Source organism: Paraburkholderia sp. OAS925 (assembly GCF_040543975.1).
In the GTDB taxonomy this organism is placed as follows: Bacteria; Pseudomonadota; Gammaproteobacteria; order Burkholderiales; family Burkholderiaceae; genus Paraburkholderia; species Paraburkholderia graminis.
This window is the reverse complement of sequence record NZ_JBEUNO010000001.1, coordinates 3,105,225-3,335,910: the sequence shown is the minus strand read 5'-3', so window position 1 is coordinate 3,335,910 and position 230,686 is coordinate 3,105,225. Positions and strand designations below refer to the sequence as shown.

177 protein-coding genes, 4 tRNA genes, 13 pseudogenes and 1 riboswitch (2 of these 195 only partly in view) are annotated in these 230,686 nt (G+C 63.7%); of the genes and pseudogenes, 112 read left to right on the top strand and 82 right to left on the bottom strand.

The features are described from left to right. The 4 genes from ABIE53_RS14495 to ABIE53_RS14480 all read right to left on the bottom strand — a co-directional run. Positions 1 to 1,265, bottom strand: partial view of a bifunctional 5-dehydro-2-deoxygluconokinase/5-dehydro-2-deoxyphosphogluconate aldolase gene (locus ABIE53_RS14495; protein ID WP_374710185.1) — the 5' portion only. It extends 805 nt beyond the left edge of the window; 1,265 of the gene's 2,070 nt are visible here — the first part of the coding sequence; its start codon is at positions 1,263 to 1,265; the stop codon falls past the left edge of the window. Positions 1,266 to 1,328: 63 nt separating this feature from the next. Further along, positions 1,329 to 2,171 (bottom strand): ATP-binding cassette domain-containing protein, encoded by an 843-nt coding sequence (locus ABIE53_RS14490; RefSeq protein WP_029967685.1) that lies wholly within the window; start codon positions 2,169 to 2,171, stop codon positions 1,329 to 1,331. A 13-nt stretch (positions 2,172 to 2,184) separates the two neighbouring features. Continuing rightward, positions 2,185 to 3,366 (bottom strand): ABC transporter permease, encoded by a 1,182-nt coding sequence (locus ABIE53_RS14485; RefSeq protein ID WP_029967683.1) that lies wholly within the window; start codon positions 3,364 to 3,366, stop codon positions 2,185 to 2,187. A gap of 140 nt (positions 3,367 to 3,506) precedes the next feature. After that, on the bottom strand, positions 3,507 to 4,553 hold the full coding sequence (locus ABIE53_RS14480) for a sugar ABC transporter substrate-binding protein (protein WP_006052398.1): 1,047 nt from the start codon (positions 4,551 to 4,553) through the stop codon (positions 3,507 to 3,509). A gap of 242 nt (positions 4,554 to 4,795) precedes the next feature. Between ABIE53_RS14480 and ABIE53_RS14475 the strand changes: the two genes are divergently transcribed. From ABIE53_RS14475 to ABIE53_RS14460, 4 genes are all read left to right on the top strand, one after another. Beyond that, the gene (locus tag ABIE53_RS14475; protein ID WP_029967682.1) at positions 4,796 to 5,677 is read left to right on the top strand and encodes a MurR/RpiR family transcriptional regulator; all 882 of its coding nucleotides are present in this window, start codon (positions 4,796 to 4,798) and stop codon (positions 5,675 to 5,677) included. Continuing rightward, on the top strand, positions 5,670 to 6,689 hold the full coding sequence (gene iolG / locus ABIE53_RS14470) for an inositol 2-dehydrogenase (RefSeq protein WP_029967681.1): 1,020 nt from the start codon (positions 5,670 to 5,672) through the stop codon (positions 6,687 to 6,689). Before ABIE53_RS14475 ends, iolG begins: the two co-directional genes overlap by 8 nt. Continuing rightward, on the top strand, positions 6,686 to 7,735 hold the full coding sequence (locus ABIE53_RS14465) for a Gfo/Idh/MocA family oxidoreductase (RefSeq protein WP_114156305.1): 1,050 nt from the start codon (positions 6,686 to 6,688) through the stop codon (positions 7,733 to 7,735). The genes iolG and ABIE53_RS14465 overlap by 4 nt, the downstream gene beginning before the upstream one ends. A 127-nt stretch (positions 7,736 to 7,862) precedes the next feature. Next, positions 7,863 to 8,090, top strand: a complete 228-nt coding sequence (locus tag ABIE53_RS14460; RefSeq protein WP_029967676.1) for a sulfurtransferase TusA family protein — start codon at positions 7,863 to 7,865, stop codon at positions 8,088 to 8,090. A gap of 129 nt (positions 8,091 to 8,219) precedes the next feature. Here ABIE53_RS14460 and galU read toward each other — a convergent pair whose 3' ends face one another. Together galU and ABIE53_RS14450 are read right to left on the bottom strand one after the other, a co-directional pair. Next, positions 8,220 to 9,101, bottom strand: coding sequence for a UTP--glucose-1-phosphate uridylyltransferase GalU (galU, locus tag ABIE53_RS14455; protein WP_006052403.1), 882 nt, complete (start codon positions 9,099 to 9,101; stop codon positions 8,220 to 8,222). Positions 9,102 to 9,170: 69 nt separating this feature from the next. Beyond that, positions 9,171 to 12,050 carry a valine--tRNA ligase gene (locus tag ABIE53_RS14450; RefSeq protein WP_114156304.1) on the bottom strand — a complete coding sequence of 960 codons (2,880 nt, stop codon included), beginning with the start codon at positions 12,048 to 12,050 and terminating at the stop codon, positions 9,171 to 9,173. Positions 12,051 to 12,356: 306 nt separating this feature from the next. Here ABIE53_RS14450 and ABIE53_RS14445 point away from each other — a divergent pair, with 306 nt between their 5' ends. After that, positions 12,357 to 14,249, top strand: coding sequence for a propionate--CoA ligase (locus ABIE53_RS14445; RefSeq protein ID WP_114156303.1), 1,893 nt, complete (start codon positions 12,357 to 12,359; stop codon positions 14,247 to 14,249). A 33-nt stretch (positions 14,250 to 14,282) separates the two neighbouring features. Here ABIE53_RS14445 and ABIE53_RS14440 read toward each other — a convergent pair whose 3' ends face one another. From ABIE53_RS14440 to ABIE53_RS14430, 3 genes are all read right to left on the bottom strand, one after another. After that, positions 14,283 to 15,086: a 5'-methylthioadenosine/adenosylhomocysteine nucleosidase gene (locus ABIE53_RS14440; RefSeq protein ID WP_114156725.1), complete on the bottom strand. Its 804-nt coding sequence runs from the start codon at positions 15,084 to 15,086 to the stop codon at positions 14,283 to 14,285. A gap of 44 nt (positions 15,087 to 15,130) precedes the next feature. Continuing rightward, positions 15,131 to 17,494 carry a UvrD-helicase domain-containing protein gene (locus ABIE53_RS14435; protein ID WP_114156302.1) on the bottom strand — a complete coding sequence of 788 codons (2,364 nt, stop codon included), beginning with the start codon at positions 17,492 to 17,494 and terminating at the stop codon, positions 15,131 to 15,133. Between the two features lie 224 nt (positions 17,495 to 17,718). Next, on the bottom strand, positions 17,719 to 19,014 hold the full coding sequence (locus ABIE53_RS14430) for an MFS transporter (RefSeq protein ID WP_114156301.1): 1,296 nt from the start codon (positions 19,012 to 19,014) through the stop codon (positions 17,719 to 17,721). 420 nt (positions 19,015 to 19,434) lie between these two features. Between ABIE53_RS14430 and ABIE53_RS14425 the strand changes: the two are divergent. Beyond that, positions 19,435 to 21,112 (top strand): annotated as a pseudogene (locus tag ABIE53_RS14425) (methyl-accepting chemotaxis protein). A gap of 36 nt (positions 21,113 to 21,148) precedes the next feature. Here ABIE53_RS14425 and ABIE53_RS14420 read toward each other — a convergent pair. From ABIE53_RS14420 to ABIE53_RS14405, 4 genes are read right to left on the bottom strand one after another with little or no spacing between them, the layout of a single operon-like run. Continuing rightward, the gene (locus ABIE53_RS14420) at positions 21,149 to 22,009 is read right to left on the bottom strand and encodes an efflux RND transporter periplasmic adaptor subunit (RefSeq protein WP_006052410.1); all 861 of its coding nucleotides are present in this window, start codon (positions 22,007 to 22,009) and stop codon (positions 21,149 to 21,151) included. 13 nt (positions 22,010 to 22,022) lie between these two features. Further along, the gene (locus ABIE53_RS14415) at positions 22,023 to 22,223 is read right to left on the bottom strand and encodes a DUF1656 domain-containing protein (RefSeq protein WP_114156299.1); all 201 of its coding nucleotides are present in this window, start codon (positions 22,221 to 22,223) and stop codon (positions 22,023 to 22,025) included. Next, positions 22,213 to 24,441, bottom strand: a complete 2,229-nt coding sequence (locus ABIE53_RS14410) for an FUSC family protein (RefSeq protein WP_114156298.1) — start codon at positions 24,439 to 24,441, stop codon at positions 22,213 to 22,215. The genes ABIE53_RS14415 and ABIE53_RS14410 overlap by 11 nt, the downstream gene beginning before the upstream one ends. A gap of 11 nt (positions 24,442 to 24,452) precedes the next feature. After that, positions 24,453 to 26,066, bottom strand: coding sequence for an efflux transporter outer membrane subunit (locus tag ABIE53_RS14405; RefSeq protein WP_114156297.1), 1,614 nt, complete (start codon positions 26,064 to 26,066; stop codon positions 24,453 to 24,455). A 167-nt stretch (positions 26,067 to 26,233) separates the two neighbouring features. Between ABIE53_RS14405 and ABIE53_RS14400 the strand changes: the two genes are divergently transcribed. Together ABIE53_RS14400 and ABIE53_RS14395 are read left to right on the top strand one after the other, a co-directional pair. Then, a complete protein-coding gene (locus ABIE53_RS14400; RefSeq protein WP_006052414.1) occupies positions 26,234 to 27,172 on the top strand; it encodes a LysR family transcriptional regulator in 939 nt (312 codons plus the stop codon). A gap of 203 nt (positions 27,173 to 27,375) precedes the next feature. Next, positions 27,376 to 27,534 (top strand): hypothetical protein, encoded by a 159-nt coding sequence (locus ABIE53_RS14395; protein WP_006052415.1) that lies wholly within the window; start codon positions 27,376 to 27,378, stop codon positions 27,532 to 27,534. Between the two features lie 55 nt (positions 27,535 to 27,589). Here ABIE53_RS14395 and ABIE53_RS14390 read toward each other — a convergent pair whose 3' ends face one another. From ABIE53_RS14390 to wrbA, 4 genes are read right to left on the bottom strand one after another with little or no spacing between them, the layout of a single operon-like run. After that, the gene (locus ABIE53_RS14390; RefSeq protein ID WP_029967659.1) at positions 27,590 to 28,408 is read right to left on the bottom strand and encodes a metallophosphoesterase; all 819 of its coding nucleotides are present in this window, start codon (positions 28,406 to 28,408) and stop codon (positions 27,590 to 27,592) included. Positions 28,409 to 28,467: 59 nt separating this feature from the next. Continuing rightward, a complete protein-coding gene (locus ABIE53_RS14385) occupies positions 28,468 to 29,886 on the bottom strand; it encodes an FAD-binding oxidoreductase (RefSeq protein ID WP_114156296.1) in 1,419 nt (472 codons plus the stop codon). Between the two features lie 58 nt (positions 29,887 to 29,944). Next, the gene (locus tag ABIE53_RS14380) at positions 29,945 to 30,418 is read right to left on the bottom strand and encodes a DUF2069 domain-containing protein (protein WP_192698840.1); all 474 of its coding nucleotides are present in this window, start codon (positions 30,416 to 30,418) and stop codon (positions 29,945 to 29,947) included. Further along, positions 30,415 to 31,017: an NAD(P)H:quinone oxidoreductase gene (gene wrbA, locus ABIE53_RS14375; protein ID WP_006052419.1), complete on the bottom strand. Its 603-nt coding sequence runs from the start codon at positions 31,015 to 31,017 to the stop codon at positions 30,415 to 30,417. The genes ABIE53_RS14380 and wrbA overlap by 4 nt, the downstream gene beginning before the upstream one ends. 198 nt (positions 31,018 to 31,215) lie before the next feature. On the opposite strand from wrbA, the gene ABIE53_RS14370 reads away from it, so the two are divergent. Then, positions 31,216 to 32,529 (top strand): YihY family inner membrane protein, encoded by a 1,314-nt coding sequence (locus ABIE53_RS14370; RefSeq protein WP_081652996.1) that lies wholly within the window; start codon positions 31,216 to 31,218, stop codon positions 32,527 to 32,529. Positions 32,530 to 32,579: 50 nt separating this feature from the next. Here ABIE53_RS14370 and ABIE53_RS14365 read toward each other — a convergent pair whose 3' ends face one another. The 3 genes from ABIE53_RS14365 to ABIE53_RS14355 all read right to left on the bottom strand — a co-directional run bounded on the left by ABIE53_RS14365 (position 32,580) and on the right by ABIE53_RS14355 (position 35,390). Further along, a complete protein-coding gene (locus ABIE53_RS14365; protein ID WP_025600584.1) occupies positions 32,580 to 32,900 on the bottom strand; it encodes an Mpo1-like protein in 321 nt (106 codons plus the stop codon). A 262-nt stretch (positions 32,901 to 33,162) separates the two neighbouring features. Further along, entirely contained in the window at positions 33,163 to 33,996 is an 834-nt protein-coding gene (locus tag ABIE53_RS14360) for an alpha/beta fold hydrolase (RefSeq protein WP_114156293.1), read from the bottom strand. Next, the gene (locus tag ABIE53_RS14355) at positions 33,993 to 35,390 is read right to left on the bottom strand and encodes an O-acetylhomoserine aminocarboxypropyltransferase (protein WP_114156292.1); all 1,398 of its coding nucleotides are present in this window, start codon (positions 35,388 to 35,390) and stop codon (positions 33,993 to 33,995) included. Before ABIE53_RS14355 ends, ABIE53_RS14360 begins: the two co-directional genes overlap by 4 nt. 254 nt (positions 35,391 to 35,644) lie before the next feature. Here ABIE53_RS14355 and ABIE53_RS14350 point away from each other — a divergent pair, with 254 nt between their 5' ends. The 4 genes from ABIE53_RS14350 to ABIE53_RS14335 all read left to right on the top strand — a co-directional run bounded on the left by ABIE53_RS14350 (position 35,645) and on the right by ABIE53_RS14335 (position 40,955). After that, the gene (locus tag ABIE53_RS14350; protein WP_006052424.1) at positions 35,645 to 36,103 is read left to right on the top strand and encodes a CBS domain-containing protein; all 459 of its coding nucleotides are present in this window, start codon (positions 35,645 to 35,647) and stop codon (positions 36,101 to 36,103) included. A 148-nt stretch (positions 36,104 to 36,251) separates the two neighbouring features. Further along, positions 36,252 to 38,216, top strand: coding sequence for an MFS transporter (locus ABIE53_RS14345; RefSeq protein ID WP_114156291.1), 1,965 nt, complete (start codon positions 36,252 to 36,254; stop codon positions 38,214 to 38,216). A 99-nt stretch (positions 38,217 to 38,315) separates the two neighbouring features. Beyond that, positions 38,316 to 39,416 carry a chorismate synthase gene (gene aroC, locus ABIE53_RS14340; protein WP_006052426.1) on the top strand — a complete coding sequence of 367 codons (1,101 nt, stop codon included), beginning with the start codon at positions 38,316 to 38,318 and terminating at the stop codon, positions 39,414 to 39,416. Positions 39,417 to 39,476: 60 nt separating this feature from the next. Continuing rightward, entirely contained in the window at positions 39,477 to 40,955 is a 1,479-nt protein-coding gene (locus tag ABIE53_RS14335; RefSeq protein ID WP_114156290.1) for a tetratricopeptide repeat protein, read from the top strand. A 63-nt stretch (positions 40,956 to 41,018) separates the two neighbouring features. Here ABIE53_RS14335 and ABIE53_RS14330 read toward each other — a convergent pair. Beyond that, positions 41,019 to 42,693 (bottom strand): annotated as a pseudogene (locus ABIE53_RS14330) (electron transfer flavoprotein-ubiquinone oxidoreductase). Between the two features lie 187 nt (positions 42,694 to 42,880). On the opposite strand from ABIE53_RS14330, the gene ABIE53_RS14325 reads away from it, so the two are divergent. Together ABIE53_RS14325 and ABIE53_RS14320 are read left to right on the top strand one after the other, a co-directional pair. Next, positions 42,881 to 43,657: an SDR family oxidoreductase gene (locus ABIE53_RS14325; protein ID WP_006052429.1), complete on the top strand. Its 777-nt coding sequence runs from the start codon at positions 42,881 to 42,883 to the stop codon at positions 43,655 to 43,657. A gap of 58 nt (positions 43,658 to 43,715) precedes the next feature. After that, a complete protein-coding gene (locus tag ABIE53_RS14320) occupies positions 43,716 to 44,159 on the top strand; it encodes an acyl-CoA thioesterase (protein ID WP_006052430.1) in 444 nt (147 codons plus the stop codon). A gap of 41 nt (positions 44,160 to 44,200) precedes the next feature. Here ABIE53_RS14320 and ABIE53_RS14315 read toward each other — a convergent pair whose 3' ends face one another. After that, a complete protein-coding gene (locus tag ABIE53_RS14315) occupies positions 44,201 to 44,746 on the bottom strand; it encodes a PAS and helix-turn-helix domain-containing protein (RefSeq protein ID WP_114156289.1) in 546 nt (181 codons plus the stop codon). Between the two features lie 241 nt (positions 44,747 to 44,987). On the opposite strand from ABIE53_RS14315, the gene ABIE53_RS14310 reads away from it, so the two are divergent. The 15 genes and pseudogenes from ABIE53_RS14310 (at position 44,988) to ABIE53_RS14240 (ending at position 58,956) form a co-directional block, all read left to right on the top strand. Further along, the gene (locus ABIE53_RS14310; RefSeq protein WP_192698841.1) at positions 44,988 to 45,692 is read left to right on the top strand and encodes a CoA transferase subunit A; all 705 of its coding nucleotides are present in this window, start codon (positions 44,988 to 44,990) and stop codon (positions 45,690 to 45,692) included. 2 nt (positions 45,693 to 45,694) lie between these two features. Continuing rightward, positions 45,695 to 46,336, top strand: coding sequence for a CoA transferase subunit B (locus tag ABIE53_RS14305; protein WP_006052433.1), 642 nt, complete (start codon positions 45,695 to 45,697; stop codon positions 46,334 to 46,336). 298 nt (positions 46,337 to 46,634) lie between these two features. After that, a complete protein-coding gene (locus ABIE53_RS14300) occupies positions 46,635 to 47,546 on the top strand; it encodes an alpha/beta fold hydrolase (protein WP_114156724.1) in 912 nt (303 codons plus the stop codon). A gap of 80 nt (positions 47,547 to 47,626) precedes the next feature. Then, positions 47,627 to 47,980 (top strand): RidA family protein, encoded by a 354-nt coding sequence (locus ABIE53_RS14295; RefSeq protein ID WP_006052435.1) that lies wholly within the window; start codon positions 47,627 to 47,629, stop codon positions 47,978 to 47,980. Between the two features lie 106 nt (positions 47,981 to 48,086). Further along, a complete protein-coding gene (locus tag ABIE53_RS14290; RefSeq protein WP_053858502.1) occupies positions 48,087 to 50,330 on the top strand; it encodes a RelA/SpoT family protein in 2,244 nt (747 codons plus the stop codon). A gap of 130 nt (positions 50,331 to 50,460) precedes the next feature. Continuing rightward, positions 50,461 to 50,537 (top strand) — tRNA-Val (locus tag ABIE53_RS14285). Between the two features lie 250 nt (positions 50,538 to 50,787). Continuing rightward, positions 50,788 to 52,696: pseudogene (thrS, locus tag ABIE53_RS14280) on the top strand (threonine--tRNA ligase). Positions 52,697 to 52,745: 49 nt separating this feature from the next. Further along, a complete protein-coding gene (infC, locus tag ABIE53_RS14275; RefSeq protein WP_081435533.1) occupies positions 52,746 to 53,270 on the top strand; it encodes a translation initiation factor IF-3 in 525 nt (174 codons plus the stop codon). Between the two features lie 243 nt (positions 53,271 to 53,513). Next, the gene (gene rpmI, locus ABIE53_RS14270; RefSeq protein WP_006052501.1) at positions 53,514 to 53,711 is read left to right on the top strand and encodes a 50S ribosomal protein L35; all 198 of its coding nucleotides are present in this window, start codon (positions 53,514 to 53,516) and stop codon (positions 53,709 to 53,711) included. A gap of 29 nt (positions 53,712 to 53,740) precedes the next feature. Further along, complete coding sequence (gene rplT / locus ABIE53_RS14265; protein ID WP_006052502.1) at positions 53,741 to 54,100, top strand: 50S ribosomal protein L20; 360 nt, start codon at positions 53,741 to 53,743, stop codon at positions 54,098 to 54,100. Positions 54,101 to 54,258: 158 nt separating this feature from the next. Then, complete coding sequence (gene pheS / locus ABIE53_RS14260) at positions 54,259 to 55,272, top strand: phenylalanine--tRNA ligase subunit alpha (protein ID WP_006052503.1); 1,014 nt, start codon at positions 54,259 to 54,261, stop codon at positions 55,270 to 55,272. 176 nt (positions 55,273 to 55,448) lie between these two features. After that, positions 55,449 to 57,884 carry a phenylalanine--tRNA ligase subunit beta gene (gene pheT / locus ABIE53_RS14255; protein ID WP_114156288.1) on the top strand — a complete coding sequence of 812 codons (2,436 nt, stop codon included), beginning with the start codon at positions 55,449 to 55,451 and terminating at the stop codon, positions 57,882 to 57,884. A 69-nt stretch (positions 57,885 to 57,953) separates the two neighbouring features. Continuing rightward, the gene (locus ABIE53_RS14250) at positions 57,954 to 58,364 is read left to right on the top strand and encodes an integration host factor subunit alpha (protein ID WP_006052505.1); all 411 of its coding nucleotides are present in this window, start codon (positions 57,954 to 57,956) and stop codon (positions 58,362 to 58,364) included. A 46-nt stretch (positions 58,365 to 58,410) separates the two neighbouring features. Continuing rightward, a complete protein-coding gene (locus ABIE53_RS14245; protein WP_029967632.1) occupies positions 58,411 to 58,818 on the top strand; it encodes a MerR family transcriptional regulator in 408 nt (135 codons plus the stop codon). A 61-nt stretch (positions 58,819 to 58,879) separates the two neighbouring features. Next, a tRNA-Pro gene (locus ABIE53_RS14240) sits at positions 58,880 to 58,956 on the top strand. Between the two features lie 91 nt (positions 58,957 to 59,047). On the opposite strand, the gene ABIE53_RS14235 is transcribed toward ABIE53_RS14240, so the two are convergent. The 6 genes from ABIE53_RS14235 to ABIE53_RS14210 all read right to left on the bottom strand — a co-directional run bounded on the left by ABIE53_RS14235 (position 59,048) and on the right by ABIE53_RS14210 (position 68,203). Next, a complete protein-coding gene (locus tag ABIE53_RS14235; RefSeq protein WP_114156287.1) occupies positions 59,048 to 60,490 on the bottom strand; it encodes an MFS transporter in 1,443 nt (480 codons plus the stop codon). A gap of 57 nt (positions 60,491 to 60,547) precedes the next feature. Continuing rightward, the gene (locus ABIE53_RS14230; protein ID WP_114156286.1) at positions 60,548 to 62,530 is read right to left on the bottom strand and encodes an aconitase family protein; all 1,983 of its coding nucleotides are present in this window, start codon (positions 62,528 to 62,530) and stop codon (positions 60,548 to 60,550) included. Positions 62,531 to 62,665: 135 nt separating this feature from the next. Then, positions 62,666 to 63,559 (bottom strand): LysR family transcriptional regulator, encoded by an 894-nt coding sequence (locus ABIE53_RS14225; RefSeq protein ID WP_114156285.1) that lies wholly within the window; start codon positions 63,557 to 63,559, stop codon positions 62,666 to 62,668. Between the two features lie 86 nt (positions 63,560 to 63,645). Then, positions 63,646 to 64,788, bottom strand: coding sequence for an acyl-CoA dehydrogenase family protein (locus tag ABIE53_RS14220; protein WP_114156284.1), 1,143 nt, complete (start codon positions 64,786 to 64,788; stop codon positions 63,646 to 63,648). A gap of 15 nt (positions 64,789 to 64,803) precedes the next feature. Then, the gene (locus ABIE53_RS14215) at positions 64,804 to 66,012 is read right to left on the bottom strand and encodes an acyl-CoA dehydrogenase family protein (protein ID WP_192698842.1); all 1,209 of its coding nucleotides are present in this window, start codon (positions 66,010 to 66,012) and stop codon (positions 64,804 to 64,806) included. Positions 66,013 to 66,070: 58 nt separating this feature from the next. Further along, positions 66,071 to 68,203 carry a 3-hydroxyacyl-CoA dehydrogenase NAD-binding domain-containing protein gene (locus ABIE53_RS14210; protein ID WP_114156723.1) on the bottom strand — a complete coding sequence of 711 codons (2,133 nt, stop codon included), beginning with the start codon at positions 68,201 to 68,203 and terminating at the stop codon, positions 66,071 to 66,073. 154 nt (positions 68,204 to 68,357) lie between these two features. On the opposite strand from ABIE53_RS14210, the gene ABIE53_RS14205 reads away from it, so the two are divergent. The 3 genes from ABIE53_RS14205 to ABIE53_RS14195 all read left to right on the top strand — a co-directional run bounded on the left by ABIE53_RS14205 (position 68,358) and on the right by ABIE53_RS14195 (position 70,070). Then, positions 68,358 to 69,266 (top strand): LysR family transcriptional regulator, encoded by a 909-nt coding sequence (locus tag ABIE53_RS14205; RefSeq protein ID WP_006052513.1) that lies wholly within the window; start codon positions 68,358 to 68,360, stop codon positions 69,264 to 69,266. 116 nt (positions 69,267 to 69,382) lie between these two features. Then, positions 69,383 to 69,580, top strand: coding sequence for a hypothetical protein (locus tag ABIE53_RS14200; protein ID WP_114156282.1), 198 nt, complete (start codon positions 69,383 to 69,385; stop codon positions 69,578 to 69,580). Positions 69,581 to 69,689: 109 nt separating this feature from the next. Beyond that, positions 69,690 to 70,070, top strand: coding sequence for a DUF5594 family protein (locus ABIE53_RS14195; RefSeq protein ID WP_029967613.1), 381 nt, complete (start codon positions 69,690 to 69,692; stop codon positions 70,068 to 70,070). Positions 70,071 to 70,333: 263 nt separating this feature from the next. Here ABIE53_RS14195 and ABIE53_RS14190 read toward each other — a convergent pair whose 3' ends face one another. The 6 genes from ABIE53_RS14190 to ABIE53_RS14165 form a co-directional block, all read right to left on the bottom strand. Beyond that, positions 70,334 to 72,445, bottom strand: coding sequence for a phosphocholine-specific phospholipase C (locus ABIE53_RS14190; protein WP_114156281.1), 2,112 nt, complete (start codon positions 72,443 to 72,445; stop codon positions 70,334 to 70,336). A gap of 80 nt (positions 72,446 to 72,525) precedes the next feature. After that, positions 72,526 to 72,849 (bottom strand): hypothetical protein, encoded by a 324-nt coding sequence (locus tag ABIE53_RS14185; RefSeq protein ID WP_114156280.1) that lies wholly within the window; start codon positions 72,847 to 72,849, stop codon positions 72,526 to 72,528. A 184-nt stretch (positions 72,850 to 73,033) separates the two neighbouring features. Next, positions 73,034 to 73,864 carry an alpha/beta fold hydrolase gene (locus ABIE53_RS14180; protein WP_114156279.1) on the bottom strand — a complete coding sequence of 277 codons (831 nt, stop codon included), beginning with the start codon at positions 73,862 to 73,864 and terminating at the stop codon, positions 73,034 to 73,036. A gap of 8 nt (positions 73,865 to 73,872) precedes the next feature. Beyond that, positions 73,873 to 75,480: a benzoate-CoA ligase family protein gene (locus ABIE53_RS14175; protein WP_114156278.1), complete on the bottom strand. Its 1,608-nt coding sequence runs from the start codon at positions 75,478 to 75,480 to the stop codon at positions 73,873 to 73,875. A 119-nt stretch (positions 75,481 to 75,599) separates the two neighbouring features. Continuing rightward, positions 75,600 to 77,201 carry a 3,4-dehydroadipyl-CoA semialdehyde dehydrogenase gene (locus tag ABIE53_RS14170; protein ID WP_114156277.1) on the bottom strand — a complete coding sequence of 534 codons (1,602 nt, stop codon included), beginning with the start codon at positions 77,199 to 77,201 and terminating at the stop codon, positions 75,600 to 75,602. A gap of 8 nt (positions 77,202 to 77,209) precedes the next feature. Then, positions 77,210 to 77,677 carry a DUF4863 family protein gene (locus ABIE53_RS14165; RefSeq protein ID WP_053858489.1) on the bottom strand — a complete coding sequence of 156 codons (468 nt, stop codon included), beginning with the start codon at positions 77,675 to 77,677 and terminating at the stop codon, positions 77,210 to 77,212. A gap of 182 nt (positions 77,678 to 77,859) precedes the next feature. Here ABIE53_RS14165 and ABIE53_RS14160 point away from each other — a divergent pair, with 182 nt between their 5' ends. From ABIE53_RS14160 to boxA, 4 genes and pseudogenes are all read left to right on the top strand, one after another. Then, positions 77,860 to 78,852 carry a helix-turn-helix transcriptional regulator gene (locus ABIE53_RS14160; protein WP_029967599.1) on the top strand — a complete coding sequence of 331 codons (993 nt, stop codon included), beginning with the start codon at positions 77,860 to 77,862 and terminating at the stop codon, positions 78,850 to 78,852. A 115-nt stretch (positions 78,853 to 78,967) separates the two neighbouring features. Further along, entirely contained in the window at positions 78,968 to 80,638 is a 1,671-nt protein-coding gene (boxC, locus tag ABIE53_RS14155; RefSeq protein ID WP_006052524.1) for a 2,3-epoxybenzoyl-CoA dihydrolase, read from the top strand. Positions 80,639 to 80,684: 46 nt separating this feature from the next. Next, positions 80,685 to 82,113, top strand: a pseudogene (gene boxB, locus ABIE53_RS14150) (benzoyl-CoA 2,3-epoxidase subunit BoxB). 81 nt (positions 82,114 to 82,194) lie between these two features. Beyond that, a complete protein-coding gene (gene boxA / locus ABIE53_RS14145) occupies positions 82,195 to 83,436 on the top strand; it encodes a benzoyl-CoA 2,3-epoxidase subunit BoxA (RefSeq protein WP_006052526.1) in 1,242 nt (413 codons plus the stop codon). 24 nt (positions 83,437 to 83,460) lie between these two features. Here the strand turns inward: boxA and ABIE53_RS14140 are convergent, their stop codons facing one another. After that, entirely contained in the window at positions 83,461 to 84,174 is a 714-nt protein-coding gene (locus ABIE53_RS14140) for a TetR/AcrR family transcriptional regulator (protein ID WP_114156722.1), read from the bottom strand. Positions 84,175 to 84,526: 352 nt separating this feature from the next. Between ABIE53_RS14140 and ABIE53_RS14135 the strand changes: the two genes are divergently transcribed. From ABIE53_RS14135 to ABIE53_RS14100, 8 genes and pseudogenes are all read left to right on the top strand, one after another. Then, on the top strand, positions 84,527 to 85,834 hold the full coding sequence (locus tag ABIE53_RS14135; RefSeq protein WP_181324794.1) for a Zn-dependent hydrolase: 1,308 nt from the start codon (positions 84,527 to 84,529) through the stop codon (positions 85,832 to 85,834). Positions 85,835 to 85,954: 120 nt separating this feature from the next. Further along, positions 85,955 to 87,304, top strand: a complete 1,350-nt coding sequence (locus ABIE53_RS14130; protein WP_114156274.1) for an NAD(P)-dependent oxidoreductase — start codon at positions 85,955 to 85,957, stop codon at positions 87,302 to 87,304. A 58-nt stretch (positions 87,305 to 87,362) separates the two neighbouring features. Next, entirely contained in the window at positions 87,363 to 88,691 is a 1,329-nt protein-coding gene (gene preA / locus ABIE53_RS14125; protein WP_114156273.1) for an NAD-dependent dihydropyrimidine dehydrogenase subunit PreA, read from the top strand. Positions 88,692 to 88,803: 112 nt separating this feature from the next. Continuing rightward, complete coding sequence (locus ABIE53_RS14120; RefSeq protein WP_114156272.1) at positions 88,804 to 90,315, top strand: NCS1 family nucleobase:cation symporter-1; 1,512 nt, start codon at positions 88,804 to 88,806, stop codon at positions 90,313 to 90,315. An 80-nt stretch (positions 90,316 to 90,395) separates the two neighbouring features. After that, a complete protein-coding gene (gene hydA, locus ABIE53_RS14115; RefSeq protein ID WP_192698844.1) occupies positions 90,396 to 91,847 on the top strand; it encodes a dihydropyrimidinase in 1,452 nt (483 codons plus the stop codon). 351 nt (positions 91,848 to 92,198) lie between these two features. Next, positions 92,199 to 92,981 carry an amino acid ABC transporter substrate-binding protein gene (locus ABIE53_RS14110; RefSeq protein ID WP_114156271.1) on the top strand — a complete coding sequence of 261 codons (783 nt, stop codon included), beginning with the start codon at positions 92,199 to 92,201 and terminating at the stop codon, positions 92,979 to 92,981. A gap of 22 nt (positions 92,982 to 93,003) precedes the next feature. Then, the gene (locus ABIE53_RS14105) at positions 93,004 to 93,681 is read left to right on the top strand and encodes an amino acid ABC transporter permease (RefSeq protein WP_006052534.1); all 678 of its coding nucleotides are present in this window, start codon (positions 93,004 to 93,006) and stop codon (positions 93,679 to 93,681) included. Continuing rightward, a pseudogene (locus ABIE53_RS14100) lies at positions 93,681 to 94,449 on the top strand (amino acid ABC transporter ATP-binding protein). The gene ABIE53_RS14105 and the pseudogene ABIE53_RS14100 overlap by 1 nt, the downstream one beginning before the upstream one ends. A 133-nt stretch (positions 94,450 to 94,582) precedes the next feature. Here the strand turns inward: ABIE53_RS14100 and leuA are convergent. Beyond that, the gene (leuA, locus tag ABIE53_RS14095; protein ID WP_114156721.1) at positions 94,583 to 96,301 is read right to left on the bottom strand and encodes a 2-isopropylmalate synthase; all 1,719 of its coding nucleotides are present in this window, start codon (positions 96,299 to 96,301) and stop codon (positions 94,583 to 94,585) included. Positions 96,302 to 96,609: 308 nt separating this feature from the next. On the opposite strand from leuA, the gene ABIE53_RS14090 reads away from it, so the two are divergent. After that, positions 96,610 to 97,173, top strand: a complete 564-nt coding sequence (locus ABIE53_RS14090; protein ID WP_114156269.1) for a hypothetical protein — start codon at positions 96,610 to 96,612, stop codon at positions 97,171 to 97,173. Positions 97,174 to 97,369: 196 nt separating this feature from the next. Here the strand turns inward: ABIE53_RS14090 and ABIE53_RS14085 are convergent, their stop codons facing one another. The 3 genes from ABIE53_RS14085 to ABIE53_RS14075 all read right to left on the bottom strand — a co-directional run bounded on the left by ABIE53_RS14085 (position 97,370) and on the right by ABIE53_RS14075 (position 101,396). Continuing rightward, positions 97,370 to 99,295: a glycosyl transferase family 1 gene (locus ABIE53_RS14085; RefSeq protein WP_029967584.1), complete on the bottom strand. Its 1,926-nt coding sequence runs from the start codon at positions 99,293 to 99,295 to the stop codon at positions 97,370 to 97,372. A gap of 165 nt (positions 99,296 to 99,460) precedes the next feature. Then, positions 99,461 to 100,753: a DUF3443 domain-containing protein gene (locus tag ABIE53_RS14080; RefSeq protein WP_114156268.1), complete on the bottom strand. Its 1,293-nt coding sequence runs from the start codon at positions 100,751 to 100,753 to the stop codon at positions 99,461 to 99,463. A gap of 178 nt (positions 100,754 to 100,931) precedes the next feature. Further along, entirely contained in the window at positions 100,932 to 101,396 is a 465-nt protein-coding gene (locus ABIE53_RS14075; RefSeq protein WP_114156267.1) for a DUF2844 domain-containing protein, read from the bottom strand. A 342-nt stretch (positions 101,397 to 101,738) separates the two neighbouring features. Here ABIE53_RS14075 and bamC point away from each other — a divergent pair, with 342 nt between their 5' ends. Next, positions 101,739 to 102,971 carry an NlpB/DapX family lipoprotein gene (gene bamC / locus ABIE53_RS14070; protein WP_029967579.1) on the top strand — a complete coding sequence of 411 codons (1,233 nt, stop codon included), beginning with the start codon at positions 101,739 to 101,741 and terminating at the stop codon, positions 102,969 to 102,971. Positions 102,972 to 103,492: 521 nt separating this feature from the next. Here bamC and ABIE53_RS14065 read toward each other — a convergent pair. The 6 genes and pseudogenes from ABIE53_RS14065 to ABIE53_RS14040 form a co-directional block, all read right to left on the bottom strand. Continuing rightward, positions 103,493 to 104,419: a DMT family transporter gene (locus ABIE53_RS14065; protein WP_035569836.1), complete on the bottom strand. Its 927-nt coding sequence runs from the start codon at positions 104,417 to 104,419 to the stop codon at positions 103,493 to 103,495. 300 nt (positions 104,420 to 104,719) lie between these two features. Beyond that, the gene (locus ABIE53_RS14060; protein WP_006052440.1) at positions 104,720 to 106,318 is read right to left on the bottom strand and encodes an L-lactate permease; all 1,599 of its coding nucleotides are present in this window, start codon (positions 106,316 to 106,318) and stop codon (positions 104,720 to 104,722) included. Between the two features lie 198 nt (positions 106,319 to 106,516). Further along, positions 106,517 to 107,020, bottom strand: a complete 504-nt coding sequence (locus ABIE53_RS14055; protein WP_114156266.1) for a hypothetical protein — start codon at positions 107,018 to 107,020, stop codon at positions 106,517 to 106,519. A gap of 238 nt (positions 107,021 to 107,258) precedes the next feature. After that, a pseudogene (locus ABIE53_RS14050) lies at positions 107,259 to 107,472 on the bottom strand (YMGG-like glycine zipper-containing protein). Positions 107,473 to 107,733: 261 nt separating this feature from the next. Then, the gene (gene thiC / locus ABIE53_RS14045; RefSeq protein WP_006052443.1) at positions 107,734 to 109,665 is read right to left on the bottom strand and encodes a phosphomethylpyrimidine synthase ThiC; all 1,932 of its coding nucleotides are present in this window, start codon (positions 109,663 to 109,665) and stop codon (positions 107,734 to 107,736) included. 131 nt (positions 109,666 to 109,796) lie between these two features. Further along, positions 109,797 to 109,915, bottom strand: a riboswitch (TPP riboswitch). 222 nt (positions 109,916 to 110,137) lie between these two features. After that, positions 110,138 to 110,558 (bottom strand): annotated as a pseudogene (locus tag ABIE53_RS14040) (GreA/GreB family elongation factor). A gap of 572 nt (positions 110,559 to 111,130) precedes the next feature. Between ABIE53_RS14040 and ABIE53_RS14035 the strand changes: the two are divergent. From ABIE53_RS14035 to ABIE53_RS14015, 5 genes are all read left to right on the top strand, one after another. Beyond that, positions 111,131 to 111,973, top strand: coding sequence for a DUF1223 domain-containing protein (locus ABIE53_RS14035; protein WP_114156264.1), 843 nt, complete (start codon positions 111,131 to 111,133; stop codon positions 111,971 to 111,973). A 36-nt stretch (positions 111,974 to 112,009) separates the two neighbouring features. Then, the gene (locus tag ABIE53_RS14030; RefSeq protein WP_192698846.1) at positions 112,010 to 112,648 is read left to right on the top strand and encodes a cytochrome b/b6 domain-containing protein; all 639 of its coding nucleotides are present in this window, start codon (positions 112,010 to 112,012) and stop codon (positions 112,646 to 112,648) included. Between the two features lie 33 nt (positions 112,649 to 112,681). Then, on the top strand, positions 112,682 to 113,473 hold the full coding sequence (locus ABIE53_RS14025; RefSeq protein WP_107706532.1) for a molybdopterin-dependent oxidoreductase: 792 nt from the start codon (positions 112,682 to 112,684) through the stop codon (positions 113,471 to 113,473). 113 nt (positions 113,474 to 113,586) lie between these two features. Then, positions 113,587 to 113,817, top strand: coding sequence for a pentapeptide MXKDX repeat protein (locus ABIE53_RS14020; protein ID WP_006052448.1), 231 nt, complete (start codon positions 113,587 to 113,589; stop codon positions 113,815 to 113,817). A 401-nt stretch (positions 113,818 to 114,218) separates the two neighbouring features. Continuing rightward, positions 114,219 to 115,148, top strand: coding sequence for an EamA family transporter (locus ABIE53_RS14015; RefSeq protein WP_029967574.1), 930 nt, complete (start codon positions 114,219 to 114,221; stop codon positions 115,146 to 115,148). Positions 115,149 to 115,212: 64 nt separating this feature from the next. Here the strand turns inward: ABIE53_RS14015 and ABIE53_RS14010 are convergent, their stop codons facing one another. After that, positions 115,213 to 117,261, bottom strand: coding sequence for an NADPH-dependent 2,4-dienoyl-CoA reductase (locus tag ABIE53_RS14010; RefSeq protein WP_114156263.1), 2,049 nt, complete (start codon positions 117,259 to 117,261; stop codon positions 115,213 to 115,215). A gap of 360 nt (positions 117,262 to 117,621) precedes the next feature. Here ABIE53_RS14010 and ABIE53_RS14005 point away from each other — a divergent pair, with 360 nt between their 5' ends. After that, positions 117,622 to 118,416: a DUF4397 domain-containing protein gene (locus tag ABIE53_RS14005; RefSeq protein ID WP_006052451.1), complete on the top strand. Its 795-nt coding sequence runs from the start codon at positions 117,622 to 117,624 to the stop codon at positions 118,414 to 118,416. Positions 118,417 to 118,662: 246 nt separating this feature from the next. Here ABIE53_RS14005 and ABIE53_RS14000 read toward each other — a convergent pair whose 3' ends face one another. Together ABIE53_RS14000 and ABIE53_RS13995 are read right to left on the bottom strand one after the other, a co-directional pair. Next, entirely contained in the window at positions 118,663 to 118,797 is a 135-nt protein-coding gene (locus tag ABIE53_RS14000) for an entericidin A/B family lipoprotein (RefSeq protein WP_006052452.1), read from the bottom strand. Between the two features lie 198 nt (positions 118,798 to 118,995). Further along, a pseudogene (locus ABIE53_RS13995) lies at positions 118,996 to 120,589 on the bottom strand (sensor histidine kinase). Positions 120,590 to 120,795: 206 nt separating this feature from the next. Between ABIE53_RS13995 and ABIE53_RS13990 the strand changes: the two are divergent. The 5 genes and pseudogenes from ABIE53_RS13990 to ABIE53_RS13970 all read left to right on the top strand — a co-directional run bounded on the left by ABIE53_RS13990 (position 120,796) and on the right by ABIE53_RS13970 (position 123,066). Beyond that, on the top strand, positions 120,796 to 120,972 hold the full coding sequence (locus ABIE53_RS13990) for a DUF1328 domain-containing protein (protein WP_006052454.1): 177 nt from the start codon (positions 120,796 to 120,798) through the stop codon (positions 120,970 to 120,972). 82 nt (positions 120,973 to 121,054) lie between these two features. Then, a complete protein-coding gene (locus ABIE53_RS13985; RefSeq protein WP_006052455.1) occupies positions 121,055 to 121,216 on the top strand; it encodes a DUF1328 domain-containing protein in 162 nt (53 codons plus the stop codon). Positions 121,217 to 121,298: 82 nt separating this feature from the next. Further along, positions 121,299 to 121,856: a ferritin-like domain-containing protein gene (locus tag ABIE53_RS13980; protein ID WP_006052456.1), complete on the top strand. Its 558-nt coding sequence runs from the start codon at positions 121,299 to 121,301 to the stop codon at positions 121,854 to 121,856. 127 nt (positions 121,857 to 121,983) lie between these two features. Beyond that, positions 121,984 to 122,617: pseudogene (locus ABIE53_RS13975) on the top strand (response regulator). After that, on the top strand, positions 122,617 to 123,066 hold the full coding sequence (locus ABIE53_RS13970; RefSeq protein ID WP_029967568.1) for a response regulator: 450 nt from the start codon (positions 122,617 to 122,619) through the stop codon (positions 123,064 to 123,066). The pseudogene ABIE53_RS13975 and the gene ABIE53_RS13970 overlap by 1 nt, the downstream one beginning before the upstream one ends. A 27-nt stretch (positions 123,067 to 123,093) precedes the next feature. Here ABIE53_RS13970 and ABIE53_RS13965 read toward each other — a convergent pair whose 3' ends face one another. Further along, positions 123,094 to 124,296, bottom strand: coding sequence for an MFS transporter (locus ABIE53_RS13965; protein ID WP_029967567.1), 1,203 nt, complete (start codon positions 124,294 to 124,296; stop codon positions 123,094 to 123,096). A 186-nt stretch (positions 124,297 to 124,482) separates the two neighbouring features. On the opposite strand from ABIE53_RS13965, the gene ABIE53_RS13960 reads away from it, so the two are divergent. Continuing rightward, a complete protein-coding gene (locus tag ABIE53_RS13960) occupies positions 124,483 to 124,998 on the top strand; it encodes a DUF2569 domain-containing protein (RefSeq protein WP_114156261.1) in 516 nt (171 codons plus the stop codon). A 20-nt stretch (positions 124,999 to 125,018) separates the two neighbouring features. Here ABIE53_RS13960 and ABIE53_RS13955 read toward each other — a convergent pair whose 3' ends face one another. The 6 genes from ABIE53_RS13955 to ABIE53_RS13930 all read right to left on the bottom strand — a co-directional run bounded on the left by ABIE53_RS13955 (position 125,019) and on the right by ABIE53_RS13930 (position 130,956). Next, the gene (locus ABIE53_RS13955; RefSeq protein WP_114156260.1) at positions 125,019 to 125,846 is read right to left on the bottom strand and encodes a phosphodiesterase; all 828 of its coding nucleotides are present in this window, start codon (positions 125,844 to 125,846) and stop codon (positions 125,019 to 125,021) included. A gap of 42 nt (positions 125,847 to 125,888) precedes the next feature. Next, positions 125,889 to 126,959 carry an ABC transporter ATP-binding protein gene (locus tag ABIE53_RS13950; protein ID WP_192698847.1) on the bottom strand — a complete coding sequence of 357 codons (1,071 nt, stop codon included), beginning with the start codon at positions 126,957 to 126,959 and terminating at the stop codon, positions 125,889 to 125,891. Continuing rightward, positions 126,956 to 127,867, bottom strand: coding sequence for an ABC transporter permease (locus ABIE53_RS13945; RefSeq protein WP_029967561.1), 912 nt, complete (start codon positions 127,865 to 127,867; stop codon positions 126,956 to 126,958). Before ABIE53_RS13945 ends, ABIE53_RS13950 begins: the two co-directional genes overlap by 4 nt. A gap of 50 nt (positions 127,868 to 127,917) precedes the next feature. Then, positions 127,918 to 128,742: an ABC transporter permease gene (locus tag ABIE53_RS13940; protein WP_006052464.1), complete on the bottom strand. Its 825-nt coding sequence runs from the start codon at positions 128,740 to 128,742 to the stop codon at positions 127,918 to 127,920. Then, a complete protein-coding gene (locus ABIE53_RS13935) occupies positions 128,739 to 129,779 on the bottom strand; it encodes an ABC transporter substrate-binding protein (RefSeq protein ID WP_374710191.1) in 1,041 nt (346 codons plus the stop codon). Before ABIE53_RS13935 ends, ABIE53_RS13940 begins: the two co-directional genes overlap by 4 nt. Positions 129,780 to 129,888: 109 nt before the next feature. Beyond that, positions 129,889 to 130,956 carry a LacI family DNA-binding transcriptional regulator gene (locus tag ABIE53_RS13930; protein WP_114156258.1) on the bottom strand — a complete coding sequence of 356 codons (1,068 nt, stop codon included), beginning with the start codon at positions 130,954 to 130,956 and terminating at the stop codon, positions 129,889 to 129,891. A 195-nt stretch (positions 130,957 to 131,151) separates the two neighbouring features. Between ABIE53_RS13930 and ABIE53_RS13925 the strand changes: the two genes are divergently transcribed. From ABIE53_RS13925 to ABIE53_RS13915, 3 genes are all read left to right on the top strand, one after another. Continuing rightward, positions 131,152 to 131,236: transfer RNA gene (locus ABIE53_RS13925), tRNA-Leu, on the top strand. Positions 131,237 to 131,486: 250 nt separating this feature from the next. Continuing rightward, positions 131,487 to 132,179 carry a class I SAM-dependent methyltransferase gene (locus ABIE53_RS13920; protein WP_376915336.1) on the top strand — a complete coding sequence of 231 codons (693 nt, stop codon included), beginning with the start codon at positions 131,487 to 131,489 and terminating at the stop codon, positions 132,177 to 132,179. 351 nt (positions 132,180 to 132,530) lie between these two features. Then, complete coding sequence (locus tag ABIE53_RS13915; RefSeq protein WP_006051216.1) at positions 132,531 to 132,938, top strand: cupin domain-containing protein; 408 nt, start codon at positions 132,531 to 132,533, stop codon at positions 132,936 to 132,938. Positions 132,939 to 132,996: 58 nt separating this feature from the next. Here ABIE53_RS13915 and ABIE53_RS13910 read toward each other — a convergent pair whose 3' ends face one another. Next, complete coding sequence (locus ABIE53_RS13910) at positions 132,997 to 133,869, bottom strand: hypothetical protein (protein WP_114156257.1); 873 nt, start codon at positions 133,867 to 133,869, stop codon at positions 132,997 to 132,999. Positions 133,870 to 134,015: 146 nt separating this feature from the next. Next, positions 134,016 to 134,771, bottom strand: a complete 756-nt coding sequence (locus tag ABIE53_RS13905) for an SDR family oxidoreductase (protein ID WP_114156256.1) — start codon at positions 134,769 to 134,771, stop codon at positions 134,016 to 134,018. 503 nt (positions 134,772 to 135,274) lie between these two features. On the opposite strand from ABIE53_RS13905, the gene ABIE53_RS13900 reads away from it, so the two are divergent. The 5 genes from ABIE53_RS13900 to ABIE53_RS13880 all read left to right on the top strand — a co-directional run bounded on the left by ABIE53_RS13900 (position 135,275) and on the right by ABIE53_RS13880 (position 140,823). Further along, entirely contained in the window at positions 135,275 to 136,786 is a 1,512-nt protein-coding gene (locus tag ABIE53_RS13900) for a sugar ABC transporter ATP-binding protein (RefSeq protein ID WP_029967549.1), read from the top strand. A gap of 16 nt (positions 136,787 to 136,802) precedes the next feature. Next, positions 136,803 to 137,828 carry an ABC transporter permease gene (locus tag ABIE53_RS13895; protein WP_006051220.1) on the top strand — a complete coding sequence of 342 codons (1,026 nt, stop codon included), beginning with the start codon at positions 136,803 to 136,805 and terminating at the stop codon, positions 137,826 to 137,828. Between the two features lie 93 nt (positions 137,829 to 137,921). Continuing rightward, positions 137,922 to 138,863, top strand: coding sequence for an ABC transporter substrate-binding protein (locus ABIE53_RS13890; RefSeq protein ID WP_006051221.1), 942 nt, complete (start codon positions 137,922 to 137,924; stop codon positions 138,861 to 138,863). A gap of 54 nt (positions 138,864 to 138,917) precedes the next feature. Continuing rightward, positions 138,918 to 140,216 carry an L-fuconate dehydratase gene (locus ABIE53_RS13885; RefSeq protein ID WP_044021750.1) on the top strand — a complete coding sequence of 433 codons (1,299 nt, stop codon included), beginning with the start codon at positions 138,918 to 138,920 and terminating at the stop codon, positions 140,214 to 140,216. Between the two features lie 100 nt (positions 140,217 to 140,316). Then, positions 140,317 to 140,823: a M48 metallopeptidase family protein gene (locus ABIE53_RS13880; protein ID WP_029967545.1), complete on the top strand. Its 507-nt coding sequence runs from the start codon at positions 140,317 to 140,319 to the stop codon at positions 140,821 to 140,823. Positions 140,824 to 140,827: 4 nt separating this feature from the next. On the opposite strand, the gene ABIE53_RS13875 is transcribed toward ABIE53_RS13880, so the two are convergent. Then, complete coding sequence (locus tag ABIE53_RS13875) at positions 140,828 to 143,176, bottom strand: FdhF/YdeP family oxidoreductase (protein WP_114156255.1); 2,349 nt, start codon at positions 143,174 to 143,176, stop codon at positions 140,828 to 140,830. A gap of 166 nt (positions 143,177 to 143,342) precedes the next feature. Here ABIE53_RS13875 and ABIE53_RS13870 point away from each other — a divergent pair, with 166 nt between their 5' ends. Continuing rightward, a complete protein-coding gene (locus ABIE53_RS13870) occupies positions 143,343 to 144,776 on the top strand; it encodes an aminotransferase-like domain-containing protein (protein WP_053858460.1) in 1,434 nt (477 codons plus the stop codon). A gap of 62 nt (positions 144,777 to 144,838) precedes the next feature. Next, positions 144,839 to 145,168 (top strand): helix-turn-helix domain-containing protein, encoded by a 330-nt coding sequence (locus ABIE53_RS13865; protein ID WP_006051226.1) that lies wholly within the window; start codon positions 144,839 to 144,841, stop codon positions 145,166 to 145,168. Between the two features lie 24 nt (positions 145,169 to 145,192). Here ABIE53_RS13865 and ABIE53_RS13860 read toward each other — a convergent pair whose 3' ends face one another. Next, positions 145,193 to 145,687, bottom strand: coding sequence for a lysozyme inhibitor LprI family protein (locus ABIE53_RS13860; protein ID WP_053858458.1), 495 nt, complete (start codon positions 145,685 to 145,687; stop codon positions 145,193 to 145,195). 250 nt (positions 145,688 to 145,937) lie between these two features. On the opposite strand from ABIE53_RS13860, the gene ABIE53_RS13855 reads away from it, so the two are divergent. The 5 genes from ABIE53_RS13855 to ABIE53_RS13835 all read left to right on the top strand — a co-directional run bounded on the left by ABIE53_RS13855 (position 145,938) and on the right by ABIE53_RS13835 (position 151,906). Next, a complete protein-coding gene (locus tag ABIE53_RS13855; RefSeq protein WP_006051228.1) occupies positions 145,938 to 148,235 on the top strand; it encodes a putative bifunctional diguanylate cyclase/phosphodiesterase in 2,298 nt (765 codons plus the stop codon). 121 nt (positions 148,236 to 148,356) lie between these two features. Further along, positions 148,357 to 149,757, top strand: coding sequence for an FAD-containing oxidoreductase (locus ABIE53_RS13850; protein WP_006051229.1), 1,401 nt, complete (start codon positions 148,357 to 148,359; stop codon positions 149,755 to 149,757). A gap of 185 nt (positions 149,758 to 149,942) precedes the next feature. Continuing rightward, positions 149,943 to 150,518 (top strand): TMEM175 family protein, encoded by a 576-nt coding sequence (locus ABIE53_RS13845; protein WP_029967532.1) that lies wholly within the window; start codon positions 149,943 to 149,945, stop codon positions 150,516 to 150,518. 2 nt (positions 150,519 to 150,520) lie between these two features. Further along, the gene (locus ABIE53_RS13840; protein WP_029967530.1) at positions 150,521 to 151,327 is read left to right on the top strand and encodes a hypothetical protein; all 807 of its coding nucleotides are present in this window, start codon (positions 150,521 to 150,523) and stop codon (positions 151,325 to 151,327) included. A gap of 90 nt (positions 151,328 to 151,417) precedes the next feature. Continuing rightward, positions 151,418 to 151,906 carry a metallophosphoesterase family protein gene (locus ABIE53_RS13835; protein ID WP_114156254.1) on the top strand — a complete coding sequence of 163 codons (489 nt, stop codon included), beginning with the start codon at positions 151,418 to 151,420 and terminating at the stop codon, positions 151,904 to 151,906. An 85-nt stretch (positions 151,907 to 151,991) separates the two neighbouring features. Here ABIE53_RS13835 and proP read toward each other — a convergent pair whose 3' ends face one another. From proP to argA, 3 genes are all read right to left on the bottom strand, one after another. Then, positions 151,992 to 153,494: a glycine betaine/L-proline transporter ProP gene (proP, locus tag ABIE53_RS13830; RefSeq protein WP_029967528.1), complete on the bottom strand. Its 1,503-nt coding sequence runs from the start codon at positions 153,492 to 153,494 to the stop codon at positions 151,992 to 151,994. Positions 153,495 to 154,285: 791 nt separating this feature from the next. Then, positions 154,286 to 154,561 (bottom strand): oxidative damage protection protein, encoded by a 276-nt coding sequence (locus ABIE53_RS13825; protein WP_006051234.1) that lies wholly within the window; start codon positions 154,559 to 154,561, stop codon positions 154,286 to 154,288. Positions 154,562 to 154,671: 110 nt separating this feature from the next. Next, positions 154,672 to 156,060 (bottom strand): amino-acid N-acetyltransferase, encoded by a 1,389-nt coding sequence (gene argA, locus ABIE53_RS13820; RefSeq protein WP_114156253.1) that lies wholly within the window; start codon positions 156,058 to 156,060, stop codon positions 154,672 to 154,674. 23 nt (positions 156,061 to 156,083) lie between these two features. Between argA and hrpA the strand changes: the two genes are divergently transcribed. Further along, positions 156,084 to 160,451 (top strand): ATP-dependent RNA helicase HrpA, encoded by a 4,368-nt coding sequence (gene hrpA / locus ABIE53_RS13815; protein WP_114156252.1) that lies wholly within the window; start codon positions 156,084 to 156,086, stop codon positions 160,449 to 160,451. A gap of 382 nt (positions 160,452 to 160,833) precedes the next feature. Here the strand turns inward: hrpA and ABIE53_RS13810 are convergent, their stop codons facing one another. Both ABIE53_RS13810 and ABIE53_RS13805 read right to left on the bottom strand, forming a co-directional pair. After that, a complete protein-coding gene (locus ABIE53_RS13810; RefSeq protein WP_374710192.1) occupies positions 160,834 to 163,713 on the bottom strand; it encodes a YadA-like family protein in 2,880 nt (959 codons plus the stop codon). Positions 163,714 to 163,920: 207 nt separating this feature from the next. Then, positions 163,921 to 164,703 (bottom strand): annotated as a pseudogene (locus ABIE53_RS13805) (ESPR-type extended signal peptide-containing protein); the annotation flags it as partial. A gap of 491 nt (positions 164,704 to 165,194) precedes the next feature. Between ABIE53_RS13805 and ABIE53_RS13800 the strand changes: the two are divergent. The 4 genes and pseudogenes from ABIE53_RS13800 to ABIE53_RS13785 all read left to right on the top strand — a co-directional run bounded on the left by ABIE53_RS13800 (position 165,195) and on the right by ABIE53_RS13785 (position 169,203). Further along, entirely contained in the window at positions 165,195 to 166,214 is a 1,020-nt protein-coding gene (locus tag ABIE53_RS13800; protein ID WP_006051238.1) for a YVTN family beta-propeller repeat protein, read from the top strand. Between the two features lie 111 nt (positions 166,215 to 166,325). After that, a pseudogene (locus ABIE53_RS13795) lies at positions 166,326 to 167,328 on the top strand (sterol desaturase family protein). Between the two features lie 183 nt (positions 167,329 to 167,511). Continuing rightward, positions 167,512 to 168,345, top strand: coding sequence for an EI24 domain-containing protein (locus ABIE53_RS13790; RefSeq protein ID WP_114156250.1), 834 nt, complete (start codon positions 167,512 to 167,514; stop codon positions 168,343 to 168,345). Between the two features lie 30 nt (positions 168,346 to 168,375). Further along, positions 168,376 to 169,203, top strand: a complete 828-nt coding sequence (locus tag ABIE53_RS13785; protein ID WP_029967522.1) for a competence/damage-inducible protein A — start codon at positions 168,376 to 168,378, stop codon at positions 169,201 to 169,203. A 191-nt stretch (positions 169,204 to 169,394) separates the two neighbouring features. Here ABIE53_RS13785 and ABIE53_RS13780 read toward each other — a convergent pair whose 3' ends face one another. Then, positions 169,395 to 169,859, bottom strand: a complete 465-nt coding sequence (locus ABIE53_RS13780; protein WP_006051242.1) for a rhodanese-like domain-containing protein — start codon at positions 169,857 to 169,859, stop codon at positions 169,395 to 169,397. A gap of 439 nt (positions 169,860 to 170,298) precedes the next feature. Here ABIE53_RS13780 and glnA point away from each other — a divergent pair, with 439 nt between their 5' ends. The 4 genes from glnA to ABIE53_RS13760 all read left to right on the top strand — a co-directional run bounded on the left by glnA (position 170,299) and on the right by ABIE53_RS13760 (position 176,879). Continuing rightward, positions 170,299 to 171,714 carry a type I glutamate--ammonia ligase gene (gene glnA, locus ABIE53_RS13775; RefSeq protein WP_006051243.1) on the top strand — a complete coding sequence of 472 codons (1,416 nt, stop codon included), beginning with the start codon at positions 170,299 to 170,301 and terminating at the stop codon, positions 171,712 to 171,714. A gap of 143 nt (positions 171,715 to 171,857) precedes the next feature. Continuing rightward, positions 171,858 to 173,000, top strand: a complete 1,143-nt coding sequence (glnL, locus tag ABIE53_RS13770) for a nitrogen regulation protein NR(II) (protein ID WP_006051244.1) — start codon at positions 171,858 to 171,860, stop codon at positions 172,998 to 173,000. A 47-nt stretch (positions 173,001 to 173,047) separates the two neighbouring features. After that, entirely contained in the window at positions 173,048 to 174,565 is a 1,518-nt protein-coding gene (gene ntrC / locus ABIE53_RS13765; RefSeq protein ID WP_029967520.1) for a nitrogen regulation protein NR(I), read from the top strand. 169 nt (positions 174,566 to 174,734) lie between these two features. Then, positions 174,735 to 176,879, top strand: a complete 2,145-nt coding sequence (locus tag ABIE53_RS13760; RefSeq protein WP_114156249.1) for a prolyl oligopeptidase family serine peptidase — start codon at positions 174,735 to 174,737, stop codon at positions 176,877 to 176,879. A 37-nt stretch (positions 176,880 to 176,916) separates the two neighbouring features. On the opposite strand, the gene xth is transcribed toward ABIE53_RS13760, so the two are convergent. Then, positions 176,917 to 177,693 (bottom strand): exodeoxyribonuclease III, encoded by a 777-nt coding sequence (gene xth / locus ABIE53_RS13755; protein ID WP_114156248.1) that lies wholly within the window; start codon positions 177,691 to 177,693, stop codon positions 176,917 to 176,919. A 210-nt stretch (positions 177,694 to 177,903) separates the two neighbouring features. Here xth and ABIE53_RS13750 point away from each other — a divergent pair, with 210 nt between their 5' ends. Next, the gene (locus ABIE53_RS13750; protein WP_006051248.1) at positions 177,904 to 178,191 is read left to right on the top strand and encodes a hypothetical protein; all 288 of its coding nucleotides are present in this window, start codon (positions 177,904 to 177,906) and stop codon (positions 178,189 to 178,191) included. Positions 178,192 to 178,293: 102 nt separating this feature from the next. Further along, positions 178,294 to 178,370: transfer RNA gene (locus ABIE53_RS13745), tRNA-Met, on the top strand. A 52-nt stretch (positions 178,371 to 178,422) separates the two neighbouring features. Here ABIE53_RS13745 and ABIE53_RS13740 read toward each other — a convergent pair. Then, positions 178,423 to 179,139 carry an aspartate/glutamate racemase family protein gene (locus ABIE53_RS13740; RefSeq protein WP_114156247.1) on the bottom strand — a complete coding sequence of 239 codons (717 nt, stop codon included), beginning with the start codon at positions 179,137 to 179,139 and terminating at the stop codon, positions 178,423 to 178,425. A 201-nt stretch (positions 179,140 to 179,340) separates the two neighbouring features. Here ABIE53_RS13740 and ABIE53_RS13735 point away from each other — a divergent pair, with 201 nt between their 5' ends. Continuing rightward, entirely contained in the window at positions 179,341 to 180,633 is a 1,293-nt protein-coding gene (locus ABIE53_RS13735; RefSeq protein ID WP_114156246.1) for an amidohydrolase family protein, read from the top strand. Between the two features lie 86 nt (positions 180,634 to 180,719). Here the strand turns inward: ABIE53_RS13735 and ABIE53_RS13730 are convergent, their stop codons facing one another. Then, complete coding sequence (locus tag ABIE53_RS13730) at positions 180,720 to 182,828, bottom strand: M3 family metallopeptidase (RefSeq protein ID WP_114156245.1); 2,109 nt, start codon at positions 182,826 to 182,828, stop codon at positions 180,720 to 180,722. Positions 182,829 to 183,106: 278 nt separating this feature from the next. Here ABIE53_RS13730 and ABIE53_RS13725 point away from each other — a divergent pair, with 278 nt between their 5' ends. Further along, positions 183,107 to 184,261 carry an acyltransferase family protein gene (locus ABIE53_RS13725; RefSeq protein ID WP_114156244.1) on the top strand — a complete coding sequence of 385 codons (1,155 nt, stop codon included), beginning with the start codon at positions 183,107 to 183,109 and terminating at the stop codon, positions 184,259 to 184,261. Between the two features lie 208 nt (positions 184,262 to 184,469). Here ABIE53_RS13725 and folD read toward each other — a convergent pair whose 3' ends face one another. From folD to fixL, 3 genes and pseudogenes are all read right to left on the bottom strand, one after another. After that, positions 184,470 to 185,330 (bottom strand): bifunctional methylenetetrahydrofolate dehydrogenase/methenyltetrahydrofolate cyclohydrolase FolD, encoded by an 861-nt coding sequence (gene folD / locus ABIE53_RS13720; RefSeq protein WP_006051253.1) that lies wholly within the window; start codon positions 185,328 to 185,330, stop codon positions 184,470 to 184,472. Positions 185,331 to 185,641: 311 nt separating this feature from the next. Beyond that, the gene (gene fixJ / locus ABIE53_RS13715; RefSeq protein ID WP_006051254.1) at positions 185,642 to 186,286 is read right to left on the bottom strand and encodes an oxygen response regulator transcription factor FixJ; all 645 of its coding nucleotides are present in this window, start codon (positions 186,284 to 186,286) and stop codon (positions 185,642 to 185,644) included. Then, a pseudogene (gene fixL / locus ABIE53_RS13710) lies at positions 186,283 to 188,800 on the bottom strand (oxygen sensor histidine kinase FixL). The gene fixJ and the pseudogene fixL overlap by 4 nt, the downstream one beginning before the upstream one ends. A 275-nt stretch (positions 188,801 to 189,075) precedes the next feature. Here fixL and aceE point away from each other — a divergent pair. From aceE to lpdA, 3 genes are all read left to right on the top strand, one after another. Next, complete coding sequence (gene aceE, locus ABIE53_RS13705) at positions 189,076 to 191,772, top strand: pyruvate dehydrogenase (acetyl-transferring), homodimeric type (protein WP_114156243.1); 2,697 nt, start codon at positions 189,076 to 189,078, stop codon at positions 191,770 to 191,772. A gap of 95 nt (positions 191,773 to 191,867) precedes the next feature. Beyond that, the gene (aceF, locus tag ABIE53_RS13700) at positions 191,868 to 193,529 is read left to right on the top strand and encodes a dihydrolipoyllysine-residue acetyltransferase (RefSeq protein ID WP_114156242.1); all 1,662 of its coding nucleotides are present in this window, start codon (positions 191,868 to 191,870) and stop codon (positions 193,527 to 193,529) included. A 251-nt stretch (positions 193,530 to 193,780) separates the two neighbouring features. After that, positions 193,781 to 195,556, top strand: coding sequence for a dihydrolipoyl dehydrogenase (gene lpdA / locus ABIE53_RS13695; protein WP_114156241.1), 1,776 nt, complete (start codon positions 193,781 to 193,783; stop codon positions 195,554 to 195,556). 357 nt (positions 195,557 to 195,913) lie between these two features. On the opposite strand, the gene ABIE53_RS13690 is transcribed toward lpdA, so the two are convergent. Further along, the gene (locus ABIE53_RS13690) at positions 195,914 to 196,486 is read right to left on the bottom strand and encodes a phasin family protein (RefSeq protein ID WP_006051259.1); all 573 of its coding nucleotides are present in this window, start codon (positions 196,484 to 196,486) and stop codon (positions 195,914 to 195,916) included. Between the two features lie 769 nt (positions 196,487 to 197,255). Here ABIE53_RS13690 and pbpG point away from each other — a divergent pair. After that, complete coding sequence (gene pbpG / locus ABIE53_RS13685; protein WP_114156240.1) at positions 197,256 to 198,440, top strand: D-alanyl-D-alanine endopeptidase; 1,185 nt, start codon at positions 197,256 to 197,258, stop codon at positions 198,438 to 198,440. A 142-nt stretch (positions 198,441 to 198,582) separates the two neighbouring features. Here the strand turns inward: pbpG and ABIE53_RS13680 are convergent, their stop codons facing one another. Continuing rightward, on the bottom strand, positions 198,583 to 199,395 hold the full coding sequence (locus ABIE53_RS13680; protein ID WP_114156239.1) for an IclR family transcriptional regulator: 813 nt from the start codon (positions 199,393 to 199,395) through the stop codon (positions 198,583 to 198,585). 179 nt (positions 199,396 to 199,574) lie between these two features. Here ABIE53_RS13680 and ABIE53_RS13675 point away from each other — a divergent pair, with 179 nt between their 5' ends. After that, positions 199,575 to 200,297: a (Fe-S)-binding protein gene (locus ABIE53_RS13675; protein WP_006051262.1), complete on the top strand. Its 723-nt coding sequence runs from the start codon at positions 199,575 to 199,577 to the stop codon at positions 200,295 to 200,297. Between the two features lie 18 nt (positions 200,298 to 200,315). Beyond that, complete coding sequence (locus tag ABIE53_RS13670; RefSeq protein ID WP_006051263.1) at positions 200,316 to 201,731, top strand: lactate utilization protein B; 1,416 nt, start codon at positions 200,316 to 200,318, stop codon at positions 201,729 to 201,731. A gap of 206 nt (positions 201,732 to 201,937) precedes the next feature. Here the strand turns inward: ABIE53_RS13670 and ABIE53_RS13665 are convergent, their stop codons facing one another. Continuing rightward, entirely contained in the window at positions 201,938 to 202,462 is a 525-nt protein-coding gene (locus ABIE53_RS13665; RefSeq protein ID WP_044021733.1) for a hypothetical protein, read from the bottom strand. A 269-nt stretch (positions 202,463 to 202,731) separates the two neighbouring features. On the opposite strand from ABIE53_RS13665, the gene ABIE53_RS13660 reads away from it, so the two are divergent. The 10 genes from ABIE53_RS13660 (at position 202,732) to iscX (ending at position 209,909) form a co-directional block, all read left to right on the top strand. Next, a complete protein-coding gene (locus ABIE53_RS13660) occupies positions 202,732 to 202,971 on the top strand; it encodes a hypothetical protein (protein WP_114156238.1) in 240 nt (79 codons plus the stop codon). Between the two features lie 165 nt (positions 202,972 to 203,136). Then, positions 203,137 to 203,634, top strand: a complete 498-nt coding sequence (locus tag ABIE53_RS13655; RefSeq protein ID WP_053859064.1) for a low molecular weight protein-tyrosine-phosphatase — start codon at positions 203,137 to 203,139, stop codon at positions 203,632 to 203,634. Between the two features lie 129 nt (positions 203,635 to 203,763). After that, a complete protein-coding gene (gene iscR / locus ABIE53_RS13650; protein ID WP_006051269.1) occupies positions 203,764 to 204,294 on the top strand; it encodes a Fe-S cluster assembly transcriptional regulator IscR in 531 nt (176 codons plus the stop codon). 72 nt (positions 204,295 to 204,366) lie between these two features. Further along, a complete protein-coding gene (locus tag ABIE53_RS13645) occupies positions 204,367 to 205,590 on the top strand; it encodes an IscS subfamily cysteine desulfurase (RefSeq protein ID WP_006051270.1) in 1,224 nt (407 codons plus the stop codon). A 94-nt stretch (positions 205,591 to 205,684) separates the two neighbouring features. Beyond that, complete coding sequence (iscU, locus tag ABIE53_RS13640; RefSeq protein ID WP_006051271.1) at positions 205,685 to 206,101, top strand: Fe-S cluster assembly scaffold IscU; 417 nt, start codon at positions 205,685 to 205,687, stop codon at positions 206,099 to 206,101. A 131-nt stretch (positions 206,102 to 206,232) separates the two neighbouring features. Beyond that, a complete protein-coding gene (gene iscA / locus ABIE53_RS13635; protein ID WP_029967490.1) occupies positions 206,233 to 206,556 on the top strand; it encodes an iron-sulfur cluster assembly protein IscA in 324 nt (107 codons plus the stop codon). Positions 206,557 to 206,696: 140 nt separating this feature from the next. Further along, a complete protein-coding gene (gene hscB / locus ABIE53_RS13630) occupies positions 206,697 to 207,224 on the top strand; it encodes a Fe-S protein assembly co-chaperone HscB (protein ID WP_029967488.1) in 528 nt (175 codons plus the stop codon). Between the two features lie 103 nt (positions 207,225 to 207,327). Further along, a complete protein-coding gene (hscA, locus tag ABIE53_RS13625) occupies positions 207,328 to 209,199 on the top strand; it encodes a Fe-S protein assembly chaperone HscA (RefSeq protein ID WP_029967486.1) in 1,872 nt (623 codons plus the stop codon). 155 nt (positions 209,200 to 209,354) lie between these two features. Then, the gene (gene fdx, locus ABIE53_RS13620) at positions 209,355 to 209,696 is read left to right on the top strand and encodes an ISC system 2Fe-2S type ferredoxin (protein ID WP_006051275.1); all 342 of its coding nucleotides are present in this window, start codon (positions 209,355 to 209,357) and stop codon (positions 209,694 to 209,696) included. Positions 209,697 to 209,711: 15 nt separating this feature from the next. Continuing rightward, positions 209,712 to 209,909 (top strand): Fe-S cluster assembly protein IscX, encoded by a 198-nt coding sequence (gene iscX / locus ABIE53_RS13615; RefSeq protein WP_006051276.1) that lies wholly within the window; start codon positions 209,712 to 209,714, stop codon positions 209,907 to 209,909. 131 nt (positions 209,910 to 210,040) lie between these two features. Here iscX and ABIE53_RS13610 read toward each other — a convergent pair whose 3' ends face one another. The 5 genes from ABIE53_RS13610 to ABIE53_RS13590 all read right to left on the bottom strand — a co-directional run bounded on the left by ABIE53_RS13610 (position 210,041) and on the right by ABIE53_RS13590 (position 216,905). Beyond that, entirely contained in the window at positions 210,041 to 210,799 is a 759-nt protein-coding gene (locus ABIE53_RS13610) for a glycine zipper 2TM domain-containing protein (protein ID WP_114156237.1), read from the bottom strand. 234 nt (positions 210,800 to 211,033) lie between these two features. Then, the gene (gene lysS, locus ABIE53_RS13605; protein WP_114156236.1) at positions 211,034 to 212,560 is read right to left on the bottom strand and encodes a lysine--tRNA ligase; all 1,527 of its coding nucleotides are present in this window, start codon (positions 212,558 to 212,560) and stop codon (positions 211,034 to 211,036) included. A gap of 117 nt (positions 212,561 to 212,677) precedes the next feature. After that, positions 212,678 to 213,782 (bottom strand): peptide chain release factor 2 gene (gene prfB / locus ABIE53_RS13600; RefSeq protein ID WP_107706556.1). Its coding sequence is split into 2 segments (ribosomal slippage): positions 212,678 to 213,700 and positions 213,702 to 213,782, totalling 1,104 coding nucleotides; the frame shifts between segments, so codons are not numbered across the junction. 185 nt (positions 213,783 to 213,967) lie between these two features. Beyond that, entirely contained in the window at positions 213,968 to 215,674 is a 1,707-nt protein-coding gene (gene recJ, locus ABIE53_RS13595) for a single-stranded-DNA-specific exonuclease RecJ (protein ID WP_114156235.1), read from the bottom strand. A 61-nt stretch (positions 215,675 to 215,735) separates the two neighbouring features. Further along, positions 215,736 to 216,905, bottom strand: coding sequence for a regulator (locus ABIE53_RS13590; RefSeq protein WP_114156234.1), 1,170 nt, complete (start codon positions 216,903 to 216,905; stop codon positions 215,736 to 215,738). 602 nt (positions 216,906 to 217,507) lie between these two features. On the opposite strand from ABIE53_RS13590, the gene ABIE53_RS13585 reads away from it, so the two are divergent. The 9 genes from ABIE53_RS13585 to ftsB all read left to right on the top strand — a co-directional run bounded on the left by ABIE53_RS13585 (position 217,508) and on the right by ftsB (position 229,014). Further along, positions 217,508 to 218,761, top strand: a complete 1,254-nt coding sequence (locus ABIE53_RS13585) for a lipoprotein-releasing ABC transporter permease subunit (protein ID WP_006051283.1) — start codon at positions 217,508 to 217,510, stop codon at positions 218,759 to 218,761. Further along, the gene (gene lolD / locus ABIE53_RS13580) at positions 218,754 to 219,497 is read left to right on the top strand and encodes a lipoprotein-releasing ABC transporter ATP-binding protein LolD (RefSeq protein WP_029967476.1); all 744 of its coding nucleotides are present in this window, start codon (positions 218,754 to 218,756) and stop codon (positions 219,495 to 219,497) included. The genes ABIE53_RS13585 and lolD overlap by 8 nt, the downstream gene beginning before the upstream one ends. A 157-nt stretch (positions 219,498 to 219,654) precedes the next feature. Then, complete coding sequence (locus tag ABIE53_RS13575) at positions 219,655 to 220,443, top strand: TatD family hydrolase (RefSeq protein WP_029967474.1); 789 nt, start codon at positions 219,655 to 219,657, stop codon at positions 220,441 to 220,443. Positions 220,444 to 220,577: 134 nt separating this feature from the next. Continuing rightward, positions 220,578 to 223,427, top strand: coding sequence for a ComEC/Rec2 family competence protein (locus ABIE53_RS13570; protein WP_114156233.1), 2,850 nt, complete (start codon positions 220,578 to 220,580; stop codon positions 223,425 to 223,427). A 227-nt stretch (positions 223,428 to 223,654) separates the two neighbouring features. After that, positions 223,655 to 224,458, top strand: coding sequence for an alpha/beta fold hydrolase (locus ABIE53_RS13565; RefSeq protein WP_006051287.1), 804 nt, complete (start codon positions 223,655 to 223,657; stop codon positions 224,456 to 224,458). A gap of 121 nt (positions 224,459 to 224,579) precedes the next feature. Then, the gene (pyrG, locus tag ABIE53_RS13560) at positions 224,580 to 226,253 is read left to right on the top strand and encodes a CTP synthase (protein WP_006051288.1); all 1,674 of its coding nucleotides are present in this window, start codon (positions 224,580 to 224,582) and stop codon (positions 226,251 to 226,253) included. Next, a complete protein-coding gene (gene kdsA, locus ABIE53_RS13555) occupies positions 226,250 to 227,104 on the top strand; it encodes a 3-deoxy-8-phosphooctulonate synthase (protein WP_029967470.1) in 855 nt (284 codons plus the stop codon). Before pyrG ends, kdsA begins: the two co-directional genes overlap by 4 nt. 80 nt (positions 227,105 to 227,184) lie before the next feature. Beyond that, complete coding sequence (gene eno / locus ABIE53_RS13550; protein ID WP_053858435.1) at positions 227,185 to 228,468, top strand: phosphopyruvate hydratase; 1,284 nt, start codon at positions 227,185 to 227,187, stop codon at positions 228,466 to 228,468. 114 nt (positions 228,469 to 228,582) lie between these two features. Beyond that, the gene (gene ftsB / locus ABIE53_RS13545; protein WP_006051291.1) at positions 228,583 to 229,014 is read left to right on the top strand and encodes a cell division protein FtsB; all 432 of its coding nucleotides are present in this window, start codon (positions 228,583 to 228,585) and stop codon (positions 229,012 to 229,014) included. 118 nt (positions 229,015 to 229,132) lie between these two features. Here ftsB and ABIE53_RS13540 read toward each other — a convergent pair. The 3 genes and pseudogenes from ABIE53_RS13540 to ABIE53_RS13530 all read right to left on the bottom strand — a co-directional run. Beyond that, positions 229,133 to 229,520: pseudogene (locus ABIE53_RS13540) on the bottom strand (hypothetical protein). Positions 229,521 to 229,635: 115 nt separating this feature from the next. Next, entirely contained in the window at positions 229,636 to 230,586 is a 951-nt protein-coding gene (hslO, locus tag ABIE53_RS13535) for an Hsp33 family molecular chaperone HslO (RefSeq protein ID WP_006051293.1), read from the bottom strand. 74 nt (positions 230,587 to 230,660) lie between these two features. Then, positions 230,661 to 230,686, bottom strand: the end of a protein-coding gene (locus ABIE53_RS13530; protein ID WP_006051294.1) for a gamma carbonic anhydrase family protein. 499 nt of this gene lie beyond the right edge of the window; 26 of the gene's 525 nt are visible here — the last part of the coding sequence; its start codon lies off the right edge, out of view — the gene reads right to left on this strand; it ends in the stop codon at positions 230,661 to 230,663.

The window sequence follows — 230,686 nt, the reverse complement described above, 5'->3', positions numbered from 1 at the left end:
CTCGCGATGCGCGCGTCGCTCGCGCCGGTCTGCTGCGCGAGTTCGAAGAACTGGTTGCGATGATCGAATGCAAAGCCGAGTACTTCGTTCCATTGCTTGCGCGCGGGCGTCACGCGATGCAGGCGCGCGAGCGTCGCGTCGCGGTCCGGGCGGCGCATGCGTTCGGGGTCGGCTTTGGCCTCGCGCAGGAAGTAGTCGAGTTCGGCGGGCGTCGGCATGGCCGGCGCGCACGCGTGGCGCGAGACCACCAGGGCGCCGCTCGCGTTCCCGGCGCGCGCGCATGCTTCGAGCGGTTGATCGCGCAACCATCCTGAGAGAAAGCCGGAGGCGAACGCGTCGCCCGCGCCGAGCACGTTCAGCACTTCCACTTGCACGCCGCCGTGAACCGGCACGTCGTCGAGCGAGGCGGGCACTTTGCCGTCGATAATCTGGCAGCCCAGCGGCCCGCGCTTGAGCACGAGCGTGGCGGGCGTTACCGCGCGCACCATCGCGAGTGCGTCGACGAGTTCGCTCTTGCCGCCTGCGATGCGAAACTCTTCTTCGGTGCCGATCACGAGATCGAACAACGGCAGAATGCGCTGCAAATGCGCGGTGACGCCTTCGCTCGCGACAAAGCGCGTTTCGCCGTCCGCCTTGCCCGTGAGACCCCACAACACCGGACGATAGTCGATGTCGAGCACGGTGCGCACCTGGTTGCGCCGCGCGTAGTCAAGCGCGCGGCGGCTCGTGCGGTTCACCTGCTCGGTGGAAAAGTGCGTGCCGGTAATCAGCAGCGCTTTCGACGACGCGATAAACGCTTCATCGAAATCCGCTTCGTCAACGGCCATGTCCGCGCAATTCTCGCGATAGAAAATCAGCGGGAACGTGTCGCGGTCTTTCAGGCCGAGCAGCACGAGCGCGGTCAGGCGTTCCTGATCGACGCGCACGTGGCTCACGTCGCAGCCTTCCTTCGTCAACGTCTCGGTGAGAAAGCGGCCCATATGGTCGTTACCGACGCGCGCGAGCATCGCCGCGGAAAGTCCGAGCCGCGCGCAGCCGAACGCAATATTCGCCGACGATCCGCCGAGATACTTCGCGAAGCTCGACACGTCCTCGAGGCGCGCGCCGACCTGCTGCGCGTAGAGATCGACGGCGAGGCGGCCAAGGCACACGATGTCGCGGCTGCGCTCCGGCGCGAAGCGGCTGCCGGCGTTCGCGCCGGACATGCCCGCGGTTTCGCCCGAGGTCTGTGCCGGTGTGCCGCCGAATGTACTGGAATGAGCCATGAATGTCCCTGAATGACGGAGCGCGGCAAGCGGTTTCATCGCTGCGCCTGCCGCGCGAATGAATCAGATCGTTGCGCCTTCGAGTTCGCCGATCATCTTCTGCATCTCGGCGCCGCCCGCCATCATGTCGAGCACTTCGTCCTTGCTGATGGTTTCCTTCGTGAAGGTGCCGAGCGATTTGCCGCGATTGAGCAGCGTGAACGAGTCGCCGATCGGATATGCGTGATGCACGTTGTGCGTGATGAAGATCACCGAGATGCCTTTCGCGCGCGCCTTGTGAATCAGCTTCAGCACGTTGAAGCTCTGCTTCACGCCGAGCGCGGCGGTGGGCTCGTCGAGAATCAGCACGCGTGCGCCGAAGTGAATCGCGCGCGCAATCGCCAGACACTGTTTCTCGCCGCCCGACATCGTGCCGATCGGCTGATGCGGATCGCGCACGTTGATGCCCATTTCCGCGAGCTTGTCGCGTGCGGTGGTCGCGCTGGTTTCGAGGTCCATCACGTTCAGGAAGCCGAAGAGTTTCTTTTGCGGCTCGCGTCCCATGAAGAAATTGCGCGCGACGGAAAGCAGCGGCACGAGCGCGAGATCCTGATAGACGGTGGCGATGCCCAGATCGAGCGCGTCTTTCGGCGACTCGAACAAAACCGGCTTGCCGTCGACCAGATACTGGCCCGACGACGGCTGATGCACGCCGGCCAGCGTCTTGATGAGCGTGGACTTGCCCGCGCCGTTGTCGCCGAGCAGGCAGTGCACTTCGCCGCGCTTCAGGCGCAAGGTCACGCCGCTTAGCGCGATCACCTTGCCGAAGTACTTGTTGACGTTTTCGAGCGCGAGGATCACGTCGTCTTGCTGCGCGGCGGCGGTTGCCACCGGCGCTTCGTGAGTCACAGGGTTCGTATCCGACATGTTCGTCTCCTCGTTACGATTGCGACACGCGACGGCGCACGTAGTGATTGAACAGCACCGCGATCAGCAGCATCACGCCGAGGAACACGCGGAACCAGTCGGAACTCACGTTCGTATAGGTGATGCCGATCTGCACGACGCCGAAGATCAGCGCGCCGAAGCAGGCGCCGACCACGGACCCATAGCCGCCCGTCAACAACGTTCCGCCAATCACCGCCGCGATGATCGCTTCGAATTCCTTCTGCAAGCCGCGATCCGCCGCAGCCGAGCCGATGTCGCACACTTGCAATACCGCGAACAGGCACGAGCAGAATGCGGTCAGCACGAACAGCAGAATCTTCACGCGGCGCACCGGAATGCCCACGTTCTTGGCTGCGTTCGCATCGCCGCCGACGGCGAGAATCCAGTTGCCGGCGCGCGTCTTTGCCAGAACGAATGCGCAGATTGCGGCGAGGCCGAACCACCACAGAATCACCTTCGGAATGCCAGGCACCAGCGCATGACCGTTATCGAGCAGCGTGCCGATGCCGTGGTGCGCGAGCATCGTGAAGAGGCCATTGAGCGCGACACCGTGAAAGAGCGTGTTGGCGAGCCAGTCCTGCTGCGCGAGGTCGCCGACGCCCGAGACGATGGTGCGGTCGGCGAACATGATCGACAGCGCGAGCGTGAGGCCGCGCAGAATGAACAGGAAGGCCAGCGTGACGATGAACGACGGCAGCCGCGTACGCATCACGAGATAGCCGTTGAGCGCGCCGAGCAGCATCGAGCCGGCGAATGCAAAGAGGATCGAGAGCGAAATCGGCCAGTGAAAGTATACGCTCGGAATCGCGACCATCATGCCGGCGAAGCCGATCATCGAGCCGATGGAGAGATCGAACTCGCCCGCGATCATCAAGAGACATGCGCCGACCGCGAGGATGCCGAGATACGCGGACACCTGCGACCAGTTCATCACGCCGTCGAGATTGAACATGCCGGAGCCGCCGGCCGTCAGCGCGAAAACGAGAAACACGAGTACCGCGCCGGAAATCGCGGCAAATTCAGGGCGGTTCAGCAGATGACCGAACCACGATTCCTTGCGCACGCGCTCGTCGCGTCCGTCGCGCGCTTCGGCGTCCGGGCGCGGCGCGGCGTTATGCGAGGCGGCGCTGTTTGGATCGACGTGCGGTGGGAAGTGTTTGCCGGCTACACCCATGATGTCTCCTTGGAGCCGGCTGTGCGTTAGGGCAGGCGGGAATGCGTTGCGAGAACGACAGCCGGTGAAATGCGCGCTGGCGGCGAAGCTGCCGGGCGGGAGCGATGCCCGCCGCGCGCGTGACTAGCTAGAAGAAAGAATCAGCGATACTGCCCTGCGTACTTGATGACCTTGTCGAGGTTTTCCTTCGTGATGAAACCCGGGCCCGAACGAATGTTCTTCGGTCCATACGACGGCGCGAGACCGTACGTCGCGAGCCGCGCCTTGAACTTCGGATTCGCTTCGAGAATCTGGCGGATTTTCGCGGGGTCGGTGGTGTGCTCTTTCTTCACGATGGCGAGCACGGCGACCGGAATATAGCCTTGCAAATACGGCTGCTGATCGATCGCGAACTGGATCGTGCCGTTCTGGATGGCCTTCGCGATGTCGTCGGAGAAGTCGAACGTGCAGAAATAGATCTTGCCGTTCAGGCCCATTTGCTGGACCGCTTTCAGCGTGGCCGACGCGGGCGTCGGTCCGAGCGTGAGAATCGCGCCGGTGTTCGGATGGTTGCGCAAATAGGCGCTGACCTTCGATTGGATCTCGGTCGGGTCCTGGCCGGAATCGATGGTGGACGATTTATAGTCGACGCCGATCGCATCCGCGAAACCACGGCAACGGTCGAACGAAACGGTGTTGGTCGCGAGGTGATTCACGCACACGAACGACTTCACGCCGGCCGCTTTCGCCTTCTCGCCCGCCGCCTTGCCGGCGACGTATTCGGGCTGGCCGACGTGCATGATCGCGCCCAGTTGCGCGCTCTGTTCCTCGGTGCCGGAATTGATCGTGACGAGTGGAATCTTCTTCGCGGTCACCTTGCTGATGGAGCTCTTGAGCACATCGTAATCGGCGATGGTGACGATCACGCCGTCGTAGTTGCGCGCGGCGGCCTGCTCGACGAGGCGCGCCATATCGGCGATGTCGCCGTTCGGCGGATTGCGATAGTCGGTCTCGACGTTGAAGTCCTCGTCGGCCTGCTTGATCGCGTTCTTGATCGTGTTCCACCAGGAATCGGAGTCCGGCGCGTGGCTGATCAGCACGAAATGAGCGTCAGCCGCGCGGGCGGCCGAAGCCGCGCCGAATCCCGTCGCCAACGTCAATGCCGTCACCAGAATCCTGAGCGTAGCCTTGCCCTTGCAAAGTCTCATGTCTCCACCTTTCTCGGTCTGTCGTTATTGAGGGAGCGACGCAGCTGCGCCGAAGCGCCATCGCTCACGACCAAGATTAGGTCATCTTCGAGGGTGGTGCAACAGAAATTTCATCGTGAATAAAAATGGAAAATACGTTCCATTTATGCGATGCGCTGCCTATAATCGGCAACGTCAAACACGTCGTGCGGCGCGCGTCGAAAGCGTCTGCCGCACTGCGACAAAGCACCGAAGAGAGACTCATGGCGGAAGAGAGCACCGAGGAATTGCCGAGCGTCGAAGAATTGATGCAGCGCATCGCGGAAAACTACGAAGCGTTGCCGCGTCAGTTGAAGAACGTCGCAACGTATATCGAGCAGCATCGTTCGAGCGTGATGGTCGATCGCACGAGTGATATTGCCGCAAGCTGCGGCGTGCATCCGTCGGCGGTGGTGCGTTTTGCGCAGCGCTTCGGCTTCTCAGGTTTCTCCGATTTGCAGGCGGTGTTTCGCCAGGCGTACACAGGGCAGGGCGCGTCGTCGCCGAGTTATCAGCAGCGCATTCGCAAGCTGATCGACGACAAGCCTGGCGCGCTGTCGGGCGGCGCGGTGGCGCGCGAATTCATCGCGGCGTCGCGCGGCGGCCTGGAAGAACTCGAAGCGGGGCTCGACGACAAACAGTTCGACGCCGCCGTGAAAATGCTGCAGCAGGCGGACAACATCTATGTGATCGGCGTGCGGCGCTCGTTTCCGGTCGCGAGCTACATCGTCTATGCGTTGCAGCACACGCCCAAGCGCGTGCATCTGGTGTCCGGTTTCGGCGGCATGTATCGCGAGCAGATTCGCAGCGTGAAGAAGGGCGACGTGGTGATCGCGATCAGCTTCGCGCCGTATGCGAAGGAAACGCAGTATTGCCTGCGCGTCGCGCATCATCATCAGGCGAAGACGCTGGTTATTACGGATAGCCAACTATCTCCGCTCGCCCGTTACGCGAGCACTCAACTGTATGTGAAAGAGGGCAGCGCGTTTGCGTTCCGCTCGCTGACCAGCACGATCTGCCTGTGCCAGGCGCTTTTCATCGCGCTCGCGTACAAGCTCGAACTGAACGTGGAAGAATCCAAAGACACTGGAGGATACGATGACTGACGCAGCACAACCGATCGACGTCGCGGTGTTCGGCGCGGGGCGCATCGGCAAGATTCACGCGGCCAATCTCGCGCGGCAACCTGGCGTGAGGCTCAAGTATGTGGTCGATGTGAATCGCGAAGCGGCCGCGGCGCTCGCTGCCGCGCATGGCGCGCAAGTGGCGGACATCGACGGCGCGATGGGCGACGCTTCGGTCGGCGCCACGGTGATCTGTTCGAGCACCGACACGCACGCCGATCTCATCATGAAGTCGGCCGCGCAGAAAAAGCACGTGTTCTGCGAGAAGCCCGTCGACCTCACGCTCGAACGCGCACGGGCCTGCGCGGACGCGGTCGAACGCGCGGGCGTGGTCTGCATGATCGGCTTTCAGCGCCGCTTCGACCCGACGTTTTCCGCGCTGAAGGCGCGTCTCGACGCGGGCGAAATCGGCACGCCGGAAATGCTCATTGTGACGAGCCGCGATCCGGGGCCGCCGCCGGTCGAATACATCCGGCATTCGGGCGGCATCTTCAAGGACATGCTGATTCACGACTTCGATATCTTCCGCTGGATTCTGGATGACGAAGCCGACACGCTGCATGCGACCGGCAGTTGCCTCACCGATCCGGCGATTGCAAACGCGGGCGACATCGACTCGACGGCGGTGACGATCCGCACGAAGCGCGGCCGTCTGTGCCAGATCAACACCGCGCGCCGCGCCGCCTATGGTTACGACCAGCGCTTCGAAGTGCTCGGCAGCGGCGGCATGCTGCAAGCGGGCAATGTGCGGCCCACTGAAGTCACCGCTTATTCGAAGACCGAAGTATCGAGCGACGTGCCCGAGGCGTTTTTTCTCGAACGTTATCGCGCGGCGTACGCGCTGGAAATCGCGCATTTCTTCGAAGCCGTGACGCAAGGCAAGCCGGTGCGCACGACCGTCGCCGACGGCGTGAAGGCGCTCGAACTCGCCGAGGCCGCAACGCTTTCGTGGCGCGAAGGCCATGCGGTCAAACTCGGCGAGGCCGCGCGATGAATGCCGCGGCAGCGCATGACAAGCGCGTTCGTTTGGGCGTGGTCGGCCTTGGGCGGCTCGGCAAACGGCACGCGGAGAATCTCGCGTATCGCGTGCCGGGCGCGGAACTGGTCGCCGCTTGCAGTCCGCTGGAAGAGGAGCGGGCATGGGCGCGCGACGCGTTGCCGTCGCCGCGTCTTTACGACGATTACGCGAAGCTGCTCGACGATAGCGAAGTGGATGCCGTGTGGCTCGTCACGCCGTCGTCGTTGCACGCGCAACAGATCGTCGACGCATTGCGCGCGGGCAAGCACGTGTTCTGCGAGAAGCCGTTGTCGCTCGATCTCGCCGAATGCGAGCGCGTGCTGGCCGAGGCCGCGCGCTTTCCGCATCTTCAGGCGACGATCGGCTTCATGCGGCGCTTCGATCCGAGCTACAAGGATGCATTCGACAAGATCGCGGCGGGCGCGATAGGCCGGCCGTTTCTGGTGCGCTCGCAGACCACGGACAAGAACGATATCGACGGTTTTTTCGTGCGCTTTGCGGCGACCTCGGGCGGCATCTTTCTCGACTGCACGGTGCACGATATCGACGTCGCGCGCTGGCTGCTCGGCAAGCCGCGCGCGACGCGCGTGTTCGCGGCCGGCGCGGTCGCGTTACATGAAGGCCTGCGCGAATTCGGCGACGTCGACAACGGCGTCGCAATCTGCGAATTCGAGGGCGGCAAGCTCGCGATGTTCTACGCGTCGCGCACGCAGGCGCACGGCAACGACACGCACAGCGAAGTGATCGGCACGGCGGGCGCGCTCGCGATCGGACGCAATCCGCGCGCGAATCGCGTGGAGATTTATGACGCGAGCGGGATTCGCAACGAGTGCACGCCGAGCTTCTTCGACCGTTTCGAAGACGCGTTTTTGCACGAGGCGCGCGCGTTTGTCGCGGCGGTGCAGGGCGGGGCGGGCTCGGAGGCGCAAGCGGGCGCAACGCTTGCCGACGCGCTCGAGGCGACGCGCATCGGCAATGCGTTGCGGCAGTCGCTGCAGAGTGGGCAGGCGGTGACGCTTTAGCGCCGGGATCGCGGCGGCGGCACTCTCAACGCCGCCACCGGCAGCGCGGCGCAGGCTGCGGTAGAATTTGACCCTCTGTCTGGCGTCGCACAACGGCGTCTCGTCCCGAAGGTCATCGTCGATGCAAATTCAGATTCACAAGGAAGTCGATGCGCGCGGGCTGATGTGCCCGCTGCCCATCCTGCGCGCCAAAAAGGCGCTCGCCGATATGGAAAGCGGCCAGATTCTCAAGGTGCTCGCCACCGACCCCGGTTCGCAGCGCGATTTCGCCGCGTTCGCGAAGCAGACCGGCAATGAGATCGTCGAGAGTTCGTCGCACGACAAGGTTTTCACGTTTCTGATGAAGCGCCGCTGACGCAGGCGCTGAAACACGTTCGCTCGAACGCGTCCTCTCAAACGCGTCCGCTGAAAACGCGCGCTGCAAACAAAAGGCGCTGTGCCCGCCAAAGCGGGGCACAGCGCCTTTTTCATTCGCGCGAAAGAATCAGCCTTCGAGCACCGGCGAACGCGTCCGCAGATATTCTTCGAAATCCGCGGCCACTTCCGGATGGCGCAGCGCGAATTCCACCGTCGCCTTCAGATAGCCGAGCTTGCTGCCGCAGTCGAAACGCGTGCCGTGATACTTGTACGCGAGCACCTGTTCGTCGGCGAGCAGCGACTGGATCGCGTCCGTCAACTGCAGTTCGCCGCCGGCACCCGGCTTGATTGAGCGGATGTGGTCGAAAATGCGCGGCTTCAGCACGTAACGGCCGACAACGCCGAGATTGGACGGCGCGACGTTCGGCTCCGGCTTCTCGACGATGCCCGACATCTTGATGATCGAGTCTTCCCATTCCTTGCCGTCGACGATGCCGTACGACTTGGTTTCCTGCGCCGGGATCTCTTCGACGCCGATCACCGAGCTGTGATAGTGGTCGAACACCTCGATCATCTGCGTCATGACGGGCGGCGTGCCGTACAGCAGGTCGTCCGCGAGAATCACGGCGAACGGGTTGTCGCCCACCAGCTTTTCGGCGCACAGCACCGCGTGGCCGAGGCCGAGCGCTTCCGGCTGACGCACGTAGAAACAGTCGACATGGCTCGGCTTGATGCTGCGCACGAGTTCGAGCAGCTTGTCCTTGCCGCGCGCCTCTAGCTCCGCTTCGATTTCGTACGACTTATCGAAATGGTCTTCGATCGCACGCTTGCTGCGGCCCGTGACGAAGATCATCTCCGTGATGCCGGCCGCCATGGCTTCTTCCACCGCGTACTGGATCAGCGGCTTGTCGACGATAGGCAGCATTTCCTTCGGGCTTGCCTTCGTGGCAGGGAGGAACCGGGTGCCAAGACCTGCTACCGGAAATACCGCCTTTGTAACTTTTAGCATGTGATTTACCCTGAGTCCTCTGGTTTAATCAGTCCGTGCCCGCCGCGCGGGGCGGGCGTGGAGCGCCGATCAGGCCGGCAAGCGCGCGAGCTGCGCTTTCAACTTGCCAACAGTCGCTTCGAATTCCGCCAGCCTTTTCTGCTCCTGCTCGACGACTGCGGGCGGCGCCTTGGCGACAAAACTTTCGTTCTGCAGTTTGGCATTGCACTTGACGATTTCCGTGCTCAACCGCGCAATCTCTTTCGACAGGCGCTCGCGCTCGACGGCCACATCGATCTCGACCTTCAGCACGAGCTTGTCACTTCCTACGATAGCAATTGGCGCGCCATCTGCCTGCGCGTCGAGCGTTGCTTCGTCGGCGATGATCTGCACTTCGGAAAGACGGGCCAATGCCTGGGCGTACGGAGCGAAACTGCGCAGACGCTCCGCGTTGCCGGTGACGAGCAACGGCACCTTCACCGCCGGCGACAGATTCATTTCGCCGCGCAGATTCCGGCACGCATCGATCATTGCCTTCAGGTCGGCGGCCCATTGCTCCGCTTCTTCGTCGATCTTCGACATCTCGGCAACGGGATACGGCTGCACCATGACGGACGCTTCGCCCTCGGCCTTGTCCGCGGGATAACGCCCGGCCAACGGCGCAACTTTTTGCCACAACGCCTCGGTGATGAACGGAATCACCGGATGCGCGAGGCGCAACACCGTCTCGAGCACGCGCAGCAGGGTGCGCCGCGTCGCGCGCTGCTGGTTCGGCTGACCCGTCTGGATCTGCACCTTCGCGAGTTCGAGATACCAGTCACAGTATTCGTCCCATACGAACTTGTATAGGGCGTTGGCCACATTGTCGAAGCGATAGTCGGCAAAACCCTTGGCGACTTCCGCTTCCACGCGCTGCAAGAGCGACACGATCCAGCGATCCGCCGACGAAAAATGCAGATGCCCGTCCGGCCCGCATTCGCCGCATTGCGCCGGCTTGCCGAAGCCGCAGTCGTGGCCTTCGCAGTTCATCAGCACGAAGCGGGTGGCGTTCCACAGCTTGTTGCAGAAGTTGCGGTAGCCTTCGCAGCGCGCGAGGTCGAAGTTGACGTTGCGCCCGAGCGTGGCCATCGACGCCATCGTGAAGCGCAGCGCGTCGGTGCCGAACGCGGGAATGCCGTCGGGGAATTCCTTGCGGGTTTTCTTTTCGATCGACGCCGCCTGCTTCGGATTCATCAGGCCGGTGGTGCGCTTGGCGACGAGCGCATCGAGCCCGATGCCGTCGACGATATCGATCGGATCGAGCGTATTGCCCTTGCTCTTCGACATTTTCTGGCCTTCGGCGTCGCGCACGAGGCCGTGCACGTAGACCGTGTCGAACGGCACCTTGCCCGTGAAGTGCGTGGTCATCATGACCATACGCGCGACCCAGAAGAAGATGATGTCGAAGCCCGTGACCAGCACCGACGACGGCAGGAAGTGCTTCAGTTCCTGCGTCTCGTTCGGCCAACCGAGCGACGAAAACGGCACCAACGCGGACGAAAACCACGTGTCGAGCACGTCTTCGTCACGCTTGAGCGGGCCGGTATAGCCGGCTTCGGCCGCTTTTTCGCGTGCGCCTTCTTCGGTCTTCGCGACGAAGATTTCGCCGTTTTCGCCGTACCAGGCCGGAATCTGATGGCCCCACCAGAGCTGGCGCGAGATGCACCAGTCCTGGATGTTTTCCAGCCACTGGTAATACGTGGAGGTCCAGTTTTCCGGCACGAACCTGATCTGGCCGTTGCGCACCACGTCGAGCGCGGTTTCGGCGATCGACTTGCCCGGAGTGAACGTGCCCTCGGGCGCCGGCTTGCTCATCGCGACGAACCACTGGTCGGTCAACATCGGCTCGATCACGACGCCGGTGCGGTCGCCGCGCGGCACCATCAGCTTGTGCGGCTTGACGGATTCGAGCGCGCCGAGCGCTTCGAGGTCGGCGACGACCTGCTTGCGCGCTTCGAAACGGTCGAGGCCGCGGTATTTTTCCGGCGCGTTTTCGTTGATCTTCGCGTCGAGCGTGAGAATTTCGATTTGCGGCAGCTTGTGGCGCAGGCCGACCTGATAGTCGTTGAAGTCGTGCGCGGGCGTGACCTTCACGACGCCCGTGCCGAATTCCCGGTCGACGTAGTCGTCGGCGATGATCGGCACTTCGCGGTTCGACAGCGGCAGCGTGACGGTCTTGCCGATCAGGTGCGCGTAGCGCTCGTCTTCCGGATGAACCATCACGGCGGTGTCGCCGAGCATGGTTTCGGGACGCGTGGTGGCGACCGTGAGATGGCCGGAGCCGTCCGTCAGCGGATACTGGATGTGCCACAGATGGCCGTTTTCTTCCTCGCTGACCACTTCGAGATCGGACACGGCCGTGAGCAGCACCGGGTCCCAGTTCACCAGCCGCTTGCCGCGATAGATGAGGCCCTGTTCATAGAGGCGCACGAACACGTCGCGCACGGCGGTCGACATTTTGTCGTCCATCGTGAAGTATTCGCGCGACCAGTCGATCGACGCGCCGAGACGCCGCACCTGGTTCGTGATGGTGGAGCCGGATTCCTGCTTCCATTCCCACACGCGTTCGACGAATTTCTCGCGGCCCAGATCGTGGCGCGACACGCCTTTCGCGTCCAGTTGCCGTTCGACGACGATTTGCGTGGCGATGCCCGCGTGGTCCGTGCCCGGCACCCACAGCGTGTTTTCGCCGAGCATGCGGTGATAGCGGGCGAGGCCGTCCATGATGGTCTGATTGAACGCGTGGCCCATGTGCAGGGTGCCCGTGACGTTCGGCGGCGGCAACTGGATCGAGAAGTCTTTCCGGTTGCCGTCGAAAGCGGGCGCGGCGTACGCGCGCTTTTCCCATTCGGGGCCCCAGTGGGCTTCGACGGTGTGCGGCTCGAAGCTCTTGGCCAGGGTGGAGGAGGTATCGCTCGGGGTGTCGCTCATGTGTCGATCGGCTGATGAATGCGGGGAATGTTCGATTATAAGCGGCGCAGCAGGCGCGGGCCTGGTTTTGGGGTTGGGTTGGTCGGCTTGCGTTGGCCCGCTTCGGATCTCGCCAGCCCGCGCCCGTCATAAGACAGCGCTCCGCCCGCGCCGCTCATGGTGAACCCGCGTTGTCCACGCGGCGGCGCGTACTTTATGCTTCATTCACGCGCTTGCCGCCGCCGCTGTCCGTTGCTCCCCGCTGGCGTGCGCCGCGGCGCGCCCGCGTCTTTAGGTTTTCTCACCGCACTCGAAGGATCGCCGCCGATGACCCGCTACCGCGACTTCCACCGCCGTTCGATCGACAATCCCGAGGCATTCTGGCGCGACGAGGCGCGGCGCATCCATTGGGAAACGCCGTTCGACACCGTGCTGGACCGCTCGAACCCGCCGTTTGCGCGCTGGTTTGTCGGCGGACGCACGAACCTGTGCCATAACGCGGTGGACCGGCATCTCGTGGAGCGCGCGCAGCAAAACGCGCTCGTGTATGTGTCGACGGAAACCGGCATCGAGCGCCGCTATACGTACGCCGAGCTGTACGCGGAAATCAACCGCATGGCCGCGGTCATGCGCTCGCTCGGCGTGAAGCGCGGCGACGTGGTGCTGCTCTATCTGCCGATGATCCCCGAGGCGCTGTTCGCGATGCTCGCCTGCGCGCGGCTCGGCGCGATTCACTCGGTCGTGTTCGGCGGCTTCGCGGCGCCGAATCTGGCGGCACGCATCGACGACGCAAAGCCGGTGCTGATCGTGACCGCCGACGCTGGCGCGCGCGGCGGCAGGGTGATCGACTACACGCCGCTCGTCGACGAGGCGCTCGCCCGGGCGAGCCACAAGACGCCGCGCGTGCTGCTGATCGACCGGCAACTCGCGCCGGAGCGCCTGAACGCGAACTATCTGGTCGACTACGAACCGCTGCGTGAAAAGTTCTTCGACGCGCACGTGCCCTGCGAATGGCTCGAATCGAACGAGCCGTCTTATGTGCTGTACACCTCGGGCACGACCGGCAAGCCGAAGGGCGTGCAGCGCGACGTGGGCGGCTACGCGGTGGCGCTGGCGGCGTCGATGGAACACATCTTCGAAGGCAAGGCCGGCGACACGATGTTCACCGCGTCGGACGTCGGCTGGGTGGTGGGCCACAGCTATATCGTCTACGCGCCGTTGCTCGCGGGATTGACGACCGTGATGTACGAAGGCACGCCGATTCGCCCGGACGGCGGCATCTGGTGGCGCCTCGTCGAGCAGCACAAGATCAACCTCATGTTCACCGCGCCGACCGCGCTGCGCGTGCTGAAAAAGCAGGACCCGGCGCTGCTGAAACAGGCCGATCTGTCGAGCCTGCGCACGCTGTTTCTGGCCGGCGAGCCGCTCGACGAACCGACCGCCTCGTGGATCGCGGGCGCGCTCGGCAAGCCGGTGATCGACAACTATTGGCAAACCGAAACCGGCTGGCCGATGCTCGCGATTCCGCGCGGCGTCGAGGCGCTGCCGACCAAGCTCGGCTCACCGGGCGTGCCGTCGGCCGGCTTCAGTCTGACCTTGCGCAACGAGCTGACGGGCGAACCGTGCCCGCCCGGCGAGAAAGGCGTGTTGACGCTCGACTATCCGCTGCCGCCGGGCTGCATGTCGACGGTATGGGGCGACGACAAGCGCTTTGTCAGCACGTACTGGTCGAGCGTGCCGAACCAGCAGGTGTATTCGACCTTCGACTGGGGCATTCAGGACGAAGACGGCTACGTGACGATCCTCGGCCGCACGGACGATGTGATCAACGTCGCGGGCCACCGGCTCGGTACGCGCGAAATCGAGGAAGCGCTGTCGAGCCATCCGGCCGTCGCGGAAGTTGCCGTGGTCGGCGTGACGGACGCGGTGAAGGGGCAGGCGGCGATGGCCTTCGTGGTGTTGCGCGACGCGCAGGCTTACGCCGACGCGGGCACGCGCACGAAGCTGGAAGCCGAACTGACGACGACGGTGGACCGGCAACTCGGCGCGATCGCAAGGCCGTCGCGCGTGGTGATCGTGTCGATGCTGCCCAAGACGCGCTCCGGCAAGCTGCTGCGCCGGGCCATCGCGGCGCTCGCGGAGGGACGCGAGCCGGGCGAGCTGCCGACCATCGAAGATCCGGCGGCGCTGCAACAGGTGCGTGAGGGGTTGAAAGGCTAGGAGTTTGTGGCCGAGCGGGTGGGGTTGCCCCAATCACGCCTCGCCGCGCGCCTTCAGAAAGCGCGTCAGGATCGCATTCGAATACGTGCCGGCGATCTCCGTGAGAAACGAGACGAACGATGCCGGCGCGTGGTCGTCGGCGGTATCGGAGATGGTCCGCACGACCGCGCACGGCACGCCGTACTCGTGACAGACCTGCGCGATCGCCGCGCCTTCCATCTCGACGGCGAGCGCGTCAGGCAACGCGTCGCGCAACGCGCGTACGCCCGCCGCGCTGGCGACGAACTGATCGCCGCTGACAATCAGCCCTCGATGCACGCGCGCCTCGCGCGTGCCGAAACGCGCGGCCGACGCCGCGCCTTCGTCCGCAATGAAACGCTCACAGGCTTGCGCGAGTTGCGCGGCGAGCGCCGCGTCCGCTGCGAAGCGCGACATGCCGAGGAGCGGCACCTCGAAGCGCGGAAAGAGCGGCGACGCATCGAGATCGTGCTGCAACAGCGCATTCGCCACGACGATGTCGCCGACCCGCACCTGTTCGCCGACACCGCCGGCGACGCCGGTGAAGACGACGGCCTCGACATCGAATGCATGAATCAGCGCGCTGACCGTGGCCGCCGCCGCGACTTTGCCGACGCGCGCCAGCGTCACGACGCACGGCACGCCGTGCACGGTGCCGACGTGATAATCGCGCCGGCCGTGGATCACGGTACGCACGCCGGATTCCGCGCGCATCCCCTCGATCAGGTCGCCGAGTTCCTGCGGCAAGGCCGCGAGCACGCCGAGCGGGCGCCGCGCAAGGTGCGTAACCTGTGCATTAGCCCCTTGCGGATCGTCCAGCGGACCGCCAGCCTGCGCCGTGCGCTCGCCGCCGTCGACGCCGCTCACTCAACCGCCTGCAATTTGGCGACCGCCAGCGCGAGCCATTTCTCGCCGTGGCGCTTGAATTTGACCTGCGCCTTCGCGTCGGTGCCGCCGCCTTCGAGCGCGGTGATCGTGCCTTCGCCGAACTTCGTGTGGAACACCTGCTGGCCGACGCGAAAACCGGCTTCCGCCGCGCGCTGTTCATTGGCGAAAGCGGGCAAGGGCGCTGCCGCCGTCGATGCGCCGCCGCCATAGCCCTGCTGACGGTCGGGCCGCGCGAACCAGTCGCGCCCATAGCCCGCGTTGTCGGAGCGGCCGCCCCAGCGCGCGCCCGCCTCGACCTTCGGCGTGAGCCACTTGAGCGTTTCCTGCGGCAATTCGTCGAAGAAACGCGAGCGGATGTTGTAGCGCGTCTGGCCGTGCAGCATCCGGCTTTGCGCAAACGACAGATACAGGCGCTCTTTCGCGCGCGTGATCGCGACGTACATCAGGCGGCGCTCTTCTTCGAGACCGTCCGACTCCATCGCGCTGTTCTCATGCGGGAACAGCCCCTCTTCGAGTCCGGTGATGAACACGGCGGTAAATTCCAGACCCTTCGCCGCGTGCACGGTCATTAGTTGCACGGCTTCCTGGCCGGCCTGCGCCTGGTTGTCGCCGGCTTCGAGCGACGCATGCGACAGAAAGCCCGCGAGCGGCGTCATCGTGTCGGGGTTTTGCGCGGGGTCGGCAATGCCGGGCGCGTCGAGCACGACGACGTTGGGGTCGTCGGTGGCGACGGCCAGTTCCGGCGCGGCCGTCGCGCCTGGGCGCAGCGGAATGGAGCGCGCCGGCGTGTTCATGCCGTAGCCCTCTTCGCTGACGAACGCCGCGGCGGCGTTGACCAGTTCCTGCAAGTTCTCCAGCCGGTCCTGGCCTTCGCGCTCGTTCTGGTAAAAGTCGGCGAGGCCGCTTGCGCGCACCACGTATTCGACGGTGTCCGGCAAGCTCATCTGCTGCGTTTCCGCGCGCATCTTGCCGATCAGGTTCGCGAACGCCGCGAGGCTCGAGCCCGCCTTGCCGGCGACATACGGAATCGCCGCGGCCATCGAGCAGTTATAGAGCCGCGCGGCGTCCGCTAGTTGTTCGATCGAGCGCGCGCCGATGCCGCGCGTCGGAAAATTGACGACGCGCGCGAACGCGGTGTCGTCATTCGGATTGTCGATCAGGCGCAGATAGGCGAGCGCGTGCTTGACTTCCTGGCGCTCGAAAAAGCGCAAACCGCCATACACGCGATACGCGATGCCCGCATTCACCAGCGTGTGCTCGATCGTGCGCGACTGCGCGTTGCTGCGATAAAGCACCGCGACTTCGCTGCGCGACGTGCCCGTGTTGATGAGCGCCTTGATTTCCTCGACGATCCAGCCGGCTTCCTGCGTGTCGGTCGCGGCCTCGTAGACGCGCACCGGCTCGCCGTGACCGGCGTCGGTGCGGAGATTCTTGCCGAGGCGCCGCGAATTATTCGCGATCAACTGGTTGGCCGCGTCGAGAATATGGCCGTGCGAGCGGTAATTCTGTTCGAGCTTGATCAGATGCCGGACGTTGAACTCCTGTTCGAAGTCGCGCATGTTGCCGACGTTCGCACCGCGGAAAGCGTAGATCGACTGGTCGTCGTCGCCGACCGCGAAGATCGAATTCGTCTGGCCCGCGAGCAGCTTCAGCCACGCGTATTGCAGCTTGTTGGTGTCCTGAAACTCGTCGACGAGAATGTGTCTGAAGCGCGCCTGATAGTGCGCGCGCAGCGGCGCGTTGTGCGCCAGCAGTTCGTAGCAGCGCAGCAGTAGCTCCGGAAAATCGACGACGCCTTCGCGCTGGCACTGCTGGTCGTAGGCTTCGTAGAGCTCGACGAATTTGCGGTTGAAGTTGTCGGTGGCGTCGACGTCTTTCGGGCGCAGCCCTTGTTCCTTCGCGTTGTTGATGAAGTACTGGAGATTCTTCGCCGGGTACTTTTCATCGTCGATGTTGAGGCCCTTCATCAGGCGCTTGATCGCGGACAGTTGGTCCGCGGTATCGAGAATCTGGAACGTGGCCGGCAGCGCGGCGTCGCGATGATGCGCGCGCAGCATGCGGTTGCACAGGCCGTGAAAGGTGCCGATCCACATGCCGCGCGTGTCGATGGGTAACAGCGCCGACAGACGCGACATCATTTCGCGCGCGGCCTTGTTCGTGAACGTCACGGCAAGGATGGTCGCCGGCGACGCGAGGCCGTGCTGGATGAGCCACGCAATGCGCGTGATGAGCACGCGCGTTTTGCCGCTGCCTGCGCCGGCGAGAATCAGCGCGGGCTCGTTCGGGAGCGTGACGGCGGCGTGTTGTTCGGGGTTGAGATTGGCTAGCAGATCGGGCATTTTTTCGGAGGGACGGCGGGGTGTTCGTCATTATATGCCCCGACGCTCGCTTGCTTTTTTTGCCTCGTGAGCACCGTTTGGCGCGTTGGGTTTTACGTTGCCGGAGCCGACGCGCGGCCAGCATGCTTCCCGGTCGACAACGGGCAAGCGCCTCGTCCGGCCCGCCGCGGCAAAAAAGAAAAGGCGCCGCAGCGCCTTTTCGTCACAAGTCCGACCGAAAGCCCTCACGCCTTCGCGCGCTTGCCTTCCACATGCGGCAGGAACACCGTCAGCACGCCGAGCAACGGCAGGAACGAGCAGACTTTGTACACATACGTGATGCTCGTCGCGTCGGCGAGTTCGCCGAGTACCGCGGCGCCGATGCCGCCGAGGCCAAACGCGAAGCCGAAGAAGAGGCCCGCCACCATGCCCACCTTGCCCGGAATCAGTTCCTGCGCATAGACGAGGATCGCCGAGAACGCCGAGGCCAGCACCACGCCGATGATCACCGTCAGCACGCCCGTCCAGAACAGGTTCGCATACGGCAGCAGCAGCGTGAACGGCGCGACGCCGAGAATCGACACCCAGATCACATATTTGCGGCCGATCCTGTCGCCGATCGGACCGCCGATCACGGTCCCCGCGGCCACGGCCGCGAGGAACACGAACAGATGAATCTGCGCGGCCTGCACCGGCAGATGGAACCGGTCGATCAGATAGAACGTGAAATAGCTGTTGATGCTCGCGAGGTAGAAGTACTTCGAGAACACCAGCAGGATCAGCACGCTCATCGCGAACATGACCTGGTTGCGCGAGAGCGTTGCGTGAGCGGTCTGGCTGCGCGCCTTTTTCACGGATGGATGCTGCTTGTACCAGCGGCCGATCTGCGTCAGCACGACCATTGCGACGAGCGCCGCCACCGAAAACCATGCGATGCTGCGCTGTCCGTGCGGAATCACGATCAGCGCGGCCAGCAGCGGCCCGAGCGACGATCCCGCGTTGCCGCCCACCTGGAACAGCGACTGCGCGAGCCCGTGACGGCCGCCCGAGGCCATCCGCGCGACCCGCGACGATTCGGGATGAAACACCGACGACCCGCAGCCGACCAGCGCCGCGGCCACCAGCAGCACGCCGAAACTCGTCGCCATCGACATCAGCAGCAGGCCGGCGAGCGTGAAGCCCATGCCGACGGGCAGCGAGTACGGCTTCGGATGTTTGTCCGTATAGATGCCGACGAGCGGCTGAAGCAGCGACGCGGTGATCTGATAAGTCAGCGTGATCAGGCCGATCTGTCCGAACGACAGCGAGAAGTTGTCCTTCAGCATCGGGTAGATGGCGAGGATCAACGACTGGATCATGTCGTTGAGCAGATGCGAGAAGCTGATCGCGCCGAGCACGGAATAGACCGTGCGCTGAACCTTGGCGGCCGGCTGCGCGGCTGAAGATGCGGCAGCCGACGCGGCTGAGGCTGAGGCATTGGCGGCGCTGCCGGTTTGGGCTGACGCGACGGCAAGTGCGCGTTTATCGAGGCTGGTTTCCATACGCTTCAAAGAAAGGGAAAGGAAGGGGCAATCCGGCTGGCGGCGCGTCGCGATTCCTGGTCTGCGTCGTTGCGGCATAACGACGCGAATTCGCGCGTGCTCAGCTATTTGTCGCAGTTTAATGTGGCTCGACCGAAATGTAAGGACAAGTTTTGTCGCGAATCGGACACGGTCATGCGGGCCTCGCGCATCGCTGTAAATCAGAACGGGCGGATTTTTGGCCGTGTATAAAACTGGCGCGGCGCGCGCCCACGAAGCGGCGCGTCGAGGACCGGGCGAATCACGGTCGGCATCGGGCAAACCGCGCTAAAGATCGCGGCCGCTGATGCCGTAGACCCGGAGAGAGAAAAAGCAATGCCGGAACAGACCTTTGCGGCAGGTTTAAACGTGGGGACGGGGAATATGAAAGCAGGTTCAGCAGTGTCAGCAGTTCCGCTGGGCAGCCGGAAGAGCGCGGGGTTCGTTCCGGACACGGAGGCGACCGGCCGGTCGCCGTCGCGGGGAAAGGGTGGCGGGTCGCGAGTCGTGCGGCTCAAGGGGCTGTCGGTCAAGGCGATGTTGCGCGCCGCGTTCGCGGTGCTGCTGGTCGGCACGCTGGCAATCGGCGTGTTTTCGCTCACGCAGATCAGCCGCCTGAACGCGTCCGCGCAATCCATCTACGATCAGGGCCACGTCGCGAGCCGCGCCGCCGAGGAAGCGCGCGGCCATATGCTGCGTGCAAGCCGCGCGCAAAAAATGCTGCTGACGGCGACCACCGCGAAAGAGCGCGACGAACTGGGCGCCGACATCGACAAGGGCTTGAACGGCCTCGCCGCCGAACTCGCCACGCTGCAGCAGTACGTCGACAAATCCGACGCGCAGGCCGTCGAGCATCAGAAGAAATTCGCCGCCGGCGTCGCGACGTGGAGCGCGCATTTGCGTGACTTCGTGACGCTCGTGAAAGCGCAGCCGCTCGACCTTTCGCAGATGAACTGGCAGGTCGGCACGCAGGACGTGTCGCTGCTCGTCGAAACCGGCAAGCTCGAAAAACTCGTCGATCAACTCGTGGCGGAACGCGGCACGGCCGCGAAGGCGACCATCGACGCGTCCGGCTTCATTTATCACTCGTCGTTCGTGATGCTCGCGGTGATGACGGTCGGGCTGATCGTGCTCGCCGCGTTCGTCAGCGAGTGGGTGGTGCGCCGCCTCGCCCGCCAGTTGGGCGGCGAACCGGCCTACGCGAAAGAGATCGCGAGCCGGATCGCGGCGGGCGATCTGTCGAACCAGATCAAGCTCGGACGTAAGGACAAGTCGAGCGTGCTGTACGCGCTCTCCGACATGCAAAGCGGGCTCGCGACCACGGTATCGGATATTGCGTCGAGCGCGGACGCGATTGCGACCGCCTCGGGCGAAAATTTCGATGGGCAACCTCGATCTGTCGCAACGCACCGAGCAGCAGGCGATGGCGCTCGAGCGCACGGCGAGCAGCATGGAGCAGTTGACGTCGACGGTTCGCCAGAACGCCGACAACGCGAAGCAGGCGAGCACGCTCGCCAATAACGCGTCGGAGATCGCGGAGAAGGGCGGTGAAGTGGTGAGCCGCGTCGTCGCGACGATGAACGAGATCAACGACAGCGCGCGCAGCATCGGCGACATCATCGGCGTGATCGAGGGCATCGCGTTTCAGACCAATATTCTCGCGCTGAACGCGGCCGTCGAGGCGGCGCGCGCGGGCGAGGAAGGGCGCGGCTTTTCGGTGGTCGCCGCCGAGGTGCGCAACCTCGCGCAGCGCAGCGCCGCCGCCGCGAAGGAGATCAAAGGCTTGATCAGCACGTCGGTCGAGCGTGTCAGCAACGGCTCGACGCTCGCGCAGGACGCCGGCCAGACGATGGACGAAGTGGTCAAGGCCGTGAAGCGCGTCACCGACATCATGGGCGAGATCTCGGCGGCTTCGTCGGAGCAGAGCGCCGGCATTGAGGAAATCAACCTCGCCGTCGCGCAAATGGACTCGGGCACGCAGCAGAACGCGGCGCTGGTCGAGCAGGCGACCGCGGCGGCCCGCTCGCTCGACGATCAGGCGCACGGCCTCAAGCAGATGGTCGGCAAGTTCCGCTTGTAGAGCTTGTATAGCTTGCAGAGCTTGTAGCGGCGCCGCTCAGCTCTGCTTGACGACCACCGTGCAGGTAATGCCCGCCGCCAGCACGACACCGTCGGGCACCGAGTCGATCTTCACCCGCACCGGCACGCGCTGCGCGAGCCGCACCCAGTTGAAGGTCGGGTTGACGTCGGCGAGCAGTTCGCGGCTTTGCGGATTGTCGCGGTCGTAAATGCCGCGCGAGATGCTCTCGACGTGGCCTTGCAGCGTGCCGCCGCTCATCAGCCGGACTTCGGCCTTGTCGCCGATATGCAGGTGCGGCAGCTTGGTTTCCTCGAAGTAGCCATAGACCCAGAACGAGTGGCTGTCGACGATCGCGAGCTTCGCCGCGCCGGCCGTCGCGTAGTCGCCGCGAAACACGTTCAGGTTCGTCACGTAGCCGTCGACGGGCGACACGACGCGCGTGCGGGCGAGATTGAGCTTCGCGGCGTCGAGCGCGGCGAGTGCCTGCTGATAGGCGGCCTCGGCGGCCGATGCCGTATGCGCCGCATTTTCCTGGCTCTCCTTCGACACCACGAGCGAATCCATATCCGCGCGACGCCGCGCGTCGTCGCGCTTCATCTGCAATTCGGCCTTGCGCGCGGCCACCGCGGCCTGCGCCTGCTCGACGGCGATCTCGTAGTGCGACGGGTCGATCTGCATCAGCAAATCGCCTTTCCTCACCAGTTGATTGTCCTTGACCGGCAACTCGACGACGGCGCCCGACACGTCCGGCGCGACATTGACGATCTCGGCGCGCACGCGTCCGTCGCGCGTCCACGGTTCGTCCATGTAATGAACCCACAGCACGCGCCCCAGCAGGATCGCGACGATAAAAACAATGGCTGTCGCGACGAAGCCAACAAGATTTCGGATGGTCATGTTTCGACTCGGATCAACGATAAACGGCAAGGCCGAGCACGCCGCATACGCAGACGAGCAGGCTGGCCCGGAACAGGGACGGATGCCACACCACGCGATAAACGCCCGTATAGGCGATCACGCGATCCAGCACCCAGGTAAGCGCCGCGCCCGCGACGAACAGCAGCACGATCGTGGGCACATAGGCGTCGAAAACGGCAATGTCACGCGGCATGTGAGACTCCTTTGGGTGCGTCTTCCGGCGCGTGTGCTCGCGCGCCCGTCCACGGTTCGAGCGGCGACTGCGGATCGAGCAGCGCGGTACGAATGAAATGCAACTGGCTCAGAATGCGTTGCAGCCGATGGCGCTCGTCGCGCGGCGGGGCGAACGCCAACGCCGTAAGTAACGCCTGCATGGCGTCGATGGCTTCGCTGGTCGCTTTTAGCGCGCGTTCGAAGCGATCGCTGCGCGGCCGTTCGAAGAGGGCGGTCAGCGCGTCGCACATCGCGCGCAGTGCAATGCGCCACGGCGTCGCTTTCGCGTAGCGCGCATCGGCCGGCAGCGCGGCCACTTCGCGGCGCAGATCGATCACCGCGTTGCCGATTTCGAGCACCGAGAACAGCCAGCGCAACGTGTCGCGCCGCGCCGCCGGATCGTTCTGCGCGAGCGCGTTGATCTGAAACATCAGGTCGCGCGCGCCGCTCTCGAAGTGCGAGCGCACGCGGCTCAGGTGCGCGCGGCTCGCGAGCACGACCTGGCGGCGCAGATCGGCGAGCAGCCGGTTGCGCAGCCACGGCGTGGACGGCGGCAGCAACACGGCGAACGCCACCGACGACACCAGCATCGACAGCACGAGCGCCATCGCGTCGTTGATAAAGCTCGTCGGGTCGTAATGCATCACGTTGTCCGGGCCGGCGAGAAAGCAGAAGAAGATGCAATAGCCGACGCCGTAGCCGGCGAGCGCGGGCCGCGTCGTCATGAATACGCCGAGCAGCAGGAACGGCGCGAGCGCCGCGCACAGCAGCGGGAAGCCGTCGATGCGCGGAAACACGCCGTACACCGCGAGCATGCCCATCACCGAGGCCGCGAGCGTCCCGCCGGCCATCTGGAACACGGTGCGTTTCGGGTCCGGCGACGACGACGCGAGCGCGCACACGGCCGCCGCGTTGAGCGTGAGCGTCGAGCCGCTCGGCCATGCGGTGGCGATCCAGAAGGCGCCGAGCGCCATCATCACGAGCGCCGCGCGCAGGCCGGCGACGCCCGCCGCGATTGCGTTCGTCTTCGGCTCGTAGCGCTCGACCCAGCGCTCGCGCGCGTGGGTGTCGACGGCCAGCGACGCGTACGTGGCCGCGTACGCATGCAGGTCGTCGATGAAGCGGTACAGCAGTTCGGCGCCCGTGTCGAAGTCGAGCAGCGGCGCGTCGGGATGCGTTTCGAGCGCGGCGCGCGTCGCGCGCACGCGGCGCGGCAACTCGGCCTTGTACGCTTCGAGTTGCGCGGCGGCATGCGCGGCGTCGGCGGCGCTTCGCACCGGCTCGCCGGACTTCGCGAACAAGGGCGCGATCTCCTTGAAGTACGGCTCCAGCGCGTCGATGGCGATCACGGCGCCATGCGTGCCGGCGTTGCGCAGCCGGTTCATCAACTGATGCAGCGCGTGAAAGCGCGTCGACGCGGTCATGAACTCGCTGTTCAGGCGCGCGAGACGGCCGGCGCGCATCCGCGAATCCGGGCCTTCGAACACGGCGACGCTGCGCGCCGCCTCGAAGCCGACGATGTCCGCGACGAAGCGCGCATTGGTCGCCTCGATCTGCGCGCGGTCGATGCGCCCGGCCAGCGACGCCGACACATAGTCGACGAACGAGGAGAACCGCGCCCGCACCGCGCCGCGCATCTGCAAGCCGGCGAATTGCGGGAACACGAGGCCGCTGACCGCGCCCGCGCAGACGATGCCGAGCACGACTTCCGCGACGCGCGTGAGCGCGGCGAGAAACGCGCCGTCCGGATGCTGCGAGGCGGGGATGCCGATCAGCGCGGCCGTGTAGCCGGCGAGCACGAATCCGTACGACCGGAAATTGCGGTTGCGCGCGGCGCCGGCGGTGCAGATGCCGACCCAGATCGCGGTCGTCGCGATAAAGAGCTCCGGCTGCTGTGCGAAAAGTCCGATCAGCGCGAGCATCACGACGAGGCCGACGAGCGTGCCGCAGATCCGGTAGAAGCTCTTCGCGAACACCATCCCGCTTTGCGGCTGCATCACGATGAAGACGGTGGTCATCGCGGTGCGCGGCTGCGGCAGGTCGAGCTTCATCGCGATGCCGAGCGCGAGGAAGCACGCGGCCAGCGCCTTGAAGAGATAGATCCACGTGAGGCCGTCGGTGCGGGCCCAGTCGGCGGCGGCGCGCGACCAGGCAGCGAGTGACGGCGCGCGCGAGGCGGAAGCGGGGGAGGTTGACATGGCGGGCTTCCTTAGTCGGCTGCGGCGTGGGGCGCGGGGCTTGTTGCTGGGCGCGGTCCCGGGCCTGCCGCCTCGGGCGCAGCGGTTCCGTTCGAGGCGGCAGCGGAGTTGCCGACACTGCCCTCGGCGCCGCCCTTGCCCTTGCCATGCCCCGCCAGCGTTTCGTTCGCCGCCGGCCCGTTCGCCGGCTCGTCGAGGCCGCCGCCCAGCGCGGTAACCAGCGACGCATGCGCGCCGAGCCGCTCCGCGTGGACTTTTGCGACGCCTTCCTGCGCGCGCAGCAACTGGTTTTGCGCCGTCAGCACGTTCAGATAGTCGGTGAGACCGCGCCGATAACCTTCGCGCGCCAGTTCGTAGTTCTTGCGCGCGGCGGCCACCGAGCGCTCGGCGTCCTGCGCCTGCGTCGTCAGCGAGCGGATGCGGATCACCTGATCGGAGACGTCTTTGAGCGCGCCGACGATCGACTGGTTGTAGTTCTCCACCGCCTCGTCGTAACCGGCGGAAGCCGCGCCCAGTTCCGAGCGCAGCCGGCCGCCGTCGAAGATCGGCAGCGACAGCGCCGGACCGGCGCTCCAGCTATGCGACGGATTCTTCAGGAACTGGAAGAGCGGCCCCATCGCCGCATAGCCGCCGATCGACGCGAGCAGATCGATGTCCGGATAAAACCCGGCCTTCGCGACGTCGATGCCGCGCGCCTGCGCCGCCACCGTCCAGCGCGCGGCGACGATGTCCGGCCGATGGCCGATCAGTTCCGCGGGCAGCGCACTCGGCAAGCCCGCGGGCGCGGCAAGCGAGAGCTTCGGCCGCTGGATCGAGTCGCCCGCGCCGGGGCCTTTGCCTGCGAGCGCCGCCAGTTGATTGCGGCCGAGCGCGATCCTTTCCTCGAGCGCATCGATTTGCCGCTCGTATTCCGGCAGCGGCGTTTGCGCCTGGCTCGCTTCGAGCTGCGTGCCGATGCCGCCCTTCAGACGCCGGTTCGCCAGGTCGGCGATTTGCTGCTGTTGCTGCAAGGTGGCGCGGGCGATGTCGAGCAGCGCGTAATCGAGCGACATGCCGATGTACGTGCGCACCACGTTGGCTTGCAGTTCGAGTTGCGCGGCGCGGGCATCGGCGGCGCGCGCGTGGGCGGCGTCGAGGGCGCGCTCGGCGGCGTTGCGGTCCTTGCCCCACAGATCGAGGTGATAGGAGAGCGCGAGCGTGCCGGTGTTGTTCCACGATTGCTCGCCGGCGAGCGGACCCGGACCGTAGTACAGGTTGTCGGCCCACTTCTGGCGCTTGATCGACAGATCGCCGTTCACCTGGGGAGCCAGCGCCGAACGGGCGACGCCCGCCATCGACATCGCTTCGCGCACGCGCGCCTGCGCCGCGGCGAGGCTCGGATTGTTCGCCTGCGCGGCCTCGATCCACGCGTCCAGTTGCGGATCGCCATAGACGCGCCACCAGTCGGCGGCGGGCCACTGGGCGTCGGCGTCGGCCGCGCGGATCGCGTTGCCCGCGTCGAGCGAGGCCGGGTCGGTACGGCTCGCCTGCGGGGCGATGCCTCCGGTACTTGCACAGCCGGCAATTGTTAATAGGATCGTAAGAGCCGCGGCTGCGGCGATCCTCGTGGCGACCGGAGACTGCACGATTTCCTCCAGAAATGACTATAGAAGCTACCGCGCAATTATATTTTTCGATCGATTGGGGAATAACCGGTAAAGATGCAAGGGATTTTTACGGGAATTGTGATAATCGCCTTTGCATTGCGTGTAACAATCGACGGGTTGGCTTGGATGCTGGATAAGGATCAGGTATGGATACGCTTCAAAACATGCGCGTATTTGTCCGCGTCGTCGAGGCGGGCAGTTTCACGGGTGCCGCGCAGCACCTCAATACGACGACCGCGTACGCGTCGCGCGCGGTGTCGGATCTGGAAGCGCATCTGCGCACGCGCCTGTTGAACCGCACCACGCGCCGTATCGCACTCACCGAGGCGGGCGAGCGCTATTTGCAGCGCTGCGAGCAGATTCTCGCGTATGTCGATCAGGCGGAAGCCGAGGCGAGCGACGCGCACGCGCGTCCGTCCGGCAAACTGAAGGTTCACGCGATGACGAGCTTCGGCCAGCACTACGTCGTGCCGGCCGTGGGCCGCTATCAGCAACGCTACCCGGAAGTGCATGTCGAGCTCACGCTCGCGCAGCGCATGCCCGATCTGCTCGACGAAGGTTTCGACGTGTCGCTGACGCTCGCCACGGGTCTGCCGGATTCGGGACTGGTGTCGCAGCGGCTGGGCAGCGCGTTCAGCATCGTGTGCGCGTCGCCGGCTTATCTGGAGAAGCACGGCGTGCCGCAAACGCCGTCCGATCTCGCGAGCCACGCCTGCCTGCAAATGGTCACGCCGGTGTTTCCGCCCGACAAATGGACCTTCGACGGCCCCAACGGCGAGGAAACCATCGCGCTCGGGCCGGCCACGTTTCAGGTGAACGTCGCGGAGGCGATGGCCGTCGCGGTGACGAGCGGCATGGGCATCGGCCTGATTCCGATTTACTCGGCGATCAGCGGCCTGCGCAAAGGCGACCTGGTGCGGCTCCTGCCCGACTACACCTCGCAGGAGATGAACCTGTACGCGTTGTATCCGTCGCGCCAGTATCTGGACGCGAAGATCCGCACGTGGATCGAGCATCTGCGCGACGAGCTGCCGGCGACGCTCGCGGTCGACGAAGCGGAGTTGCGGCAGTTCGCTCGGACCTGAGCCGGCGAGCGGTTTCGGCTCGTCCGGTTGGGTGACGGGCGGTTGAATCGGCGCGCTGTTACATCGGCGCCGCGCCGCAACATTTCCTTACTTCCGCGCGCGAATCGATTTGCTACCGTGTGGTTAATGCGCGGCGCGTCAAACCGGCGCGTTGTTGTCGCCGCCACGTTCGGCAATCGCAATCACCGAAGGACGAGGATTTCATGGATACGCATCTGATGATCGGCGTGGCCGTCATGTTTGGACTGATCGGCATTGCCGCATCTCGCGACCTGCTGCGCCGCCTGCGTCAGCAGCAGCCGCAACTTGCGCCGATCAGGATCGAGCGTCCCGAAGCCGGCAAGCAGCGGAGCGGGCGGTAGTCGTTTGGGCTTGCGGCGGGGCGCGTCTGCGGTTTGAGGCCGCAGCGCCGCCGCGCTAGATCTCGACGACCTTATCCCACGCGAACTGCGGATTTTCCCACTGCCTGCTGCGCCGCTCGAAATAGCCCCGCGGATTGCACACCACGCGCGTGCCGTTCACCGTGTAGTCGAACGACGTATGCGTGTGCCCATGAATCCATAGCGTGACGGGCGCCCGCACGAGTTCCGGCAAATGGTTGACGAAGCCCGCGGACACGCGGTCTTCCGCGTAACGCTCGGCGAGACTCAAACGATGCGGCGCGTGATGCGTGACCACGACCGTCTGCCCGGCAAACGGTTTCGCCAGTTCGTTCTCGAGCCAGGCGCGCGCCTGGCGATGCAGCGCGAGCGCGTCGCCGGGCGTGAAGTCGCGCGCGTCGTCCTCGGCGCGGTTTTCCAGCCCGTGCGGCCAGTTGATCTGAATCGGCCCGCGAAAGTCGAGCATCGCGCGCCGCGACGCCTCCATCGATTCTTCCAGCGCCGCGCTGTCCGCGCCGAACAGCGCAAAATCCGTCCATAACGTCGTGCCGAGCACGCGCCAGCGTCCCTGCGGATCGACGAGTGCGGCGTTGTTCAGCACGTACACGTTGTCGACCTGCGCAGCCGCGTCGTACAACGCGGTTTCGAGCGCGCCGAACTCGCCGTCGTAGTACTCGTGATTGCCCGGCACGTAGATCACCGGCGTCGCGCCGTCGAAGGTCTGCGCGGCCCAGCGCGGGCCCGCCGCGTGATTGTGAATGTCCCCGGCCAGCACGATCAGATCCGCTTCTGCGTGCGGAATCAGTTCAGGCTCGTCGTTCTCGAGATGCAGATCGGACAGCACGCGAATTTTCACGAAGAGGGCTCCTGCGAGTGGCTGGGTTGCATCCGGTTTCAACCGGTTGCTTCACGCTTTTAGCGTAGCACTTTGCCCGGGTTCATCAGGTTCAGCGGATCGAGCGCGTGTTTGACCGCGCGCATCATCTGGACCTCGACGTCCTGCTTGTAGTGCATCGCTTCATCAATTTTCAACTGCCCGAGCCCATGTTCCGCGCTGATGCTGCCGCGATGCCGATGCACGCTGTCGTACACGATACCGTTGATCGGGCTCTGGAATTGCGCGAGGAACGCCTTCGCGTCGACACCCTCCGGCGCCTGCACGTTGTAATGCAGATTGCCGTCGCCGAGATGGCCGAACGTCACCATGCGCGCGCCGGGCGCGGCCTGCGCGATCGCGGCATCGGTTTCCTCGATGAAATGGCCGATGCGCGAGATCGGCACCGCAATGTCGTGCTTGATGTTCAGACCTTCCTCGGCCTGCGCGAGCGGAATATGTTCGCGCAGGTTCCAGAACGCGCGCGATTGCGCGAGGCTTTCCGCGACCACCGCGTCCTGCACCACGCCGTCTTCGAGCGCCGTTTCCATCAGACGCTCGAACAGTGCGCGCGCGTGCTCCTCGCTTTCGCTGTCGGACAATTCGAGCAGCACGATTTGCGCGTGCGGTTCGGCAAACGGATAGCGCATCTGCTCGAAGTGCCGGCCGACTAGCCGCAGGCAGAAGTCCGACATCAGTTCGAAGCCCGTGAGCAACGGCCCGGCGATGCGTTGCGCGAGCGACAGAAAGTCGAGCGCCGCATGCGGCGACGCGAGCGCAGCGAGCGCCGTGACGCGCGCGGCCGGCTGCGGATGCAGCTTCAACACCGCAGCGGTGATGATGCCGAGCGTGCCTTCCGCGCCGATGAACAGATCGCGCAGATCGTAGCCGGTGTTGTCCTTGCGCAGCCCGCGCAGACCGTCCCACAGTTCGCCTTGCGGCGTGACGACTTCGAGGCCGAGACAGAGTTCGCGCGTGTTGCCGTAGCGCAGAACGCCGGTGCCGCCCGCGTTGGTCGCGAGATTGCCGCCGATCGTGCAACTGCCTTCGGCGGCAAGACTCAGCGGGAACAGACGGCCGGCTTCTTCCGCGCGTTCTTGCACTTCCGCGAGAATCACGCCGGCTTCGACGGTCATGGTGTTGTTGTGCGGGTCGATTTCGCGCACGCGGTTCAAGCGCCGCAAGCTGACGACCGCCTGCGCGCCGCTCGCATCGGGCGTGGCGCCGCCTGCAAGACCGGTGTTGCCGCCTTGCGGCACGAGCGGGACGCCATGTTCGACGGCGAGCTTCACGAGCGCCGCGACTTCGGCGGGCGTCGCCGGGGACAGCACCGCGCAGGCCGCGCCGGTGTAGCGGCGGCGCCAGTCGGTGAGGTAGGGCGCGGTGTCGTGCGCATCGGTCAGCACATGGGCGGCGCCGATGGCGTCGCGGCAGGCAGTGAGGAAAGCGGATTGGGTCATGTTGGTTGGGTGCGGGATTGGGCGGCGGATGCTGAGGCGCAAGTCGAGCGTATTACGTTCAGACGTCCGCGTTTTCCGGATGTTCGCGGGGCGGCTTCGCGGCGCCGTTCGATACCTTTTCCGCTGCCGTTTTTTTCGCCTCTCGTGCCGCATCTTTCGCCGCCGTTTTTGCCGCGCGTTTGAACGGCGCGACATACGCGAGCGTACAGACGAAAAAGAGCACGCTAAGCATCGCTTCCAGCCAGCCGAAGCCCGCGCTCAAGCCACGCTCGCTCCAGCCGCGCACGACGCCCTCGGTAAAGTAAAGCAGGATCAGCATCGACGCCCATTGCATCGTATAGACACGCCGCCGCCACACGCCCGGCAGCGCGAGCAGCAGAGGCACGGCCTTCATCACGAGCGCCGAACCGCCCGGGCGCAGCGGCGCGAGCCACGCTTCCCAGGCAATCGACAACGCGATCAGCGTGACGAGCGAAGCCGTCGCGCCGAGCGCGGCGTGCAGGTTTGGCGACGGCGGCAGCGTGCGATTCACGGTCTTTCGCTCATGGATGCCGCCGTGCGCGCGACACGTGCGCCGAGCGCGACGGCGAGCGTTTTCTCGTCGGCGGAAATGCCTTGTGCGGCGCTGCCCGCGCGCGCGAAATGCGACGCGCCGTAGGGCGTGCCGCCGCTTTGCGTTGTGCTCAATGCGCTCTCCGTGTACGGGATGCCGACGATCAGCATGCCGTGATGGAGCAGCGGCAGCATCATGGACAACAGCGTGGACTCCTGGCCGCCGTGCAGACTGCCGGTGGACGTGAACACGCAGGCCGGCTTGCCCGACAGCGCGCCCGACAGCCACTGCGGCGTGGTGCCGTCGAGAAAGTATTTCAGCGATGCGGCCATGTTGCCGAAACGCGTGGGCGAGCCGAGCGCGAGACCGGCGCATTCCTCGAGGTCGCGCAGTTCGGCGTACGGCGGTCCTTCGGCGGGAATGTCGGGCTGCGTCGCCTCGCAGACGGTGGAAACCGCCGGCACGGTGCGCACGCGCGCCTGCATGCCGGGGACGCTGTCGACGCCGTGCGCGATCGCCAGCGCAAGCTCGCGCGTGGCGCCGTGACGGCTGTAATAGAGCACGAGAATGTCTTTCATAAGCCTCATCAGTGAACGGGTATTATAGGGCTTGGGTCCGCTCTAGAGGCCGTTCCCAGCCATTCATAGCCATTCGGCCAGGGCTCGAGTAAGGCGCGTCGAGGGTGCTCTCAGAATGCTTTAAGAGTGCTTTGAGAGTTCGCTGAAGGTTCGGCCGGGTGGTCCTGAAACACAGTCAGACAAAGCAAGGAGGCAGGTTTGTTGTCCAGGGTGCGTTTCGACCTCGATACGCTCAAGCGGCTCGCGCAGTTCGCCGCGAAGCGCAGCAGCGAAGACCGCATTGCGCAGGTGGCCGGCAGCCTCACGTTCACCACGATGCTCGCGCTGGTGCCGCTCGCCACCGTCGCGTTCGCGCTCTTCACGGCGTTTCCGCTGTTCAGTTCGTTCCAGGAGTCGCTGCAGTTTTTCCTCGCCGACCACCTGATGCCCGCGCAACTGAACAGCCAGATCTTCAAGTATCTGAATCAGTTCGCGTCGAAGGCGAAGGGCTTGACGACCATCGGCATGGTGCTGCTGTTTCTCACGGGCGTCATGACCATGATGACGATCGAATCCGCGTTCAACGTGATCTGGCGCGTGCGCAAGGCGCGGCCTATCGCGCAGCGCATCCTCGTGTACTGGGCGATCATTACGCTGGGTCCGATTCTGATTGGCGTGAGCCTTTCGATCTCGTCGTATCTGTTCACGCAGTCCATGACGTTCAGCGCGGCCCAGCGCATGACGCCGGTGATCGAATTCGCGCTCGCGGGCGCCGCGTTGCCGCTGACGGCGCTCGCCTTCACGATTCTCTATGTCTATCTGCCGAACTGCCGTGTGGAGTGGCGCGATGCGGTGATCGGCGGCGTCACGGCGGCTATTGCGTTCGAACTCGCCAAGCGCGGCTTCGGCTATTACGTGCGTCGCATGCCGACCTATACCGCGGTGTACGGCGCATTCTCGGCGGTGCCGCTTTTCCTGCTGTGGATGTACCTCTGCTGGTTCATCACGCTGGCGGGCGCGATGATCGCGTCGGCGTTGCCGGCCATTCGCATCGGCCAGTTTCATCGACCGACTTTCGAGGGCAGCAATCTGTTCGATGCGCTGGAATTGCTCGCGCGGCTTTGCGAAGCGCGCGATGCCGGCAAGCGCGGCTACACGGTGACAGAGCTTTCGCGGATGCTTCGCCGCGATATGGACACGACGGTCAATCTGCTGCAAAAGCTCGAACAGATCGAATGGATCGCGCAGTTGCAGGAAGACGCGTCGCGCCCGCACTTCCTGCTGCTGGCCAATCCCGCGCAGATCACGGTGCAGCAGCTATACGACCTGTTCGTCATGGATCGCGCTGAGCTGGAGTATCAGCTTCAACTCGCGTCGACTCGTGTGGACGGCGCCACGCTGCTCGCGGCGCTCGAGAACGACAAACTGCGGGTGACGCTCGCGACGCTGCTCGCCGTGCGTGCCGCGGCGCGCGCGGCGGCCGCGGAAGAGAACGAGCGCGGCACGTCGTCGATGCCGCATCAGGCGGCCTAGCGCTCAGAATGCAGCGAGGCGGCGGTTCCAGCGCCGCCCGCTCGCTCGCGCTACAACGAAATCTTGCCGACGCAGATGTCCTTGAACATCACCCAGTCGCCCATCAGGCTGTAGAGCGGGTGGCGAAACGTTGCGGGCCGATTCTTCTCGAAGAAAAAATGGCCGACCCAGGCAAAGCCGTATCCGCAGACGACGGCCGCGGGCAGCCACAGCCAGTCGCCGGTGGCGAGCGCCATCGCGAGGCAGCCGATCACGCCGAGCGAGCCCACGAAATGCAGCCGCCGCGAGACCAGGTTGCGATGCTCGCTCAGGTAGTACGGGTAAAACTCCGCGAAGTTCGCGAAGTGATCGGTATGCGCGGTATGAGCCATAACGGCCTCCGGATGGCTACGCGTTGCGAATCATCGCCTGTTGTTGCGAACTGCGTTTTCTCGACGCGCCGACGGCGCGCGAAATGACAGGCTCGATTCATTGTCCGGCTATCGCGTGCCTGGCGCAACCTGGCCATTCGGACGATGGCGAAGGCGCTTCGGGGCGGTTATCGTGGGTGCGTGAATTGGCTGGCGAGCGGGCTGAGGAGCGAACCGACAAGCGAACCAACGACCAACTCGCGACGAAGCGCAGCACCGCGCGTTAATCCGCCGCGTGAACCGGTCTCGAAGCAAAACTGAACAGCGCGTCGAGCGTGGCGTCGGGCTGTTCGGTCATCAGCGCGTGTCCGGCTTCCAACGTGACGGTGTCAACGGGCGCGCCTGCCTGCGCGAGCGCATCGGCGAGTGCCTTGGCGGCGCGCGGCGGCGTCATCGCGTCGCGGCGGCCGACCACTAGGCGCGTCGCGCAGCGAACCTGCGCGGCACGCGCAAGGCCGTCCGCGTAGCTATTGCAGGCGGTGAAGTCGGTGTGAAAGAGATGCGTCTCGCCTTTTGCCGAAACGCGCTCCATCAGCCGCTGGTTCATACCGTGCAGCCAGAAGCCAGGACCGGGGCAGGACGGTTTGGCCGCGAGCGTCGAGTGCGACCATTCGTTGACCATGCCGATTGCGTCCGGCTCTCGATGTAGGGCGGCTTCGAGCAAGGTATCGGAGACCGCCATCGGCAACGCGGTGGCGAGGAGCGCGAGATGCGTGGTTCGCTGCGGGTAGCGGCCGGCGAAGTCGAGCGCGATCAGCGACCCCATGCTATGGCCGGCGACGAATGCGCGCGCGACACCTGCGGCGTCGAGCAACGCGGCGAGCCAGTCGGCCAGCGCGCCGATGGTGTGCAACGCGGGGCCGGCGCTGCGGCAGTGTCCGGGGAGATCGACGGCCAGCACGCTAAAGCCGTGGTGCGCGAAATAGCGCGTTTGCAGCGCCCACACGCTATGGTCGTGCTCGGCACCGTGGATGAAAACGGCAGTCGGCAGACTCCGGTCGAACGGTTTGCCGCCGGTGTAGGCATAGGCGGCCTTGCCTTGAACGGTCAGGATCATGGCGACTCCGGGCGCGGTTGCGAAGCGGTGTTGCCGTCTGTCTTCGGCGCGCCGTCCTGCGCGGGCTTCTGCGCCGGCTTCTGTGTCGGCTTCTGCGTCGGCTTCTGCGTCGATTTCTGCGCGGCTTTCAGGCCGCGCTTCAGATCGTCGATGAGGTCATCCGGGTCTTCGAGACCAATGGAGAGCCGGATCGTGCCTTCCGCGATGCCCGCCGCGGCGAGCGCGGCCGCGTCCATCCGGAAGTGCGTGGTGGAAGCAGGGTGAATCACCAGCGAGCGCGCGTCGCCGACGTTCGCGAGATGCGAGAACAGCGACAGCGCTTCGATGAAACGGCGGCCGGCCTCGCGGTCGCCTCGCAGATTGAAGCTGAACACGGCGCCCGGGCCGCGTGGCAGCAGGCGTTGCGCGAGCGCGTAATCGGCATGCGTCGGCAGTTCGGGATACGCGACGGCTTCGACCGCCGCATGGCCGGCGAGGAACTCGACCACGCGGCGCGTGTTGGCGACATGCCGTTCCATCCGCAGAGGCAGGGTTTCGATGCCTTGCAGAAGCTGCCAGGCGGCTTGCGGATGCAGGCATGCACCGAAGTCGCGCAAGCCCTCGCGGCGAGCGCGCAGCAGGAATGGCGCAACGGTGCTTTCCTCGCTGAACACCATGCCGTGGAAGCCGTCGTAGGGTTCGGTGAATTCGGGAAAGAGCCCGGAGGCGTCGAAGTCGAACGTGCCGCCGTCCACCAGCACGCCGCCGATGGTCGTGCCGTGGCCGCCCAGGAACTTGGTCGCCGAGTGATAGACGAAGTCCGCGCCGTGCTCGAACGGTTTCAGCAGATACGGCGTGGTGAAGGTGGAATCGACGAGAAGCGGCACGCGATGCTCGTGGGCGAGCTGCGCGACGGTGGCGATGTCGAGCACGTCGAGGCCCGGATTGCCGAGCGTCTCGCCGAACAGCAGGCGCGTGTTCGGGCGCAGCGCCGCGCGCCATCCGTCGATGTCGCCGGGTTTGACGAACGTCGTTTCAATGCCGAAGCGGCGCAACGTGTAGTGCAGCAGATTATGCGAGCCGCCGTACAGCGCGCTCGAAGCGACGATGTGCGAGCCCGCGCCCATCAGCGTGACGATCGCGAGGTGCAAGGCGGCCTGGCCGCTCGCCGTGCCGATCGCGCCCGCGCCGTTTTCGAGCGCCGCGACGCGCTCCTCGAATACGGCCACGGTCGGATTCGAGATGCGCGAGTAGACATGGCCGGCGCGCTCCATGTTGAAGAGCGCGGCGGCGTGGTCCGCATCGCGAAACGAGAACGAAGTGGTCTGATAGATCGGCGTGGCGCGCGCGCCGGTGGTGGGGTCGGGCGCGGCGCCGGCGTGCAGCGCAAGCGTGTCGAAACGGTTGGCGGACATGCTGGTCGGCGAGGCCACGGGCGGTCTCGCGAAAGGTCAAGGTGGCGGCCATCGTATCACCGGCGCAGGCTGCTTCAAGCGCGGTTTTCCCGATGCGCGAGTGTGTGCGTGCGGGTGTGCGTGCAGCCTTTGCCTGGCGGCGGAAGGCCGCCCCGCCTTGGTGGGGCGGCCGCTTTCCTTTTATGGGCCTTTCCGATAGGATCGAAAGTCATTGATGCATTACCATGCCTAGCGGGTATTTCGGGAGACAGATCATGCGAGTCAGCGACATTCTTAAAGTCAAAGGCAACACCCTTTTCACGGTCACGCCGGATGCCACGCTGCACGACGCAGTCAACACCATGGCCGAACACGACATCGGTTCGCTCGTCGTCATGGAGTACGGCGACCTGGTCGGCATGCTGACATTCCGCGAGATTATTCTGACGCTCAAGGAGAACGGCGGAAGCGTGGGCACGTCGACCATTCGTAAGGTTATGGACGATCATCCGCTTACCTGCACGCCCGAAACCGACGTCAACGAAGTGCGCCGCATGATGCTCGAGCATCACGTGCGTTATCTGCCGGTCATGGAAAGCCGCACGCTGATGGGTGTCATTTCGTTTTACGACGTCGCGAAGGCGGTGGTCGAAGAGCAGGGCTTCGAAAACCGCATGCTCAAGGCGTATATCCGCGACTGGCCGGAAGAGCAGGGGCAGCAGCCGGCGCGTTAAGGCGGCAGGACCCAATATTGAATGAAGGCGTGCGCGAGAGCGCGCGCCTTTTTTGTGCGCGCGGCGCTCGCTCGTTACGCGCGTTGCGGAACTGCCCCCACTGGCGCGCACTCCAGACGCGCATTTCCCCATCTGTTCGTCAAACTTCATGAGTCAGAGCCCCACGCCTCCTACGCCGCCAACGCGCACGCTACCCGCCGCCGGGCGCGCCGCGCGCCGGCATGGCGGCCATGAATCGCAGTTCAAGCTGCTGGGTGAGCGCCGTTTCGCGCCGTTTTTCTGGACGCAGTTCCTCGGCGCGATGAACGACAACGTCTTCAAGATCGGGTTCACGTCGCTCGTCACGTTTCAGGCGGCGCGCTTTTCGGGCGTCGATCCGAAAACCGCGGCGTTTCTGATCTCGGCCATCTTCATCCTGCCTTTTGTGCTGCTGTCGGCCACGTCCGGGCAGATCGCCGACAAGTACGACAAGGCGCTGCTCACACGCTTCGTCAAGACCTTCGAGATCGCCGTCATGCTGATCGGCGGCGCGGGTTTCCTGCTGCATAGCGCGCCGCTGCTGTATTTCTGCACGTTTCTGATGGGCGTGCATTCGACCGTCTTCGGGCCCGTCAAGTATTCGTACCTGCCGCAACATCTGTCGAGCCACGAGCTTGTCGGCGGCAACGGGATGGTCGAGATGGGCACCTTCGTCGCGATTCTCGTCGGCACGATCATCGGCGGCGCGAGTGCGGGTTTCGTCGAACATGGCGCGCTGCTGCTGGCCTGCGCGTGCGTCGCGATCGCGCTGGCGGGGCGCGTGGTGTCGAGCTTCGTCCCGGTGACGGCAGCGCCGCAGCCGGATCTGCGCATCAACTGGAATCCGGTCAGCGAGACCTGGCGCAACCTGAAGCTCGCGCGCGAAAACCGCACGGTGTTCCTGAGTCTGCTCGGCATATCGTGGCTGTGGTTCGTGGGCGCGACGTTTCTGTCGTCGTTTTTCAGCTTTGCGAAAGACGTGTTGTCCGCCAATCCGGACGTCGTGACGGTGCTGCTCGGCACGTTCTCGATCGGCATCGGCCTCGGCTCGCTGATGTGCGAAAAGCTCTCGAAGCGGCGTATCGAGATCGGCCTCGTGCCGCTCGGTTCGATCGGCATGAGCGTGTTCGCCATCGACCTTTTTTTCGCCAGCCACGCGTTGCCGCCCGCCGGACACCTGTTGAGCGTGGCCGAGTTTCTCGGGCGCGCCGCGCATTGGCGCGTGCTCGCCGATCTGTTCCTGCTCGCGATGTTCGGCGGCTTCTACAGCGTGCCGCTCTATGCGCTGATCCAGAGCCGCAGCCAGCCGAGCCACCGGGCGCGCATCATCGCGGCGAACAATATTCTGAATTCGCTCTTCATGATCGTCTCCGCGCTGATGGCGGTCGGCCTGACGGCGGCGGGCTTCAGCATTCCGGCAATTTTCCTCGTGACGGCGCTGCTCAATATCGTGGTGGCGACTTACATCTATTCGCTCGTGCCCGAGTTTCTGCTGCGCTTCATCGCCTGGCTGCTGGTGCACACGTTTTACCGGATTCGCCTCGTGCACGCCGAGCGGATTCCGGACGAAGGCGCGGCCGTGCTCGTCTGCAATCACGTGAGTTTCGTCGACGCCGTCGTGATCATGGCCGAGAGTCCGCGGCCGATCCGCTTCGTGATGGATCATCACATTTTCAGGACGCCGTTCGCCGGCTGGGTGTTTCGTCACGCGAAGGCGATTCCGATCGCGCCCGCGCACGAGGACGCGCAGTTGCTGACGCGCGCCTACGAGCGCTGCGCAGAGGCGCTTGCCGAGGGTGAACTGGTGTGCATCTTCCCCGAGGGCAAGCTCACTCGCACGGGCGAGATGAATCCGTTTCGTCATGGCGTGACCGAGATCATCCGGCGCACGCCCGCGCCTGTGATTCCGATGGCGCTGCGCGGGCTGTGGGGCAGCGTGTTTTCGCGCGCCAACGACGCGCGCTGGCCGCGGCCGGTGCAAAAGGGCGTGATGAGCCGGCTGACGCTCGCGGTCGGCGAGCCGATCGAGCCGGCGCTTGCCACGCCGGAACTGCTGCAGAAAACCGTCACGGAACTGCGCGGCGCGCGCAAATAGGCCGGCTTGTCCGGAAGTCATAAGCCGGCGCCGCGGGCGGCCTCGTGCCCCAAGGGGCTGGCATAATAGCGTCTTCCCCGCATCCTTTGGACGACGCTCATGTCCGGCAACACCCTCGGTACGCTTTTCACTGTCACGACCTTCGGCGAATCGCACGGCCCGGCCATCGGCTGCGTGATCGACGGTTGCCCGCCGGGCATGGCGCTCGACGAAGCCGACATCCAGCTCGAGCTCGACCGCCGCAAGCCCGGCACGTCGCGGCACGTCACGCAGCGTCAGGAAGAAGACAAGGTCGAAATTCTGTCGGGCGTGTTCGAGGGCAAAACCACCGGCGCGCCGATTGCGCTGCTGATTCGCAATACCGATCAGCGCAGCAAGGACTACGGCAATATCGCGGACACCTTCCGTCCGGGTCACGCCGACTACACCTACTGGCAGAAGTACGGCATTCGCGACTATCGCGGCGGCGGCCGTTCGTCGGCGCGGCTGACGGCGCCAACCGTCGCGGCGGGCGCGGTGGCGAAGAAGTGGCTGCGCGAGAAATTCGGTACTGAAATTCGAGGCTATATGGCGGCGCTCGGCGAAATCGACGTGCCGTTCGTCGACTGGGCGCAGGTGCGCGAGAACCCGTTCTTCGTGCCCAACGCGGACATCGTGCCGCAGCTCGAAGCGTATATGGACGCACTGCGCAAGGACGGCGACTCGATCGGCGCGCGTATCAACGTGGTGGCGTCGGGGGTGCCCGTGGGCCTCGGCGAGCCGCTGTTCGACCGGCTCGATGCGGACATTGCTCACGCCATGATGGGGATCAACGCAGTGAAAGGCGTCGAAATCGGCGCGGGCTTCGCGAGCGTCGCGCAGCGCGGCTCGGTGCATGGCGACGAACTCACGCCCGAGGGCTTTGTGGGCAACCACGCGGGCGGCGTGCTCGGCGGTATTTCGACGGGGCAGGACATCACGGTGTCGATCGCGATCAAACCGACGTCGAGCATCCGCACGCCGCGCCGTTCCATCGACAAAGCGGGGCAGCCGGCAGTTGTCGAGACGTTCGGCCGGCATGACCCGTGCGTCGGCATTCGCGCCACGCCGATAGCGGAGGCCATGCTCGCGCTGGTACTCATCGACCACGCGCTGCGTCATCGCGCGCAATGCGGCGACGTCTCGGTCAGCACGCCGAAGATCGCGGCGAGCGCGCCTTAACGGGCGCCGTTAGCGCCTCTCACATCGCATTGCACAAGCGGCGCGCGGCGCCTTCCTCGCATGAATCCTCCTCCTATCGAGCCAGCGGGCGACGTTTTGACGGCGCTGCGCTCGCGTGCCTCGGCGCCGCACGCGAGCGCGCATGACTATCTCGCGTTCGGTCAGGCGCTGCTGCAACACGCGGGCCGCGACAAGGTGCTGCAACGCGAAGCGCTTGTGGCGCTTGTGCGCGCCTATCAGGCCGAGCCGGCCTGCGAGCCAACGCTGCTTCACACGATTGCGCAGACCGCGTTCATCGTGCGCGATTGGGCGCTTGTCGAATCCGCGACCGCGCTGCTGCTTGCGCAAAATCCCGCCGATGCCAACGCATTAGTCTGGCGCGCGGCGGCCGTTCAGTATCGCGACGACTTCACTACCGCCGAGCAGTTGCTGCGCGAAGCGGTGCGCGTCGTGCCCGGCAATCCGGTGGCGCGTCACAAGCTCGCGTTGTGCGTGAAGGAGCAGTCGCGTTTCGCGGAAGCGGAAGCGCTGCTGCGTCAGGTGCTCGCGTCGTCGCCGGAAAACGCGCATGCGTGGTTCGATCTTTCGGAACTCGAAATCCGCAATGGACGTTTCGCCGAAGGCTGGGCGCATTACGAGTCGCGCAACGCGTTTGCCGGCGAGTTGAACAACGCGCAGCAGGCGCTCGCCGCGATCAGCGCGCACTGGCAAGGCGAGCCGCTGACGGGCAAGACGCTCGTTGTGTACGGCGAGCAGGGCAACGGCGATTGTCTGTGGGCAGTGCGCTTTTTGCCGCTTCTCGCCGAACGTGCGCGGCGCGAGGGCGGCACTGTGATCTTCGGTCACGACGGGCCGTTGCGGCATCTCTTCGAACGGACGTTGCCCGCGGATCTGCGGCTCGAAACGAGCCTTGAAACGCAGCCTGATTTCCATTGCGGGCTAATGAGCTTGCCGCTGCGCCTCGGCATTGTGGAGGCGAGCGGCTGGGGCGCGCCTTATCTGAGCGCCGACCTGCAGCATGTGCAGGTGTGGCGGGATCGCGTAGAAGCGTGCATCGCCGGAAAGCCTGGCGGCAATCGTAAGGTCGGGCTGGTGTGGAACGGCAATCCCGACCATATTCGCGACGCGCGACGGTCGGTGCCGGCGGAACAACTGGAACCGTTACTGGATGTCGCGGGCGTGACGTATTTCGCGCTGTCGCCGGGACGTGGCGAGACCGTCGCGCAGTGGCGTGCGAAGGGCCTCGACGTCGTCGACCTCACGCATCATTTCCAGTCCGGATTCGACGACGTCGCTGCGTTGCTGGCGAATCTCGACCTGATGGTCACGATCGACAGCGGGCCGGCTCATCTGGCCGGCGCGCTCGGCGTGCCGACCTGTTTGATGATCGACCATGTATCCGCGTGGTTCTGGGGCAGCGATTCGGCGGTGACGCCCTGGTACGATTCGATCGAACTGTTCAGGCAACCCACGGTGGGTGCGTGGGCGCCGGTGGTCGCGCAGGTGCGCGAACGTATCGAACGGATGGCGCGCGGCTGACGCCATTGCTTTCGCAGCGCAGGCGTGGGCCGCCTGCGCTGCGAAGGTACAAAGCTCAACCCATCACATGTTCGGATAGTTCGGCCCGCCGCCGCCTTCAGGCGTCACCCACACGATGTTCTGCGTCGGGTCCTTGATGTCGCACGTCTTGCAGTGCACGCAGTTCTGCGCGTTGATGACGAGCCGTTCGCCGCCGTCGTCGTTCTTCACGAACTCATAGACGGCGGCCGGGCAATAACGCGCTTCCGGGCCTGCATACGTCTGCCAGTTCACGTTCACCGGCACCGTCGGGTCCTTCAGCGTCAGATGCGCGGGCTGGTTCTCCTCGTGATTCGTGTTCGAGATGAACACCGAAGACAAGCGGTCGAACGTGAGCTTGCCATCGGGCTTCGGATACTCGATCGGCGTGCATTGCGACGCGGGCTTCAGCATCTCGTGGTCCCCAATGCTGGTGATGCAGCGTCCACGGCACGTTGCCGCCCAACAGCTTCTGCTCGATGCCGACCATCAGCGTGCCGAGGTACAGGCCCTTGCTCATCCACTGCTTGAAATTGCGGGCGCGGTACAACTCGGTATGCAGCCACGAAGTCTTGAAGCTCTCCGGATAAGCCGCGAGTTCGTCGTTATGGCGGCCGGCCTGCACGGCTTCGAACGCGGCATCGGCGGCGAGCATGCCGGTCTTGATCGCCGCATGCGAACCCTTGATGCGCGATGCGTTCAGGAAGCCCGCATCGTCGCCGACCAGCGCGCCGCCCGCAAACACCAGCTTCGGCAGCGACATCAGGCCGCCTGCGGTGATCGCGCGCGCGCCATACGACACGCGCTTGCCGCCTTCGAGGAACTGGCGGATCGCCGGATGCGTCTTGTAGCGCTGGAATTCCTCGAACGGCGACAGATACGGATTCGTGTAGCCGAGACCCACCACAAAGCCGACCACCACCTGGTTGTTGTCCATGTGATAGAGGAACGAGCCGCCGTACGTGTCCGTTTGCAAAGGCCAGCCGGCCGTGTGCATCACGAGCCCAGGCTTATGCTTCGACGGATCGATCTCCCACAGTTCCTTGATGCCGATGCCGTAGACCTGCGGATCGACGCCGTCGCGCAGCCTGAACTTGTCGTTCAACTGGCGACCGAGATGCCCGCGCGCGCCTTCGCAGAAGAGCGTGTATTTGGCGTGCAGCTCCATGCCGAGCTGGAAGTTCTCGGTCGGCTGGCCGTCCTTGCCGATGCCGAGGTTGCCGGTCGCGACGCCCTTGACGGAACCGTCGTCGTTATAGAGCACTTCGGCCGCCGGAAAGCCGGGGAAAATCTCGACGCCCAGCGCTTCCGCCTGCTGCCCCAGCCAGCGCGTGACGTTCGCGAGGCTGATCACGTAGTTGCCGTGGTTCTTGAAATTGTCCGGCAGCGCCCAGTTCGGCACGCTTTTCGAACCCGTTTCGGTGAGGAACAGGAAGCGGTCTTCGGTCACGTCGACCGTCAGCGGCGCGCCTTTTTCCTTCCAGTCGGGAATCAGTTCATTCAGCGCGCGCGGGTCCATCACCGCGCCGGAGAGGATGTGCGCCCCGATCTCCGAGCCCTTTTCCAGCACGCAGACGCCAAGCTCGACGCCCTTGCCGGCCGCGAGCTGCTTCAGGCGGATCGCCGCGGACAAGCCTGCCGGGCCGCCGCCGACGATCACGACGTCGTATTCCATCGACTCGCGCGGGCCGTACTGCTCGATGAGACTTGCGGGGGTCATTGATGCTCCTCTTACCGTTAGAATGCTTTTTTCGGGATCGTATTGTGGGCGATGGATTCTTGCACTGCAACCGCATCGACGGAGATTAGCACGGGCGTTCTATTCTCGTGATACGGTATTGACCCGAGTGCAGCGCGGGCCGCGACTGACAACCGCATTCGTAACTACAACCGAACAAGGAACCACAATGGGCCGTTCGATCAATCTGGAAGGCAAGGTCGCGTTGATAACCGGCGCGTCGAGCGGGTTGGGCAAGCGCTTTGCGCAGGTGTTGTCGCAGGCCGGCGCCAAGGTCGTGCTGGCGAGTCGGCGCACCGAGCGGCTCAAGGAACTGCGCGCCGAAATCGAGGCATCGGGCGGCGCGGCGCATGTCGTCTCGCTGGACGTAACCGATTATCAGAGCATCAAGTCGGCGGTCGCGCACGCGGAGACCGAAGCCGGCACCATCGACATTCTGGTGAACAACTCGGGCGTGTCGACCACGCAGAAGCTCTCCGAAGTCACGCCCGCGGACTTCGAGTACGTGTTCGATACGAATACGCGCGGCGCGTTTTTCGTCGCGCAGGAAGTGGCCAAGCGCATGATCATGCGCGGCAACAATGCGCAAAAACCGTCGTACCGGATCATCAATATCGCGTCGATGGCGGGGCTGCGCGTGCTGCCGCAAATCGGCCTTTACTCGATGAGCAAGGCCGCCGTCGTCCACATGACGAAAGCGATGGCGCTCGAATGGGGCAAGCACGGCATCAACGTGAACGCGATCTGTCCTGGCTATATCGACACGGAAATCAATCATCATCACTGGTCGACCGAGCAGGGGCAAAAGCTCGTGTCGATGTTGCCGCGCCATCGCGTCGGCAAGCCCGAGGATCTCGACGGCCTGTTGCTGCTGCTGGCGGCCGACGAGTCGCAGTTCATCAACGGCTCGGTGATCGCCGCCGACGACGGCTTCGGCCTCGCGTGACTTTCGCTGGTTTCAGGCCGGATTCAATCACTTAAGAAGCAGGAAGAGCAGAAGCACAATGAGCGATTTTCACGCAGTCTTTGAGATGTCGATGCCGATCCGCTGGGGCGACATGGACGCATTCGGCCATGTGAACAACACGGTCTATTTCCGCTACATGGAGCAGGTGCGCATTTCCTGGTTCGAGCAGTTGGGGCTGAGCGGCAGTCAGGCGGACGGGCAGGGGCCGGTGATCGTGAACGCGTCGATGGAATTTCTCAAGCAACTGCATTATCCCGGCGACGTGATCGGCCGCATGAGCGTCGCGACGCCGGGCCGCAGCAGCTTCGACACCGGCTTCGAGCTGGTGCGCGCGGACGATCCGAACACGGTTTATGCGCGCGGCGCCGCGCGCTGTGTGTGGATCGACTACGCGGCCGGCAAGTCGGTGCCGGTTCCCGATCTGCTGCGCGCAACGATCGAGCGTGCGGCTCTGGTGAAAACGGCCGAGCGCGCGGCTTAAGTTCGCGAGGGGCGACGTTCGGAGCGCGGTCTGTCTCCGACTCAGTGCCCAAGCAGCCGCTGCAACAACTCCGTCGCGTTCCCCGTATCGTATTTGCGCATCAGGCGCGCGCGGTACACATCCACCGTGCGCGGGCTGATGGCGAGCGCGCGGCCAATCTGCTTGCTGGTTTTTCCCGTCACCAGTTGCGCGGCGATTTCCCGTTCGCGAGGCGTCAATTCGACCGCCACGCGCCGCGTCGCGCTCAGATCCTCGAACGTCCAGACGCCCGCCGCGTGCGGGTCGGTGCGCCGCTGCGCGCGGCCCGTCACGTGGCACCAGAACAGTTCGCCGTTGGCGCGCTTCATGATGCGGTCGTCGGCGTAGCTGCCTTGCGCGGTCATGATCGGCGGAATGCGTGCGCCGATCCGCTCGAATTCGTCCGCCGACGGATACAGAATCTGAAACGACTGGCCGATCAGCGCCGCGCGCGGACAGCCGAAGATCGACGCGAGTTCGTCATTGCAGTCTTCGATAATGCGTTCACGCGACAGCACGAGCCCGATCGGCGCGAGATGAAAAGCGGTTTGATAGTCCAGGGCGGGCATGGGCTGGCGGCAAGTACTTATGTATTTTTGCGTATTGTGCCGCATGGCGCGGCGAGCGTACTCTTTCGGGCACATGAGAACGCGGTGAAGCGTCCGTGAGCGCGCGTGCGCGAGGCTTTGTCCTCTCTCCACGCGATGCGTCTCCCGGATGACTAGAATGACGTGTCGGGCCTCGGCCTGTACGCGTCGTATCAGCCGCAATAAACCGGTTTCGGGTTTCCATAAAGGAAGGGACATACTGATGAACAAGGTCTATCCAGGCGCCGCCGAGGCGCTGAAAGACATCGTCAAGGACGGGCAGACATTCGCCGTCGGCGGCTTTGGCCTGTGCGGCATTCCCGAGGCGCTGATCGCCGCGTTGCGCGATACGAAGGTGCAGGGCATTACGTGCATCAGCAACAACGCGGGCGTCGACGGCTTCGGTCTCGGTCTGCTGCTCGAGACGCGCCAGATCAAGAAAATGATTTCGTCGTATGTCGGCGAGAACAAGGAGTTCGAGCGCCAGTATCTGGCCGGCGAACTCGAGCTCGAATTCACGCCGCAAGGCACGCTCGCCGAGAAACTGCGCGCGGGCGGCTCGGGCATTCCGGCGTTCTTCACCAACACCGGCTACGGCACGCTGATCGCCGAAGGCAAGGAAACGCGGCAATTCGGCGAGAACCACTACGTGCTCGAACATTCGCTGACTGCGGATGTCGCGGTCGTCAAGGCATGGAAGGCCGACAAGTCGGGCAACCTGATCTATCGCCGCACCGCGCGCAACTTCAACCCCATGTGCGCGATGGCCGGCAAGATCACGGTCGCGGAAGTCGAAGAGATCGTCGAAGTGGGCGAACTCGATCCGGACGCGATTCACACGCCGGGCATCTTCGTGCAGCGCATCGTGCTGAATGCGCATCCGGAAAAACGCATCGAACAACGCGTCGTCCGCGCGAAAGGAGACTGATCATGGCATGGACTCGTGACGAAATGGCCGCGCGCGCGGCGAAGGAATTGCAGGACGGCTTTTATGTGAACCTCGGCATCGGCCTGCCGACGCTGGTGGCGAACCACGTTCCGGCGGGCGTCGAAGTGTGGCTGCAGTCGGAGAACGGCCTGCTCGGCATCGGCCCCTCGCCGACCGAAGACGAAGTCGACGCCGACCTCATCAACGCGGGCAAGCAGACGGTGACCACGCTGCCGGGCTCGTCGATTTTCTCGTCGGCGGATTCATTCGCGATGATCCGCGGCGGCCACATCAACCTGGCGATTCTCGGCGCCATGCAGATCAGCAAGAAGGGCGATCTCGCCAACTGGATGATCCCCGGCAAGATGATCAAGGGCATGGGCGGCGCGATGGATCTGGTCGCGGGCGTCAAGCGCGTGGTTGTGCTGATGGAGCACGTCGCGAAGGGCGATCAGCACAAGATCCTCGAAGAATGCACGCTGCCGTTGACAGGCGTGGGCGTGGTCGATCAGATCATCACCGACCTCGGCGTGATCGAAGTCACGGACGACGGCCTGAAGGTCACCGAACTGGCGCCGGGCGTGAGCGTCGACGAGATCAAGGCGAAGACGGGCGCGCCGCTGGATGTGAGCGCGGTTAGCTGATCCTGGGTTGTTGATGGCGCTGTCGGGCTGACGTATAGGCGTTGGCTGACGGTGTCGACCATTCGCGTTGTGTGAAGCATGCAAGAAAGCGGGCGAGGCGTGAGTCTCGTCCGCTTTTGTCTTATGCGGTGGATGTTTTGGGTCGTTCGTCCTATGCCGTCTGGACGATCCTTGTCACGCGGCAAAGCGGTTTACAATCGTCCGAAGCAATCATTTGAAGATTCGACGCGGGCGGTCTTTCGCAGCATTCGCGCCCGCACGCAAGCTCAATCCGCAGCGCTTTTGCAAGGACCCCAAGATGACTGCAACGACCGCCTTCGCCGGTGAGCGGCCCACGCCGCGCCAACGTTATGTGCAGTGCGCGAGCGCCGCGGGCCTGCATCGTATCGCGTACACGGAGTGGGGCGATCCGGACAATCCGCGCGTGCTGTTGTGCGTGCATGGCCTGACCCGCTCGGGGCGCGACTTCGACCGGCTGGCCGCGCAATTCGCCGGCACCTACCGTGTGGTGTGTCCGGATGTGGCGGGCCGGGGCTTGTCTTCGTGGCTTGCCAACCCCAATCTGTATAGCGTGCCGCAGTATGTCGCCGACATGGTCACGCTGATTGCGCGGCTGGACGTGGAAACGGTCGACTGGTTCGGCACGTCGATGGGCGGCCTGATCGGGCTCGGTCTGGCGGGCCTTCCTGAGACGCCGATCCGCAAACTGCTGTTGAACGACGTTGGTCCGCATCTCGAGCCGGAGGCGGTCAAGCGTATCGGCGACTATCTCGGCAAGCCGGCGCGTTTCGAGTCGCTGCAGCAAGGCATCGATCACGCGGCGTTTCTTGCGACGACCTTCGGCCCGCTCACGCCGGACGAATGGCGCGAGATCAATACGCCGCTCTTGCGCGAGGAGAACGGCACGTGGCTGTTTCGTTACGATCCGCGCATCGCGCAGCCCTTCGCCGCGACCACCGAAGAAGCCGCGAAACTCGGCGAGGCCGCGCTATGGCATTCGCTGGCGTCGTTCCAGAAACCGGTGCTGGTGGTGAGAGGCGAGCAGTCCGATTTGCTGTCGCGCGAGACGGTCGCGAAGATGGTCGAGACGGGGCGCGACGTGTCGAGCGTCGAGATTAGCGGCGTCGGGCATGCGCCGGCGTTTCTGTCGGCGGATCAGATCGACATTGCGAAGCGGTTCTTTATCGGCCCCGGCAACGACGCGTCATAATATGCAGTTCCGCGTGACGCTTTCGGGTCATGCAAGCGGCATTTCCATTCAACCTTCTTCTATCTACGTCAGGATTCTCCATGGCAGTCATTCGTCACCATGTTGGTAAGCGCCTCTCGGAAATCGCCGTGCACAACGGCACGGTCTACCTGGCCGGCCAGATCGCCGAAGATGCGGATCAGGACATCACGGGGCAGACGCGCGAAGTGCTCGGCCACATCGACCGCTTGCTGGCCGAGGTCAACAGCGATAAATCGCATCTGCTGTCCGTGCAGATCTACATCTCGGACATGGTGCATTTCGCCGGCATGAACGCGGTGTGGGACGAATGGGTCGCACAAGGCGCGACGCCGCCGCGCGCGACAGTCGAAGCGAAGCTCGCGAATCCGAAGTGCCTCGTTGAAATCGTCGTGGTCGCGGCGCAGCGTAGCTAAGCAACGCAGTTGGGCGACGCAGATAAGCGACGCACCAAGCAACGCAGCATCGTGCAGTCGTAGTTGAAATTCCGTTGATTTGCCAGGGCCCGCTGGGCCGCGCACCATGAATACCGAAACCGTTACGAACGCGCCGCATCCCCTCCCGTCTTTCGACGAAGCGATGGCATTCGTACGGCTGCATGCGGGCGAGGTGCGTCTGTCATCGGGCGAATTGCTGGCGGATCACGCGGCGGGCACCGCGTCCATCATGCGCACGCTCAATGTCGATCCGGCGGCCGTGCTGGCAGCGGCGCTGTTCGCGTTGACGCCGCATTTGCAGGACCCCGAACGCGTGATCGCCGACAACTTCGGCGAAGAAGTCGCGCAACTGGTCAGCGACGTGCGCAAGCTGCTGCGCCTTGGCACCGTGAGCTTGCGCGCCGCGCAGAACACGATGCCCGAAGCGGGGCGCGACGCGCAGGCCGCACGGCGCGCGCAGGTCGAGGCATTGCGCAAGATGCTGCTCGCGTTCGCGCAGGACATTCGCGTGGTGTTGATCCGGCTCGCGTCGCGGCTGCAGTCGCTGCGCTATTACGCGGCGGCGAAGCTCACGCCGTCGCCGGATGTGGCGCGCGAAACGCTCGACATTTATGCGCCGCTCGCGAACCGCCTGGGCATCTGGCAACTGAAGTGGGAACTCGAGGACCTCGCGTTCCGCTTCGAGGAACCGGTGGTTTACAAGCGCATCGCCAAGCTGCTGGATGAGAAGCGCGTCGAGCGCGAAACTTATGTGGCGCAGGCCATTGAACGCCTGCAGCAGGAACTCGCCGCCGCCAACATTCGCGCGGAAGTGAGCGGGCGCCCGAAGCATATCTTCAGCATCTGGCGCAAGATGCGCGGCAAGGAACTGGACTTCGCGGAACTCTACGATGTGCGCGCGTTTCGCGTGATCGTGCCGGACATCAAGGACTGCTACACCGTGCTCGGTATCGTGCACAACCTGTGGCAACCGGTGCCTAAAGAGTTCGACGACTACATTTCGCGGCCCAAGCCGAATGGCTACAAGTCGCTGCATACAGTCGTGATCGGCGACGACGGCCGCGCGTTCGAAGTGCAGATCCGCACGCACGAAATGCATCGCTTCGCCGAATACGGCGTGGCCGCGCACTGGCGCTACAAGGAGGCCGGCACGCGCGGTTACGGCGGCCAGTTCGCGGCCAATGAGAAGTACGACGAGAAGATCGCGTGGCTGCGTCAATTGCTCGCATGGAAAGACGATGTGTCCGAGGGCGAGCACGGCGAAAAGCGCGCGGCGCAACCGTGGGAACAACTGCGCCAGGCCACGCTCGACGACGACCATATCTACGTGCTCACGCCGCAAGCCCGCGTGATCGCGTTGCCGCATGGCGCGACGCCGGTGGACTTTGCTTATCACCTGCATAGCGAGCTGGGGCATCGGTGCCGCGGCGCGCGCGTCGACGGCGCGATGGTGCCGCTGAACACGCAGTTGCAAAACGGTCAGACGGTCGAGATCGTCGCGGTGAAGGAGGGCGGTCCGTCGCGCGACTGGTTGAATCCGCAGCTCGGCTATCTGCATAGCCCGCGCGCGCGTCAGAAGGTGCGCGCCTGGTTCAATGCGGTCGAGTTGCAGGAGCACATCGCAAGCGGCCGCGCGATGGTCGAAAAGACCTTGCAGCGCGAGGGCAAGACGTCGGTCAATCTGGATCAGCTTGCCGCCAAGCTCGGCTTCAAGACCACCGACGATCTCTTCTCCGTCGTGGGCAAGGAAGAGTTCAGTCTGCGGCTCGTCGAGCAGGCGCTGCACGATGCGCCGCCGCCGGAGCCGGTGGTCGAGGCGCCGGAGCAATTCGAGAAGCGCAGCAGCGGAGCGAGCGTGGCGCGCGGCGCGTCGACGGGCGTGCTGGTGGTCGGTGTCGACGCGTTGCTCACGCAGCTCGCGCGCTGCTGCCGGCCTGCGCCGCCCGACGACATCTCGGGCTTCGTGACGCGCGGCAAGGGCATGTCGATTCACCGCAGCGATTGCCCGACGTTCATGCGCATGGCCGAGCGCGCGCCGGAGCGGGTGCTGCAAACCGCATGGTCCGCGGACGTGATGAGCGGGCGCGGGCAGTCGGTGTATCCGGTTGATTTGTCGATCGAGGCGACCGACCGCCAGGGACTGCTGCGCGACATCTCGGAAGTGTTCGCGAGAGAGAAGATGAATGTGATCGGCGTGAAGACGCAGACGCGCCGCAATGCCGCGTTCATGCAATTCACCGTCGAGGTGTCGAGTGCCGCGCAAATCCAGCGCGCCTGCACGCTGCTCGGCGAAGTGACCGGTGTCGTGCGCGCATCGCGTAAAGGGTGATAGCACGGTGTGTTGATGGACTCATGCGGTTATCGCGCGAGTCATGAAATGATGGGCAGTAGCGGATTTAAAGTCGGTGCATAAAAGTACTTGCCAAGCAGTGTGGTGCTCCATATAATCTCGTTTCTTCAGGCTCGTAGCTCAGCTGGTTAGAGCACCACCTTGACATGGTGGGGGTCGTTGGTTCGAGTCCAATCGAGCCTACCAACGAAAGTGAAATTCCGGCGTAGCCGGGATTTCGCAAACTGCAGTAAGCGCCTCGGCGCAAAAGGCGAATACGGTTATGACACCGCGAACGTTGACCGAAACCACTTCGGAGCGACGCTAGTCGAGGACCACTTTCGCCAGTGCAGTTTGCAGGAAATGTGAATGCGGCCCCTCGAAAGCGGGGCCGCATTTTTTTTGGCTTGTTTGATGGTTGTATCTGCCGCCGCCGGTCGGCATCACGGAGAACGCAATGGTTTCGATACGTCTGCCTGACGGTTCTGTTCGACAGTACGAGCATCCGGTGACCGTCGCCGAAGTGGCCGCGTCCATCGGCCCCGGCCTCGCGAAGGCCGCGCTCGGCGGCAAGATCGACGGTGAGCTCGTCGATACGTCCACGTTGATCGACCGCGACGTGTCACTGGCCATCATCACCGAAAAAGACGCAGACGGTCTCGACATTATTCGGCACTCCACGGCGCATTTGCTCGCGTACGCGGTGAAAGACCTGTATCCCGAAGCGCAGGTCACCATCGGTCCGGTGATCGACAACGGCTTTTACTACGACTTCGCCTACAGCCGTCCCTTCACGCCCGAAGATCTCGAAAAGATCGAAAAGCGCATGCAGGAACTCGCGAAGAAAGACGAGCCGGTTTCGCGCCGCGTCGTGTCGCGCGGCGAAGCGGTCGACTACTTCAAGAGCATCGGCGAGAAGTACAAGGCGGAGATCATCGAGTCGATTCCCGCTACCGACGAAATCAAGCTGTACTCGCACGGCGGCTTTACCGATCTGTGCCGCGGTCCGCACGTGCCGTCCACCGGCAAGCTCAAGGTCTTCAAGCTGATGAAGGTCGCGGGCGCTTACTGGCGCGGCGATTCGAAGAACGAGCAGTTGCAGCGCATTTACGGTACGGCCTGGACGAAGAAAGAAGACCAGGAAGCGTATCTGCACATGCTCGAGGAAGCGGAAAAGCGCGACCACCGCAAACTCGGCAAGCAGCTTGACCTGTTTCACATGCAGGACGAGTCACCGGGCATGGTGTTCTGGCATCCGCGCGGCTGGACGTTGTGGCAGCAGGTCGAGCAGTACATGCGCCGCCGCGTGAACGACGCCGGCTATCTGGAGATCAAGACGCCCATGATCATGGACCGGTCGCTGTGGGAGGCGTCGGGCCACTGGCAGAACTATCGTGAAAATATGTTCACGACGGAATCGGAAAAGCGCGACTACGCGATCAAGCCGATGAACTGCCCCGGTCACGTGCAGGTGTTCAACCACGGCTTGCGCTCATATCGGGATCTGCCGCTGCGTTACGCGGAGTTCGGCTCGTGCCACCGCAACGAATCGTCGGGCGCGCTGCATGGCTTGATGCGCGTGCGCGGGTTCGTGCAGGACGACGCGCACATTTTCTGTACAGAAGACCAGTTCATCAGCGAGTCGATCGCTTTCAATACGCTCGCCATGAGCGTGTACAGCGACTTCGGCTTCGATCATGTCGAGATCAAGCTGTCGCTGCGCCCTGATGCGCGCGCCGGCACGGACGAAACGTGGGATCGCGCGGAGCAGGGCCTGCGCGAAGCGCTGACCGCGTGCGGCGTGACGTGGGAAGAACTGCCGGGCGAAGGCGCGTTCTATGGTCCGAAGGTGGAATATCACATCAAGGACGCGCTCGGCCGCTCGTGGCAATGTGGCACGCTGCAGCTCGACATGGTGCTGCCGGAGCGTCTCGGCGCGGAGTACGTCGCGGAAGACAACAGCCGTCGCCGGCCGATCATGCTGCACCGGGCAATCGTCGGATCAATGGAGCGTTTTCTCGGCATCCTGATCGAGCACCATGCCGGTGCAATGCCCGCTTGGCTTGCGCCCGATGCAGGTGGTGGTGATGAATATCGCCGAAAGTCAGGCCGAATACGCCCAGTCTCTAGCCCAATCGTTGCAAAAACAAGGGGTTAGAGTAGAGGCCGATTTGCGCAACGAGAAGATTAGCTATAAAATACGTGAGCACACGCTTGAGAAGGTGCCGTACCTGCTTGTGGTCGGCGACAAGGAGCGTGAAGCCCAAACGGTAGCCGTGCGTGCCCGTGGTGGTGTCGACCTTGGCGTGATGCCTGCCGATACCTTCATTGAGCGTCTGCGCCTGGACGTGCAGTCGTTCAACTGAGCCACTTGGCAGCCCGGCTCGTTTTTTTAATTTTTAGAGGAAACGTAACATCGCTACTGATAAGTCTGCGCACCGCATCAACGGTGAAATTACGGCACCCGAGGTGCGTCTGGTCGGAGTCGAGAACGAACCGCTCGGCATCGTGAAACTCGCTGATGCGTTCCGCATGTCGGAACAGCAAGACGTGGATCTGGTGGAAATCGCGCCGCAAGCGGTTCCGCCGGTTTGCCGCTTGATGGACTACGGCAAGTTCAAGTACTCGGAAGCGAAGAAGCAGCACGAGGCCAAGCTCAAGCAGAAGATCGTTCAGGTCAAGGAAGTCAAATTCCGCCCGGGCACTGACGACGGTGACTACAACGTCAAACTGCGCAACCTCATTCGCTTTCTCGAAGACGGCGACAAGACGAAAATCACGTTGCGTTTCCGTGGCCGCGAAATGGCTCACCAGGAAATCGGTATGCGCATGCTGGAACGCCTGCGCACCGACCTCGACGAAGTAGGTCAGGTCGAGCAAATGCCGAAAATGGAAGGGCGCCAGATGATCATGGTGCTCGCTCCGAAGAAAAAGAAGTAAGCGGTCAGAGCGGCGGCGCGCCATGTGGCGCGCGTTCTGGTTGTCAAGTTCGAGTGGCGTCACGCCGGGTGTCCGGCGCGACGTCAGCAGGTTTCGGAGCGGCGCTCGTGCAAACGTGCCGTTTCCTGAAAGCGGCCGCCGGCGGTATCGGCGGTCTGCATACCAAGTGGAGTGGGTTTCGAAGGGCGGGTAATGGCCAACTGGCCGACCGCACACCCATATCCATCTAATAATGGAGTTGTCATGCCGAAGATGAAGACCAAGAAGAGTGCTGCAAAGCGCTTCGTGGTGCGTCCGGGCGGTACCGTCAAGCGCGGTCAAGCCTTCAAGCGCCACATTCTTACCAAGAAGACCACCAAGAACAAACGCCATCTGCGCGGTTCGACGGCAGTTCATGATTCCGATCTGAACTCCGTGCGCGCAATGCTGCCGTTCGCTTAACCCTTAACCGAAACTCATAGGAGCAAGACATGCCTCGAGTAAAACGTGGGGTTACCGCACGGGCCCGTCACAAGAAGATCATCAAGCTGGCCAAGGGTTACCGCGGCCGTCGCAATAACGTCTATCGCATCGCCAAGCAGGCGGTCATGCGCGCAGGCCAGTACGCCTACCGCGATCGCCGCAACAAGAAGCGCGTGTTCCGTGCATTGTGGATCACGCGTATCAACGCGGCGGTGCGTCAGCACGACATGACGTACAGCGTGTTCATCAACGGCCTGAAGAAGGCTTCGATCGAACTGGACCGCAAGGTGCTGGCCGACATGGCTGTGTTCGACAAGGCTGCTTTTGCTGCGATCGTTCAGCAGGTGAAAGCCGCCGTTGCAGCCTGATTGCGCTTCTGGCAATTAACACTGCGTGGTTCGTTGCAGCGAACATCCGGTAGTCTCGGTGACGCTGCAACAAAAACGGGGCTCCTCACCGAGCCCCGTTTTTGTTGGTAGAACCAGTTTTGTTTCGATAGAACACTGACGTTGAAATGATGGGATCAATGGATCTGGACCAGATTGTCGCCGACGCGCAAAAAGCCTTCGCAGAAGCCTCCGACGTCACCACGCTCGAGAACGAGAAAGCGCGCTTTCTCGGTAAATCGGGCGCGCTGACAGAACTGTTGAAGGGCCTTGGCAAACTCGATCCCGAAACGCGCAAGACCGAAGGCGCACGGATCAACCTCGTCAAGCAACAGGTCGAAGCCGCATTGACGGCGCGCCGCCAGGCGCTGGCCGACGCGTTGCTGAACCAGCGCCTCGCCGCCGAAGCGATCGACGTCACCTTGCCGGGACGCGGCGCCCATGCCGGCAGCCTGCATCCGGTGATGCGCACGTGGGAGCGCGTCGAACAGATTTTCGGCAGCATCGGTTTCGACGTGGCCGACGGCCCCGAGATCGAAACCGACTGGTACAACTTCACCTCGCTGAACAGCCCGGAAAACCATCCGGCGCGTTCGATGCAGGACACGTTCTACGTCGACGGCAAAGATGCCGACGGCCGTCAACTGCTGCTGCGCACGCATACGAGCCCGATGCAGGTCCGCTACGCGCGCACCAACACGCCGCCTATCAAGGTGATCGTGCCGGGCCGCACGTATCGCGTGGACAGCGACGCGACTCACTCGCCCATGTTCAACCAGGTCGAAGGCCTGTGGATCGAAGAGAACATCAGCTTCGCGGATCTGAAGGGCGTCTATACCGACTTTCTCAAGAAGTTCTTCGAGCGCGACGATATTCAGGTGCGTTTCCGCCCGTCTTATTTCCCGTTCACCGAACCGTCGGCTGAGATCGACATGTTGTTCGAAACGGGCAAGAACGCGGGCAAATGGCTCGAGATTTCGGGTTCCGGCCAGGTTCATCCCACGGTGATCCGCAACATGGGCCTCGACCCGGAGCGCTACATCGGCTTTGCATTCGGCAGCGGCCTCGAGCGGCTCACCATGTTGCGCTACGGCGTGCAGGACCTGCGTCTGTTCTTCGAAAACGACCTGCGTTTCCTGCGTCAATTTGCCTGAGCGCGCCTATAAGCGCGCCTACTGAGCGCGCCCGAGCGAACGCGCACGGCGCGACGACGAGCATAGAGCGCGGCAACGAACGCAGTGCCTGCCGCCAAAGCGTCCCGCAGTGACAAGCAGTGACAGTTGGCCTCTGCGTCACGTGGACCTAAACCGATCAGAACGTACACAGAACCATGCAATTCCCGGAATCCTGGCTGAGAACCTTTGTCGATCCGCAACTGACCACGGACGAGTTGTCGCACGCATTGACGATGGCGGGTCTCGAAGTGGAAGACCTGCGGCCGGCCGCGCCGCCGACCTCGAAGATCGTGGTCGGTCAGGTGCTGGAAGTCGTCAAGCATCCGGACGCGGACAAGCTCAACGTCTGCCAGGTGAACGCCGGCACGGGCGCGACGCTGAACATCGTATGCGGTGCGCCGAACGTGGCACCCGGCATCAAGGTGCCGGTCGCGCTGGTCGGCGCGCAACTGCCGCCGGCCGAAGAGGGCGGTGCGCCGTTCGCGATCAAGCTCTCGAAGCTGCGCGGCGTGGAAAGCCAGGGCATGCTGTGCTCCGCGCGCGAGCTGAAGCTGTCCGAAGATCATAGCGGCCTGATGATCCTGCCGGAAGATACGCCGATCGGCCAGGACATCCGCGAAACGCTCAATCTCGACGACACCATTTTCGAAATCAAGTTGACGCCGAACAAGGCGGACTGCCTGTCGGTGTTCGGCGTGGCGCGCGAAACGTCCGCGATCACCGGCGCACCGTTGCGTTCGCTCGAGATCAAGCCAGTCGAGGTCAAGCTCAACGAGACGCTGCCTGTCAGAATTTCGGCGCCCGATCTGTGCGGACGTTTCTCGGGCCGCGTCATCCGCGGCGTGAATGCGCGTGCGAAGTCGCCGCAATGGATGATCGAACGTTTGGAGCGTTCGGGTCAGCGCAGCATCTCGGCGCTCGTCGATATTTCGAATTACGTGATGCTCGAGTTGGGCCGTCCGTCGCACGTGTTCGATCTGGACAAGATCCACGGCGGCATGGACGTGCGTTGGGGCCGCAAGGGCGAAACGCTCAAGCTGCTGAACGGCAACACCGTCGAAGTCGACGAAACCGTGGGCGTGATCGCCGACGAGCGGCATATCGAAAGTCTCGCGGGCATCATGGGCGGCGACAGCACGGCCGTCACGCTCGACACCACCAACATCTACCTCGAAGCCGCGTTCTGGTGGCCCGACAGCATTCGCGGCCGCTCGCGCAAGTACAACTTTTCGACGGACGCCGGCCATCGCTTCGAGCGCGGCGTCGATTACGCGAGCACCGTCGAACATATCGAGCGCATCACGCAACTCATCCTCGACATTTGCGGTGGCGAGGCGGGTCCGGTGGACGACCAGATCGTCAACGTGCCGCAGCGCGAGCCGGTGAAGATGCGCGTGTCGCGCGCGAACCGCATCATTGGCGTTGCGATCGGCGCTGACGAAATCGCGCAGATCTTCACGCGCCTCGGCCTCACATTCGAACGTGACGGCGACACCTTCTCGGTGATGCCGCCGTCGTACCGTTTCGACATTGAAATCGAAGAGGACCTGATCGAGGAAGTCGCGCGCATCTACGGTTTCGAAAAGATTCCGGCGCGCCCGCCCGTCGCGAAGAGCGAGATGCGCGCGACCCACGAAACGCGCCGCTCGATCCACACTATCCGCCACGCGCTTGCCGCGCGCGATTACGCGGAAACGGTGAACTTCAGTTTCGTCGACGCCGAGTGGGAACAGGACTTCGCCGGCAACGACAAGCCGGTGCGCCTGCTGAACCCGATCGCGAGCCAGTTGTCGGTCATGCGCACGACGCTGTTCGGCAGCCTCATCCACGTGCTGCGCACGAACCTGAACCGGCGCGCCGCCGACCGCGTGCGCGTGTTCGAAGCGGGCCGCGTGTTCCTGCACGATCCGTCGATCAAGGCGGGCGAGCTGACGGTCGAAGGCTTCGCGCAGCCGAAGATGATCGGAGGCCTCGCGTACGGTCCGGCGCTCGACGAACAGTGGGGCGCATCCGCGCGCACGGTCGACTACTTCGACGTGAAGGCCGACGTCGAGACGTTGCTCGCGCCGGCGGCGGCGCGCTTCGTGAAAGCGGAGCATCCGGCGCTGCATCCGGGGCGCAGCGCACGCATCCAACTCGATGGCCGCGCGATCGGCTGGATTGGCGAATTGCATCCGCGCTGGATGCAAAAATATGATTTACCGCATGCGCCGATTCTGTTTGAACTTGAAGCGGACGCATTAATGCAACGCGTATTGCCCACGCCGTCGGAAGTGTCTAAATTCCCGCCGGTGCGACGCGATATCGCAGTGGTTGTCGATCAGAAAATCGAGGTGCAAGCGCTTCTCGACGAGCTCCAGAAGGCCCAGTCCGAGCCCGCCTGCAAGACCGTTCAGAAGGTTGCGCTTTTCGACGAATTCCGTCCAAAATCAAACACTTCCGGTGGTCTGGCGGCTCACGAGAAAAGCCTTGCGTTCCGAGTTACCTTGCAAGATACTGGCGGGACCCTTCAAGACGAAACGGTCGATCTGGCCATTCAGACTCTGGTGGAACGTCTGGCTCGAGTATATGGCGCACGGTTGCGCGGATAACCCGCATTTAACAATTGCACGGCTGTTTCCGCATCCTTTGTTTTCTGTCTGGCGCGCCATTTGATAGATATGAATGAAATGAACTCGAGTGATTTCGAAGCCCTTCTTACGGCGCAACGCAGCGCCATGATTCGAGAAATTCCGACATCACCCGCCGCCGTTTCAACTGAAACGCCGACGCTCACCAAAGCGGAACTTGCCGAGTTGCTGTTCGACAATGTCGGGCTCAACAAGCGGGAAGCGAAAGACATGGTCGAGGCGTTTTTCGAGGTGATCCGCGACGCGCTCGAGAGCGGCGACAGCGTCAAGCTGTCCGGCTTCGGCAACTTCCAGTTGCGCGACAAGCCGCAGCGTCCCGGCAGAAACCCGAAAACCGGCGAGGCGATTCCGATCGCCGCGCGCCGCGTTGTGACGTTTCATGCAAGTCAAAAGCTGAAGGCTCTGGTCGAGAACGGCGCGGAAGCGAGCTTCACGCGCTGATCGACTGGCGCGTTCCTGCGCAACCCACCACGACGGCTAACTGACGATGACAGCGACGATGGAAAAAGTCGTCTTGCCTCCGATTCCAGCGAAACGCTACTTCACGATTGGTGAGGTCAGCGAACTATGCGGTGTGAAGCCGCATGTGCTGCGCTATTGGGAGCAGGAGTTTACGCAGTTGCGGCCGGTGAAGCGGCGCGGTAATCGCCGGTACTATCAGCATCACGAGGTGCTGTTGATCCGGCGGATTCGCGAGCTGTTGTACGAGCAGGGTTTCACGATCAACGGTGCGCGCAACCGGCTCGATTCGCATGGCGGCGGCGCGCACGGTGCGCCGGCCGCAGCGGGCGACCAGGTCGAGGGCGTCGCACCGCCGGCGCCGACCACGGTTGCCGTCGACGTCGAACAGTTGCGCAAAGAGCTGCTTCACGTGATCGACCTGTTGAATCGCTAATGGCTTTGTTGGTGGCGGCGGTTCTCATCGAATGAAGTGTCTGTTATAATTTCTTGCTGTTCGGGGCGTAGCGCAGCCTGGTAGCGTACCTGCATGGGGTGCAGGTGGTCGGAGGTTCAAATCCTCTCGCCCCGACCAAAGAAAACAAGGCCTTACAAGCATCGCTTGTGAGGCCTTTTTCATTTGCGCCACAGCGTGCCCCGCCAATCGCGCATTCAGTGCGACGCATTCAGTGCGAAATACTCTCCAGAGATTCCCCCAACGTCCGCGGCCCCATCAGACCGATCGCGACAATCACAAGCGCCATCGCGCTCGCGATAAACACAAACACACCCGTCACGCCGAACTCCTTCAGCATAAACGCGATCACAAACGAACTGAACACAGCAGACAACCGGCTCCACGAATACACGAAGCCCACCGCCCGCGCGCGGATTGCCGTCGGATAAAGCTCCTGCTGATACGTGTGATAGGTGAACGAGATGATGTTGCCGGCCAGCGTCAGCAGCACGCCAAGCGTCACGATCATCACCGCCGCCGAGGCCTGGCTGAACAGCAATCCGCTCACGATATTGATCGCGGCCATGCACACGATCACATGCTTGCGTTCGAAGCGATCCGCGATCCAGTAGCCAAGCAACGGGCCGAGCGGCGCGGCGAGGCCGATCACCGTCGTATAGAGCAGGCTCGAGGTCACCGTGATGCCTTGCTTGACCAGCAGGGTCGGCACCCAGTTGGCGAAACCGTAGAAGCCGACCGTCTGGAAAATGTGAAAGACGATCAGCATCAGCGTGCGCTTGCGGTAGGGCGGCTGCCACATGTCGGCGAATCGCGCCTTGCGCGGCACCGGCGCCGCGGGCCCAGGCTGAGGCAGCGGCTTGCCGTATTGCTGCGCGACTTTTTCTTCCAGCCGCGCGAGCACTTCGTCCGCTTCGCGAATTCGCCCTTTGCTCGCCAGCCAGCGCGGGCTTTCCGGCAGATTTCGCCGGAAGTACCAGACGAAGAGTGCGCTGATGCCGCCGAGCAGCACGACCCAGCGCCAGCCGTCGAGTCCGAACGGCGTTCTCGGTACGAGCAGATAGGAAAGAAACGCCACGACAGGCACCGCGGAAAAGCCGATCGCCTGACAGACTGCAAAAGCCCTGCCGCGCAAGTGCTTCGGCGCGAGTTCGGACAGGTAGGTGCCGATGGTGATGAGTTCAACACCGATGCCCATGCCTGAAACGAAGCGCCATAAATTGAGGCCGTGTGCGGTGTCCTGGAACGCCATCACCGTGTTCGCCGCCATGTACCACAGCAGCGACCAGGTGAAGATCGCTCGTCGGCCAAAACGGTCGGCGAGAAAGCCGCACGCGATCGTGCCGACGAACAGCCCGGCGAAGAGCGCCGCAACGAAGCTCGCGACGCCGGACGTGCCGAAGAGCCCCGACGTCGTGGGCGTGAGAATGCCGCTTTTAACGAGACCGGGCGCGACGTAGCCCGTGAAGAGAAGATCGTACAGCTCGAAAAAGAATCCGAGACTGAGCAGCAGAATCAGCTTCCAGACCGCGCGCGTCGCGGGAAGTCTGTCGAGGCGGGCGGAAATTGTTCCGATGCCGGCGACCGTGGCCGCTTCGGCTTGTGCTGCGTCATTACCGACGCGTAGCGATGACGCGCCCTCCAGAATGGCCATGCCTGTCTCCTGTATCTGCATCTCTTTTTGAATATGTCACAACTTGCGCCGCGGCCGTTAGCGGTACTGTTCCTGCAATTCCGCAAACGAAGCGATCTTGCCCGCAAGCGCGCTTGCAACGACCGTCGGCGGACTCGCGAGCCACACCTGCCCAGGCCCGGAGCGGCCCGAGAAATTGCGGTTGATCGCGCTGATCGTGATCTGGTCCGCGTCGGTGGACGAGCCCGGTCCGCAATTGGCGCATGCGCCGCACGAGGGTTGAAGCAGAATCGCGCCGGCCTGCTCGAACGCGTCGATATAGCCGCGTTTCACGCAGTAATCGCGAACCTCCGACGTGCCGAACTGAAGAAAGAGCTTCACACCTGACGGCACCCGCAAGCCGCGCGCGAGCGCCCATGCGAGCACCTCGTGATAGTGATCGAAGTCCTCGCGCTTGCCTGCCGTGCACGAGCCGCCATACGCGATGTCCACCTTCGGGCGTTGCGCGAGATCGCGCAGCGCAATGCCGTTGCCCGGATCGCCGGGCGCGGCGAGCATCGGCGAAATGTGCGAGCAGTCTATATCGATGACGTCGGCGTACGTCGCGCCCGCATCGCTTTGCATCCACGGTTCGAGGCTGAAGTCGACGCCGCGGCGCTCCTTCAAAAAGCGCACCGTCTCTTCGTCGGGCGCGACAATGCCGGAGAAGCCGCCGAGTTCGGCCGTCATGTTGGTGAGCGTGGTTCGCTCGTCGGTCGTCAACTGATGGACAGCGCTGCCGGCGAACTCGAACACCTTTCCGACGCCCGCACCCGCACGTATGCGCGGTTCGGCCAGCAAGTGCAGCACGAGGTCTTTCGCGGTGACGCCCGGCGCCACCGCGCCGTTGAAATTAACCCGCAGCGATTCGGGCACGGTCATCCGCACCGCGCCTGTGACAAACGCATTCGCCATGTCGGTCGTGCCGACGCCGAACGCGAGACAGCCCAAGGCGCCGCTATGCGGCGTATGCGAATCGGTGCCGACAATCAGTTGCCCGGGCAGCGCGTAACGCTCGGCCATCATCGCGTGCGAGATGCCTTCTGAACCTTCGGTGAAGCTGCCGTCGACTTCGCTCAGATAGCCGTGATTCGTGATCGCGTAGTCGCGCGCGAACTGACGATGCGCCGCCGACAGTTCGCGCACGTCGGGCAGCAGGCCGTTGCGCACATGAAGCTCGCTCTTGTGCGAATACGACAGGTGATCCTCGAACGCGAGAATCGTGTCGGGATCGCTCAGCGTGAGCGGCTTGCCGAACGTGGCATGCAGCATGTGCGTGGCCATGCCCGTGTAGTACTCGTGGATGAAGCGCCAATCCGCGCGGACGAACGCGCCGCTGCCGGGCGTCGGCGTGTCGCCGGTTGCATCGGTGGAAAGCGCGTGACGGTCGAGGATTTTTTGCGCGAGCGTGCGCGGCTGCGCGTTGTTGGCGTCAGCGGCATCGGCATTGGCCGCGGAAGTTGTCGAGCGGATTTGGCGCATGTTTTGCGCGCCGTAACGCAGCAGGCCGCCGCTTGTCAGAATCGCAGCGGCGAGGCTATCGCGCGAGGCGACGAGCTCTTCGACGTCGATCGGCTCGCCTCGCTGGATGCGTTCGATCAGGCCGAAGTCCGTCGACGTAAAGAGCCCGAGGTTGTCCGCATTCTGACGATAGATGCGCTCGAAGCTCCGCGCGATCACGAGCCGGATGCCGGCGCGATATTCCGCGAGCGGACTATGTTCGCGCGACGAACCTTTGCCGTACCGGTTGCCCGCCACCGTCACGCGAAAGCCGCCGTTGCGAATCGCGTCGATACCGATCGGATTCGTATCGCCTGCACGGAACCCCACATAAGGCACCCGGCCAAGGCGTTCGTCGAAGCGGGTCAGCACGCTCATCGGCGTGATCTCGTCCGTCGACACGTCGTCTCTCAAGCTGCCTGCCGTCGCCGGGTTCAGCTCCGTACCGTCGAGCTGTTGCGCGATTCGTTCGGGGTCCGCGCAAAGAAACAGTACGCGGCCAGTCAAATCCAGTTTTGCCATCCACTTCTCCTTCTACCCGAATCTAGATGGCGGCGAGAGCTGAGCGAAGTGCTGGATCGGCAAACGGGGCATCGCGATTGGCGATGGCCTCACGAAGGGCTTGCAAGGGGCTTGTGATGGTCCGCCGACGTCTCTTTAACTGGCAGGACCTGTCAGCGCTTCAATCAACGCCTGGACCGCCTTCAGACGCGACGATTTGCGCAGCGCATGAACCCGCAGCGTGCGGCTCGTCGCCCAGGTTTCATCGAGCGGCCGGCGCACGAACGCATGCGATCCGGCGAACGCGGACGCGGCGCTCGTCGGCACAATACCGATGCCAAGTCCTGCTTCGACCATCCGGCACTGCGCATCGAAACTGTTGACGGTGACGGACAGTTTGAGCGGCGTCCGCGCTGCGTCGGCGCGCTCCTTGATGAGCAGGTCCAGCGAGCCGCCGGCCTGTAGCGCAACGAGTGGAAAGCGGAGCACGTCGCTGAAGGTCGGCGCCTCGAGCGCGGCGAGTTCGTGATCGAGAGGGAGCACGACCATCAGCGGGTCATCGGCGAAGTGCCATGATTCCAGTCCGCCGGATGCTTTGCCGCTCGCAGAAATGCCGACGTCGGCCCGGTCGTCCATGCAGGCGCGGATGACTTCGTCGCTGATCTGCTCGGTGAGCGCGATTCGCACGAGCGGGTAGTGGGCCTGAAACGCCTTCAGCCGCTCGGGCAAAAAGCCGACAATCGCCGATGCGTTCGCATACAGACGCACGACGCCGGCGACCTCGCCGCTGAGCGACTGCACCTCGCGGGCGAATGACTGCAACTGATCGTGAACCGACACCGCACGAGAAAACGCATGCCGCCCGGCCTCCGTCAACTCGACTCCCGACGGCGAACGAATCAGCAACGCGAGGCCCATTGCCGACTCCAGATCCGCGATACGCCGGCTCAGTGCGGAAGCGGCAATGTGATTGCGGCTGGCGGCGCGAGCAATCGAGCCTTCCTGCACGACGGAGATGAACAGCTCGAGGCTGTACGGATCGATTCGCATACGGCCGGCGTTGCGCCTGCATAGTTTGAACAGCCAATTCTAGCAGCGACAGTCCTAAGCCCCCGGACGACTGCGTTCAACAATCGTCACTCTCGCCCCAACTCCACAAACCGCTCCAAATGATGATCCTCATCCCCAAGCTGATGATCGATCATCACAAGCCGCTTTGCGTAATGAGCGAGCGGCAGTTCCCACGTCATGCCGATCCCGCCATGCAGTTGAATGCACTCCTGCGCGACGAGCGCACCGATCCTGCCGATGCTGTATTTCGCCGCCGACACCGCGCGCTCGCGCACCTTGCGTTCGGCACCTAACGCGGCCGCGGCGTTGATTACCGCTGAGCGTGCCTGCTCGATCTCGAGCAGCATGTCGGCCATTCTGTGCTGCAATGCCTGGAAGCTGCCGATCGCCACGCCGAACTGCTGGCGCGTGCGCAGATAGTCGAGCGTGTAGTCCTTCGCGACGTCCATCGCGCCGACCGCTTCCGAGCAGAGCGCGAGCACGCCGCATGCAATCGCATATTCGAGCGTTGCGAAACCGTTGCCCGCCGCGCCGAGCAAAGCGTCGTCGCCGAGTATGACGTTCTCGAAGCTCACTTCGGCCGCGCGCCCGCCGTCGATCTTCGGATAACCACGCACGCTCACGCCCGGCGCATCGCGAGGCACCAGAAACAGCGTCACGCCGGCTTCGGAATCGTCCGCACCTTCGGTGCGCGCCGACACGAGGAAGAAGGCAGCCTGCTCGCCGTGCTGAACCACCGCCTTGGCGCCATTCAATTGCCACGCGCTGCCATCACCATCGCCATTGCGCTCGGCGCGCGTCGTCACTCGGGCGAGTTCGTAGTGACTATCCGGCTCGCTATGCGCGAGCGCGACAATACGCGACCCGTCGATCAATCCGCCGAGCAACGCCCGCTGCGCGTCATTGCCGCTGCGAGCAATGGCCTGGCCGACGATGAGCGTATCGAGAAACGGCTCGACCACGAGCCCGCGCCCGAGGCTCTCGAACACGACTGCAATATCAAACCCGCCGCCGCCGAAGCCGCCGCTCGCTTCATCGAACAACGCGCCGATAATACCTAGCTCTCCGAAACGATTCCACAACTCACTGTTAAAGCCATGCGACGATCGCGCGATCCGGTCGCGCGTCGCGAAGCCATACTGTTCGCTGATAAAGCGGTTCAGCGTATCGGCGAGCATCCGGCGATCTTCGGTGTGCTGGAAGTTCATGATGTCCGTTTCCTTCTACAGTCCGAGGATCATTTTGGAAATGATGTTCTTCTGAATCTCATTCGATCCGCCGAAGATCGACAGCTTGCGATTGTTGAAGTATTGCGAAGCCGCGCTCGCCGCTTCGTCGGGACCAACGGGCGCGCCTTGATAACCGTCGTGCAACGCTTCTTCGATAAAGGGCTGCGCATACGGTCCCATCGCGCGGCGCGTGAGCGACGAGATCTCCTGGCGAATCTCCGTGCCGCGAATTTTCAGCATCGAACTTTCGGCGCCCGGCACGCCGCCGCCCGCCACCGCGGCGATCACGCGCAGGTTGGTCGTCTTCATGTTCTCGAGATCGATTTCGACGCGCGCCATGCGCGCCGCGAACGACGGGTCGTCCGCGAGAGGCCGCCCATTGCGCCGCTGTTTCGCCGCGATCTTGCGCAGCCGGTTGAATGCCGCCACCGAAAAGCCGACGCCCGCGATATTGGTGCGCTCATACGTCAGCAGATATTTGGCGTAGGTCCATCCCTTGTTTTCTTCGCCGACGAGGTTCGCAGCGGGCACCCGCACGTCCGTGAAAAACACTTCGTTCACTTCGTGCTCGCCGTCGAGCGTGATGATTGGCCTTACTTCGACGCCCGGCGTTGTCATGTCGATCAACAGGAAGCTGATGCCTTCCTGCTTGCGGACGTCGGTCGCGGTGCGCACGAGGCAGAAGATCATGTTCGCGTAGTGGCCGAGCGTGGTCCACGTCTTCTGTCCATTGACGATGTAATGCTCGCCGTTCGCGTCGACGCTGCGCACAGCCGTCGTTTTCACCGACGCGAGATCGGAGCCCGCGCCCGGTTCCGAATAGCCCTGGCACCACCAGTCGGAACCGTCGAGAATGCGCGGCAACCAGTGATGTTTCTGCGCATCGCTGCCGTATTTGATCAGCACAGGTCCGAGCATATTCACGCCGAAGGGCACGACGCGCGGTGCGCCGGCCAGCGCGCATTCGTTCTCGAAGATGAATTTCTGCACCGCGTTCCAGCCGGGCCCGCCGTATTCCTCCGGCCAATGATTCGCGAGCCAGCCGCGCTCGTTGAGGATCGCGTGCCACTCGGCCATGTCCTCGCGCGTGAGCCGCCGGCCGCCGTGCACTTTGTCGGCGAGACGCCGCGGGAGTTTGTCGCGCAGAAACGCGAGCACCTCGGCGCGGAACGCTTCTTCTTCGGGCGTGAAGTTCAGGTTCATCGCAGCTCCTTTGTAGATTGCAACGCTTACGGCGGGATACACCGGCAAGCAAGCGGCGTCAGATTGTCTGATTGAGGCTCGCAAAATCCGCGCCGCGCTCGACGAGTTCAACGAGCAGCGGCGACGCTTGCCAGAACAACGGGTCTTCTTTCGCGAACCCGCGAATGTCCGCGAGAATGCTCGGCAGGCCAACCATGTCCGCATATTTCATCGGACCGCCGCGATAGCGCGGGAAACCGTAGCCATACAGCAGCGTCACGTCGACGTCGAGCGGACGCAGCGCGATCCGTTCATGCACGACGTTCGCGCCTTCGTTGATCATCGCGGCCATGTAGCGGCGAATGATCTCGTCGTCGGTGAAATTGCGCGGCGTGATGCCGGCGCGCTCGCGCTCGGCGTCGATAATCGCCTCGACTTCCGGGTCCGGCTGGCCGCTGCGCGATCCTTCGGGATACAGATAGAATCCACGGCCGGTTTTTTGGCCGAACCAGCCGCGCTCGCACAGGCGGTCGGCGATCTGGACATAACGCGCCGCGGGATCGCGCGTCGCGGCGCGCCGTTTGCGCGCGGCCCAGCCGATGTCGCCGCCCGCGAGATCGACCACCTGAAACGGTCCCATCGGAAAGCCGAATGCGCGCATCGCAGCGTCGATCTGGTAGGGCGACGCGCCGTCTTCCATCATCGCGTCCGCCGCGCTACGATAGACGGCGAGGATGCGGTTGCCGATAAAGCCGTCGCATACGCCCGCACGCACCGGCGTCTTGCGCAGCTTCTTCGCGAGCTCGAACGCGGTCGCGACGACGTCGGCGCTCACGGCTTGCGGCACGACGACTTCGAGCAGCTTCATGATGTTGGCCGGCGAGAAGAAGTGCAGACCGATCACGTCGGCGGGCCGCGAAATGCTGGCGGCTATCGCGTCGATGTCGAGATACGAGGTGTTGGTCGCGAGCACGACGCCCGCTTTGCAGACGCGGTCGAGTTCGGCGAAGACGGCCTGCTTGACGGCCAGATCTTCGAAGACGGCCTCGATCACGAGGTCCGCGTTCGACAGTGCATCGTATGAGGTGCTGCCGGTCCAGCGCGCCATGAACTCATCTTTCTTCGCGGCACTCAGGCGGCCCTTCGCGATGAGGCCGTCGTAGACCTTCTCGATGTGCGCGCGGCCCCGCGCCAACGACGCCTCGTCGCGCTCGATCATCGTCACTGGCAGGCCCGCGTCGAGCACCGCGACCGCGATGCCCGCGCCCATCGTGCCGCCGCCCACCACGCCGACTGCATTCAACGCGCGCGGTTTTGCATCGCGTGTTTCCGGCGCTTTCAACACTTCACGCTCCGCAAAAAATGCGTGAATCAAGCCGGCGCGCTGCGGACTGTCGAGACATTGCAAGAAGAGTTGACGCTCGACACGCAAGCCTTCTTCGAAGCGCTGCGTGATCGCGGCCTCGATTGCATCGACGATCTTCAGCGGCGAGAACAGACCGCGCGATTTCTTTGCCGTTTCGGCGCGCGCCGCGGCGACCGCTGCGAGGCTGGCGGCGCGATCGCTCAACGCGCCGGCGTCACGCGTGCGGCGCACCGCTGCATCGCCGGCAAGCAGTTCATGCACATAGGCGAGGCCTTCGGCGAGCACGTCGCCGCTCGCGCCCAACCGGTCGACGAGTCCGAGCGCGAGCGCTTCCTTCGCGCTCGCATGGCGGCCGCTCAGGATCAGATCGAGCGCGGCCTCTGCGCCGATCAGGCGCGGCGTGCGCTGCGTGCCGCCCGCGCCGGGCAGCAGGCCGAGCTGCACCTCGGGCAAGCCGAGCTTCGCGCCTTCGACGGCAATCCGGTAGTGCGCGGCGAGCGCCACTTCGAGACCGCCGCCGAGCGCCGCGCCGTGAATCGCGGCGACGACCGGCTTCGTGCACGCCTCGATGCGGTTGCACACGTCCGGCAGCGACGGCGGCACCGGCGGCTTGCCGAACTCGCGAATATCCGCACCGGCAATGAAGTTGCGCCCTGTGCCGACGAGCAGCACCGCTTCGACCGAACGGTCGCTGTCGGCGGCTTCGATCGCGGCGAGCAGGCCACGCCGCACGTCGGCGGAAAGCGCGTTGACGGGCGCGTGGTCGATTGTGACGAGCAGCACCTTGCCGCGCAATTCGCGCGTGACGACGTCGGCTGAAATGTCGGAGGAAGAGGTGAGGGTCATGGGCGCGTCTCCTTTGATTGTCTCGGCGCGCAGACGGCGGGCGACCGCATGCCACGTCTCGCGAATGCTCACGATTGTGGAGCGGTCAAGGTTCATTGACAATCACATCAACGATTGACAGACTGTCAAAATAACTTTGACAAAGGCCGGTCTCGTGGACGTCAATTCGCTAACCCTGCTGGTCGAGATACTCGACGCGGGCAACCTGAGCGAGGCCGCGCGGCGCCTGAAGATGAGCCGCGCGAACGTGAGCTATCACCTCAATCAGCTCGAGCGCTCGGTCGGCCTGCAACTCGTGCGGCGCACCACGCGCCGGGTCGAGGCCACGGAGATCGGTCTGCAGTTGTACGAACATGGCCGCGCGATTCAGAACGCGTTGCTGGCCGCGCGCGAATCGGTGACGACGCTCGGGCAAAGCCTGCAAGGGCGAGTGCGCCTCAGCGTGCCGAGCGGTTACGGTCAACTCGTGATGTCCGAGTGGCTGATCGGGTTCAAGCGCCTTTATCCTGGCATCGTGCTCGACGTGCTGTTCGAGAACCGCGTCGAAGACCTGATGCGCGACGAAGTGGACATCGCCGTGCGAGTGATGTCCGAGCCGCCGCAAAATCTCGTCGCGCGCGACATGGGAGCGGTGCGCTACGTTGCGTGCGCGTCGCGCGCCTTCGCCGATACGCATGGCATGCCGACGCAACTCGACGATCTGCGCACCACGCCGTTGATCACCGCCGCAGTGGTCGGCCGGCAATTGCGCGTTGCCGCGTATCTGCGCGACGAGCGCCACGAGGTGCTGCTGGAGCCGACCATCATCTCCGAGAACTTTCTGTTTTTGCGGCAGGCGGTGCTCGCGGGACTGGGCGTGGGCATCGTGCCCGACTATGTGGTGCATGACGATCTGCAACGCGGCGATGTCGTGACGACGCTCGACGAATGGCGCCTGAGCATCTTCGGCACCAACATGTATTTGCTATACATGCCGAACCGCCATCACACGCGCGCGGCGGCAACCTTCATCGAATTCATTCTGGAGCAGGCACGCGCGAGCGGAAGAGGCCGCGTCGCCTGAAGCGCGGTTTGCGGGTTAAAGACCATTGCGCATTCGCGCGCTTGCCGCGAGTATGCTGAGAAAAAGAGCGCGCACGCGCCGGCACGCAGCACGTCAAAACGTCAGGGGACACCAGAATGAAGCGGTCAAATGCATTGCTCGTCGTGCTCGCGGTTCTTGCATGCGCCGTTGCCGCGCTGCTGGTCGCGCGCTTACCGGGCGAGCAAGCCATTCGCCTCGCGGGCTATGCGGCCACGGCCGCGGTCGCGGCGCTGATCGGTTTCGTGATTCGCAGGCGCAATAGCCGCGCGCAGAAAGGCAAGCCCGCGGGATAACGCAGGGATAAGCGTCGCTCGAAGAAGGGTGCGGGAAAAGGCGCTCGCCGGAGGCCGCATTGCGCGTGCTACGATGCTTCGCTCATTGCGCAGCACGCCGGAGAATGAGATGCGCCCAGACACCGCCGACCGTTTCGATAATGAGTTCGCGCCTCGCATTGCCGAGGCCATCGCTGCGTGCTTCGCCACGACCGTGCATACGGAAGTGCTGCCGTATGGCGGTCCCGGTCGTCCGACACGACTTCGTATTCATGCGGCGCCGCTCGAGCACATCGCGCATTACGCGCATCCGTTGAATCTGTATCTGACGTGGGACAGCGACGAAATCGAGCGGCTCATGAAAGACGAAGGGCAGGCGCGTTTTGCGCGCTATCTGGCCGCGCTGCCTCGCAAGCTGCAGGCGTGGCGCCACGCGCGCGAACTCGATTTTTCGTCGCACACGCAGGCGGAGCCTGTGTCATTAATTGGCGGGCTCGACTTCGAGGCTTGAGCCCGCGCAGCTCACTTCCTGTCACTGATCGGCGGGCTCGACTTCGAAGCGTGAGCCCCGCGCAGTTCACTTCCTGAATGCCGCGCGTCTGCTCGTCGGCAGCCTGGGTGATCTCCGCGACGATGGTCGTCACGTTCGCGGCGTTGCTCACAGTGTCCGACCTCGCGATGCAGACGCAGCAGCAAAAACCCTCGGCGAAATAAAAAACGGCCACTGCATTTCTAATGCAGCGGCCGTTCGAGCTTGCCCGATTGACTACGCGATCACGCGCCCAGTGCAGGATCGCTCATGCTGCTCTTGCCGGTCTCCACATGGCCCGCGAAACGGCGCGCGAACAGCGGGTCGGTATCGACGGTGATCGACAGATCGTACCAGCCGTGCGCATTGCGAAGATCGAGATACAACTCGTCCGTATCGCCGCCGCGCACCACGCGTTTGATCGCGTGCTTCGGGTCGTACGCATTGACGATCGTGAACTTGCAATGCGCGCTGCCCACGTTTTCAAGGCGCAATTGCAGATTGCCGTTCGCGACGTCATAGCCTTCGAGTACTTCCGGACGAGCGATGTCCGAGCCGTCCCACCAGCTACGCGCAATCGGCCGGCCTGTAAAGCGGCGCAAGAAACCGTTCGGACCATGCACGGTGAAGTCGTAAGTACCGTCCACGTTCAGCGCGAACGCGTCCTGCAAGCGCTTGCCGGCTTCCACGGTGTACGTGCGCGGCGCGTCGGCGCTATTCGCTCGATACACCTGAAATACCGCGGCCGCGCTGCCCGTATTCACGAAGCGCATGGTCAGCGTTTTTTCCGCACCTTCGCCGTGGACGCGCACAAACATCTCATACGGCAACGCACGGGCAGGGCGCACGCCGGGTTCCTGGCGCGGCACGGCCTGTATCGCCGGCGGCAGCGGCACATAGTCCGGATGGCGGTTCTGATCGGCCGGCACATAAGCGCTCGTGCTCGGCAGGCTCGGGAACGCGTCGTTCGGGTTGCTGAAGTTGAACGCCGATGTCAGATCGCCGCACACCGCGCGACGCCACGGCGAAATGTTCAACTCGGCGAGATTGTGCTGCTCGCCAAAGCGCTGTTCGATGAAGCGGATCACCGACGTATGGTCGAACACCTGCGAGCACACGTAGCCGCCTTTGGACCACGGCGAGACGACGAGCATCGGCACACGCGGACCGAGACCGTAGGGCGCGGCAACGTTCTTCGCGTCGCCCGGATAAATCTCGTTGACGGTATCGACAGTGGAAAGACCGTCCGCGTTCGAGCTCGGCGCGCACGGCGGCACCATGTGGTCGAAGAAGCCGTCGTTCTCGTCGTAATTGATCAGGAGTACGGTCTTGCTCCACACATCGGGATTCGACGTGAGAATCTGCAACACCTGGTCGATGTACCACGCGCCGTAATTGGCGGGCCAGTTCGGGTGCTCGGAATAGGCTTCCGGTGCGACGATCCACGAGACTTGCGGCAGCGCGTTGTTCTGTACGTCGCGCTTCAGAACGTCGAAGTAGCCGTCGCCCTTCAATGCGTTGGTGCCCGTGCGCGCGTTGTCGTACAGCGGGTTGCCCGGCTGCGCGTTGCGGTACTGGTTGAAATAGAGCAACGAGTTGTCGCCGTAATTGCCGATGTACGGGTTTTGCGTCCAGCCCCACGAACCTTTGGCGTCGAGTCCCGTGCCGACGTCCTGATAGATCTTCCAGCTAATGCCGGCGTTTTGCAGCACTTCCGGGTATGTCGACCAGCCGTAGCCGAGCTCCGAATTGTCGATGACCGGTCCGCCGCCCGTGCCGTCGTTGCCCACGCCGCCCGCCCACATGTAGTAGCGGTTCGGGTCGGTCGGGCCCATCAGCGAGCAGTGGTACGCGTCGCAGATGGTGAACGCGTCGGCGAGCTGATAGTGGAACGGAATGTCCTCGCGCGTGAGGTAGGCCATCGTCGTCGCGCTTTTGGCGGGCACCCATTGATCGTAGCGGCCGCCGTTCCATGCGGCGTGCGTCGTGTTCCAGTCGTGTGCGAGGTCTTGCAGGAACTGCAGGCCGAGGTTCGGCGCGCTCGGGCGGAACGGCAGCACGTAGCCGGCATCGGCGGCGAGCGGCTGATACCACACCGGCTTGCCGTTCGGCAGGTTGACCGCGCGCGTGTCGCCGAAACCGCGCACGCCGCGCAGCGCGCCGAAGTAGTGGTCGAACGAGCGGTTTTCCTGCATCAGCACGACGATATGCTCGACGTCGCGGATCGTGCCCGTCTTGCTGTTCGCGGGAATCGCGAGCGCGTTGCGAATGCCGGCCGGCAACATGCTCAACGCGGTGAACGAGCCTGCGGCCTGCGCGGCCGAACGTAGAAAATCACGGCGGTTTTTTGAAGTCATGGTATGAGCCTGGGTGTCTTCAGTGGGAGCGCTCCACGCGGCGCGCAAGCATGAGCCGCGCGTCGCGTGAAACGCGGGACTCAGTCAACAGTATGGATCACGGGTGTGGCAAGCGGCGTCGGCGCGGCGGCGGACAATGCCACGTCGGCGTTTGGTGCGGGTAGTGCTGGGCTTTGAATCGTGACGGCGGCAGGCGCGGGCGATACGGAAGACGGATTCGCCGATAGCACCGGATTGGTGCCGTTATCGGCCGCGTTTGCAGCGGAGCTGGACTTGCTCATGTCGGCCGCGTTCGTGTCGTCGTTGCCGCAGGCGGTGAGCAGCGCGCAAAGCGGCAACGCCGTGAGCGCGATCGCCAAACGTTTGCGATGCAGGGCAATGCACGGCTTCCACAGAAAGGACATGGCGATGTCTCCAGCACGGGGAACGCGCGGGCATCGGTATGCCCAGCTCAGCGATGCAAGGAGAATAGCCGCTTACCTGTGTAACTTTTATGAAGTTTTGGAAATTTGAGGATTTGATGAATATTGGGGATTCGCCGTGGGACGACCGCACAGTAGCCGCGGCATAACAGCGGCATAACCGCGGCTACTGGTGTTCCGACACGAACGCGGCAATCACGTCGTTCAGCCGATCCGGCGCGTCGCGATGCGGCGAATGCCCGCACGCGTCGAGTCTTGCGAGTTGCGCATGCGGCACGTAGTCCTGGATCGTATCGATCTGCGCCATCGTGCCGTAGTTGTCGTCATGGCCTTGCACGGCGAGCAGCGGCTTGTCGATCGACGTGAGTTGCTCCGCAATCGACCATTGCCGGAAGGCCGGGTTTAGCCAGACATCGTTCCAGCCATAAAAAGCGGAATCGACGTCCGCGTGATAACGCGAGAGCTTGTCGCGCAGATCGGTGGTTTCGTAAAGCACCTTGGTCTGCGCAATGCTTTGCACGGACACGTCTTCCACGAACAGGTGCGGTGCGATGGCCACGGCACCGGCCAGCGCGTTGGGAAAAAGCGCCGCGTACAGCAACGCGATCGAGCCGCCGTCGCTATGGCCGATCACCCACATGCGCCGGCGTTCGCGCGTGTCGATGTGAAGCGCGTCGAGAAGCGCGGGCAGAACATCGCGCGCCTGGTCGGTCATGAAATGCATCGGCCATTTGACGTGATGCTCTCGCGGTGTCGACCTTCCGTAACCGGGACGCGAATACACGAGCCCACGCATGCCCAGACGCTCGCACAATGTTTGCGGCCAGTCGCGCCACATTGCAATCGAGCCGAGTCCTTCGTGTAGAAACACGGCGATGGGCGCCGCGTTCGCCGCAGCGTTAAGCCAACGATATTCGATGCGCAACGGCCCGTGCGACGCGGTAGCGGGCAGGTCGGCGAATTGACTGGCGGGCGTCTCGACAGCGGGATTCTGCATGTATCACCTTATGATATTTCGCGCAGCTTGAAGCGTTGAATCTTTCCAGTGGCGGTTTTCGGCAAGTCGTCGGCGAACACGATGTCGCGCGGGTACTTATGCGGCGCGAGCCGCTCTTTCACGAATGCCTTCAATTCGTCCGCCAGTATCTCAGAGGCCGCGAACTCGCGCTTCAATACGACGAACGCGCGTGTCTTCACGAGGCCGCCGTGATCGACGCCGACCACCGCCGCTTCGAGCACCGCGTCGTGCTGCACGAGCACCATTTCCACTTCGACCGGCGACACGTATTGACCGCTCACTTTCAGCATATCGTCGCTGCGGCCCGCATACACGTAGCAGCCGTTCGGCAGACGACAGTACTTGTCGCCACTGCGGATCCACTCGCCGAGAAACGTCGCGCGCGATTTTTCCCGGTTGCTCCAGTACATCAGCGCCGCGCTCGGTCCTTTGATGTAGAGGTCGCCCACTTCGCCGTCGCCGACCGCATGACCGGTCTCGTCGCGCAACTCCACTTCATAGCCGGGCACCGGGCGCCCCGTCGTGCCGTATTCGACCGCACCGGCGCGGTTCGACAGAAAGATATGCAGCATTTCGGTCGAGCCGATGCCGTCGAGAATCTCGCAGCCGAAGTGCTTCGTAAAGCGCTCGCCGATTTCGCGCGGCAACGCTTCGCCCGCCGATGTGCACACGCGCATCGCGACATCGTCGCGTGCGGGCAGATTCGGCGACACGAGCATGCTTGCGTAGAGCGTCGGCACGCCATAGAACACCGTCGGACGATGGCGCGTGAGACGGGCGAAGACGGCGTCGGCGGTAGGGCGCTCGGCCATCAGAATGGCGGTCGCGCCCACCGAAAGCGGAAAGGTCAACGCATTGCCGAGTCCGTATGCAAAGAACAGCTTGGCCGCGGAAAACACCACATCGCTTTCGACGATGCCGAGCACCGGCTTCGCATACAGTTCCGCGGTCCAGTAGAGGTTCGCGTGCGTGTGCACGGTGCCCTTCGGTTTGCCGGTCGAGCCCGATGAATACAGCCAGAAGGCGATGTCGTCGCAACCGGTTGCCGCGGGCTTCGCAGCGGGCGCGGCCGCGTCGATGAGCGCTTCCAACTCAGGCGCTGCCGCAAGCGGCGTGCTGTCGGCCGCGGCCGATGCGCGCGTCGAAACGATGAGCTGGCAGCCGTCGTGCTCGGCGGCCTCCATCGCTTGCGTGACGGTTGCCACGAGCGCGCTCGATGCGATCACCGCGCGCGCATGACTGTGCGTGAGCATGTACACATAATCGGCGGGCGTGAGCAGCGTGTTCGCGACGACCGGCACGACGCCGGCGTACAACGCGCCGAGAAACGCGATCGGCAGTGCAACGCTGTCGAGCATCACCAGCAGCACGCGCTCTTCGGGATGCACGCCGAGACCGCGCAACGCGGTCGCGAAGCGTCGCGCGCGTTCTTCGAGTTCGGCGTAGGTCGTGTTGCCGTTGTCGTCGATATAAGCGGTTTTCGCGGCGCGCGACGCGTTCAGCGCGAACAGATGAGCCGCGAAATTGAAGCGCGCGGGCGGCGGCTCGGCCGTCACGGCGGGCTGGCTCGCAGCCGGTTCGAACAGGGCTTCCATATGTCTCCTCCATCGAGTGGGGGCGGTCCGGCTGTTATGTGCTCATGATCCGCTGAATGCTTGCGTGCGCTAGCTGGTGCGTTGGGTCGTGCTCATTTGCGTGTCATGCTTAAAGATGTTCAGGCCGCGGGCAAATGAGTAATTTGCGCGAGTGCTTCAAGTGCCGTTGCCGATGCCTGAATAGCCGAGCGCCGATGATAAAAACCGAGCGCGCGCAGGCCACCGAGTTCTTCGCCGCCGCCCGCGCGGCCAGGTCCGCCGTGCAGCGACATCGGCATCACGTTGCCGTGGCCGGTCTGGCTCTGCTGCACCGAAGGCGATACGGCATGCACGCGCCCATGCGAATCGGCGAGTTCGAGAGCGAGCCTGCCGAGGTGGGCGTCGTCGTTCGAATAGATCGACGCGACGAGCGATCCCTGGCCACGTCGCGCGAGTGCCACTGCATGCGCTTCGGGCAAGCCGGATTCGCCCGCGTTCTGCACAACGCGATACGGCGCGACGCTCGCAACGGGGCCGAACACTTCGAGGTCATGCAACAGCGTCGCGTTATCCGGATCGTTGACCACGAACAGATGCGGCGCGATGCAAGCCGCGATAGTTGCATCGGCATCGATAAGCGGCGCGGACGAACCGTCATACGCGAGCATGGCTTCCTCGCGCAAAGCGGCGATGCCGGCCAGCACGTTCTCGTATTGCGCGCGGCTCACGAGCGAGCCCATGCGCACGGCGTCGTTGCGCGGATTGCCGACGGCCACTTTCGCGAGCTTCGTCTTTAGCGCATCGACCACAGCTTCGAGCATGTTCTCCGGCACGAACGCGCGCCGGATCGCCGTGCATTTTTGCCCGGATTTCACGGTCATTTCACGCGCGACTTCGTTGATGAAAAGCTGAAACGCGGGCGTGTCCGGTGTTGCATCCGCGCAGAGAATCGCGCTGTTCAAACTGTCCGCTTCGACGTTAAGCCGCGCGCCGCGCGCGACAAAAGCCGGATGCGCGCGCAACGTGGCGGCCGTTTCAGCCGAGCCGGTGAACGACACGACATCGAATGCCTGAATCTGATCGAGCAGCCCAGCCGAGCCGCCGCAAATCACCGAGAGCGCGCCGCGCGGCAGAATGCCTGCGTCCACGACATCGGCGACCATGCGTTGCGTGAGCCACGCCGTCGCGGTCGCGGGCTTGACGATGACGGGCACGCCCGACAGCAGCGCGGGCGCCGCTTTTTCCCACAAGCCCCACGACGGAAAATTGAACGCGTTGATAAAAAGCGCGACGCCGCGTGTGGGCGTCAGCACATGCTGAGCGCTGAACGACTGATCCTTGCTCAGCGCGCTTGTGTTGCCGTCGCGCAGCGCATGCACGTCGCCGAGCGACGCGCCGAGCTTCGCGTAATACGACAGCGTGAAAATGCCTCCGTCGATATCGACCGCCGAATCGTTGCGCGTCGTGCCCGAGTTTGCGATTGCGATCGCGTAGTAGTCGTCGCGCTTCGCCTGCAACAGCTTGACGATTTCGGCGAGACGCGCGGCGCGTTGCGCATAGGTCAGCGCGCGCAGCGCGGCGCCGGCCTCATCGCGGGCAAAGCGGAATGCGTGCGCGAGGTCGAGACCTTCGCTCGAGACGCGCACGAGCGCTTCGCCCGTCACCGGGTCGCTTAGCGTCACGCCTTCGCCGGCGCCCGCAACCCATTCGCCCGCGACATGGTTCTTCAATAGTTCGGTCATGGCAGCACTCACGCGGCGGTAAATTCGATTGCGCCTTGCGGCAGGAGATAAAGCACGAGCGCTTCGCCGTTCGCCACCGTCGGGCGATGCGCGGAACCCGGTTCGTAGACGCACCAGCCCGCAGGGTGGCCGTCGAAAGTCGCGCCTTCGGTGAGCGGCATGATCAGGTCGATCTCGCCGTGCGGATGAACGTGATGCGGACCGGCAATGTCTTTCATGTCGACGACGTCGACGGAAAAGCCGTGCGTGTCGGGCAGCGCCTTAAAGATGCGGCCGTAGCGAATGCCGCCGCCTTCGCGGTTGCAGAGCCAACCTTCGGCGACGCCGGCGCGGCAGGCGTCGGCGAGATCGCGAAACGTCTGACTGTCCGCGGGATACGTGACGTTGAGCCACGCGGCGAGGTCGGCGTTTAGCGGCCGGCCGGCCAGTTGCGCCGTGACCTGCGCGATAAGCCGCTGGAAATCGGATGGGGACATGCGAGCCTCCGGACTGTGCGCACGCACGTTAATGCATGTGACGCGCTGCGCGGTCTCCGTGACGCCGCGCGAAAAATCGCGGCAATCTTTGTAAGTGGATCAATGTTCGGCGAAAATTAACCGTTCACGAGGTGTGTGTCAAGCACTATAGTACATGTATCGTGGTTTGGAGGTATAAAAACATGAACCGGAATTACACTGAGTTGCCGCCCGGCGCCCGTCCACCCGATGCCGCCGACGACGAAGCCGGCCGCCCCGAGCGCGCCGAGCGCGGCGGCGAACGCGAGGAGCGCGACCCGTTCCTCACCGCGATGGGCGAACGCGTGCGTCTGTTACGCGCGCGGCGCGGCATGACCCGCAAGACGCTGGCGGCCGAAACGGGCTTGTCCGAGCGGCATCTCGCCAATCTCGAGTCGGGCGTCGGTAACGCGTCGGTGCTGGTGCTGCGGCAGATTGCGGCGACGCTGAACTGTCCGCTCGCCGAAGTGATCGGCGATGAAACCACGGCATCGGCGGAATGGCTGCTGATTCGCGAACTGCTGCACGGGCGCGACCAGGCCGCGTTGCAGCGCGCCCGCATCGCGCTCGCCGAGATGTTCGCGCAGGCGCCGCGCGACCCGCATCGCAAGGACCGGATCGCGCTGATCGGGCTGCGCGGCGCCGGCAAATCGACGCTCGGCCGGATGCTCGCGCAGGAGCGCAAGGTGCCGTTCGTGGAGCTGACGCGGGTCATCGAGCAGCTCGCCGGATGCCCGCCCGCGGAGATTCATTCGCTATACGGAGCGAGCGCTTACCGGCGCTACGAACACCGCGCGCTGGAGGCGGTGATCCAGGAACACGAGCGTGCGGTGATCGCGTCGCCGGGCGGACTCGTGTCGGAGTCCGGCACGTTCAACGCGCTCTTGTCGCACTGCTTTACGGTGTGGCTGCAAGCCACGCCGGAGGAGCATATGCGCCGGGTCGTCGCGCAGGGCGATTTGCGGCCCATGTCCGGCAACAAGGAGGCGATGGACGACCTGAAGCGGATTCTCACGGGGCGCAGCGAGCTGTACGGCCGGGCGGACATGACCTTCGACACGAGCGAGAAGACCTTGGCCGACGCCTATCTGCAACTGCGCGACCGGCTGGCCGCGAGGCTCGCCGCCGAAGCGCCGGACGAAGCACCAGCCGGTTGACGACTGCATTCGGCTTCGGGGTTTACTCGCACATACGCACTAAAGTGCTTTACATGGGTGTGACGATGCACTATTGTTCGATCAACAACTCGCATCGTCCAGTCAGGAGACGCCCATGTCCACAGCAGAAACCGCCATCGCGCCGGTCGACTACCGCACCGATCCCTCGCAATACAAGCATTGGAAGCTGAGCTTCAACGGCCCGGTGGCGACACTCGCTATCGACATCGCGGAAGACGGCGGCATTCGCGACGGCTACAAGCTGAAGCTGAATTCGTACGACCTTGGCGTCGACATCGAACTGCACGACGCCATCCAGCGCATCCGTTTCGAGCATCCGGAAGTCAAGACCGTCGTGTTGACGAGCCTGAAGGATCGCGTGTTCTGCTCGGGTGCGAACATCTTCATGCTCGGTCTTTCGTCGCATGCGTGGAAGGTCAACTTCTGCAAGTTCACGAACGAAACGCGTAACGGTCTCGAAGACTCGTCGCGCCATTCGGGGCTCAAGTTTCTTGCCGCGGTGAACGGCGCGTGCGCGGGCGGCGGTTACGAACTCGCGCTTGCCTGCGACGAAATCTATCTGGTCGACGACCGCTCGTCGTCGGTGTCGCTGCCGGAAGTGCCGCTGCTCGGCGTGCTTCCCGGCACTGGCGGCCTCACGCGCGTCACGGACAAGCGCCGCGTGCGCCACGATCGCGCCGACATCTTTTGCACGGTGGTGGAAGGCATTCGCGGCGAGCGCGCGAAGGCATGGCGTCTCGTCGATGAGGTCGTGAAGCCGAATCAGTTCGACGCGGCCATTCAGGCCCGCGCGCTCGAACTTGCCGCGCAAAGCGATCGTCCTTCCGACGCGCCGGGCGTGAAGCTGACGCGCATCGAGCGCACGGATCGCGAAGACGGCCTGACCTATCAAACGCTGGACGTGACGATCGACCGCGCGAAGCGCATCGCGACGTTCACCGCGAAAGCGCCGCAAACACAGCAGCCGACAACGACTGACGCGATTGTCGCCGCGGGCGCGAACTGGTGGCCGCTGCAATTCGCACGCGAACTCGACGACGCGATTCTCTCGATGCGCACCAACGAACTCGAAGTCGGCACGTGGGTGTTCCGCACCGAAGGCGACGCGCGCAATCTGCTCGCCGTGGATGCCGTGCTGCTGCAGCACAAGGATCACTGGTTCGTGCGCGAGACGATTGGCCTGTTGCGCCGCACGCTCGCGCGCATCGACGTGTCGTCGCGGTCGCTCTTCGCGTTGATCGAGCCGGGCTCGTGCTTCGCCGGCACGTTCGCGGAACTCGCGTTTGCCGCGGACCGTTCGTACATGGCCGCGCTGCCGAGCAACGAAGACGAGGAGCCGGCCATCACGCTGTCGGAAGTCAACTTCGGTCTCTATCCGATGGTCACGCATCAGTCGCGACTCGCACGCCGCTTTTATGAGGAAGCCGAACCAATCGACGCGGTGCGCTCGCTGATCGGTCAACCGGTCAAGCCGGTCGAGGCGGAGCGTCTTGGTCTCGTCACCGCGGCGCCGGACGACATCGACTGGGCCGACGAAATCCGCATTGCGCTGGAGGAACGCGCGGCGATGTCGCCGGACGCGCTGACCGGACTCGAAGCGAATCTGCGTTTCAACGGACCCGAAACGATGGAGACGCGTATCTTCGGCCGCCTCACCGCATGGCAGAACTGGATCTTCAATCGGCCGAACGCTGTGGGCGAGAAGGGCGCGCTCAAGGTGTACGGCAAGGGCAGCAAGGCGCAATTCGACGTCTCGCGCGTTTGACGCCCCGACGCGGGCCTCTCACCTTCAGCATCGCAAGGAACCGACCATGTCAACGATCAACTACAGCGAAAAGATTCCGAACAACGTCAACCTCGCCGACGACCGCGCGCTGCAACGCGCGCTCGAACAGTGGCAGCCGAACTTCCTGTCGTGGTGGGGCGACATGGGCCCGGAAGGCTCGCACGGCTACGACGTGTATCTGCGCACGGCAGTGAGCGTGGACGCGGGCGGCTGGGCGCATTTCGATCACGTGAAGATGCCGGACTACCGCTGGGGCATCTTCCTCACGCCGGGCGACCAGGACCGCAAGATTCATTTCGGCGAGCACAAGGGCGAGGCCGCGTGGCAGGACGTGCCCGGCGAGCATCGCGCGAATCTTCGGCGCATCATCGTGACGCAAGGCGACACGGAGCCCGCTTCCGTCGAGCAGCAACGGCACCTCGGCCTGACCGCGCCTTCCATGTACGACTTGCGCAACCTCTTTCAGGTCAACGTGGAAGAAGGGCGGCACCTGTGGGCGATGGTGTATCTGCTGCATCGCTACTTCGGCCGCGACGGTCGTGAGGAAGCCGAAGCATTGCTCGGCCGCCGTTCGGGCGACGAGGACAATCCCCGCATTCTGGGCGCGTTCAACGAAAAAACGCCGGACTGGCTCGCGTTCTACATGTTCACGTATTTCACCGACCGCGACGGCAAGTTCCAGCTTTCCGCGCTCGCGGAATCGGGCTTCGATCCGCTCGCGCGCACCACGAAGTTCATGCTGACCGAAGAAGCGCATCACATGTTCGTCGGCGAATCGGGCGTGTCCCGCGTGATTCAGCGCACCGCGCAGGTGATGAACGAACTCGGCACCGACGACGTCGCAAAGATCCGCGCTGCAGGCGTGATCGATCTGCCGACCATTCAGCGCTATCTGAACTTCCATTACTCGGTGACGATCGACCTGTTCGGCGCGGATCATTCGTCGAACGCGGCCACGTTCTACAGTTCGGGCCTCAAGGGCCGCTATGAGGAAGGCAAGCGCGACGACGATCATCAATTGAGCGGGCAGAGCTACAAACTGCTCGACGTGCAGGACGGCAAGCTGGTCGAACGCGAAGTGCCGATGCTCAATGCAATGAACGAAGTGCTGCGCGACGATTACATCAAGGATTCCGTGGCGGGCGTGGCGCGCTGGAACAAGGTGCTTGAAAAGGCCGGCATCGACTTTCGCATGACCGTGCCGCACAAGGCGTTCAACCGGCAGATCGGCACCTTTTCCCGGCACGCGCGTGTCGCCCGACGGCCGCGTGGTCAGCGAGACGGAGTGGGCTGCGAACGAAGCAAAGTGGCTCGCCACGCCGGAAGATCGCGCGTTCGTTGCTTCGCTGATGGGGCGCGTGGTCGAGCCCGGCAAGTTCGCGAACTGGATTGCGCCGCCTGCGATGGGCGTGAACCGTCAGCCGGTCGATTTCGAGTACGTGCGCTTTAACTGAACGGACGCAAAGTAACGCGAAGTACGCGCGGCATCAACCAGGCGCGGCGCGCCCGTGCAGCACTACATGGTGGAGGAAGTCATGAACGGCCCAGTGTCGATCGAGGTTCTCAGGCAGCATCTGATCGATCCGGAAATCTGCATTCGCTGCAACACCTGCGAAGAGACCTGTCCGATCGACGCGATCACGCACGACGACAACAACTACGTCGTGAAGGCGGATGTCTGCAACGGCTGCATGGCTTGCGTGCCGCCGTGTCCGACAGGCGCGATCGACAACTGGCGCACCGTGCTGAAGGCCGACGCGTATCCGATCGAAGAGCAATTCACGTGGGACGTATTGCCCGAGCAGAACACGATGGCGGTGCCTGCCGCCGACGAATCGCCCACCGCGGGCACGGCTAACGATGCCGCGGCAGACGCAAGCGGCATCGAAGTGGATACCGTTCGCGGCTCGGTCGTGCCGCCGTGGTCCGCTGCGAAGCCGTACGTGAATCTCTACACGCACAAAGCGCCGACCACCGCGACCGTGGTCGGCAATTACCGGCTCACGGACGCATCGACGGAAAGCGACATCCATCACATTGTGCTGGATTTCGGATCGATGCCGTTTCCTGTGCTCGAAGGCCAGTCGATCGGCGTGCTGCCGCCGGGCGCGACCGCCGACGGCCGTCCGCATCACGCGCGCCAGTATTCGATTGCGAGTCCGCGCGACGGCGAGCGGCCCGGCTACAACAACGTTTCGCTGACCGTGAAGCGCGTCTCGCAACAGCATGGCGATTCGATCGACGGCGTCTGCTCGAACTATCTGTGCGACCTGAAAAAGGGCGACGCGGTGACGGTAATCGGTCCGTTCGGCGGCACCTTCCTGATGCCGAACCATCCGAACTCGCATCTGCTGATGATCTGCACGGGCACCGGCTCGGCACCGATGCGCGCGATGACCGAGTACCGCCGGCGCCGTCGCCTGAAGGGCGCGACCGGCAAACTGATGCTGTTCTTTGGCGCGCGAACCAAGGAGGAATTGCCTTACTTCGGGCCGCTAACTAATTTGCCGAAGGACTTTATCGACACCAATCTGGCGTTTTCGCGCACGCCGGGTCAGCCGAAGCGCTATGTGCAGGACGCCATGCGTGAGCGTGCGGTCGACGTCGCGCATCTGCTGAAGGACGACAACACGCATGTCTATGTGTGCGGCCTGAAGGGCATGGAAGACGGCGTGCTGCAAGCGCTCAAGGAGATTGGCGAGCAGCATCAGATGGATTGGGACGCGCTGTGGGCGAGGCTCAAAAAAGAAGGGCGCCTGCATCTGGAGACGTATTGATTCAGGCCAGCCAAAGAAAAAGCCCTATCTTGAAGGGTCCGCGCCTTCTTCGCGCTGTGCGGGCGACACCGCGCCGCACGCGCGAATCACAAGCTGTACGACTTCTTCGGTCGTCGCCTCGAATGACTTCTTCGTCAACGCGCGCTTGCCTTTGAGCGCGCGAATCTGCGCGTCGAAATCGGCGTAGTGCTGCGTGGTCGCCCAGATCATGTACATCAGTGTGCGCGCATCGACGGGCGCCAGCAGTCCTCGCGCAATCCAGTCGTCGATCACCTTCACGCGCGTATCGAGCCACGGCTTGACTCGCTCAGTGAGGATGTCTTCCATGTGCTCCGCGCCGTGGATGATCTCGCTCGCCCACACCTTCGAGCCGAGCGGACGCCGGCGCGACAGTTCCATTTTCGCGCGCACGTATCCGCCGATTGCATCGACGGGGTCGTCGCTGCATTCGAATGTATCGGCCGCGCGATGCCAGTCTTCGAACAGATCTTCGAGCACTCGCCGGTAGAGCGCGAGCTTGGTCGGGAAGTAGTAATGCACGTTGGCTTTCGGTAAGCCTGCGCGCTCGGCGATCATCGCAGTGCTCGCGCCGTCCAGTCCGCGCTCGGCGAAAACCGCCTCCGCACACGCCAGAAGATGCGCTTCATTCGACTCACGAATGTGCGCCTTGCGCCGCCGCAAAGGCGCGCGTGTTTCGTCGTTTTGCGTGATACCCGCAGCCACGTCGTCGTCTCTCATGTTTGCCTTCGGCGGCATGCGTGCCGCGCCGCGCTTCATTCTAGTCGCTCGACGCCGCGCTCACACGCGTATTTGTCACGCGATGCCGCTTCGTGCTGCAACGCAATGGCACGCTTCTCGCTCTCTTTGTCTCCGTGCGAAAGGCATTGATTTGGCGATGTTAATCGTCTACAACCTGTCCAACTGGACAGGATTGAACGAGCGGGGCGCGCATTAGGGTTAGCCCTTGTTCCCGGAGCCAAAGGGCGTATCGAATTTCGCACCGCGACCGTGCGGACACGCCCCATAAAGGCCAACAAATCCGCCGCCGATGCACCAGTTTCATGTCGGTTCACCGAAAGGAGCGAGACGAATGAACGCGGTTACTGAAGCGCTGAAGGGCGCCCCGAAGGCCACTGTCGCCGCGAACGCGGAACAGGTCACGTCGATAAAGGTCGATGGCAAACGTCTATGGGACAGCCTGATGACGATGGCGAAAATCGGCGCAACGCCCAAAGGCGGCGTATGCCGTCTTGCGCTGACCGATCTCGACAAGGAAGGGCGCGACCTGATAGTTAGCTGGGCGAAACAAGCCGGCTGCTCGGTCAGCGTCGATCAGATGGGCAACGTCTTCATGCGCCGCGCCGGGCGCAATCCGGACGCGCTGCCGGTCATGACCGGCTCGCATGCCGATTCGCAGCCGACGGGCGGACGCTTCGACGGCATCTACGGCGTGCTTGGCGGTCTCGAAGTGATTCGTAGCTTGAACGATCACGGCATCGAGACCGAACATCCTGTTGAAGTCGTGATCTGGACCAACGAGGAAGGCTCGCGTTTCGCGCCGGCGATGGTGGCGTCGGGCGTGTTTGCGGGCGTGTTTCCGCTCGAGTACGGTCTGTCGCGCAAGGACGTGGACGGCAAGACGATCGGCGAGGAGTTGCAGCGTATCGGCTATGCCGGCGATGTGCCGTGCGGCGGCCGTCAGTTGCATGCGGCGTTCGAACTGCATATCGAGCAGGGGCCCATTCTCGAAGCCGAGCAGAAAACCATAGGCGTCGTGACGGACGCGCAAGGCCAGCGCTGGTATGAAATCACGCTGACCGGGCAGGAAGCGCATGCGGGTCCGACGCCGATGCCGCGGCGGCGCGATGCGTTGCTGGGCGCGTCGCGCGTCGTCGATCTCGTCAATCGCATTGGGCTCGACAACGCGCCGCTCGCGTGCGCGACGGTCGGCATGATGCAGGTGCATCCGAACTCGCGCAACGTCATTCCAGGCCGCGTGTTCTTTACCGTCGACTTCCGTCATCCCGAAGATGCGGTGCTAGCAAAAATGGATGCCGCGTTGCGCGAAGGCGTCGCGCGAATTGCGAGCGGCATTGGCCTCGAAACAGAACTCGAGCAGATCTTTTATTACGCGCCGGTCGCCTTCGACGAAGCCTGCGTGAAGTCCGTGCGCGCGGCGGCCGAGCGCATTGGTTATTCGCATCGCGACATGGTGTCCGGCGCGGGCCACGACGCCTGTTATCTCGCGCAGGTCGCGCCGACTTCGATGGTGTTCGTGCCGTGCGTCGACGGCATCAGCCACAACGAAATCGAGGACGCCACCTTCGAATGGATCGAGGCGGGCGCGAATGTGTTGCTGCACGCGATGCTCGAGCGCGCATGCGAGCCGGTTTCGTAGCGCGTCGGAATTTGCTTTAGCTGCTTTACCGCAGTGCCAGACAAAACACGCCGTGCGGGCTTCGCTCATGCGAGTGCCGACAGATGCGGCTGCGTCCTCACATCGACAGAAGGAACGTGTATGGCCATCAAGCAAACCGGCGACATCGCCGCGCGGCGCCTGTCGCCCGAACAGCTCTCCTGCGAGTTCTCCGACATTGCGCCGTTGCTCGACGCGAGTGCCGCCGCGGCTGCTGCGAGCCGCTGTCACTACTGCTATGACGCGCCATGCGTGAACGCGTGCCCGACGCAGATCGACATTCCCAGCTTCATTCGCAAGATCGGCAACGGCAATCTGAAGGGCGCAGCCGTGGATATTCTGTCGGCCAATCCATTAGGCGGCATGTGCGCGCGCGTCTGTCCGACCGAGATCCTTTGCGAAGGCGCTTGCGTGCGCAACCATCAGGACGCGAAGCCCGTGGCGATCGGCGCGCTGCAACGTCATGCAACCGACTGGGCGATGGCGCGCGGCGAAGCACTCTTCACGCGCGCACCGGAGACCGGCCGGCATGTTGCTGTGATCGGCGCGGGCCCGGCGGGACTCGCATGCGCGCATCGCCTCGCGCTCGCCGGCCACAACGTGACGATCTACGACGCGCACGAAAAGGCCGGCGGCCTGAACGAATACGGCATTGCGGCGTATAAGACCGTCGACGATTTCGCGCAGCGCGAGGTCGAGTGGCTGTGCTCGGTGGGCGGCATCGAGATCAGGCACGGCGTTGCGCTCGGCCGCGACGTGCAACTCGATGCACTGCGCAATCAATACGATGCAGTGTTCCTCGCGATCGGTCTCACCGGCGTTCGCGCGCTCGCGATGGCGGGCGAGGACCTGAGCGGCGTGATGAACGCCGTCGACTTTATCGAAGCGCTTCGCAGCGCGCGCGACTTCGGCACGGTGCCGGTAGGCCGCCGCGTCGTCGTGATCGGCGGGGGCAATACGGCGGTCGATGCGGCAGTGCAAAGCCGCAAGCTCGGCGCGGCCTCGGTGACGATGGTGTATCGGCGCGGCGTCGAATCGATGAGCGCGACGTGGGCCGAGCGCGACTTCGCGCAGACCAACGGCGTGACGCTCCTCACGCATGCAACGCCGCTGCGCTTGATCGGCGAGAACGGTGTGGTGACCGGCGTCGAGTTCGAACGAAGCTTCAACACCGGTGACGCGGAGCGCTTCGTGATCGAGGCCGACATGGTGCTGAAGGCAATTGGTCAGACGCTCGTGCCCGCAGGCATAGCACGCGAACTGCTGACGCTCGACGGCGGCCGCATTGCCGTCGATGCAAACGGCCAGACCTCGCTCGCGGGCGTGTGGGCCGGCGGCGATTGCGCGGCCACGGGCGGCATCGATTTGACTGTGCAAGCCGTGCAGGACGGCAAGCTCGCCGCCGAAGCCATACACGCTCAATTCGCGCGCGCCGACATCAAGGCCGCCTAGCGCGCATTGTCGCTAGCAACGAGTCACATAAATAGCAGCCGTCCCCAAGGAGCCGAACATGGCCGATCTGCGCTGTACGATTGCCGGCATTACTTCGCCGAATCCTTTCTGGCTCGCTTCCGCGCCGCCGACCGACAAAGCCTATAACGTGAACCGCGCGTTCGAAGCAGGTTGGGGCGGCGTGGTGTGGAAGACGCTCGGCCTCGATCCGCACGTGGTCAACGTGAGTTCGCGCTATGGCGCCGTGCAATGGAACGGCCAGCGCATCGCGGGCTTGAACAACATCGAGTTGATTACCGACCGTCCGCTTGACGTCAATCTGCGTGAGATCGCGCAGGTCAAGCGCGACTGGCCCGAGCGCGCAATGATCGTGTCGCTGATGGTGCCGTGCAACGAGCGCGACTGGAAATGGATTCTGCCGCTCGTCGAAGACACCGGCGCCGATGCGGTCGAATTGAATTTCGGCTGTCCGCATGGCATGAGCGAACGTGGAATGGGCGCGGCCGTCGGTCAGGTGCCCGAGTACATCGAGATGGTCACGCGCTGGGTGAAGGAGGGCACGAAGCTGCCGTGCCTCGTGAAGCTCACGCCGAACATCACCGATATTCGCGTGGGTTCGCGCGCGGCCTACAAGGGCGGCGCGGACGGCGTGTCGTTGATCAACACGATCAACTCGATTGTCGCCGTCGATCTCGACGCGATGTCGCCGTTGCCGATGGTCGACGGCAAGGGCACGCACGGCGGTTACTGCGGCCCGGCGGTGAAGCCGATTGCACTGAACATGGTCGCCGAAATCGCGCGCGATACAGAAACGCCGAACCTGCCGATCTCGGGCATCGGCGGCATTTCGACGTGGCGCGATGCCGCCGAATTCATGGTGCTGGGCGCGGGCAGCGTGCAGGTGTGCACGGCGGCCATGCACTACGGCTTTCGCATCGTGACCGATCTCGCCGACGGCCTATCGAACTGGATGGATGAAAAAGGCTACGCCACGCTCGACGATATTCGCGGCCGTGCGGTGCCCAACGTGACTGACTGGAAGTACCTGAATCTCAACTACAGCATCAAGGCGCGCATCGATCAGGACAAGTGCATCAAATGCGGCCTGTGCCATATCGCGTGCGAAGACACCGCGCACCAGGCGATCACAAAAGAAAAAGATGGCGTCCGGCATTTTGAAGTGGTGGACTCCGAATGTGTCGGCTGCAATCTGTGCATGCACGTGTGTCCGGTCGAGCAATGCATCACGATGGAGCGCGTGGACAGCGGCGAGTATGCGAACTGGACCACGCATCCGAACAATCCGGCGCGCGTGAACGCGGCACAGAGCGAAGCGCAGGAAGCCGCTGCGAGCGCGGAACCGGCGCACGCAGCGAAAGCAGCCTGAAACAAGGGTTTTTTGTCGTTGCGCAGTGTTTGTACATAAGCCGTGTTTCCCTTTAACGCCCGACGCGTTCACAGAAACGCGCGGGCTTCGACGATCAAGTGGAGATCATTCGATGAAGCAGACCGCGAACTCCGTCGATCCGCAAATCGCGGCCGGCGCGCAAGGCAGCAGTCTTTATAACGACGACCTCGCGCCGACCGGCGCCGCGCAGCGCACATGGCGCTGGTATCACTTCGCCGCGCTGTGGGTCGGCATGGTGATGAACATCGCGTCGTACATGCTCGCCGCGGGCCTGACCGAGCAGGGCATGTCGCCGTGGCAGGCCGTGGTGACCGTGCTGCTCGGCAATCTGATCGTGCTGGTGCCGATGCTGCTGATCGGCCACGCCGGCGCGAAGCACGGCATTCCGTACGCGGTGCTGGTGCGCTCGTCGTTCGGCACGCAGGGCGCCAAGTTGCCGGCGATGCTGCGCGCTATCGTCGCGTGCGGCTGGTACGGCATTCAGACGTGGCTCGGCGGCAGCGCGATCTATACGCTGCTCAACATTCTGACCGGCAACGCGCTGCACGGCGCGGCCTTGCCGTTGCTCGACATTTCCGTTGGACAGCTCGCGTGTTTTCTCGCGTTCTGGGCGCTGCAAATCTACTTCATCGTGCACGGCACCGATTCGATCCGCTGGCTCGAAAGCTGGTCGGCGCCGATCAAGATCGTGATGTGCATCGCGCTCGTGTGGTGGGCGACGTCGAAGGCGGGCGGCCTCGGCTCGATGCTGTCCGCGCCGTCGCAGTTCGTGCCGGGCGGCAAGAAAGAAGGCATGTTCTGGGCGACATTCTGGCCGGGCCTCACCGCGATGGTCGGCTTCTGGGCGACGCTCGCGCTGAACATTCCCGACTTCACGCGCTTCGCGAGGACGCAGCGCGATCAGATGATCGGCCAGTCGATCGGCTTGCCTGTGCCGATGGCCTTGCTGTCGGTGATCTCGGTGGTCGTGACTTCGGCGACGGTGGTGATCTACGGCAAAGCGATTTGGGATCCTATCGATCTTACAAGCCGCATGACGGGCATCGGCGTCGGCCTTGCACTCGTGATCCTCACGCTCGATACGATGTGCTGCAACCTGGCCGCGAATCTCGTCGGTCCCGCGTATGATTTTTCGAGCCTGTGGCCGAAGGGTATTTCGTATCGCGCGGGCGGCATGATTACCGCGACCATCGCAATCGTCATGATGCCGTGGAAGATTCTCGCCACCACGCAGGGCTATATCTTCACGTGGCTCGTCGGCTATTCGGCGCTGCTCGGTCCGGTCGCGGGCATTCTGATGGTCGATTACTTTCTGATTCGCGGCACGCGGCTCGATCCGCGCGAACTGTTCGACGAGCGCGGCGAATACAGCTATACGGGCGGCTGGAATATCGGCGCGGTGGTCGCGCTTGTGATCGGCGTGTTGCCGAATCTGCCGGGCTTTTTGCACACCGCGTTTCCCGCTTCGTTCGCCAACGTGCCGTCGATCTTCAATACGCTCTACACGTATGCATGGTTTGTCGGGCTCGCGTTGGCGTCGATCGTGTATAGCGCGTGGATGAAGTTCAGCAAGGGACCGAGCGCACGCGTGGCAAGCGCTTGAAGTCGTAGCATGCGTGGCGCGCGTAGCATGCGTGGCCCAGACGGCAGCGAGATAAGCAAGTCAATTAAGGAGGCGGCAACATGACGACCCTGATTCGCGGCGGCACCGTGATCGATGCGGAAAACACCTACCGTGCCGATGTTTTATGTGCCGATCCGCAAGACGGCGGCACCATTCTGCAAATCGGCGTGGACCTCGAAGCGCCGGCTGACGCTGCAATAGTCGATGCGGGCGGGCAATACGTGATGCCAGGCGGCATCGATCCGCACACGCATATGGAACTGCCGTTCATGGGCACGACCGCGAGCGACGATTTCTATACGGGCACCGCAGCGGGATTGTCGGGCGGCACGACGAGCATCATCGACTTCGTGATTCCGAGCCCGAAGCAGAGCCTGATGGAAGCGTTCAAGGAGTGGCGCGGCTGGGCGGAGAAGGCATCGGCGGATTATGGTTTTCATGTGGCCGTCACCTGGTGGGACGATTCGGTGTATCGCGACATGGGCACGCTGGTGCACGAGCACGGCGTGTCGAGCTTCAAGCATTTCATGGCCTATAAAAACGCCATCATGGTCGACGACGAGGTGCTGGTGAACAGCTTCTCGCGCTCGCTCGAACTCGGCGCGCTGCCCACGGTGCACGCGGAAAACGGCGAACTCGTGTTCCAGTTGCAGCGTCAGTTGCTGGCCAAAGGATTTACTGGTCCCGAGGCTCATCCGCTGTCGCGGCCGCCCGAGGTCGAAGGTGAGGCCGCGAATCGTGCAATACGCATCGCGCAAGTGCTGGGCGTGCCGGTGTATATCGTGCACGTGTCCGCGAAAGATGCCGTCGACGCCATCTCCCGTGCGCGCAGTGAAGGGCTGCGCGTGTTCGGCGAAGTGCTGCCCGGCCATCTCGTGATCGACGAAAGCGTGTATCGCGATCCCGACTGGACGCGCGCCGCGGCGCATGTGATGAGTCCGCCGTTTCGCTCGGCCGAACATCGCGAGGCATTGTGGCGCGGTTTGCAGGCCGGGCAGTTGCATACCACGGCGACCGATCATTGCGTGTTCTGCGCGTCGCAAAAGGCGATGGGCCGCGAGGACTTCACGAAGATCCCGAACGGCTGTGGCGGCGTGGAAGATCGCATGGCGGTGCTATGGCATCACGGCGTCAACTCGGGGCGTCTCACACCGAATGAGTTCGTGCGCATCACATCGACGAATGCCGCGCAGATTTTCAACCTGTACCCGCGAAAAGGCGCAATACGGGTCGGCGCGGATGCGGACATCGTCGTGTGGGACCCGCAGGCAAGCAAGACGATCTCGGTGAAGACGCATCATCAGAAAGTCGACTTCAATGTGTTCGAAGGGATGACCGTGCAAGGCGTGGCGATGCATACGCTCACGCGCGGCGCCCTTGCATGGACCGACGGCGATCTGCGCGCCGTGCGAGGCGCGGGCCAGTATCAGAAGCGCCCGCCGAACCCGGCTTACTTCGACGCGATCCGCGTGTCGAACAAGCTGAAAGAGCCGCACCGCGTCGAGCGGTAGGGCTTCTGCCATCGTAAAAGGCGGCGCGGACATGGAAGCCCGCGCCGCCTTTTCCACGCTGCCGCGCATTCGCCGCGGCACGACCGTCTCGCGTTTTCCCCGATGGCGCCGCGCCCACGTTCCATGTTGCGATGCATGCCGCGTCTTCACATCTGCTGTAGAGTTGAAGTTCATGCGATGGCGGAGGTTACCGCTGCGGCTTAGCACGCATGCGCATATGGATTGGAAAGCTGATCCTTTGTAAAACGGCAAGCCGTTTGCTACAGTCCGCCCACTCCGCCGGGCGTGAGCGCCCGCGCGACTGCCAACAGAAGACCAGGCATACGGCCTGGCCACTTTAGGGAGCCACACATGAAGTCGATTCGTTCCATTTTGCTGGTTGCGCTGCTGCAGGCGGTCGCCGTGAGTTCCGTCTTCGCGGCCGACGAGTTCGCGCAGATCAAGTCCTCGGGCGTGTTCAGGATCGGCACCGAAGGCACCTATGCGCCGTTCACGTACCACGACGAATCGGGCAAGCTGACCGGCTTTGATGTGGAGATCGGCACGCAGATCGCACAGCGCATCGGCGTCAAGCCGCAATTCGTCGAAGGCAAATGGGACGGCCTGATCGCGGGGCTCGACGTGAACCGCTACGACGCGGTGATCAACGAAGTTGCGGTCACGGATGCGCGCAAGGCGAAATACGATTTCTCGGACCCGTACATCACGTCGCACGCGGCGCTGATCGTGCGCTCGGACAACACGACGATCAAGAACTTCGACGATCTGAAAGGCAAGAAATCGGCCAACACGCTGACCAGCAACTTCGGCAAAATTGCCGCGTCGCACGGTGCGGAAGTGATTCCGGTGCAGGGCTTTAACGAGTCCATCGACCTGCTGACCGCGGGCCGCGTCGATGCAACCGTCAACGATTCGCTGTCGTTCCTCGACTTCAAAAAGCACAAGCCGAATGCGAAGGTGAAGATCGCTACGCTGGATACGTCGCCGGAAAGCAGCGACAAGTCCGCTGTGCTGATCCGCAAGGGCAGCCCCGAACTCGTCGCGGCAATCAACAAGGCGCTCGCCGACATGAAGAAAGACGGTACGTACGCGAAGATTTCGCAGAAGTACTTCGGCAAAGACGTCTCCCAGTAAACGCCTTTCGCGAGTCTGAATCATGCCGGCATGGTTGCATCTGATGGCGCAGTCGCTGTGGCCGCTGCTGTATGCGGGGCTCGTGTTCACGGTGCCGCTTACGCTGGCGTCGTTCGCTATCGGGCTCGCTCTCGCGTTTATCGTGGCGCTCGTGCGGCTCTTCGGGCCGAAGTGGGCGGTGGCGGCGGTGCGCTTCTATGTGTGGCTGTTTCGCGGCTCACCGTTGCTCGTGCAACTATTCGTGATCTTCTACGGCTTGCCGAACGTCGGCATCGTGCTCGATCCGTTGACGGCGGCGATCATCGGCTTTTCGCTGAACGTGGGCGCGTATAACTCGGAAGTGATACGCGGCGTGATCGAGTCGATTCCGAAAGGGCAGTGGGAGGCCGCGTATTCGATGGGCATGACGCGCGAACAGGCGCTGCGTCGCGCGATTCTGCCGCAAGCGACGCGTGTCGCGTTGCCGCCGTTGTCCAACTCGTTCATCGCGCTCGTGAAGGACACGTCGCTCGCGGCGGTGCTGACCGTGCCCGAGGTGTTCCAGGCCGCGCAGAGAATTGCTTCGGTGACCTACGAACCGTTGATTCTCTATACCGAAGCCGCACTCGTGTATCTGCTGTTCAGTTCGGTGCTGTCGTCGGCGCAAGTCAGGCTCGAGCGCAAATTCGGCCGTCATGCACTCTTTCAGGCGGGCAACTGATGATCCGACTGGAAAAAATCGACAAGTATTTTTCCGGGCACCGTGTGCTCGATTCCGTCGATCTGCAACTCGCGCAGGGCAACGTGACCGCGCTGATCGGACCGTCGGGCAGCGGCAAAAGCACGCTGTTGCGCTGCGTGAATCTGCTCGAGATTCCCGAGTCGGGTTCGCTCGAAATCGGCGATCAGAAGCTCACGTTCAGTCAGGACGAGCGGCCGTCGCGCGAAACAGTGCTGACGATTCGTCGCCGTACCGGCATGGTGTTCCAGAACTTCCAGTTGTTTCCGCATCTCACGGTACGTCAGAACGTGATGGAGGGGCTGCTCACCGTGCTCAAGTGGGACAAGGAAAAAGCGCGGGCCCGCGCCGATGAATTGCTCGAGAAAGTCGGCATCGCGCACAAGGCCGATGCGTGGCCCGTCACGCTGTCGGGCGGACAGCAGCAGCGCGTGGCGATCGCGCGTGCGCTGGCGCCGTCGCCGGAAGTCCTGCTGTGCGACGAGCCCACGTCCGCGCTCGATCCTGGTCTCGCTGCCGAAGTCGTCGAAGTGCTGAAGCAACTCGCGAGCGAAGGCATGACCATGCTGATGGCGACACATGATTTGCGTCTCGCCGCTACGATCGCGCGCGACGTCGTGTTCCTCAACAACGGTGTGGTGGTGGAGGCGGGGCCGTCGCGCGAGGTCTTCATGCGGCCTCGGCAGGAAGAGACCGCCCCGTTTTGTGTCGACGCTCACGCACAGCTTGCCGGAAGCGTGGACGGAGTGAAGCGCGATTGATCAGGTAGGGTGGCTGATTAAACGTGCTGCTTATCTTTGCGAAAAAAGAAGGGGCGCCCCGTCAATTAGCAGGGCGCCCCTTTCTTGTGTAGCCAGGCCTTCGCGGCCTGACTAGCCTCGCCTTATGCTTCCGCGCGCTCGGCTTCGTCGTTGAGCGCCGCGTCGAAGAAGCGCTGCTTCGCGTCGTCGCTCGCGCGAGCATACGCACGGTTCACGCCGCTGATTACCGCGCGAATCGACGCCGTAACCAGATTCGCGTCGATGCCCACGCCGAACGCGCTGCCCGTCAGGTCCGCGCCGGCCATCTCGGCGACGGCCACCGCGCGCGCATCGGCGCCTTGCGTCAACGCGCGCTCTTCGTAATGCTGGATGCGCACCGGCACATCCATCGCGTGCATCAGGGCGTCGAGCGGTCCGTTGCCTTCGCCGTGCAGCACGCGGCGCGTGCCGTTGATCTCGACGGTGAGCTTGATACGCTCGCGTCCGTCCTGCTCGGACAGGCTATGGCCGATGTAATGAACCGGCGCGGCGGTGCGCACGTATTCCTGCTGGAACAATTCCCAGATCTGCGACGGCGTGACTTCCTGGCCGCTCGTGTCGGTGAGGCGCTGCACAGCCGAGCTGAAGTCCACCTGCAAACGGCGCGGCAACACGACGCCGTAGCTCTGCTCGAGCAGATAAGCGATACCGCCCTTGCCGGACTGGCTGTTCACGCGAATCACCGAGTCATAAGTGCGGCCGAGGTCGTTGGGATCGATCGGCATGTACGGCACTTCCCACATCGCGTCGGGCTTCTGCACGGCAAGGCCTTTCTTGATCGCGTCCTGGTGCGAGCCGGAAAATGCGGTGAACACCAGATCGCCGACATACGGGTGACGCGGATGCACGGGCAACTGCGTGCATTCCTCGGCGGTGCGCGCGACTTCGTTGATGTTCGAGAAGTCGAGGCCAGGGTCGACGCCCTGCGTGTACAGGTTCAACGCGAGCGTGACGAGGTCGACGTTGCCGGTCCGCTCGCCGTTGCCGAAGAGACACCCTTCGATGCGGTCCGCGCCCGCCATCACCGCCAGTTCCGCGGCGGCGACGGCCGTGCCGCGGTCGTTATGCGGATGCACGGAGACGATCAGCGAATCGCGGCGCGCGAGGTTGCGGTGCATCCACTCGATCTGATCGGCGTAGACGTTCGGCGTGGCCATTTCGACGGTGGCCGGCAAGTTGACGATGGCCTTGTGATCGGGCGTCGGCTGCCAGATGTCGAACACGGCGTCGCAGACATCCTTCGCAAATTCGAGCTCGGTGCCGCTGAATACTTCGGGGCTGTACTGGAGCGTGAAGTGCGTTTCCGGCGCGGCGTCGGCGAGACGCTTCATCGTGCGCGCGGCTTTTTGCGCGAGTTCCTTGACGCCGTTCTGATCGAGGCCGAACACGATCTTGCGGAATTCCGGCGCCGTGGCGTTATACAAATGGACGATCGCGCGCGGCGCGCCACGCAAGGATTCGAAGGTGCGTTCGATGAGGTCGTCGCGAGCCTGCGTCAACACTTCGATTGTGACGTCGTCGGGAATGTGGCCGCCTTCGATCAGCTTGCGCACGAAGTTGAAGTCGGTCTGCGAAGCCGACGGAAACGCCACTTCGATTTCCTTGAAACCGATCTGCACCAGCGTCTTGAACATGCGCATCTTGCGCTCGCCGTTCATCGGCTCGAAGAGTGCCTGGTTGCCGTCGCGCAAGTCGGTGCTCATCCAGATCGGCGCGCGCGTGATGGTGCGCGATGGCCACTGGCGATCCGTCAAATTGATGGGCTTGAACGAGCGGTATTTCGTAGCGGGATTCTTCAACATTTTCATCGTCCTTGAATTCGACAAGCTGGAAGTCGACCGGACGACAAAAACGCAAAGCAGGGCCGCCGGTCGGGAACCGGGGCTGGGTCAGTTACTGGGAAATTACGCGGTGCTTCGGGTGTTTCAGATTCAGATGGAAGCGCGCAGCAGCAGACCTAGCCCGGTAGAGCGGGCTAGTAGTAGCGATAGGGTGGTCTGGGCGCGGTACATAGTGCGCAATAGGACCATATTATTGGGACTGCGTCAAGCGCAGGCTCGCGCGCAGCGCCCAGGCTACAATTCGCGACGGTTTCAAAAACGGAACGTCAATGAAGAATCGGATTCTCACAATCGCGTGCGTCTCGACCGCTGCGGCGCTGCTCGCGGCCTGTACCGCTGTCTACAAAAACTCGGACGCGTGCGAGCAACTGATGCGCAGCAAGTTTGCGGAAACTTCGTCCGATACGTTGAAGATCGGCCACACGGGCGCCGGTATCGACGGGTCGCGCGTGGTCGTGGAAGGGTCGATTGAACATGTCGTGACGGCCTCCGAAGTCGCGGCGGCGCGGGCTGCTTCGGTGGCGAAGGGCGGGTCGAAGGGGAGCGCGACGGCGGGCGCGATGGGCGGGTCGAAGGGGACGGCGGCGGCGGGCGCGATGGGCGGTTCCGACGCCGCTGCATCGGGTGCGCGGGCGGCTGCGGCTCCGGCTTCGGGTTCGGCGACTTCGGATGGGCAAGCGCTTGCCGTCAAATCAGGCAAGCCGAAGAAGGTCATTCAGGCCGCAGCCGCCGAATGCACGTTTAGTGGCCCGAGTCTCAGCAGCTTTAGCTGGCTCGCTCCGGCGAAACTCGCGGCGCCCTCCGAGCCGGATTCGGACGAAGCGGCCGAGTAAGGCGCTCGCTGTGAACTGAGTGTCGGCGTGGCCCGAGCGGCGGGCGCGCCGATGCATGTGGTCATGGTTATGCTTTTGCCAGGACGTCTCTGCGCACACGCCAACAACGGTTGCAAGCGAGGCGTCTAACGTCGTGCCACGTACCGCAGCACCCGCAGCACCCGCAGCACCCCGGCATCCCTACACCCGCACCCCGTCAATCCACCACTTCCACCTTGCGCCGGCTCCGCTTCTTCTTCATCAAGCCAAGCACGCTTTCTGCAAACGCCTCGGGCCGGCCTTCAAAGCAGCGCTCGACCGCCTTCGTATCGATCAAACGCTGCCGCAATGCGGTGCGTTCGTCGTGCCCGTCGATCATTCGCACCGCCGCTTCGATATAACTTTCGATGGTCTCCGTCGCGGTCCACGGCGGCATGCCCACACGCTCGAACAGCGCGCCGTCGATGCACTCGAACACTTCCGGCCCGCGTTTGCACACGCCCGGCAAACCGAGCGTGAGCGCGTCCACGATGCCATTCGTATTGCCGAACGGGAACGGGCTCAAAAAAAGGTCCGCGCGATTCACACAGTCCAGGTAACTCGCGTATTGATGAAACCCGTGGACGACCGCGCCCGGCAGTGAGCGGCCGATAACGTCGCGCATATGATCGAGCGCGAGCCCGGCGTGCACGCCGCTCATGAAATGAAACTCGACAGGCGTGCGGGCACGCGCGCCGATCTCGCGGCACGCATCGAGAAACGCGGGGTTGAGCTTCATCGCGCTGGCCGTAATGATCACGTGCACCGTGGCGCGCGGCGGCGCAATGATCGGGACGATGACCGGCAGCGCCACCGAGTGACGGTACGGCTGCCCGTCTTTCGGCAACTTCATCAGGCGTTCGCTGAAGCACGCGGGATCGCCGACGTAATCTTCCTCGACGCTGACATAGTCGATCTTGTCGGAGTGCGTGGTAGCCGGATGGCCGAGCCCCGCGATCTGCAGCGGCGCGACCCGCAGATTCGACATGAAGATGGTCATCACGAACATGCCGACGCTCGGCATATACAGCACGTCGGGTTTCTCGCGTTCGGCAAAGTCGCGAATGGTCCGCAGACATTCGCCGATGTACTCGGGCTGCTCGAGTTCGATGAAACGGTCGAACACCGCGCGCCCGATGTCGTCAGTCGCATAGCCGAAGCCGAAGGCCACCACCTCGAAATGCTCGCGCGCGGCTTCGAGCGTGCGCGAGTGCGTGCGGTAGATGGAATGCGCGCCGCCGAACCACTCGAGCACGACCAGCATCAACGGCTTCTTGCGCCGCTTTGCGTTGCCCGCCTGCTTCGCGTTCGCGTTCGCCGTGGCTGCTGCGCGCGGCGCCGCCACGTCGGTCAGGCCCAGTTGCGCGAGCTTGCGGCGCACCAGCACATTGATGTCCCGCTTGATCTCATGACGGCGAGGCGTGTGTGCGTAGCTGCAGAACATGTAGGCGTTATGCAGCAAGGCGGTGGGCAGATCGTCGAGATCGTCTAGCTGTTGCAGCTTGCCGGGCAGCCATTCGATCAACGCCTCACGCTTGACGTGCGCGCTTGCCGAGCCCTTGAAAACCGGCGCAAGCAGGACGAGCGCGAGGCACGCCGCGAGCACCTTGTCGTAAGCCCACAGCGCGGAAAACTCGAGTTCGAGCTCCGATTCGGTCGAATACAGCACGCACAGTTTCTCGACGAAGCTGTCGCCAGCCAGAAACTGCCGGTCTTGCGCACCGCGCGGGTTGAGGTGGCAGGCGACATGATCCGCATTGCCGAACGGCGTGGCGGAGAACACCAGGCCGACCCATTCGTGCAGCGTGAGAAAGAGCCTGAAGCATTCGACGGGCGGCTGGAATTCCGGATCGGCGAACAGCGTTGAAGCCGCGCTCGCGAGCCGCGTGCAGAAGCGCTGCTGTTGTTCCGCGGGCGTCAAGCCGCTCATGCCCGACGCAAGAAAGCTCTCGTCCAGCACGCCGCGCTTGTTCTGAAGCAGCGCGAGCGCGCACAGAAGCTGGATAGACGCCCGGATATGCTGCCGCGTAAAAACGAGCTGCTCGAAATCGTCGAGCGAGAAAGTGGGTTCGGCGGCTTGGCTGGCTTGGGTGGCGTCTTGCATCGGATAGCGATTGGCAGTTATGCATGACTAACTATCTTCAGGAAGCATTCTTGAATGCATTCCTGAAGCGTTAGCCGCGAACGGCGATTATCGCAGCCACCCCATACCGAATTTGCGCTGTCCGTCAGTTTCTGAATTTTCGGCAGTTTAAATGCGGCCTTACCTTCAGAACGCGTAGTACGGACCCGGTCCCGCCGACGTCGCGCGCGAAGCAATCGCCGTGTACACGCGCCGGCCGAAGAAAAACGGTAAGCCCCAGTCGAAGCCGCTCGCAGCCGCACCCGCGATATTGTTGAAGGCGTTATTGCCCGACGCAAAGAGAGCGCGCGAATTGCCGATAGCGAAGGTCACCGTGTTCGACGCGCCGTTCGTTCCGGCGATGCTCGCGCTCGCCGCTTGCGTCGAACTCGGGCAATACCAGAGGCCGCACTGCGGCAGTTGCGTGTCGCGATAGAAGAGTCCGTTCGAACCCGTATCCAGATAGCTTTGCGAAAAGGTCTGGCCGTTATGCGTCGTGCTGACGTAGCCGGTTTGCGAATTTCCCTTGAGCACGCCCGCGCTGCCGAGCGTGTTGTTCGCCTGCGTGTCGATGCCGAAGATCATCGAACCGGACACGGTCAGCGCGCCGCCGTCGGGGATCGCGGGAAGGTCGATCACCACGCCGTTGTTATCGAGCGCGAAGCGGCTGACCGGATTGGCCACCTGCTGCGCGAGCGGCTGGGCGCTTGCCTGGCAGGCGCCGCTCGCGTCGCAGTTGTAGTACCAGCGGGGCAGCGCGGCGTTCGCGCAGGCGCCGCCGCAGTCGGCCGCGAACACGCCGACGCCGAGAATGCCGTTGGCGCGCAGTGTGTCGACGGTGAGCATCGACGGGCCCGAGGCGGCGCAATCCGCGGGGACCGACGGCACCGAAGGGTCGGCGATCAGATGGATCGGGATCGACGCGGCCAGTTGTCCGGCCATGCGCACGTCGGCGCTGCGCACCGCGCCCCATGCATAGCCGCTGCCGAACACCGCGCATTCGCCCGATATGCCGCCCGATATGCCGCCCGACACGCCGCTGCCGGACGGCACGGCGTTCAGCGGCAGGGTCGCCGGCAACGCGGACGCGACAATGCGCAGACCGTGCGAGCCGGTGTCGACCTGAATGTTGTCGATGGTCGCGCAGTTGTCGGTGCCCGGCTGGCAGACCGTGACGCTCGTCGTCAGCATGTTGCGCGTGAGGCGCGGCGCCGCGTGCACGACGATCGGCTGAACGTTCGGCGTATTTGATTGCGGGACCGAGGTGCTGCTTGGGCTCGACGCGGCAGGCGGCGCTGAGGCAACAGGAGCGCTAGCCGTGCCGGCTGGCGCGCTCGCGCCGGAGGCGGTCGCGGTGTTGCCGCCTCCGCCTCCACCTCCGCAAGCCGCGAGGACGGTGCAGACGGAGAGCAGGGCGCAAAGGGAAGGAGTGGGTTTCATGGCGTCAGAAGGTCAGCGGTTGGTTTGTTGTGGTTGTTGCTGCTTGCTGCGGCGCGTTTCGCGGCTCGAGCGCCCGCTCGGAGAGGAAGTCCCCAGGCCCATCCACGCTGCGACAGACCGGCTTTCTCAACGCGGCCGCACCGACCCGCGGACGCATCCAGGCGCGTGCGGATGCCCGTCAGCGAAGATCGTCGGCGGTCACGCCCGGCGGCAACGCGCCCGGCAGCCAGGCGCGGCCCGCGTAGCCGCGCATCGGCCCGCCCGACTCGACGACCACGTCTGGCCGCACGACGCGCGACGCGTGCAGATTCCCGTCCGGCGCCGCTGCCGCCTCCGCGGCCCCCGTGCGGTAAGAGCCGGCGTACTTGCCGAGCAGGCCGGCCAGATCGGGCATCGTCGGCCCTTGCCAGGTGTAGGCGACGATTTCGCCGCCGTTCGTCGCGTACTCGTTGATGGTCGTGTTGCCCGCATCGGTCGATGTGCGCAGTCGCAGCGCGCCGTTCAGCAGGCTTTGTTGTGCGCTCTCGCCTGATTTGGCCGCAATCACAGCGCCGAGCTGCGCGCAAGCGCTCGCGCTGCTGCATAACGCCGTCGCGGCAATCAGAGAGGCGGCGACACGATGAGAACGATGTTTTTTGTACATGATGAGGTCTCCTGCGCGCTGCTTCTGGGTTTTGTTCTACGTCAATTTGAAGATAGCACCCGCGTCGCAAAACTAAGCGTGGTGTGCGTTTCATCGCGTGACGTCATCCCAAAATTGGGCGGAGGCCGAATCGAAAAGTGCCTTTTAAAACAATGTTCTGACGACAAACTTGCAGATGTCTGACAGGCCATTAGGAATAGTTGTGGAACGTTAAATGTGGTCCGGCAACAGAGCGCGCAGAGCGGGCAAACCCCAGTTTTTGCACAGGGCCCGCCGGGATCGGTAAAATGTTGGGTTGATCCACGGAAACTTGCCGTGGCGTAGCGGAAGGATTCCCCGAACATGACTCATCTTCGTCTTACCAAGCGGTTTGCAGTAATGCTGATGGCAGGCGGGCTGGTCGCCGGCTGCGGCACGTCGTCGCCGACCAAAGTCGACTACAAGAGCGACTCGAAATCGAAGCAGGCTTCACTCGCCGTCCCGCCGAACCTGATCGACGAGACGGCCGATCAGCGTTCGCTGCCTCCGCAAGGCGGCGAAACCTCGTTGTCCGCGCTGCGTCAGGTGCAGGCCCAGGCGCCGGCGGCCAACACGGTGTCCGTCGTGCCGGCCGTGAGCGGCATGCACATCCAGCGCGACGGCACGGAAAGCTGGCTCGTGATCGACAGCAAGACGCCGGCTGAGGCGTGGCCGCAAATCCGCCGCTTCTGGCAGGAGCAGGGCTTCCTGCTGGTCGTCGATCAGCGCGACAAGGGCGTGATGGAGACCGACTGGAACGAAACGCACGCGCAAATCAACGACGGGCTGATCCGCAGCACGCTGTCGAAGGCGATGGGCAATAGCTACGTCACGTCCGAGCGCAACAAGTACCGTACGCGCCTCGAAACGGCGCCGAACGGCGGCACGTATGTGTTCATCAGCCAGAAGGGCATGCGCGAGGCGCTGACCGGCACGAACAACGATTCGAGCACGTGGCAGCCCAAGGCGAACGATCCCGGCCTCGAGCAGGAATATCTGAAGCGCCTGATGGCGGCGCTCGCGCTCGCCGATTCGCGCGCGAAGTCGGGGGGCGCCGACACTGCGGCGTTGTCGCCGGCTGGCGCGCAGGTAGCGCCCAATGCCGCGGCGAACGGCGCGAAATCGGCGGCTGCGGCCACGGCGGCGCAGAACGTGATGCTGTCGGCGCAGCAGCCCGTGCGCGATCCGGATGCGGCGAACGGGCCGGGGCAGTTGTCATCGAACGAACTGACGCTTGGCGAACCGTATGATCGCGCCTGGCTGCGCGTGGGCCTCGCGCTCGACCGCAGCAACTTCACGGTCGACGACCGCGATCTGACGCGCGGCCTGTACTTCGTGCGCTATGTCGATCCGAAGGACATGACGTCGGCTGAACAGGGCTTCTGGAGCCAGGTGTTCCACGGCAAGAAGGAGAAGGTCGCCAAGCAGTATCGCGTGAACGTGCGCGCGCTGACGCCGGACCAGACCCGCGTGGCCGTCGTCGACGACAAGGGCGGTCTCGACGAAAGCCCGCAGGCAAAGCAGATCCTGACGCTGATGGCCGATCAGTTGCGCTGAGGCAAGCGCGCCGCTGCGCGGCAGCGGCGGCAAGCTGTATGAAAAAAACCCGTCCGGGACATTCTTGTCCCGGACGGGTTTTTTTATGGCTGTGGCCTATCCCAACACTCTCCCGCGATTCGACGTCACGTTACTCCGCTGACGTTACCCCGGTGACGTAACTCTCCGACGCGTTGCGGCAGCGTGCCGAAGCCATCACACGCCACGAAAAATGCAGCGCAAATTCAACGAGTTACCGCCAACCTCTCGCGTTTAATCCCAACTGGCATACATGCTGCTTTAGAAGTACATGGGGCCGGATTCCCGTGGCCTCACCCAGGCGAAGTCTCTTCTCAATAGCGCTTTTCATTCCATCGAGCATCGGCCGTCAAGCCGATGCCGAGCCCGATGACGGCCGCGCGCTCGACGCGCGGGTCTCGGTGGCCCCGTCGCCTATCCTCGTAGGGCGACGGTTTTTGCCCGCACTCCGGCGGAGTGCGGGCTATTTTTTGCGCCGGTCCACGCAACCGACCCCAACGCGTTCAGGTATCGGCGCGCCGCGTTCCCAGCCACGGCAAGCGCTTGATGACGCCGGTCGCCAACGCCGTGCCCACCAGGATCACGCCGCAGCCTTCGAGCATGCCGGCCGACACGCCTTCGCCGAGAAACAACGCGCCCCACAAAATGCCGAAGATTGGAATCACGAACGTGACGGTGATTGCCCGCGCCGGTCCCGCGACCGCGATCAGGTGGAAGAACAGCATGTAGGCGACGCCCGTGCACGCCACGCCGAGCGCGATCACCGCGCCCCACGCGTGCAGCGAGACGGGCGCGCTCGGCCAGTAGATCACGGCGAGCGGCAACAGCACGATGGTCGCGCCTGTCATGGTGCCGGCCGCGACGGTCAGCGCGTCGACGCCGGTCAGGTAGCGTTTCGTGTAATTGGCCGCGATGCCGTACAGAAGCGTTGCGCCGAGCGCGGCGCCCGCTGCGAGCGCGGTGGTCAGCGGCGTCGCTGCCGAGCCGCTCGGCGTGGCGATCTGATCCCACACCAGCATCAGCACGCCGAGGAAACCGATCGCGAGCCCGAGCGTGCGCAGTCCGGTCAGCCGGTCACGCAGCCACACGAACGCGACGAGGCCGCCCCACAGCGGCGTCGTCGCGTTGATCACCGACGTCACGCCGGCGGACAGCGTCAACTCCGCATACGCGAACAGGCAGAACGGCGCGGCCGAATTCAGAATGCCCACCACGAGAAGCGGGAACGCCCGCGTGCGCAGGATCGTCGCGGATTGTTGCAGCGGACGCCGCGCGAGCAGCACGACGATAAGAAACGCGGCGCCGATGCCGACGCGCAGCGCCATCAACGGAGCAACGCCGAAGTCGGTCACGCCGACGCGGATAAACAGGAATGACGCGCCCCATAAGGCCGCGAGGATCAGCAACTGGAAGAGGTTTTTGGCATTCATTATGGTGGCGTCGCGCGCGGTTGAGTCGAGACGCCTGTGCATCGTAACAGCGCGATTACCCGAAACGTTTCACGTCTGAATGAAACGGCAAGTATCGGGAGAGGACGTCTGACACACGTGATCGTAAGCGTCGCGGCGAGGCGCGCATAGCGAGCAATTCTCACGCTGATGTGAGAAATATTGCGATCACCGGGAGGGAGGAAGATGAGGCGCCGGTGCGACCGGCGCCTCGCTGCTACGAGAAAAGTTTTCGGTTGCATGCCTGACGGCAGAGCAACCGCCAGAGCCGCCCAACAACCGTCAATGCGGAATCATCCCCTGCAGCACGTTCTGCTGCAGCCAGACCAGAATGCCGAGCAGCACGGTCAGCAGAATCGAGTGCTTGAAGGTCTTCGCGAACACCACGCCTTCCTTGCCTTTCAACTCCGTGGTCGCGACGCCCGTCGAAATGTTTTGCGGCGAAATCATTTTGCCCATCACGCCGCCGGACGAATTGGTCGCCGCCATCAGCACCGGATTGAGATTCAACTGATGCGCTGCGACCACCTGCAAATTGCCGAACAGCGCGTTGCCCGATGTGTCGCTGCCTGACAGAAACACGGCAACCCAGCCGAGGAATGCGGACACCAGCGGAAAGAACGGTCCGACGGACGCGACGCCGAGTCCGAGCGTATAAGTGAGACCCGAGTAATTCATCAGATACGCGAGTCCGACGATGGTCGCGACCGTCAGAATCGCGATGCGCGTCTGCACCCACGTATCGGCGATGGCCGCGCCGAATTCGCGCGCGCCGAGTCCGACCACGAGGCTCGTAATGATCGCCGCCACCAGAATCGCGGTGCCGGTCGCGAGCGGCTGGAAGTCCCAGATCGCGCCGTACGGCGTGTTGTACAACGTGATGAACACGGCCTTGTCGAGCCCCGGCCACGGAATTTTCACGTCGCCGATCAGGAAGATTTTCGCCACCGTCCAGACGATCACGACGACGGACACGATGATCCACGGATACCAGCCCTGGCCGCCGCCGATCTTGCTGCGCACTTCGCCGGCCCGGTCGATGTCGATCGCGAACGCCGGGTCGACCGCCGGCTTCCACACGCGCAGGAACGCAATGGTGACGATCAGCGAGACCATCGACGACAACACGTCCGTCAGACTGTAGTTCACATAGTTCGACGAGACGAACTGCGTCAGCGCGAAGCTCGCGCCGGAGATCAGCAGCACCGGCCAGATGCGCAGCATGTTGCGAAAGCCGGCGTACACGGCGATCACATAGAAGGGCAGCAGCAGCGCGAAGAACGGCAACTGGCGGCCGACCATTTTCGCGAGCAAATCGGCCGGCAGATGCGTGACCGCGCCGAGCACCGTAATCGGCACGCCGAGCGCGCCGAATGCGACCGGCGCGGTGTTGAAGATCAGCGTGAAGGTGAGCGCCTCGAGCGTCGGAAAGCCGAGCAGGATCAGCAGCGAACTGGTGATCGCGACCGGCGTGCCGAAGCCCGAAATGCCCTCGAGCAGCGCGCCGAACGAAAAACCCACCACGACGAGCACGACGCGGCGGTCGTTCGGCAGATTGTCGATCATCCACATGCGGAAGGCGGCGAAGCGGCCGGAGCGCTGCGCGATGTTGTACAGCAGGATCGCGGTGAACACGATCCACATGACCGGCCAGCACGCGAACACGGCGCCCGCCGCGACGGAGTCGAGCGCGAGCCCCACTGGAAACTTCCACCCGGCAATGGCGACGATCAGGCCGACGACGAGTCCGGCGAGCGACGCCTGCCACGCAGGCCGGCGCGCCCAGCCGAGCAGCACGAGCACGACGATGATCGGCAACGCCGCGACGAGAAACGACGCGAGCAGCGAATCGCCGATGGGGGTGAGTAGTTGATGAAACATCACGTCTCCTTCGTTGTTGTTCGAAATCGACGCGAGATTGCCAATGACGGGACGCGTCGCTGGTGCAGGACGGATGAGCGCCGCCGGGCACGAAAGCGCCAGGCGGCTCGCTTTTAAACGCTTACTGTGTGAGGCTTAACCAAGCATAGAGCCCGAGGCTCGCGCGTCAAGAAGGGAAACTACGGGAGGAGCGAAAGCTCAGTGATGATGACCGTGCCCGCCGCCGCCCCACGACCAGCCGAAGCCGATCGACACGGCCGGCCCATACCAGCCCGGATAGCCGTAGCCGTACCAGGCCGGATAGACCGGTGGCGGATAGTAGGCGGGATAAGCCGGCGCAACGTACACCGGCGGCTGCGCGACCACATACGCGGGCGGCGAAGCGGCCGCGCCGGGCTGCGGCTGCTGGCCATATTGCGCCTGCGCCGACTGCTGCTGCATGGACTGCGCGCCCTGCGAGTCGCCGGTCGTGCCGAGCGGCACTTCACGCTGGGTAGCGCTCGCGGGCACGGTCGCGTAATACGACGGATAACCCGCGTAATAGCCAGGGTAGTAGCCGTACGGGTAATAGCAGCCCGACAGCAGCAACGCGCTCGCAGCGCCGCTCAACGCGAGCCGGCCGCGGCCGATGCGCCGGCGAGGCGCAACCGTCGCGAACTGCATGCGAATAGTATGAAAAGTGTCGATGACGCGGGACTTCATGGCGCGCTCCAGTTTGCAAACAACGCGGCCGACGCCGTCGTCGGTACGTTATCGCACGAGCTTACGCCGACGGCGCGCGAGGAGGTTTGCAAAACCGTAACGGCGTATTTCGCCTCATTGCAGCCGCGCGTTGCGGCTCTTCATCCTGCGCCGTTTCGATGCGGCACATCCGCATAGATTGTGAGCAAAGCGGACGGGGCATGGCGCCCGGTCCGCTTTGTCCGGTCATACGAGGCGATTACTTGCCGACCTGGTTGCCGATCACGCCGCCGACGGCCGCGCCGCCCAGCGTGGACAGCGCGCTGCCGCCGATCACGGCACCCGCCGCGCCGCCGACGCCCGCACCGATCGCGGTGTCCCGTTGCCGCGTCGTCATACCCCTCGCACGCGGAAAGGCTTGCGACAACCGCCACGATCATCGCAAGCGAACCTATCTTACGAATCGATCTCATGATGTTGACTCCCTGTTGTAATTCGAAACCGCCTGTCGTTATTGTTCGTTCGCTTTGATCTTATCGCCGGAACCGGTTTCCAGATGTATGCGGTTGTCAGCAGACTGACGGTTTCGTAATCAAATGTTTCCCTGTTTGCAGCATCGCGTGTGCCTGACCTATGGACGAAAAAAAGCCCGCAAGCGCGGGCTTTTGCGTGGCGGAAGGTTGCGCGCGCATCGAGTGGGCGACGGCATGCGTCCCACGCGATGCGCGAACGCATCACTGCCGCTGATAAATCTCAGCGCCTTTCTTCATGAACTCGATCGACTTCACTTCCATGCCTTTCTTCAGCGCTTCGTCGTCGGTGACGCCTTGCTGCGCGGCGAACTCGCGCACGTCCTGCGTGATCTTCATCGAGCAGAAGTGCGGGCCGCACATCGAGCAGAAATGCGCGACCTTCGCGGAATCTTTCGGCAGCGTTTCGTCGTGGAATTCGCGCGCCTTGTCCGGATCGAGGCCGAGGTTGAACTGGTCTTCCCAACGGAATTCGAAGCGCGCCTTCGAGAGCGCATTGTCACGCACCTGCGCGCCCGGATGACCCTTCGCCAGATCGGCGGCATGCGCGGCGAGCTTGTACGTGATGATGCCGGTCTTCACGTCGTCCTTGTTCGGCAAGCCGAGGTGTTCCTTCGGCGTGACGTAGCAGAGCATGGCCGTGCCGAACCAGCCGATCATCGCCGCGCCGATGCCCGACGTAATGTGGTCGTAACCCGGCGCGATGTCGGTGGTGAGCGGCCCGAGCGTGTAGAACGGCGCTTCGTCGCACCATTCCAGTTGCAGGTCCATGTTCTCCTTGATCAACTGCATCGGCACGTGGCCGGGGCCTTCGATCATCGTCTGCACGTCGTGCTTCCACGCGATCTGCGTGAGTTCGCCGAGCGTCTTCAGTTCGCCGAGCTGCGCTTCATCGTTCGCGTCGTAAATGGAACCGGGGCGCAAGCCGTCGCCGAGCGAGAAGGCCACGTCATACGCCTTCATGATTTCGCAAATGTCTTCGAAATGCTCGTACAGGAAGCTTTCCTTGTGATGCGCGAGGCACCACTTCGCCATGATCGAGCCGCCGCGCGACACGATGCCGGTCATGCGCTTCGCCGTCAGCGGCACGTATTGCAGACGCACGCCCGCGTGAATCGTGAAGTAATCGACGCCCTGTTCAGCCTGCTCGATCAGCGTGTCGCGGAAGATTTCCCACGTCAGGTCTTCGGCCTTGCCGTTGACCTTTTCGAGCGCCTGATAGATCGGCACCGTGCCGATCGGCACCGGCGAATTGCGGATGATCCACTCGCGCGTTTCGTGAATGTGCTTGCCGGTGGACAGATCCATCACCGTGTCGCCGCCCCAGCGGATCGCCCACGTCATCTTGTCGACTTCCTCGCCGATCGAAGACGTCACCGCCGAGTTGCCGATGTTCGCATTCACCTTCACGAGGAAGTTACGACCGATGATCATCGGCTCGCTTTCCGGGTGATTGATGTTGTTCGGAATAATCGCGCGGCCGCGCGCCACTTCTTCGCGCACGAATTCCGGCGTGATTTCGGTGACGCCGTTCGGACCGAACGCGCTTGCACCGAACGCCTGGCCCGGATGCTGGCGGCCCATCATCGCGGCGAGCTTTTCGCCGTTCGGGCCGCTCGTCTTCAGGCTCTCCAGATACTCGGCGCGGCGCTGGTTTTCGCGGATCGCGATGTATTCCATCTCCGGCGTGATGATGCCTTTACGCGCGTAGTGCATCTGCGAAACGTTCTTGCCGGGGATCGCGCGGCGCGGCGTGCGATGCAGGCCCTGGAAGCGCAGGTCGGCGGTGGCCGTGTCGGCCGCGCGTTCGCGGCTGAAGTCGCTCGACAGACCCGTCAACGCTTCCGTGTCGCCGCGTTCCTCGATCCAGCGCTGACGCAGTGCGGGCAAGCCGGCGCGAATGTCGATCTTCGCGTCCGGATCGGAGTAGGGGCCCGACGTATCGTAGACATAGACCGGCGGATTCTTTTCGCCGCCGAAGCTGTCGGGCGTATCCGCCTGGCTGATCTCGCGCATCGGCACGCGGATGTCGGGACGCGAGCCCGTCACGTAGACCTTGCGTGAGTTGGGCAGCGGCGCGACGGCGGCTTCATCGACGTGGGCGTCGGCGGAAAGGAACTTCGGATTGGCGTTCATGCATGTTCTCCGTGTGTCGGCCGGAGTTAAGCGCAATGACGCCTTGCTCCGGTCCCATTCAATGTGGGGCCGCTAAGCAGGAGACGAGATGGAAGTAGTCGGAATTCGCGAGAGGTGAGGCTAGAGACTGGCTGCGAAATCCGTACGCTTCCCTGCGCTGGCATTATCCAGATCAGGTTCAAAGGGTATTTCTCACCCACGTGGCACGGACCTCCGACTTCCGTGCAACGCAGGACCCCCGCGTTAGCAGCGCACACGATACACCGGGCGGGCGCTGCTTGGCAACCCGCGCGCGATGCGTGAGTGCTAATGCGGGGCAGCGCGCGGTGGTTTGCTTCGGCGGCTGCGGGCGGAGAATCGCTGCGCTCTCGCATGCGCGATTTGCGCACTATGCTTGTAGTGACGCGGCATGCAGAACGCAGAACGCAGAATGCAGCACGCTATGACGCGCCGCAGCACCGGCACGGGTTGCTTAACGCGTGAAGTCGTCCGCAGCTTCCGGCTGATACAGGATTTTCTCGAGCTTCAGCACTTTTTCGGCGCCGCTCGGCGGCATGAAGTGAATGTGCTCGCCGCGCTTCGCGCCGAGCAGCGCGAGGCCCACCGGCGAAAAAACATTCAGGCGGCCATGAGCGAAGTCGGCTTCGGGCGGATAGACGACCGTCCACGTCATCTGCTCGCCGCTGCTTTCGTCGACGAGCGTGGCCTGCGAGTTCATCGTGACCACGTTCGCCCGGAATTTCGCGGGAGTCCACGATCACGGCGCGCTCCAGTACGTCGTCGAGCATCTCCTGAAAACGGGCGTTCGCGCCGGGCGCGGCGGCGTGCTTCTCAAGACGCGCGACGTCGAGTTCGGTGAGGTAACACTGCTTGGTCCTTCTGGTCGTCTTCACGGCGGCTACTCCAATTCGATCTGCAATCTCTGTACGAGAATAGGTCATGCGGATGGGATCGGCCCGGCGCTCCGACAGTCCCTTGAGGGACGACGCAGCTTCAGGCAAGGAGCAGGCTGCGTCAGTCGGGGTGCCGGGCGGCGAGAAGCGGAACCGTTGCCGGCAGAAGCGTTCGCGACGGTTCGCCGGCCCTTTGCGGCGCGAGTTCCACGCGCGCGCAGCCGGTTGCGCCACGAGGGCGCAAGCGGGTGAAGGCACGGGAAGTCGGGAAGCGCATGAGTGGCCGGCGGTTATCGAATGAAGTGGGTGGCGCGCCGCTTGAAAACAGAGTCATGAGAAGACCACAGCAAAGCGGCGCGATCGACACAAGCATGTTAGCACGGCGTCTTTCAGCGACCTTGGCGGACATTTCGTTGTTGTAAGTCGCAGTGTAGAAAGTTGGCGACATCGCGCAAGCACGCGTGGACGCCGCCGCAAACAACACAAAACAAACGGGCGAAAAAAATTTGCGGCGCGGTGTCATAACCGGCGACGCGCTTCGACAAACGTGCAGATCCTGATCGGAGCACGTCATGCAAACAGTCATCAAACGCCGGGCGCATCGGCCGTTCAAGCGGGCCGTCGCACTCGTTGCCGCGCTCGCGTTGTTGTGCGCGAGCGGCCTCGTGAGCGCGGCGAGTGCGATGTGCAGCGCGCGCAGTCCCGCCCATCGCGTCGCGCTCGTCGAGCTTTACAGCAGCGAAGGCTGCAATAGCTGTCCGCCCGCGGACGCATGGCTCGGTCAATGGAAGAACAGCGGCGCCACGCGAAGCGTCGTGCCGCTGGCGTTGCACGTCGACTACTGGAACGGTCTCGGTTGGACGGACCGTTTCTCGCAGCACCGTTTCACCGAGCGTCAGCAGACGCTTACCGATCTTGCCGGCGGCCACACGATCTATACGCCTGAAGTGTTCGTCGGCGGACGCGAGTTGCGGACGTGGTCGCAGCAGGACAGTTTCCAAAGCCGCGTCGACAAGCTGATCGCCGAGCCGGCGCAAGCCAACATCGCGCTCGACATCAAGCCGCAGCCAGGCGGCGCGTTCGATCTCGCGGCCCGCTTCGACAGCCGGACTGCCGATAGCGCAGCACGGCTCGACGCCTACGTCGCCGTCTATGAAAACGCGCTGAGCTCGCAGGTCGGCGCAGGAGAAAACCGCGGCGCAACCTTGCATCACGAGAGAGTGGTGCGGCAGTGGATCGGGCCGGTGCCGCTCGTCGGCGGCAAGCTGCAGATTCGCCGCGATATACGGCTCGACGGTGCGGATGCGAGCGCAAACGCCAATCCGTCAGTCGATAAATTCGGCGTCGTCGCCTTCGTCGAAAACGCTGCAACGGGCGACGTGCTGCAAGTGGCCGATCTACCGCTCTGCCATTGAACGCACGACGCACGCCGCAAATCACAGGAGAGTCTCATGGCCACGCCTCACGTCGTTCGCGGCAACGCGCCGCCTGCCACGCCCGCGAGCGGCGCAATCCATCCGCTGTGGGTGCGCGTCACGCATTGGCTCAACGCACTCGCCGCGATCGTGATGATGCTGTCCGGCTGGCGCATTTACGACGCGTCGCCGGTCTTCGCCTGGTTTCGTTTTCCGACGGAAATCACGCTCGGCGGCTGGCTCGGCGGCGCGCTGCAATGGCACTTCGCCGCGATGTGGCTGCTGGTCTTCAACGGCCTGATTTATCTCGCGATGAATCTCGCGAGCGGACGCTTCGTGCGCAAGTTTTTCCCGATCTCGCCGCGCGCGGTGTGGCGCGATTTCATCGCCGCGTTGACGGGCAAGCTCTCGCACGCCGACTTGCGGGTCTACAACGCGGTGCAGAGATTGGCCTACCTGTTCGTGGTTGTCGATCTGATCGTGCTGGTGCTGTCGGGCCTCGCGATCTGGAAGTCGGTGCAGTTTCCGCTGCTGCGCGAACTGATGGGCGGCTACGACAACGCACGCATCGTCCATTTCTGCGCGATGGCGCTGATGGCCGCGTTCATCGTCGTGCATCTCGCGATGGTCGCGCTCGTGCCGCGTTCGCTCCTCGCGATGTTGGGCGGCCGCTGAGCCCAACGTTCGAAATGTTACGGATACCGAATCATGGATAAGCCATCTGACAAACTGCCGGCAAAAGCCGCCGGCAAACTGGACCGCGAGTCGATTCTGATTGATGCGAGACGCGAGCTGTCGATTCCGTCGCGGCGTCTGTTCGGCAAGCAGTTGTTGTCGCTCGGCGGATTGTCGCTGCTCACAGGCTGCTCGCTCACCGACGACGACTCCGTCAACAAGTTCCTGACGGCCGTGTCGCGTCTGAACGATCGCGCGCAAGCCGCGCTGTTCGATCCGAAGCAGTTGGCGCCGACGTATACCGAAGCGCAAATCACGCGGCCGTTTCCATTCAACGCGTACTACGGCATCGACGAAGTGCCGCAGGTCGACGCGTCCGGCTACACGCTGAAGATCGGCGGACTCGTCACGGGTCAGCGCGTGTGGACCTTGCCCGAGTTGTACGCGCTGCCGCACGCCGAGCAGATCACGCGGCACATCTGCGTGGAAGGGTGGAGCGCGATCGGCCGCTGGGGCGGCACGCCGTTCGGCGAGTTTCTGCGGCGCATCGGCGCGGATACGAGCGCGAAGTACGTCGGCTTCAAATGCGCGGACGATTACTACGAAAGCATCGACATGCCGACCGCGCTGCATCCGCAGACGCTGCTCACGTTTTCCTACGACGGCGAGCGCCTCCCCGCGAAATACGGCTTCCCGATGAAGCTGCGCATGCCGACCAAGCTCGGCTACAAGAATCCGAAGCACATCGTCGAGATGTTCGTCACCAACACGTATCCTGGCGGCTATTGGGTCGATCAGGGCTACAACTGGTTCGGAGGCTCCTGACGCGCGCGGGTCGCCGCATGCGCCGCGCGCGTGCGCGACCTCGGGCGGCAGAAGCTTCGGAAATACGCCGGCTACAGCCGGTTCGATTCATCAACTACAAACGGAGTTATCCCATGAAAAAGATTGCAATCGCAGCAGCAGCCGTCGCCCTTTTGATGAGCGGCGGCGCCGCGTTCGCCCAGGCGAGCGGCGCCATGTCCAACGATGCGATGTCGCATGACACGATGTCCAAGGATTCGATGTCGAAAGACCACATGAAAAAGGACACGATGAAGCACGACAAGATGAAAAAGGGCGACGCGATGGGCATGAAGCACGAGGCGTCGGGCGCGATGAGCAACTGAGCGCAGGCAGAGGCCCGACGCGCCGACGCGCGTGTCTGGGCCGATGCCCGCTGCATAGCCGCTATACGCGGCGCGATTCTTAGACTGAGAGCCGGGGTGCCGTCTGCCCCGGCTTTTTGTTGCGTGTGCACCAAAAGTTACGATTCTTTCGCCTGGCGCGGTGGGCGCTTACTGCATAATGCGATGCGCGCCGTGCATTTGGCGCGCGAGCCGCGAATCGGCCGGAACTACCGGATCAACCGGACCGGCACCGCGGTTCCCGTATGGCTCTCTCTGTTAGCCAACCATCGTCTTTCGCTCCACCACCATGTCCGCCAGCCTCGCCCGTTTGACCGCATCGCCGATGCGGTGTCCGCCGTCCCCACAGCGGGAAGCTCGAACGGCGCCGGTGCGTTGACGACATGTCGCAGGAACTTCCAGGCTGGTTTTCTCGTGGTTTTCCGATCCGTTTGCCGCAATCGCGCAACGGACAGATCGCGCTCGCGCTCGGCGTCGTCTATCTCGTATGGGGCTCGACTTATCTCGCGGTGCACGTCGCGCTCGGCTCGTTCCCGCCTTTGCTGATGTCCGGCCTGCGCAATCTGTTCGCGGGCGTCGGGCTATTCGCGTTTGCGGCGCGCCGCAATCCGGTGTGGCCGAGCGCCGCCGAAATCCGCAACGCCGGGCTCGTCGGCACGATGCTCGTCGGCCTGTCGAGCGGCATGCTCGCGTATGGCATGCGCACGGTCGGCACCGGCACGGCGGCGGTGATGGTCGCGACCGTGCCGCTCTTCGCGACGGTGATCGCGGCGGTGGCGGGGCGGAAGATCGGCAGAGGCGAGTGGTTCGCGGTGGGGCTCGGGCTCGTCGGCATCGCGATCCTGAGTCACGGCGACGACACGCCCGGCTCGGCGGGCGGCAGTCTCGCGATTCTGTGCGGCGCGCTCTTCTGGGCGGGCGGCGCGCATCTCGCCGGCCGTCTCAAGTTGCCGTCCGACCTGTTTCTATCGACGTCGCTGCAAATCGGCCTGGGCGGCGCGATGTCGACGATGGTCGCGTGGGTCTCGGGCGAACGCATGCTCGAAGTGCATTTTCTGCCGGTGCTGGCGTTCATCTACCTGATGCTGATCGGCACGATGGCGGCCTACGTTGCCTATGGTTTCCTGATACGGCACACGAGCCCGATCATCGCGAGCAGTTGCATGTATGTGAATCCGGTGGTGGCGGTCGCGCTCGGCGCGTTGCTGCTCGGCGAGCCCGTTACGCATTCGACGGTCATCGCGACCGTCGTGATCCTCGTCAGCGTGGGGTTGTCTTTCTGGCTCGATTATCGAAAGAAAGCGCTCGCGTGATGCGCGAGACTGCGCACGAACGGGAGCACGGCGCTTATGGAAAAGCGCGGGCCACGTTGGCGCTTTAAAGCCGCGCGGCCAGTTCAGCGCCTTCGCGAATCGCGCGCTTCGCATCGAGTTCGGTCGCGAGCGCGGCTCCACCGATCACATGAAAACGCGGACCGCCCGCATCCGCCGATTTTTCTCGTGCAGACTCCAGCGGATGCAAATCGCGCAGCGACTCCTGCCCTGCACATACGACGATATGGTCGACCTCCAGCCATTGCTCGACGCCGCCGCGCGCGATCTTCAAACCGCGCGCGCCCGCTTCCAGATACGACACGCCGTCCAGCATCTTCACGCCGTTTCTCGCGAGCGTCGCGCGATGCACCCAGCCCGACGTCTTGCCGAGCCCCGCACCGAGCTTGCCCGCCTTGCGCTGCAGTAACCAGATCTGCCGCGGCGGACGCGCGGGCGCGGGCGGCTTCAGGCCGCCGGGTTCGCTGACAGACAGATCGACGCCCCATTCGTCGAGCCACGCGTCGCGCGGCAGCGGCAGCGGTTCGTCCGCGCGATGCAGCAAAAACTCGCTGACGTCGAAGCCGATGCCGCCCGCGCCGATCACCGCGACGCGGCCGCCCACCGGCGCACCGCGCAGCACGTCGACATACGACAGAACATTGGGCGCGTCGATGCCCGCGATCGCCGGCCGCCGCGGCACGATGCCGGTCGCGATCACGATGTCATCGTAAGCGCCCGCGGCGAGCAGCGCGGCGTCGACGCGCGTGCCGAGCCGCACGTCGACGCGATGCCGCTCGAGCTGGCTCTGAAAATAGCGGATCGTCTCGCTGAACTCTTCCTTGCCCGGCACGCGCATCGCGAGATTGAACTGACCGCCGATGGTTGCGGCCGCATCGAACAGCGTCACGCGATGCCCGCGCGACGCCGCCACCGTCGCCGCCGACAATCCCGCCGGCCCCGCGCCGACCACCGCAATAGAGCGCACTTTCTGCGAACCCGCGAGCGGCCGGTACACGAGTTCGGTTTCGCGTCCGGCGCGCGGATTGACGAGGCAGGTCGCGCGCTGATTCCTGAACGTATGATCGAGACAGGCCTGATTGCACGCGATACAGGTGTTGATTTCGTGCGTGCGTCCCTCGGCGGTTTTCAGCACGAACTCGGGATCGGCGAGCAGCGGTCTTGCCATCGAAACCAGATCGCCCGCGCCGTCGGCGAGCAAGGCTTCGGCGACGTCGGGCGTGTTGATGCGGTTCGAGACGATCACCGGCACTGTCACGGCGGCCTTCAGCCGCGCGCTCAACGCGGCAAACGCGGCGCGCGGCACCGAGGTGACGATGGTCGGCACACGCGCCTCATGCCAGCCGATTCCTGTGTTGAATATCGTCACGCCGGCCGCTTCGAGCGCGCGTGCGACCTGCACGGTTTCATCCCATGTATTGCCGCCTTCCACGAGGTCGATCAGCGAAAGCCGATACACCACGATGAAGCGCTCGCCGCACGTCTCACGCACCCGCTCGACAATCTCGCACGCGAGCCGCATGCGGTTTTCGATGCTGCCGCCGTAACGGTCCGTGCGCCGGTTGGTGCGCGGGCAGAGGAACTGGTTGAGCAGATAGCCTTCGCTGCCCATGATCTCGATGCCGTCATAGCCCGCGCGCTGAGCGAGCCGCGCGCAGCGCGCGTAATCGCGCACGGTCTTCTGAATGCCGGCGATGCTGAGCGCGCGCGGCTTGAACTTCGAAATAGGCGACTTCAATGCCGATGCGGACACAACGAACGGCTGATACCCATAACGTCCTGCGTGCAGGATCTGCAGCGCGATCTTGCCGCCTTCTTCGTGAACCGCTTGCGTAAGCCGCCGATGATTGCGCAGATCGAATACCGAGTTGAGCGTACCGCCGAAGGGCAGCAGCCATCCTTCGCGATTCGGCGAGATGCCGCCGGTGATGATGAGGCCGACGCCGCCCTTCGCGCGCTCGCGGAAGTACTCGGCGAGCTTCGGATAATTCCAGAAGCGGTCTTCCATGCCCGTATGCATGGACCCCATCACGACGCGATTGCGCAAGCGGGTAAAGCCGAGGTCGAGTTCCGCGAGTAAGCGTTGGTAAGACATACAGGCTGCCGTTGTAAGTATGGGGTGCGCACGAACGATACACCGCGCGCTCGGGCTCACCATCTGAGGAAAGCTTCTAATGCTCGCCGCATGTTGCCCCGTAAGACATTCGCGCGCCGCGATAAGCCAATTCGATGATCGCGGCACAGCCATTGCTCATTGGGTGCGTCCATCGACATGGACCGCGCCGCGCCTTTAAAACAGGGCGTTGCGTGCAGGGATAGGAGGGAGTGCTTCGCCGAGGACAGCCAAAACGAGACCGTTCGAATCATTGCCGAACACGGTTTCAGATGGCGGCGTCCAGAGTGTGCGCCCGCATATGAATGGGCCACGAGCCCGACATCGATATAGGTGAACAGAATGAAACTGATTAGAACCATGGCGGCCATGATTGCCGTTGCATCCGTGCTGAGTGCATGCGGCGGAGGCTCCGACGACGTAGGCAAGGAACTGGGTCTGACGAACCCGCAAATCCATTTCGTGCATGCGATCCCGAGCGGACCGGCAGTGGACTTTCTCGTCAACGGCAACGCGCCGTCCGGACAGACGAATATCTCGTACAAGGGCGTGACGAACTTCACGAACATCAACACGGGTTCGACGAATGTTGCTTATGCGGCGACCGGCACCAAGACCGCGCTCGCGAGCGGCAATTTCCCGAACGTCTCGAAGGGCCACGAATATACGGTGCTCGCGTTGCCCGGCACCGCAGCGGCGGACATCGGCCTGATCGACGATCCGTTCGACAAGGGCCTTCTGTCGAACAGCGCGCGCGTGCGCGGCTTCAACGCATCGGGCAACGCGCCGAATCTCGACCTGTATCTCGTGCAGGCGGGCAACACCAACATCAGCACCGTGTCGCCGACCCTGGCGGGCGTCGCGTTCAAGAACGCCGTGCCGGCGAGCGGCCAGGATTCGATCTACGTATCGGGCGGCCAGTATGTGCTGATCGCGACGGCCGCGGGCAGCAAGACGCCGATCTACCAGTCGCAATCGTTCACGCTGTCGAACAACGCCGACTGGCTCATTACGTCGGTGCCGATCGGCGGTGTGCTGAGCCAGCTCGCGGTGGGGCAGATTCATCTGCTGATCGTGCAGAACGGCAATACGAGCACACCGAGTATCGAGTTGTCGAACACGCTGACGGGCGCATAAGCTCGCTAGCCAACCTGCGCGCATCGCAGCGCACGGCATAGCGGCAAGTCCTGGGAGGACGGGGCGGCGATTCACGCAAGTGGATCGCCGCTTTGTTTTGGCAACACGGGCAACGCACAGCTCACGTTCAACAAGCACGCACAACAAAAAGCCCACTGCGGTTTCCCGCAGCGGGCTCGATGATGACGATGCATCCAGCTAAACCACCCTGCGCCGCAAACGCGCAGGGCTTCAAGCAACAGCGATTTACTTCGCCTTCTCAGCCTGATTGGTGAGGGCGTCGCCACCCTTCGAGATGTCCTGGCCGGCACCTGCCATCGTGTTGCAGCCGGCGAGCGCGGCCGTGCCTGCAATGAGGAGCAAAGCGATCAGTCGATTCATGGAAGTTCTCCTTGTCGAGAAGGTATCGGTTGACGTGTCCCGCTAGCGGCTCTGCTAGCTGCCGACCGTGGCTTGCGCCAGTCGATCCGGTCTGATTGCATGGTAAAAAAAGGGCGCATGCGGCGCTGTCGGCTGCGCTGCGATTTTGTTGTAGGTGCGCTCTGGTGTTCGCGTCGGCGCACTCCTACAACGATGTTTTTAGTCGTTCTGCCGCGCGCCTAAGTTTGCGTCCGCGTCGCTGGCCGGTTGCGCGGCCGTGCTCGCGCTCGGCATCACGACATGAATGTCGGTGCCGTTCGGCACGCCGCGCCGTATGTCGAATCGTCCGCCATGCGCGGCGACGCGCTGACGCATGCCGAGCAGTCCATGCGTGTGCGTGCGCTTCAAATCCGCAGGCATGATGCCCACGCCGTTGTCCGCAATGTCGAGCGTCACTTGCCCCTCGCCGATATGCAGACCGATCGACACCTGCGACGCGCGCGCGTATTTCGCCGCGTTCGTCAGCGATTCCTGCGCGACGCGAAAGAGCGCGATTTCGGTTTGCTCGTCGAGCTTGATATCGTCTGCGGGAAGCTGCAGGTTCAATGTCCAGTTGTTGCGCTGAGGCGGCTTCGTCGGCGAGCGTGCGCAGCGCGGTCACGAGACCGAAGTTCGCGAGCACCGTGGGCCGCATGTCCTCGATGATGCGGCGCTTGAGCGCGATGCCCTGGTCCAGATTGGCGAGCGCGCGCTGCAGTTTCCCGGCGATCTCGGGAGCGCTGTCCTTCAGCTTGCGGTTCGCCCACGCGACGTCCATCTTGCTCGCGGTCAGAATCGCGCCCAGTTCGTCGTGCAACTCGCGCGCAAGCTGCGTCTTTTCGTTTTCGCTGACAGCCTGCAAATGCCAGCCGAGCGCCTCGAGTTGGCGGGTCCGTTCATTGACGAGCTGATCGAGTTCGCCTTGCTGGGTGATCAATTGACGCTGCACGCGCGCCTGTCTGTCGATCTGAATGCCGAGATTGCGGAACAGCAGAATGAACAACACGATGTTGAGCGCCGAGAGTCCCGCCGCGCACAACGTCGAGATGCGCTGATCGGCGCGGCTCGCGGCGAGCGCATGCTGCGCGCGGCGTTCTTCGTTATCGCGCAGCAGGCTAAGCGTGCTGTCGACGAACGCCGGGTCCACCGCCTGCTCGCTGCTCGTGCTGCCGCACGCGCCAAGCTCCAATGGATGCGGTGCGGCCCGCTGCAACGCCGCCGCGCCCGCGCCGATGCGTGCGTCGATCAGCGCACGAATCTGCGTGAAGCTCGCGAGCTCGGCGCTGTCCGCTTTGGGACTGCGGTAAAAGCGTTCGAGCGGCTCTTCGCTAGCGCGAATGCGTGCGGCCGTCGCACAAAACGCGTGTGCGGCGTCGTCGCGCTTCGTCAGAAGATAATCGCTTTGCTGCGCGCTCAAACGCGATAGCTGGCTCGCCAGTGCACTCAGTTGCACGGTGACGTCGCGGGCTTCGAGCGCGGTCTCATACTCGGCGGCGATGCGCTCGCGCGCGGTCTCCAGAATGACGAGCCCGCCGACGGTTATCACGATTGCGACCGTCATCGCGATCGCCCAGCTTCGGCTGCGCATCCAGTCGCTTAGACGCGCGGCGGCGCGGCGCGGTTGCGCAGCGGCTTGCGGACTGGCTTGCGCTTCTGCTTGCGTTTCGGATTGCGCTTCGGTTTGCGCACGACTTCCAGCCTCGCTTTGCGCTTGCTGCTTCGCGTCATGCGGGACTGCGTTCGGCAAATCAGGCACGTTCTGCACGTTCGACACATTCGGCTCCGTGGACAGCCATCAGTGTAGCGTTCGCCGCCGCCAACGCGCGAGCGCTCGCGTGCGCGAATCGGCTCGTCGTAACGCTGCCGTAATCCAATGTAAGCGGATTCTCACACGAAAACCGGAGTGCGTCGGAATGCGCCCGCCGCCGCCGATGGATAGCATGAACCCTGATCCATTCATCGTTCCAGGAGGAAGCCATCATGCTGAAGTGGGCGTTGGTCTTCGCCGTCATTGCCTTGATCGCCGGCCTTCTTGGCTTTACCGGCATCGCGGCGGGTGCGGCGGCAATTGCGAAGTTCCTGTTCGTCGTATTTGTGATTCTGTGCGTGGTGTTCCTCGTGCTCGGCTTTGTGGTGACGAAAAAAATTGTCGATTAGCGCCGCTTGCATGTTTAGCGGCGCTTGAGGCAACGCCAGCGCACGAGAATTCACGCGGATACCAACAAGAAGGAGAGTCGCCATGCTTCACTATGCCATCGTCTTTTTTGTTATCGCGATCATCGCAGCGGTGTTCGGTTTCACCGGAATCGCGGCGGGCGCGGCCGAAATCGCGAAGATTCTGTTCTATATTTTTCTGGTCGTGTTCGTGGTCACGCTGCTGCTCGGCGTGTTCCGAACGTAGATCTGAGCACGACTCTAACGGCGCGTCGCGGGCATGGTCCGCGATGCGCCCATTCCCTCAATACGGATAAAGGAGAAACTCAATGGCGAACACACCTGGCGCCCAGTCGAGCGACCCGTTCGTGATGGACATTCAAAAGATTCGCGACGACGCCCGCAAGCACATGTCGGACGGACCCGTCACGCAAAGTTATGGCGCCGACCGCGAGACCGTGCTGAAGCTGCTCAACGACGCGCTCGCGACGGAGATCGTCTGCACGCTGCGTTACAAGCGGCATCACTTCATGGCGAAGGGCATCAACTCCGAGGCGGTGGCCGCCGAATTCGCGGAGCACGCAACGGAAGAGCAGGAGCACGCCGACCGCATCGCCGAGCGCATCGTGCAACTGGGCGGCGAGCCGGACTTCGCACCGGACGGCCTGAAAACGCGCGCGCATTCCGAGTACAAGGAAGGCGAGAATCTCACGGACATGATCCGCGAGAACCTGGTCGCCGAGCGCATTGCCATCGACACCTATCGCGAGATCATTCGCTATCTTGGCGAGAAGGACGTCACGACGCGGCGTCTGTTCGAAGAGATTCTCGCCGTCGAGGAAGAGCATGCGGACGACATGGCCGATCTGCTCGAGGGTCGCGAGTGAGTCGGCGCGGCTGTATGAGCTTGCGGCCGGCGGTAGTGGCCGCAACACAGCCGATAACGTCGAACGCCGGCGCGACGTCATTACAATGTCTGCTTTGGAGCGATTCCATCGTACGGACACCAAGCCGATGATTCGAGTGTTGATAGCCGACGATCATGCGATCGTCCGAGGCGGTTTCAGGCAGTTCGTCGCCGACGAGCCGGACATGTGCGTCGCTGCGGAAGCCGCCACCGGCGACGAGACCATCAGCCTCGTGCGCGAGCAGGCATTCGACGTCGTGCTGCTCGACATCGCGATGCCGGACAAGAACGGCATCGACACGCTGCGCGTCATCAAGCAGGTGCGCCCCGAGCAGGGCGTGCTGATCCTCTCCGGCTATCCGGAGAGCCAGTACGCGATCAACCTGCTGCGCGCGGGCGCGAACGGTTATCTGAACAAGGACTGCGAGCCGGACGAGATCGTGCGGGCGATTCGCGCGGTGGCGCGAGGTCATCGCTATTTATCGGAGGCGGTGGCCGACACGCTCGCCGACAATCTCGACAAGCCCGGCGGCGGCGCGGCCGCACGAAGCGCTGTCCGAACGCGAGTTCCAGATTTTTTGCAAGCTGGCGGCGGGGCAGATTCCCACGCAGATTGCCGAAGAACTGCATTTGTCCGTGAAAACGGTGAGCACGTACCGGGCTCGCGTGCTCGAGAAGATGCGGCTGGCGAACAATGCCGATCTCACTTATTACGCGATCAAGAACGGCCTGATCGAATAATGGACGATCGAGAGATGCCGATGAACAGCGAATCGAATACCGTTGCCGGATCAGCCAGTCACGCGCCGTTGCGCGTGCTGCTTATCGAGGATTCGCCGCTGATCCGCCGCAGCCTGGTGGAAGCCATCGACGCGTCCGGTTCGCTGCAAGTGGCCGCGTATGCCGATTCCGCCGACGAAGCCATCGCGCTCCTTGGCGACGAAGCGTTCGACGCGGTGATCGTCGACCTGCAACTGAAGCGCGGTTCAGGCGTGCCCGTACTGGCTTATTTGCAGCGCGAAGGCTTGATCGACTCGGTGTTCGCGGCGGTGCTGACCAACCACGCGTTGCCCGCCTATCGCGAGCGCTGCGAGCAGTATGGCGTGCGCCACTTCTACGACAAGTCGTTCGAATTCGATCGCGTGATCGACGCGCTGCACGAATATGCGCTCGCGCGCAGCCACGGCTGAGCGCTCGCCACACAGCAACAAGCGCAATCAATCTTTTGCGGTACGAGCCTGCAGCGCCAGATGATTCCATGCGGCCAGGCCCGCGAACACCAGACCCGCGACGCTCACGCCCACCCATCCGAACACCGGCCATACAGCGGCGCCCACAGCGGAACCGAGGGCTCCGCCGATGAAATACGCGACCATGTACACCGTATTCACGCGGCTGCGCGCGTCGGGCTTCAGCGCATAGATGCGTGACTGATTCGAAATCTGCGCGGCCTGCACGCCCACGTCGAGCACGATCACGCCGATCACGAGCCCCGCGATGCTCTTCGCGGAAAAGCCGAACACGACAAACGAAATCGCCACCAGCACGATGGACAACGTGATGATCGCGCGCGGTCCGCGACGGTCGGCGAACTTGCCCGCGAGCGGCGCAGCGAGCGCGCCGGCCGCGCCGACGATGCCGAACAGGCCAGCGGCCTGCGGTCCGAGATGAAAGGGCGGCCCGGCCAATAGCAGCGCGAGCACCGACCAGAAGATGCTGAATCCGGCGAAGAGCGCGGCGCCCGTCAGCGACGCTTCACGCAACGCGCGATGTTCGACGACCAGATGCCACATCGACACCAGCAGCTTGCCGTACGACAGCGTGGAAGTCGGCTTGCTCTTCGGCAGACGCAGCACGATCACCACGGCGAGCGCGAGCAACGCGAGCACCGACACCGCGAATACCGCGCGCCAGCCGAAGTATTCCGCGACGAAGCCCGCTGCGGTTCGCGCAAGCAGAATGCCGAGCAGCAGGCCGCTCATCACCGTGCCCACCGCATGACCGCGCTGCGACGGCGGCGCGAGTTCGGCGGCGAACGGCACCGCCTGCTGCGCGATGGTGGCGAGCACGCCGATCGCGAGACTCGCGGCAACCAGCACCGGCAGCGCCGGCGCGGCGGCGGCCACGACGAGCGCGATGCACATGCCCGCGGTTTGCAGCAGGATCAGTGCACGCCGGTCGAAGCGGTCACCGAGCGGCGCGAGCAACAGCATGCCGGCCGCGTAGCCGAGCTGCGTGACGGCCGGCACCACGCCGACCCACGACGCGCTTGCCGGAAACGACTGCCGGAAGTTGTCGAGCAGCGGCTGGTTGTAATAGATGTTCGCGACCGCGACACCGGCGATGGTGGCGAGCAGAAGCAGCAGGCCGCGCAGCGATGGATCGGCGGAAGCGGGGGCGGACGCGTTGGACGTGGACATGAGAGAGGGCGGTCGGCGGACCGGCCCATGCGCGGTCCTCAAGCGTGCCGATCATACCGGAGCGTGTCGGATCGTGCTGACCCGCCGCCATTCGGATGCACGGCTCGTTTGTGACAAAAATGCGAGATTTGATGCGGTGGGGTTCGTAGAATCGGCGGGCTATTTCTGCCCACCTCGCACGATCCGATGAAACAACGCACTGTGTGTTTGAGCCGACGTCACGCGCAAGCTGAGCTTGCGCCGCGGCGAATTGGCGGATGTCTGCTGGTCGCGCTGATGTGCCTCGCCGCGTGGGCGTTCGTCACTGCGATCGCGTTGCGCGATCCGCTCGAAATGATGCTCGAATGGGAGTTGCTCGCCGTGTTCGTTCGCGCCGCGACGCATGGCTGGTATCGCGCGGTGATCGCGATGGTCGGCATGGACGTGGCGATCGGCGCGTTCATGGTCGCGGGCATCGGATGGTTCGCGCTGCTCGCGTGGCGCAAATCGGCGCGCTTGCCGCGGCACGTGCAGGCGTGGCTCGGCGCGATTCTCGCGATGCGAACTGGCGCATATCTGCTGAGCGATTACATGACGCACGCAATCGGTATCGACATCGCGATTCCGTTCGATGGCCTGATGCAGGCGATCGTCGCGGCCGCGTTGGGAATACCTTATTTCCGCATGTCGCGGCGCGTGCGTCAGACCTTCGTGAACCGCTGAGCTTTACACACAGTACGCGTTCAGTCGATCAACGCGCCTTCCGGCTCATAAAACGGATATGGACCGTCGGCGGCATCGACATACGCGTGATGCGTGACGATGCCCGTCGCCGGATCGTAGCGATGCAGCGCATACGCGGGCGGCTCCATCATGAATGCCGACGGTGCCTCGTCGCGAAGATCGAGCGCGACCTGATGCGCGGGCGCCGGCACCGCGGACGCGATCGTGCCGCCAAAGCGCACGAACATCGAGCGATGCACGTGTCCGCAGATCACGCGCTCCACGTTCGGATAACGCGCGATCAATGCGGCGAGCTTGTCGGCGGCGAGCGGATCGAGCCGCAACGCATCCATATGTCCGATGCCGCACGCAAACGGCGGATGATGCAGCGCGATCACGGTCGGCTTGCCGTTCGCCGCATCGAGTTGCGCGGCGAGCCACGAAAGCCGCGCGTCGCACAGCGTACCGGCGCTTTGACCCGGCACCATCGAATCGAGTGCGATCAGCCGTAGCGGACCGATGTCGGCCGCGTACTGCACGAACGCATCGCCGCCGTGCAATTCCGCTCGATCGGGAAACGCGGCGCGCAATGCGGCGCGGTCGTCGTGATTGCCGACGAGCAGAAAGTAGGGGATTTGAAGCGGCGCGAGCAGCGTTTTCAGGTGCTCGTACTGTTGCGGTTCGCCCTGATCGACGAGGTCGCCGGTCATGATGACGACGTCCGGCCGAGGGTTCAACGCGTTCAGCGCGGCGACGCAGCGCGCGAAGTGCGCGGCCGTATCGACGCGGCGATAGGCGAGCGCGCCGGGCCGCTTGATATGCAGGTCGCTAACTTGAGCCAGCAGCATGGGTAGTCCTTTGTGTTGCGCGCGGTTTAATGCGCGGCTTCGTTACGATAGCGCAATCAGCGCGTCGTGCCCGATCGAAATGCCGACCGGCGTGCCGCGCGCCAGTTCGACGCGGCCCGCGACATCGACGAAGAGCGCATCGGGCGCGGCGCCGCTAATCGTCAAGCGCGTGCGCTCACCGAGAAACGCACTGCTTTCGATGAGGCCGCGCAACTGCGCGTGATCGGGATCGGCGAGGAATGCGTCTTCGGGACGGAAGAAAATTTCGTGCGTCGAGTCCGACTGCGCCGATAGATCCCGATGCGCCGAAGGCAGCGGCACTGCGCCGCCGATGGTCGTCAGCATGCCGCCGCGCCGCTCGCCGGCAACGCGATTGATCGTGCCGACGAATTGCGCGACCGCACGATTAGCAGGCCGATAGTAGATGTCGCGCGGCGAGCCGATCTGCTCGATACGTCCCGCACTCATTACGACGATGCGGTCGCCGAGTTCCATTGCTTCGGCCTGATCGTGCGTCACATAGACGGTCGTGATGCCGAGGTCGCGCAGCAGCGTGTTCATGTCGCTGCGCAACGCGTCGCGCAGGCGCGCGTCGAGCGCGGTAAGCGGTTCGTCGAGCAGCAGCACGCGCGGCTCGACGGCCAGCGCGCGAGCAAGTGCGACGCGCTGACGCTGACCGCCCGACAGTTGATCGATCGGTTTATCGGCGTGGTCGGTCAGACGCATCATCGCGAGCAATTCGTCGATGCGTCGCCGTGCGTTTTCCGCAGGCACGCGTTTGATCTTCAGGCCATAGCCGATGTTGCCGCGTACCGTCAGATTCGGAAACAGCGCATAGCTCTGAAACACCATGCCCACCTGGCGTTTTTCGATAGGCAGGGCCGTCACGTCGTCGTTGCCAAATGCGATGCGGCCTCCGGCGTCGGGCGTTTCGAGTCCGGCGATCATGCGCAGCGTAGTGGTCTTGCCGCAACCGGACGGGCCGAGCAGCACGAGCGTTTCTCCTGCTTCGATGCGCAGATCGACCGGTTCGAGCACACGTGTGCCGCGAAACGTTTTCGCGCACTGCGTCAGCGTGATAGGAATAGAAGCAGGAATAGAAGCGAGTGTCATGGCGTCGTGATGGACTTCGTAGCGGAAGCGGCGCCGCGTTTTTTCGCCGCGCTGCGCTGGCCGGTCGCATCGACGCCGAGCCATTGCATTGCGACGAGCAGCGGCATCGTCATGATGAAAAAGAGAATCGTGTAGGCGCTGCCGATTTCAATGCGCAACGACGCGTAGGTGTCGGCGAGACCGACCGGCAGCGTCTTCGTGTCGGGCGTGTGCAGCATCCACGTCAGATTGAATTCGCCGATGGAAAGCGTGAGCACCGCGAGCGCGCCCGCCACGATGCCCGGCCTCGCATTAGGCAGTACGATGGTCACGAAGCGCTGCATGAAGCTCGCGCCGAGACTCGCCGCGCCTTCCTCGAGCGTGCGCAGATCGCTGCTCGCACACACCGCCGCGACCGCGCGCACCATGAACGGCAGCGTGAACACCACATGCCCGACGACGATAAACGCAACGCTCATGCGAAACATCGTGAAGCCGCCATACACGACGAGCAGCGCCAGCGCGGACGCGAGCCCAGGCAGCGCGATCGGCAGCACAAGAAACTCTTCGATGACGCGCGACAGCCGCGTCTTGCTGCGCGCGAGCACGTAGCCTGCAGGCACGCCGGTCAACAGCGTAATAAAGAGCGTGGCCGCCGCGACTTCGAGCGAGAGAAACACCGAGCCGTGATACTGGGTCCACACCTCGCCGAGCCAGCGCAGCGTGAAGCCGCTCGAGATGCCCTTGAAGTAATTCACCGTGAGACCCGCGAGAATCGACATCACGACCGGCACGATCAGAAATGCGCACAGCAGCAGCGTGACGAGCCACTGGCCCGCCGCGAGCCATGCTCGGCTATCGGGCAAGCGCAGTCGCGAGCGCGGCTTTTTGCCGGCCGCAGCCTGTGAAGAAACAGTGATCGAATTCATGGAGAAGTCCTGCTTACCGTTTTCGCCGGCGTCATGTTCGACGACGGCGCTCATGCGCTCGCCGCCACAGCGGAACCGCTCACGCTGCGCGCCAATGCGAGCACGGCCCACGTGACGATGCCGAGCACGATCGAAAGTCCGGCCGCGGTGATCATGTTCGCGTTGAGCGTGAACTCGGTGTAGATGGTCATCGGCAATACGTCGATGTCGGTGGCGAGCGTGAAGGCGGTGCCGAATGCGCCCATCGCGGTCGCGAAGCACACCGCGCCGGCCGCGATCAAACCGGGCGAGAGCGCAGGCAACACGACATCGCGCGTGATGCGCCACGGCGATGCGCCGAGCGAACGCGCGGCTTCCTCGAGCGACGCATCGAGCTTCGTCGCCGAGGCCATCACCGTGACGATCACACGCGGAATCGAGAAGTACAGGTAGCCGAGAAAGAGACCGCTCATCGAGTACGCGAACACCCAGCGGTCGCCGGTGAGTTTGAGTGAGAGCGCGCCGATCAGCCCTTGCCGTCCCGCGAGCATGATGACCATGAAGCCGACCACGACGCCGGGAAACGCGAGCGGAAACGTCAGCAATGCGAGCAGCGTGCGCTTGAACGCGAACTCGCGGCGCGCGAGCAGCAGACCGGCGATCACCGAAAGCACCAGCGTTGCCGCCGTGACGGCTGCGGACAGCATGACCGTTGCGCCGAGGCTCGACATGTAGCGCGGATTCGTCAGCATCGCGCGATAGGTGGCGAACGCGTGGCCGTCGCCGCTCAGTTGCGCGAGCGCGCCCATCGGCAACAGCCAGAACGCGATGAAAACCGCGAGCGCCGGCGCGAGCAATGCAATGCGCCAGCGCAGCGGGAACGTGATGTCGTTCAATGCATCACCTGCAAATAGCGTTCGCCGAAGCTCGCCTGCTTCTCGGCCATCTTGCCGAAGTCGACCGGTTTTGCGCGCGCATAGTCGCTGGCCGGCAGAAACTTCGCGGCGGTTTGCGCGCTCATCGCATTCGCGCGCACGGGACGCAGATACGCATCGGCCCACAGTTTCTGGCCTTCGTCGGAGAGCACGAAATCCAGCACCTTCTTGCCGTTCGCTTCGTGCGGCGCGCCCTTCACGAGGCTCATCACATACGGCACCGAGATCGTGCCTTCTTTCGGAATCACGAATTCGACGTTTGCATGGTCTTTATATTTCGCGCGATAGGCGTCGAAATCGTAGTCGAGCAGAATCGGAATTTCGCCGGACATGACGCGCGCGTAGGCCGTTTGCTTCGGCACGATCGGCGCGTTGGCCTTCAATTTGCGGAACCAGTCGAGGCCCGGCTCGAAGTTATCCAGCGTGCCGCCGAGCGCCTGATTCACCGCGACCGCGCCTGCATAGCCGACGAACGCGCTCGACGGATCGAGGTAGCCGATCATGCCTTTGTACTCGGGCTTGAGCAGGTCGGCCCACGAGCGCGGCACCGGCTTGCCTTCGAGCGCGTCCTTGTTGACGAAGAAGCCGAGCGTGCCCGAGTGAATCGTGAACCAGTAGCCTTGCGGGTCTTTCAGGTTCGCGGGAATGTCGTCCCAATGCGCGGGCTTGTACGGCTCGACCACGCCCTTGTCCTTCGCCTGGAATGCCGACGATACGCCGAGATACACGACGTCCGCGACGGGGCTTTTCTGCTCGGCCATCAACTGAGCAATCGACTGGCCCGAGTTCTTGTTGTCGAACGGCACGCGAATGCCGGTCTTTTGCTGAATGGCCTTGATCTGGCTGGCCCAGTCGGCCCATTCCGGCGGACAGTTGTAGCAGATTGCGGTTTCGTCGGCGCGGGCTGTTTGCGGCGCGATGATGGCAAGCGCGGCGAGTGCGGCGCTTGCCAGCACGCCGCCGGCGGCGAATACGGTGGACTGCGCGAGGCGGCGCATCAGCGAGCTTGGCGGCGATGCAAGTCGAAGGGGAGAGCGGATCACTGTAGTTATCCTCACGAAAAAAGATGGCGGGTGGTTGGATCGCCTGTTTTCAGGCAGTTGTTATTCAGGACGCTAGATGAAAGCGCGTATTCGTTTGCGGCGCGGCGGTGTCGTTACGGTTCGAAATCGCGGCGATGGTCGCGCCTTCGCGCAGACTGTGCGGCAGCGTCAGCGCGAGCGGCGCATCGCTCATGCCTTCGTCGCTGCTCGTGACGCGCGCGAGCAAGCGACGCCACGCCGCGCAGCCGATCTCACGGTTCGGCGCGCAGACGCTCGCGAGCGGCGGCGACAGCAGTTCGCCCATCGCGAGGCCGTCGAAACCGAGAATCGACATATCGCGCGGAATCTGCAGACGCGCGCGGCCCAGGCCGCGCATCACGACCATCGCGAGCAGATCGTTGCTGCAGAAAAGCGCGCTCGGGCGATTCGCGCCGTGCGTCAGATGCGCGAGCACCGAGGGCGCGAGTTCGTCCGCGTTGAAGTCGACTTCGAGCGCGGGGGCGGGCATGAGGCCGGCTTGCTGCATCGCCTGTGCATAGCCGAGGTGACGTTGACGCGCGCGGTCCGACGCGGCGAGCGTGCCGGCGAGCATCAGGATGCGGCGATGGCCGTGAGCGATCAGCATGCGCACGCCTTCGTACGCGGCCAGACGGTTGTCGACGGACACCGACGGACGCCGCACCGTGTCGTTGTGCATCAGCACATAGAGGAGGCCGTCGCGATCGAGTTCGTCGAGAAGCGGATGCGTGTCGGCGTCGGTGACTGTGAGGATCAACCCTTCCACGCGATGTTCGCGCAGCGTTTCGATCGCGCGTCGTTCGCGGTCGGCGTCGTATTGCGTGGTCATCAGCATGAGCCGGTAGCCGTGCGCCGCCGCGAGTTCGTCGATGCCCTGCAGGCATTCGGCGAACACCGGATTCGCGAGCGTCGGCACGATCACGCCGATCAGGCGCGTGCGCTCGCCGCGCAACTGACGTCCGAGCGGGTTGGGCCGGAAGCGCAGCGCGTCGATGGACTGCCGGACCTTGTCGAGCGTGACGGGATTCACGGTGTGCGGCGCGTTGATCGCGCGCGAGACCGTCGCGATGGAAAAGCCCGCGTGCGCAGCGACATCCTTGATCGTCGGGGTCATGGTTTCCGCTCGGTGGTGTCCGTTCGATGTAAACGTTTTCGGTGCCGATTATCGGGAACGTTTGTGACCGGGGGATGACTTCGGCGCGGCGGGGGAGTGGAGGGTTGTGAGGTGGCGGCTGGCGCGGTTGATTAGCCCGTTGGTTGGCCCGGCGGCCAATGGTAGAATGCGCGTCCACGCGGTTTTGCCTCCCTCGCCGGGATGATGAAATTGGTAAACATAGCGGACTTAAAATCCGCCGCCTAACGGCTTGCCGGTTCGAGTCCGGTTCCCGGCACCAGAGAACCAGGGCTTTCGGCGCGTGCGTCTCCGATTCAATTGACGCCGCCGCCACTTCAGCACTTCACCCATCTCCTCACGGCGGATTCGCCCATACTCCTTACACAATCTTTCCTGTGTGGTAGAGTTTTCGCTGCGGTCGAAGCGATGCTCATCTGCAGCGAAGGCGATTAATTCATTAATTGAGAATCCGCGAGAGAGATTTATCGATCATGCATAACCTGAATTGGAAGAGCGACACGGACTTCGAGATGGGTGGCTACATCTTGCGCATGAATTATGAGCACGGTGGCAGCAAATTGAAGTCCGAGGGAAATGAGTTCCTTCTCATGAAGGCAAAAAACTTCCTCGGGCACTACACATCGCTTCGTCCGGAAGAATGCCGAAAAGTACTTGAATTAGGCGTTTATCAGGGCGGCTCCTTCGTCTTTCTGGATCAGCTTTTAAAGCCCGAAAAGATCTCGGCTCTCGAGTTATCGACTACTCCCATCCCCGCGCTCGATGAATACGTCGAGAAGAATGCCGGCCGCGCCAGGCTTTACTACGGTACATCGCAAGACGACGTAGCTAAACTCCATCAAATCGTCGACGAAGATTTCGGCGGTGAACTGGACCTGGTGGTAGACGACGCTTCGCACTTTTACGAGCAGACGAAAACGTCGTTCAAGACGCTTTTCCCATTGGTTCGCCCTGGCGGTCTTTACATCATTGAAGATTGGAACTGGTCGTTTCAGGATGCATTTCAGGCATCCGATAATGGCTGGTTCCCCGTTCCGTCTCCGGCGAATCTGATGGTCGATCTGCTGGAAGACATGACCCGCAACCGCATGATTGCCGGGGTCGAAGTTCATCGCGAATTGTGGAAGATTCGCAGATCAGACGTTAATACCGGCGAAGTCTTTGCATCGCGAGGACGCAGAGGACGGTCGATAGGACTCTTGTGACAGCGATTCGCCGTGCCAACTGCTATTCGTTTGGCGCGGCTAAATCACAAACTCCGCACAAACCACCGCACAGAGCACCGCACAGAGCACCGCACAGAGCACCGCACTAACCGCCGATACGTTTCCCGCGTTGCCGGCGCCTGCTTGTGCCTGATTGGTGCCAGCCGGACAACACCGTGATCCCATCCGCGGGTCTACCGCGCCACACCACGTCGGCCTACGATGACTTCGTGGCGCTCATCGCCGCTCACGGCATCCGCCAGGCGCGAGCGTTCACCACAGCGTCCACTTCTTCCGTTCCTTGCCAACTTCGTCGCGCATGGGCAGGGCGCGCTATTTGAGAGGCACATCATGTTTTCACCAAAGAACACTGCAATCGCCATGCTCGTCGTCGCGGCTGCGCATGTCGGCGTGGCCGGTGCGGCGGCGCCCGAAGCCGTCGTGGCGCCGCTGATGGAAAAGGCGCTCGACGATTATCCCGGCAAGGAAGCGCTGATGATCACCGTGACCTATCCGCCGGGTTCCGTCGATCCCGTTCATCGGCATCATGCGCACGCCTTCGTCTATGTGCTGGAGGGATCGATTGTGATGCAGGTCAAGGGCGGCAAGGAAGTCACGCTCACGCCTGGGCAGACCTTCTACGAAGGGCCGAACGATGTCCATACCGTCGGGCGCAACGCAAGCCAGACGCAACCCGCGAAGTTCATCGTGCTTCTTCTGAAGGACAAGGGCGCGCCTGTTCTGGTGCCGGAGAAGTAAGCGCGTTCGTCATACGTCGATAGTCCAATTGTGCGACTGTGCGCAAACCGCGTCAGATTCACAGCGCACCAGCCAGCCACAGCGCGACGTTGACCGAATAGCGGTGAACGTCGCGCAACGCTTGCGGCTCGCTCTGCATCGTGTTTCCAGGAGGCTCGCTCACAAAGCTCGGGCAACCGAGTCGCGCATCCCAGTTGTAGTCCGCAAAATGATGAAAGGTACTTTGCGCGACTGCCGGACCTCCGCGGACCGAAGGTTCGAATGCGACTGCAAGATTGAAACTCTTGCCCGTTGCTTTGCTCTTGCCTCGTGCGATCACTCGGGCGGGTTCGTCCTCAGGAGCCTCGACGGCGCCTTCATGCGGATGTGCCGGCAGGAACCGGATTGCGCCGCCGGGAGAATCGGGGTCCGCCAACACGGGATGTGTGGGGCCCACGATCGTGATTTCCTGGAAGTCTCCGTTTCTGCCCGAGTGAAAATTGGGCCACGAGATGTGGGTCGAGAACGGGTCGTCGGCCACATGTCGCGATGGGTCGGGGTGCCGATTGCGCGTGTGAAAATGGTGCGCCTTGCCCACTCCGCCTAACGTGCAGAGTGAACTGCCCACATCCATGTGATCCCTCGTGACCAGCAGGCCGCGGCCCGCGCGTCGGAATCGCGTGATTCCCTCGCAATCTTCCGAGGTTAGACCGTCGCCTTCGTCGACGGCAAACAACCACAACTCGTCGAACTCGCTCTCATCGAGACGCGAAAGAATCGGGTCCGGCTCCCCGAGCCGCTCGCGGTCGCGAGCAACGACATTGAAGGCCACGCGCCCTTCGGGATCTCGATACGTCCGCAGCAATTCCGCGAGGCGGCTGAATCGCGCAATCGACCAGTCGTTGCTGCTGGGCAGGATGGTCGTTTGAAGCAGGATCTGGATGGTACGCATGATGGTGAATGAGTATGTCGGGACGAGGCGACCAATCGTAGCGCGGAACTGGCCGCCAGGTAGGCGTTAGATGAAGGCGGCTCTGAAATGCGTGCGCCCGGGCGTGAGCCGCCCGGGCAGGATTCGACGCGCACGCCAGTAATGTTTCAGGCTCCGGCCTGCGAGTGACGCAGCCATTCGTCCAGGCCGATGCGGCCCAAGCGCGCGTCGCCCAACGGCACCAGCGACTGGTCGTCGACCAGGCCGCCGAAGTATCGGGCCTCCGGGTCTCTCACGACCTCGCGCGGATCGCCGGCGGCCTTCAGATAGCGGGCGATGATTTCGTTGAACGGCGCTTTTTCCGGGCCGGCAATCTCGACGATGCCGTTGCGCGGCGCCGCAAGCGCCACGTCGGCCACGATCGCGGCAACGTCGTCAGCCGCGATGGGCTGAAACAGGCCGGGCGAGACCCTGATGACGTTTCCATCCGCACCCGACTCGGCGATGCCGCCGAGGAACTCCAGGAACTGTGTCGAGCGGATCACGGTGTAGGGGATGCCGGATTTCACGATCAGCTTTTCCTGCGCGACCTTGGCGCGGAAATAGCCGTTCTCCGGCGTCCGCTCGATTCCGACGATGGAGAGCGCGACATGATGCTGGACGCCCGCCGCTGCCTCAGCCGCAAGAAGATTGCGGGTGGAAACCTCGAAGAACTCCAGCACGGCCTTGTCTTCGAACGACGGTGAATTGGCGAGGTCGATCACCACCTGCGCGCCGGCCACCGCTTCGTTGAGTCCCTCTCCGGTGATGCTGTTGATACCGCTTCTGGGCGATGCAGCGACGACCTCGTGGCCGTTCTCGCGCAGAATGGCGACAGCCTTCGAGCCGATCAGGCCGGTGCCTCCGATCACGACGATTTTCATGATTGCTGTCCTTTATCGATCACTCGACACCCCATTCGGGTTCGAATGCAGTTGATGAAAGATCAGGGACGGTTCGCTGCCCTGAGCACGCGCTACGCTCGTTGAATCACACCACGATCATAGGCGGGCCCTGCCTGCTGCGGTAGGCATGCATGGAGACACATGGCGTTGCCGGCCCGGCACCAATCAGGGAACGGATCGGCATGGGATCACGACCGAACGAAACCTGTAGAAGCGGTGTTTGCGGAGGCAGGCTTGTCTGAAAAATCCCAAACTCTGCACAAACGACCCCCGTAACCACTCCAGACACTCGGGAATGCCTGCACTTGAGCCGCTGCCTTCGCGCGTCGTAGAATCGTCGCACATCGGTTTGGGGGTCCAGCAATGTGCCTGGCTTCTCGTTGCGATTTCAGTCGAACCACCGCGCGCCGTCCGGCGCTTTCGCGCTCCGCCTGCCGGGTTGAGGCGAGCGTTTGCCGTGCAGCCGTCGTCGGCGTCGCGCCATGACCCCGCTGATTTCCGTCAAAAAGCTCAGCAAGAGCTTTCCCGGCGTGCGGGCGCTTCACGACGTCCAGTTCGAACTGATGGCGGGCGAAGTCCACGCGCTGATGGGCGAGAACGGCGCCGGCAAATCGACGCTGATGAAAATCCTCGCCGGCGTGTACACGCGCGATTCCGGCGAAATCCTGGTTGGCGGCGAGCCGGCCGAATTCCTGAGCCCGCGCGACGCGCAAGCCGCGGGCGTCGGCATCATTCATCAGGAACTCCAACTGATGAATCACCTCACGGTCGCGCAGAACATCTTCATCGGCCGTGAGCCGCGCGGGCGGCTCGGCCTCTTTCTCGACGAAGACAAACTCAACATCGCGGCGCGCGAAATTCTGTCGCGCATGCATGTGAATCTCGATCCGCGCGCGATGGTCGGCGAGCTGACCGTCGCGAGCCAGCAGATGGTGGAGATCGCCAAGGCGTTGTCGTTCGACTCGCGCGTGCTCATCATGGACGAGCCCACGTCCGCGCTCAACGACGCCGAAATCGCCGAGCTGTTTCGCATCATTCGCGAACTGAAATCGCGGGGCGTCGGCATCGTCTACATCTCGCACAAGATGGACGAACTGAAGCAGATCGCCGACCGCGTCACCGTGCTGCGCGACGGCGAATATGTCGCCACCGTCGACGCCGCGAACACCACCGTCGAGGCGATCATCGGCATGATGGTCGGACGCACCTTGAGCGACGCAACGCCCGCCGCGCGCGATGCGGCGCAAGGCGAGACCGCGCTCGAAGTCAGGCATCTGAATGCCGGGCCGCTCGTGCGCGATGTGAGCTTCACGTTGCGCCAGGGCGAGATACTCGGCTTTGCCGGTTTGATGGGCGCGGGCCGCACCGAGGTCGCGCGCGCGGTGTTCGGCGCGGACCCCGTCGAGTCCGGCGAAATCTTCGTGAAAGGCGCGAAAGCGTCGATTAAAAATCCAAGCGATGCAGTCGCGCACGGCATCGGCTATCTCTCCGAAGACCGCAAGCGCTTCGGGCTTGCAACGGGCATGGACGTCGAGTCGAACATCGTCATGTCGAACCTGCGCAATTTCCTGTCCCTCAACTTCTTTTTGCGCCGCGCGCGGATGCGCCGCCGCGCGAGTCATTTCATCAATCTGCTGGCAATCCGCACGCCGTCGGCGAGTCAGGAAGTGCGGCTCCTGTCCGGCGGCAACCAGCAGAAGATCGTCATCGCGAAGTGGCTGGAGCGTGACTGCGACGTGCTGTTCTTCGACGAACCCACGCGCGGCATCGATGTCGGCGCAAAAAGCGAGATCTACAAACTGCTGCGCTCGCTCGCGGAAGAGGGCAAGGCGATCGTGATGATTTCGTCGGAGCTGCCGGAGATTCTGCGCATGAGCGACCGCATCGTCGTGATGTGCGAGGGCCGCATTACCGGCGAACTCAGCGCGAAAGAAGCGACGCAGGAGCGCATCATGCATCTGGCCACGCAGCGCCAAACCCTGAAAGCGGCGTGAGCCGCGAGAGGACGCTATGACAGTGCAATCCGATTCCTCCGCGCTCACCGGCGCGCGGCGCCTGAGCGGCCTGAAGGCCCGCATCTTCTCGCCGACGGCGTTGCAAAAGATGCTCGCCTTCGCGAGCCTCATTCTGCTGCTGGTGTTTTTCAGCTTCGCGTCGCCGGCATTCATGCAGATGGACAACATCCTCGGCATTCTGCAGGCGACGGCGGTCAACGGCGTGCTCGCCATTGCGTCGACCTTCGTCATTATCACGGGCGGCATCGATCTGTCGGTCGGCACGTTGATGACCTTTACCGCGGTGATTTGCGGCGTCTTTCTCACGTATTGGCATCTGCCGATGTGGCTCGGCGTGCTCGCGGCCATCGGCACGGGCGCGATCTGCGGGACGATCTCCGGCACGCTCACCGCGAAGATGAAAATCCCGCCGTTCATCGCGACGCTCGGCATGATGCTGCTGCTCAAGGGACTGTCGCTCGTGGTGTCGGCGGACAAGCCGATCTATTTCACCGACACCGAAAACTTCTACATGATTTCGCAGGACTCGCTGATCGGCTATTTCGTGCCGAGCCTGCCGATTCCGAACGCGGTGCTGATCCTGTTCTTCCTCGCGATCGCCAGCTCGATCACGCTCAATCGCACGGCGCTCGGACGCTACACGTTCGCGCTCGGCAGCAACGAAGAAGCGGTGCGGCTGTCAGGCGTGAACGTCGATCGCTGGAAGATCGCCATTTATGGCCTTGGCGGCGCGATTTGCGGCATCGCGGGTCTGCTCATCGCGTCGCGTCTAAACTCGGCGCAGCCGGCGCTCGGCCAGGGTTACGAGCTCGAAGCGATCGCGGCGGTGGTGATCGGCGGCACGTCCCTGTCGGGCGGCTCGGGGACGATACTCGGCACCATCATCGGCGCATTCATCATGAGCGTGCTGACCAATGGCTTGCGCATCATGTCGGTCGCTCAGGAATGGCAGATCGTGGTGACGGGCCTCATCATCATTCTCGCGGTCTACGCCGACATCCTGCGGCGCAGAAAACGCTGAACTCGCGCCGGACAATATCAACAAGGGAGGCGCGATAACGCTTCCCCGACGACTGTAGAAGAAGAAGGTCCACACCTTAGGAGGAGAGAGTCCATGTTGAATCGGAAAGCATTCGGCGTCGTGGTCGGCTTGAGCGCGCTCATCGGCGGGGCGAATCTCGCTCATGCCGACGACGTTTATATCCCGCTCATTTCGAAGGGTTTCCAGCATCAGTTCTGGCAGGCCGTCAAAGCCGGCGCGGAGCAGGGCGCGAAGGAACACAAGGTCAGAATCACGTTCGAAGGCCCGGAAACCGAGGCGATGGTCGACAAGCAGATCGACATGCTGTCGGCCGCGCTCGCGAAAAAACCGCAAGCCATCGGCATTGCCGCGCTCGATAGCAAGGCGGCCATTCCGCTCCTGAGACGCGCGCAGTCGGCGAAGATTCCGGTGATCGCATTCGACTCCGGCGTGGACAGCGACATCCCGCTCACGACCTGCTCGACCGACAATCTCGCCGCCGCCGCGCTCGCCGCCGACAAGATGGCCGACGCCATCGGCAATGCGGGCGATGTCGGCGTGATCGTGCACGATCAGACGAGCCGCACGGGCATCGACCGGCGCGACGGCTTCGTGAACCAGATGAAGAGCAAGCATCCGAATGTGAAGATCGTGTCCGTGCAATACGGCGGCGGCGACCACCTGAAGTCCGCGGAAATCGCCAAGGCGATGATTCAGGCGAACCCGAACCTGAAGGGCATTTTCGGCGCGAACGAAGGCTCCGCGGAAGGCGCGGCAATCGGCGTCAAGGAGTCGGGCAAGAAGCTCGTGCTGATCGGCTACGACTCGGGCAAGGAGCAGAAGGACGACATCAACTCAGGGCTGATGGCGGGCGCGATCACGCAGAACCCGATCGGCATCGGCAAATGCGTGGTGGATTCCGCGGTCAAGGCGCTCAAAGGCGAAAAGCTGCCGAAGAAAGTCGACACCGGCTTTTACTGGTACGACAAGAGCAACATGAACGATCCAAAGATCGCGGCGGTGCTCTACGATTGATCGTCGCCCGAATGCAGCCGTCGAGGAGCGTGTGACATGACCACCAGCACCACGATCACTACCATCACCCGGCTGTCGGTGCGGGACATTCGCTTTCCGACCTCGCGCTCGCTCGACGGCTCCGACGCAATGAACGCCGCGCCCGATTATTCGGCCACTTACGTGACGCTCGAAACGGACGCGCCGCAAGCGCTCGTGGGTCATGGCCTGACGTTCACGATCGGGCGCGGCAATGAAATCTGCGTGAGGGCGGTGGAGGCGCTCGCGCCGCTCGTCGTCGGTAAAACGCTCGAGGACATTGCCGCGAACATGGGCGCGTTCTGGCGCGCACTGACGTCGGACAGCCAGTTGCGCTGGATCGGTCCGGACAAGGGCGCGATCCATCTGGCCACCGCGGCGGTCGTCAATGCCGTGTGGGACCTGTGGGCGAAAGCGGAAGGCAAGCCGGTGTGGAAGCTGCTCGTCGACATGAGCCCCGAAGAACTCGTGCGCTGTCTCGACTTTCGCTATGTGACCGACGTCATCACGCCGCACGAGGCGATCGCGATGCTGCATCGTCACGCGGCAACCAAGGCCGTGCGCGAGAAGGAAATGCTCGCGCAAGGCTACCCGGCTTACACGACCTCGGCGGGCTGGCTCGGCTACGACGACGACAAGATTCGCCGCCTCGCGCGCGAAGGCGTCGCGCAGGGCTGGACGCATTTCAAGCAGAAGGTCGGCGGCAATCTGGATGAAGACATGCGCCGCGCCCGCATTTTGCGCGAGGAAATCGGCCCCGGCCGCAAGCTGATGATGGACGCGAACCAGGTGTGGGACGTCGATGAAGCCATCGCCAACATGCGGCATCTCGCGCAATTCGATCCGTGGTGGATCGAGGAGCCGACGAGCCCCGACGACATTCTCGGTCACGCGGCGATTCGCGCGCGGCTCGCACCGATCGGCGTAGCGACCGGCGAGCACTGTCATAACCGCGTGATGTTCAAGCAGTTGCTGCAGGCGCATGCGATCGACTTTTGCCAGGTCGACAGTTGCCGGCTGGGCGGTCTGAACGAAGTAATCGTCGTGCTGCTGATGGCGGCGAAGTTCGGCGTGCCGGTGTGTCCGCACGCGGGCGGCGTCGGTTTATGCGAGTACGTCCAGCATATTTCGCTGTTCGACTATATTTGCGTGTCGGCGTCGCTGGAGAACCGCGTGCTCGAATACGTGGATCATTTGCACGAGCATTTCGTCGATCCTGTTGTGATCCGCAACGGCCGTTATATGCCGCCGCAGCGTCCGGGCTACAGCATCGAGATTCACGCGGACTCGCTCGATCAGCATGATTTTCCTGGCGGCGCCGCCTGGCGCATCTGATGCACGCGAGGCAAGCGAAGAGACGGCCGTGTAAACTCGCCGTTTAGCGACCTGCTTGCGAAGTATTCGACACGCAGGCCGCCCACGCCAGGCCACGACCATGCATCATCATTTGAAATACCTGAGCGGCTATCCGCCCGCGCTGCTCGACAAAGTCACCAAGCTCATCGCCGACGATCAACTCGGCGCATACCTCGCTGCCCGCTATCCGAATACGCATGACGTGCAAACCGACCGTGCGCTCTACACGTATTGCGCGGAATTGAAGCGCGAGCATTTGCGCAGCGCGGAGCAGATCGACAAGGTCACGTACGACAGCAAGCTCGATGTGATGCGCCACGCGTTGGGTCTGCACACGAGCATCTCGCGTGTGCAGGGCGGCAAGCTGAAGGCGAAGAAGGAAATCCGCATCGCGTCGTTATTCAAAAACGCGGCGCCGGAGTTTCTGAAGATGATCGTGGTGCACGAACTCGCGCATCTGAAGGAAAGCGATCACAACAAGGCGTTTTACCGCCTCTGCGAGTTCATGCAGCCGGGCTACCATCAGTTCGAATTCGATCTGCGGCTTCACCTCACGCATCGCGCGTTGGCGAAGGCGCAGACCTGATGCGTCAGGCCGCGACGGCCTCGAGCGCCGACGCCTTCAACAACACGGGAATCGACTTCGAAGTCGGCGTGCCCGCGCCGTCCGCAACCGACGACAGCGGCACGAGCGGATTCGTCTCCGGATAGTAAGCGCCGAGGCAGCCGCGTGGAATGTCGTATTCGACCAGCAAAAAGCCATCCGCGTGACGCTCGATGCCGTCGGCCCACACGCTCGTGATGTCCACGCGCTGTCCGGCCGCGAAACCCAGCATCGCGATGTCGTCCTTGTTGGCGAACAGCACGCGCCGCTGTCCGTACACGCCGCGATAGCGGTCGTCGAGCCCGTAAATCGTCGTGTTGTACTGATCGTGCGAACGCGTCGTCATCAGCGTCATCAGGCGCTCGCCATGCTGCTCGCGCGCGCGATGAATCGGCGTGTCGAGCGCGATGGCATGCACGAGGAACTGCGCCTTGCCGCTCGGCGTTTTCCAGATCCGTTCACGCGATGCGACGCCGAGATGGAAGCCGCCCGGCCGCTTCAGACGCTCGTTGTAATCGTCAAAGCCGTCGATCACTTTCGCGATGCCGTCGCGAATCAGCGCGTAGTCCGCGGCATGCGCGAGCCAGTCGACCTTGTCGCTGCCGAGCGTCGCGTGCGCCATGCGCGCGACGATCGCGATTTCGGAGAGCAGATTTTCTGAAGCCGGCTTATTCATGCCGTACGAGATGTGCACCATGCTCATCGAATCCTCGACGCTCACGCCTTGCGCGACGCCGTTCTGCAAGTCGATCTCGGTGCGGCCGAGCGTCGGCAGAATCAGCGCATCGCGGCCATGCACGAGATGGCTGCGGTTCAGCTTCGTCGTGATGTGCACGGTGAGATCGCACGAACGCATCGCTTCCCACGTGCGCGGCGTGTCCGGCGTCGCAATCGAGAAGTTGCCGCCGAGACCGATAAACACTTTCACCTTGCGATCGAGCATCGCCTGAATCGTGTTGACGACATCGAGCCCATGCTCGCGCGGCGGCTCGAAACCGTACACCTCGCCGAGCCGGTCGAGAAACGCCTGCGTGGGCTTTTCCTCGATGCCGACAGTGCGGTCGCCCTGCACGTTCGAATGGCCGCGCACCGGGCACAGCCCCGCGCCGCGCCGGCCGATATTGCCGCGCATCATCATCAGGTTCGACAGCAGTTGCACTGTCGCCACCGAATTCTTGTGCTGCGTGAGACCCATGCCCCACGTCGAGATCACCGCGCGGCCTTTCGCGTAGATGTCGGCGAGCTTCAGCACGTCTTCGTACGGCACGCCCGATTCCGCGACGATGGTGTCCCAGCGCTCAGTGCGCAAGTCTTGTGCGAACGCCTCGAAGCCGACCGTGTGTTCGGCGAGGAACGCGACGTCGAGCACGCGAGCCAGACTGGACGCCTGCGCTTCGTCATCGAGTTCGATCACGCGCTTGGCCACGCCCTTGATGAGCGCGAAGTCGCCGCCGACCTTCGGGCGGATAAACACCGAGCTGATTTTCGTGCTGCCCATCGTCAGCATTTCCACCGGATGCTGCGGGCTCGCGAAACGCTCCAGCCCGCGCTCCTTCAGCGGATTGATCGACACGATGGTCGCGCCGCGCTTTGCGCACTCGCGCAGTTCGCCGAGCATCCGCGGATGGTTGGTCGCCGGGTTCTGGCCGAAGATCAGCAGCGTGTCCGCGTGTTCGAAGTCGTCGAGCGTGACCGTGCCTTTGCCGATGCCGACCGTGTGCGGCAAGCCGCGGCTCGTCGCTTCGTGGCACATGTTCGAGCAGTCGGGGAAATTGTTGGTGCCGTACATGCGCACGAACAACTGGTAGAGAAACGCAGCTTCGTTGCTTGCGCGGCCCGACGTGTAGAACGCGGCCTGGTCCGGATCCTCGAGGCGCTTCAGATGGCTCGCGATCAGATCGAACGCTTCGTCCCAGCCGATCGGCACGTAACGGTCGCTCATCGCGTCGTAGACGAGCGGGTCGGTCAGGCGGCCGTGCTGTTCGAGCTCGAAGTCGGACTGCGTCATCAGTTCGGCGACCGTATGCTCCGCGAAGAACGCGGGCGTCACGCGCTTGCTGGTCGCCTCGGCGGCGACCGCCTTCACGCCGTTCTCGCAGAACTCGAACGTGGACGCATGCTCGCGGTCGGGCCACGCGCAGCCCGGACAGTCGAAGCCGTCCGGCTGATTCTGCTTGAGCAGCGTGCGGTAATTGCCGCCCGTGACCTTTTCCTTGATCAGGTTGATGGCGACGTACTTGAGCGCGCCCCAGCCGGCCGCCGGGTGCGTGTACGGCTCGATGCGGGCGCCGCTGGTGTCGGCGCCTGATTTATTGCGGATGTCGGTGTTCTTCATGATGTTGCCGCGCGTGGTCTTGTCATGGCTTTTCGGGCCGATGTTCCAAGACTACTGTGTTCCAATCGCAGTGCAGCATACAGAAAAACAAAAAGGGAAGGGATACAGTTCTTGCGTTTTGTCATAGACTGGCGCGCGAGATATCCGTTTTCCTTGAGCCACGTCCTTGAAACTCTACGAAAAGCTCGCCGACGAAATCACCCAGTCCGTGCGCCGCGGCGTATTCGCGGCGGGAGAGCGGATTCCGTCCGTGCGGCAGGCGAGCCAGCAGCATGGCGTGAGCATCAAGACGGTGCTGCATGCGTATGCGTTGCTGGAAAGCCGGGGCATCGTCGAAACGCGTCCGCAGTCCGGTTATTTCGTGCGCGAAGCGGCGCTGAATGCGTTCCGGCCCGAAACGCGGCGCGCGGACAGCAAAGCCGCGCCGCCTGTCGCGCCGGTTGCCGCCGAAGTCGACGTGAGCCGTCTCGTGCTTTCCACGCTGCGCAGCATCCGCGCGCACGACGCCGTGCCGTTCGGCTCGCCATATCCCGACCCGTCGCTGTTTCCGTGGCGGCGCATCAATCAGTATGCGAACGCGATTGCGCGCCGTCAGGCGAGCTGGAATCTGATCGACGATCTGCCGCCCGGCAACCCCGAACTGATCCGGCAGATTGCGCGCCGTTATGCCGAGAACGGCATGCCCGTCGATCCCGGCGAGATCGTCATCACGCTCGGCGCCACCGAGGCAATCAACCTCAGCCTGCAGGCGATCGCCAAACCGGGCGACACGGTGGCCGTCGAATCGCCGACTTACTACGCGATGCTGCACGCCATCGAGCGGATGGGCATGCGCGCGATCGAGGTGGCGACGCATCCCGTCGACGGCATCGACATCGACGCGCTCGCGCAGGTGATCGCGAGACAGAAGATCGCCGCCTGCATGGTGATGCCGAACTTCCAGAATCCGCTCGGTTTTCAGATGCCGGACGCGCGCAAGCGGCAACTCGTCGAACTGCTCGCCGCGCACCAGATTCCGGTCATCGAAAACGATGTGTATCAGGAGCTGTATTTCGGCGAGTCGCGGCCGTCCACATTGAAGAGCTTCGACACGCAGGGGCTCGTGCTGCATTGCGCGTCGTTCTCTAAAAGCCTGACGGCGTCGTACCGGATAGGCTGGGCGCTGCCGGGCCGTTATCGCGCGCAGGTCGAGAAGCTCAAGTTTCTGAATACGCTGACGACGCCTTCGGTGCCGCAGGTCGCCGTCGCCGATTATTTGCGGCAGGACGGCTACGACCGGCATCTGCGTCACGTTCGCAAGGTTTATCGGCAGCAGGCGAGCATCATGAGCGCGATGGTGCAGCGGTTCTTTCCGGCGGGCACGCGCATCTCCGCGCCGCAGGGCGGCTATGTGCTGTGGGTGGAGTTGCCCGAGCGCGTCGATTCGATGAAGCTGTATCGGGCGGCGCTCGCGCGCGGCATCACGGTCGGGCCCGGCATGATGTTTTCGACGCGCAACGATTTTCGCCATTTCATCCGGCTCAACTACAGCTATCCGTGGACGGCTGACAGCGAGGCGGCGTTAAAGACACTCGGCGAACTGATCACGCAGATGACGTGAAGCGCCGGCATCGCTCGCACGAAAAGCAAGGCGGCCGGCGGATAAAACACAAGGAGACATGAATGGACGAAGAGGGAATCGATCCGGTGCTGCTCGCCGTGCTCGCGCAGCTTTGGCGCGCGCAAAGTGAACGGCCCGCGCGGCAGACGCCGGGCGGCTCGTGGTCGCTCGCGAGGCTGTCGAAGCAGGCAAACGTGCCGATGAGCGCGCTGCGGCGGCAGTTGACGGCGCTCGTTGACAGCGGCCTCGTGGAGACGATGTTCGATGAGGAGGGCGCCGGCACTGCGCGTCTTACGGAGACCGGCCGCGAGTTGTGCGCGGAGCTGTTCGGCGAGAGCGGAGCGGCGGAAGATGCCGCGCCTGATCCAGACACGCCGCCGAGCCTTCACTGAAGCGACGCACGGCGCAGCGCGTGACTACGTTCGTCCCAACATCGCGACGCCGCAGAACCAGTCGCCGCCATGCGGCGTCTGGTGGTTCCACTGGCTGCCGTTCTGCTTGATGACGCTCGCGCACTGCTCGCCGATCACGATGCCGGGATGCGCGGCCGTGCATTGAAGCATCGTGGGATCGACGCTCGAAGCACCCATCCGCACGCCCGCAATCACCTGCTCCAACTCGCCGATACGCGCCGCGTACCACGTCCCCAAACACGCGGCGTCGCGGCAATTCGCCTCGCGCCACGCCCACTTGCTGTCGCTGTCGGCGATGAAGCCGCGCCGGTCGCTCACCGTGCGCCGCGCTTTCCAGTAGAGTCGGCCCAACGTATCGTCGAGGCGCGACAGCGCGGGATCGTTGCAGATGATCTTTTCGGCGAGCGAGCGTCCCTTGCTGCAATCGAAGCTCGCGGCTTGAGCGGACGGATGCGCGATCAGCAGCGCGGCGATCAGAAGAGGGCGGACGATTTTCATGACGGTTCACGCGATGCAGGGTTTCTCATGCAACGGATGATCGTCCGATCGCGCGTCATGCGGACGCCGGAAAAAGCAGCGGTTAGCGCAAGTGATTACCAGATATTGCCTTGCGCGACGCGTGCGGCGCCGCGATAGTGGAAGGCACGGCAAATCGAAGCGCCGCCTGCGGGAATCCTGTGCATTCGACGGGTATACCCTGGTGCGCTGCTTACACAATCTTGCCGATGTTGGGTAGGGGGGCGCATATATGAACCGCGAAGCGACATCACGCATGGAGGCAGGAGCGACGCCCGATAGTTGCCGATACCGGCCGGATCTGGCCGAAGAGGTGCTGGCGTCGGAGCGCAGCGTATTGCGGCTCATCACCCGCAATACGCCGTTGCCGGAATTACTGGACGAGGTGTGTCACCGCGCGGAAGCGCTGCTCGGTTCGGGCGCGGCATGCTCGATCCTGTTGCTCGACGAAGACGGCCTGCATGTGCGCATGGGCGGCGCGCCGTCGCTGCCCGCGCACTTCAGCGCGGCAATCGACGGTGTGGCGATCGGCCCGTGCGCGGGCTCGTGCGGCACGGCCATGTACGAGCGGCGGCTCGTGGTCGTCGAGGACATCGAGACGGACCCGCTGTGGGCGGACTTCCGCGCGCTCGCGTTGCCGCTCGGCCTGCGCGCGTGCTGGTCGGTGCCGTTCGAAAACGACGCGGGCGCCGTGCTCGGCGCGTTCGCCGTCTATCATCGCGAGCCGCGCCGGCCGACCGCTCAGGAAGAGACGATGCTGCGCGACATCGGCCGCAGCGTCGGGCTCGCCGTGCATCAGGACGCGATGGCGCAACGTCTCGCGAACAGCGAGGAGCATCATCGGCTCGTCGTCGATCATCTGATCGAAGGCATCGTCGTGCAGTCGCGCGAAGGCGTCGTGCTCGCCTGCAATCCGAGCGCGCAGCGCATGCTGCGCACCGGGCCGCAAATCGTCGGGCGCAGCATTCGCACGGTGATGGTGCGCGGCTTTCACGAGGACGGCTCGCCCGTGAAGGAAGATGAGCGGCCCACCAGCCAGGTGCTCGCGACCGGCAAGCCGATGCTCGGCGTCACGCTCGCCGTCGAACTGGTGAGCGGCGAAGTCATCTGGATCACCGAAAACGTGGTGCCGATCCTGAAGCCGGGCCAAAGCAAGCCCGACTCCGTGCTGATTTCCTTCACCGATATTGGCCCCGTGCGCGAGGCGCAGCGCCAGCTCAAATTCCTCGCGACCCGCGATTCGCTCACCGGCCTCTACAACCGCGCGTATCTGACCGAGCGGATGAACAGCCTGTTCGCGCCTGGTGCGCCGAACGGCAGCGGCGAATTCGCGAACGTCGCGGTGCTGTTCGTCGATCTCGACGGTTTCAAGAAGGTCAACGACACGGCCGGTCACGAGGCCGGCGACGCGTTGCTGAAGAGCGTCGCGCAGCGGCTCGCCGGCTGCGTCGGCCCCGACGACACGCTCGCGCGCGTGGGCGGCGACGAGTTCGTGATCGTGGTCGGCGCGAGCGATTGCAGCGACCGGCTGATCGCGCTCGCCCGTCATATCCTCGACGAAATCGCGGTGCCGTTCGCGGTGGCGGACAACGAGTACTACCTGGGCGCGTCGATTGGCATCAGCCGCTTTCCCGAAGACGGCCAGGATGCGCCGACGCTGATGCGCAACGCCGACTCGGCCATGTATCACGCGAAGCAGCGCGGCCGCAACAATTTCCAGTTCTTCACCGCCGAGCTCAATCAGCAACTGCAGCGCCGCTTTGTGATCGAGCAGTCGCTGCGGCGCGCGCTCGCCGGCGGCGAACTGAGCCTCGTGTATCAGCCGATCGTCGATAGCCACGCGGGCCGCACCATCGGCGCCGAGGCGCTCCTGCGCTGGTACAACAGCGAGCTCGGCAACGTGTCGCCTGCCGAGTTCATTCCAGTCGCGGAAGACGCGGGCCTGATCGCCGAGATCGGCGAATGGGTGCTCGCGCACGCGTGCGAGCAGGCCGCGCGCTGGCGGCGCACGCTCGCGCCCGACCTGATCGTCGCGGTGAACCTGTCGCCGCGCCAGTTCAACGACGGCCTCGTCGAGCGGATCAGGCGCTGTCTCGACCAGTCCGGGCTCGACCCGGCGGCGCTCGAACTCGAAATCACCGAGCGGCTTCTGATGAGCGACAGCGACACCGTGCTGCCGATGTTGCAGACACTGAGCGCGACGGGCGTGCGTATTTCCGTCGACGACTTCGGCACCGGCTATTCGTCGCTGTCGTATCTGAAGCGCTTTCCGCTGCATAACCTGAAGATCGACCGGTCGTTCGTCGCGGGCTTGCCGGATCATCGCGATTCGATCGCGATCACCCAGGCGGTGGTGGCGATGGCGCATTCGCTCGGCATGAACGTCACCGCGGAAGGCGTGGAAACGCCCGAGCAGGCGGCGTTTCTGCGCTCGATCGATTGCGACAAGCAGCAGGGCTATCTGTACAGCCGGCCGGTCGGCGCGAGCGCTTATGCGCGGGCGTTGGCGGATGCGTATGCGGCGACGTGAGAGGTGACAAGCGCGGTGACGTGAGCGGTGACGTGAGCGGTGACATGAGCTGTGACATGAGCGCGGCGGCGACTGGGCGTAAGATGCAACGACCCGCACGCGAGCCGCAAGGAGAGTCGTCATGGCACAGCACTTCGACGCAGTTGTGATCGGCACCGGACAAGGCGGCCCGCCGCTCGCCGTGCGTCTTGCCGAAAGCGGCCGGCGCACGGCGGTCATCGAACGCGCGGCGTTCGGCGGGACGTGCGTGAACGTCGGCTGCACGCCGACCAAGGCTTATGTGGCGAGCGCACGCGCGGCCCACGTCGCGCGCCACGCGGCGCGGCTCGGCGTGCTGGTGAGCGGTTCGGTCAACGTCGATCTGTCGGCGGTGAAGGCGCGCAAGGACAAGATCATCGGGCAGTCGCGCGACGGCGTCGAACAATGGCTGCGCGGCACCGAGAATGTGACGGTCTTCAACGGCCATGCGCGCTTCACGGGCGCGCATACGGTTTCCGTCAGCGGACCGGACGGCGCGCTGCTGCATGAAATCAGCGCCGACGAAATTTTCCTCAATACCGGCACGCGCGCTGTGGTGCCGCGGCTCGAAGGCATCGAGCGAATCCGCTATTACACCAACTCCAGTCTGCTCGAGCTTACCGAGTTGCCGAGCCGGCTCGTGATCGTCGGCGGCAGTTATATCGCGCTCGAATTCGCGCAGGTGTTTCGCCGCTTCGGCAGCGAAGTGATCGTGCTGGTGCGCGGCGAGCGGGTGCTCACGCGTGAGGACGCCGATCTTGCCGAGTCCGTGCAGCAGGTGCTGGCTCGCGAAGGCGTTGAGTTCCGCTTCGGCGTGCAGCCTTCGCGCGTCGAGCCGCATCCGCATCGCGAGAATGAAGTGTGTATCGGCTTCGAGCAGAACGTGCCGGCGCTCGAGGCGTCGCATCTGCTGTTCGCGACCGGCCGCGAACCGAATACCGACGACCTCGGCTTGGCCGCCGCCGGCATCGAGACCGACCGGCACGGCACGATTCCCGTCGACGGCCAACTGCGCACCAACGTGCCGGGCGTGTGGGCGATCGGCGACATCAACGGACGCGGCGCGTTCACGCATACGTCCTACGACGACTACCAGATCGTCGCGGCCAATCTACTCGACGGCGGCGCGCGCACGGTCGACACGCGCATCATGGCGTATGCGGTATTCGTCGATCCGCCGCTTGCGCGCGTCGGGCTTTCCGAGGACGACGTGCGCAAGAGCGGCCGCGACGCGCTGATCGCGACGATGCCGATGTCGCGCGTCGGCCGCGCGCGCGAACGCGGCGAAACCGACGGCTTCATGAAGGTGCTCGTCGATGCGCGCAGCAAGCAGATTCTCGGCGCGGCGATCCACGGCATAGAAGGCGACGAGGCGATCCATACGTTCATCGACATCATGACGGCGGGCGCGCCGTATCCGACCTTGCAATACGCGATGCATATCCATCCGACCATCAGCGAATTGATCCCTACGCTGCTCGACGGTCTGAAGCCTTTGAAATAGCTCGGCTCGAAAGAGGCGGATTGCAAGAGGCCGATCGCAAGACGTGGATCGACAACGCGTTGCGGCATCGCGGATAATCGCGAGCGGCGCGGGCCGTGCGTGCGATGTATGCGCGGTCCGCATTCAGCCTGCATTGGACCCGCATTCAACCCGCATTTAACCCGCATTCACTCGAGGAACCGCCGATGGGCAAGGGACGCGTCGAAGCCTTCAGCGATGGCGTGATCGCCATCATCATCACGATCATGGTGCTGGAAATCAAAGTACCGGACGGCTTCGACCTCGCCGCGCTGCGGCCGCTCCTGCCGGTGTTCTGCGCCTATGTGCTGAGCTTCATTTACGTCGGCATCTACTGGAACAATCATCACCATCTGTTCCATGCCGTGACGAAGGTCAGCGGCGGCGTGCTGTGGGCCAATCTGCATCTGCTGTTCTGGCTGTCGCTGCTGCCCGCGGTCACGCATTGGGTCGGCGAGAACCATCTGGCTTCGTGGCCGACCGCGCTATACGGCGTCGTGCTGTTCATGTCGGCGATCGCCTATTTCATTCTGACGCGCTTGCTCATCCGTCAGCACGGCCTCGACTCGGCGCTTGCGAAGGCGGTCGGCAACGACTTCAAGGGCAGGGTGTCGGTCGCGATCTATCTGGCGGGCATCGTGACGGCGTTCGTTGAGCCGTTGATTTCGGCGGCGCTTTATACGCTCGCTGCTGCGTGGTGGCTCGTGCCGGATCGGCGGATTGAGCACGTGCTGGAAGGTTGAGCGTGCTGGCGCTCAAGCTTGCGCTCGTGCCGGCGTTCCTCGCCGCGCTGACGATGGCGGCGCGCTTGTGGGGGCCGTCGGTGGCGGGCTGGCTCGCGGGCCTGCCGGTCGTCGCCGGACCGATCGTGCTGCTGCTTGCGCTCGCGCGAGGGCCGTCGTTCGCGGCGCAGGCGTCGGTGGCGTCGATTGCGGCGATCGCCGCGTCGGAAGCCTTCAACTTTGCGTATGCGTGGAGTTGCCGCCGTTTCTCGTGGCCGCTTGCGTTGGTCGCGGGCATGAGCGGGTGGTTCGTGGCGGCGATGTTGTTGACGCGACTGCCCGCGTCGCTCGCGTGGGCAGTCGCCGTGGCTTGCGTGGCGGTCGCGGTTTCGCAATGCGGCTTGCCGCGCGCGACGGGGCAGGTGCCGGCCACGCGCGCCGGCTTCGGCGAGCTCGTACTGCGCATGGTCGCGGGCGCGCTGTTGACGCTTGCGGTGACGAGCCTTGCAGCGTCGATGGGCGCGACGTGGAGCGGCTTGCTTTCCGTGTTTCCGTTGCTTGGGATGGTGCTCGCCGTGTCGGCGCAGCGCGAGCATGGACCCGATTTTGTCGCGTTGCTGATGCGCGGCATGGTGGTCGGGCGCGGCTCGTTCGCCGCATTCTTCGCTGTGACCGCGGTGCTGCTGCCGCGCTATGGCGTGTGGTTGAGCTTCGCGTGTGCGTCGGCGGTGTGCATCGTCGTGCACGGCGCGACGCGGCGCATGCTGGATGCGAGGCGGCCCGCGCAAGAGGTGTCGCGTGAAGCTTCGTTGCGGCAGCCAGTGGATTGATTGCGCGGGCGCTGGCGCTGGCGAGTCGCCGTCTGCGCGCGCATCGTTTGCGGTTTGCGAACAAGCCCGAGCTTCACGGATACTGTTGTCATGACTTCAGCCACACCCCATCCGCCGCCAGCCCGCATCGGGCTCATCTCCGACACGCATAACCTCGTGCGGCCCGAAGCGCTCGCGTATCTCGCGGGTTGCGACGCGATCATCCACGCGGGCGACATCTGCAACGAAGCGGTGCTTGACGCGCTCGCGCAAATCGCACCGCTCACCGTGGTGCGCGGCAATAACGACGTAGGCGAGTGGGCCGCATCGCTGCCGACGCATGCGACGCTCGCCGTGCAGCAGGTCACGATCCTCGTCGTGCACGATATCGCCGACGTGCCGGCCGATCCGCGTAAAGAAGGTATCGGCGTGGTGGTGACCGGACACTCTCACAAGCCGTCGATCAGCGAGCGCGACGGCGTGCTGTTCGTCAATCCCGGCAGCGCAGGCCCGCGGCGCTTCAGGCTGCCGGTTTCGGCCGGCATCCTCACGATCGAAGGCGCGCGGGCCGAGGCACGCGTCGATCCGCTGCTGAAATGAAAACGGGCCGGCAAAATGCCGGCCCGTCCTGTACTACTTGCACTACTTGCGATGCTCTCAACAAGCGCCGCAGTTCGCCCTTAAATCACGCACGCGCCGTAGCGGTCGCGGCGTAGCCTTCGTCCATCTCTTCCGCTTCGCGTTCGCCGCGCAGCACGGCGTGCGCTTCCGCGCGCGTCGCCACGCACGGGCCCGAGCCGAGCAGCGGCTTGCGTGCCGTTTCGCGCAGCGCGACAACCGACACGATGCCGATCAGCGACGCGCCCATCAGGTAGTACGCGGGCATCATCAGATTGCCGGTGCGGTCGACGAGCCATGCGGTCACGAGCGGCGTCGTACCGCCGAACAGCGACACCGAAACATTGAAGCCGATGGCGAGCGCGCCATAACGGATCTTCGTCGGGAACAGCGCCGGCAGCGCCGACGGCATCACGCCCGTAAAGCACGACAGCAGCACGCCGAGAATCATCAGCCCGCTGAACACCGGCAGCAGCGTGCCCATGCGGATCAGCAGCAGCGCCGGAATCGACAGCGCGAAGAGACCCACGCAGCCGAACAGCATCACCGGCTTGCGGCCGATCGCATCCGACAGACGGCCGGCTGCGAGCGTCGCCGGCATCATCAGCACCATCACGAGCAGCACGATGAAGAGACCGTGCGACTCGTTGAAGTGCAGCGTGGCCGACAGATAGCTCGGCAGATACGAGAGCGCCATGTAGTCGGTGACGTTGAAGATCAGCACGAGGCCGACGCACAACAGCAGCGGCTTCCATTGCTGCACGAGCAGATTGCCCAGCGACTGCTTCGGCAGCGCCTTGTCTTCGGCTTCGCGTTGCTCGGCCTGCTTCTTGAACGCGGGCGTTTCCTCGAGCTTCATGCGGATGTAAAGACCCACGAGCCCGAGCGGACCGGCGATCAGGAACGGCACACGCCAGCCCCACGACAGCAGCGCCTCGTTCGACAGCGTAGCCGTCAGAACGGCGACCGTGCCCGCGCCGAGCACGTAGCCGATCAGCGTGCCGAACTCGAGGAAGCTGCCCATGAAGCCGCGGCGCTTGTCCGTCGAAAATTCGGCGATGAAGGTCGCTGCGCCGCCGTATTCGCCGCCCGTCGAAAAGCCTTGCACGAGACGCGCGACGAGCAGCAAGGCCGGCGCGAGAATGCCGATCGACCCGTAGCTCGGAATCAGCCCGATCGCGAAGGTGCCGAGCGCCATCATGATCATGGTCATTGCCAACACGCGTTGACGGCCGATGCGGTCGCCGAGCGGACCGAACACCATGCCGCCGACGGGCCGCACGAGGAACGCCGCGGCGAACGTGCCGAAGGTCGCGATCAACTGGGCGGACGGGCTCGACGACGGGAAGAACACTTTGCCGAGCGTCACAGCGATGTAGCTGTAGACGCCGAAATCGAACCATTCCATTGCGTTGCCGAGCGCCATGGCGCCGACGGCACGCTTGAGGAGAGACTTGTCGACGACGGTGATGTCGTCGAGAGAGAGGCGTTGTTCTTGTTTGTGGTGTCGCCAGAAGCCGTTGCTGGAAGCGGTCAAGGTAAAAACTCCGATGACTGCGACGAAACTCATGATGCGTTCCGCCACGGTTGCTGGAAAGTGCAGTTTCGCAAACGGGGCAAGGCCTCTTCGCCGCGACGGCGAAAGAGCGGGCGCGCGTAAAAAGAAACGCGACGCGCAGCCAGGGCCGCAAAAGCAGCAAACGCCCGTGCCTCGCGAGCCTGGTCGCGAAAAAACACTCGTCTAGATTGTGCTGACTATTGCGCCTGCCTGGCCGTGAAGGGGGCAAGCGCATGAGGACGCGGGTGGCTGAAGCCGGACCGCACGCCACTGGAAGGCTTGAAACGAAAAAGGCCGGTGCTTTATTCGCCGCCTGGTTTGCCTCTGGGGATGACCTCAGGACAGCTTCAGGGCAATGTCAAACGACGATACGACCGACAAGCCTTCTTGTATAAAAACTGTTCCATCGCGATGGACACGCGCAGTGCAAGCACTTGGTGTCGCAAGGTCAGAGAACGCGAATGAAGGTGAATTGCTGTTGGAACGATGCACATGTTAGCACGATGACAGAGGATCGTGCAAACCCGGTTTTGGCCGGGAGCCTTGGCGCAGGCGCGCAATCCCTTGCCCGGTGGGGGATTCCGGCGATCGCAGCGGTCTCCAGAAGGGGCTTAAAACGGTTCGAAAATGTACCGTTTGGGGAGTTTTGGGGGTGGCGCGCCGATGGTTTCGGCGCGAGTTCCAATGCGAAAAAAATCCGCGCACGATGGCGCGGATTTCGTCGCTGCGGTTACCGCTGCGAGAGGACCCTGATGCTGATAGAGAAACTCAGCGCTCAGCGTTCACCCGCGCTCAACCCGCGTTCACTCGCTCGCCGGCGGCACATAACCCTGCGCTGTATCCGCGCCTTCGCCGAAGAAGAACTTTTCGGTCTGCTTCATCAGATACTGGCGCGCGCGCGGATCGGCCATATTCAGACGATTCTCGTTGATCAGCATGGTTTGCTGCTTCAACCAGGCTTGCCACGCCTCCTTCGAAATGCTTTCGTAGATCCGCTTGCCGAGTTCGCCCGGCAGCGGCGGGAAATCGAGGCCTTCGGCTTCCTTGCCGAGCTTCGCGCATTGAACCATACGAGTCATGCTGTGCTTCTCCTGTGTCGACGGGAGTCGGGTGCTTGAGCCCTTACTCCGGTCCCATGAAAAAGGGGTTAGTGAATTCGATTGAACGGGCAGTCGCTGCTGGCGACCGCTCAGAGCTGTTTCATCAGCACGAGCGATTTGCGCTGCCAGTTGTACAGCCGGCGACGGTCTTCGGGCAGGTCGTCGACCGTGACCTTGACGAAGCCGCGCTTGAGGAACCAGTGTTCGGTGCGCGTGGTGAGCACGAAGATGCGCGTGAGGCCACGGGCACGCGCGCGCTGCTCGATACGCTTGAGCAGGCGCTCGCCGTCGCCGGTGCCTTGCGCTTCGGGCGCGACCGTCAGACACGCCATTTCGCCGATGCGTTCGTGCGTGTACGGATACAGCGCCGCGCAGCCGAACAGCACGCCATCGTGCTCGATGACCGAGAAATGGTCGATGTCGCGTTCGATCTGATGCCGCCCGCGCCGCACCAGCGTGCCGTCCGATTCGAGCGGCTCGATCAGCGCAAGAATGCCGCCGACGTCGTCCGGTGTCGCTTCGCGCAGGCTTTCGAGATTCTCGTACGAGATCATTGTGCCGACGCCGTCGTGCAGGAACAGTTCGAGCAGCAGGCTGCCGTCGAGCGCGTAAGGGATGATGTGCGCCCGCGCCACGCCGCCGCGGCATGCACGGATCGAGTGCTTCAGATAGAAGCCCGCGTCGCCGGTGACTTCGCCGCTTTCGTGCAGCTTGTAGGCGTCGTCGAGCGACAGTTCGCGGATCAGTTCGGTGCCGTCTTCGCCTGCCTGCATGAGGCCGGGCGTTTCGGTGAGGAACACGATCTTGTCCGCGCGCAACGCGATGGCCGCCGCGGAGGCGACGTCTTCCATGGCGAGATTGAAGGCCTCGCCGGTCGGCGAAAAACCGAGCGGCGACAGCAGCACGAGCTTGCGGCTCGCGAGCGAATGACGGATCGAATCGGCGTCGATCTTGCGCACCACGCCGGTGTGCGCGAAGTCCACGCCGTCCAGAATGCCGACCGGCCGCGCGGTCACGAAGTTGCCCGACACGACGCTGATGTGCGCATGCGCCATCGGCGTATTCGGCAAGCCCTGGCTGATGGCCGCCTCGATGTCCAGGCGCACTTCGCCGGCCGCTTCTTTCGCGGATTCGAGCGCGCGCGCGTCGGTAATGCGCATGCCGTGCGAAAACTCCGACTCGACGCCGTGCAGGCTCATCTGCTCCTCGACTTGCGGACGCGAGCCGTGCACCAGAACGATCTGGATGCCCATCGCCTGCAATAGCGCGATGTCCGACACGAGCGCATTCAGGAGCCCCTGATGCACCACTTCGCCGCCGAAACCGACGACGAACGTCTTGTTCCGGAACGCGTGGATATAAGGGGCGACTGAGCGCATCCAGTCGACGAATTGCGCGTGCTGTGCAAGCTGTTCCGTTGCTCCGTCGGGGGCCGGAACGCTCGCGGGCGCGGGGACGAGGTCGGTTTGGGAATTCATGCCCGGGATTATAATGCGCCCCCATGTCGAATGTACCCAAAAGTCCCGCCGCGGCGAACGAGAATGCGGCGCCGGCCGCCGATCAAACGAAGGCCGGCGACGCCAAGCGCCGCGCCGACCAGGACGCGAACCGCGGCAAGCCGGACGTGCCCCGCAAGGCGCGCGAGCCGCGTAGTGCCGTGTCTGGCGCTGAGGCGTCCGCGAAGGAAAAAAGTCGCGCCGAGCAAGCGGAGCATGCTGAGTCTCGCGGATCGCGAGGGTCTGGCGAAGCAGGCGAGCCGCGTGAAGCACGTGAACCGCGTGCGCCACGCCAGCCGCAAGAATCGCGTGGGCCGCGTCCGCCACGTGAGCCGCAGCAGCAGCGCGCGCCACGTCAGCCGCAGGAAGCCCGTCCGCCGCGGCCGCCACGCGAGCCGCGTGTTGTCCAGCCGAACCCGATTCCGCCGATCACCTTCCCCGAAGCGCTGCCGGTATCCGCCCGCCGCGATGAAATCGCGAAGGCCATCGCCGAAAACCAGGTGGTGATCGTGTCCGGCGAGACCGGGTCGGGCAAGACCACGCAGTTGCCGAAAATCTGCCTCGCGCTCGGGCGCGGTCTCGGCGCGGGCGGCGCCGGCCTGATCGGCCACACGCAGCCGCGCCGCATCGCCGCTTCGGCGACGGGCCGGCGCATCGCCGAGGAACTCGGCACGCCGTTCGGCGAAGTGGTCGGCTACAAGGTGCGCTTCACCGACAATCTGTCGCCGGGTGCATCCGTCAAGCTGATGACGGACGGCATTCTGCTCGCCGAGACGCAGACCGATCCGCTGCTGAAGGCGTACGACACGCTGATCATCGACGAGGCGCATGAGCGCAGCCTGAACATCGATTTCCTGCTCGGCTACCTGAAGGAAATCCTGGCGAAGCGTGCCGATCTGAAGCTGATCGTGACGTCGGCGACGATCGACGCCGACCGCTTTGCGCGCCACTTCGGCAGCGAAGAGAAACCCGCGCCGGTGATCGAAGTGAGCGGGCGGCTGTATCCGGTCGAAGTGCGCTACCGTCCGGTCGCGGAAGAAAGCCCGGCGATCAAGGCGGCGCAGGGCACGTCGGGCTCGTCGGGTACGTCTGGCGCGTCGCGCGGCGACCGGCCGAAAAGCCCGCGCGAATCCGGCAAGGAGCGCGACCGCGATCTGATGGAAGCGATCGTCGACGCCGTCGACGAACTGTGCCGCGAAGGCCCCGGCGACGTGCTCGTCTTCCTGCCGGGCGAGCGCGAAATTCGCGACGCCGCCGAGGCGCTGCGCAAGCACCATCCGCCGCATACGGAAATCCTGCCGCTGTTCGCGCGCCTTTCCGCCGCCGAGCAGGAGCGCGTGTTCCGCACCTCGAACGCGCGCCGCATCGTGCTCGCGACGAACGTCGCGGAAACCTCGCTGACGGTGCCGGGCATTCGCTACGTGGTCGACACGGGCCTCGCGCGCGTGAAGCGTTATTCGTATCGGAACAAGGTCGAGCAGTTGCAGGTCGAGGCGATCTCGCAGGCCGCCGCGAATCAGCGGGCGGGGCGTTGCGGGCGGGTGGCCGACGGCATCTGCATTCGTCTTTACGACGAGAGCGATTATCAGAGCCGCGTGCGCTTTACCGATCCGGAGATTTTGCGCTCGTCGCTGGCGTCGGTGATTCTGCGCATGAAGTCGCTGCATCTGACCGCGATCGAGACGTTTCCGTTTATCGAACCGCCGCCTGGCCGCGCGATCGCCGACGGCTATCAACTGCTGAACGAACTCGGCGCCGTCGACGACGACAATCAGCTCACGCCGCTCGGCCGCGAACTCGCGCGTCTGCCGCTGGACCCGCGCGTCGGCCGGATGATTCTCGCCGCGCGCGATCAGCAGTCGCTCAAGGAAGTGCTGATCATTGCGAGCGCGTTGTCGGTGCAGGACCCGCGCGACCGTCCGATCGAGGCGCAGGAGCAGGCCGACCAGGCGCATCGCCGTTTTGCCGACGAGCGCTCGGAATTCCTGCAGTGGCTGAAAATCTGGAACTGGTTCGACGAAGCCATCGCGCACAAGAAGTCGAACAAGCAGTTGCACGAGGAATGCCGGAAGAACTTTCTGTCGCAATTGCGTCTGCGGGAATGGCGCGACGTGCATTCGCAATTGCTGACGGTCGTGCGCGAACACGGCTGGCGTCTGAACGAAGCCGAGGCGACGTTCGAGCAGATCCATCTTGCGCTGTTGACGGGTCTGCTCGGCAACATCGGTCTGAAAGCCGACGACGAGCCGTATTACCTCGGCGCGCGCGGCATCAAGTTTTATCTGTGGCCGGGCTCGGCGCTCGTGAAGAAGGCGGGCAAGTGGGTGATGGCCGCGGAACTGGTCGAGACGAGCCGTCTGTACGCGCGCTGCATCGCGAGGATCGAGCCTGAGTGGATCGAGAAAATCGGCGCGCATCTGCTGAAGAAATCGCTGTCCGAGCCGCATTGGGAGAAGCGCGCGGCGCAGGTGTCGGCGTTCGAGCGCGCGGTTTTGTATGGGCTGCCGATCTATCACCGGCGCCGCGTGAGCTTCGGCAAGCAGGACCCGGCGCGGGCGCGCGAGCTGTTTATCCGCGGCGCGCTTGTCGAAGGCGAATTCGACACGAAGCTCGGATTTTTCGCGCACAACCGTAAGCTGCTCGCCGACATCGAACAACTGGAACACAAGTCGCGTCGCCAGGACGTGCTCGTCGACGATGAGCTGATTTTCGCGTTCTACGATCAGGCGCTGCCGAAGGGCATTTACACCGGCGCGGCGTTCGAGCGCTGGTATCGCGACGAGGTGAAAAAGAGCGGCCAGGCGGAGGACAAACTGCGCCTGCTGTATCTGTCGCGCGACGATCTGATGCGCCACGAAGCCGCGGGCGTGACGACCGATCTGTTCCCGAAACGGATGACGATGTCGGGCGTCGACATGGCGCTCAGCTATCACTTCGAGCCGGGTTCGCCGCGCGACGGCGTCACGCTCGCCGTGCCGCTTTTCGCGCTGAATCAGGTCGACGCGCGGCGCTGCGAGTGGCTCGTGCCCGGCATGCTGAAGGAGAAGACGCATCTTCTGCTGAAGTCATTGCCGCAGAAGTTGCGGCGCCACTGCGTGCCGCTGCCGGAATACGCGGCCGGTTTCGTCGACCGGCATGCCGCGCCGCGTTTTGCCGCAGGCGGCTTGCTCGAAGCGCTGATCGCCGATGTACGCGAGCAAAAGCAGGTCGCGCTGAAGCAGGCGGATTTCAAGCTCGAAACCTTGCCGCCGCATCTGTTCATGAACTTCAAGGTTATCGACGAACACGGGCGGCAACTCGCGATGGGCCGCAACCTGTCGCAGTTGCGCGCGGAACTCGGCGGGCAGGCGCAGCAGCATTTCCAGAAGATTGCGTCGAGTGCGGCGGGCGCAGCGCTCGCAGACGCTGCGGGCACGCGCGGCCAGGCGGCGGCACCTGCACCGGCCGGTGCGGCGTCGCGCAGCAAGGGCGCAGCGCCGCCGGGGCCGCAGACTGCGACGCAAGGCGCCGGCGGCACCGCGTTGTACGAAAACCTGACGACGTGGAATTTCGGCAAGCTGCCCGAGTTGCTCGAAATTCGCCGCGGCGGACAGACGCTTTTCGGTTATCCGGCTTTAGTGGATCGCGGCACGCATTGTGATGTCGAAGTGTTCGATTCCCCCGATGAGGCGGCGCGGATTCATCGCGCGGGTCTGCGTCGGCTATTCGCTTTGCAGTTGAAGGAACCGATCAAGTATCTCGAGAAAAATCTGCCGGGCTTGCGCGAAATGGCGATGCAGTTCATGACGCGCGGCACGCAGGAAGAGTTGCGCGATCAGTTGATCGACACCGCGCTCGATCGTGCGTGCCTGCAAGATCCGTTGCCGGACGACGACGTCAGCTTCCATACGCGCCGCGATGAAGGGCGCAGCCGGCTCACGTTGCTGGCTCAGGAGATTGCGCGGCTGGTCGGGCAGATTCTCGGCGAATACGCGAGCGTGCTGAAAAAGCTCGTGCAGGCGAAGTCGTTCACGGCGGCGTACGCCGATATCCAGCATCAACTGGACGCGCTAATCGGCAAGCGGTTCGTGGTGGATACGCCGTATTCGCAACTGACGCATTTCCCGCGCTATCTGAAGGGTATTGCGCTGCGGATCGACAAGCTGAAAGCGGACCCCGCGCGCGATGCACGGCAGTTCGCCGAATTCCAACCGTTGTTGCAGAACTATCAGCGCGCGGTCGCGCAGCGCGGCGGCGTGCTGGATGCGCGTCTTGCCGAATTCCGCTGGCTGCTGGAGGAATTGCGCGTTTCGCTGTTCGCGCAGGAGTTGCGCACGCCGATGCCTGTGTCGGTCAAGCGGCTTTATAAGGTTTGGGATTCGATGCAGCGGTGAGGTAGGGCGGCGGTTCTTGAGTTTCCGGAGCGCGATGATTTTCCGGGGCGCGAGGTTTGTGCCGTCGTTCGCATGAGCCGTGAGTGGCTGTGAGCAGGCGTCTTCTTGTAGTGCGATAGTGCGATAGTGCGATAGTTTGGCTCGCCACTGCGTTTTTGCCTCGTTCTTATGTGCGGGGCGGGGGCCGCTGCAACGCGAACTCTCTCGCTTTCACGTCTTCTTCGATGCTGAAAAAGGCGCGTGATGCTTTCCTTGTAGGAGCGCATCACGCGCAAACGTGCCCAAGCCGGAGCTGGGCTTGGGGCTACCTGCACACTACGTTTGCTTTACCCGGCGTCGTGGGTGTCGGACGGCCGTGCTCCGGTTCCACGACGCCCGTTTTTCACCAGTGCATGCCTGCACCCAGCGACGCGCCGAACTGCCCGCGCGAGTCCGTACTGCCTTGCAGCTTGTAGACCCACTTGCCGGTCTCGGACAACTGCGACACGCCGATGGCCAGCGCCGACTGGCCGCCATACGTGCCACCGGCCATCGCGACCATGCCGTGGCCAGGCAGCACAGCCTGGGGCAAACCGGCCATTGCCAGCGCCGATGCCGTGCCGCCATACGAATCGCGTCGGGCCGAGCGGATCTGGTCGTCGGTGTAGTTGTGCGCCTCGCCGACCGCGCCGCTCACGCTTTGCTGCAACTGGTTGACGTTGACCGCGTCCGTACCTTGCACGCCGGCTGCGACATTGGTGATCTGCCGCTCCTGACCGCCCGCGCCGACCGATACCGTATTCGCCCGATTGGCGACTGAGCCTTGGCCCAGCGCGACCGAGTTGTCCGCCTTTGCTGCGGCGGCCGCACCGAGTGCCGTCGAGTTGTTGCCGCTCGCGACCGAGTTCGCGCCGATTGCACTCGCGTTGTTGCCGCTTGCCACCGAATTCGCGCCGATTGCGCTCGCGTTCGTGCCAGTGGCCTGTGCGTTGGCGCCGCCTGCGACCGAGTGCACGCCCGATGAAATGGCGCCCTCGGTGTCGCGATTGCCTTCGCCGCTGAAGAACGGGTTCGCCGCATTGACGACGGCGTTGTTGACGGCACCGCTGATCGCTGCATCGAGTTGCCCGACATTCACGGCGTCGGAAGCGGCGATGCCATCGGCCACGTTGTGGATGGTCGTGCCGCCGCTCGCGGACTCGCCGCCGAGCGTGACGCTGCTTTTGTTCACGCTGCCGTCGGCGTTGCGGTCGTACGTCACGGCGCCGTCCAGCTTCGCGGCGGTCGCGGCACCCTGGTCGCTTACGGCTTTCAACTGCGCGACGTTGACGGCGTCGGTGTCGGCGCTGCCGGCCGCGACGTTGGCGATCTGACGTTCGTTGCCCGCAGAGCCAACGGAGACGGTGTTGGCGCGATCGGCGAGCGAGCCCTGGCCCAATGCGACCGAGTTCGGTGCGAGCGCGCGTGCCTGATAACCGATGGCCGTGGCGTTGTCGCTTGCCGCGTTTGCCTGGTAGCCGAGGGCAGTGGAGCCGTCGTTGGTCGCGCTGGCGAAGCCGCCCACGGCGGTACTGAATTTACCTTGAGCCTGGGCGCTCGTGCCGGCGGCGAAGCTTGCTTCGCCGGTTGCCAGCGCGGAGCTGCCGATCGCGACAGCGTTCGCGCCGGTAGCCGAGGCGTCGTCTGTGCCGTCGTTGGCGCCGTTCGCCTTGAAGTAGCGCGAGGCGTTCGTACTGACGGCTTGCAACTGGCTCACGTTGACGGCGTCGGTTGCCTCGGTTCCGGCGGCGACGTTGGTGACCTGGCGTTCGTTGCCGGCAGACCCAACGGACACGGTGTTGGCGCGATCGGCGAGCGAGCCTTGGCCGAGTGCCACCGAGTTCGTCGCGAGTGCGCTTGCCTGATAACCGACGGCCGTGGCGTTGTCGCTTGCCGCGTTCGCCTGGTAGCCGAGGGCAGTGGAGCCGTCGTTGGTCGCGCTGGCGAACCCGCCGACGGCGGTACTGAATTTGCCTTGAGCCTGGGCGCTCGTGCCGGCGGCGAAGCTTGCTTCGCCGGTTGCCAGCGCGGAGCTGCCGATCGCGACAGCGTTCGCGCCGGTAGCCGAGGCGTCGTCTAAGCCATCGTTAAGGCCGTTGCCGTTGGCCTTGAAGTAGCGTGAGGCGCTTGCAGTGGCTGCCTGCAACTGGCTGACGTTGACTGCATCGGTAGCGTCCGCACCAGCCGCGACGTGCGTCAGGCGGCGCTCGTTATCTTGAGAGCCAACCGATACCTCGCCTTTTGCACTCATACCGGCGATCGTTGCCGGATCGGCGCCTGTGGGGACATAGCCGAGCTTCGTGAGATCCGCGCCCGTCGTTGACTGAGCTCCCAGCGCAACGCTGTTGTCGGTCGAAGCAGTAGCGCCATAGCCAATCGCAACCGAATTCAAGCCCGTTGTCGAGGCCGCATAGCCGAGGGCTGTCGAGTTATCGCCTGCTGCGATTGCTGACGGACCGCCGGCAAACGCGTTGTTGCTTGACGCGGTCGCTGCGTAGCCGAGCGCAACCGAATTCAGAGCGCTGGTGCTTGCCGCATAGCCCAAGGCCGTGGAGTTGTCGGCCGCTGCGATTGCTGACGGACCACCGGCAAACGCGTTGTTACTGGTCGCCGTCGCTGCATAGCCGAGCGCAACGGAATTCGAGGCGCTCGTGCTTGCCGCATAGCCGAGGGCCGTCGAGTTATCGCCCGCTGCCGCTGCCGAAGCACCGCCAGCAAACGTGTTGTTGCTTGACGCAGTCGCTGCATAGCCAAGTGCAACAGAATTCAAGGCGCTGGTGCTTGCGGCATAGCCCAAGGCCGTGGAGTTGTCGCCCGCTGCGATTGCTGACGGACCGCCGGCAAACGCGTTGTTACTGGTCGCCGTGGCTGCATAGCCGAGCGCAACGGAATTCGAGGCGCTCGTGCTTGCCGCATAGCCGAGGGCCGTCGAGTTATCGCCGGTAGCCATTGCCGAGGCGCCGGCAGCAAACGCGTTGTTGCTTGACGCAGTCGCTGCATAGCCAAGTGCAACAGAATTCAAGGCGCTGGTGCTTGCGGCATAGCCCAAGGCCGTGGAGTTATCCCCCGCTGCGTTTGCTGCCGGTCCGCCGGCAAACGCGTTGTTACTGGACGCGGTCGCTGCATACCCAAGCGCAACCGAATTCGAAGCGCTCGTGCTTGCTGCATAACCGAGCGCAACGGAATTCGATGCGCTGGTGCTTGCCGCATAGCCGAGTGCCGTGGAGTTATCTCCCGCTGCGATTGCTGAGGCACCGCCTGCAAACGTGTTGTTTTTCGACGCAGTCGCTGCATAACCGAGCGCAACCGAATTCAATGCGCTGCTGCTTGCCGCATAGCCAAGCGCCGTTGAGTTATCTCCCGCTGCGATTGCTGACGCACCGCCTGCAAACGCGTTGTTTTTCGACGCCGCGGCTGCATAACCGAGCGCAACCGAATTGAGCGCGCTGGTGCTTGCCGCGTAGCCGAGGGCCGTGGAGCTATCGCCCCCAGCCGTTGCTAACGGACCGCCGGCGAACGCATTGTTCCCAGACGCCCTGGCAGCCACGCCCAGCGCGACAGCGCCGGCCATCCCAGCGGTTGCGCCGTAGCCAACCGCGGTCGACACTGTCGCATTTGCCTGCGCAGCGCTGCCTAGAGCGGTACTGCCATCTTTGTCCGCGACGGCTCCAGTACCGGCTGCAACCGAGTCCCTGCCGTTGGCTTGCGAATAAAACCCGGTCGCCACCGAGCGCACACCTGCAGCCACTGAAGCCGTTCCTACGGCCGTGGAGCCGTCGCCGGATGCCGTGGCGACAAGGCCCATCGCGGTCGAGAGGTCGCCGCTTGCCATAGCGCCCATGCCGAGAGCCATGGAGTTCCCGCCAGAAGCGATTGCATTTGCACCCACGGCAATAGCATTGACCTGCAAGGCTTTCGCATTTACACCAACTGCGACCGAGCCGTCTCCCGCTGCATTAGCGCCAACTCCCGCCTCAATCGCATTGACGCCCGTCGCCGCCATTACATTCGCCGCACCCAACACCGCAGCCGCGGCCAGCACTGCCTGCACGACGACTTTCCTGCGCGACGAACCGCGCTTCGTCTTCGCCTTCGACGTCTCGGGCGCCGCTACCCACGTTGCCGTCGTTTCACACCAGATTGATTGATAGCTTTTATTCACTTGGAAAAACTCCGCGCTGTTGTTTCGTGGACGGAGTGGGCGCGATAATCGGAAATGGGTCTCATCGCCCATTATGAGGCGTACAAAAGCCGGCTATGGATAGCAGGATTTATATTGGTTGCCGTTCATCAAGGTCGCTATTTTCAGTTGATTATCACGACCGATCATCTGCGCTCACTCTTGCGTCCTTTGGAATGGCTTGGACGATGAGCCTGCGGGATTCTCCGGCTGTGCGTGATCGGCGCAAATAAGCAAAATCCGAATTACGCGGGAATTAATTTTCACGCTCTTAGTTTGCGTCTTTATCTCGCTGGATATTTAATCGACAACGAGATATTTCTCTATCGGTATTAAATTGTTTCCTGATTATTGAGCGTATTCTCACGACAACATTTTCTAGTTAGGACGACACCTTTCGATCTTGCAGATCATGTTTATCGGCGATGCGCTTCGGGTGCGCTCATCCGGCCCTCGATTTTCCCCGCTCTGCAACCCCGATCTGCGTCAACCGCAGGCCACGGCAAACGTTCTACAATGACGGTCGTTCTCCGAAGTGAGTTTTCATGCGTAAATTTTTTCTTCCTGGCGTGACAGCCACGTTCGCCGCAGGCTTCGCTCTCGCCGCCGCGGCAGGCTTTTTTTCTCCCGCAGCCCGCGCCAACAACGTGATCGTGCTGAATTCCGCCGAAGCCACGCTGAGCCTCATCGACGAGACCACCCGCCAGGTAATCGGCACCGTGCCCACGGGCAAGGAACCGCATCATCTGATGGTGACGCCGGATAATTCCTCGCTGATCGTCGCCAATTCGGTGTCGAACAATCTGATGTTCGTCGACCCGAAGACAGGGCAGGTCCAGCGCTGGGTCGAAAATATCGAAGATCCGTATCAGATCGGCTTCTCGCCTGACCGCAAATGGCTCGTCACGACGGGGCTGCGTCTCGACCGTCTCGACATCTATCACTACGACGGTCAGAAGAACCAGATGGCGCTCGCGTCGCGTCTGCCGCTCGCGGTCATGCCGAGCCACATGGCGTTCACGAACGACAGCAAGACGGTCTTCGTCACGCTGCAGGTTTCGGGCGAACTCGCCGCCATCGACCTGGCCACGCAAACGGTCAAGTGGAAGATGAAAGTCGGCAAGGTGCCGGCGGGCCTGTGGATGACGCCGGGCGAAAAGTATCTGCTGGTCGGCATGACCGGCGCGGATTACGTGGCCGTGGTCGACTGGCACACGCAGAAGATCGTCAAGACGATCCACACGGGCAACGGCGCGCACAACTTCCGCTCGCTGGCGGACGGCAAGCATGTCGCGGTGTCGAACCGCGTCGCGAGCACGATCAGCATCATCGACGAAGACTCGCTCACCAACGTCGGCGACATCACCGGTCTGATGCCCGGGCCCGACGACATGGAACTTTCCGCCGACAAGCGCTATCTCTGGGTAACGTTCCGCTTCGCGAAGCACGTCGGCATCATCGATCTGAGCACGCGCAAGCTGATCCAGACGATCGCCGTCGGCCGCTCGCCGCACGGCATCTATTTCTTTAATCGCGCGCCGGTCACAGCGCCCAACGGCGCGTGATAATGGAGCGAGCCATGCCGCGCCACGCCGCACGCGAGGCACGATACGCCCAGTACGCAGCGCAATACCCACGATAGCGAGCGGCAAACACAGAAGTAACCGACCAGCACCATGTTCCATTTGATCTTCTCTTCGCTCGACAACTTCGTCTCCGCCGCGCAGACGTTGCTGTACGTCAACGTGGTGCAGGCCGCTGCTGTTCCACTTCGATCTGATGGACTACGACGAAGACACCTACGACAGCCTTTACTGGGTGATCGTGGGCGTCGTCGAGGTGCTGGCCATGTATGCGATCCTGCGGCCGCTCGAGGCGCTGCGTCCGGTCGAGCAGTGGGACAACCGCAAGGCAGTGCGCGTCGACGTGATCTACACGTGGATCGCGAAGCTCGGCATCCTGAACCTGTTTTTCTTCTTCGCGCTGCAGCCGTTTTTCGACAATGTGCAGGCATGGCTGCGCCTGCATAACATCTCCAATATCGAGTTCGACAACCTGTGGCCGGGCGTGACGACGCAGCCGCTCGTCACGTTCGTGATGTACCTGCTCGCGCTCGATTTCGCCGGTTACTGGTATCACCGCTGGCAGCATCGCATCGGCGTGTGGTGGGAGCTGCACGCGGTGCACCACAGCCAGCAGCAAATGTCGCTGTGGGCCGACGACCGCAACCATCTGCTCGACGATTTGCTGCAGGCGTCGTTCTTCGCGGTCATCGCGCTCGTGATCGGCGTGCCGCCGTCGCAGTTCGTCGTGCTGGTCGCGATTACCAATCTCGCGCAGAGCGTGCAGCACGCGAATATCCGCCTGCATTTCGGCTGGCTGGGCGAGCGGCTGCTGGTGAGCCCGACGTTTCATCGGCGCCATCATGCGATCGGTTACGGTCACGAGGGCCTGAAGTACGGCTGCAACTTCGGCGTGCTGTTTCCGTGGTGGGACATGCTGTTTCGCAGCGTGTCGTGGAGCCGCGAGATGGAGCCGACCGGCATCAGCGACCAGTTGCAGGGTCGCGCGTACGGCGAAGGCTTCTGGGCGCAGCACTGGCTCGCTTTCGTGCGCATCGGCCGGCGTCTGAGCGCACGGCGCGGCAATCGGGACGAGGGCGGCGCCACCGCGGTCTGAGCCTGACTGACTTCATTCTTCATTCGTTCTTCAATCGTTCCTCATTCGTTGTCCATCCACCGCCGGTCTCCCCGGCGGCCCGTCGCGTGGTTTATGCTGTCCACGTTTGCGCGCACGGTCTACGTTCAGTGACCGCCGCGCCGCTCCATCATTTCACCGTTGCACTCACCGGCACTGGCTCGCATGAATGACCTTTTGCGCTCGTTCGGGCGCGCGCTCGCAAGCGCGCTCCACCCGCGCATGCTCTGGCTGACCTTCATGCCGTTCGTCGCGGCGACGGTCGGCTGGGGCGTGATCCTGTGGTTTAGCTGGCAGACGCTGATCGGCACGACCCGCGGCTGGCTCGAAGGCTGGTCGTTCACCGTCACGCTTTACCATCTGTTCGACTCGCTCGGTTTTTCCGGGCTGCACGCGGCGATTGCGCCGTTCCTGGTCGTCGCGATGACGATCCCGCTGATCGTCGTCACCGTACTGCTGCTGATCGCCACGCTGTCGATGCCGGCCGTCATCCGCTTCCTGTCGACGCGCCAGTTCCCCGGCCTCGAAATGCGCCGCGGCGGAACGTGGTACGGCAGCCTCGGCCAGGCGCTCTGGACGACGCTGGTATGTCTCGTGCTGCTGATCGTGACGCTGCCGCTGTGGCTCGTGCCGCCGTTTTTCGCGCTGATTCCGCCGTTGCTGTGGGGCTGGCTGACCTACCGCGTGATGACGTACGACGCGCTCGCGCTGCACGCCACGCGCGATGAGCGGCGCGCGCTCGTGCGGCGCTTCCGGTTGCCGCTGCTTTTGATCGGCGTTGCGAGCGGTCTGATGGGTTCGCTTCCGACGCTGCTGTGGGCGTCGTCCGTGTGGCTGCTGGTGCTGTTTCCGGTCATCACCGCGGTGACGATCTGGATTTACGCGTTCATCCTCGTGTTTTCGGCGCTGTGGTTCGGCTACTACTGTCTGCGGGCGCTGCAGCGCATGCGCGCGGACGAGGCCGGCGGCGTGCGGCACGCGGCCCCGGTTCCTTATTGATCAACGAACGAGATAACCAAAGAGGCGGCAATGGCATTTGGCGTCATCATCATCGGCGATGAAATCCTGTCGGGCAGGCGCGTCGACAAGCATTTGCCGAAAGTCATCGAACTGCTCGGCGCGCGCGGCTTGTCGCTTGGCTGGGCGGAGTACATCGGCGACGACCCGCAGCGCATCACGGCCACGCTGCGGCGTACTTTCGACTCGGGCGACATCGTGTTTTCGACGGGCGGCATCGGCGCGACGCCGGACGATCACACGCGTCAATGCGCGGCGGCCGCGCTCGGCGTGCCGCTGCAACTGCATCCGGAAGCGCAGAAGCTGATTCAGGAGCGCATCCGCGACATGTACCCGGCAACGGCCGCGACGCCGCTCGATCTGAACTCGCCGGAGAATCTGCATCGGCTGAATATGGGCACGTATCCGCAAGGCGCGGCGATCATTCCGAACGGCTACAACAAGATTCCGGGCTTCTCGATCCGCGAGCACTATTTCGTGCCGGGCTTCCCGGTCATGGCCTGGCCGATGATCGAATGGGTGTTGGACACGCACTACGCGCATCTGCATCACGCGATGCCGCACGCGGAAAAATCGCTGCTCGTGTTCGAGTTGCCCGAGTCGCGTTTAACGCCGCTGATGGAGAAGATCGAGCACGACTTCCCCGGCGTGCGCGTGTTCAGTCTGCCGAGCGTGGGCGACGCCGAGCGTGGCGGCGTCTATGCGCGGCATCACATCGATCTCGGCGTGAAGGGCGAGCCGGAAGCGGTGGCGGCGGCGTTCGTCAAGCTACGCGAGGGCGTGCATCTGCTCGGCGGCGATATTGTCGAGCACGAGGCGGCGGGAAAGCCTCGCGCGTGATGTCTGCGTTGTTGACGCGCGATTCAACGGTGAGCCGCGCGCGAGTGGCCGGCTAATAGCGGCGGTAATGGCGGGCTAGCGGTCGGTTCGCGACCGGCTGGCTTCCGACCGGCGGTTCACAGGCCCGCAGCTCTGTACCGGACGCTTTACTCCCCGCTTCAATACGCCGCTCCAGCGCCCTCACGCACCCCTTACGCGCCAATCCACGGCAAGCCGCGGAAGCACCAGCCCGACACCGTCTTGCGATGTCCCTGGCCGTCCTTGTCGCCTTCGAAGCCTTCCAGCAGGTCATAAGCCTTCGTGAAGCCCGCCTGCGCTGCGGCGATCGCCGCGAGCTTGGAGCGCGCGGCGCTGCGGCACAAAAACAGCACCGGCGTATCGGGCGACGCCACGTCGCTCAATTGATGCAGGAATTCCTGATTCGGCACGGCGCCCGGATAGCGCGTCCATTCGACGTGCGCATACTGTCCGTCGCCGATCACGGGCCGGCCGACCCAGTCGAGTTCGGCGCGCGTGCGCACATCGACGAGACGCGCGCCCGTGTCGAGCTGCAGCAGTTCGAACGCCTCGGCCGGCGACAGCGCGCCGGCGTAAGGCAACTGGCTTTCGGTGCGGCGTTTGTCCGCCTGCGCATACAACTGTTCGAGGGTAGTCATGCGTTGGTCTCCTTGATCAAGTGACCATTCTAGCGCGGCGCTTTGGGCCCGCGCGGCCACCGGACGACCTGCAATCCGAGGCGACGCGCACGCTGCAACCGCTCGCCCTTTAATGGTGCAAAATGCCGCATATGCACCAAAGTCGTTCCGCGACAGCGGCCACCTCCCACCCGCGCCTCATTTTGGTGCTTCGAGAAACCATCGAATTTTAGGGCTGCATATCCGCCGGTGCGCGAATTCCCCGCCGACGCGCGCACTGTCAGCACGCGCGCCGTCTTGGCGCATACATGGCACAGTTGCTGCTTTAGTCAGGCCGATCGATCAGCAACGGCTAATTTTCACATTCGCTCTTCACAATTGAGGGTGGACGCGCCGGGACGGGTCAGCTAGATTGGGCGGCGGCTGAAATCCGCCGAATTCGTTAATCAGGAGATAGGTTATGAGTAAATCCGTGGCCGACGTCGTTCAACTCGTCAAAGACGAAGACGTCAAGTTTGTCGACTTCCGTTTCACCGACACGCGCGGCAAAGAGCAACACGTTTCGGTGCCGGTGTCGGCATTCGATGAAGACAAGTTCGAAAGCGGCCATGCGTTTGACGGTTCGTCGATTGCCGGTTGGAAGGGCATCGAAGCATCGGACATGTTGCTGGTCCCGGACGCAAACACCGCCTTCATCGACCCGTTCTATGAAGAGTCCACGCTCGTTCTGACCTGCGACGTCGTCGAACCGGCTGACGGCAAGGGCTACGAACGCGACCCGCGTTCGCTGGCAAAGCGCGCCGAAGCCTATCTGAAGAGCTCGGGTCTCGGCGACACGGCATTCTTCGGTCCGGAACCGGAATTCTTCATTTTCGACTCGGTCCGGTGGAACACGGACCAGTCGGGCTGCTTCGTCAAGATCGGTTCGGAAGAAGCACCGTGGTCGTCGTCGAAGGAATTCGAAGGCGGCAACACCGGCCACCGTCCGGGCACGAAGGGCGGCTATTTCCCGGTCGCTCCGGTCGACACGTTCCAGGACATCCGCTCGGAAATGTGTCTGCTGCTCGAACAGATCGGCATTCCGGTCGAAGTGCACCACCACGAAGTCGCGGGCCAGGGCCAGAATGAAATCGGCACCAAGTTCTCGACGCTCGTGCAACGCGCCGACTGGCTGCAGCAGATGAAGTACATCATCCAGAACGTCGCGCACACGTACGGCAAGACGGCTACGTTCATGCCGAAGCCGATCGTCGGCGATAACGGTTCGGGCATGCACGTTCACCAGTCGATCTGGAAAGACGGCCAGAACTTGTTCGCGGGCAACGGCTACGCAGGTCTGTCGGAATTCGCGCTGTTCTACATCGGCGGCATCATCAAGCATGCTCGCGCGCTGAACGCGATCACGAACCCGTCGACGAACTCGTACAAGCGTCTCGTGCCGCACTTCGAAGCACCGGTCAAGCTGGCTTACTCGGCACGCAACCGTTCGGCATCGATCCGCATTCCGCACGTGTCGAACCCGAAGGGCCGCCGTATCGAAACGCGTTTCCCGGACCCGATGGCGAATCCGTACCTGTGCTTCTCCGCGCTGATGATGGCAGGTCTGGACGGCGTGCAGAACAAGATTCATCCGGGCGAAGCTGCCGACAAGAACCTGTACGACCTGCCGCCGGAAGAGGATGCAAAGATCCCGACCGTGTGTGCCGGCCTCGACCAGGCTCTGGACGCGCTCGACGGCGACCGCGAGTTCCTGACGCGCGGTGGGGTGTTCACGGATTCGATGCTCGACGCGTACATCGAACTGAAGACGAACGAGCTGCAGCGTTATCGTCAGTCGGTGCACCCGATCGAATTCGAAATGTACTACTCGCTGTAAGCGGCAATGGCGCTTCGCCCGTCGAATGGCGAAGCGCTTTGTCCGACGCTCGCGATCGGTCACGAAGGGACGGCGGCGCCGTCCCTTTTTCATTCGACCGGACGCAGCGGTTTGCCACCATCTCCTATCGGCCAGACTGCAAGATGGTTCTAAAGAATCTGATCAAGGCGAGAAAAGGGCACGTCGACACGCTGTCCGACGACGCACAGCTCGTCGCGTCCGGACTGTTGCCGGGCTTCGAGGCGTTGCCCACCGTCGTGCTGATACTCGAGAAGCGCACGCTGCGCGTCGCGTTTGCGAACCCGTCGGCGGAGTCGATGCTCGAGCTTTCGCGCCGGCAACTCACGCAGATGGCGTGGCCGGACATCTTCTCGAATGCCGACGAACTGGTCGCCACCATCACGTCGATCGCCGCTCACCGTTTTCACGCGACGCATCTCGATGCCGTGCTCGAGCGGCCCGCTCACGAGCCGCTGCATGTGCATGCGATCGTCGGCTTTCTGGAAAGCGCGCAAGACTACGTGCTGCTCGAACTGTTCGAGAACGAGCGGCATTTGCGCAGCGACCGCGAGGAGCGCATCAACGACCTCACGGCCGTCAACAAACAGTTGATCCGCAATCTCGCGCACGAAATCAAGAATCCGCTCGGCGGGATTCGCGGCGCGGCGCAACTGCTCGAATTCGAACTGGGCGAGCGTCAGCGCGACGAGTTGCGCGAGTACACGCAGGTCATCATCAAGGAATCGGACCGGCTGCAAACGCTGGTCGACCGCTTGCTCGAGCCGCACCGGCATCCGCATATTGTCGGCGACGTGAATATTCACGAAGTGTGCGAGCGCGTGCGTCAGGTGATTCTCGCGGAGTTTCCGCGCGGCCTCACGATCGAGCGCGATTACGACGTCAGCGTGCCGGACCTGCGCGGCGACAAGGAGCAACTGATCCAGGCGCTTCTGAACATCGTGCGCAATGCGGCAGAGGCATTGCGCGAACGCATCTCGCAAGGCGACGCGCGCATCGAATTGCGCACGCGCATTGCACGCAAGATCACGGTGTCGAAACGCTTATGTAAGCTGGCACTGGACTTGCATATCATCGACAACGGCCCCGGCATTCCCGAGGACATTCGTGACCGCATCTTCTATCCGCTCGTATCGGGGCGCGAGGACGGCAGCGGTCTCGGTCTGACGCTCGCGCAGACGTTCGTGCAACAACACGACGGTCTGATCGAAGTGGAAAGCCGGCCCGGCCACACCGAGTTTCAGATTCTGCTGCCGCTCGACTACTGACACGCCTTCGCACACCGCAGGCATCTCAAGACTTCTGACAGACCTATATGAAGCCGATCTGGATAGTAGACGACGATCAATCGATTCGCTGGGTGCTTGAAAAAGCGCTCGCTCGCGAAAACTTCGCGACGCGCAGCTTCGCGAACGTGCGCGAGGCGTCGGCGGCGCTCGATCACGAAAGCCCGCAGGTGCTGGTGTCCGACATCCGGATGCCGGGCGGCTCGGGCCTCGAATTGCTGCAAACCGTGCGTGACAAGGTGCCGGGCTTGCCGGTCATCATCATGACGGCGTTCTCCGATCTGGACAGCGCGGTCGCCGCGTTCCAGGGCGGCGCGTTCGAATATCTCGCGAAGCCGTTCGACATCGACAAAGCGGTCGAGCTGATCCGCCGCGCGGTGGACGAGAGCATGCGCGGCGAACAGACGTGGGACGACCGCGTTGCCGATGCACCCGAAATGCTCGGCCAGGCGCCCGCGATGCAGGACATGTTTCGCGCGATCGGACGTTTGTCCCATTCGGCGGCAACCGTGCTCATTACCGGCGAATCGGGCACCGGAAAGGAACTGGTCGCGCGTGCGTTGCACCGGCATAGCCCACGCGCGAACGGTCCCTTCATTGCGCTGAACACCGCGGCGATTCCAAAAGATCTATTGGAATCCGAACTATTCGGCCATGAGCGCGGCGCCTTCACTGGCGCGCAGGCAATGCGCCAGGGCCGCTTCGAGCAGGCCGAAAACGGCACGCTGTTTCTCGATGAAATCGGCGATATGCCGTTCGATCTGCAGACGCGCCTGTTGCGTGTGCTCTCCGATGGCCAGTTCTATCGGGTCGGCGGCCACAATCCGCTGCGCGCCAACGTGCGCGTGATCGCGGCGACGCACCAGAATCTGGAATCGCGCGTACGTCAGGGGCTTTTCCGCGAGGACTTGTATCACCGGCTCAACGTGATTCGCCTGCGTTTGCCCGCGTTGCGCGAGCGCAGCGAAGACATTCCGCTGCTCACCCGGCATTTTCTGCAGAAGAGCGCGCGCGATCTGGGCGTCGAGCCGAAGCGCGTATCGGAAGAGGCGCTCGCTTATCTGGCTTCGCTGCCGTTTCCGGGCAATGTGCGGCAGTTGGAGAATCTCGCTAACTGGCTCACGGTGATGGCGCCCGCGCAGACCATCGAGATCAAGGACTTGCCGCCGGATCTCGGTCCCGCGCAGGCCGGCGCGACGGATCTTACGACGGGCGGGGGCGGCAGTCCGATCGGTAGCGCGGACGCGAGCCTCGCGGCCACGGCGCCGATCAATGGCGGAAGCGTGGCGACGCATGCGGGCATGCCGGGCGGCCTGCCGGTTGCCACGGTCAGCGCATGGGAAGGCGGCTTGCGCACGGAAGTCGCGCGCTTGCTGCGCGAGAATTCCGCGGACGTGATGGACGAACTCGCACGCCGTTTCGAAGCGGCGGTGATTCGCGAGGCGCTCGACTTCACGCGCGGTCGCAAGGTCGAGGCGGCGGAGCGTCTCGGTATCGGACGCAATACGATTACGCGCAAGATTCAGGAGCTCAATCTCGAGCCTTGATTCGATGACCGCACGGCATGTGTGAAGGCGGCGGGCGGCGGCATGGATATCGCGTCCGGCCGCCGCTTGCGCCTTTATCCGAACATCCAGACATTGAACCGCCGCGCAAACACCGCCGCTTCTCGCGCGGCAAGGCATAATCAACGCTGTTTTTATCCGACAGCTCACGATGCCTCCTGCCTCTTCCGCTACTTCTCCCTGGCCGTTTTCCACCGATCCGTTCCTGTGGCTTGAAGCGCTCGACGACCCCGAAGCACTCGCGTGGGTCGACGAGCAGAACGCCCGCACCCGCGCCGCGTGGTGCAGCGGTGAGCGACTCGACACGCTCACACAATGGCTCGCCGATGCGTATCTGCCGCGCGAACGCCCCGTCATTCCCACTCGATGGAAAGAGTGGGCGTACGACCTGTGGCAGGACGACCGCAATCCCAAAGGGCTGTGGCGGCGCACCACGTGGGCGGCGTGGCGCGGCGGTAAGCCTGAGTGGCAGGACCTGATCGACTTCGACGCGCTAGGGGAAGCCGAAGGCACGCCGTGGGTCTGCGTCGAGTTCGACATTCTTTACCCGGATGGCGATCGCGCGTTGATCACCATGTCGCCAGGCGGCTCCGACGCGGTCGTCGTGCGCGAGTTCGACATCGACGCGCGACGCCTCGTCGACGACGGTTTTGTGATCGCGAAGGCGGGCAAGCATGCGGCGTCGTGGATCGACCGCGATACGCTTTACGTCGGCTGGGACAATGGGAGCGAGAGCCTGACGCGCTCCGGCTATCCGCGCGAAGCGCGGCGCTGGACGCGTGGCACGGCGCTCGCCGACGCGCCCGTGGTGTTCGAGGGCGCGTATGACGACATCGGCGTGCAAGCGCACTACGATCCGGTGGAAAAGCGTCACACGGTAGTGAGCAGCGTCGATTTCTTCGACTCGCACAGGTACTACCTCGACGCGGCGAACGGCGTCCCGCTTGCCGCCGATGCGTGGCGTCGTTACGACGTGCCCTCGCATGTCGCGGTGGGCGGCTGGAACGGCTGGCTGCTGCTCGAGCCGCGCCTCGACTGGCATTACGATGAAGTGACGTATCCGGGCGGCGCGCTGCTGGCGATCCGTGAAGACGCGTTCCTGCGCGGCGAGCGCGAGGTCACGCCGTTGTTCATCCCGACTTCGCAGACGTCCGCCTGCGAATGGACGCACACGCGCAACCAGCTCATCGTGTCGTATCTGGAAGACGTGCAGAACAAGACCTTGCTGTTCACGCCGATGCAATCCGCCGATCACACATGGCAGTGGCAACAGCGTGTCTTCCCGTCGCACGGCGAGGGGCAGGCCGACGTCTCGCCGGTGGAATCGACGTTGAACGACGAAGTGTTCGTCGATACCGACGACTATCTGCAGCCGCCCGCGTACTGGCTTGCCGATCTTGCCCGCGACGATCTCACCGCGTGGGAGTTGGTCCACCGCTGGCCGACGCAGTTCGACGCGACGCGCTATGTGGTGACGCGCGGTGACGCCGTTTCCGCGGACGGCACGCGCGTGCCGTACACGGTGATCGGACCACGCGACGCGCAAGCTGCCGCCGAGCGCATGGATCATGCGGATCGCGCCGAACAGCCTGTCACGCGGCCGTGTCTGCTGACCGGCTATGGCGGCTTCGCGATTCCGTTATTGCCGAGCTATCTCGCGGGGCAGGGCATCGGTTGGCTCGAGCGCGGCGGCGTGTACGTGGTCGCGCACATTCGCGGCGGCGGCGAGTTCGGCACGCCCTGGCACACGGCGGCGCAGACCGAGCATCGGCAACGCGCTTTCGACGATTTCATCGCGGTGGCCGAAGCGCTCGTCGCAAGCGGCGTGACGAGCGCCGCGCAACTCGGCATCCAGGGCGGCAGCAACGGCGGCCTTTTGGTGGCGGCGTGCATGGTGCAGCGCCCGGAACTGTTCGGCGCGGTGGTCTGCGAAGTGCCGCTGCTCGACATGAGCCGCTATCACCTGCTGCATGCCGGCGCGTCGTGGATCGACGAATACGGCGATCCCGACGATCCCGCCGATGCGCGCGTGCTCGCCGCCTACTCGCCGTATCACCGCGTGACGGCGGGCGTGAAGTATCCGCCGGTGATGTTCACGACGTCGACCGCCGACGACCGCGTGCATCCTGGCCATGCCCGCAAGATGGCGGCGCGCATGCAGGCGCTTGGCGTGGATAACGTGTGGTATCGCGAGAATACGGAAGGCGGTCACGGCGGCTCCGACGAACTGGAGCAGGCCGAGCACGACGCGATGGTGTTCGAGTTTTTGTGGGGAACGCTGGCGGTTTCGGCTTGAGCGTGTGTGCGAATGCGAATGCGTCGGGGCGCCTCTATCAACCTAGTTGCGCGACGACCGGCGCGTGGTCCGACGGCTGGTCCCACTTGCGCGGCACCTTGTCGATCTCGCACGAAGCGCACGTTTCGGCCAGCGCCTTCGACAGCAGAATATGGTCGATGCGCAGACCCGCGTTGCGGCGGAAAGCCATCATCCGGTAGTCCCACCACGAATAGATTTTTTCCGGCTGCTCGAACCGACGGAATGCATCGACGAGACCGAGTTCGATCAGCCGCACGAACTCCGCGCGTTCTTCCGGCGACACCAGGTTTTGACCTTCCCAAGCCTTCGGATCGTGTACGTCGCGGTCGTCGGGTGCGATGTTGTAATCGCCGAGCAGCGCGAGCTTCGGATACAGCGCCATCTCGCTTTTGACCCAGTCGTGCAGCGCGGCAAGCCAGCGCAGCTTGTACGCGAACTTGTCGGTGCCGGGTGCCTGGCCGTTCGGAAAATAGGCGGAAATAATGCGCACGCCCTCGACGGTCGCCGCGACCACGCGCTGCTGCAAGTCATCAAAGCCCGGAATGTTTCGCACGACGCTCGCTTCGTCGACGTTGAGCCCCGCGCGCACCAGAATGCCGACGCCGTTGTACGTCTTCTGGCCCGCGAACCAGCTCCGGTAGCCTTTCTCTTCGAGTTCCGCGCGCGGAAACTTTTCGTCGGGCAGCTTCAGTTCCTGAAGGCACAGTACGTCGGTGCCGCTGGTTTCGAGCCAGTCGATCACGTGTTGCTGGCGGACTTTGAGTGAGTTGACGTTCCAGGTGGCGATTTTCACGGGAGATTCTCAAGCTGAATGGCGCAGGAGCCGTAGCTTACCAGCGCCCGCGCGAAGGCGACGATTTTCGCGGCGCTCGCACCTGCACTCACGCCCACACCGCGTGGCGCGCGTCGAAAATAAAAAGCCGATGCGCGCCGCGCGCAGCGTATAGTGGGGTGATATTCACAGTTCGACTCACTCAGGCACCGGCGTGCACCGGAGGGCATCATGGCTCAGGCTTATCCAGATCTTTATAAGGACTTCGAAGTGCATCCGCTGGTTTTCTCGCGGGCGTTCGACAAATTCGACGGTCACAAGCGGCATGCGGAAGGCTACGACGTCGCGGTGCGCGTCTGCCGTCCGGGTGCCATTAGCGGTTCGAAGGCGAGCCGTGTGTTTCGTCTCGTGCTGCCCGCCACGTTCTCCGACTTCGGCGTTGCAAAACGCAGCGCGAGTCAGTACGGCGCGGATATTATCGACGGCAAGATCGAGGGCGCGACGGTTCAGGACCTGTGATTCGCGGTGCGGGTTTTTGCGCGTCGAATGGCATGCCGACACCGTTAGTCGAAGCAATAGTTTGACGTTTTGCCGACGCCCCTATATACTCTTTTTCTCTGACGCGGGGTGGAGCAGTCTGGCAGCTCGTCGGGCTCATAACCCGAAGGTCGTAGGTTCAAATCCTACCCCCGCAACCAGGCATTATTGAAAGCCCGCTGGCGCAAGCCACGCGGGCTTTTTCATTTGCTGTCAGTCATCCGCAATCGCCTCATCACCCCCAATCGCCCACTCCACCGCCGCTTGCGCATGCAACGCCGTCGTATCGAACACGGGCAGCACGGAATCTTCCGCCTTGATCAGCAACGTGATCTCGGTGCAGCCGAGAATTACCGCCTGCGCGCCGCGCGCGGCCAGCGATTCGATCACACCTTGATATATCGCGCGCGACTCGCTCTTCACGTTGCCGTGACACAGCTCATCGTAGATGACGCGGTGCACGTCCGCGCGTTGCGCTTCTTCCGGCACCAGCGTTTCCAGGCCGTAGCGCTCGCGCAGCCGTCCCGTGTAAAAGGTCTGCTCCATCGTATAGCGCGTGCCGAGTAAACCGACTCGTTCGACGCCCGCCGCACGCAGTGCGTTGCCGGTCGGATCGGCGATATGCAGGAACGGCACATGAATGGCGCGCTCGATCGACTCATACACGCGATGCATCGTGTTGGTCGCAAGCATCACGAGCCCGGCGCCGCCGCGTTCGAGTTGACGCGCCGCATCGGCCATCTGTTCGCCGAGCGCGTGCCAGTCGCCCGCGCGCTGATTCGCTTCGATGGGCGCGAAGTCCACTGTCAGCATCAGGCTGCGCGCGTTGTGATGACCGCCGAGGCGCGCCTTCGCGTGACGGTTGAGCAGCCTGTAATACTCGGCGGAAGATTCCCAACTCATGCCGCCGATCACACCTATCGTCTTCATCCGCACGCTCCTCAATGAACAACGCCACAACGTGAACCGAGTATAGGTGCGCCGTGCCGCGGGTTGCCGGTACGGATTGCTCGCCGTCGGCCGGTACGGGGATCCCAATTTAAGCGCCTACAAAACCGGCGCGGCCTTTCTGACGCCGATAGAATCGTCATGAATCACGACGCGAACGCCGACACAAAAAAGGAGCGAGATATGGACCTGATCATCCGCCGCGCGATGCTGCCGCCACGCGTCGCGCCGCAACTCAAGCACGCGGTCGACATCGGCATCGAAGCGGGGCGCATCGTCGCGGTCGAAGCGAATCTGGCCGCCGTCGCGCGCGACGAAATCGACGCGGCCGGCTCGCTCGTCACGCCGCCTTTCGTCGATCCGCATTTCCATATGGACGCAACGCTGTCCTACGGTTTGCCGCGCGTGAACGCGTCGGGCACGCTGCTCGAAGGTATCGCGCTGTGGGGCGAACTGAAGCCGCATCTCACGCAGGAGGCGCTGATCGAACGCGCGATGCAGTACTGCGACTGGGCGGTTGCGCGCGGGCTGCTGGCGATCCGCAGTCACGTCGATGTGTGCGATCCGCGTCTGCTCGCCGTCGAGGCGCTCGTCGAAGTGAAGCGCCGTGTCGCGCCGTATCTGGACCTGCAACTCGTCGCGTTTCCGCAAGACGGCGTACTGCGCAGTGCCGGCGCTTTCGAAAACCTGAAGCGGTCGATTGCAATGGGCGTCGACGTGGTCGGCGGCATTCCGCATTTCGAACGCACGATGGCCGACGGCGCGCAATCCGTGCGCATGTTGTGCGAGTACGCGGCCGAGCAGGGCTTGCGAGTGGACATGCACTGCGACGAATCGGACGATCCGATGTCGCGCCACATCGAAACGCTCGCCGCCGAAACGCAGCGCCTCGGCTTGCATGGGCGCGTCACCGGTTCGCATCTCACGTCGATGCATTCGATGGACAACTACTACGTGAGCAAGCTGTTGCCGCTGATGCGCGAGTCGGGTGTATCGGCGATTGCGAATCCGCTCATCAACATCACGTTGCAGGGACGCAGCGACACGTATCCGAAGCGGCGCGGCATGACGCGCGTGCCGGAGATGATGGCGGCGGGCATCAACGTCGCGTTCGGCCACGATTGCGTGATGGACCCGTGGTATAGCCTCGGCTCGGGCGACATGCTCGAAGTCGCGCACATGGGCTTGCACGTCGCGCAGATGACGGGCGTCGAAGGCATGCACGCGTGCTTCGACGCGGTCACGGTGAACGGCGCGCGCATTCTCGGTCTGGAAGACTACGGTGTCGCGCCGGGCTGCGCCGCCAACCTCGTGCTGCTCGACGCGCGCGATCCGGTGGAAGCGATCCGCCTGCGCGCGGCGCGACTGGCGGTGATCAGCCGCGGCAAGGTGGTGAGCCGCGCACCGGCGGCGCGCGCGGCGTTGTCGCTCGACGGACGTCCTTCGGAAGTGGACTTCAAGCTGCATCGCGACTGACCTGACCGCCGTACGCAGCCAGCAAAAAAGCCGGTGTCCGCATTGTGCGGAACACCGGCTTTTCATCGCATCACAACACCATTCATTCAGTGCGCGGCGGCAGGCGTCATGCCGTTATGCCGCAGCAGCGCGTCGATGTTCGGCTCGCGTCCGCGGAACGCCTTGAACGATTCCATCGCGGGGCGGCTGCCGCCCACTTCGAGAATCTCCTTGCGATAGCGCATGCCGGTTGCCTGATCGAGCACACTGCCGCTCGCCGATTGCGCGGCTTCCTCGAATGCCGCATACGCGTCGGCGGACAGCACCTCGGCCCACTTGTAGCTGTAGTAGCCCGCCGCATAACCGCCCGCGAAAACGTGGCTGAACGTGTTCGGCCAACGCGAGAAGGGCGCTTGCGGCACGACATGAAAACGCTCGTTGATCTCGCTCGCGAGTTGCGTTGCGTTCTTCGTCCCGGTTGCGTCGAAGCCGGTATGCAACTGCATGTCGAACATCGAGAACACGATCTGCCGCAACGTGCCGAGCCCGCTCTGGAAATTCTTCGCGGCAAGCATCTTGTCGAACAGTTCGCGCGGCAGCGGCTGCGCCGTTTCGACGTGCGAGGTCATGTCGGAGAGCACGTCCCACTCCCAGCAGAAGTTCTCCATGAACTGCGACGGCAGTTCGACCGCGTCCCACTCGACGCCGTTGATGCCGGACACGCCGAGTTCATCGACGCGCGTCAGCATGTGATGCAGCCCGTGCCCAAACTCGTGGAAGAGCGTGATGACTTCGTCGTGCGTGAAGCATGCAGGCTTGCCGCCGACCGGCGCCGAAAAGTTGCAGGTCAGATACGCAACCGGCGTTTGCACGCCGCCGTGCGTATGCTTGTGACGGCCGCGCGCGTCGTCCATCCAGGCGCCGCCGCGTTTGCCTTCGCGTGCGTACAGGTCGAGGTAGAACTGCGCGACGAGGCCGCCGTCCTGGTTCTCGACGCGGAAAAAACGCACGTCCGGATGCCACACAGCGGCTTCGTCGCGGCGGATACGCACGCCGAACAAAGTCTCGGTGACTTTAAAAAGGCCCTTGAAAACAGCGTCTTCCGGGAAATACTGCTTCACTTCGTTCTCAGAAAACGAATAGCGCTTCTGACGCAGGCGCTCGGCGGCAAACGTCATGTCCCACGGTTGCAGGTCGCTCAGGCTGAGTTCATTCGCCGCGAATTCGCGCAGTTCCTTCCAGTCCTGCTCCGCATGCGGACGCGCGCGCGTGGCCAGGTCCTCGAGGAAAGTCATGACCTGTTCCGGCGATTCCGCCATTTTCGGCGCGAGCGAGACTTCGGCGAAATTGTTGTAGCCGAGCATGTGCGCTTCTTCCGCGCGCAGTTTCAACTGCTCGGCGAGCACCGCCGTGTTGTCCCACTCGGGCTTGCCGTTGCCGTATTGCGGACCGAGTTCGGACGCGCGCGTCACATACGCGCGGTACATCGCCTCGCGCATCGGACGGTTTTCCGAATACTGCATGACCGGGAAGTACGACGGGAAATGCAGCGTGAATTTGTATCCGGTCTTGCCGTCGCGCTCAGCCGCTTCTTTCGCGGCTTCGATCACGTCTTCGGGCAGGCCGGCGAGTGCCGCTTCGTTGCCGGCTTCGACGACATACGCATAAGCGTTCGTGGCATCGAGCACATGATCGGAAAACGCCTTCGAGAGCGCCGCCTGCTTCTCCTGCAATTCGGCGAAATGCGGCTTCTGGTCCTCGGGCAATTCGGCGCCGGACAGACGGAAATCGCGCAGCGCGTTGCTGAGAATCTTCTGGCGCTCACTGCTGAGCGCGGCGAATTCGTCGCTTGCGTTCAGCGTCTTGTACTTCTCGTACAGCGCAAGATTCTGCCCGACGCTCGACCAGAACTCGGTCACGCGCGGCAGGTTTTCGCCATACACGGCGCGCAGTTCCGGCGTATCGGCAACGGCGTTCAGATGACCGACGACGCTCCATGCGCGCGACAGCGGTTCGGTCGCGCGCTCGACGGGCTCGACGACATCGGCCCACGAAGCGGGTGTAACCGGCAAAGCGGCGCGCTCGACTGCGGCCGCTGCATCGGCGAGCAGCACATCGAGCGCGGGCGTGACGTGTTCGGGGCGGATTTCGCCAAAGCGCGGCAGGTCGGAGAAATCGAGGAGCGGGTTGTCGTGATTCGAGACGGTAGTGGACATGAGGCTTCCTGTCTGACGCGGGTGAACGGTTGATGACTAACGGTTACTTTAACCGGTGCTGGGCGGCGTGCGCGCGGCGGCGCCCCATCGCACCTGACATCCATAGTATTGGGGCAGGCATACAAATTACCAGATGTCGCGGCGCGCGGCGCTTCTGTGCGAAAGCGAACTGTGTCAAACGGCGCCGCGCCGCATGCTGATGCGTCCGTCGCTTGACTGCCGAGTGGCGGCTCAGCACTTCAGTTGACGCTTTCCGACGCTTTCCCCAAGAGGTATCGATGCACCCGCTTTCGCACGCTCTATCGCGCAACGGCAACAATTTCGACCTGGTGCGGCTTGTCGCCGCCGTGGCCGTCGTGTATGGCCATTCGTATCTGCTGCAGGCGCCGGACGGCTCGAGCGACTGGGTCCACAACGCGCTCGGTTTCGACGGCTTCGGCGCGCTCGGCGTCTACGCGTTCTTCCTGTTGAGCGGCATGCTCGTGACCGCGAGCTTCGACCGTCAACGCTCGGCGCCGCGCTTTGCGGTGCTGCGCATCGCGCGGCTGTGGCCGGCAGTGGCGCTCGGCTCGCTCGTGACGGTGTTCATCGTCGGGCCGTTGTTCACGACGCTGCCGCTGCGCGAGTATTTCAGCTCCGGCATGACGTGGGCGAACCTCGACAACTTTTCCACCATCGTGATGAACACCGGCTGGGCGCTGCCCGGCGTGTTCGAACACAACCGCTTTCCCGTCGACGTCAGCAGTCCGCTATGGACGCTTCCGCTGCAAGTGCGCTGCTATCTGATCGTGCTCGCGGCGGGCATGCTCGGTCTGCTGTCGAGCCCGCGCGGCGCATTGCTCGCCGCGGCGCTCGGCATTGCCGCCTTCGTGCTGCGCGTGCATTTGCCGCCGCATCTGACGCCGCATTCGCTTCCGCTCGTGCAGATCGGCTTGCGCGACTTCAGCGAGACGCCCGGCGGCTATTCGTTCTGGCCGGAGCCGTTCTTCATGCTCGGCGTGCTGCTGTATGGCTTGCGCGAGCGGATCGACATTCACGGTCTGATGACGCTCGCGTTGACGATGGTTTTTCTGGTGTTTCGCGATACGGCGGGCGCGCAGCCGTTGTTCTATCTGGCTTTTGTGTATGGCGTGCTGTGGGTCGGCACGACGCCGCTGTTGCGGCGCTTCGTGCCGCGCCATGACTACTCGTACGGCATCTATCTGTATGGCTTCATGGTGCAGCAATGCGTGGCGAATATCGCGCCGCAATTGAGTCATGTGACGGCGGTGCTGATCGCCGCGCCGTTTATCGTGCTGTGCGCCGCGCTGTCGTGGCACTGCGTCGAACGGCCGGTGCTGATGTGGTGCCGCGCTCGCCTCGCGCGCCCGCGTGCGGTGCGTGCCGACGCGAGGCCGGCGAGCGAGCGGGGCGCGCGCGAAACCGTGCGCTGACGGTCACGCAGCAAGCGTTGGATTCGAAGAGTGATGGAGTGAGACTGAGGTGCGAGGAGAAGCAGGGCGGGGACGCAGATGAGCGTGAGTCATAACGAGCCGGACAAAACCTCGATTCACGCCGATATGAAAGCAGCAGTCAAACCGGGGTTGCGTAGCGAGTTGAAAGCGCGGGGCTGGCAGTTGCCCAGCGCTTTCCTTTTTACCTTCAGGCCTTCTTCGCTGCCTCGCGCTCCGCGGCTTCAATCGTATTCACGAGCAGCATCGTGATGGTCATCGGACCGACGCCGCCCGGCACCGGCGTGATGTAGCCGGCCACTTCCTTGACGCCCGCGAAATCGACGTCGCCGCACAGCTTGCCGGCCTCGTCGCGATTCATGCCGACGTCGATCACGGCCGCGCCCGGCTTCACCATGTCGGCGGTGACGAGGTTGCGCAGGCCGGTGGCCGCGACCACGATGTCGGCATTGCGCGTGTGCGCGGCGAGATCGCGCGTCTTGCTGTGGCAGATCGTGACCGTCGCGCCCGCTTCGAGCAGCAGCAGCGCCATCGGCTTGCCGACGATGTTCGAGCGGCCGATCACCACCGCGTTCGCGCCTTGCAGCGGAATCTCATAGGCGGCGAGCATCTTCATCACGCCGTACGGCGTGCACGGACGGAACAACGGCTTGCCGGTCAGCAACGCGCCCGCATTGGCGACGTGAAAGCCGTCCACGTCCTTCTCCGGCGCGATCGCCTCGATCACCTTGTGGCTGTCGATATGCGGCGGCAGCGGCAGTTGCACGAGAATGCCGTGGATCAGCGGGTCGCGATTGAGTTCGTCGATACGCTCGAGCAGTTCGGCTTCCGACAGATCCGCCGGATAACGGTCGAGCGACGAGCCCAGACCATTGTCGTGGCACGCCTTGACCTTGTTGCGCACGTAGACTTCGCTGGCCGGATTGTCGCCGACGAGCACGACAGCGAGCCCCGGCTGATGGCCGCGGGCGGTCAGCGCGGCGGCGCGTGCGGCGACGTCGGCGCGCAGTGTCTTGGAGAGGGCGAGGCCGTCGATCAGTTTGGCAGTCATGGTCGGTCGAGAGGGGCAGTATGGAAAGCGGAGCAGCGCGTGCCGCGCGCGATGGCGTTTTTCAGCAGCAACGGGTCGGCACATGAAAAGCGCGCGACGCTAATCGGAGATAGGCGTCGCTGCAAAGTCCGTCATTATACCGGCGTGCGCGCGGGCAAGCCGACGACGTCCGCGTTAGCGGACGGCTCGCGCCGAGGCGAGCAGACAGAAGAGATAGCGGAGAAGAGCCGGACTGGGCAGTCCGGCCGATGACGAATGCCACACGGCGCGCCGCGGCAACTGCCGGACGCGCCGCCGACGCTTGCCAGTATTTATTGCGCCGGTTGCGGTTTGTTCGACAGCGCGAGTCGCAGCAGATCGGCGACCGTGTTCACATTGAGCTTTTCCATGATGTTCGCGCGATGCGCCTCGACCGTCTTGATGCTGATGCCGAGGTCGTCGGCGATCTGCTTGTTGAGGCGGCCCGCGATGATGCGCTCCAGCACCTGATGCTCGCGCGCGGTCAGCTTGCCCAGGCGCTCGGCGGCGGCGCGCTGCTGCTGCACGCTGGTGCTTTCGCTGCGCGCCTTGTCGAGCATGCGCTCGACCAGCTTGCGCAGTTCGGCTTCGTCGAACGGCTTTTCGATGAAGTCCATCGCGCCTTTTTTCATCGTGGACACGGCCATCGGCACATCGCCATGACCCGTCACGAAGATGATCGGCAGCGACGCGTTGTCGGCGATCAGGCGTTCCTGCAGTTCCAGTCCGCTCATGCCGGACATCCGCACATCGAGAATCAGGCAGGCAATCTGGCCCGGATGCTGATGCGGCTGCCATGCGTCGATAAACTGCTCGGCGCTGGAGAAGCACTGCACGCGGTAGCCGTTCGCCTCCAGCAGCCAGCGCAGCGAATCTCGCACGGCCTCGTCGTCGTCGACGACAAAGACAGTTTCCTGTGTGGTGACTGGGCTGTTCATAGCTCTCCCGTAACGGTTTGTGGTGTCGGCGCCTCTGACCCGCCGTTGCTCGGGCCGTCAGGCTCTCCAATAGGCAGACTGCAATGGAACGTGGCGCCTGTGATGTGGCCGTCTGACTCCGACGTTGTTGACCACCCACAGACGACCGCGGTGCGATTCGATAATCGAACGGCAAATGTTCAGCCCCATGCCCATGCCGTCGGACTTGGTGCTGTAAAACGGTTCGAACAGCCGCTCGGCGGTTGCTTCGTCGACGCCCGGGCCCTGATCCACGACGCTGATGTTGACAAAGCCGCCCTCCAGCCGCACGACGACGCGGATCACCGGATCGACCGCATTCGGCCGCGCTTCCGCCATCGCCTCGGCGCCGTTCTTCAGCAGGTTGACCAGCACCTGCTCGATCAGCACCGGGTCGACGTAAATGACGGGCAGCCGCGAGCGCATGTCGGTGACGATGCGGATGCGCCGCTTGCGCACTTCGATTTCGGCGAGGCCCACGGCGTCCGCGACGATGTCCGCGACGCGCGTCGCCTGGCGCTTCGGCTCGCTGCGTTTCACGAACTCGCGAATGCGCTTGATGATCATGCCGGCGCGCACCGCCTGCTGTGCGGTTTTTTCGAGCACGGGCAGCAGATTGTCAGGCGTCGTCCGACCGGATTTAACCAGCGCAACGGTTCCGGAGCAATAGTTATTGATGGCGGCGAGCGGCTGATTCAGTTCGTGTGCGAGCGACGACGCCATTTCGCCCATCGTCATCAGACGGCTCGTGAACTGCAGCTTTTCGTCCTGCTGGCGCGACAGTTCCTGCGCCTGCTTGCGCGTGGTGATGTCGGTTGCGATCTGCATCTGCGCGAGGTGGCCGTCCACCCACTGGATGTACTGACGGCGCACTTCGAACCATTTCTGGATGCTTTGCACGTAGATTTCCTGCGCGTCGGCCGTGCTTTCGGTCAACGCCGCGGCGGGCAGTCCCGCGTATGTGTCCACCATATCGATCGAATCCGACGACGCCTGTGCGCTATCGAACCCGCCGCCCGCCAATTCCAGATGACCGTCCGGGCGGATGCCGAACAGATGCCGGTAGTAGCGGTTGGCGAACAGCAGTTCGGCTTCGTCGGCGGCGAGCACGGACACGGCCGCGTCGAGACTTTCGAGCACGGTGGTGAAGCGCTCATGCGCGGCGGCGAGTTCCTCGCGCGCGCGCTTCGGCTCGGTGATGTCGGTCATCGACGACATCCAGCCGGTCTGGCGGCCCGAGCTGTCGATCAGCGGTGATACATACAGACGCGCGTGGAACGTGGAGCCGTCCTTGCGGCGCACCCGCAATTCGAATCCCGACGACGGCGCCTTGCCGCGCAGCGTCATGTCGAGCTGGCGCTGCATTTCCGGATAGGCGTCGCGCGGCCAGTAGGCGAACGGCGCCGTCTTGCCGACGAGGTCGCTTTCGTCCCAGCCGGTCATGCGGCAAAACGCGGGATTAACGTGCGTGATGCGGCCGTGCATGTCGAGCACGCGCATGCCGATGAGCACGGAGTTTTCCATCGCGCGGCGGAAGAACGCTTCGGCGTAGAGCGCCTGCTGCGCCTCGAAGCGCTGCCGCGTGTGCTTCCACAAGCTCCACAAACTCCACAACACGAAGCACGACAAACCGGCCACCAGCCACACGAGCGTGTTGTTGGTGAAGTTCGTCATCTGCGGGAACGCGTACACGCGCACCGAGACGCCCTGGCCCGGCGGATCGAGCGGCAGGTCGTAGAACATGTCGCGCGGCAGGCGCGGACGCGTGGACGTGGTGGTCAGCTCGCGGTTGTTCGCGTCGACGATCGAAATCTTGTACTTCGCCGACAGCTCGGGCGGAATATCGTGCTTGAGAATGCCTTCGACCGAAAACACCGCGGCGATCGAGCCGAGAAATTCGCGGTCGCGAAAGACCGGCGTTTGCAGTGTGATGTAGCCGTTGCCGAGGTCGTCGTAGATGAGCGGCGAATACACCTGGCGGCGCGTGCTGCGCGCCTCGGCGAACGCGGCTTTGACGGCCTCGTCCATTTGCGTGTCGTTCGGCTTGGCGAGACGCTGGCCGAACACGGGCAGCGCGGTATTGGGCCAGCGCGGCTGCTGCTGGCTCGTGTACCAGTTCATGTAGAGGATTTCGGGATGCCCCTGCATGATGTCCGTGGTAGACACCTGGAACGACTGCGGATCGGCGTGGCCCGCGGCGAGGTCGCGCGCGAGCGCCTGGATCTGTTCCTGCGCGCCGGTCATGGACAGGCGAATCTGCTGCTGGGCCCACGCGACGTTGCGGTAAAGCGTGTCTTCCTGCTGCTGCTGCTCGCGCCGGTTCAGGCTCCACAGAATCAGGCTCATGACGACCAGGAACACCAGGATCGACAGGAGCGGCGTCAGCAAATAGGAATTGGACCACCAGGGCCCATGGTGCCAGCGGGAGGACGGCGACGAATCCGCCGGCGAACCAGCGTTGCGCGCCGATCGAGCGAAAAGCCGTTCGGTCAACATGCGTGGCATTGTAGCGCAGCGCGTAGCTAGCAAATCACGCAAAAAATCACTGAAAGTGCCGTTATTCGGCGCACACTAGCCGACGTATCCGGGGAAAGGCAGTCAAATCAGGTTGCGCTGCAACAATTTTCCGCATTATGAGAACCGATCTCGTAATTCGAAAATTTTGTTGCGTGGACGTCGGGACCCTTATTACAATCGGCCGAAGCTGCCGCGGCCGTGCTTCGTCCGCGTCGTCTGTTCAAAGAGCGTTCCTCTATATCCAGGAGACGAGCATGTCCGCTGTACCCGACGAAGTCATGAAATATGTCGCCGCTGAAAAAGACGACGATCCCCAGGAAACCGGCGAATGGCTGGAAGCGCTGGATGGCGTGATTTCTGCTATTGGCCCCGACCGTGCCCACTACCTGATCGAGAAACAGATCGAATTCGCCCGCGTGCATGGCGAACATCTGCCGTTCTCCGCTAACACCCCGTACATCAACACGATTCCCGTCGCGCGCCAGGCGAAGATTCCCGGCGACCAGGACATCGAACACCGCATCCGCTCGTACACGCGCTGGAACGCCATCGCGATGGTGCTGCGCGCGGGCAAGGACACCAACGTCGGCGGCCATATCGCGTCGTTCGCGTCGGCAGCCACGCTGTATGACGTCGGCTTCAATCACTTCTGGCACGCGCCGTCGCCCGAACATGGCGGCGACCTCGTGTTCGTGCAGGGTCACTCGTCGCCGGGTGTTTACTCGCGCGCGTTCCTGCTTGGCCGCCTGACCGAGCAGCAGCTCGACAACTTCCGCCAGGAAGTGGGCGGCGAGGGCATCTCGTCGTATCCGCATCCGTGGCTGATGCCGGATTTCTGGCAATTCCCGACCGTCTCGATGGGCCTCGGCCCGATCATGGCGATCTACCAGGCGCGCTTCATGAAGTACATGCAGGCGCGCGGCATCGCGAAGACCGACGGCCGCAAGGTCTGGGCTTTCCTCGGCGACGGCGAAACGGACGAGCCGGAATCGCTCGGCGCGATCGGCATGGCCGGCCGCGAGCGGCTCGACAACCTCGTGTTCGTGATCAACTGCAACCTGCAGCGCCTCGACGGTCCGGTGCGCGGCAACGGCAAGATCATCCAGGAACTGGAAAGCGAATTCCGCGGCGCGGGCTGGAACGTCATCAAGGTCGTGTGGGGCAGCCGCTGGGACGCGCTGTTCCAGCGCGACAAGTCGGGCGCGCTGATGCGCCGCATGATGGAAGTCGTCGACGGCGAATATCAGACGTACAAGTCGGAGTCGGGCGCGTTCGTTCGCGAGCACTTCTTCAATACGCCGGAACTGAAGGCGCTGGTCGCCGACTGGTCGGATGAAGACGTGTGGAACCTGAACCGCGGCGGCCACGATCCGCACAAGATTTACGCCGCGTTCCACGAAGCCACGCAGACCAAGGGCCAGCCGACCGTCATCCTCGCGAAGACGATCAAGGGCTACGGCATGGGCGAAGCCGGCCAGGCGATGAACATCACCCACCAGCAGAAGAAGATGCAGGTGGAGCAGCTGAAGAAATTCCGCGACCAGTTCCGTCTGCCGATCTCCGACGAAGACCTCGTCAACGTGCCGTACCTCAAGTTCGAAGAAGGTTCGAAGGAACTCGAGTACATGCGCGCTCGCCGCCAGGAACTCGGCGGCTATCTGCCGGCGCGCCGTCAGAAGGCGGAGTCGCTGCCGGTGCCGGATCTTGCGGCATTCGAGCCGCTCCTGAAGGGCACGGGCGAAGGCCGCGAGATTTCCACGACGATGGCGTTCGTGCGGATTCTCAACATCTTGCTGAAGGACAAGGCGCTCGGCAAACGCATCGTGCCGATCGTCCCGGACGAGTCGCGTACGTTCGGCATGGAAGGTCTGTTCCGTCAGATCGGCATCTGGAATCAGGACGGCCAGAAGTACATTCCGGAAGATTCCGACCAGCTCATGTTCTACCGCGAGTCGGAAACCGGTCAGATTCTGCAGGAAGGCATCAACGAAGCCGGCGGCATGTCCGACTGGATCGCAGCCGCGACGTCGTACTCGACGCACGGCGAGATCATGATCCCGTTCTACATCTTCTACTCGATGTTCGGCTTCCAGCGCATCGGCGATCTGGCATGGGCCGCGGGCGACATGCGCTCGCGCGGTTTCCTGCTGGGCGGCACGGCAGGCCGCACGACGCTGAACGGCGAAGGTCTGCAACACGAAGACGGCCACTCGCTGCTGTGGGCCGCGTCGGTGCCGAACTGCATCAGCTATGACCCGACGTTCGGTTACGAACTCGCGGTCATCATGCAGGACGGCCTGCGCCGCATGGTCGCGGAGCAGGAAGACGTGTACTACTACATCACGGTGATGAACGAGAACTACGAGCACCCGGCGATTCCGCAGGGCGAGCATGTAGCGGCCGACATCATCAAGGGCATGTACGCGTTCCGCAAAGCCGACGCTGACAAGAAAGCGCCGCGTGTTCAACTGATGGGCGCGGGCACGATCTTCAACGAAGTGATCGCCGCCGCCGACCTGCTGAAGAACGACTGGGGCGTCGCCGCCGATCTGTGGAGCGTGCCGAGCTTCACCGAACTCGCTCGCGAAGGTCACGAAGTGCAGCGCTGGAACATGCTGCATCCGACGGAAGAAAAGAAGCTCTCGCACGTCGAGAAGCTGCTGAAGGACGCGCCTGGTCCGGTGATTGCCTCGACCGATTACGTTCGCGCGCTGACCGAGCAGATTCGCGCGTTCGTGCCGCAGAAGTTCGTCGTGCTGGGCACGGACGGCTATGGCCGTTCGGACACGCGCGAGAAGCTGCGCCACTTCTTCGAAGTCGACCGCTACTGGGTCACGGTTGCCGCGTTGAATGCACTGGCAGACGAGGGCACGATCGAACGCAAGGTCGTCGCCGAGGCGCTCAAGAAGTACAACCTTGATCCCGCCAAACCCAACCCGATGACCGTCTAAGGCATCATTCCCCGTGTGCCACGGCGTGCGCGCCCGCCACTGACCGGTTCCGACCGGCAGCGGCAGTCGCGTGCGCGGCCCAGGAGACACTAACAATGAGTCAAGCGATCGAAGTCAAGGTGCCGGACATCGGCGATTACAAGGACATTCCTGTGATCGAGGTGCTGGTCAAGGCGGGTGATACCGTCGAGAAAGAGCAATCGCTCGTTACGCTGGAGTCCGACAAGGCGACGATGGATGTGCCGAGTTCGGCGGCCGGCGTCGTCAAGGAAGTGAAGGTCAAGGTCGGCGACAACGTGTCGGAAGGTTCGCTGATCGTGGTGCTGGATGGTGCCGAGGGTGGAGCGGCCGCGGCTGCTCCGGCGGCTGCGCCTGCACCCGCACCTGCGGCTACTCCCGCGCCTGCACCGGCTGCGGCTCCGGCCGCTGCACCGGCTGCAAGCGGCGGCGGTCTGCAGGAAGTCAAAGTGCCGGATATCGGCGACTACAAAGACATTCCCGTGATCGAAGTCGCGGTGAAGGTCGGCGATCGCGTCGAGAAAGAGCAGTCGCTTGTCACGCTGGAATCCGACAAGGCGACGATGGACGTGCCGAGTTCCGCGGCCGGCGTCGTCAAGGAAGTGAAGGTCAAGGTCGGCGATACCGTGTCGGAAGGCTCGGTGATCGTCGTCGTGGAAGCCGAAGGCGGCGCTGCGGCGCCCGCGCCGGCTCCCGCGGCCAAGCCGCAAGCCGAGAAGCCGTCGGATGCGCCCGCCGCGCCGTCGCCCGCACCGGCCGCTCCGTCCGCGCTCGCACAAGCGCCTTCGATCCCGGCCGGCGAGGGCGGTTCGCGCCGCGCGAGCCACGCTTCGCCGTCGGTGCGCAAGTTCGCGCGCGAACTCGGCGTCGACGTGACGCAGGTTCAGGGCACAGGTCCGAAGGGCCGCATTACGCAAGCCGACGTCACCGCGTTCATCAAGGGCGTGATGACGGGCCAGCGTGCCGCTCCGGCCGGCGCAGCCGTGCCCGCAGCCGGCGGCGGCGAGCTGAATCTGCTGCCGTGGCCGAAGGTCGACTTCTCGAAGTTCGGCCCGTTCGAAGCGAAGCCGCTGTCGCGCATCAAGAAGATTTCGGGCGCGAACCTGCATCGCAACTGGGTCATGATTCCGCACGTCACGAACAACGACGAAGCGGACATCACCGAACTCGAAGCGCTGCGCGTGCAGTTGAACAAGGAAAACGAAAAGGCCGGCGTGAAGATCACGATGCTGGCGTTCGTCATCAAGGCCGTTGTGTCGGCGTTGAAGAAATTCCCGACGTTCAACGCGAGCCTCGACGGCGACAACCTCGTGTTCAAGCAGTACTACCACGTGGGTTTTGCCGCCGATACGCCGAACGGTCTCGTCGTTCCGGTGATTCGCGATGCGGACAAGAAGGGTCTCGTCGAGATCGCGAAGGAAATGACCGATCTTTCCAAGGCCGCGCGTGAAGGCAAGCTCAAGCCGGATCAGATGCAAGGCGGTTGCTTCTCGATTTCGTCGCTGGGCGGGATCGGCGGCACTAACTTCACGCCGATTATCAATGCGCCTGAAGTCGCTATTCTTGGGCTGTCGCGTGGCGCGATGAAGCCGGTGTGGGACGGCAAGCAGTTCGTGCCGCGTCTCATGCTGCCGCTGTCGTTGTCTTACGACCATCGGGTGATCGACGGGGCTGAGGCTGCGCGCTTCAATGCGTATCTTGGGGCGATTCTTGCCGATTTTCGGCGTGTGATTCTTTGATGTGGTGTTGCGCGGGGCGCTGGTTTTTTTCTGTGATCAGTGTCTCTCTGTAGAACCTGTTTTCTTAGTGGTCTATTGGCGCTGCCCCTGTGCGGGGCGGCACCTACTTTTCTTTGTCTTCCAAAGAAAAGTAGGCAAAAGAAAGGCGCGTCCTTCGGCGGACTGCAAAGGATGATTCTGTTTGGCGCGCTGCCAGTTTTTGGGCCCTGGGCTGGTTCTTCTCATCACCATCAACAAGACTAGGGGACACTATGAGTCTCGTCGAAGTAAAAGTGCCGGATATCGGTGACTTCAAGGACGTCGATGTCATCGAAGTCAATATCAAACCGGGCGATGCGATCGAAAAAGAACAGTCGCTGCTGACGCTCGAGTCCGATAAGGCATCCATGGAAGTGCCGAGCGATACCGCCGGCATCGTCAAGGAAATCCGTATCAAAGCCGGCGATAAAGTCTCGCAAGGCACCGTCATCGCGCTCGTCGAAACGTCCGGCGAAGCAGCGCCCGCTAAAGAAACTCCGAAGGCCGCGGAAAAAGCGCCTGCACCCGCGCCAGCTCCCGCCGCTGCGCCGGGCGCCGCTGCGCCCGCGCCGCAAGCGGGCAGCTTCTCGGGCAGCGCGGACATCGAGTGCGACATGCTCGTGCTCGGGTCGGGCCCTGGCGGCTATTCGGCTGCATTCCGGTCCGCCGATCTCGGCATGAAGACGGTGCTCGTCGAGCGTTATTCGACGCTTGGCGGCGTGTGTCTGAACGTGGGCTGCATTCCGTCGAAGGCGCTGCTGCACACGGCGCTCGTCATTGACGAAGCCGAAGCGCTCGGCGCGCACGGCATCACGTTTTCCAAACCGCAGATCGATCTGGACAAGCTGCGCGACTTCAAGTCGGGCGTCGTCAAGAAGCTGACCGGCGGTCTCGCCGGCATGGCGAAGATGCGCAAGGTCGAAGTGGTCACGGGCACCGGCGCGTTCGTCGATCCGAACCACATGGAAGTACAAACCGAGGGCGGCAAAAAGGTCGTCCGGTTCAAGCAGGCGATCATCGCCGCGGGCTCTGAAGCGGTGAAGCTGCCGTTCATTCCGGAAGATCCGCGTGTGGTCGATTCGACCGGCGCGCTCGAACTGCGTCAGATTCCGCAGCGCATGCTGGTGATCGGCGGCGGCATCATCGGGCTCGAAATGGCGACGGTCTACGCCACGCTCGGCGCGAAGATCGACGTCGTCGAAATGCTCGACGGTCTGATGGCCGGCGCGGACCGCGATCTGGTCAAGGTCTGGGAAAAGTACAACAGCAAGCGTTTCGCCAACGTCATGCTGAAGACCAAAACCACCGCGGCCGAAGCGAAAGAGGACGGCATCTACGTGTCGTTCGAAGGGGAGAAGGCTCCGGCGGAAGCGCAGCGTTATGACCTCGTGCTGGTCGCGGTCGGACGCTCGCCGAACGGCAAGAAGATCGGCGCGGACAAGGCCGGCGTGGCGGTCACGGATCGCGGCTTTATCGACGTCGACAAACAGATGCGCACCAACGTGCCGCACATCTTCGCGATCGGCGATATCGTCGGTCAGCCGATGCTCGCGCATAAGGCCGTGCACGAAGGACACGTTGCCGCCGAAGCCGCTCACGGCGAGAAGGCGTACTTCGACGCGCTGCAGATTCCGTCAGTGGCTTACACCGATCCCGAAGTGGCGTGGGCCGGCAAGACCGAAGACCAGTTGAAGGCCGAAGGCGTCAAGTACGGCAAGGCGGTGTTCCCGTGGGCCGCATCGGGCCGCGCGATCGCCAACGGCCGCGACGAGGGCTTCACGAAGCTGCTGTTCGACGAGGAAACGCATCGCGTGATCGGCGGCGGTATCGTCGGTCTGAATGCGGGTGACCTGATCAGCGAAGTGTGCCTCGCGATCGAAATGGGCGCGGACGCGGAAGACATCGGCAAGACGATTCATCCGCACCCGACGCTCGGCGAATCGATCGGCATGGCCGCCGAACTGTACGAAGGCGTCTGTACCGATTTGCCGCCGCAGAAAAAGAAGTAATGCGTTTGGCTCGTCCGCATGCGTGCGGATGGCGCTCGAAAACAAACGGCGCGCCCTTTGCGGGGCGCGCCGTTTCTCATCTGAAGCTCAATCGCATTCGAGCCGCGGCCCGAAACGAAGCAACGCCGCGAACGCCGCGCAAAAAAATCCCGGCGCTTCGCCGGGCAAACGATACGTCATTCAACGTATCGGAGCGTTCGGCCAATTGAAACCGTGTGAGCGGCAACGGCACGACGCTGTTGCTTACAGCAACGCCGGCGCAGCGATGAAGCTGGGCCGGCGCAAACGATGCCCGAAGCAAGGCCTCGGGTCAGTCGACCCAGGCTCCGACAGCGAGCCTGGAAGCAGACCGGAAACTTAGACCGGCTTCTTGGCCGAGCGCGAAGCTTGCGCAGCGGCTTGCGATGCAGCCTTCGAAGCGGCCGTGGCGGCTGCGTTGAAGTTGCTTTCCGCGATTTCGACAGCTTGCTTCGTGGCCTTGTGGACCGTTTCGTACGTGGTGTTGGCGGCAGTGATGGCCGACTTGATCACGGCGACAGCGGTTTCCGAACCGGCCGGTGCATTCTTCGCGACGTTTTCGACGAGCGACTGAACCTTGCGGTTCTGCTCTTCGAATTGCGCTTCCGCTACGCGGGCGAACTCGCCTTGCGTTGCCGAAACGATTTCGTACACGTGACGGCCATACGACAGCGCCTTTTCAGCGACCGGCTGCGCGAGGCTCGCTTGCAGTGCCAGCAGTTCCTGCGCGTCTTTCACCGACAGCGCGCGCTGGGCATTTTCCTGGCTTTCCGCGAGCGTCGATTTCACGACTTGCAGGTTCAGTTCGACCAGCTTTTCGACGCCTTCGAATGCCTTGGTGGTCAGGCCGAACAGCGTTTCGAAGTTGGCTTTCTGGGCTGCAGCGAATTGCTCGGGGGTCAGCAAAGTCATGGTTTACGCTCCTGGATCGCGGCCGAACTCTGCGACCGCATTGGGTGGTGGCGAGACGCACAAATTCGTCTGCCCGGACCGCGATGTATTGTGCATCGCAGCAATGAGTTCTATTTTAAGATGGCGCCAAGGAATGTCAAGTGGTTTTTGTGCATTGCACAATCTTAAGAAACCACTTAGGAAACAATAGCTTATGCGCTCTGAATGACAGCCGCATGACGCGGAACGATTGACCGTTCTTGCCAGTGGAAAGTCCGAAAACGGTATTTTGTTCCGGCTCCAACAGCCTCTCCGAGGCGCTTTTGCGTGCGCCGCGGAAAAAACCGTGAGGGGTCTATTTAACAAAAGCTGGGCGCGGATGCGAATTGATGTAAACCATAAACTGTCACGGAACGTTAATCGTTGATGCCGGTCGAACGCGCGTCTGCGATTTGCAGCGGGCATTTAAGACAACGTCCGCTGCGCGTGTTGTCTCGCTGGCGTCCGCGGCGGGAGACCTCGTTGGCCGCGACAGCCGTGTTTCCCCTCATCAAGGTTGTCTCGAAATTGCCGTTATGCTGAAAGGACCACACCCTTTTTCAGGGTGACGGTGGTGGCGAGGCGCGGCGCTCCGATCGTTTTTATCGATCGAAGCGCGGCACTTATTTGCGTTTTTGCGATCGGAGCTTATAAGCTGGTTTAAGGAGCGCAGATAAGTGCTTCAAATTGCTAATTTTTCGTTGTTTTACTACACTTGCGGAACCCTCTCGCCGCTCCCTACAGAACACCCATGAAAACCGACATGTTTTCGTCGCTAAAAGTGATCCACGGCGCGGCGCGCAGCACCGCTTTGTCGGTGGCCGCCTCCATGGTCCTCGCGGCGGCGCTTGGCACGCCCGTGAGCACTTTTGCCGCGACGCCCGCTGCATCCGCAAAAACCTCGAAGCACGCGAAGGCCGCCAAGAAGCCCGCCGCCGCAACCAAGGTCTCGAGCAAAGCTGTGAAAGCCGGCAGCAAAGGCGCGGTCGCAAAGGCCGCCGCCGCTGATGACGACGCGCCGCGCGCGAGCGTCAAGCGCAAGCGCGTGACCTATACGTCGAACGGCCGTCACCACTCGGTGGTGCGGCGCGTTGCCTATGAGCCGCGCCAGCCGACCGTCGGCCAGGCATTCGGCCTGCACGAGACGCCGGACGCGCTGATGCTGCGCTCGAGCGTCGCGTACGTGGTCGACCAGAACACCGGCGAGTCGCTCTTCGATAAAAACTCGCGCGCCGTGGTGCCGATCGCGTCCATCACGAAGCTGATGACCGCGATGGTCGTGCTGGATTCGAAAGAGCCGATGACCGATCAGCTCGAAGTCACGGACGAAGACCGCGACTACGAAAAGAACACCGGCTCGCGCCTGTCCGTCGGCTCGGTGCTGTCGCGCGAAGACATGCTGCATATCGCGCTGATGGCGTCGGAAAACCGCGCCGCCGCGGCGCTGTCGCGCTACTACCCGGGCGGCCGGCCGGCGTTCCTTGCCGCCATGAACGCGAAGGCGCGGCAACTCGGCATGACCGACACGCACTTCGAGAATCCCACCGGCTTGACGAGCCAGAACGTGTCGAGCGCGCGCGATCTCGTGAAGATGGTCAATGCCGCGTATCAATATCCGCTGATCCGCCGGTTCTCGACGGACCGCAGCTACGAGGTGTACACGGGCAAGCGCACGCTCGCGTACAACAGCACGAATGCGCTCGTGCGTAACCCGACGTGGGAGATCGGTCTGCAAAAGACCGGCTTCATCAACGAAGCGGGTGAGTGCCTCGTGATGCAGGCCAACATTCATGGCCGTCCGATGGTGCTGGTGCTGCTCGACTCGTCGGGCAAGTACTCGCGTTTCGCCGACGCCACGCGGCTGCGCACGTGGCTCGACAACGGCGGCGATCAGGCGCGTATCACGAGCGCGGACGCCGGCGGGCCGGGCACCTGAGCGCGCTGTGTTTCTGTGTTTGCGGTCGGTTTAAGAATCGGTCGCCACAATTGAAAAGCCCCGCATTTGCGGGGCTTTTTCGTTGCACGCTGCGATTCGTCGATTCGTCGATTCGTCGATTCATCGACTCGCGACTCAGGACTTATGCATGCGAGCCCGAATGATGCCCATGATCCTGCGAAGCTTGCGGCCGATACCCAAGCGCTTCGGAAATCACAAGCGCTGTCTGGCTGAGCTGACCTAGCCAGGAATCCTGCAGGCGGTCGGCCGGCGCCGAAAGCGACAGACCCGCGACGAGTTTGCCGGTGTCGTCGTAGATGCCCGCGGCGATGCAGCGCACGCCGAGCTCCAGTTCCTCATTGTCGCGCGCGCACGCTTGCTGGCGCACATGCGACAGTTCGCGCTCGAGCTTGGCTAAGTCGGTGATGCTGTTTTGCGTGTGGCCCGAGAGGCCGGTGCGGGTTGCGTAGGCGCGCACGCGCGTCGATTCGTCGGCGGCGAGGAAGAGCTTGCCGACGGAAGTCAGATGCAGCGGCGCGCGTCCGCCGATGGCGCGCACGACCTGCATGCCCGAACGCTCGGAATAAGCGCGCTCGATGTACACGATCTCGTCGCCCTGACGCACCGACAGGTTCACGGTCTGGCCCGTCTGCCGATGCAGCTCGCGCATCGGCGTGAGCGCCGCGTCGCGCACGGACAGCCGCGCCTTCACGAGATTGCCGAGTTCGAGCAAGCGCATGCCGAGCCGGTACGTGCCGGGATCGGACCGGTCGACGAGCCGGCACATCACCATGTCGTTCAGGATGCGGTGCGCGGTGGACGGATGCAGTTCCGTGCGGATGGCGAGTTCTTTCAGGCTGACCGGGTCGCTATGCGCGGCGAGTGCGTCGAGCAGGCGCATCATGCGTTCGATCACCTGGATCGAAGTTTTGGGATCCGGGTTCGTGTCGCTCATAAGAAGAATCGGTTGACGCGTCAAACAGCGGAAACTGATTGTATCTCGTATCGTGAAAAAAGCGAACGCACTTGGAAGCGGCCTTCGAATTCGGCGAGGCGTTCGTCCTATGCCTTCCGGGCGTTGGTATTGTGCGCCAAACAGCGGATAATCAGGGACGTTTTCCCGGAGGAGGGCTCATGCGAGTCGGATTGTTCGTCACCTGCCTGATCGACCTGATGCGGCCCGAAATCGGTTTTTCGGTGATCAAGCTGCTCGAAGGCGCCGGTTTTGAAGTGGTGGTGCCGCCGGCGCAAACGTGCTGTGGCCAGCCCGCGTACAACTCGGGCGAGCGGCGCATCGCCCGCGACCTCGCCGAGAAAACCTTGCGCGAATTCGAGCAGTTCGACTACGTGGTGGTGCCGTCAGGCTCGTGCGGCGGCATGATCCGCGCGCATTACGGCGACCTGTTCGCCGACGACCCCGAACTGATGAATCGCTTCGGCCGCCTGCGCGCCAGGGTGTTCGAGCTGACCGACTTCCTCGTCAACGTCGCGAAAGTGCGGTTGCAGCCCGGCGAATTCGCCGGACAGGTGACGTATCACGATTCGTGTTCCGGTCTGCGCGAACTCGGCGTGAAGGCGCAGCCGCGCGAACTGCTCGCCCAGGTGGGCGTCGCGGTGACCGAAATGAAGGGCTGCGAACACTGCTGCGGCTTCGGCGGCACGTTTGCGGTGAAGTACGGCGACATCTCCACGGCGATCGTCGACGAAAAATGCGCGAATATCCGCGACAGCGGCGCGGGCGCGGTGGTGCTCGGCGATCTCGGCTGCATGCTCAATATCGAAGGGCGCCTGAGGCGCACCGGCGATACCGCGACGCGCGTGCTGCACATCGCGCAGGTCCTGGCCGGCGACGTATAACGGGGTAAGGGGACCGCCATGCAAATCCAATCGATGCAATTCAAGGCGCGCGCCGGTCAGAAGCTCGCGGATCAGCGGCTGCAGCAGAACCTGACCAAGCTGTCCACCAAGTTCGTCTCCGCGCGCGCCGCGGCGCTGACCGCGATCGACTTTCCCGCCACGCGGGACGCACTGAAGGAGCGCCGCAACCGGGCGCTCGAAAATCTGGACGTGTGGCTCGAGACGTTCGAACGCGAGGCGGCCCGGCGCGGCGTCACCGTGCTCTTTGCCGAGACCACGCAGGAGGCCGCGCGGCTCGTCGGCGAAATTGCACGCCGGCACGATGTGAAGAAGGTGATCAAGACCAAGTCGATGGTCACCGAGGAAATGCGCCTGAACGAGGTGCTCGGACAGATGGGCGTGCAATCCATCGAGACCGATCTCGGCGAATACATTCTGCAGATCAACGACAACGAGCCGCCTAGCCACATCATCGCGCCCGTCGTCCACAAGGATAAGGACGAGATCGCCGACCTGTTCGCCAAAACGCACGGCCGGCCGCGGCTTACCGAAATTCCCGATATGACGCTGGAAGCCCGGCAGGTGCTTCGCCCGCACTTCATGAGCGCGGACATGGGTGTGACCGGCGGCAACTTCGTGATCGCGGAAACCGGCTCGGTGGTGCTCGTCACCAATGAGGGCAACGAAGGCATGTGTACGGTGATGCCGCGCGTGCATGTCGCCGTCACCGGCATCGAAAAGGTGCTGCCCACGCTCGAAGACCTCGCGACGGCCATGCGCTTGCTGCCGCGCTCGGCGACGGGCCAGACCACGTCCAACTATTTCTCGGTGCTGACCGGGCCGCGAGGCGAGGGCGATCAGGACGGGCCCGAGCATATGTATGTGGTGCTCGTCGACGGCGGGCGCACGGGGCTGATCGGCGGCGATTTTCAGGAGATGCTCCGCTGCATTCGTTGCGGCGCGTGCATGAATCATTGCCCGGTGTATCAGAAAGTCGGCGGCCATGCCTACGGCTGGGTGTATCCCGGCCCGATGGGTTCTGTGCTGACGCCGAGCTACGTCGGCCTCGATAAGGCGCTCGATCTGCCGCAAGCAGCCACGCTGTGCGGCGAGTGCAATAGCGTATGTCCGGTCGGCATTCCGTTGTCCGATCTGCTGCGCAAACTGCGCGAGAAGCAGGTTGAACGGCGCCTGCGTCCGTGGAAGGAGCGCGCGGGTCTCGCAGTGTGGGGTTTTCTGGCGATGCATCCGGACGCTTACGCGCTCGTCACGAAACTCGCTGTGCGGGTGCTGGAGCGCATGGGCGGGCGCAATCGGTCGATTGCGAAGCTCCCTTTGGGCGGCGCCGGCTGGACGAATACGCGGGATATGCCCGCGCCGGTTGGACGCACGTTCCGGGAGTTGTACGCCGCGCAACGCAGTCATATCGGCTGAAGAAGGTTGGGGCGGCGCTCTGCCGTCGCGCGAGTGCTGCTGCTACTGCTAGTGAGTTGTGCAACGTGCCGGTAGAAGTTTTCGCGAGAGCCAACCGCTGTTGCGACGGCGCCGGTGCCATACGCCAAGGCTGGCCCGCGTGGCAAGTCGCTTGAGACGCCGTGGCGTGCCCGCGGCGTGCCGTTCACCGCCGCTAAAGCGCTGCTCTAATGCGTTGTCATGCCCCGAGCCGGATTGCCTCTCAACACGGGTGCGCCGGCATCGCCGCGACCGCCCGCCTGCGGTGCTGGCGCCGGCGCGGGCGGCGGCGGGGGCGGCGGCGCGACGCCGGGCCGCGGCGCATTCGAGCCGCTCGGACCGCGCGGACCCGCGACCGCTCCCTGCGGAGGCGGTCCGCCGTTGGGCTGGCCGCGAGGTCCACCGTTGGGTTGGCCATGCGGCCCACCGTTTCCGCCCCGATTGCCGTGGTCTCCGTCGTAGTACGGCCGCCCTCGGTATCCGCCGTATCCTGGACCGTAATAGCGCCCCGGACCGCCGTAATAGCCCGGACCGTAATAATTGCTGTAGCCCATGTAGACGTTCGTCTGCGGGACGGGCGCGCCGTACGCGTCGTAGTAGCCGTCATAGGTGCTGTAGCCGTTGCTGTACATCGGCGTGCCGTCCGGATAGACGGCGCAGCCGCCGAGCAGGGCGGCGACGGCGACAGCGGCAAAGGGTGCGAAGCGTTTCATTTCAAGCCCGAGACAGTAGGTTTCGTAGTAATGAGACCGCAATTATGCGCATCCGTGGCGGTAGCTTTGTATGCTTTTGTAAGGACTTATTTTTCGTGCCAGGCGTGAGCCGATCGCCCCTGATCGTGTCCGCATCAAATCACTGTTCCATTTCCGACAACGCTGTATCGCGCCTGAGCCGGTTTTTCCCGATTGGCTATTCCTATAGGATTCGTCATGGGCATAGTAAGCGATGAGCTTAGCTAGCCCTCCTCTGGAAGAACGACATCATGAAAAAGACAATAGCGGTGTACTGGCCTCTCGCACTGGTCGTCGGGTTAGCGGCCGTGGCGTATCTGCACATTTGCGGCGATCTGTCCGCGCGCGGCTCGCAGGCGCCGTTGGCGGCAGACCAATTGACCGCCGAACTGGCGCGGGCGGCGTCCTACGGCATGATCGACGACGCGTCGTCCGCGCCGGTCAAGCCGTTGCGCACCGTGACCACGCTGCCTCTGGCGCAGGCGTCCTGAACTCGAACCTGAGCCCGCGAGCGGCCGAAGCAATGCCGGGCGGCGTCCGCGGCGCAATTTCGTGCGCCTTTGTATAATCGCGGCACCGCGCGGCGGGCGTCGCGTCGCGGCGTATTTGCCGCCATTCGCACCTCACCGCGCCGAAAAGCGCAAAAGAAGCCTCCGATGAAAACTGTGTCCATCTGCTTTGTCTGCCTCGGGAACATCTGTCGTTCGCCGACCGCGGAAGCCGTGATGCGCCGTCTCGTCGACGAGGCGAAACTCGGTGGGCGCATTTTGCTCGACTCCGCCGGCACGGGCGACTGGCACATCGGCCAGCCGCCGGACGAGCGCGCGCAGCACGCCGCGCGCGGCCGCGGCTACGACCTCGCGGCACTGCGTGGGCGGCAGATAGCGGACATCGACTTCGACCGCTTCGACCTGCTGATCGCAATGGACGACAAGAACGTCGCCGCGCTGCGCCAGGTGTGTCCGCCGGACCAGCAGGACAAGATTCGCCTGCTGATGGAATTCGTGCCCGAAAGCGACGCTCGCTGGAGCGGTTCGCGCGAAGTCGTCGATCCGTATTTCGGCGGCGCGGAAGGTTTCGAGCAGGTGCTGGATCAATGCGAGGCGGCTTGCCGCGGGCTCATCGCCGCATTGCGTCCCCAATTGATCGATTAGCTCGCGGCGTCGCTGGAAAAGCGCGCGAGCAATTAAGTAATGACCCACATCCCAGGAGGGATACTTGACTAAATCGGTCATGTATTTATACTTGACAAAACTTGTCGAGAATAGCGGTTCCCCATACATATGAGACTCACCACGAAAGGCCGTTTCGCCGTCACGGCGATGATCGACCTGGCTTTACGCCAGGAGCAGGGCCCGGTGACGCTTGCAGGTATCAGCCAGCGCCAGCATATCTCCCTGTCGTACCTCGAGCAGCTGTTTGGCAAGCTGCGTCGTCATGAAATCGTCGAGTCCGTGCGCGGGCCGGGCGGCGGCTACAATCTCGCGCGCCGCGCCGAAGACGTGACCGTGGCCGACATCATCATCGCGGTGGACGAGCCGCTCGACGCCACCCAATGCGGCGGCAAGGGCTCGTGCGAGGGCACCAAGCAGCACGACGGCCATTGCATGACGCATGAGCTGTGGTCCACGCTGAACCAGAAAATGGTCGAGTACCTGGATTCGGTCTCGCTGAAAGATCTGGTCGATCAGCAACGTTCGCGCGAAGGCGCGCCGGCCGTTCTGCGCGACAGGCGCAGTGAGGCGCCGGCGGTCGAGCCCGTTCGCGTGGCGCCCAAAGGTCCTAATTCCGTTTTCAACATGGCCGGTTCGTAAGACGCGGCGCGGCATACCGCAGCGCGATCACGAATTCAGAAGCCAGAGCACACGACGTCCCCGGAGCGATACATGAACAACGAGATTCCCCACCTGCCCATTTACATGGACTACAGCGCCACGACCCCGGTCGATCCGCGCGTGGTGGACAAGATGATTCCGTATCTGCGCGAGCAGTTCGGCAACCCCGCGTCGCGTAGCCATTCGTATGGCTGGACGGCTGAGCGCGCGGTCGAAGAAGCGCGCGAAAACGTCGCCGCGCTCGTCAATGCCGATCCGCGCGAAATCATCTGGACCTCGGGCGCAACCGAGTCGGACAACCTCGCGATCAAGGGCGCCGCGCACTTCTACAAGAGCAAGGGCAAGCACATCATCACGGTGAAGACCGAGCACAAGGCCGTGCTGGACACCTGCCGCGAGCTGGAGCGTGAAGGCTTCGAAGTCACGTATCTGGATGTGCAGGACGACGGTCTGATCGACCTCGAGAAGTTCAAGGCCGCGCTTCGCCCGGACACGATTCTCGTGTCGGTGATGTCGGTGAACAACGAGATCGGCGTGATTCAGGACATCGAGGCAATCGGCGAAATCACCCGTGAAAAAGGCATTATTTTTCACGTGGACGCCGCGCAAGCCACCGGCAAGATCGATATCGATTTGCAAAAACTGAAGGTCGACCTCATGTCCTTCTCGGCGCACAAGACGTATGGTCCGAAGGGCATCGGCGCGCTGTACGTGCGCCGCAAGCCGCGCGTGCGTATCGAGGCGCAGATGCACGGCGGCGGTCACGAGCGCGGCATGCGTTCGGGCACGCTGGCTACGCATCAGATCGTCGGCATGGGCGAGGCGTTCCGCATCGCGCGCGAGGAAATGGCAACGGAAAACGAGCGCATTCGCATGCTGCGCGACCGTTTGCTGCGCGGGCTGTCGGAGATCGACGAAGTCTATGTGAACGGCGACATGGAAAAGCGTGTGCCGCACAACCTGAACATCAGCTTTAATTTCGTCGAAGGCGAATCGCTGATCATGGCGGTGAAAGACGTGGCGGTGTCGTCGGGTTCGGCGTGCACGTCGGCTTCGCTGGAACCGTCGTACGTGTTGCGCGCGCTTGGCCGTAACGACGAACTCGCGCACAGCTCGATCCGCTTCACGGTGGGCCGCTTCACGACCGAGCAGGACGTGGACTACGTGATCAATCTGCTGAAGACGAAAATTGCGAAGCTGCGCGATCTGTCGCCGCTGTGGGAAATGCACCAGGACGGCATTGATATTTCGACGATTCAGTGGGCAGCGCACTGACGCGCCGGCTAGTCGAAACGATCGCGCAACTTACCGCGCAGTTCACCGCGCAATTTACGAACACGCAGATTGAAACGAATCAAGGAGTGTAATCATGGCTTATAGCGACAAGGTTCTGGACCACTACGAAAACCCGCGCAACGTCGGCTCGTTCTCGAAGGACGACGACGCGGTCGGCACCGGCATGGTCGGCGCACCCGCATGCGGCGACGTGATGAAGCTGCAGATCCGCGTGGGCGCGGACGGCATCATCGAAGACGCGAAGTTCAAGACGTACGGCTGCGGTTCGGCGATCGCGTCGAGCTCGCTCGTCACCGAGTGGGTGAAGGGCAAGACGCTCGATCAGGCTATGTCGATCAAGAACACGCAGATCGCCGAAGAACTCGCGTTGCCGCCGGTGAAAATCCACTGCTCGATTCTCGCGGAAGACGCGATCAAGGCAGCGGTCGCCGACTACAAGCAACGTCACGGCGAAGCAGCAGTAGTGGAAGGCGACCAGCAGCACGCCTGAAGCCACGAGTTCGAAAGCGATCGGGCGAGTTGAAGCGAACGGCGCGGTGGGTTGGCGCCGTCACGCATGAGCGATATTTGATGCAGGCAGGGCAGCGGGGCGTCGGCACGCACCGCGCAATGAGAAACGCTATGGCAATTACGTTGACCGAAAAGGCAGCACAGCACGTGCAGAAGTATCTGATCCGTCGTGGTAAAGGCGTGGGCCTGCGTCTGGGCGTGCGCACCACCGGCTGCTCCGGCTTGGCCTACAAGCTGGAGTATGTGGACGAACTCGCGCCCGAAGACGAGGTATTCGAATGCAACGGCGTGAAGATCATTGTCGACCCGAAGAGCCTCGCTTATATCGACGGAACCGAGCTCGATTTCGCGCGCGAAGGCCTGAATGAAGGCTTCAAGTTCAACAATCCGAACGTGAAGGACGAGTGCGGTTGCGGCGAGTCGTTCCGCGTATAACCGGAACTTCCGCGTGGAGCGGACCAAAGGCGGCGCGGGCCGCCTTTTTAGTTTGCTTCGCAAGATCGCACAATCGCACGATCGCACCGCGGGACTGCGCTTTGCATGCGCTCCTTTGAATGAACGGAAACTTCTATCCGATGGCCTCGCTGAACGATAGCCACTTCGACCTCTTTGGTCTTCCGGCGCAATTTGCGCTCGATCCCGCCGCGCTCGATCACGCGTATCGCACGGTGCAGGCGCAAGTGCATCCGGACCGCTTCGCGGCGGCCGGCGACGCGCAAAAGCGCATCGCGATGCAATGGGCGACGCGCGCGAACGAGGCGTATCAGACGCTGCGCGATCCGCTCAAGCGCGCGACGTATCTGTTGCATCTGCGCGGCATCGACATCGGCGCGCACGACAACACGGCGATGGAGCCGGCGTTTCTGATGCAGCAGATGGAATGGCGCGAAGCGATCGAAGACGCCGCCGCGGCGAAGAACGTCGACGCGCTCGATGCGCTGCTCGGCGAATTGCGCGACGAAGAGCGCGTGCGTTTCGACAAGCTCGGCGCATTGCTCGACAGCGGCGCGGACCAGGCGGCGGGCGAGGCGGTGCGGCAGTTGATGTTCATCGAACGGGTGGCGTCGGAAACCGGCTCGCAGATCGAGCGGCTCGAGAGCTAGCCTCGTTCAGCGCGTCGCATCGCATCGGCGCTGACGCGGCTTTGGCACTACATCCAGCAACGCAAAATTCAGGACGGGGCTTCGCGGCTCCGAGAAGATCCAGATGGCCTTACTGCAAATCTCCGAACCCGGCATGGCGCCGGCGCCCCATCAGCGGCGTCTGGCGGTCGGTATCGATCTCGGCACGACCAATTCTCTCGTCGCCGCCGTGCGCAGCGGCGTGCCCGACGTGCTGCCTGACGAAGATGGCCACGTGTTGCTGCCCTCTGTCGTGCGCTACCTCGAGAAGGGCGGCCGGCGCATCGGCCGCGCGGCCAAGGCCGAGGCGGCGACCGATCCGCGCAACACGATCGTCTCCGTCAAGCGCTTCATGGGCCGCGGCAAGGCGGAAGTCGAGGGCGCCGAAAACGCGCCGTACGATTTCATCGACGCGCCCGGCATGGTGCAGATTCGCACCGTCGACGGCGTGAAGAGCCCCGTCGAAGTGTCGGCGGAAATTCTCGCGACGCTGCGCCAGCGTGCGGAAGACACGCTCGGCGACGAACTCGTCGGCGCGGTCATCACGGTGCCGGCCTATTTCGACGAGGCGCAGCGCCAGGCCACGAAAGACGCCGCGCGCCTCGCCGGCCTGAACGTGCTGCGCCTGCTGAACGAACCGACGGCGGCCGCAATCGCCTACGGCCTCGACAACGGCTCCGAAGGCCTGTACGCGGTCTACGACCTCGGCGGCGGCACCTTCGACCTGTCGATTCTGAAGCTCACGAAAGGCGTGTTCGAAGTGCTGGCGGCGGGCGGCGACTCCGCGCTCGGTGGCGACGATTTCGACCACGCGCTCTATCGCCATGTGCTGCAGCAGGCCGGCATCGCGCCGCAATCGCTCGCGCCGGAAGATGTGCGGCTGCTGCTCGACAGCGTGCGCACGACCAAGGAGGCGTTGTCGGACGCGCCTGAGGCAACCCTCGCCGCGACGCTTTCGAACGGCACCAGGATCGATCTGACGATCGGCGAGGCTACTTTCGAGGCCATCACACAGTCGCTCGTGCAACGCACGCTCGGCCCGACCAAGAAAGCGCTGCGTGACGCAAAAGTCGCGACGAAGGACATCAAGGGCGTCGTGCTGGTGGGCGGCGCGACCCGCATGCCGGTGATTCGCCGCGCGGTCGAAGCGTTCTTCGGCCAGCCGCCGCTGACCAATCTCAACCCGGACCAGGTCGTCGCGCTCGGCGCGGCGATCCAGGCCGATCTGCTCGCGGGCAACCGGGGCGCGGACGGCGACGACTGGCTGCTGCTCGACGTGATTCCGCTGTCGCTCGGCGTCGAGACGATGGGCGGGCTGACCGAGAAAATCATCCCGCGCAATTCGACGATTCCGGTCGCGCGCGCGCAGGATTTCACGACCTTCAAGGACGGCCAGACCGCGATGGCGATCCACGTCGTGCAAGGCGAGCGCGAGCTCGTCAGCGACTGCCGCTCGCTCGCGCGCTTCGAGCTGCGCGGCATTCCGCCGATGGCGGCGGGCGCCGCGCGCATCCGCGTGACGTATCAGGTGGATGCGGACGGCCTCTTGTCCGTGTTCGCGCGCGAGCTGGGCTCGGGCGTGGAGGCGTCGGTGGTCGTGAAGCCGTCGTACGGTCTCGCCGACGACGACATCGCGCGCATGCTGGAGGACAGCTTCTCGACCGCCGAAGTCGACATGCGCGCCCGCGCGCTGCGCGAGGCGCAAGTCGAGGCGCGGCGTTTGATCGAAGCAACCGGCGCGGCGCTCGCCGCCGACGCCGAACTGCTCGACGACAGCGAACGCGCGGAACTCGACGCGCTCCTGAACGGCTTGCGCGACGTGGCGCAGAGCGACGACGTCGACGCAATCGAAGCGGCGACGAAAAAGCTCGCCGAAGGCACCGACGAATTCGCCGCCCGCCGCATGAACAAAGGCATTCGCCGCGCGCTCGCCGGCCGCAAGCTCGACGAGATCTGACGCTTGCTGCGCTCACGTGGCCAGCCGCGGTTCGCCGCTGCAAACCCATGAGCGCGATGGACTTAAAGACACGCGGACTTAAAAACTCCGCGCGTCGCCAGTAAAATGGTGCGAAGCCTGTTTGAGGCCGCGCCTCAGACCCAAACGGAAAATGTATGCCTCAAATCGTTGTGCTGCCTCACGTCGAACTGTGCCCGGAAGGCGCGGTGATCGAAGCCGTGCCCGGCAAGAGCATTTGCGACAACCTGCTCGATAACGGCATCGAAATCGAGCATGCCTGCGAGAAGTCGTGCGCGTGCACGACCTGTCACGTGATCGTGCGTGAGGGTTTCGCCGCCTTGACGCCGTCCGAGGAAGACGAGGACGATCTGTTGGACAAGGCGTGGGGGCTCGAGCCGGCTTCGCGTCTGTCGTGCCAGGCGATCGTGCCGGCCGAGCAGGACCTGGTCGTTGAAATCCCGCGTTACTCGATCAATCACGCGAAGGAAAACCACTAACAGGAGGACGCAGCCATGAAGTGGACCGATACGCAAGACATCGCGATGGCCCTGACCGACAAGCATCAGAACGTCGATCCGCAGCAGGTGCGCTTCACCGACCTGCATCGCTGGGTCACGGAGCTGGAAGGATTCGACGACGACCCGAACCGGTCGAACGAAAAAATTCTCGAGGCGATTCAGGCTGCATGGATTGAAGACGCGGATTACTGAGGTTGCGAAGCGGTTTCGGCCGATGCCGAGGCAGGAAGGAAAAAGGCGATTCCATCATTGGAATCGCCTTTTTTATGCGCGCTGACTTCGTGTGCGTGTGAGGTTTAAGCGCCGCGGAGTTTAGTCCGCGTTTAGTCCGCGACGAGCGTGCCGTTTTGCACGCGAACGCGCTGACCTTGCTGGAAGGGCGGCGCTTCGTGATACGTGAAGTAGCGCGTCTTGCCGTTTTCCATCCGTACCCGCACGGAATACGACGTCGTGCTGCGGATATGTTTTTCGACCGAGTTGCCGGCGAGCCCGCCGCCGAGCGCGCCGAGCAGCGTCATCGCGGTGCGGCCGTTGCCGCTGCCGAACTGGTTGCCGACCACGCCGCCGGCCACTGCACCGCCGACTGCGCCGATGCCGGTGCCGTGTCCTTCCTGACGCGCCGCGGAGATCGCGACCACCGTGCCGCACGTCGAGCAATGCGCCTGCTGTACAGGCTGCTGTGGCTGAGCGTATTGAGGCGCGGGCTCGGCCTGTGGTTGCGGCGCGGGTTGCTGTTGGGCGTATTGCTGCTGCGCGGGTGCGGGTGCGCGTTGCGGCTCGGCGGGCTGTGCGGCGGCGGTCTGCGCTGGCTGCTGCGCAGCCGGATTCGCCGGCGCCGCCGAATCGACCACAGGTTGCTGTTGCTGCGCGCTTTGCGGCACAACCTGCGCCGCTTGCGTCTGATTCGTCGGCTCGCCGTTGCTCGACGCCTTCGGGAACATGCCGGTGACGGCCGCCGTGGCGACGAGGCTCGCGATGATCACCGCGCCCGCGGCAGTCGCGACGAGCGGATGAAGCCGCCGCTGAGTCGGCGGCGCCGGCGGGGCAGCTTGTGTGGCGGGTTGCGTGTTGGGCTTGTCCATCTTGACCTCCGTCTTCGGCAGAGTGACTTCTAGTGAGACCCAGTCTCGCGGAATTCGATCCCCGAGGCGTTTCGAATTGTAACGATTTGCCGGAAAGCCGTCGTGCGACGGCTGTGGGCAGCGGGGCTTTTACCTATCGTTACAAACGGCGTCTCATGCAGCGTGCGCAAAAGAAAACGCCCGACATCCAGCCGGGCGTTTCCACAAATCAACCGCAAGCAAAAACCGCGGTCCTCAGTCCTCGCGACGCAGATGCGGGAACAGAATGACATCGCGGATGCTCGGGCTGTCGGTCAGCATCATCACCAGACGGTCGATGCCGATGCCGCAGCCGCCCGCCGGCGGCATGCCGTATTCGAGCGCGCGGATATAGTCCGCGTCGTAGAACATCGCTTCTTCGTCGCCGGCGTCTTTCTGGTCGACCTGCTTCCTGAAGCGCACGGCCTGGTCTTCCGGATCGTTCAGCTCCGAGAAGCCATTGGCGATCTCGCGGCCGGTAATGAAGAGCTCGAAGCGCTCCGTAATGCCCTCGACCTTGTCCGACGCGCGCGCGAGCGGCGACACTTCGAGCGGATAGTCGATGATGTACGTCGGCTCCCACAACTGCGACTCGGCGGTTTCCTCGAAGAGCGCGAGTTGCAGCGAACCCACGCCCGCGTTCAGGAACTGCGGCTGCGACGCATCCACGCCGAACTTCTTCAACTCGGTGCGCAAAAACGCGCTGTCGGCGAGCTGCTCGTTCGTGTATTGCGGCGCGTATTTCTGGATGGCCTGCGTGATTGTCAAACGGTGGAACGGCTTGGCCAGATCCAGCTCGCGCCCCTGGTACGTGATGGTGGCCGTACCCAGTGCGTCGATGGCGGCCTGGCGGATCAACTGCTCGGTGAAATCCATCACCCACTTGTAGTCGGTGTAGGCCGCGTAGAACTCGATCATCGTGAATTCCGGATTGTGGCGCACGGACACGCCCTCGTTACGGAAATTCCGGTTGACCTCGAACACGCGCTCGAAGCCGCCGACCACGAGACGCTTCAGATACAGCTCGGGTGCGATGCGCAGGAACATCTGCATGTCGAGCGCGTTGTGATGCGTGGTGAACGGCTTGGCCGCCGCGCCGCCGGGAATAGGGTGGAGCATCGGCGTTTCGACTTCCATGAAGCCGGCATCCGCCATGAATTTACGGATCGACGAAATCGCCCTGGTTCGCGCGACGAACGTCTTGCGCGTTTCCGGCGTGACGATCAGATCGACGTAGCGCTGCCGATACTTCATTTCCTGGTCCGACAGGCCATGGAACTTGTCGGGCAGCGGACGCAGCGACTTCGACAGCAAACGCAGTTCGGTACAGCGCACCGACAGCTCGCCCTTGTTCGTGCGGAACAGCACGCCGCGCGCCGCGACGATGTCGCCCATGTCCCACTTCTTGAAGGCGTCGTACGTTTCCTGGCCGACATCGGCCGGCGTGATGAAGAACTGGATCTGACCCGAGCCGTCGCGCACGGTCGCAAAGCTCGCCTTGCCCATCACGCGCTTGAGCATCATGCGGCCGGCGATCGCGACTTCGAGCGGATTCGCTTCGAGCGCTTCCTTGTCGGTGTGCTCGAACTGCGCCTGCAGATCTTCGGCGTGATGCGTGGGACGGAAATCGTTCGGATAGGCGACGCCTTGCTCGCGCAATTCGCGCAGCTTTTCGCGGCGCTCCGCGATGATCTTGTTGGCGTCCACCTCGGGCACGAGGTTCGGTTGGATCGGTTCGTTCATGATGGTCTTGGTGTTCGTGGTCCGCGTGGGTCGAGCCGCTTGCGAACAGCCAGTCGGTGAAAAACCTCAGGCAATAAAAAGAGGCGGCGCGGCTGTGCGTGCCGCGCCGGTTGTCGCTTAGACGCCTTGCTTCAGGCTTGCGCTGATAAACGGATCGAGATCGCCGTCGAGCACGCTCTTCGTATTGCTGATTTCGACGTTGGTGCGCAGATCCTTGATGCGGCTGTTGTCCAGCACATACGAGCGGATCTGATGACCCCAGCCCACATCGGTCTTGCCGGCTTCGAGCTTGTCCTGCTCGGCCTGACGCTTGCGGATTTCCGCTTCGTACAGGCGCGATTTCAGCATGGCCATGGCTTCCGCGCGGTTGCGGTGCTGCGAGCGGTCGTTCTGGCATTGCACGACGATGCCCGACGGCATGTGCGTGATACGCACCGCGGAATCGGTCTTGTTGATGTGCTGACCGCCCGCGCCGGACGCGCGGTACGTGTCGATCCGCAGATCGGCCGGGTTGATGTCCACTTCGATCGAATCGTCGACTTCCGGATACACGAACACCGACGAGAACGACGTATGACGCCCGCCCGAAGAATCGAACGGCGATTTACGCACGAGGCGGTGCACGCCGGTTTCGGTGCGCAAAAAGCCGTACGCGTATTCGCCTTCGATCTTGATGGTGGCGTTCTTGATGCCCGCGACGTCGCCGTCGGTCTGCTCGAGCACTTCCGTCTTGAAGCCCTTGCGTTCGCAATAGCGCAGGTACTGGCGCAGCAGCATGGCGGCCCAGTCGCACGCCTCGGTGCCGCCCGCGCCGGCCTGGATGTCCAGGAACGCGTTGTTCGGGTCGGCGGGGTTCGCGAACATGCGGCGAAATTCCATGTCGGCCACGCGCTGCTCGAGCGCTTGCGCGTCCGCTTCGCAGGCGACGAGCGTTTCGTCGTCGCCTTCTTCACGCGCCATCTCGAACAGGTCTTGCGCGTCGCGCAAGTCGTTGTGCAGCGAGGTGAGTTTGCCGACCGTGTCGTCGAGCAGCTTCTTTTCCCGGCCGAGCGCCTGGGCGTGTTTCGAGTCGTTCCAGACGTCCGGGTCTTCGAGTTCCCGGTTGACTTCGATCAGACGACGAGATTTGTCGTCGTAGTCAAAGATACCCCCGTAGGTCGGCCGCGCGCGTGCGCAGGTCCGCCAGAGAGGCTTCGATCGCGTTGAGACGTTCCGCTTCCATGTCGATCTTTGTGGCTTCGTAAAAAGGGGAAATTATAGCCGATCGGCGTGCCGCGCCGGAGGCCTCGTGGCGATCCGGCGCGTGTTTGCGGTTGATTTTGCGGAGATTTTCGGGGCGGTGCGTGCTGTGTGCGAGTTGGGCGCGAGTTGGGCGTGCACTGCCGCGGCAGTTCGTTGACGAGCGTGCTAGCTCACCGCATGCTCGACGATCAACTGCACGCGCGACACGCCGTTCCACGTATCGCTCGCGAGCCGGTACGCGACCGTGGTACGCGCGGGCAGCGTGTCCGTGTGGTTGAACCAGATCGCGTTGAAGCGCTGGCGGCCGCGCATCAGTTGCAGCTTGAGGTGCTTGTCCTTCACGAGCGCCTGTGAGGCAACGTCGAATTCGCCCGAGAACACCGGCGCCGGAAAGCCCTGCCCCCACACGGCTGCGTCGAGCATGTCGACGAATTGCGGCGTGAAATACGCGTCCTCGAGTTCGCCGTCGGTTTCGACGGTGCGCGACAGCGCGTCGTCGCTCAGCCATTCGCGGCCGACCGCTTCGAACGCGGCCGTGAAACGCGGCACGTCGGCGGTCGCGAGCGTGAGGCCCGCGGCCATCGCGTGGCCGCCGAACTTGACGATCATGCCGGGCTCGCGCTTCGAGATCAGATCGAGTGCATCGCGCAGATGAAAGCCCGCGATAGAACGCCCCGAGCCTTTGACGAGCTGGCCGCTGTCGTCGGCAAGCGCGAACGTGAACGCGGGCCGGTGAAACTTCTCCTTCAGCCGTCCCGCGACGATGCCGATCACGCCCTGATGCCACGCCGGATTGAACAGCGTGATGGTGGTCGCGCCGTCGGGGTCGATCGACGAGAGGTCGTCGAGCGCCTGCTGCTGCATGCCGGCTTCGATCTCGCGCCGCTCGCGGTTCATCGTGTCGAGCTGCTGCGCGAGTTCCCATGCGCGGCCGATGTCGTCGGTTGTCAGGCATTCGATCCCGAGCGACATGTCCGACAGCCGTCCGGCCGCGTTCAGCCGCGGGCCGAGCGCGAAGCCGAGGTCGAAGCCCGACGCGTTGCGCGCGTCGCGAGCGGCCGCGCGAAAGAGGGCGGCGATGCCCGGCTGCATCTTGCCTTTGCGGATGCGCTGCAAACCTTGCGCGACGAGCACGCGGTTATTGCCGTCGAGCTTCACGACATCGGCGACGGTGCCGAGCGCGACCAGATCGAGCAGGCCGTCCAGGCGCGGCTCGGGAAAGCCGTCGCCGAACGCGCCGCGCCGGCGCAATTCCGCGCGCAACGCGAGCAGCACGTAAAACATCACGCCGACGCCCGCGATGCACTTGCTCGGGAACTCGCAGCCCGGCTGATTCGGATTGACGATGGCGCGCGCGGCCGGCAACTGGTCGCCGGGCAGATGGTGATCGGTGACGAGCACGTCGATGCCGAGCGCGTTCGCCGCTTCCACGCCGTCCACGCTCGCGATGCCGTTATCGACGGTGATCAGCAGTTCCGGCTTGCCCGACGCGCTTTGCGCGGCCAGCGCGACGATCTCGGGCGTGAGCCCATAGCCGTATTCGAAGCGGTTCGGCACGAGGTAATCGATCTTGCCGCCGAACATGCGCAGCCCGCGCACCGCGACTGCGCAGGCGGTGGCGCCGTCGCAATCGTAATCGGCGACGACCAGCATGCGGCGCTTCTGCTGGATCGCGTCGGCGAGCAGCGCGGCGGCCTCGTCGCAACCCTTGAGCGCGGCGGGCGGCACGAGGCGCGCGAGGCCGGTTTCGAGCTCGTCGGGCAGGCACACGCCGCGCGCCGCATAGAGGCGCGCGAGCACCGGATGCAGGCCGTGGCGCACGAGGATTTCGGCGTCGACGGGAGAACAGGCGCGCGTAACGATTCGGGTCATTGTGAAGGGGCGTCGGTTGGTGCGTCGATAGGGGCGTGGGTACGTTAGATCGTGCGGTCGATCATTCGATGAACAGCGATGCGAGCACGCGCCGCCGCCAGAACTTGCGCAGATCGCCACGTGTGATGCTGAGCGTCACCGAGCCAGTGTCGCCGCATAGCGTCAGGCCGAGTTGAGCGAGCGCGCCCGATTCGAGCGCTGCGAGCGCCGGTTCGATCCAGTCGTCCTGCAACGCCGCGAAGGCCGCGTTCCAGCGGGCCCAGTCCTGTTCGATGTAAGGCGCCGAGAACGGATCGAGCTCGACGAGCGTCGCGTTGTTGTCGCTGCCGGCGTCTTTAGCCAACGGCGACGACGACGACGACGCCAGCGCCGCGAACGACGCCGGCGGTGCCGCGACCGGCGCGCCGGCCGTCATCGCGAGGCCGCGCGTGGCGGCGGCGTCGGAGAAAACTTGCGTGAACGGGCTTTGCACAGGACGCGCCGCGCCTTGCGCATGAAACCAGATGGAGTTGACGGCGGGCAGGCCGCGCGCTTCACGCGCCTCGTTGACGGGATGCTCGAACCAGGCCATCTGCACTTCGTTCTGCAGCTTCATCCACGCGCGCGAGCGCTCGCCGGAATGCGCTTCGTGCGGCAACCAGATTTCGATGTTGCGGCCGCTCGCGCGCAGCGGCGACGCGCCGGCGAGCGTGCCGAAGCCGTCGCCGGACAGATACCAGCGCGTGGGATTCGGCGCCTCGATTCGCACGCCGAGTTCTTCGATGAGCGGCCGCGCCACCGCGAGCAGCGCGCTGGCTTCTTCGTCCGAGAGTTCGAGCGACGCCGGATCGATCAGCACCAGATGGTCATGCGCGATGCGCACGTGCACCGGCTGCACGCAGGCCCAGGTGGCGTCGCCGGGATCGCCGCCGTCGGCGCGCAGCATGTACGGGGCGAGCGGGGCTTCGTCGGCGGCTGGGCTTGCATTGGTGGCGTCGGCGGCGCCAGTCGCGCCCGTCGCGCCCGTCGCGCCGGTCGATAAAGCGCCGAACTGGCGAGCGATCCACCGTTCATGCGGCAGCGTGCGCTGGAAATCCTCGCCGATCACGCGTTCCACGAGCGTCGCGCGCGCGATCAGCCGGTCGAGGGCGGGGCTGCGGATGTCGTGGAGGGCAGTGGCGGCATCGGCTGCGGCAGGCAGCGCGAAAGGAAGCAGAAGATGGAGGCGGTTGGCGTGCATGATGCTGCGCATTGTAGGGCAAAGCGTGCGGCGATTTCGATTGGCGCGGCGGATGGCGGGCGTGGGCGTTGGCGTCGCGGAGGGCGTGAAGCGGCTGGCGGACGGCGGGAGCATTTGCGCTGGGGCGGGCGTAGAGCGGCTGGCGGACAGCGGGAGCATTTGCGCCGCGGCGGGCTCGTGAGGGATCGCCGCAGGGCGCTTTGCGGCGAAGGCGGTGAACGCGCAAGACGGCGCACCGCGGGAACGCGTCAACTCCGGCAACGCGTCCACGCAGCGACACGTCAACTGCGGCAACCGGTCAACCGCGCGGACCTCACCGACCCGCCGCTCGTCACCCGTCCCTTTACGCGGCGGCGCGGCATTGTATGGCAAACTTCGCGCTTGATTGACGGTGGCGGCATCGGCGATATGGGGTGGAGTCTGGCGCGGAGTTGCGCCGCCAGACCAGACTGGAACCATCCGCATTGCCGCGACACCAATGATCAGGACACTCGGGCCACGCAACCATGCGCAACCGCGGGCAATCGCAAGCAACCGCAGCCGCACGGCAGCGGCTGCCCCGGCGGCAAGAGTGGCCGAAGAACGGTGGCCGAAGAACGCAGAAAAGGACTCGCTTGAAATTTCCCTATGAATGGCAGATCGGCTGGCGCTACACGCGCGCCGGCAAACGCACGACCGGCAACGGTTTTATCTCCTTTATCGCGCTCGTGTCGATGTCGGGCATCGCGCTCGGCGTGGCCGCGCTGATCGTCGTGCTGTCCGTGATGAACGGCTTCCAGAAAGAAGTGCGCGACCGGATGCTGTCGGTGCTCGCGCACGTCGAAATTTTCTCGCCGACCGGGTCGATGCCCAACTGGCAACTGACCGCTCAGGAAGCGCGCCAGAACAAGGAAGTGATCGGCGCCGCGCCCTATGTCGAAGCGCAGGCGCTGCTCACACGCCAGGACGCCGTGAGCGGCGTCGCGCTGCGCGGCATCGAACCGGCGCTCGAGCCGCAGGTCTCGGACATCGGCAAGGAAATGAAAGGCGGCAAGCTGACGGACCTCGTGCCGGGCGAATTCGGCATCGTGCTGGGCGCGGATCTCGCGACCAACCTGGGCGTCGCCGTCAACGACAAGATCACCCTCGTCGCGCCCGAAGGCACCATCACGCCTGCCGGCATGCTGCCGCGCCTGAAGCAGTTCACCGTGGTGGGCATCTTCGAGTCCGGGCATTACGAGTACGACAGCACGCTGGCGCTCATCAACATCAAGGACGCGCAGGCGCTGTTCCGGCTGCCCGCGCCGACCGGCGTGCGGCTGCGCCTCGCCGACATGCAGCGGGCGCCCGAAGTCGCGCATCAGCTCGCGCGGAGCCTCTCCGGCGACCTGTATATCCGCGACTGGACCCAGCAGAACAAGACCTGGTTCTCGGCGGTGCAGATCGAAAAACGCATGATGTTCATCATCCTCACGCTGATCATTGCGGTGGCGGCGTTCAATCTGGTGTCGTCGCTGGTGATGACGGTGACCAACAAGCAGGCCGACATCGCAATCTTGCGCACGCTCGGCGCGCAGCCGCGTTCGATCATGAAGATTTTCGTCGTGCAGGGCGTCACGATCGGCTTTATCGGCACGGCGACCGGCGTTGCGCTCGGTTGCCTGATCGCGTGGAGCATTCCGTGGCTCGTGCCGATGATCGAGCATGCGTTCGGCGTGCAGTTCCTGCCGCCGTCGGTGTATTTCATCAGCGAGTTGCCGTCCGAGCTGATTCCCGCCGACGTCGCGCGCATCGGCATCATTGCATTCCTGATGTCGGCCGTGGCCACGCTTTACCCGAGCTGGCGCGGCGCCAAAGTCCGTCCCGCGGAGGCGCTGCGCTATGAATGACCGTTCCGCAACTTTACCCATGACCGCTCAGGAAACGACGCCGCATCCCTACGTGCTGGAAGCGACCGGCATTTCGAAGTCGTTCGTGCAGGGCGGTCTGAATGTCCAGGTGCTGAACAACACGCAGTTGAGCGTGCGGCGCGGCGAGAAACTCGCGATTGTCGGCGCGTCCGGTTCAGGCAAAAGCACGCTGCTGCATGTGCTCGGCGGTCTCGACGATCCGAGCGCGGGCCACGTCTCGGTGATGGGCAAGCCGTTCACGAAACTCTCCGAGCGCGAGCGCAACGACCTGCGCAATCGCGCGCTCGGCTTCGTGTATCAGTTTCATCATTTGCTGCCGGAATTTTCCGCGCTCGACAACGTCGCGATGCCGCTGCGAATTCGCCGCATGACAACCGAAGCGTCGCGGCGTGAGGCGCTCGCGGTGCTGGAGCGCGTCGGCATGGCGCATCGCGCGAAACATCGGCCGGGCGAACTGTCGGGCGGCGAGCGTCAGCGTGTGGCGATCGCGCGGGCGCTGGTCACGAAACCGGCGTGCGTTCTCGCCGATGAACCGACGGGCAACCTCGACGGCGGCACCGCGGATACCGTCTTCAACCTGATGCTGGAACTGTCGCGAACGCTCGAAACGAGCTTCGTGATCGTCACGCACGATCCGGAACTCGCGGGCCGGTGCGACCGCATCATGCGGCTGCGCGACGGCGTTCTATACGAAGAGCCGCCCGTGCCGGTGTGACGGCGAGGCGGGGCGGGGCGGTGCGGTGCGGAGTTGGGTTGTGGCGGACGGGTTTGCCAGGTTCGCTTAGTTCCAGTCAGCGCCGCGTTCCGTTTAAAGCGTTCTGTTGCTCTGCGGCTCATTTGCTCACTCAGTTGCTCAGCTAGCGAGGCAAGTCATGTGGATCGATACGCACTGCCATCTCGACGCTTCCGAATTCGACGCCGATCGCGAGCACGTCGCGACGGCGGCGCGAGGCGCGGGCGTCGGGCGTATCGTGATTCCCGCCATCGGCCGGCAGAACTTCGCGACCGTGCGCGAACTGGCGCATCGCTTCGAAGGCGGCGCATACGCGCTCGGGATTCATCCGCTCTTCACGCCCTCCGCGCAGGACGGCGACCTCGAACTGCTGCGCGCGGAAATCGAGGCGAGTCTCGACGATCCGCGCTTTGTCGGCATCGGCGAGATCGGTCTGGACTATTTCGTCGACGGCCTCGACGACGCCCGGCAGCAATTCTTCTACAACGGCCAGCTTGAGATCGCGCGGGAATTCGATCTGCCGGTGATCTGCCATGTGCGCAAATCGCAGGACCAGGTGATCAAGGGACTGCGCCGGCACCAGATTCATCGCGGCATCGCGCATGCGTTCAACGGCAGCTTCCAGCAGGCGCAGGCCTACATCGATCAGGGGATGCATCTCGGCTTCGGCGGCAATCTGACGTTCGAGCGCGCGCGGCAGATTCGGCGCCTCGCCGAACAGTTGCCGTTCGACGCGCTCGTGGTCGAGACCGACGCGCCCGACATTCCACCCTCCTGGATCTACAAACAGCGCAACTCGCCCGAGCAGATTCCAGGCATCGGCGCGGGGCTCGCGCAATTGCGCGGCATGGCCGTCGACGAGACCGCCCTAGGCACAACGGCTAACGCGCTCGCCGCGCTGCCGCGGCTCGCACTTTCCTCTGCATAATCGAAGCGATTGATTCGAGTGGTTCGTGAGTGGTTCGCGCCGGGCGAGACACACGTCCCGGCATGCCTGTGCGTTGCGCCGCGCGGTGAGCGGGTGTTCGTTGTTTCGTCCGGTGGATGGCGGGCGGAGGGCGGATGCGTGCATGGTGGTGTGGGTTTGCGTTGGGTGTGATCTGGCTGCAGCAGCAGGCTGAGTTGCCGGGTTGGAGAGGCGGGTGCTTGCTGGTGTCGTTGGCCTGTGCGGCGTCGGCTGTTGCGATTTGGGGGTTGCGTCGGCGGGCGGAGATTCAGTCGGACGGGCACAGCGCGGTCGCACACTGGACCTTGCGGCGCTGGCGTTCTTTCGCGGGTTGGTGCGCGGTCTGTTGTGTGGCCTGGGGCGCGGGCTTCGGCTATGCCGCGTGGCGTGCCGACGTGCGGCTCGCGGCAAGCTTGCCGCCCGCGTGGGAAGGCCGCGACATCGACGTGACCGGCAGCATCAAAGGCTTGCCTGCGCGCGACGATAACGGCGCGCGTTTTCTGTTCGATGTCGAGTCGGTGGACTCACACGAAGCGGGACCGCTGCCGCCGACGCCGGTCATCTTTCCTCGCGTCATTCAACTTGCATGGATCGCGGACGAAGCGCCGCCGCCGCTTCAGCCCGGCGCGCGCTGGCGTTTGCGCGTGCGTCTGAAACGGCCGCACGGCAATGCGAACTTCGGTCTGCGCGACGCGGAAGCTGCGCTGCTCGCGCGCAATGTGCGCGCCACCGGCTACGTCAGCGCGGCGGCGCAGGCGGTGCGGTTGCGGCCAGACGCGCGCGGTGTCGGCGTGACCGTGGACCGCTGGCGCGCGGCGCTGCGGGCACGAATCGACGCGGTGCTTGGCAGCGCGCCGCATCGCGGCATCGTCGTCGCGTTGGCGATCGGCGCACAGGACGAGATCAGCGACGCCGATTGGCAACTGATGCGCGCCACCGGCACCAGTCATCTCGTGGCGATTTCGGGCTTGCATATCGGCTTTGCCGCGGGGATCGCCGCCTGGCTCGCGGGCGCTTTCTGGCGGCGCTCGGGATGGATCGGCCGCAACTGGCCGTTGTGGCTTCCCGCGCAAATCGTCGCGGTGACGGGCGGCGCGCTGTTTGCCGCGCTGCACGCGGCGCTGGCCGGTTTCAACGTGCCCGTGCAACGCGCGTTGTGGATGGCAAGCGTCGTCGCGCTCGCCTACGTAAGCGGGCGCAACGTGCCGCGCTCGGCCGTGCTCGCGTGGGCCCTCGGGCTCGTGGTGCTGATCGATCCGTGGGCAGTGGTGTCGGCGGGATTCTGGCTGTCCTTTTGCGCGGTGGCGGCGATTCTTTTTGCGACGTCAGGGCGGCCGCGGGTGTGGGACCGTGAGCAGCATTTTGATGAGATCGACGACGATGGCGTTGCGGCGGGCGGGGTGTTGGCGGCGTCGTCGCGGGCATCGGGTTTGTGGCGGTCGTTGCGCTTTCCCCGCTTTCGCACTGCCGCTGCACGGCGCATTCGCGCGTTCGGCGAGCGGCTCCATGGCGCCGCCCATGTCCAGTTCGCTGTCACACTCGCGCTCGCGCCGTTGACCGTCTACTGGTTCGCGCAGATTCCGCTGATCGGGCCGCTCGCGAATGCGTTCGCGATTCCGTGGGTGAGCGTGTTGGTCACGCCGTCGGTGCTGGCCGGCGTCGTGTTGCCCGCGCCGCTCGATGCCTACGCGTGGCGCATCGCGCATGCGTTGCTCGATGTGATGATCGCGGGATTGCAACGGCTGTCCGGGCCGCGTTGGGTGCTCTGGTGGCTGCCGCAGCCGAATGCATGGACGCTCGCCGCCGCCGCGGCCGGCGTGCTCTGGTGTCTTGCGCCGCGCGGCTGGCCGTTGCGCTGGGCCGCGCCGCTGACTTGGCTGCCGCTTGTCGTGCCCGCGCCGTCCGGGCCGCCGCACGGCAGCTTCCGGCTGACCGCGCTCGATGTGGGGCAGGGCACGTCGGTGCTCGTCGAGACCGCGCATCACGCGCTGCTGTTCGATGCCGGACCAGGGCCCGAATCGACGCATGCCGGCGAGCGGGTAGTGGTGCCGTATTTGCGAGCGCATGGCGTGAATGCGCTCGATACATTGATCATCAGCCATGCCGATTCCGATCATTCGGGCGGCGCGCCGGCCGTGCTGGATGCCATCGAGGTTCGTCAGATGGTCGCCGCGCTCGCGCCTGCCAACGCGCTATGGACGAACGCGCGGCAACGCGGCGCAGACACATGGCCGTGCGCGGCGGGTCAGCGCTGGCAGTGGGATGGCGTCGAGTTCGCGATGCTCTGGCCCGACCCTGGGCCGCTGCAAGGCAAACCGAACGCGCACTGCTGCGTGCTGCGCGTGAGCACGTTGCCACTGGCGGTTGCGTCTGAATTGGGTGGTGCCGTGCGCAGCGCTGCGGAGAGTGCGGGCGTGGATGGCACGGGTGATACGGATAGCTCGGTGCGCAGCGCACCGACCAGCGCATCAAACACAGCACCGACCGGCGCATCGACCAACGCACCGACCGGCGCATCGACCAACGCATCGAACAGCGCACCGACCGCGGGACCAACCCCCCAACCCCAAGCCACGCCCCTCGCCGCGCTCCTAACCGCAGACATCGAGGCCCCGTCCGAACGCGTGCTGCTTTCGCGCGATCGCGAGATGCTTCGCGCTGAGGTGCTCGTGGTCCCACATCATGGCAGCAAGACCTCATCCACTGAACCGTTCCTCGATTCTATCGACCCGCTCATCGCGCTATTTCAGGTAGGCTATCGCAACCGGTTTCATCATCCCAGTGCGGGCGTGCTGGCGCGCTATTCGGCGCGGCACATCGAGTTGGGCAGGAGCGATTCGGACGGCGCGGTGCGCGTGCTTGTCGATCCGTATTTCGCCGCGCGCGAGGCCCCGCATGCGCCAGACGCCGCGCTCACGGTCGAGCGTTATCGCGACACGCAGCGGCGCTACTGGATGGATCGATGAATGCTCGCTCAACGTTCGCTCGACGTTCGCAGATCGTGACAGCGGACATCGGCGCATCGCAAAAGGAGAGGCTGAAAATAGGCAGTTCCGCCACACAGCCAGACAGTCACACAGCCAGACAACAAGCGCCGCCACGAGCGCACCCGCGAACACTGCGGCATACCTTCGAGATGCCGCACCGCTTCACCCGCCGCGCGAAAACGAAAACAGAACGGAGATAACCGCAGTTGAAAAACATCATTCATTTTTCGCACGCGAACGGCTTTCCGGCCTCGACTTACCGGACGATTTTCGCCGAACTCTCCGACGACTACGACGTGCGCTACATCGAACGCATCGCACACGATCCGCGCTTTCCGGTGACGCAGGATTGGCCGCATCTCGTCGAGCAATTGATCGACGACATCGGCCGCACGTATGAGCAGCCTGTGTGGCTCGTCGGCCATTCGCTTGGCGGTTATCTGTCGCTCATGGCCGCGCTGAAAAAGCCGCAGTGGGTGAGAGGCGTCGTGATGCTCGATTCGCCGGTGGTCGCCGGCTGGCGCAGCAGCATCCTGCGCGTGTCGCAATTCACCGGGCTCGACGAGCGGCTGTCGCCCGCGGCCGCGACCCGCACGCGCCGCACGCACTGGGCGAGCCGCGACGAGGCATGGCGGCATTTCCATTCGAAGCCCGCGTTCGCGCGTTGGGACGAGCGCATGCTGTCCGACTACATCGAGTTCGGCATTCCGCAGGTCTCGCACGACGGCTCGCGCAGTCTCGCGTTCGATCGGCGCATCGAATATCAGATCTACCGGACCTTGCCGCACACGCTCGGTGCGCGGCTCGCGCGCGGCGCGCCGGTGCCGGTGGGTTTCATCGGCGGCACGCGCTCGAAGGAAGTCCGTCAGGTCGGCTTGAGCGCGACGCGCCGGGCGACGGGCGGGCACATCGAATGGATCGAGGGCAGCCATCTGTTTCCGATGGAAAAGCCGATCGAAACCGCGCGTGCCGTGCAGCGGATGTTGCGCGAACTGAGCGAGCGCGGCTGAGGCGGCGCGCGTCGATCGCCGTGGCTCGCGCGGCGCATCGGCCTGCCGCGGGCGCTCGCATTTTGCTGGGGTTGAGACCCTGCTTTACGGTATAATCCGTTTTTCCCGCGAGCATCCAGCGATGACCAAATATGTTTTCGTCACCGGCGGCGTAGTATCTTCCCTCGGCAAGGGTATTGCCGCCGCTTCCCTCGCCGCGATCCTCGAATCGCGCGGTCTCAAAGTCACTCTTCTCAAGCTCGATCCCTACATCAACGTCGACCCCGGCACGATGAGCCCGTTTCAACACGGCGAAGTGTTCGTGACGGAAGACGGAGCGGAAACCGACCTCGACCTCGGCCACTATGAGCGCTTCATCAGCACGAAGATGCGCAAGGCCAATAACTTCACCACGGGCCAGATTTACGAATCGGTGATCCGCAAGGAACGCCGCGGCGATTATCTCGGCAAGACGGTGCAGGTCATTCCGCACATCACGAATGAAATCCAGGCGTTCATCGAGCGTGGGGCAGCTTCCGCTACCTGCGGCGAACCGGACGTCGCGATCGTCGAAGTCGGCGGCACGGTCGGCGACATCGAATCGCTGCCGTTCCTCGAAGCCGCGCGTCAGATGAGCCTGCGCATGGGCCGTAACAGCGCGTGCTTCGTGCACCTCACGCTGGTGCCCTGGGTCGCCACCGCCGGCGAACTGAAGACCAAGCCCACGCAACACAGCGTGCAGAAGCTGCGCGAAATTGGTATCTCGCCGCACGTGCTGCTGTGCCGCGCCGACCGCCGCATTCCGGACGACGAGCGCGCGAAAATCTCCATGTTCTCGAACGTGCCGGAAGACGCCGTTATTTCGGTGTGGGACGCAGACAGCATCTACAAGATTCCGCAGATGCTGCACGACCAGGGTCTCGACGCGATCATCTGCGAAGAATTGAAGCTCACGCCGAAGCCCGCCGATCTGTCGATGTGGGCCGAACTCGTCGAGAAGCTGCAGAATCCGAAGCACGAAGTCACGATCGGCATGGTCGGCAAGTATGTCGATCTGACGGAGTCGTACAAGTCGCTGATCGAAGCGCTGCGTCATGCATCCATGCATACGTCCACGCGCGTGAACATCGAGTACATCGATTCGGAAGAGATCGAGACGCAGGGCGTCGAAAGTCTCAAGCATCTGGACGCCGTGCTCGTGCCTGGCGGCTTCGGCCGTCGCGGCACCGAAGGCAAGATCGCCGCGATCCGCTATGCGCGTGAAGCGAAGGTGCCGTATCTCGGCATCTGTCTCGGCATGCAACTGGCCGTGATCGAATTCGCACGCGACGTGGTCGCGCTGAAAGACGCGAACAGCACCGAGTTCGATCAGGAAACGCCGAACCGCGTGGTCGCGCTGATCACCGAGTGGTACGACCGCGAAGGCCGCGTCGAAAAGCGCACGGAAGAATCCGACCTCGGCGGCACGATGCGCCTCGGTTCGCAACGCTGCCCGATCAAGCCCGGCACGATGGCCGAAGAGATCTACGGCAAGGACGTGAACGAGCGTCATCGTCACCGTTATGAAGTCAATAACCGCTTCGTGCCCCAGCTCGAAGCCGGTGGTCTTATCATCAGCGCCCGTACCCCGAGTGAAGATCTGCCGGAAATGATGGAACTGCCGCGCAGCATGCACCCGTGGTTCGTCGGCGTGCAGTTCCACCCGGAATTCACGTCCACGCCGCGCGACGGCCATCCGCTGTTCAAGTCGTTCGTCGAAGCCGCGCTCGCGCATCAGCAGTCGCGCGTCGCGAGCGAAGTCGGGGAGAAAGCATGAAACTGGGCGATTTCGAAATCGGGCTCGACAAGCCGTTTTTCCTGATCGCGGGCACGTGTGTCGTCGAATCGGAGCAAATGACGATCGACACCGCGGGCCGCCTGAAGGAAATCTGCGCGAAGCTGAACATTCCGTTCATCTACAAATCGTCGTACGACAAGGCCAATCGCAGCAGCGGCAAGTCGTTTCGCGGTCTCGGCATGGACGAAGGTTTGCGCATCCTGTCGGAAGTGAAGCGTCAACTCGGCTTGCCGGTGCTGACCGACGTTCACGCGGAGCACGAAATCGAGCAGGTCGCATCAGTGGTAGACGTGCTGCAAACGCCGGCTTTCCTGTGCCGTCAAACCGACTTCATTCACGCGTGCGCGCGTTCGGGCAAACCGGTCAACATCAAGAAAGGCCAGTTTCTCGCGCCGCACGACATGAAGAACGTGATCGACAAGGCGCGCGACGCGGCGCGTGAGGCGGGTCTTTCCGAAGACCGTTTCATGGCATGCGAGCGCGGCGTGTCGTTCGGTTATAACAACCTCGTGTCGGACATGCGGTCGCTCGCGATCATGCGCGAAACCAACGCGCCGATCGTGTTCGACGCCACGCATTCGGTGCAGTTGCCGGGCGGGCAGGGCACGAGCTCGGGCGGTCAGCGCGAATTCGTGCCGGTGCTCGCGCGTGCGGCCGTGGCGGTCGGCGTCGCCGGTCTCTTCATGGAAACGCACCCGAATCCGGCAGAAGCGAAGTCGGATGGTCCGAACGCGGTGCCGCTCCATCGCATGGCCGATCTGCTCGAGACGCTCGTCACGCTCGATCAGGCCGTCAAGCGCACGCCGTTCCTCGAAAGCGATTTCAACTGATTCACGCGTTCGCCGCGTGCCGGCTTGCATATCGACACCGTGTCGCTGTAAAGAATTCATCGTCATTTCTTGAGGAAACCATGAGTGCTATCGTAGATATCATCGGTCGAGAGATTCTCGATTCGCGAGGCAACCCCACCGTCGAATGCGACGTACTGCTCGAGTCGGGCACGATGGGCCGCGCCGCGGTGCCGTCGGGCGCGTCCACCGGTTCGCGCGAAGCAATCGAGTTGCGCGACGGCGAAACCGGCCGCTACGGCGGCAAGGGTGTGCTGAAGGCTGTCGAGCACATCAACACCGAAATCTCCGAAGCGATCATGGGCCTCGACGCTTCCGAGCAGGCTTTCCTCGACAAGACGCTGCTGGAACTCGACGGCACGGACAACAAGTCGCGCCTCGGCGCGAACGCGATGCTGGCTGTTTCGATGGCCGTCGCGAAGGCCGCCGCTGAAGAAGCCGGCCTGCCGCTCTACCGCTACTTCGGCGGCTCGGGCGCGATGCAACTGCCGGTGCCGATGATGAACATCGTCAACGGCGGCGCGCACGCGAACAACAGCCTGGACATCCAGGAATTCATGATCGTGCCGGTCAGCCAGCCGACCTTCCGCGAAGCACTGCGCTGCGGCGCCGAAGTGTTCCACGCGCTGAAGAAGATTCTGTCGGACCGCGGCATGAGCACGGCAGTGGGCGACGAAGGCGGCTTCGCGCCGAACTTCGGCAGCAACGACGAATGCCTGTCGACCATCCTGCAAGCTATCGAGAAAGCCGGCTACCGCGCCGGTGAAGACGTGCTGCTCGCGCTCGACTGCGCAGCGAGCGAGTTCTACCACGACGGCAAATACCAGTTGGCCGGCGAAGGCCTGCAACTGTCGTCGGCGGAATTTGCCGACTATCTCGCGACGCTGGCCGACAAGTTCCCGATCGTGTCGATTGAAGACGGCATGCACGAAGGCGATTGGGAAGGCTGGAAGCTGCTGACCGAAAAGCTCGGCAAGAAGATTCAGCTCGTCGGCGACGATCTGTTCGTCACCAACACGCGCATCCTGAAGGAAGGCATCGAGAAGGGCATCGCGAACTCGATCCTCATCAAGATCAACCAGATCGGCACGCTGACCGAAACGTTCGCCGCAATCGAGATGGCGAAGCGCGCGGGCTATACGGCTGTCATCTCGCATCGCTCGGGTGAGACGGAAGACTCGACGATCGCGGACATCGCCGTCGGCCTGAACGCCGGCCAGATCAAGACGGGTTCGCTGTCGCGTTCGGACCGCATCTCGAAGTACAACCAGTTGCTGCGTATCGAAGAAGACCTCGGTGATATCGCCAGCTATCCGGGCAAGTCGGCGTTCTACAATCTGCGCTAATGGTTGTGAGTGGACTTTTTAGCGCTGACCGATGAGCCGGTTCTTCCTCGTGTCTGATTGACCTCGCCGCCCTGCGTAAAGCGCAGGGCGGCGCGTATTTATTGTGCTTACTTCATGCGGCTCGTCACTGCTGTACTGATCGTTCTGCTGGCGTTGATCCAGTACCCGCTGTGGTGGGGCCACGGCGGGTGGTTGCGCGTCCACGAACTGCAGCAACAGCTCGCGCAGCAGATACAAAAGAACGCCGACGCGAAGCTGCGCAACGAGCGTATTCAAGGCGAGGTGCAGGATCTGCAGAACGGCACGGCTGCCGTCGAAGAGCGCGCCCGCTACGAGATGGGCATGGTCAAGGACGGCGAAGTGTTCGTGCAGTTCGTGTCGCCGAATGCGCCGTTGCCGACGGCGAACGCGCCGTCGACTAGTGCGTCGACACGCGGCGAGGTGTCGGCCGCGCCGCTGCATGTGGTGCCGAATCCGGAGTCGCGCGCGAAGCCCGAGCGTAAGCACGGCAGCAAGGCGGCGAAAGAGAAGAAGCCCGCGCACTGACTAGGGCGTCGAGAGGGAGACAAAAAAGGCGCGGTCTGTGAACCGCGCCTTTTTGCATTTTGGGCCGCACATTCGGCGACCGGAACGACGGCTCTGCGGCATCGCACCTGCCACTGGATCACCAGCCCCAGTACGACCCATAGCCGATGCCGACGCCGGTGCCCCAGCCGTGTCCCCATCCACCGCCGTAGTAGCTGCCGTACACGCTGACGGGCACACGCGGGCTGTAATAACGCGACCACGCTTGCGCGGCGTTTTCGGCGGCGATGGCCTGGTTCTGCTCGGCCATGACCTGCCGGTCGATTGCGTCGTAACGCTCGCGCTCGGCCGGCGTCAGCGGTTGTGCGGTGCTGGCCATGCCCGACTGGTCGGCGGGCAGCCGGCTATAAAATGGGCGAGGGACCCGGCGGGTCCATCATGCAACCGGTCAATGCGGTGAGGCCGGCGAGCGCCGTCAACACGGCGAGCGTGCGCGCGGGACGCGGCAATGAAGTGGGAATGCTCATGTTGAATCTCGATCGGTCGATACGTCAGCGCAGCCTAAGCGGACATTGAGCAGACACAAAGCGGACGCTCTGCGGACACTAAACGAACCCGCAAAGCGCCCACCCGCCGACCGCTTCAATGCCGTTGTTCAGCGGCCGGCGTCACACCTTGTGAGAGTGCGTTGGCGAAAAAAAGTTGCGCCACGTCGACGGGGTCGAACTCGTACCGCTGATTGCAGAACTCGCAATGAATCTCGACGTGGCCGCGCTCGGCGATCACGCCGTCAACTTCGTCGCGACCCAGCATCTTCAGCATCGAACCGACTTTTTCGCGCGAGCAGGTGCATTCGAAACGCGCGCTGGCCGGCTCGAAATGCTGGACGTTCTCCTGCCAGAAGAGGCGCCGGAACACCGTCTCGGGTTCTTCCTTCAGCAGTTCGTCTTGCGACAGCGTGCCGCCAAGCGTGCAGACGCGCTCCCATGTATCCGCGTCCAGTTCGCCGGGATGCGGGACGATGCCGCCGTCACCGGGAAGCTTTTGCAGCAGCATGCCGACCGCGCGCTCCGAATTGGCCGCGAGCCACAGGCGCGTGTCGAGCTGCTCGGAGTGATGCATGTAGTGTTCGAGCACTTCGGCCATCGACTCGAGCGGCCCGTTTTCGCCCGACAGCGGCACGATGCTCTGATACGGCTGCTGCCCCGGCTTCTTGTCGCGCGGATCGAGCGTGATCACGCAGCGGCCGTGACCGCTTGCGTTGAGCAATTCGATCATCGACGTCGTCTCGCCGATCACGCTGTCTTCGTCGCCGGAAAGTTTGGCGGTGGCGCGCATCGACAGGTCGGAGCTGCATTGAACCACCAGCATCTTGACCGGGCCGTCGCCGAAAATCTGCATGATCAGCGTGCCGTCGAACTTCAGATTCGCGGACAGCAGCGCGCACGCGGCCATCATTTCGCCGAGAATCGTCCGCACGGGCGCCGGATACTGGCGGCGCGTCAGCACTTCCTGCCATGTATTACGCAGCGAAACGATTTCGCCGCGCACCGGCGCCGCGCTGAACATGAATTTTTGCAACTGGTCGCTCACAACTTTTCCTCTGTCGAATGGCGCGGCACGGCGAGATGCCCTGCACACGCCGTGCGCGCCGCGCGCCCGGCCGGTTAGCCGATACGCACGAGCTGCGCCT

Coding starts and splice junctions, on each gene's coding strand:
- ABIE53_RS14490 (WP_029967685.1), bottom strand. CDS start 2,171: ATGTCGGATACGAACCCTGTGACTCACGAAGCGCCGGTGGCAACCGCC.
- ABIE53_RS14485 (WP_029967683.1), bottom strand. CDS start 3,366: ATGGGTGTAGCCGGCAAACACTTCCCACCGCACGTCGATCCAAACAGC.
- ABIE53_RS14480 (WP_006052398.1), bottom strand. CDS start 4,553: ATGAGACTTTGCAAGGGCAAGGCTACGCTCAGGATTCTGGTGACGGCA.
- ABIE53_RS14475 (WP_029967682.1), top strand. CDS start 4,796: ATGGCGGAAGAGAGCACCGAGGAATTGCCGAGCGTCGAAGAATTGATG.
- iolG (WP_029967681.1), top strand. CDS start 5,670: ATGACTGACGCAGCACAACCGATCGACGTCGCGGTGTTCGGCGCGGGG.
- ABIE53_RS14465 (WP_114156305.1), top strand. CDS start 6,686: ATGAATGCCGCGGCAGCGCATGACAAGCGCGTTCGTTTGGGCGTGGTC.
- galU (WP_006052403.1), bottom strand. CDS start 9,101: ATGCTAAAAGTTACAAAGGCGGTATTTCCGGTAGCAGGTCTTGGCACC.
- ABIE53_RS14450 (WP_114156304.1), bottom strand. CDS start 12,050: ATGAGCGACACCCCGAGCGATACCTCCTCCACCCTGGCCAAGAGCTTC.
- ABIE53_RS14445 (WP_114156303.1), top strand. CDS start 12,357: ATGACCCGCTACCGCGACTTCCACCGCCGTTCGATCGACAATCCCGAG.
- ABIE53_RS14435 (WP_114156302.1), bottom strand. CDS start 17,494: ATGCCCGATCTGCTAGCCAATCTCAACCCCGAACAACACGCCGCCGTC.
- ABIE53_RS14430 (WP_114156301.1), bottom strand. CDS start 19,014: ATGGAAACCAGCCTCGATAAACGCGCACTTGCCGTCGCGTCAGCCCAA.
- ABIE53_RS14420 (WP_006052410.1), bottom strand. CDS start 22,009: ATGACCATCCGAAATCTTGTTGGCTTCGTCGCGACAGCCATTGTTTTT.
- ABIE53_RS14415 (WP_114156299.1), bottom strand. CDS start 22,223: ATGCCGCGTGACATTGCCGTTTTCGACGCCTATGTGCCCACGATCGTG.
- ABIE53_RS14410 (WP_114156298.1), bottom strand. CDS start 24,441: ATGTCAACCTCCCCCGCTTCCGCCTCGCGCGCGCCGTCACTCGCTGCC.
- ABIE53_RS14400 (WP_006052414.1), top strand. CDS start 26,234: ATGGATACGCTTCAAAACATGCGCGTATTTGTCCGCGTCGTCGAGGCG.
- ABIE53_RS14395 (WP_006052415.1), top strand. CDS start 27,376: ATGGATACGCATCTGATGATCGGCGTGGCCGTCATGTTTGGACTGATC.
- ABIE53_RS14385 (WP_114156296.1), bottom strand. CDS start 29,886: ATGACCCAATCCGCTTTCCTCACTGCCTGCCGCGACGCCATCGGCGCC.
- wrbA (WP_006052419.1), bottom strand. CDS start 31,017: ATGAAAGACATTCTCGTGCTCTATTACAGCCGTCACGGCGCCACGCGC.
- ABIE53_RS14365 (WP_025600584.1), bottom strand. CDS start 32,900: ATGGCTCATACCGCGCATACCGATCACTTCGCGAACTTCGCGGAGTTT.
- ABIE53_RS14360 (WP_114156293.1), bottom strand. CDS start 33,996: ATGATCCTGACCGTTCAAGGCAAGGCCGCCTATGCCTACACCGGCGGC.
- ABIE53_RS14355 (WP_114156292.1), bottom strand. CDS start 35,390: ATGTCCGCCAACCGTTTCGACACGCTTGCGCTGCACGCCGGCGCCGCG.
- ABIE53_RS14350 (WP_006052424.1), top strand. CDS start 35,645: ATGCGAGTCAGCGACATTCTTAAAGTCAAAGGCAACACCCTTTTCACG.
- ABIE53_RS14345 (WP_114156291.1), top strand. CDS start 36,252: ATGAGTCAGAGCCCCACGCCTCCTACGCCGCCAACGCGCACGCTACCC.
- aroC (WP_006052426.1), top strand. CDS start 38,316: ATGTCCGGCAACACCCTCGGTACGCTTTTCACTGTCACGACCTTCGGC.
- ABIE53_RS14335 (WP_114156290.1), top strand. CDS start 39,477: ATGAATCCTCCTCCTATCGAGCCAGCGGGCGACGTTTTGACGGCGCTG.
- ABIE53_RS14325 (WP_006052429.1), top strand. CDS start 42,881: ATGGGCCGTTCGATCAATCTGGAAGGCAAGGTCGCGTTGATAACCGGC.
- ABIE53_RS14320 (WP_006052430.1), top strand. CDS start 43,716: ATGAGCGATTTTCACGCAGTCTTTGAGATGTCGATGCCGATCCGCTGG.
- ABIE53_RS14315 (WP_114156289.1), bottom strand. CDS start 44,746: ATGCCCGCCCTGGACTATCAAACCGCTTTTCATCTCGCGCCGATCGGG.
- ABIE53_RS14310 (WP_192698841.1), top strand. CDS start 44,988: ATGAACAAGGTCTATCCAGGCGCCGCCGAGGCGCTGAAAGACATCGTC.
- ABIE53_RS14305 (WP_006052433.1), top strand. CDS start 45,695: ATGGCATGGACTCGTGACGAAATGGCCGCGCGCGCGGCGAAGGAATTG.
- ABIE53_RS14300 (WP_114156724.1), top strand. CDS start 46,635: ATGACTGCAACGACCGCCTTCGCCGGTGAGCGGCCCACGCCGCGCCAA.
- ABIE53_RS14295 (WP_006052435.1), top strand. CDS start 47,627: ATGGCAGTCATTCGTCACCATGTTGGTAAGCGCCTCTCGGAAATCGCC.
- ABIE53_RS14290 (WP_053858502.1), top strand. CDS start 48,087: ATGAATACCGAAACCGTTACGAACGCGCCGCATCCCCTCCCGTCTTTC.
- rpmI (WP_006052501.1), top strand. CDS start 53,514: ATGCCGAAGATGAAGACCAAGAAGAGTGCTGCAAAGCGCTTCGTGGTG.
- rplT (WP_006052502.1), top strand. CDS start 53,741: ATGCCTCGAGTAAAACGTGGGGTTACCGCACGGGCCCGTCACAAGAAG.
- pheS (WP_006052503.1), top strand. CDS start 54,259: ATGGATCTGGACCAGATTGTCGCCGACGCGCAAAAAGCCTTCGCAGAA.
- pheT (WP_114156288.1), top strand. CDS start 55,449: ATGCAATTCCCGGAATCCTGGCTGAGAACCTTTGTCGATCCGCAACTG.
- ABIE53_RS14250 (WP_006052505.1), top strand. CDS start 57,954: ATGAATGAAATGAACTCGAGTGATTTCGAAGCCCTTCTTACGGCGCAA.
- ABIE53_RS14245 (WP_029967632.1), top strand. CDS start 58,411: ATGACAGCGACGATGGAAAAAGTCGTCTTGCCTCCGATTCCAGCGAAA.
- ABIE53_RS14235 (WP_114156287.1), bottom strand. CDS start 60,490: ATGGCCATTCTGGAGGGCGCGTCATCGCTACGCGTCGGTAATGACGCA.
- ABIE53_RS14230 (WP_114156286.1), bottom strand. CDS start 62,530: ATGGCAAAACTGGATTTGACTGGCCGCGTACTGTTTCTTTGCGCGGAC.
- ABIE53_RS14225 (WP_114156285.1), bottom strand. CDS start 63,559: ATGCGAATCGATCCGTACAGCCTCGAGCTGTTCATCTCCGTCGTGCAG.
- ABIE53_RS14220 (WP_114156284.1), bottom strand. CDS start 64,788: ATGAACTTCCAGCACACCGAAGATCGCCGGATGCTCGCCGATACGCTG.
- ABIE53_RS14215 (WP_192698842.1), bottom strand. CDS start 66,012: ATGAACCTGAACTTCACGCCCGAAGAAGAAGCGTTCCGCGCCGAGGTG.
- ABIE53_RS14210 (WP_114156723.1), bottom strand. CDS start 68,203: ATGACCCTCACCTCTTCCTCCGACATTTCAGCCGACGTCGTCACGCGC.
- ABIE53_RS14200 (WP_114156282.1), top strand. CDS start 69,383: ATGAAGCGGTCAAATGCATTGCTCGTCGTGCTCGCGGTTCTTGCATGC.
- ABIE53_RS14195 (WP_029967613.1), top strand. CDS start 69,690: ATGCGCCCAGACACCGCCGACCGTTTCGATAATGAGTTCGCGCCTCGC.
- ABIE53_RS14190 (WP_114156281.1), bottom strand. CDS start 72,445: ATGACTTCAAAAAACCGCCGTGATTTTCTACGTTCGGCCGCGCAGGCC.
- ABIE53_RS14185 (WP_114156280.1), bottom strand. CDS start 72,849: ATGTCCTTTCTGTGGAAGCCGTGCATTGCCCTGCATCGCAAACGTTTG.
- ABIE53_RS14180 (WP_114156279.1), bottom strand. CDS start 73,864: ATGCAGAATCCCGCTGTCGAGACGCCCGCCAGTCAATTCGCCGACCTG.
- ABIE53_RS14175 (WP_114156278.1), bottom strand. CDS start 75,480: ATGGAAGCCCTGTTCGAACCGGCTGCGAGCCAGCCCGCCGTGACGGCC.
- ABIE53_RS14170 (WP_114156277.1), bottom strand. CDS start 77,201: ATGACCGAACTATTGAAGAACCATGTCGCGGGCGAATGGGTTGCGGGC.
- ABIE53_RS14165 (WP_053858489.1), bottom strand. CDS start 77,677: ATGTCCCCATCCGATTTCCAGCGGCTTATCGCGCAGGTCACGGCGCAA.
- ABIE53_RS14160 (WP_029967599.1), top strand. CDS start 77,860: ATGAACCGGAATTACACTGAGTTGCCGCCCGGCGCCCGTCCACCCGAT.
- boxC (WP_006052524.1), top strand. CDS start 78,968: ATGTCCACAGCAGAAACCGCCATCGCGCCGGTCGACTACCGCACCGAT.
- boxA (WP_006052526.1), top strand. CDS start 82,195: ATGAACGGCCCAGTGTCGATCGAGGTTCTCAGGCAGCATCTGATCGAT.
- ABIE53_RS14140 (WP_114156722.1), bottom strand. CDS start 84,174: ATGAGAGACGACGACGTGGCTGCGGGTATCACGCAAAACGACGAAACA.
- ABIE53_RS14135 (WP_181324794.1), top strand. CDS start 84,527: ATGAACGCGGTTACTGAAGCGCTGAAGGGCGCCCCGAAGGCCACTGTC.
- ABIE53_RS14130 (WP_114156274.1), top strand. CDS start 85,955: ATGGCCATCAAGCAAACCGGCGACATCGCCGCGCGGCGCCTGTCGCCC.
- preA (WP_114156273.1), top strand. CDS start 87,363: ATGGCCGATCTGCGCTGTACGATTGCCGGCATTACTTCGCCGAATCCT.
- ABIE53_RS14120 (WP_114156272.1), top strand. CDS start 88,804: ATGAAGCAGACCGCGAACTCCGTCGATCCGCAAATCGCGGCCGGCGCG.
- hydA (WP_192698844.1), top strand. CDS start 90,396: ATGACGACCCTGATTCGCGGCGGCACCGTGATCGATGCGGAAAACACC.
- ABIE53_RS14110 (WP_114156271.1), top strand. CDS start 92,199: ATGAAGTCGATTCGTTCCATTTTGCTGGTTGCGCTGCTGCAGGCGGTC.
- ABIE53_RS14105 (WP_006052534.1), top strand. CDS start 93,004: ATGCCGGCATGGTTGCATCTGATGGCGCAGTCGCTGTGGCCGCTGCTG.
- leuA (WP_114156721.1), bottom strand. CDS start 96,301: ATGTTGAAGAATCCCGCTACGAAATACCGCTCGTTCAAGCCCATCAAT.
- ABIE53_RS14090 (WP_114156269.1), top strand. CDS start 96,610: ATGAAGAATCGGATTCTCACAATCGCGTGCGTCTCGACCGCTGCGGCG.
- ABIE53_RS14085 (WP_029967584.1), bottom strand. CDS start 99,295: ATGCAAGACGCCACCCAAGCCAGCCAAGCCGCCGAACCCACTTTCTCG.
- ABIE53_RS14080 (WP_114156268.1), bottom strand. CDS start 100,753: ATGAAACCCACTCCTTCCCTTTGCGCCCTGCTCTCCGTCTGCACCGTC.
- ABIE53_RS14075 (WP_114156267.1), bottom strand. CDS start 101,396: ATGTACAAAAAACATCGTTCTCATCGTGTCGCCGCCTCTCTGATTGCC.
- bamC (WP_029967579.1), top strand. CDS start 101,739: ATGACTCATCTTCGTCTTACCAAGCGGTTTGCAGTAATGCTGATGGCA.
- ABIE53_RS14065 (WP_035569836.1), bottom strand. CDS start 104,419: ATGAATGCCAAAAACCTCTTCCAGTTGCTGATCCTCGCGGCCTTATGG.
- ABIE53_RS14060 (WP_006052440.1), bottom strand. CDS start 106,318: ATGTTTCATCAACTACTCACCCCCATCGGCGATTCGCTGCTCGCGTCG.
- ABIE53_RS14055 (WP_114156266.1), bottom strand. CDS start 107,020: ATGAAGTCCCGCGTCATCGACACTTTTCATACTATTCGCATGCAGTTC.
- thiC (WP_006052443.1), bottom strand. CDS start 109,665: ATGAACGCCAATCCGAAGTTCCTTTCCGCCGACGCCCACGTCGATGAA.
- ABIE53_RS14035 (WP_114156264.1), top strand. CDS start 111,131: ATGCAAACAGTCATCAAACGCCGGGCGCATCGGCCGTTCAAGCGGGCC.
- ABIE53_RS14030 (WP_192698846.1), top strand. CDS start 112,010: ATGGCCACGCCTCACGTCGTTCGCGGCAACGCGCCGCCTGCCACGCCC.
- ABIE53_RS14025 (WP_107706532.1), top strand. CDS start 112,682: ATGGATAAGCCATCTGACAAACTGCCGGCAAAAGCCGCCGGCAAACTG.
- ABIE53_RS14020 (WP_006052448.1), top strand. CDS start 113,587: ATGAAAAAGATTGCAATCGCAGCAGCAGCCGTCGCCCTTTTGATGAGC.
- ABIE53_RS14015 (WP_029967574.1), top strand. CDS start 114,219: ATGTCGCAGGAACTTCCAGGCTGGTTTTCTCGTGGTTTTCCGATCCGT.
- ABIE53_RS14010 (WP_114156263.1), bottom strand. CDS start 117,261: ATGTCTTACCAACGCTTACTCGCGGAACTCGACCTCGGCTTTACCCGC.
- ABIE53_RS14005 (WP_006052451.1), top strand. CDS start 117,622: ATGAAACTGATTAGAACCATGGCGGCCATGATTGCCGTTGCATCCGTG.
- ABIE53_RS14000 (WP_006052452.1), bottom strand. CDS start 118,797: ATGAATCGACTGATCGCTTTGCTCCTCATTGCAGGCACGGCCGCGCTC.
- ABIE53_RS13990 (WP_006052454.1), top strand. CDS start 120,796: ATGCTGAAGTGGGCGTTGGTCTTCGCCGTCATTGCCTTGATCGCCGGC.
- ABIE53_RS13985 (WP_006052455.1), top strand. CDS start 121,055: ATGCTTCACTATGCCATCGTCTTTTTTGTTATCGCGATCATCGCAGCG.
- ABIE53_RS13980 (WP_006052456.1), top strand. CDS start 121,299: ATGGCGAACACACCTGGCGCCCAGTCGAGCGACCCGTTCGTGATGGAC.
- ABIE53_RS13970 (WP_029967568.1), top strand. CDS start 122,617: ATGGACGATCGAGAGATGCCGATGAACAGCGAATCGAATACCGTTGCC.
- ABIE53_RS13965 (WP_029967567.1), bottom strand. CDS start 124,296: ATGTCCACGTCCAACGCGTCCGCCCCCGCTTCCGCCGATCCATCGCTG.
- ABIE53_RS13960 (WP_114156261.1), top strand. CDS start 124,483: ATGAAACAACGCACTGTGTGTTTGAGCCGACGTCACGCGCAAGCTGAG.
- ABIE53_RS13955 (WP_114156260.1), bottom strand. CDS start 125,846: ATGCTGCTGGCTCAAGTTAGCGACCTGCATATCAAGCGGCCCGGCGCG.
- ABIE53_RS13950 (WP_192698847.1), bottom strand. CDS start 126,959: ATGACACTCGCTTCTATTCCTGCTTCTATTCCTATCACGCTGACGCAG.
- ABIE53_RS13945 (WP_029967561.1), bottom strand. CDS start 127,867: ATGAATTCGATCACTGTTTCTTCACAGGCTGCGGCCGGCAAAAAGCCG.
- ABIE53_RS13935 (WP_374710191.1), bottom strand. CDS start 129,779: ATGCGCCGCCTCGCGCAGTCCACCGTATTCGCCGCCGGCGGCGTGCTG.
- ABIE53_RS13930 (WP_114156258.1), bottom strand. CDS start 130,956: ATGACCCCGACGATCAAGGATGTCGCTGCGCACGCGGGCTTTTCCATC.
- ABIE53_RS13920 (WP_376915336.1), top strand. CDS start 131,487: ATGGGTGGCTACATCTTGCGCATGAATTATGAGCACGGTGGCAGCAAA.
- ABIE53_RS13915 (WP_006051216.1), top strand. CDS start 132,531: ATGTTTTCACCAAAGAACACTGCAATCGCCATGCTCGTCGTCGCGGCT.
- ABIE53_RS13910 (WP_114156257.1), bottom strand. CDS start 133,869: ATGCGTACCATCCAGATCCTGCTTCAAACGACCATCCTGCCCAGCAGC.
- ABIE53_RS13905 (WP_114156256.1), bottom strand. CDS start 134,771: ATGAAAATCGTCGTGATCGGAGGCACCGGCCTGATCGGCTCGAAGGCT.
- ABIE53_RS13900 (WP_029967549.1), top strand. CDS start 135,275: ATGACCCCGCTGATTTCCGTCAAAAAGCTCAGCAAGAGCTTTCCCGGC.
- ABIE53_RS13895 (WP_006051220.1), top strand. CDS start 136,803: ATGACAGTGCAATCCGATTCCTCCGCGCTCACCGGCGCGCGGCGCCTG.
- ABIE53_RS13890 (WP_006051221.1), top strand. CDS start 137,922: ATGTTGAATCGGAAAGCATTCGGCGTCGTGGTCGGCTTGAGCGCGCTC.
- ABIE53_RS13880 (WP_029967545.1), top strand. CDS start 140,317: ATGCATCATCATTTGAAATACCTGAGCGGCTATCCGCCCGCGCTGCTC.
- ABIE53_RS13875 (WP_114156255.1), bottom strand. CDS start 143,176: ATGAAGAACACCGACATCCGCAATAAATCAGGCGCCGACACCAGCGGC.
- ABIE53_RS13865 (WP_006051226.1), top strand. CDS start 144,839: ATGGACGAAGAGGGAATCGATCCGGTGCTGCTCGCCGTGCTCGCGCAG.
- ABIE53_RS13860 (WP_053858458.1), bottom strand. CDS start 145,687: ATGAAAATCGTCCGCCCTCTTCTGATCGCCGCGCTGCTGATCGCGCAT.
- ABIE53_RS13855 (WP_006051228.1), top strand. CDS start 145,938: ATGAACCGCGAAGCGACATCACGCATGGAGGCAGGAGCGACGCCCGAT.
- ABIE53_RS13850 (WP_006051229.1), top strand. CDS start 148,357: ATGGCACAGCACTTCGACGCAGTTGTGATCGGCACCGGACAAGGCGGC.
- ABIE53_RS13845 (WP_029967532.1), top strand. CDS start 149,943: ATGGGCAAGGGACGCGTCGAAGCCTTCAGCGATGGCGTGATCGCCATC.
- ABIE53_RS13835 (WP_114156254.1), top strand. CDS start 151,418: ATGACTTCAGCCACACCCCATCCGCCGCCAGCCCGCATCGGGCTCATC.
- proP (WP_029967528.1), bottom strand. CDS start 153,494: ATGAGTTTCGTCGCAGTCATCGGAGTTTTTACCTTGACCGCTTCCAGC.
- ABIE53_RS13825 (WP_006051234.1), bottom strand. CDS start 154,561: ATGACTCGTATGGTTCAATGCGCGAAGCTCGGCAAGGAAGCCGAAGGC.
- argA (WP_114156253.1), bottom strand. CDS start 156,060: ATGAATTCCCAAACCGACCTCGTCCCCGCGCCCGCGAGCGTTCCGGCC.
- hrpA (WP_114156252.1), top strand. CDS start 156,084: ATGTCGAATGTACCCAAAAGTCCCGCCGCGGCGAACGAGAATGCGGCG.
- ABIE53_RS13800 (WP_006051238.1), top strand. CDS start 165,195: ATGCGTAAATTTTTTCTTCCTGGCGTGACAGCCACGTTCGCCGCAGGC.
- ABIE53_RS13790 (WP_114156250.1), top strand. CDS start 167,512: ATGAATGACCTTTTGCGCTCGTTCGGGCGCGCGCTCGCAAGCGCGCTC.
- ABIE53_RS13785 (WP_029967522.1), top strand. CDS start 168,376: ATGGCATTTGGCGTCATCATCATCGGCGATGAAATCCTGTCGGGCAGG.
- ABIE53_RS13780 (WP_006051242.1), bottom strand. CDS start 169,859: ATGACTACCCTCGAACAGTTGTATGCGCAGGCGGACAAACGCCGCACC.
- glnA (WP_006051243.1), top strand. CDS start 170,299: ATGAGTAAATCCGTGGCCGACGTCGTTCAACTCGTCAAAGACGAAGAC.
- glnL (WP_006051244.1), top strand. CDS start 171,858: ATGGTTCTAAAGAATCTGATCAAGGCGAGAAAAGGGCACGTCGACACG.
- ntrC (WP_029967520.1), top strand. CDS start 173,048: ATGAAGCCGATCTGGATAGTAGACGACGATCAATCGATTCGCTGGGTG.
- ABIE53_RS13760 (WP_114156249.1), top strand. CDS start 174,735: ATGCCTCCTGCCTCTTCCGCTACTTCTCCCTGGCCGTTTTCCACCGAT.
- ABIE53_RS13750 (WP_006051248.1), top strand. CDS start 177,904: ATGGCTCAGGCTTATCCAGATCTTTATAAGGACTTCGAAGTGCATCCG.
- ABIE53_RS13740 (WP_114156247.1), bottom strand. CDS start 179,139: ATGAAGACGATAGGTGTGATCGGCGGCATGAGTTGGGAATCTTCCGCC.
- ABIE53_RS13735 (WP_114156246.1), top strand. CDS start 179,341: ATGGACCTGATCATCCGCCGCGCGATGCTGCCGCCACGCGTCGCGCCG.
- ABIE53_RS13730 (WP_114156245.1), bottom strand. CDS start 182,828: ATGTCCACTACCGTCTCGAATCACGACAACCCGCTCCTCGATTTCTCC.
- ABIE53_RS13725 (WP_114156244.1), top strand. CDS start 183,107: ATGCACCCGCTTTCGCACGCTCTATCGCGCAACGGCAACAATTTCGAC.
- folD (WP_006051253.1), bottom strand. CDS start 185,330: ATGACTGCCAAACTGATCGACGGCCTCGCCCTCTCCAAGACACTGCGC.
- fixJ (WP_006051254.1), bottom strand. CDS start 186,286: ATGAACAGCCCAGTCACCACACAGGAAACTGTCTTTGTCGTCGACGAC.
- aceE (WP_114156243.1), top strand. CDS start 189,076: ATGTCCGCTGTACCCGACGAAGTCATGAAATATGTCGCCGCTGAAAAA.
- aceF (WP_114156242.1), top strand. CDS start 191,868: ATGAGTCAAGCGATCGAAGTCAAGGTGCCGGACATCGGCGATTACAAG.
- lpdA (WP_114156241.1), top strand. CDS start 193,781: ATGAGTCTCGTCGAAGTAAAAGTGCCGGATATCGGTGACTTCAAGGAC.
- ABIE53_RS13690 (WP_006051259.1), bottom strand. CDS start 196,486: ATGACTTTGCTGACCCCCGAGCAATTCGCTGCAGCCCAGAAAGCCAAC.
- pbpG (WP_114156240.1), top strand. CDS start 197,256: ATGAAAACCGACATGTTTTCGTCGCTAAAAGTGATCCACGGCGCGGCG.
- ABIE53_RS13680 (WP_114156239.1), bottom strand. CDS start 199,395: ATGAGCGACACGAACCCGGATCCCAAAACTTCGATCCAGGTGATCGAA.
- ABIE53_RS13675 (WP_006051262.1), top strand. CDS start 199,575: ATGCGAGTCGGATTGTTCGTCACCTGCCTGATCGACCTGATGCGGCCC.
- ABIE53_RS13670 (WP_006051263.1), top strand. CDS start 200,316: ATGCAAATCCAATCGATGCAATTCAAGGCGCGCGCCGGTCAGAAGCTC.
- ABIE53_RS13665 (WP_044021733.1), bottom strand. CDS start 202,462: ATGAAACGCTTCGCACCCTTTGCCGCTGTCGCCGTCGCCGCCCTGCTC.
- ABIE53_RS13660 (WP_114156238.1), top strand. CDS start 202,732: ATGAAAAAGACAATAGCGGTGTACTGGCCTCTCGCACTGGTCGTCGGG.
- ABIE53_RS13655 (WP_053859064.1), top strand. CDS start 203,137: ATGAAAACTGTGTCCATCTGCTTTGTCTGCCTCGGGAACATCTGTCGT.
- iscR (WP_006051269.1), top strand. CDS start 203,764: ATGAGACTCACCACGAAAGGCCGTTTCGCCGTCACGGCGATGATCGAC.
- ABIE53_RS13645 (WP_006051270.1), top strand. CDS start 204,367: ATGAACAACGAGATTCCCCACCTGCCCATTTACATGGACTACAGCGCC.
- iscU (WP_006051271.1), top strand. CDS start 205,685: ATGGCTTATAGCGACAAGGTTCTGGACCACTACGAAAACCCGCGCAAC.
- iscA (WP_029967490.1), top strand. CDS start 206,233: ATGGCAATTACGTTGACCGAAAAGGCAGCACAGCACGTGCAGAAGTAT.
- hscB (WP_029967488.1), top strand. CDS start 206,697: ATGGCCTCGCTGAACGATAGCCACTTCGACCTCTTTGGTCTTCCGGCG.
- hscA (WP_029967486.1), top strand. CDS start 207,328: ATGGCCTTACTGCAAATCTCCGAACCCGGCATGGCGCCGGCGCCCCAT.
- fdx (WP_006051275.1), top strand. CDS start 209,355: ATGCCTCAAATCGTTGTGCTGCCTCACGTCGAACTGTGCCCGGAAGGC.
- iscX (WP_006051276.1), top strand. CDS start 209,712: ATGAAGTGGACCGATACGCAAGACATCGCGATGGCCCTGACCGACAAG.
- ABIE53_RS13610 (WP_114156237.1), bottom strand. CDS start 210,799: ATGGACAAGCCCAACACGCAACCCGCCACACAAGCTGCCCCGCCGGCG.
- lysS (WP_114156236.1), bottom strand. CDS start 212,560: ATGAACGAACCGATCCAACCGAACCTCGTGCCCGAGGTGGACGCCAAC.
- recJ (WP_114156235.1), bottom strand. CDS start 215,674: ATGACCCGAATCGTTACGCGCGCCTGTTCTCCCGTCGACGCCGAAATC.
- ABIE53_RS13590 (WP_114156234.1), bottom strand. CDS start 216,905: ATGCGCAGCATCATGCACGCCAACCGCCTCCATCTTCTGCTTCCTTTC.
- lolD (WP_029967476.1), top strand. CDS start 218,754: ATGAATGACCGTTCCGCAACTTTACCCATGACCGCTCAGGAAACGACG.
- ABIE53_RS13575 (WP_029967474.1), top strand. CDS start 219,655: ATGTGGATCGATACGCACTGCCATCTCGACGCTTCCGAATTCGACGCC.
- ABIE53_RS13570 (WP_114156233.1), top strand. CDS start 220,578: ATGCGTGCATGGTGGTGTGGGTTTGCGTTGGGTGTGATCTGGCTGCAG.
- pyrG (WP_006051288.1), top strand. CDS start 224,580: ATGACCAAATATGTTTTCGTCACCGGCGGCGTAGTATCTTCCCTCGGC.
- kdsA (WP_029967470.1), top strand. CDS start 226,250: ATGAAACTGGGCGATTTCGAAATCGGGCTCGACAAGCCGTTTTTCCTG.
- eno (WP_053858435.1), top strand. CDS start 227,185: ATGAGTGCTATCGTAGATATCATCGGTCGAGAGATTCTCGATTCGCGA.
- ftsB (WP_006051291.1), top strand. CDS start 228,583: ATGCGGCTCGTCACTGCTGTACTGATCGTTCTGCTGGCGTTGATCCAG.